Source organism: Bacillus sp. HU-1818 (assembly GCF_022695965.1).
Classification (GTDB): Bacteria; Bacillota; Bacilli; order Bacillales; family Bacillaceae; genus Bacillus; species Bacillus atrophaeus.
The window spans coordinates 1-230,686 of sequence record NZ_JAAPBE010000003.1; the positions used below are offsets into that span (position 1 = coordinate 1).

The 230,686-nt window shown below is 43.6% G+C and carries 214 protein-coding genes, 1 tRNA gene, 2 pseudogenes, 1 riboswitch and 4 other annotated features (1 of these 222 cut by a window edge); of the genes and pseudogenes, 177 read left to right on the forward strand and 40 right to left on the reverse strand.

All coding sequences use genetic code 11. The annotated features are described in order from the left end of the window. From GXP75_RS10515 to GXP75_RS10590, 16 genes are all read left to right on the forward strand, one after another. Positions 1-258: phosphopantetheine-binding protein (locus GXP75_RS10515; protein ID WP_242556769.1), on the forward strand; the 258-nt coding region annotated here is incomplete at its 5' end. 98 nt (positions 259-356) lie between these two features. Beyond that, complete coding sequence (locus tag GXP75_RS10520) at positions 357-722, forward strand: hypothetical protein (protein WP_242556770.1); 366 nt, start codon at positions 357-359, stop codon at positions 720-722. A gap of 51 nt (positions 723-773) precedes the next feature. Then, entirely contained in the window at positions 774-3,521 is a 2,748-nt protein-coding gene (locus tag GXP75_RS10525; protein WP_242556771.1) for a beta-ketoacyl synthase N-terminal-like domain-containing protein, read from the forward strand. A 21-nt stretch (positions 3,522-3,542) separates the two neighbouring features. After that, the gene (locus GXP75_RS10530; RefSeq protein ID WP_242556772.1) at positions 3,543-4,628 is read left to right on the forward strand and encodes an ArsR/SmtB family transcription factor; all 1,086 of its coding nucleotides are present in this window, start codon (positions 3,543-3,545) and stop codon (positions 4,626-4,628) included. Beyond that, entirely contained in the window at positions 4,625-6,274 is a 1,650-nt protein-coding gene (locus GXP75_RS10535; protein WP_242556773.1) for an AMP-binding protein, read from the forward strand. The genes GXP75_RS10530 and GXP75_RS10535 overlap by 4 nt, the downstream gene beginning before the upstream one ends. A 102-nt stretch (positions 6,275-6,376) precedes the next feature. Continuing rightward, positions 6,377-6,649 (forward strand): YtzC family protein, encoded by a 273-nt coding sequence (locus tag GXP75_RS10540; RefSeq protein ID WP_003324965.1) that lies wholly within the window; start codon positions 6,377-6,379, stop codon positions 6,647-6,649. A 165-nt stretch (positions 6,650-6,814) separates the two neighbouring features. Continuing rightward, positions 6,815-6,952 carry a hypothetical protein gene (locus GXP75_RS10545; RefSeq protein ID WP_010789575.1) on the forward strand — a complete coding sequence of 46 codons (138 nt, stop codon included), beginning with the start codon at positions 6,815-6,817 and terminating at the stop codon, positions 6,950-6,952. Positions 6,953-6,986: 34 nt separating this feature from the next. Further along, positions 6,987-7,379, forward strand: coding sequence for a GntR family transcriptional regulator YtrA (ytrA, locus tag GXP75_RS10550; RefSeq protein ID WP_010789574.1), 393 nt, complete (start codon positions 6,987-6,989; stop codon positions 7,377-7,379). Next, on the forward strand, positions 7,372-8,250 hold the full coding sequence (locus GXP75_RS10555; RefSeq protein WP_010789573.1) for an ABC transporter ATP-binding protein: 879 nt from the start codon (positions 7,372-7,374) through the stop codon (positions 8,248-8,250). Before ytrA ends, GXP75_RS10555 begins: the two co-directional genes overlap by 8 nt. Continuing rightward, entirely contained in the window at positions 8,244-9,221 is a 978-nt protein-coding gene (locus tag GXP75_RS10560; protein WP_242556774.1) for an ABC transporter permease, read from the forward strand. The genes GXP75_RS10555 and GXP75_RS10560 overlap by 7 nt, the downstream gene beginning before the upstream one ends. A gap of 13 nt (positions 9,222-9,234) precedes the next feature. Then, positions 9,235-9,930 (forward strand): ABC transporter ATP-binding protein YtrE, encoded by a 696-nt coding sequence (ytrE, locus tag GXP75_RS10565; protein WP_003324971.1) that lies wholly within the window; start codon positions 9,235-9,237, stop codon positions 9,928-9,930. Beyond that, positions 9,920-11,233, forward strand: coding sequence for an ABC transporter permease (locus tag GXP75_RS10570; RefSeq protein WP_242556775.1), 1,314 nt, complete (start codon positions 9,920-9,922; stop codon positions 11,231-11,233). The genes ytrE and GXP75_RS10570 overlap by 11 nt, the downstream gene beginning before the upstream one ends. Before the next feature lie 72 nt (positions 11,234-11,305). Further along, positions 11,306-12,001, forward strand: coding sequence for a response regulator transcription factor (locus tag GXP75_RS10575; RefSeq protein ID WP_003324974.1), 696 nt, complete (start codon positions 11,306-11,308; stop codon positions 11,999-12,001). Beyond that, entirely contained in the window at positions 11,994-12,998 is a 1,005-nt protein-coding gene (locus tag GXP75_RS10580) for a sensor histidine kinase (protein WP_242556776.1), read from the forward strand. Before GXP75_RS10575 ends, GXP75_RS10580 begins: the two co-directional genes overlap by 8 nt. Positions 12,999-13,099: 101 nt before the next feature. Then, the gene (locus GXP75_RS10585; RefSeq protein ID WP_214914018.1) at positions 13,100-13,861 is read left to right on the forward strand and encodes an ABC transporter ATP-binding protein; all 762 of its coding nucleotides are present in this window, start codon (positions 13,100-13,102) and stop codon (positions 13,859-13,861) included. After that, positions 13,851-15,791 (forward strand): FtsX-like permease family protein, encoded by a 1,941-nt coding sequence (locus tag GXP75_RS10590; protein WP_242556777.1) that lies wholly within the window; start codon positions 13,851-13,853, stop codon positions 15,789-15,791. The genes GXP75_RS10585 and GXP75_RS10590 overlap by 11 nt, the downstream gene beginning before the upstream one ends. Before the next feature lie 34 nt (positions 15,792-15,825). Here GXP75_RS10590 and GXP75_RS10595 read toward each other — a convergent pair whose 3' ends face one another. Beyond that, positions 15,826-16,569 (reverse strand): sunset domain-containing protein, encoded by a 744-nt coding sequence (locus tag GXP75_RS10595; protein WP_214914014.1) that lies wholly within the window; start codon positions 16,567-16,569, stop codon positions 15,826-15,828. 200 nt (positions 16,570-16,769) lie between these two features. On the opposite strand from GXP75_RS10595, the gene GXP75_RS10600 reads away from it, so the two are divergent. Then, complete coding sequence (locus GXP75_RS10600) at positions 16,770-17,963, forward strand: MDR family MFS transporter (RefSeq protein WP_214914012.1); 1,194 nt, start codon at positions 16,770-16,772, stop codon at positions 17,961-17,963. A gap of 30 nt (positions 17,964-17,993) precedes the next feature. Here GXP75_RS10600 and ytvA read toward each other — a convergent pair whose 3' ends face one another. Then, entirely contained in the window at positions 17,994-18,785 is a 792-nt protein-coding gene (ytvA, locus tag GXP75_RS10605; RefSeq protein ID WP_242556778.1) for a YtvA family blue-light photoreceptor, read from the reverse strand. A 424-nt stretch (positions 18,786-19,209) separates the two neighbouring features. On the opposite strand from ytvA, the gene GXP75_RS10610 reads away from it, so the two are divergent. The 3 genes from GXP75_RS10610 to GXP75_RS10620 all read left to right on the forward strand — a co-directional run bounded on the left by GXP75_RS10610 (position 19,210) and on the right by GXP75_RS10620 (position 22,823). Next, entirely contained in the window at positions 19,210-19,539 is a 330-nt protein-coding gene (locus GXP75_RS10610; protein ID WP_010789560.1) for a DUF4257 domain-containing protein, read from the forward strand. A gap of 102 nt (positions 19,540-19,641) precedes the next feature. Next, positions 19,642-19,855 (forward strand) — a binding site (T-box leader). A gap of 108 nt (positions 19,856-19,963) precedes the next feature. After that, entirely contained in the window at positions 19,964-22,378 is a 2,415-nt protein-coding gene (leuS, locus tag GXP75_RS10615) for a leucine--tRNA ligase (RefSeq protein WP_061571887.1), read from the forward strand. A gap of 133 nt (positions 22,379-22,511) precedes the next feature. Further along, positions 22,512-22,823 (forward strand): rhodanese-like domain-containing protein, encoded by a 312-nt coding sequence (locus GXP75_RS10620; RefSeq protein ID WP_061571886.1) that lies wholly within the window; start codon positions 22,512-22,514, stop codon positions 22,821-22,823. A gap of 143 nt (positions 22,824-22,966) precedes the next feature. Here the strand turns inward: GXP75_RS10620 and GXP75_RS10625 are convergent. Further along, positions 22,967-23,137, reverse strand: a pseudogene (locus GXP75_RS10625) (ABC transporter substrate-binding protein); the annotation flags it as partial. Between the two features lie 269 nt (positions 23,138-23,406). On the opposite strand from GXP75_RS10625, the gene GXP75_RS10630 reads away from it, so the two are divergent. From GXP75_RS10630 to GXP75_RS10675, 10 genes are all read left to right on the forward strand, one after another. After that, positions 23,407-24,306: a dienelactone hydrolase family protein gene (locus GXP75_RS10630; RefSeq protein ID WP_242556779.1), complete on the forward strand. Its 900-nt coding sequence runs from the start codon at positions 23,407-23,409 to the stop codon at positions 24,304-24,306. 490 nt (positions 24,307-24,796) lie between these two features. Continuing rightward, complete coding sequence (bioW, locus tag GXP75_RS10635) at positions 24,797-25,573, forward strand: 6-carboxyhexanoate--CoA ligase (RefSeq protein WP_242556780.1); 777 nt, start codon at positions 24,797-24,799, stop codon at positions 25,571-25,573. Further along, on the forward strand, positions 25,563-26,909 hold the full coding sequence (gene bioA, locus GXP75_RS10640; protein ID WP_242556781.1) for an adenosylmethionine--8-amino-7-oxononanoate transaminase: 1,347 nt from the start codon (positions 25,563-25,565) through the stop codon (positions 26,907-26,909). The genes bioW and bioA overlap by 11 nt, the downstream gene beginning before the upstream one ends. After that, positions 26,899-28,071 (forward strand): 8-amino-7-oxononanoate synthase, encoded by a 1,173-nt coding sequence (gene bioF, locus GXP75_RS10645; RefSeq protein WP_242556782.1) that lies wholly within the window; start codon positions 26,899-26,901, stop codon positions 28,069-28,071. The genes bioA and bioF overlap by 11 nt, the downstream gene beginning before the upstream one ends. Then, a complete protein-coding gene (bioD, locus tag GXP75_RS10650) occupies positions 28,068-28,769 on the forward strand; it encodes a dethiobiotin synthase (protein ID WP_214913997.1) in 702 nt (233 codons plus the stop codon). The genes bioF and bioD overlap by 4 nt, the downstream gene beginning before the upstream one ends. Next, the gene (bioB, locus tag GXP75_RS10655) at positions 28,766-29,773 is read left to right on the forward strand and encodes a biotin synthase BioB (RefSeq protein WP_242556783.1); all 1,008 of its coding nucleotides are present in this window, start codon (positions 28,766-28,768) and stop codon (positions 29,771-29,773) included. Before bioD ends, bioB begins: the two co-directional genes overlap by 4 nt. A gap of 139 nt (positions 29,774-29,912) precedes the next feature. Further along, on the forward strand, positions 29,913-31,112 hold the full coding sequence (locus GXP75_RS10660; protein ID WP_242556784.1) for a cytochrome P450: 1,200 nt from the start codon (positions 29,913-29,915) through the stop codon (positions 31,110-31,112). A gap of 82 nt (positions 31,113-31,194) precedes the next feature. Beyond that, positions 31,195-31,956, forward strand: coding sequence for an NAD-dependent epimerase/dehydratase family protein (locus tag GXP75_RS10665; protein ID WP_242556785.1), 762 nt, complete (start codon positions 31,195-31,197; stop codon positions 31,954-31,956). Positions 31,957-32,155: 199 nt separating this feature from the next. Beyond that, on the forward strand, positions 32,156-33,016 hold the full coding sequence (locus GXP75_RS10670) for a carbohydrate ABC transporter permease (protein WP_242557142.1): 861 nt from the start codon (positions 32,156-32,158) through the stop codon (positions 33,014-33,016). A 26-nt stretch (positions 33,017-33,042) separates the two neighbouring features. Next, entirely contained in the window at positions 33,043-34,536 is a 1,494-nt protein-coding gene (locus GXP75_RS10675; protein WP_242556786.1) for an extracellular solute-binding protein, read from the forward strand. 79 nt (positions 34,537-34,615) lie between these two features. Here GXP75_RS10675 and GXP75_RS10680 read toward each other — a convergent pair whose 3' ends face one another. After that, complete coding sequence (locus GXP75_RS10680; RefSeq protein ID WP_242556787.1) at positions 34,616-36,931, reverse strand: helix-turn-helix domain-containing protein; 2,316 nt, start codon at positions 36,929-36,931, stop codon at positions 34,616-34,618. A gap of 215 nt (positions 36,932-37,146) precedes the next feature. Here GXP75_RS10680 and rmgP point away from each other — a divergent pair, with 215 nt between their 5' ends. The 6 genes from rmgP to GXP75_RS10710 all read left to right on the forward strand — a co-directional run bounded on the left by rmgP (position 37,147) and on the right by GXP75_RS10710 (position 41,994). Continuing rightward, positions 37,147-38,112 carry a polygalacturonan/rhamnogalacturonan ABC transporter permease gene (gene rmgP, locus GXP75_RS10685; RefSeq protein WP_061571875.1) on the forward strand — a complete coding sequence of 322 codons (966 nt, stop codon included), beginning with the start codon at positions 37,147-37,149 and terminating at the stop codon, positions 38,110-38,112. Between the two features lie 7 nt (positions 38,113-38,119). Continuing rightward, positions 38,120-39,244: a glycoside hydrolase family 88/105 protein gene (locus tag GXP75_RS10690; protein WP_242556788.1), complete on the forward strand. Its 1,125-nt coding sequence runs from the start codon at positions 38,120-38,122 to the stop codon at positions 39,242-39,244. Beyond that, the gene (locus GXP75_RS10695) at positions 39,241-39,744 is read left to right on the forward strand and encodes a lipoprotein YteS (protein WP_396022458.1); all 504 of its coding nucleotides are present in this window, start codon (positions 39,241-39,243) and stop codon (positions 39,742-39,744) included. The genes GXP75_RS10690 and GXP75_RS10695 overlap by 4 nt, the downstream gene beginning before the upstream one ends. 12 nt (positions 39,745-39,756) lie before the next feature. Then, the gene (locus GXP75_RS10700) at positions 39,757-41,046 is read left to right on the forward strand and encodes a Gfo/Idh/MocA family protein (RefSeq protein ID WP_242556789.1); all 1,290 of its coding nucleotides are present in this window, start codon (positions 39,757-39,759) and stop codon (positions 41,044-41,046) included. A 17-nt stretch (positions 41,047-41,063) separates the two neighbouring features. Next, positions 41,064-41,744 (forward strand): YesL family protein, encoded by a 681-nt coding sequence (locus GXP75_RS10705; RefSeq protein ID WP_242556790.1) that lies wholly within the window; start codon positions 41,064-41,066, stop codon positions 41,742-41,744. Positions 41,745-41,811: 67 nt separating this feature from the next. Further along, positions 41,812-41,994 (forward strand): sporulation protein Cse60, encoded by a 183-nt coding sequence (locus GXP75_RS10710; protein ID WP_003325003.1) that lies wholly within the window; start codon positions 41,812-41,814, stop codon positions 41,992-41,994. Between the two features lie 44 nt (positions 41,995-42,038). On the opposite strand, the gene opuD is transcribed toward GXP75_RS10710, so the two are convergent. After that, positions 42,039-43,574, reverse strand: a complete 1,536-nt coding sequence (gene opuD, locus GXP75_RS10715; RefSeq protein WP_242556791.1) for a glycine betaine transporter OpuD — start codon at positions 43,572-43,574, stop codon at positions 42,039-42,041. A gap of 188 nt (positions 43,575-43,762) precedes the next feature. Continuing rightward, a complete protein-coding gene (locus tag GXP75_RS10720) occupies positions 43,763-45,031 on the reverse strand; it encodes a BaiN/RdsA family NAD(P)/FAD-dependent oxidoreductase (RefSeq protein ID WP_242556792.1) in 1,269 nt (422 codons plus the stop codon). Positions 45,032-45,241: 210 nt separating this feature from the next. Between GXP75_RS10720 and GXP75_RS10725 the strand changes: the two genes are divergently transcribed. Both GXP75_RS10725 and GXP75_RS10730 read left to right on the forward strand, forming a co-directional pair. Then, positions 45,242-46,879, forward strand: coding sequence for a putative polysaccharide biosynthesis protein (locus GXP75_RS10725; RefSeq protein WP_003325006.1), 1,638 nt, complete (start codon positions 45,242-45,244; stop codon positions 46,877-46,879). Positions 46,880-46,940: 61 nt separating this feature from the next. After that, positions 46,941-47,660: a pseudouridine synthase gene (locus tag GXP75_RS10730; RefSeq protein ID WP_061571868.1), complete on the forward strand. Its 720-nt coding sequence runs from the start codon at positions 46,941-46,943 to the stop codon at positions 47,658-47,660. A 110-nt stretch (positions 47,661-47,770) separates the two neighbouring features. Here the strand turns inward: GXP75_RS10730 and GXP75_RS10735 are convergent, their stop codons facing one another. Both GXP75_RS10735 and GXP75_RS10740 read right to left on the reverse strand, forming a co-directional pair. Next, positions 47,771-47,992 carry a DeoR family transcriptional regulator gene (locus GXP75_RS10735; RefSeq protein WP_003325009.1) on the reverse strand — a complete coding sequence of 74 codons (222 nt, stop codon included), beginning with the start codon at positions 47,990-47,992 and terminating at the stop codon, positions 47,771-47,773. Between the two features lie 540 nt (positions 47,993-48,532). After that, positions 48,533-49,840 carry an NCS2 family permease gene (locus GXP75_RS10740; protein WP_003325010.1) on the reverse strand — a complete coding sequence of 436 codons (1,308 nt, stop codon included), beginning with the start codon at positions 49,838-49,840 and terminating at the stop codon, positions 48,533-48,535. Positions 49,841-49,936: 96 nt separating this feature from the next. Here GXP75_RS10740 and pepV point away from each other — a divergent pair, with 96 nt between their 5' ends. Beyond that, positions 49,937-51,328, forward strand: coding sequence for a dipeptidase PepV (pepV, locus tag GXP75_RS10745; protein WP_242556793.1), 1,392 nt, complete (start codon positions 49,937-49,939; stop codon positions 51,326-51,328). A gap of 132 nt (positions 51,329-51,460) precedes the next feature. Here pepV and cysK read toward each other — a convergent pair whose 3' ends face one another. After that, entirely contained in the window at positions 51,461-52,399 is a 939-nt protein-coding gene (cysK, locus tag GXP75_RS10750) for a cysteine synthase A (protein WP_242557143.1), read from the reverse strand. A gap of 147 nt (positions 52,400-52,546) precedes the next feature. Between cysK and thpR the strand changes: the two genes are divergently transcribed. The 5 genes from thpR (at position 52,547) to GXP75_RS10775 (ending at position 58,198) form a co-directional block, all read left to right on the forward strand. Then, the gene (thpR, locus tag GXP75_RS10755) at positions 52,547-53,101 is read left to right on the forward strand and encodes an RNA 2',3'-cyclic phosphodiesterase (RefSeq protein ID WP_242556794.1); all 555 of its coding nucleotides are present in this window, start codon (positions 52,547-52,549) and stop codon (positions 53,099-53,101) included. 23 nt (positions 53,102-53,124) lie between these two features. Next, positions 53,125-54,054, forward strand: a complete 930-nt coding sequence (locus GXP75_RS10760; protein WP_242556795.1) for a hypothetical protein — start codon at positions 53,125-53,127, stop codon at positions 54,052-54,054. Positions 54,055-54,106: 52 nt separating this feature from the next. Further along, positions 54,107-55,036 (forward strand): YegS/Rv2252/BmrU family lipid kinase, encoded by a 930-nt coding sequence (locus GXP75_RS10765; RefSeq protein ID WP_150224858.1) that lies wholly within the window; start codon positions 54,107-54,109, stop codon positions 55,034-55,036. 26 nt (positions 55,037-55,062) lie between these two features. After that, a complete protein-coding gene (gene pulA / locus GXP75_RS10770) occupies positions 55,063-57,195 on the forward strand; it encodes a type I pullulanase (RefSeq protein WP_242556796.1) in 2,133 nt (710 codons plus the stop codon). A 205-nt stretch (positions 57,196-57,400) separates the two neighbouring features. Next, positions 57,401-58,198 carry a phosphotransferase family protein gene (locus GXP75_RS10775; RefSeq protein WP_214913965.1) on the forward strand — a complete coding sequence of 266 codons (798 nt, stop codon included), beginning with the start codon at positions 57,401-57,403 and terminating at the stop codon, positions 58,196-58,198. On the opposite strand, the gene GXP75_RS10780 is transcribed toward GXP75_RS10775, so the two are convergent. Beyond that, a complete protein-coding gene (locus GXP75_RS10780; protein WP_003325018.1) occupies positions 58,199-58,477 on the reverse strand; it encodes a YtzH-like family protein in 279 nt (92 codons plus the stop codon). Between the two features lie 206 nt (positions 58,478-58,683). Here GXP75_RS10780 and trmB point away from each other — a divergent pair, with 206 nt between their 5' ends. The 3 genes from trmB (at position 58,684) to GXP75_RS10795 (ending at position 62,024) form a co-directional block, all read left to right on the forward strand. After that, positions 58,684-59,325: a tRNA (guanosine(46)-N7)-methyltransferase TrmB gene (trmB, locus tag GXP75_RS10785; protein WP_003325020.1), complete on the forward strand. Its 642-nt coding sequence runs from the start codon at positions 58,684-58,686 to the stop codon at positions 59,323-59,325. A 71-nt stretch (positions 59,326-59,396) separates the two neighbouring features. Beyond that, on the forward strand, positions 59,397-60,242 hold the full coding sequence (locus GXP75_RS10790) for a YtnP family quorum-quenching lactonase (RefSeq protein ID WP_242556797.1): 846 nt from the start codon (positions 59,397-59,399) through the stop codon (positions 60,240-60,242). A gap of 81 nt (positions 60,243-60,323) precedes the next feature. Beyond that, entirely contained in the window at positions 60,324-62,024 is a 1,701-nt protein-coding gene (locus GXP75_RS10795) for an NAD-dependent malic enzyme (RefSeq protein WP_150224854.1), read from the forward strand. Between the two features lie 52 nt (positions 62,025-62,076). Here the strand turns inward: GXP75_RS10795 and GXP75_RS10800 are convergent, their stop codons facing one another. After that, complete coding sequence (locus tag GXP75_RS10800) at positions 62,077-62,394, reverse strand: PepSY domain-containing protein (protein WP_003325023.1); 318 nt, start codon at positions 62,392-62,394, stop codon at positions 62,077-62,079. A gap of 160 nt (positions 62,395-62,554) precedes the next feature. Between GXP75_RS10800 and GXP75_RS10805 the strand changes: the two genes are divergently transcribed. Continuing rightward, a complete protein-coding gene (locus GXP75_RS10805; protein ID WP_003325024.1) occupies positions 62,555-63,628 on the forward strand; it encodes a M42 family metallopeptidase in 1,074 nt (357 codons plus the stop codon). Between the two features lie 123 nt (positions 63,629-63,751). On the opposite strand, the gene GXP75_RS10810 is transcribed toward GXP75_RS10805, so the two are convergent. After that, positions 63,752-64,198, reverse strand: a complete 447-nt coding sequence (locus GXP75_RS10810; RefSeq protein WP_003325025.1) for a YtoQ family protein — start codon at positions 64,196-64,198, stop codon at positions 63,752-63,754. 238 nt (positions 64,199-64,436) lie between these two features. Between GXP75_RS10810 and GXP75_RS10815 the strand changes: the two genes are divergently transcribed. The 12 genes from GXP75_RS10815 to motS all read left to right on the forward strand — a co-directional run bounded on the left by GXP75_RS10815 (position 64,437) and on the right by motS (position 76,377). Beyond that, the gene (locus tag GXP75_RS10815) at positions 64,437-64,757 is read left to right on the forward strand and encodes a thioredoxin family protein (RefSeq protein ID WP_061572541.1); all 321 of its coding nucleotides are present in this window, start codon (positions 64,437-64,439) and stop codon (positions 64,755-64,757) included. Positions 64,758-64,774: 17 nt separating this feature from the next. After that, positions 64,775-65,584: a DUF1444 domain-containing protein gene (locus GXP75_RS10820; protein WP_106046185.1), complete on the forward strand. Its 810-nt coding sequence runs from the start codon at positions 64,775-64,777 to the stop codon at positions 65,582-65,584. Positions 65,585-65,598: 14 nt separating this feature from the next. Beyond that, the gene (gene ytpR, locus GXP75_RS10825) at positions 65,599-66,204 is read left to right on the forward strand and encodes a YtpR family tRNA-binding protein (protein WP_242556798.1); all 606 of its coding nucleotides are present in this window, start codon (positions 65,599-65,601) and stop codon (positions 66,202-66,204) included. A gap of 168 nt (positions 66,205-66,372) precedes the next feature. Then, a complete protein-coding gene (locus GXP75_RS10830; protein WP_242556799.1) occupies positions 66,373-69,186 on the forward strand; it encodes a DNA translocase FtsK in 2,814 nt (937 codons plus the stop codon). Positions 69,187-69,421: 235 nt separating this feature from the next. Beyond that, complete coding sequence (gene murC, locus GXP75_RS10835; RefSeq protein ID WP_003325031.1) at positions 69,422-70,720, forward strand: UDP-N-acetylmuramate--L-alanine ligase; 1,299 nt, start codon at positions 69,422-69,424, stop codon at positions 70,718-70,720. Positions 70,721-70,876: 156 nt separating this feature from the next. Next, on the forward strand, positions 70,877-71,299 hold the full coding sequence (locus tag GXP75_RS10840) for a DUF948 domain-containing protein (protein ID WP_003325032.1): 423 nt from the start codon (positions 70,877-70,879) through the stop codon (positions 71,297-71,299). 34 nt (positions 71,300-71,333) lie between these two features. Further along, positions 71,334-71,801 (forward strand): YtxH domain-containing protein, encoded by a 468-nt coding sequence (locus tag GXP75_RS10845; RefSeq protein ID WP_242556800.1) that lies wholly within the window; start codon positions 71,334-71,336, stop codon positions 71,799-71,801. Between the two features lie 24 nt (positions 71,802-71,825). Then, positions 71,826-72,152 carry a bacillithiol system redox-active protein YtxJ gene (gene ytxJ / locus GXP75_RS10850; RefSeq protein ID WP_242556801.1) on the forward strand — a complete coding sequence of 109 codons (327 nt, stop codon included), beginning with the start codon at positions 71,826-71,828 and terminating at the stop codon, positions 72,150-72,152. Positions 72,153-72,387: 235 nt separating this feature from the next. Then, positions 72,388-73,464 carry a bifunctional 3-deoxy-7-phosphoheptulonate synthase/chorismate mutase gene (locus GXP75_RS10855; RefSeq protein ID WP_010789523.1) on the forward strand — a complete coding sequence of 359 codons (1,077 nt, stop codon included), beginning with the start codon at positions 72,388-72,390 and terminating at the stop codon, positions 73,462-73,464. 301 nt (positions 73,465-73,765) lie between these two features. Next, positions 73,766-74,770 carry a catabolite control protein A gene (gene ccpA, locus GXP75_RS10860; protein WP_061572544.1) on the forward strand — a complete coding sequence of 335 codons (1,005 nt, stop codon included), beginning with the start codon at positions 73,766-73,768 and terminating at the stop codon, positions 74,768-74,770. A gap of 76 nt (positions 74,771-74,846) precedes the next feature. After that, on the forward strand, positions 74,847-75,668 hold the full coding sequence (gene motP, locus GXP75_RS10865) for a flagellar motor protein MotP (RefSeq protein ID WP_242556802.1): 822 nt from the start codon (positions 74,847-74,849) through the stop codon (positions 75,666-75,668). Further along, positions 75,658-76,377 carry a flagellar motor protein MotS gene (motS, locus tag GXP75_RS10870; protein ID WP_242556803.1) on the forward strand — a complete coding sequence of 240 codons (720 nt, stop codon included), beginning with the start codon at positions 75,658-75,660 and terminating at the stop codon, positions 76,375-76,377. The genes motP and motS overlap by 11 nt, the downstream gene beginning before the upstream one ends. An 11-nt stretch (positions 76,378-76,388) precedes the next feature. Here motS and GXP75_RS10875 read toward each other — a convergent pair whose 3' ends face one another. The 3 genes from GXP75_RS10875 to GXP75_RS10885 are packed head-to-tail and all read right to left on the reverse strand — an operon-like array spanning position 76,389 to position 78,857. After that, the gene (locus GXP75_RS10875; protein ID WP_242556804.1) at positions 76,389-77,558 is read right to left on the reverse strand and encodes an acetoin utilization protein AcuC; all 1,170 of its coding nucleotides are present in this window, start codon (positions 77,556-77,558) and stop codon (positions 76,389-76,391) included. Beyond that, a complete protein-coding gene (locus GXP75_RS10880; protein WP_061572548.1) occupies positions 77,555-78,199 on the reverse strand; it encodes an acetoin utilization AcuB family protein in 645 nt (214 codons plus the stop codon). Before GXP75_RS10880 ends, GXP75_RS10875 begins: the two co-directional genes overlap by 4 nt. 25 nt (positions 78,200-78,224) lie before the next feature. Next, on the reverse strand, positions 78,225-78,857 hold the full coding sequence (locus GXP75_RS10885) for a GNAT family N-acetyltransferase (protein WP_242556805.1): 633 nt from the start codon (positions 78,855-78,857) through the stop codon (positions 78,225-78,227). 161 nt (positions 78,858-79,018) lie between these two features. Here GXP75_RS10885 and acsA point away from each other — a divergent pair, with 161 nt between their 5' ends. The 3 genes from acsA (at position 79,019) to sr7p (ending at position 82,604) form a co-directional block, all read left to right on the forward strand. Further along, positions 79,019-80,737 carry an acetate--CoA ligase gene (acsA, locus tag GXP75_RS10890; RefSeq protein WP_242556806.1) on the forward strand — a complete coding sequence of 573 codons (1,719 nt, stop codon included), beginning with the start codon at positions 79,019-79,021 and terminating at the stop codon, positions 80,735-80,737. Between the two features lie 50 nt (positions 80,738-80,787). Further along, positions 80,788-81,026 (forward strand) — a binding site (T-box leader). A 49-nt stretch (positions 81,027-81,075) separates the two neighbouring features. Beyond that, a complete protein-coding gene (gene tyrS / locus GXP75_RS10895) occupies positions 81,076-82,344 on the forward strand; it encodes a tyrosine--tRNA ligase (RefSeq protein WP_242556807.1) in 1,269 nt (422 codons plus the stop codon). Positions 82,345-82,475: 131 nt separating this feature from the next. Beyond that, a complete protein-coding gene (gene sr7p, locus GXP75_RS21415; RefSeq protein ID WP_262982918.1) occupies positions 82,476-82,604 on the forward strand; it encodes a small protein SR7P in 129 nt (42 codons plus the stop codon). Positions 82,605-82,680: 76 nt separating this feature from the next. On the opposite strand, the gene GXP75_RS10900 is transcribed toward sr7p, so the two are convergent. Then, the gene (locus GXP75_RS10900; protein ID WP_214913944.1) at positions 82,681-83,562 is read right to left on the reverse strand and encodes a LysR family transcriptional regulator; all 882 of its coding nucleotides are present in this window, start codon (positions 83,560-83,562) and stop codon (positions 82,681-82,683) included. A gap of 134 nt (positions 83,563-83,696) precedes the next feature. Here GXP75_RS10900 and GXP75_RS10905 point away from each other — a divergent pair, with 134 nt between their 5' ends. Next, a complete protein-coding gene (locus GXP75_RS10905; RefSeq protein ID WP_242556808.1) occupies positions 83,697-84,665 on the forward strand; it encodes a DMT family transporter in 969 nt (322 codons plus the stop codon). 346 nt (positions 84,666-85,011) lie between these two features. Here GXP75_RS10905 and GXP75_RS10910 read toward each other — a convergent pair whose 3' ends face one another. Both GXP75_RS10910 and rpsD read right to left on the reverse strand, forming a co-directional pair. Next, positions 85,012-85,590, reverse strand: a complete 579-nt coding sequence (locus GXP75_RS10910; protein ID WP_214913940.1) for a DUF421 domain-containing protein — start codon at positions 85,588-85,590, stop codon at positions 85,012-85,014. A 1,358-nt stretch (positions 85,591-86,948) separates the two neighbouring features. Next, positions 86,949-87,551 carry a 30S ribosomal protein S4 gene (gene rpsD / locus GXP75_RS10915; RefSeq protein WP_003325061.1) on the reverse strand — a complete coding sequence of 201 codons (603 nt, stop codon included), beginning with the start codon at positions 87,549-87,551 and terminating at the stop codon, positions 86,949-86,951. 307 nt (positions 87,552-87,858) lie between these two features. Here rpsD and GXP75_RS10920 point away from each other — a divergent pair, with 307 nt between their 5' ends. Further along, on the forward strand, positions 87,859-89,604 hold the full coding sequence (locus tag GXP75_RS10920; RefSeq protein ID WP_242556809.1) for a sensor domain-containing diguanylate cyclase: 1,746 nt from the start codon (positions 87,859-87,861) through the stop codon (positions 89,602-89,604). A gap of 35 nt (positions 89,605-89,639) precedes the next feature. On the opposite strand, the gene GXP75_RS10925 is transcribed toward GXP75_RS10920, so the two are convergent. After that, a complete protein-coding gene (locus GXP75_RS10925; RefSeq protein WP_061572553.1) occupies positions 89,640-90,122 on the reverse strand; it encodes a GAF domain-containing protein in 483 nt (160 codons plus the stop codon). Positions 90,123-90,249: 127 nt separating this feature from the next. Here GXP75_RS10925 and refZ point away from each other — a divergent pair, with 127 nt between their 5' ends. Further along, positions 90,250-90,873, forward strand: coding sequence for a forespore capture DNA-binding protein RefZ (refZ, locus tag GXP75_RS10930; protein ID WP_214913926.1), 624 nt, complete (start codon positions 90,250-90,252; stop codon positions 90,871-90,873). Here the strand turns inward: refZ and hisJ are convergent. After that, positions 90,870-91,679: a histidinol-phosphatase HisJ gene (gene hisJ / locus GXP75_RS10935; RefSeq protein WP_242556810.1), complete on the reverse strand. Its 810-nt coding sequence runs from the start codon at positions 91,677-91,679 to the stop codon at positions 90,870-90,872. The two genes, refZ and hisJ, sit on opposite strands and share 4 nt — an antisense overlap. A gap of 197 nt (positions 91,680-91,876) precedes the next feature. Between hisJ and ezrA the strand changes: the two genes are divergently transcribed. Further along, entirely contained in the window at positions 91,877-93,580 is a 1,704-nt protein-coding gene (gene ezrA, locus GXP75_RS10940) for a septation ring formation regulator EzrA (RefSeq protein ID WP_214913923.1), read from the forward strand. A 108-nt stretch (positions 93,581-93,688) separates the two neighbouring features. Here the strand turns inward: ezrA and brnQ are convergent, their stop codons facing one another. Continuing rightward, entirely contained in the window at positions 93,689-95,020 is a 1,332-nt protein-coding gene (gene brnQ, locus GXP75_RS10945) for a branched-chain amino acid transport system II carrier protein (protein ID WP_242556811.1), read from the reverse strand. Positions 95,021-95,215: 195 nt separating this feature from the next. On the opposite strand from brnQ, the gene GXP75_RS10950 reads away from it, so the two are divergent. The 5 genes from GXP75_RS10950 to GXP75_RS10970 all read left to right on the forward strand — a co-directional run bounded on the left by GXP75_RS10950 (position 95,216) and on the right by GXP75_RS10970 (position 101,265). Beyond that, on the forward strand, positions 95,216-96,361 hold the full coding sequence (locus GXP75_RS10950; RefSeq protein WP_242556812.1) for a cysteine desulfurase family protein: 1,146 nt from the start codon (positions 95,216-95,218) through the stop codon (positions 96,359-96,361). A 3-nt stretch (positions 96,362-96,364) separates the two neighbouring features. Then, positions 96,365-97,570 carry a tRNA uracil 4-sulfurtransferase ThiI gene (gene thiI, locus GXP75_RS10955; RefSeq protein WP_106046057.1) on the forward strand — a complete coding sequence of 402 codons (1,206 nt, stop codon included), beginning with the start codon at positions 96,365-96,367 and terminating at the stop codon, positions 97,568-97,570. Between the two features lie 95 nt (positions 97,571-97,665). Beyond that, positions 97,666-97,881 carry an alpha/beta-type small acid-soluble spore protein gene (locus tag GXP75_RS10960; RefSeq protein ID WP_003325071.1) on the forward strand — a complete coding sequence of 72 codons (216 nt, stop codon included), beginning with the start codon at positions 97,666-97,668 and terminating at the stop codon, positions 97,879-97,881. 170 nt (positions 97,882-98,051) lie between these two features. Next, positions 98,052-99,647, forward strand: a complete 1,596-nt coding sequence (gene mbcS / locus GXP75_RS10965) for an acyl-CoA synthetase MbcS (RefSeq protein WP_150224836.1) — start codon at positions 98,052-98,054, stop codon at positions 99,645-99,647. A 22-nt stretch (positions 99,648-99,669) separates the two neighbouring features. Further along, positions 99,670-101,265 (forward strand): amidohydrolase, encoded by a 1,596-nt coding sequence (locus GXP75_RS10970; RefSeq protein ID WP_214914135.1) that lies wholly within the window; start codon positions 99,670-99,672, stop codon positions 101,263-101,265. A 17-nt stretch (positions 101,266-101,282) separates the two neighbouring features. Here GXP75_RS10970 and GXP75_RS10975 read toward each other — a convergent pair whose 3' ends face one another. Then, complete coding sequence (locus GXP75_RS10975) at positions 101,283-102,086, reverse strand: NAD kinase (protein ID WP_242557144.1); 804 nt, start codon at positions 102,084-102,086, stop codon at positions 101,283-101,285. 189 nt (positions 102,087-102,275) lie between these two features. Between GXP75_RS10975 and sppA the strand changes: the two genes are divergently transcribed. The 14 genes from sppA (at position 102,276) to GXP75_RS11040 (ending at position 114,888) form a co-directional block, all read left to right on the forward strand. Further along, positions 102,276-103,280, forward strand: coding sequence for a signal peptide peptidase SppA (gene sppA, locus GXP75_RS10980; RefSeq protein WP_242556813.1), 1,005 nt, complete (start codon positions 102,276-102,278; stop codon positions 103,278-103,280). A 12-nt stretch (positions 103,281-103,292) separates the two neighbouring features. After that, complete coding sequence (locus GXP75_RS10985) at positions 103,293-103,787, forward strand: RDD family protein (protein ID WP_214913912.1); 495 nt, start codon at positions 103,293-103,295, stop codon at positions 103,785-103,787. Between the two features lie 79 nt (positions 103,788-103,866). Then, on the forward strand, positions 103,867-104,550 hold the full coding sequence (locus tag GXP75_RS10990; protein WP_106360408.1) for a DUF2953 domain-containing protein: 684 nt from the start codon (positions 103,867-103,869) through the stop codon (positions 104,548-104,550). A 12-nt stretch (positions 104,551-104,562) separates the two neighbouring features. Further along, on the forward strand, positions 104,563-105,003 hold the full coding sequence (ytfJ, locus tag GXP75_RS10995) for a GerW family sporulation protein (RefSeq protein ID WP_088117746.1): 441 nt from the start codon (positions 104,563-104,565) through the stop codon (positions 105,001-105,003). A gap of 116 nt (positions 105,004-105,119) precedes the next feature. Then, positions 105,120-105,623: a thiol peroxidase gene (gene tpx / locus GXP75_RS11000; protein WP_010789482.1), complete on the forward strand. Its 504-nt coding sequence runs from the start codon at positions 105,120-105,122 to the stop codon at positions 105,621-105,623. A 62-nt stretch (positions 105,624-105,685) separates the two neighbouring features. Then, complete coding sequence (locus GXP75_RS11005; protein ID WP_063637188.1) at positions 105,686-106,672, forward strand: class I SAM-dependent methyltransferase; 987 nt, start codon at positions 105,686-105,688, stop codon at positions 106,670-106,672. Positions 106,673-106,992: 320 nt separating this feature from the next. Beyond that, on the forward strand, positions 106,993-108,180 hold the full coding sequence (locus tag GXP75_RS11010) for an acetate kinase (protein ID WP_239814241.1): 1,188 nt from the start codon (positions 106,993-106,995) through the stop codon (positions 108,178-108,180). Positions 108,181-108,305: 125 nt separating this feature from the next. After that, positions 108,306-108,821: a MogA/MoaB family molybdenum cofactor biosynthesis protein gene (locus tag GXP75_RS11015; protein ID WP_242556814.1), complete on the forward strand. Its 516-nt coding sequence runs from the start codon at positions 108,306-108,308 to the stop codon at positions 108,819-108,821. A 165-nt stretch (positions 108,822-108,986) separates the two neighbouring features. Next, a complete protein-coding gene (locus tag GXP75_RS11020) occupies positions 108,987-110,198 on the forward strand; it encodes an argininosuccinate synthase (protein ID WP_242556815.1) in 1,212 nt (403 codons plus the stop codon). Next, positions 110,195-111,577, forward strand: a complete 1,383-nt coding sequence (argH, locus tag GXP75_RS11025; protein ID WP_214913907.1) for an argininosuccinate lyase — start codon at positions 110,195-110,197, stop codon at positions 111,575-111,577. The genes GXP75_RS11020 and argH overlap by 4 nt, the downstream gene beginning before the upstream one ends. A gap of 66 nt (positions 111,578-111,643) precedes the next feature. After that, positions 111,644-111,775, forward strand: coding sequence for a hypothetical protein (locus GXP75_RS21420; protein ID WP_262982917.1), 132 nt, complete (start codon positions 111,644-111,646; stop codon positions 111,773-111,775). Positions 111,776-111,904: 129 nt separating this feature from the next. Next, complete coding sequence (locus GXP75_RS11030) at positions 111,905-112,672, forward strand: SDR family oxidoreductase (RefSeq protein WP_214913905.1); 768 nt, start codon at positions 111,905-111,907, stop codon at positions 112,670-112,672. A gap of 57 nt (positions 112,673-112,729) precedes the next feature. Beyond that, complete coding sequence (locus tag GXP75_RS11035) at positions 112,730-113,413, forward strand: metal-dependent hydrolase (protein ID WP_061572572.1); 684 nt, start codon at positions 112,730-112,732, stop codon at positions 113,411-113,413. 155 nt (positions 113,414-113,568) lie between these two features. Then, positions 113,569-114,888, forward strand: a complete 1,320-nt coding sequence (locus GXP75_RS11040) for a CBS domain-containing protein (protein ID WP_242557145.1) — start codon at positions 113,569-113,571, stop codon at positions 114,886-114,888. Between the two features lie 32 nt (positions 114,889-114,920). Here the strand turns inward: GXP75_RS11040 and GXP75_RS11045 are convergent, their stop codons facing one another. Next, a complete protein-coding gene (locus tag GXP75_RS11045; protein ID WP_214913903.1) occupies positions 114,921-115,223 on the reverse strand; it encodes a YtpI family protein in 303 nt (100 codons plus the stop codon). A gap of 135 nt (positions 115,224-115,358) precedes the next feature. Between GXP75_RS11045 and GXP75_RS11050 the strand changes: the two genes are divergently transcribed. After that, the gene (locus GXP75_RS11050; protein WP_242556816.1) at positions 115,359-116,300 is read left to right on the forward strand and encodes a DHH family phosphoesterase; all 942 of its coding nucleotides are present in this window, start codon (positions 115,359-115,361) and stop codon (positions 116,298-116,300) included. 17 nt (positions 116,301-116,317) lie between these two features. On the opposite strand, the gene GXP75_RS11055 is transcribed toward GXP75_RS11050, so the two are convergent. From GXP75_RS11055 to ytrH, 3 genes are all read right to left on the reverse strand, one after another. Then, complete coding sequence (locus tag GXP75_RS11055; RefSeq protein ID WP_242556817.1) at positions 116,318-116,509, reverse strand: YtzJ family protein; 192 nt, start codon at positions 116,507-116,509, stop codon at positions 116,318-116,320. Between the two features lie 105 nt (positions 116,510-116,614). Further along, entirely contained in the window at positions 116,615-117,118 is a 504-nt protein-coding gene (gene ytrI / locus GXP75_RS11060; protein ID WP_003325098.1) for a sporulation membrane protein YtrI, read from the reverse strand. Next, positions 117,115-117,456 (reverse strand): sporulation membrane protein YtrH, encoded by a 342-nt coding sequence (gene ytrH / locus GXP75_RS11065; protein ID WP_003325099.1) that lies wholly within the window; start codon positions 117,454-117,456, stop codon positions 117,115-117,117. The genes ytrI and ytrH overlap by 4 nt, the downstream gene beginning before the upstream one ends. A gap of 140 nt (positions 117,457-117,596) precedes the next feature. Between ytrH and dnaE the strand changes: the two genes are divergently transcribed. The 7 genes from dnaE to GXP75_RS11100 all read left to right on the forward strand — a co-directional run bounded on the left by dnaE (position 117,597) and on the right by GXP75_RS11100 (position 127,914). Next, positions 117,597-120,938, forward strand: a complete 3,342-nt coding sequence (gene dnaE, locus GXP75_RS11070) for a DNA polymerase III subunit alpha (protein ID WP_242556818.1) — start codon at positions 117,597-117,599, stop codon at positions 120,936-120,938. 143 nt (positions 120,939-121,081) lie between these two features. Beyond that, positions 121,082-122,314, forward strand: a complete 1,233-nt coding sequence (gene ystJ / locus GXP75_RS11075; RefSeq protein ID WP_013390620.1) for an NADP-dependent malic enzyme — start codon at positions 121,082-121,084, stop codon at positions 122,312-122,314. A 333-nt stretch (positions 122,315-122,647) separates the two neighbouring features. After that, positions 122,648-123,520, forward strand: a complete 873-nt coding sequence (gene accD, locus GXP75_RS11080) for an acetyl-CoA carboxylase, carboxyltransferase subunit beta (protein ID WP_106046065.1) — start codon at positions 122,648-122,650, stop codon at positions 123,518-123,520. Beyond that, a complete protein-coding gene (gene accA / locus GXP75_RS11085) occupies positions 123,505-124,482 on the forward strand; it encodes an acetyl-CoA carboxylase carboxyl transferase subunit alpha (RefSeq protein WP_214913897.1) in 978 nt (325 codons plus the stop codon). Before accD ends, accA begins: the two co-directional genes overlap by 16 nt. 192 nt (positions 124,483-124,674) lie before the next feature. Beyond that, positions 124,675-125,634 carry a 6-phosphofructokinase gene (gene pfkA, locus GXP75_RS11090; RefSeq protein WP_003325105.1) on the forward strand — a complete coding sequence of 320 codons (960 nt, stop codon included), beginning with the start codon at positions 124,675-124,677 and terminating at the stop codon, positions 125,632-125,634. Positions 125,635-125,673: 39 nt separating this feature from the next. Beyond that, positions 125,674-127,431, forward strand: a complete 1,758-nt coding sequence (pyk, locus tag GXP75_RS11095) for a pyruvate kinase (RefSeq protein WP_150223002.1) — start codon at positions 125,674-125,676, stop codon at positions 127,429-127,431. 99 nt (positions 127,432-127,530) lie between these two features. Continuing rightward, positions 127,531-127,914, forward strand: a complete 384-nt coding sequence (locus GXP75_RS11100; RefSeq protein ID WP_003325107.1) for an FxsA family protein — start codon at positions 127,531-127,533, stop codon at positions 127,912-127,914. A gap of 29 nt (positions 127,915-127,943) precedes the next feature. Here the strand turns inward: GXP75_RS11100 and ytvI are convergent, their stop codons facing one another. Beyond that, positions 127,944-129,059, reverse strand: a complete 1,116-nt coding sequence (ytvI, locus tag GXP75_RS11105; protein ID WP_061572581.1) for a sporulation integral membrane protein YtvI — start codon at positions 129,057-129,059, stop codon at positions 127,944-127,946. 96 nt (positions 129,060-129,155) lie between these two features. Here ytvI and GXP75_RS11110 point away from each other — a divergent pair, with 96 nt between their 5' ends. The 10 genes from GXP75_RS11110 (at position 129,156) to coaE (ending at position 141,344) form a co-directional block, all read left to right on the forward strand. Continuing rightward, the gene (locus GXP75_RS11110; RefSeq protein WP_003325109.1) at positions 129,156-129,620 is read left to right on the forward strand and encodes a DUF441 domain-containing protein; all 465 of its coding nucleotides are present in this window, start codon (positions 129,156-129,158) and stop codon (positions 129,618-129,620) included. 352 nt (positions 129,621-129,972) lie between these two features. Continuing rightward, the gene (gene citZ / locus GXP75_RS11115; protein WP_061572582.1) at positions 129,973-131,091 is read left to right on the forward strand and encodes a citrate synthase; all 1,119 of its coding nucleotides are present in this window, start codon (positions 129,973-129,975) and stop codon (positions 131,089-131,091) included. 165 nt (positions 131,092-131,256) lie between these two features. Beyond that, positions 131,257-132,528, forward strand: a complete 1,272-nt coding sequence (gene icd, locus GXP75_RS11120) for an NADP-dependent isocitrate dehydrogenase (RefSeq protein WP_214913895.1) — start codon at positions 131,257-131,259, stop codon at positions 132,526-132,528. Positions 132,529-132,562: 34 nt separating this feature from the next. Then, entirely contained in the window at positions 132,563-133,501 is a 939-nt protein-coding gene (mdh, locus tag GXP75_RS11125; protein ID WP_003325113.1) for a malate dehydrogenase, read from the forward strand. A gap of 224 nt (positions 133,502-133,725) precedes the next feature. Continuing rightward, on the forward strand, positions 133,726-134,448 hold the full coding sequence (locus GXP75_RS11130) for a response regulator transcription factor (protein ID WP_214913893.1): 723 nt from the start codon (positions 133,726-133,728) through the stop codon (positions 134,446-134,448). Beyond that, entirely contained in the window at positions 134,441-136,177 is a 1,737-nt protein-coding gene (pnpS, locus tag GXP75_RS11135; protein WP_242556819.1) for a two-component system histidine kinase PnpS, read from the forward strand. The genes GXP75_RS11130 and pnpS overlap by 8 nt, the downstream gene beginning before the upstream one ends. 252 nt (positions 136,178-136,429) lie before the next feature. After that, positions 136,430-139,072, forward strand: a complete 2,643-nt coding sequence (gene polA / locus GXP75_RS11140; RefSeq protein ID WP_242556820.1) for a DNA polymerase I — start codon at positions 136,430-136,432, stop codon at positions 139,070-139,072. 26 nt (positions 139,073-139,098) lie between these two features. After that, positions 139,099-139,926: a DNA-formamidopyrimidine glycosylase gene (gene mutM, locus GXP75_RS11145; protein ID WP_242556821.1), complete on the forward strand. Its 828-nt coding sequence runs from the start codon at positions 139,099-139,101 to the stop codon at positions 139,924-139,926. A 175-nt stretch (positions 139,927-140,101) separates the two neighbouring features. Beyond that, complete coding sequence (gene ytaF / locus GXP75_RS11150; RefSeq protein ID WP_003325118.1) at positions 140,102-140,734, forward strand: sporulation membrane protein YtaF; 633 nt, start codon at positions 140,102-140,104, stop codon at positions 140,732-140,734. Between the two features lie 16 nt (positions 140,735-140,750). Further along, complete coding sequence (gene coaE / locus GXP75_RS11155) at positions 140,751-141,344, forward strand: dephospho-CoA kinase (RefSeq protein ID WP_242556822.1); 594 nt, start codon at positions 140,751-140,753, stop codon at positions 141,342-141,344. A gap of 44 nt (positions 141,345-141,388) precedes the next feature. Here the strand turns inward: coaE and GXP75_RS11160 are convergent, their stop codons facing one another. Both GXP75_RS11160 and GXP75_RS11165 read right to left on the reverse strand, forming a co-directional pair. Then, positions 141,389-142,231, reverse strand: a complete 843-nt coding sequence (locus GXP75_RS11160; protein ID WP_242556823.1) for an aldo/keto reductase — start codon at positions 142,229-142,231, stop codon at positions 141,389-141,391. Positions 142,232-142,320: 89 nt separating this feature from the next. Next, positions 142,321-143,517 carry an MFS transporter gene (locus GXP75_RS11165; RefSeq protein WP_242556824.1) on the reverse strand — a complete coding sequence of 399 codons (1,197 nt, stop codon included), beginning with the start codon at positions 143,515-143,517 and terminating at the stop codon, positions 142,321-142,323. Positions 143,518-143,705: 188 nt separating this feature from the next. On the opposite strand from GXP75_RS11165, the gene GXP75_RS11170 reads away from it, so the two are divergent. The 9 genes from GXP75_RS11170 to thrS all read left to right on the forward strand — a co-directional run bounded on the left by GXP75_RS11170 (position 143,706) and on the right by thrS (position 153,140). Then, the gene (locus GXP75_RS11170; protein ID WP_013390619.1) at positions 143,706-144,086 is read left to right on the forward strand and encodes a winged helix-turn-helix transcriptional regulator; all 381 of its coding nucleotides are present in this window, start codon (positions 143,706-143,708) and stop codon (positions 144,084-144,086) included. Between the two features lie 252 nt (positions 144,087-144,338). Next, positions 144,339-145,361, forward strand: coding sequence for a glyceraldehyde-3-phosphate dehydrogenase (locus GXP75_RS11175; protein ID WP_003325124.1), 1,023 nt, complete (start codon positions 144,339-144,341; stop codon positions 145,359-145,361). A 234-nt stretch (positions 145,362-145,595) separates the two neighbouring features. After that, complete coding sequence (speD, locus tag GXP75_RS11180; RefSeq protein WP_003152471.1) at positions 145,596-145,976, forward strand: adenosylmethionine decarboxylase; 381 nt, start codon at positions 145,596-145,598, stop codon at positions 145,974-145,976. Between the two features lie 290 nt (positions 145,977-146,266). After that, on the forward strand, positions 146,267-146,725 hold the full coding sequence (nrdR, locus tag GXP75_RS11185; protein WP_214913877.1) for a transcriptional regulator NrdR: 459 nt from the start codon (positions 146,267-146,269) through the stop codon (positions 146,723-146,725). A 111-nt stretch (positions 146,726-146,836) separates the two neighbouring features. Beyond that, a complete protein-coding gene (gene dnaB, locus GXP75_RS11190) occupies positions 146,837-148,255 on the forward strand; it encodes a replicative helicase loading/DNA remodeling protein DnaB (RefSeq protein WP_214913875.1) in 1,419 nt (472 codons plus the stop codon). A gap of 27 nt (positions 148,256-148,282) precedes the next feature. Further along, positions 148,283-149,215 carry a primosomal protein DnaI gene (gene dnaI / locus GXP75_RS11195; RefSeq protein ID WP_242556825.1) on the forward strand — a complete coding sequence of 311 codons (933 nt, stop codon included), beginning with the start codon at positions 148,283-148,285 and terminating at the stop codon, positions 149,213-149,215. Positions 149,216-149,248: 33 nt separating this feature from the next. After that, entirely contained in the window at positions 149,249-149,881 is a 633-nt protein-coding gene (locus GXP75_RS11200) for a TVP38/TMEM64 family protein (protein ID WP_214913871.1), read from the forward strand. Positions 149,882-149,969: 88 nt separating this feature from the next. After that, positions 149,970-150,800: a putative sporulation protein YtxC gene (ytxC, locus tag GXP75_RS11205; protein ID WP_242556826.1), complete on the forward strand. Its 831-nt coding sequence runs from the start codon at positions 149,970-149,972 to the stop codon at positions 150,798-150,800. A gap of 408 nt (positions 150,801-151,208) precedes the next feature. Next, on the forward strand, positions 151,209-153,140 hold the full coding sequence (gene thrS, locus GXP75_RS11210; RefSeq protein ID WP_003325131.1) for a threonine--tRNA ligase: 1,932 nt from the start codon (positions 151,209-151,211) through the stop codon (positions 153,138-153,140). Between the two features lie 558 nt (positions 153,141-153,698). On the opposite strand, the gene GXP75_RS11215 is transcribed toward thrS, so the two are convergent. Further along, complete coding sequence (locus GXP75_RS11215) at positions 153,699-154,484, reverse strand: HAD family hydrolase (RefSeq protein WP_242556827.1); 786 nt, start codon at positions 154,482-154,484, stop codon at positions 153,699-153,701. A 208-nt stretch (positions 154,485-154,692) separates the two neighbouring features. On the opposite strand from GXP75_RS11215, the gene GXP75_RS11220 reads away from it, so the two are divergent. From GXP75_RS11220 to lrgB, 4 genes are all read left to right on the forward strand, one after another. Beyond that, complete coding sequence (locus GXP75_RS11220) at positions 154,693-156,474, forward strand: sensor histidine kinase (RefSeq protein WP_214913868.1); 1,782 nt, start codon at positions 154,693-154,695, stop codon at positions 156,472-156,474. Continuing rightward, entirely contained in the window at positions 156,452-157,180 is a 729-nt protein-coding gene (locus GXP75_RS11225; RefSeq protein ID WP_214913866.1) for a LytR/AlgR family response regulator transcription factor, read from the forward strand. Before GXP75_RS11220 ends, GXP75_RS11225 begins: the two co-directional genes overlap by 23 nt. Positions 157,181-157,313: 133 nt before the next feature. Continuing rightward, positions 157,314-157,751 (forward strand): antiholin-like murein hydrolase modulator LrgA, encoded by a 438-nt coding sequence (gene lrgA / locus GXP75_RS11230; RefSeq protein ID WP_242556828.1) that lies wholly within the window; start codon positions 157,314-157,316, stop codon positions 157,749-157,751. A 20-nt stretch (positions 157,752-157,771) separates the two neighbouring features. Next, positions 157,772-158,467 carry an antiholin-like protein LrgB gene (lrgB, locus tag GXP75_RS11235; RefSeq protein WP_214913864.1) on the forward strand — a complete coding sequence of 232 codons (696 nt, stop codon included), beginning with the start codon at positions 157,772-157,774 and terminating at the stop codon, positions 158,465-158,467. 28 nt (positions 158,468-158,495) lie between these two features. On the opposite strand, the gene GXP75_RS11240 is transcribed toward lrgB, so the two are convergent. Beyond that, the gene (locus GXP75_RS11240) at positions 158,496-159,047 is read right to left on the reverse strand and encodes a hypothetical protein (protein ID WP_242556829.1); all 552 of its coding nucleotides are present in this window, start codon (positions 159,045-159,047) and stop codon (positions 158,496-158,498) included. Positions 159,048-159,297: 250 nt separating this feature from the next. Here GXP75_RS11240 and GXP75_RS11245 point away from each other — a divergent pair. The 5 genes and pseudogenes from GXP75_RS11245 to GXP75_RS11265 all read left to right on the forward strand — a co-directional run bounded on the left by GXP75_RS11245 (position 159,298) and on the right by GXP75_RS11265 (position 161,618). Beyond that, a pseudogene (locus GXP75_RS11245) lies at positions 159,298-159,842 on the forward strand (alpha/beta fold hydrolase). Positions 159,843-159,978: 136 nt separating this feature from the next. After that, positions 159,979-160,109: a sequence feature (ribosomal protein L20 leader region), on the forward strand. 59 nt (positions 160,110-160,168) lie between these two features. Next, complete coding sequence (infC, locus tag GXP75_RS11250) at positions 160,169-160,690, forward strand: translation initiation factor IF-3 (protein WP_071543361.1); 522 nt, start codon at positions 160,169-160,171, stop codon at positions 160,688-160,690. Between the two features lie 12 nt (positions 160,691-160,702). Continuing rightward, positions 160,703-160,903 (forward strand): 50S ribosomal protein L35, encoded by a 201-nt coding sequence (gene rpmI / locus GXP75_RS11255; protein WP_003325140.1) that lies wholly within the window; start codon positions 160,703-160,705, stop codon positions 160,901-160,903. 31 nt (positions 160,904-160,934) lie between these two features. Further along, complete coding sequence (gene rplT / locus GXP75_RS11260) at positions 160,935-161,294, forward strand: 50S ribosomal protein L20 (protein ID WP_003152495.1); 360 nt, start codon at positions 160,935-160,937, stop codon at positions 161,292-161,294. 54 nt (positions 161,295-161,348) lie between these two features. Then, entirely contained in the window at positions 161,349-161,618 is a 270-nt protein-coding gene (locus GXP75_RS11265) for a DUF1294 domain-containing protein (RefSeq protein ID WP_214913862.1), read from the forward strand. A gap of 16 nt (positions 161,619-161,634) precedes the next feature. Here GXP75_RS11265 and GXP75_RS11270 read toward each other — a convergent pair whose 3' ends face one another. After that, on the reverse strand, positions 161,635-162,033 hold the full coding sequence (locus tag GXP75_RS11270) for a hypothetical protein (RefSeq protein WP_061572598.1): 399 nt from the start codon (positions 162,031-162,033) through the stop codon (positions 161,635-161,637). Between the two features lie 191 nt (positions 162,034-162,224). On the opposite strand from GXP75_RS11270, the gene GXP75_RS11275 reads away from it, so the two are divergent. From GXP75_RS11275 to GXP75_RS11355, 17 genes are all read left to right on the forward strand, one after another. Next, positions 162,225-163,310, forward strand: coding sequence for a M42 family metallopeptidase (locus GXP75_RS11275; protein ID WP_013390618.1), 1,086 nt, complete (start codon positions 162,225-162,227; stop codon positions 163,308-163,310). Positions 163,311-163,511: 201 nt separating this feature from the next. After that, a complete protein-coding gene (abnA, locus tag GXP75_RS11280; protein ID WP_242556830.1) occupies positions 163,512-164,480 on the forward strand; it encodes an arabinan endo-1,5-alpha-L-arabinosidase AbnA in 969 nt (322 codons plus the stop codon). A 190-nt stretch (positions 164,481-164,670) separates the two neighbouring features. Then, on the forward strand, positions 164,671-165,264 hold the full coding sequence (locus GXP75_RS11285) for a TetR/AcrR family transcriptional regulator (RefSeq protein ID WP_214913859.1): 594 nt from the start codon (positions 164,671-164,673) through the stop codon (positions 165,262-165,264). Between the two features lie 240 nt (positions 165,265-165,504). After that, positions 165,505-166,911, forward strand: coding sequence for an amidase (locus tag GXP75_RS11290; protein ID WP_242556831.1), 1,407 nt, complete (start codon positions 165,505-165,507; stop codon positions 166,909-166,911). Between the two features lie 41 nt (positions 166,912-166,952). Further along, positions 166,953-167,150, forward strand: coding sequence for a hypothetical protein (locus GXP75_RS11295; RefSeq protein WP_061572602.1), 198 nt, complete (start codon positions 166,953-166,955; stop codon positions 167,148-167,150). 85 nt (positions 167,151-167,235) lie between these two features. Beyond that, positions 167,236-167,994 carry a quorum-quenching N-acyl homoserine lactonase AiiA gene (aiiA, locus tag GXP75_RS11300; RefSeq protein WP_214913855.1) on the forward strand — a complete coding sequence of 253 codons (759 nt, stop codon included), beginning with the start codon at positions 167,236-167,238 and terminating at the stop codon, positions 167,992-167,994. 328 nt (positions 167,995-168,322) lie between these two features. Further along, positions 168,323-169,813 (forward strand): L-arabinose isomerase, encoded by a 1,491-nt coding sequence (araA, locus tag GXP75_RS11305; RefSeq protein ID WP_150223022.1) that lies wholly within the window; start codon positions 168,323-168,325, stop codon positions 169,811-169,813. An 11-nt stretch (positions 169,814-169,824) separates the two neighbouring features. Next, positions 169,825-171,528: a ribulokinase gene (gene araB / locus GXP75_RS11310; protein WP_242556832.1), complete on the forward strand. Its 1,704-nt coding sequence runs from the start codon at positions 169,825-169,827 to the stop codon at positions 171,526-171,528. Beyond that, a complete protein-coding gene (gene araD / locus GXP75_RS11315; protein WP_061572605.1) occupies positions 171,521-172,210 on the forward strand; it encodes an L-ribulose-5-phosphate 4-epimerase in 690 nt (229 codons plus the stop codon). Before araB ends, araD begins: the two co-directional genes overlap by 8 nt. Continuing rightward, positions 172,188-173,006, forward strand: coding sequence for a sugar-phosphatase AraL (locus GXP75_RS11320; protein ID WP_242556833.1), 819 nt, complete (start codon positions 172,188-172,190; stop codon positions 173,004-173,006). Before araD ends, GXP75_RS11320 begins: the two co-directional genes overlap by 23 nt. Then, entirely contained in the window at positions 173,003-174,181 is a 1,179-nt protein-coding gene (locus GXP75_RS11325; RefSeq protein WP_242556834.1) for a sn-glycerol-1-phosphate dehydrogenase, read from the forward strand. Before GXP75_RS11320 ends, GXP75_RS11325 begins: the two co-directional genes overlap by 4 nt. 36 nt (positions 174,182-174,217) lie before the next feature. After that, positions 174,218-175,519, forward strand: coding sequence for an arabinooligosaccharides ABC transporter substrate-binding protein AraN (araN, locus tag GXP75_RS11330; RefSeq protein WP_242556835.1), 1,302 nt, complete (start codon positions 174,218-174,220; stop codon positions 175,517-175,519). A gap of 36 nt (positions 175,520-175,555) precedes the next feature. Then, entirely contained in the window at positions 175,556-176,497 is a 942-nt protein-coding gene (gene araP, locus GXP75_RS11335; protein WP_214913847.1) for an arabinooligosaccharides ABC transporter permease AraP, read from the forward strand. Between the two features lie 3 nt (positions 176,498-176,500). After that, positions 176,501-177,343 carry an arabinooligosaccharides ABC transporter permease AraQ gene (gene araQ, locus GXP75_RS11340; RefSeq protein WP_010789431.1) on the forward strand — a complete coding sequence of 281 codons (843 nt, stop codon included), beginning with the start codon at positions 176,501-176,503 and terminating at the stop codon, positions 177,341-177,343. A gap of 21 nt (positions 177,344-177,364) precedes the next feature. After that, a complete protein-coding gene (gene arfA / locus GXP75_RS11345) occupies positions 177,365-178,861 on the forward strand; it encodes an arabinosylfuranosidase ArfA (RefSeq protein ID WP_214913845.1) in 1,497 nt (498 codons plus the stop codon). 124 nt (positions 178,862-178,985) lie between these two features. Then, complete coding sequence (gene cstA, locus GXP75_RS11350) at positions 178,986-180,782, forward strand: carbon starvation protein CstA (protein ID WP_003325163.1); 1,797 nt, start codon at positions 178,986-178,988, stop codon at positions 180,780-180,782. A 159-nt stretch (positions 180,783-180,941) separates the two neighbouring features. Next, positions 180,942-181,325: a VOC family protein gene (locus tag GXP75_RS11355; RefSeq protein WP_214913844.1), complete on the forward strand. Its 384-nt coding sequence runs from the start codon at positions 180,942-180,944 to the stop codon at positions 181,323-181,325. Between the two features lie 58 nt (positions 181,326-181,383). Here the strand turns inward: GXP75_RS11355 and GXP75_RS11360 are convergent, their stop codons facing one another. The 4 genes from GXP75_RS11360 to sspI form a co-directional block, all read right to left on the reverse strand. Then, complete coding sequence (locus GXP75_RS11360; protein WP_242556836.1) at positions 181,384-182,739, reverse strand: (Fe-S)-binding protein; 1,356 nt, start codon at positions 182,737-182,739, stop codon at positions 181,384-181,386. Then, positions 182,736-184,148 (reverse strand): glycolate oxidase subunit GlcD, encoded by a 1,413-nt coding sequence (gene glcD / locus GXP75_RS11365; RefSeq protein ID WP_214913840.1) that lies wholly within the window; start codon positions 184,146-184,148, stop codon positions 182,736-182,738. Before glcD ends, GXP75_RS11360 begins: the two co-directional genes overlap by 4 nt. 95 nt (positions 184,149-184,243) lie before the next feature. Then, on the reverse strand, positions 184,244-185,365 hold the full coding sequence (locus tag GXP75_RS11370) for a CdaR family transcriptional regulator (protein ID WP_242556837.1): 1,122 nt from the start codon (positions 185,363-185,365) through the stop codon (positions 184,244-184,246). 84 nt (positions 185,366-185,449) lie between these two features. Beyond that, positions 185,450-185,662: a small acid-soluble spore protein SspI gene (sspI, locus tag GXP75_RS11375; RefSeq protein ID WP_003325168.1), complete on the reverse strand. Its 213-nt coding sequence runs from the start codon at positions 185,660-185,662 to the stop codon at positions 185,450-185,452. Between the two features lie 119 nt (positions 185,663-185,781). On the opposite strand from sspI, the gene GXP75_RS11380 reads away from it, so the two are divergent. From GXP75_RS11380 to pheT, 3 genes are all read left to right on the forward strand, one after another. Then, positions 185,782-186,528, forward strand: coding sequence for a TrmH family RNA methyltransferase (locus tag GXP75_RS11380; protein ID WP_214913836.1), 747 nt, complete (start codon positions 185,782-185,784; stop codon positions 186,526-186,528). Positions 186,529-186,887: 359 nt separating this feature from the next. Continuing rightward, complete coding sequence (gene pheS, locus GXP75_RS11385) at positions 186,888-187,922, forward strand: phenylalanine--tRNA ligase subunit alpha (protein WP_035175221.1); 1,035 nt, start codon at positions 186,888-186,890, stop codon at positions 187,920-187,922. 15 nt (positions 187,923-187,937) lie between these two features. After that, the gene (gene pheT, locus GXP75_RS11390) at positions 187,938-190,352 is read left to right on the forward strand and encodes a phenylalanine--tRNA ligase subunit beta (protein ID WP_242556838.1); all 2,415 of its coding nucleotides are present in this window, start codon (positions 187,938-187,940) and stop codon (positions 190,350-190,352) included. 41 nt (positions 190,353-190,393) lie between these two features. Here pheT and rnhC read toward each other — a convergent pair whose 3' ends face one another. Next, complete coding sequence (gene rnhC, locus GXP75_RS11395; protein WP_242556839.1) at positions 190,394-191,335, reverse strand: ribonuclease HIII; 942 nt, start codon at positions 191,333-191,335, stop codon at positions 190,394-190,396. Positions 191,336-191,468: 133 nt separating this feature from the next. Here rnhC and zapA point away from each other — a divergent pair, with 133 nt between their 5' ends. The 14 genes from zapA (at position 191,469) to GXP75_RS11465 (ending at position 207,979) form a co-directional block, all read left to right on the forward strand. After that, positions 191,469-191,726, forward strand: coding sequence for a cell division protein ZapA (gene zapA / locus GXP75_RS11400; RefSeq protein ID WP_003325173.1), 258 nt, complete (start codon positions 191,469-191,471; stop codon positions 191,724-191,726). 6 nt (positions 191,727-191,732) lie between these two features. After that, entirely contained in the window at positions 191,733-192,266 is a 534-nt protein-coding gene (locus GXP75_RS11405) for a CvpA family protein (protein WP_214913832.1), read from the forward strand. A 121-nt stretch (positions 192,267-192,387) separates the two neighbouring features. Beyond that, entirely contained in the window at positions 192,388-194,100 is a 1,713-nt protein-coding gene (polX, locus tag GXP75_RS11410) for a DNA polymerase/3'-5' exonuclease PolX (RefSeq protein ID WP_214913831.1), read from the forward strand. 20 nt (positions 194,101-194,120) lie between these two features. Continuing rightward, the gene (locus tag GXP75_RS11415; RefSeq protein WP_061572619.1) at positions 194,121-196,478 is read left to right on the forward strand and encodes an endonuclease MutS2; all 2,358 of its coding nucleotides are present in this window, start codon (positions 194,121-194,123) and stop codon (positions 196,476-196,478) included. 14 nt (positions 196,479-196,492) lie between these two features. After that, positions 196,493-196,897, forward strand: a complete 405-nt coding sequence (locus GXP75_RS11420; protein WP_061572620.1) for a DUF350 domain-containing protein — start codon at positions 196,493-196,495, stop codon at positions 196,895-196,897. A gap of 193 nt (positions 196,898-197,090) precedes the next feature. Then, entirely contained in the window at positions 197,091-198,779 is a 1,689-nt protein-coding gene (locus GXP75_RS11425) for an AMP-binding protein (protein ID WP_242556840.1), read from the forward strand. Positions 198,780-198,912: 133 nt separating this feature from the next. Continuing rightward, a complete protein-coding gene (locus GXP75_RS11430; RefSeq protein ID WP_010789417.1) occupies positions 198,913-199,497 on the forward strand; it encodes a fatty acid metabolism transcriptional regulator FadR in 585 nt (194 codons plus the stop codon). Positions 199,498-199,513: 16 nt separating this feature from the next. Beyond that, positions 199,514-200,290, forward strand: coding sequence for an enoyl-CoA hydratase (locus GXP75_RS11435; protein ID WP_242556841.1), 777 nt, complete (start codon positions 199,514-199,516; stop codon positions 200,288-200,290). 27 nt (positions 200,291-200,317) lie between these two features. After that, a complete protein-coding gene (locus GXP75_RS11440) occupies positions 200,318-201,091 on the forward strand; it encodes an electron transfer flavoprotein subunit beta/FixA family protein (protein WP_061572624.1) in 774 nt (257 codons plus the stop codon). A gap of 44 nt (positions 201,092-201,135) precedes the next feature. Continuing rightward, positions 201,136-202,113 carry an electron transfer flavoprotein subunit alpha/FixB family protein gene (locus GXP75_RS11445; protein ID WP_242556842.1) on the forward strand — a complete coding sequence of 326 codons (978 nt, stop codon included), beginning with the start codon at positions 201,136-201,138 and terminating at the stop codon, positions 202,111-202,113. Positions 202,114-202,340: 227 nt separating this feature from the next. Next, positions 202,341-203,822, forward strand: a complete 1,482-nt coding sequence (locus tag GXP75_RS11450; RefSeq protein WP_242556843.1) for an alpha-N-arabinofuranosidase — start codon at positions 202,341-202,343, stop codon at positions 203,820-203,822. A gap of 330 nt (positions 203,823-204,152) precedes the next feature. Next, positions 204,153-204,467, forward strand: a complete 315-nt coding sequence (trxA, locus tag GXP75_RS11455) for a thioredoxin (protein WP_003325184.1) — start codon at positions 204,153-204,155, stop codon at positions 204,465-204,467. Between the two features lie 139 nt (positions 204,468-204,606). Further along, a complete protein-coding gene (gene uvrC / locus GXP75_RS11460; protein WP_242556844.1) occupies positions 204,607-206,379 on the forward strand; it encodes an excinuclease ABC subunit UvrC in 1,773 nt (590 codons plus the stop codon). Positions 206,380-206,444: 65 nt separating this feature from the next. Further along, positions 206,445-206,624, forward strand: a riboswitch (Lysine riboswitch). A gap of 125 nt (positions 206,625-206,749) precedes the next feature. Beyond that, positions 206,750-207,979 carry an aspartate kinase gene (locus GXP75_RS11465; protein WP_242556845.1) on the forward strand — a complete coding sequence of 410 codons (1,230 nt, stop codon included), beginning with the start codon at positions 206,750-206,752 and terminating at the stop codon, positions 207,977-207,979. Between the two features lie 47 nt (positions 207,980-208,026). Here the strand turns inward: GXP75_RS11465 and GXP75_RS11470 are convergent, their stop codons facing one another. Next, positions 208,027-208,473 (reverse strand): YslB family protein, encoded by a 447-nt coding sequence (locus GXP75_RS11470; protein ID WP_242556846.1) that lies wholly within the window; start codon positions 208,471-208,473, stop codon positions 208,027-208,029. 294 nt (positions 208,474-208,767) lie between these two features. On the opposite strand from GXP75_RS11470, the gene sdhC reads away from it, so the two are divergent. The 12 genes from sdhC (at position 208,768) to GXP75_RS11530 (ending at position 217,614) form a co-directional block, all read left to right on the forward strand. Then, complete coding sequence (sdhC, locus tag GXP75_RS11475; RefSeq protein ID WP_003325188.1) at positions 208,768-209,376, forward strand: succinate dehydrogenase cytochrome B558; 609 nt, start codon at positions 208,768-208,770, stop codon at positions 209,374-209,376. Between the two features lie 33 nt (positions 209,377-209,409). Continuing rightward, the gene (gene sdhA / locus GXP75_RS11480; RefSeq protein ID WP_003325189.1) at positions 209,410-211,170 is read left to right on the forward strand and encodes a succinate dehydrogenase flavoprotein subunit; all 1,761 of its coding nucleotides are present in this window, start codon (positions 209,410-209,412) and stop codon (positions 211,168-211,170) included. A gap of 2 nt (positions 211,171-211,172) precedes the next feature. Continuing rightward, positions 211,173-211,934: a succinate dehydrogenase iron-sulfur subunit gene (gene sdhB / locus GXP75_RS11485; protein ID WP_003325190.1), complete on the forward strand. Its 762-nt coding sequence runs from the start codon at positions 211,173-211,175 to the stop codon at positions 211,932-211,934. A 60-nt stretch (positions 211,935-211,994) separates the two neighbouring features. Next, positions 211,995-212,432, forward strand: a complete 438-nt coding sequence (locus tag GXP75_RS11490; protein ID WP_003325191.1) for an acyl-CoA thioesterase — start codon at positions 211,995-211,997, stop codon at positions 212,430-212,432. A 122-nt stretch (positions 212,433-212,554) separates the two neighbouring features. Further along, a complete protein-coding gene (gene gerE / locus GXP75_RS11495; RefSeq protein ID WP_003184172.1) occupies positions 212,555-212,779 on the forward strand; it encodes a spore germination transcription factor GerE in 225 nt (74 codons plus the stop codon). Between the two features lie 163 nt (positions 212,780-212,942). Next, complete coding sequence (locus GXP75_RS11500; RefSeq protein WP_003325192.1) at positions 212,943-213,383, forward strand: MarR family winged helix-turn-helix transcriptional regulator; 441 nt, start codon at positions 212,943-212,945, stop codon at positions 213,381-213,383. Positions 213,384-213,390: 7 nt separating this feature from the next. After that, positions 213,391-214,209, forward strand: coding sequence for a glutamate racemase (racE, locus tag GXP75_RS11505; RefSeq protein ID WP_214913814.1), 819 nt, complete (start codon positions 213,391-213,393; stop codon positions 214,207-214,209). Positions 214,210-214,348: 139 nt separating this feature from the next. After that, entirely contained in the window at positions 214,349-215,434 is a 1,086-nt protein-coding gene (locus tag GXP75_RS11510; RefSeq protein ID WP_061572630.1) for a GerMN domain-containing protein, read from the forward strand. Between the two features lie 110 nt (positions 215,435-215,544). After that, the gene (gene rph, locus GXP75_RS11515) at positions 215,545-216,282 is read left to right on the forward strand and encodes a ribonuclease PH (RefSeq protein ID WP_242556847.1); all 738 of its coding nucleotides are present in this window, start codon (positions 215,545-215,547) and stop codon (positions 216,280-216,282) included. Positions 216,283-216,294: 12 nt separating this feature from the next. Beyond that, complete coding sequence (locus GXP75_RS11520; protein WP_242556848.1) at positions 216,295-216,891, forward strand: XTP/dITP diphosphatase; 597 nt, start codon at positions 216,295-216,297, stop codon at positions 216,889-216,891. A 15-nt stretch (positions 216,892-216,906) separates the two neighbouring features. Next, entirely contained in the window at positions 216,907-217,422 is a 516-nt protein-coding gene (locus GXP75_RS11525) for a YfcE family phosphodiesterase (protein ID WP_106046832.1), read from the forward strand. 118 nt (positions 217,423-217,540) lie between these two features. Then, a tRNA-Arg gene (locus tag GXP75_RS11530) sits at positions 217,541-217,614 on the forward strand. Positions 217,615-217,746: 132 nt separating this feature from the next. Here GXP75_RS11530 and GXP75_RS11535 read toward each other — a convergent pair. Next, entirely contained in the window at positions 217,747-218,580 is an 834-nt protein-coding gene (locus GXP75_RS11535) for a YsnF/AvaK domain-containing protein (RefSeq protein WP_242556849.1), read from the reverse strand. 251 nt (positions 218,581-218,831) lie between these two features. Here GXP75_RS11535 and GXP75_RS11540 point away from each other — a divergent pair, with 251 nt between their 5' ends. Further along, complete coding sequence (locus tag GXP75_RS11540; protein ID WP_214913806.1) at positions 218,832-220,088, forward strand: Kelch repeat-containing protein; 1,257 nt, start codon at positions 218,832-218,834, stop codon at positions 220,086-220,088. Positions 220,089-220,273: 185 nt separating this feature from the next. On the opposite strand, the gene GXP75_RS11545 is transcribed toward GXP75_RS11540, so the two are convergent. Continuing rightward, on the reverse strand, positions 220,274-220,729 hold the full coding sequence (locus GXP75_RS11545) for a GNAT family N-acetyltransferase (RefSeq protein ID WP_242556850.1): 456 nt from the start codon (positions 220,727-220,729) through the stop codon (positions 220,274-220,276). A 1,084-nt stretch (positions 220,730-221,813) separates the two neighbouring features. After that, positions 221,814-222,063 (forward strand) — a binding site (T-box leader). A 117-nt stretch (positions 222,064-222,180) separates the two neighbouring features. Here GXP75_RS11545 and ilvB point away from each other — a divergent pair. The 8 genes from ilvB to ddcA form a co-directional block, all read left to right on the forward strand. Further along, positions 222,181-223,905: an acetolactate synthase large subunit gene (gene ilvB, locus GXP75_RS11550; protein WP_242556851.1), complete on the forward strand. Its 1,725-nt coding sequence runs from the start codon at positions 222,181-222,183 to the stop codon at positions 223,903-223,905. Next, on the forward strand, positions 223,902-224,420 hold the full coding sequence (ilvN, locus tag GXP75_RS11555) for an acetolactate synthase small subunit (RefSeq protein WP_061572635.1): 519 nt from the start codon (positions 223,902-223,904) through the stop codon (positions 224,418-224,420). Before ilvB ends, ilvN begins: the two co-directional genes overlap by 4 nt. A gap of 22 nt (positions 224,421-224,442) precedes the next feature. Beyond that, complete coding sequence (ilvC, locus tag GXP75_RS11560) at positions 224,443-225,471, forward strand: ketol-acid reductoisomerase (RefSeq protein WP_214913801.1); 1,029 nt, start codon at positions 224,443-224,445, stop codon at positions 225,469-225,471. Next, positions 225,458-227,014 carry a 2-isopropylmalate synthase gene (locus tag GXP75_RS11565; RefSeq protein ID WP_242556852.1) on the forward strand — a complete coding sequence of 519 codons (1,557 nt, stop codon included), beginning with the start codon at positions 225,458-225,460 and terminating at the stop codon, positions 227,012-227,014. Before ilvC ends, GXP75_RS11565 begins: the two co-directional genes overlap by 14 nt. Positions 227,015-227,034: 20 nt before the next feature. After that, positions 227,035-228,132 (forward strand): 3-isopropylmalate dehydrogenase, encoded by a 1,098-nt coding sequence (gene leuB, locus GXP75_RS11570; RefSeq protein WP_242556853.1) that lies wholly within the window; start codon positions 227,035-227,037, stop codon positions 228,130-228,132. 51 nt (positions 228,133-228,183) lie between these two features. Continuing rightward, positions 228,184-229,602, forward strand: coding sequence for a 3-isopropylmalate dehydratase large subunit (gene leuC, locus GXP75_RS11575; protein WP_150223063.1), 1,419 nt, complete (start codon positions 228,184-228,186; stop codon positions 229,600-229,602). A gap of 12 nt (positions 229,603-229,614) precedes the next feature. Continuing rightward, entirely contained in the window at positions 229,615-230,214 is a 600-nt protein-coding gene (gene leuD, locus GXP75_RS11580; RefSeq protein ID WP_061572639.1) for a 3-isopropylmalate dehydratase small subunit, read from the forward strand. A 122-nt stretch (positions 230,215-230,336) separates the two neighbouring features. Then, positions 230,337-230,686, forward strand: the beginning of a protein-coding gene (ddcA, locus tag GXP75_RS11585) for a DNA damage checkpoint antagonist DdcA (RefSeq protein ID WP_242556854.1). Its footprint extends 655 nt past the window's final position; 350 of the gene's 1,005 nt are visible here — the first part of the coding sequence; it begins with the start codon at positions 230,337-230,339; the stop codon falls past the right edge of the window.

The following is a 230,686-nucleotide window of genomic DNA, read 5'->3' on the forward strand; positions in this document are numbered from 1 at the left end:
AATGATAACTTCTTTGAATTAGGTGGCAACTCAATCACCTTATCGCTGCTTTATTCAAAAATGCAGAATGATTATAAAGATTTAAACATCGCTGATTTATTTAAATATCAAAGTATAGAACAAATATCTCAGTATTTAAATAGTCAAACAAATTCAGTTTCTAATTTACCTTTAGATTCAATAGAAGTTCCTCAAAAAATCTTAAATAACGAAGATAACTATGAGAGTAAGAAAATTATTGTTTTGGAAAAAAAATAAACTTAATCCTTAATAAGGAAACAGAGTCTAACATTGTTAATACTTTTCTGTATTTATTATCAAGCTTTGTAGAAAAAGAAGAATACTTTATATCTAATTTGCAAAACAACAGCTTTATAATGTTTGAAAAAGTAGTAACAAAAAACTATCAAAGTCTTGAAGAACTAAGAAATTTCATAAAAAGTAACTCTATTGAAAAAAGTTTCCACAGTAAATTCCAATATACAAAAAAAATAAATTTAAAAAACAACTCTTCTTCTATAAATGTAATAATAATAAATGGAGATTACTTAGAAAATATACAACATAATCTGAGTAAGTATTATGATTTTATTTTTGAATATACTCATTCTACGGACAAAAAAATACATCTTTCAATAATATATTCGAATGATAAATTAAAAAATGAATCGATGGAATTATTTTTTAAAACCTTTATAGATGTAATTTCCAAATTAAATTAAAAATAGAGCACCTTTTGATGAGGTGCTCTAAAAGAAAGGAAGAACAAGCTTATGTTCAATATATTTGAACACATTAATACTAATGATCAACAAACATTTAATAGAACAGAAATAAAAGATAAAGTTGCTGTTATTGGTATTTCTTCAAAATTACCTAAGTCTAATGATTATAAAGAATTTTGGGATAATTTGATGAATAAAGTGGATTGTGTAGATTATATTGACAATGACAGAAAGTTAGATTGTGATAACTTTTTCAACCATATAGGTATTAACTCAGAAAATTTAAGATATCAACAAATGGCATTTGTTAGTGATGTCGATAAATTTGATTATAGATATTTTAAAATTCCATATCAAGAAGCATGTTTAATGGATCCTAGACAAAGACTGTTTTTGGAAACGAGTTTTAATTCTTTATTGGATGCAGGATATACAGCAAATCATATTAAAGGGCAAAATGTTGGTGTATATGTTGGAAGTAGTAATAGTGATGCTATATATAATTACGATAAGATTATTTACGATTCATCAATTAGAGATCCAATTAGTATTGTAAACAATTTGCCATCAATGATAGCTAGTCGAGTTTCACATTACTTTGATCTAAAAGGACCAAGTTTGACCATAGATACCTCTTGCTCGTCATCTCTAGTAGCCGTTCATGAAGCATGTAAGGCTATTTTATACAAAGAATGTGAAATGGCTATTGCTGGTGGATGTAACTTAAATCTTATACCTCTTCAACATGATGTAAAGTTGGGGATTGAATCAAAGAATTATAGGACAAAAGCATATGATGATGACTCGGATGGAACTGGTTTTGGAGAGGGGATAATTTCTTTCGTGTTAAAACCCTTATATAGTGCCTTAAGAGACAAGGATAATATCTATGCGGTAATCGAGGCAAGCAGCATTCAAAACCATGGAAATTCACTTGGAATAGCTACACCTAGTTTGGATGGCCAGAGAAATCTAATATCTGAAAATTTAAGTAAATTTGATATAGATGTTAATAAGCTATCGTTTATAGAAGGTCATGGAACTGGAACAGCTATAGGTGATTTAATAGAATTGGAAGCGATGAGTCAAGTTTTAAAGGACAGAACAGCAAAAAAACAATATTGTCCTATAGGATCTGTTAAGAATAATATAGGTCATCTGCTCAGTGCCTCTGGAGCAGCAGGACTACTGAAATCTATATTGGCAATAAATGAGAGAAAATTCCCTCCTAATATAAATTTTAATACACCTAACAAAAAAATCGACCTTAGTGACTCACCAATATACATAAATAAACAAGAAGTTAATTTAGATGAGAATGAAAGGTTATTTGCAAGTATAAGTTCTTTTGGAATGAGTGGAACTAACTGTCACATTATTATTTCTAATTACAAGAAAGAAAGAAATTTAACCAAAGAAAAGCCTTTGATTTTCACATTATCTGCTAATGATCTAGAGATTTTGAAAATTAAATTACAAGAATTTTATCACTTTATTTACAACGAGCAAGAATTGATTTTAACTGATGTATCATACACTTTAAATTGTAGAAGGGATCATAACAAATATAGATTAGCTATTATAGCTTCAAATAAAGAAGAATTAATGAAAAAACTCTATGAATGCCTAACTGAGCTTCTAAAGGAGAATGAGAATTTCCAACTGAAGGATACATTTTTAAACAATGTTTGTGACATAGAATATGGACAAATAGAGAGCGAGATTAATCCACTTAACCATGATTTACAGAATATCTGTAAACAGTATATCCAAGGTAAAAACATCAACTGGCATAGAATTTATCAAAATGATTGTCAGGTTGTCTCGTTGCCTGTTTATCCATTTAAAAAAACAAGATGTTGGTATAATGAAGAAAGAAGAAATTATGTGTTAAAGGATGACATTGTTTTAAATGATAATGAAAAAATTATTGTTGATGCATGGGCAAAGACCTTTGGCGTTAAAGAAATTGATTTAAAGCAAGACATTTATGAGGTTGGAGGAGATTCATTAAGCTTAGTGAGTATGTATCATGAAATAAAGAATAAGTTACCAGATATAGTATTAGAATCTTTTATTCAAAATGAAAGCCTAAGAGAAATACTAGATTATGTGAATCAAAACACTAAAACGTGTGTAGAAATAGATGAACTAATATATGAAACAGCTGAGTACAAAATTTTTAAATTTTCTAACGGAGTGAATACTTCTAACACATATTTAATCAATAGTAATGAACAAACAATTCTAATTGACTCTGGGGTTAGCATCAAATATTTAACACAATTCTGTGAAAAAGAAAAAATTAAAGGAATTAATTATATTATATTTACCCATTCTCATTTTGACCATACATATTCAGCTCAAGAAATAAAGGAAAAATTCAAATGTAATTTTGTAATACATGAAAAAGAATTGAATTTTGCAAAGGATTTAGTGAATAATGGGTTGGCACTCATGGGAAAATCCTTTTTATTCGAAAAAAGTGATATTCTCCTTAAAGAAAATAAAATAATGAAACTCAAAGGGTTAGAATTTCTGCCTATCCTTTGTCCAGGTCACACGTCTGGAAGTATATGTATAAAGATTGATGAATTTTTATTTACAGGGGATACTATGTTTAAGGATGAAAATTCTGGAGTTGACAAAAAAACAGGTAATGGAGAACTGTTGCGAAGATCGATTTCTTATTTACTGAATAAAATGAATGAAAATACCATTGTTTGTCCAGGACATGGTGAAACTTGTTCAATTAAGTATATAAAAAATAGGTATAAAATTAATACTACTATTTAGGTAATATAAGGAGTTATTAAAATGAAAATAAGGTTGAATGAAAATGCTGCTGATTTCTCCGATAAAATATCTTCGATTTTGTTTTTAAAACATACTAATTTTTTTATAGAATACTGTAATGAAATGAATTTGACTTTAGAAAAAGAATATTATCAATTGTTAGAGGAACTGAAAAAAATAAATTTAAAAGAAGAATATTTAAATTTTTATTTTGAAAGTTTTTGTGAATATAAGGATGTTGTTAATGCTAATATTTTTTGTTTGGCAACTTCCTTTTTTAAAGTGTCTGATATTTATAACAAGAACTTTTCCGAAACCATAGATTTTTTATTGAATTATTCTGATGAAGAAGTACAAACAAATATATTACAATCTTTATTGTATTTAAATGGACAATCAGATAGAACTAACTTAGACGGGTACTTAGGTAACATTGATAAGACTTTTTCATTATTAAATGAGTTGAAGATAAAAGATGAATTTAAATGGATTATATTTAAGGTTTTAAAATCGCCAAAAATATATGTAGAACTCTTTTGTAAAGGATTACTATCCATTAATGATAGACTTAATTATGCTTTAACAATATTAACACCATTTAGAGAAATTTGGATTGATCAATTGAAGAATATTAATGATGAATTCCCAAAACATATTATTGAAACAATTAAGGGAAAAGAGTATATAAACTGTAGTTATATTAACATCTATCCTACTCTAATTCCGTATACAGCTACTATAACTAAAAAGATTGATGAAATTTATCTGGGTCTTGGATATAAAGTTGACCAACTATTTAAAAATGAAAAAATAGATATTGATCAAGTAGTGAATTTATTAAAATTAATATCTGATAAAAGTAAGTTTAAAATATTAATTTTATTAAAAAATAAAAAGCTTTATGCAAACGAAATAGCAGAACAATTACATTTGACAAATGCTACAATATCTCATCATATGAGAGTTTTGACAATTCAAGGTTTAGTTCAAAGTACCCGAATTCAAAATAAGACTTATTATTACCTAAATACAAAAAAAATAAAATTTCTTTTAGATAACTTAAATGAAAACTTTAAAAATATTATAGATATAGAGGAGAAAAAATGAATAATACAGTTTTCGATATAATAACTGATGCACAAAATCGGAATAACAAAGGTATTACATTTATTAGCGGAGCTAATGATGAAACTTATGTTTCATATCATGAATTATATGAGAAATCAATAAAAGTTCTTGGTATGTTACAAAAGAAGGGTCTGAAAAAAAACGATGAATTAATTTTGCAAATAACCGATAATACTGCATTTATTCAAGTTTTTTGGGCATGCATTTTGGGTGGGATTATACCTGTTCCCTTAAGTATAGGTTACAATTCTGAAAATAAATTAAAGGTAATCCGTATATGGAAAATCCTCAATAATCCTTTTATAATATCAGATTTAAAAAATCTAACATCTTTACAAGAGATTGCCGAATCGCATATTTCTGATGCTATGTCAAATAAGTCTATACTATTAAATGAAATTCAAGTTGATACTGATTTGATCGGAGAATTAATGCCACCTAAACCTGATGATATTGCTTTTATTCAGTTCTCTTCAGGTACTACAGGGGATCCAAAGGGGGTAGTTTTGACACATGAAAATCTAACTACTAATTTATCAGCATTAAATGATGCTTGGGGGACAACAGATGTTGATTCATCATTAAGTTGGATGCCGTTAACACATGATATGGGGCTCATAGCTGTACATTTAGCATCAACTCTAAAAAAAATTCAGCAATATATTATACCAACTTCAGTTTTTATAAGAAGACCGAGTTTGTGGTTAATGAAAGCAGATGAACATCGAATTACTCAGCTTTATTCACCAAACTTTGGTTTTAAATTTTTTTTAGATCATTATAAGAAAAGTGGTTCTTATAATTGGGATTTATCGTGCGTAAGGCTTATCGCTAATGGGGCTGAACCTATTTCTGCCTTATTATGTAACAACTTTCTACAGGAAATGAGTCAATTTGAATTGAATGCTAAGGCGCTTAATACTGTATATGGTTTGGCAGAAGCGACCGTTGCTGTAAGTGTTCCTAAAGTTGGAGAACTTTTTGTTCCTGTCAATGTTGACAGGGCTTCAGTTGGTATTGGTCAAAAAGTGAGGGAGATAATTAATCAAGAAAAAAGTATTACTTTTGTTGAAGTTGGAACTGCAGTTAATAATTGTGTATTCCGTATTTGTGATGATCTTAATAATGTTTTAAAAGATGGGTATGTAGGTCTTATACAAATAAAAGGTGACAATGTAACATCCGGGTACTATAACAATGAAAGTGCTACAAAAGATATTTTGACACCAGATGGTTGGCTAAATACAGGAGATATAGGTTTTATACGTGAAGGTAGTCTTGTTGTTACAGGCAGATCTAAAGATATTATCATTAAAAATGGGCAAAATTATTATGCCCATGACATAGAAAGAATTGCAGAAAATGTAAAAGAGGTTGAATTAGGAAATGTAGTTGCTTGTGGAGTTTATAATGAAGTAAAAGGTGAGGAGGATATTGTTCTCTTTTTTAGGTGTAAAAAAAGTTTTAACATGACTTTAGTGGATCAGGAGATAAAGAAAGTAATTTCCCAACAGCTAGGCTTAGAAGTACATCAAATCATACCAGTAAGAAAAATTTTAAAAACCACGAGTGGAAAAGTACAAAGGGGAAAAATGAAGGAATATTATAAAGATTATATTAATTGATATTTTTTATGTAAAAAAAGTTAAATGAGTATCTTATTGCTTATTATTTATTTCATCTAATTGTTAAAGCTATACATAAGCCTTTTATGGAGGAGGTTTTTTATGGCAACAAGACAATCTGTAGATGAACATCTCCAACGAAGCGAACAGGCATATGAATTTGCTTCTGAACAATTTAAGATCAGCGCCAGACAAGAGCATTACAATGAGGAAGAATACAGCGAAGCGCAAATGAAGCTGGAAAATGCGGTGAATGAGTTAAATAAGCTGTCTTTGTCATCAAACGACCAGCAAAGAGAGCAGCTTTACCGGATGAGGCTTCAGCTTCAATCACTGCAAAACAATATGATTTTGCAGCGTTCTTACGATGAGTAAAGAATGAATGGACCCTTTTTGAGAGGGTCCATTTTTTTTGGCAAAAAAGTCATTGACTTTTTCTAGCAGTGTGTTTATTGTATTAAGTGTACTACTTGATGTAATACACGGCAAACACTAATGAAACCAAATCACATACATACGCTGATGAAAGGAGACGACCGAATGAAAAACAAAAGGCCGCGTAAGAGAAACATGCCCATGCTGATAGCAGCTTCAGTTATTGCCTGTTCCTTTTTTCTTATTCTTGTCATGCTCGGTTTCGAATGGCAAAAAAGTATCGAAGACCATTTTTATTTTTAAGAGTTTGCAGATCGTACAGAAAGAAGGGAAGTAAATGATTCAAATCGATCCGAGAAGCTCAACTCCGATTTACGAGCAAATTATTCAGCAGATGAAAGAGCTTTGTTTAAAAGGGATCATGGCCCCAGGAGATAAGCTTCCTTCTGTCAGGGAACTGGCGACTATCATTATTGCCAATCCGAACACTGTCAGCAAAGCCTACAAGGAGCTTGAACGTGAAGGGATCATTGAAACGCTGAGAGGCAGAGGAACCTATATATCGGAAGAGGCAAAAACGACATTGGTTGAAGGGAAGATGACGATGATTAAAGAGCAACTCAAGCAGCTCATCATCGATGCACATTATGCGGGAGTCGAGCTGGAGAAACTCCAGGAATGGATAAAGGAAATCAGCGCTGATGTAAAAGGAGGGAAACGGAATGATTGATTTGCGGCAGCTTTCAAAAACGATAGATGGAAAAGAAGTGCTGAAAGATGTCTCACTGACCATTGAGAAGGGTGAAATCTTCGGTCTCCTCGGACGGAACGGATCGGGAAAAACAACCTTGCTCCGTTTAATCCAGCAAATCATCATTCCGGATCAGGGTGAGATTTTATTCAATAATGTGGAGATTAAAAAGCATCCGAAAGTAAAGCAAAACATGATTTATATGCCGGTTCAGAACCCTTTTTATGATAAATATACTTATAAGCAGCTTGTTGACATTTTAAGAAGAATCTACCCAAATTTTGATGTGACGTATGCCAATGAGCTGATGAACAGATATGAAATTCCGGAAACAAAAAAATACCGCGATCTTTCGACAGGGTTGAAAAAACAAATGTCACTTGTTCTTTCTTTTGCAGCCCGGCCTGCACTCATTCTGCTTGATGAGCCGACAGACGGTATTGATGCAGTCACACGGCACGATGTGCTTCAGCTGATGATTGATGAAGTGGCGGAGCGCGATACGAGTATATTGATTACATCCCACCGCCTTGAGGACATTGAAAGAATGTGCAATCGGATCGGTTTTCTTGAAGATAACAGGCTCACAAATGTTATGGATCTTGATGAATTGAAAGAAGAATACATCAAAATTCAAATTGCATACGAATCTGATGTCAATTTGGCCATCAGAGAACAAAACATTCCTTTATTGGACCAGGCGGGCGTGTTTTATACCGTTCTGATTCTGAAAAAAGATGAGAAGAAAAAGCAATTTTTAAAAGATCTGAAACCAAAAGTATGGCATGAACTTCCTGTCAACTTAGAAGAAGTATTCATAGCGAAGTTTGGAGGGAAGCGCAGATGGTAGACCGCGGACTGTGGTTTAAGGAATGGAAGCAGAATCAAGTGGTGCTGCTGGTGATTTTTTCGTTTTTGATGCTGATTAATCCACTTTCGATTATGAGTGATTATTTTAGTTATCAAGGCTGTCTTAATTCTAATATGCTCGAATCTTGTACTTATATTATCAATTATTCGTCCGGCGGACTGATGCAGATAAACTGGGCGGCGGGCATTGTGCTGGCGATCTCTCAGATCGGGATTGAACGAAGTAAAGGGACTTTAGATTTTACATTAAGCCTGCCTTATAAAAAAAGCCAGATTTTTAATGCGAAATTTTTTATGGGCGCCGCGGTATTGACGGTTTCGCAGCTTCTTGGATATCTGTTTTCTGAATTGCTTATCCTTTTGCTAAAACCGGATTCTGTAATGTTTTTCCACCACTATGTGGTCGGAATGATGATTATTACTTTTATGACGTATGCATTGGTTATGGCTGCCGGCGCTTTAACAGGAAACGTCTTTGCCCAGCTATTAACGGGATTTACTGTCGCGATTTTACCATTTTTAATCATAACTTTACCAGCTATTAATATTGAGATTATTTTTGGTCGGTCCATTCTTTACAGATTGGATCAGGTGCTCACGTTTGAAGTTTTTGGTTATTTTATCCCAATTGTGTATGGAGGAACAGATTGGATCATAGACAGCAAATATATCCTACTTATTCCGGCAGCGATGAGTATGATCTTTTATCTGATCGGATATTTCAGTTTCAGTAAACATCCGAGCGAACGAAACGGAAGCTTCTTTTTGTGGAAAGCGTTTGACCGTCCTGTTCAGATTCTCGTGATTGCATTTGGAATTCTTGGGTTCGGCTATTTCGGATATTCTGCCGGCCAATCTATTGTTGGCTACATCATCGGAATGATGATCGGCGCAGTTGTCGGATTTTTAATCAGCTACTTTTCGATTTATAAAAAAACAAAGCATCTGTAAGGGAGAGAAAAACATGATAGATGTTCAGCATATCGACCATTCATTTAAAATCGGCAAAAAAGGCAGAGAGAATGAGGTCCCTGTCTTAAAGGACGTCTCGTTGACGGTGTCTAAAGGAGAAATCGCCTGTATCGTCGGACGGAGCGGATCAGGGAAATCGACGCTCTTGAATCTCATTTCGGGGTACATCTCGCCAACTAAAGGAAGAATCGTTATTGACGGCACAGATGTTACCGGCTTTAACGAAAAGGAATGGGCTAATTTCCGTCTTGAGCATTTTGGTTTTATCTTTCAGAGCTTTCAGCTTATTGGGAGCCTGACGACGTACGAAAATGTGGAAATGCCGCTGGCGCTCAAAGGCGTAAAGCCGTCTGAGCGGAAGCAGAAAGTACAGGACATGCTGAAGCGCGTCGGTCTCGAAAACCATGCCAGCCACTATCCGAATGAACTGTCCGGCGGCCAGCAGCAGCGTGTCAGCATCGCGAGGGCGTTAATTTTGAATCCATCGATCATTTTAGCCGATGAGCCGACGGGAAGCCTTGATTCAGAAACAGAGCATGAAGTGCTTGAATTTATTCAGCAGCTCAACCGCGAGCGCGGGATTACATTTGTGATCATCACCCATGACGATGAGGTTGCATCCATCGCCCATTCAAAATTCCAGCTGCATGACGGTGTGTTAAAAGGGGGAGTTACCGTTGAGGTTTAAGGATCAAGTCGATTTTATCAGAAGAAATATGAAGAAAAACAGGCTGCGTGTCTTCATGACGGTGCTTGCGACAACAATGGCCTGTGCGTTTTTAATTGTATTATCGTCTGTCGGATTTGGGATTCAAAAGACCATTACCGATATGACGATGAGCCAGCAAATTGTCACGAAAATTTCTGTTTACGGCAAAGATGATGGCAAAGCGGTCAAAAAATCGGAGTTAGAAAAATTTAAACACGCAAAAGCCGTGGTTGAAAGAACAGAGGTGCATGAACCGGTCAAAGCCAAATTAAACAATAGAACAAATGAAAATATGTCCCTGACGCTGACTAATATGAGTGATGAATTAAAATCAAATATGGAATTGGATAAAGGCCGTGTCGCAAAATCAGAAAATGAGATTGTGGTTGGATATGATTTTGCGAAATATTTGTGGACTGAAAAAGAATCAAAAGACTTTGAAAAACAAATAAACGAGAACAATGGGAATAATGCAGAATTGAAAGAGCCTAAAGGGTATACCAAGGATATTCTGAACCAAACCATCGAACTGAACGTATCAAAAGTTGATGAAAAAACGGGCAAAACTTCAGAGAAAACATATGATTTTAAAGTTGTCGGCATTACAAAGAAACCGAAAAATGATTGGATGGAGGATTCATCTGTTTTTGTAAGTGATGCGTTTAAAGGGGAGTTCTCCAAGTTTCTTGATTTATCTAAAGATAGCGAAAGTATTCAAAAAAGCGTAAGCGTTTATGCTGATAAATTTGATAATGTAGAGCAGCTGACAAATGATTTAACTGATGCCGGTTATAACGTCATGTCGGTCACAACACAGCTGCAGGGCGTAAACACCTTCTTTATGGTCTTCAAAATCGGACTGATCTTCGTCGGATGCATAGCCGTTATTATCTCTGCCATTGGTATCTTTAATACAATGACAATGGCCGTTACAGAACGGACGCAAGAGATCGGGATCATGAAGGCAATCGGCGCAAACCCGTCTATTATCCGCAGAATGTTTTTGATGGAAAGCGCATATATCGGTATCTTAGGTTCTGTCATCGGAATTATTATTTCTTACGGAGTGAGTTATATTGTGAATCTGGCTGTTCCGGTCATCCTTGAATCAACCGGAGCCGGCGCGGCGGGCGAATTGGACTATACGTTCTCTTATATTCCGCTGAGCCTTGTCATTATTGCGACTGTCATCAGCGCAGGGGTTGCGATTATATCAGGCTTAAACCCGGCCAGAAAAGCCACAAAAACAAACGTCTTGACGGCGTTAAGAAGAGAATTATAATAATGAAACAGCCGGCTGAATCAGCCGGCTTTTCTCTATACACCTATCAAAGTGAAAAGTGCGGTGAATCCATTGTTTAAACTTTTGCTGATTGAAGATGATGAGTCGCTGTTTTATGAAATCAAAGAGCGTTTAACCGGGTGGTCTTATGATGTGTACGGCATTCAGGATTTCAGTCAAGTGATTCAAGAATTTACGGCGATAAAACCTGATTGCGTCATTATTGATATTCAGCTGCCCAAATTTGACGGGTTTCATTGGTGCCGGATGATTCGTTCCCGGTCTAATGTTCCCATTCTCTTTTTATCCTCGCGAGATCATCCTGCAGATATGGTGATGTCTATGCAACTTGGGGCCGATGACTTTATCCAAAAGCCGTTTCATTTTGATGTTCTGATTGCGAAAATACAAGCCATTTTTCGGCGCGTGTATCATTACAATTCAGAACCCATCGTCCTTAAAACATGGTGCGGGGCGACCGTAGATTCTGAACAAAATTTAGTCAGCAATGAAACAGGTTCTATTGAGCTGACGAAGAACGAAATGTTCATTTTAAAGCGGCTGATCGAACAAAAAAATAAGATTGTAAGCCGGGAAGAGCTAATAAGAAGCTTGTGGAATGATGAACGTTTTGTGAGCGATAATACATTAACGGTTAACTTAAATCGGTTGCGGAAAAAATTGGACACTTTGGACTTGGGGCAATTTATTGAGACAAAGGTCGGGCAAGGTTACATGGCGAAAGAAGAGGACAGTCTATATGATTAAATCCTTTCTGATCGAGAGGCGGAGCTGGATCCTTGTTTTTTTATTTCAGCAGTGTCTCATCCTGCTTATTGCTTATATTGATTCGGCCATTCCATTTAAACCGGTCCTTTATATTGTCTACCTATCACTTATCGTGTTTACAATCTTTGTCGTGATCCGCTGCCATAAAGAAACGAAATTTTATAAAAGTCTCGAAGAATGGGAAAACAATCTTGATGTGACAAGTATCAATGACCCTGAGTCTCCTTTTGAAACCATTATTGAGAGAAGCATCGCCGGCCAAACGAAACAATTGAAACAAACAGCGTCACAAAATCGCTTGATGTTAGAGAATGAAAAAGATGAACTCATGGCTTGGATTCATGAAGTCAAAACCCCATTAACGGCGATGCATTTAATTATTGAGAGAATGGAAGATCAATCATTCAAATCCTCGTTATCATATGAATGGCTGCGTATTCATCTGCTTCTCGATCAGCAGCTTCATCAAAAACGCATATCATTTATCGAAAATGATCTGTCCTTAGAAACCATTCAGCTCAAGTCCTTGATTTTCAAAGAGATCCGGGACTTACAATCATGGTGTATTCAAAAAGGGATCGGCTTTGACATTCAGCTGGAGACAGCGGAAGTTCTCAGTGATGCGAAATGGCTGTCCTTTATCATCAGACAGCTTCTGACCAATGCCATTAAATATAGCGAAGCCTCTGATATCGTTATAAAAAGTTATGTGCAGAATGATCGGACGCACTTGGAAGTGAAAGACTTTGGGCGGGGGATTGACCCTAAAGATATATCCCGCATCTTTGACAAAGGGTTTACATCGACAACGAAACATCACGATCATGCTTCCACAGGCATGGGGCTGTATTTGGCGAAGAAAGCGGCAAAGCCCTTATTGATTCATATGAATGTACACTCAACACCAAATCTGGGCACGAGCTTTACATTAACCTTCCCGAAACGGAATGAATTCGTAAACATCATAAGCGTGTGACAAAAATGTCACATGCTTTACTTTTTTGTTCGCTTAATCGAAGGAAAAGCCTGGCATTCCTTTCTATAATAAGATTATCCAACATAAAGGAGATTAGGGACATGATGATTTTAGAAGCCAATAAACTTCAAAAAAGCTACGGAAATAAACTAAATAAACAAGAAGTGCTAAAGGGCATTGATATCCACATTCAAAAGGGAGAATTCGTCAGTATTATGGGAGCGTCGGGGTCAGGTAAAACAACATTGCTCAACGTTCTTTCCTCGATTGATAAAGTGAGTCACGGGACCATTAATATTAACGGAAATGAAATGACCAATATGAAGGAAAAAGAGCTCGCTGAATTTCGGAAACAGCATTTAGGCTTTATCTTTCAAGATTATAATTTGTTAGACACACTGACAGTGAAAGAGAATATCCTTCTGCCTCTATCTATTACGAAAATGTCTAAAAAAGAAGCCAATCAAAAGTTTGAGGAAGTAGCGAAGGAGCTAGGCATTTATGATTTGAGAGATAAGTACCCGAATGAAATTTCAGGCGGACAAAAGCAGCGTACATCCGCAGGAAGAGCATTTATACATGAACCAAGCATTATTTTCGCTGATGAACCGACCGGTGCGCTTGATTCAAAATCCGCATCTGATTTGTTAAACAAGCTGAGCCAATTAAACCAAAAGCGCGACGCCACCATTATTATGGTAACCCATGATCCCGTAGCCGCCAGCTACTGCAGCAGAGTCGTTTTTATAAAGGACGGCCAAATTTATACACAGCTCAATAAAGGCGGCCAAGACAGGCAGGCGTTCTTCCAGGATATTATGAAAACGCAAGGTGTGTTAGGCGGGGTTCAGCATGAACATTAATCAGCTTATCTATCGAAACCTGAAAAAAAATATACGGAATTATTACCTCTATGTTTTTGCGTTAATCTTTAGCGTTGCGCTTTATTTCGCATTTGTTACGCTGCAATATGATCCTGCAATTAACGAAGTGAAAGCGTCTATTAAAGGCGCAGCGGCAATTAAAACCGCATCCATCTTACTCGTTGTTGTTGTTTCTATTTTTATGTTATATGCCAATACCATTTTTATTAAAAGACGGAGTAAAGAAATAGGTCTATTTCAATTAATCGGAATGACTAAGCATAAAATTTTTCGTGTTTTAAGTGCGGAAAATGTGCTGTTATATTTCGGTTCTCTATTCGTCGGCGTTTTTGCCGGATTTTCTATGTCTAAACTAGTGGTAATGATTTTGTTTAAAATTGTTGACGTCAAATCGGAAGCGAAACTGCATTTTTCTCAACAAGCGCTAATCCAAACCATCATCGTGTTTTGCGGCATTTACCTTTTGATTATGATCATGAATTATACGTTTATTAAAAGGCAAAGTATTTTATCACTGTTTAAAGTCACTTCTTCCACTGAAGATAAAGTGAAAAAAATATCAATTCTGCAAATGATTGTCGGGGCGCTCGGCATCGTGTTTATCTTGTCAGGATACTATGTTTCTTCCGAGTTATTTAGCGGGAAATTCAAGACAATGAATGAACTTTTCTTCGCGATGAGCTTTATTCTTGGGACTGTCATAATCGGCACATATCTCTTTTATAAAGGTTCAGTCAGCTTTCTCTCTAATATCATCCGAAAAAGCAAGGGCGGTTACTTAAATATTTATGAAGTATTATCCCTTTCATCAATTATGTTCAGAATGAAATCGAGCGCTTTGTTATTAACGATTATTACGACTGTTTCAGCACTTGCGATCGGTTTATTATCCTTATGTTATATCTCCTATTATTCAGCGGAAAAAACAGCTGAACAAAATGTGGCGGCAGATTTTTCCATGACAAATCAAAATGATGCAAAAGAGTTTGAGCAGATATTGAACGAAAATGACATTCCGTATAGCAAAAAAGAAATCAATGTTGTGCAAGCGAATTTTAACATCGAGAACATTGTGGAAGGAGATCCTGAAAATATACAGGGTAATCTGAAAAAAACCCCGCTTGCTGTGGTTAGTGACAAAGAGATTGACGGAGTTGACGTGTCAACGGATGAAACCATTTTCTCCGGTTATACGGATCTCTTACAAAAATTGATGTCTTTAAAAGATTCCGGCAGCGTCAAAGTAAGCGGTCAGCATGAGACTGAATCATTAACCTATTCAGGGTTAAGAAAAGAGTTTCTCTTATCCTATAAATTTACCGCCGGGGGATTGCCCGTTGCGATTGTGGATGATGCATTATTTAAACGTTTAAAAAACGATAGAGAACCTAAACTCCAGAAAGAGTCTTCTGCATCTATCGGAATTCATGTGAAAAATGAAGACCAGTTGAAAAAGGCAAATGATCTTTTTGCAAAGGTAAATAAAAGCGATCAGCATTTATCGAGGCTTGATGAAAGCATTGCGCAAAAATCTCTTTTTGGTATTGTCATGTTTATCGTTGGTTTTTTAGGATTAACGTTCCTGATCACATCGGGTTGTATCCTTTATTTTAAACAAATGGATGAAAGTGAAGAAGAAAAACCGAATTATACAATCTTAAGAAAACTCGGTTTCACACAGGGAGACTTGTTGAAGGGAATACGCATGAAACAGATCTATAACTTTGGCATCCCATTGGTGATCGGCCTCTTCCACAGTTATTTTGCAGTTCAATCCGGCTGGTTTTTATTCGGATCAGAGGTGTGGACGCCAATGATTATGGTGATGGTGTTATATACCGCCCTGTATTCTATTTTTGGCATCCTGTCTGTTCTATATTATAAGAAAGTGATTAAGTCGGCGTTGTAAAACAAAAAGCTCCAGAAAAACTGGAGCTTTTTGTTTATCTTTTCGGCGCCCGGTACCCGGCTGCCTCAGCGTCTTCAACTGAGCAAAACATTTCAGCAGGATCTGTCGTCCGGTCGTAGTATGTACTGCCTGGAGTGTGGTAGATACCGCTTTTGCTGCCTTTAATGTCACACGTTTTATTTGTCTCGGCGGTTGGTTCCGAACTGTTCTTATTTGTGCTTCCTGAGGAGGGGGCTGTGTTTGAAGAATGTTCTTCTGAACTGGCTGTCGCCGTTTTAGCCTCTTTTAACTCCTGTTCCAGCTTTTCTTTCCCTGTTTGCAATTTTTTATTTTCCGTTCGCAATGTTTCCTTGTCCTCATTCAATGAGGTTTGTTTCTCTTTGAGTTCTTTGTTCTCCGCTTGCAGTGTTTCTTGTTTCTTTTTCAGTTCTTTATTTTCTTTTTTCAGCTTTTCAGTGCTGGCGTTTAGGTCTTTTTCAGCGTTTGCACTGATTGTTTCGTATTCCTTTTCTAAAGTGTCATGCTCTTTTGAAAGTTTTTTGTATGAGGTTTGGAGAGCGGAATACTTTTCATCATCGGCCTTGGCTGTATTTGAATCCGGCTCCATAAAGGATGCCCCGGCTATTAACAGAGCCAGACCTCCGACAAAAAGCGGCCAGAAAAATGTCTTTGAAAATGTTTTTTCCTTTTTAGACAATATTCTGACCAGGTGGAACAAACCGTAACCTAGTGATACGAGCAGTGCGAGAAAACCGAAAACAGCTAACATATTTGCCATAACGAAACCCCTTTTTATATGATTACTATTCATTTTACATTTTTGTTTAAAAATTGGATATCATTATTTTATTTTCATATGTTGAAAAAATTGTGTGAGGCGGATAGAATAAAGGTTGGCTGTAATATCTGGATTCAACACGGGGACGTTATGCGGACTCCGTGTTTTTACGTGTTTTTTATAAAGAAAGGGGGATCAATATGCCGCGCGCTTTGAAAATTTTGGTAATTGGAATGTTTATGAATGTAACGGGAGCGTCTTTTCTTTGGCCGCTTAATACTATATATATTCACAATCATTTGGGGAAATCGTTAACAGTAGCGGGGCTTGTTCTCATGCTGAATTCCGGCGCAAGTGTCGTGGGTAATTTATCCGGAGGCGTCTTGTTTGATAAAATCGGCGGTTATAAAACGATTATGCTTGGAATTGTGATCACGCTAGTTAGTCTATTAGGTCTCATCTTTTTTCATCAGTGGCCGTATTATATTTGGCTTCTTACGATCGTTGGGTTTGGTTCCGGCGTCGTGTTCCCTGCGAGCTATGCAATGGCCGGTTCGATTTGGCCGGAAGGGGGAAGAAAGGCGTTTAATGCCATATATGTGGCGCAAAATGCCGGAGTTGCCGTTGGTTCGGCGCTTGGAGGCGCGGTTGCTGCTTTCTCATTTACGTATGTGTTTATGGCAAATGCCATGCTGTACGCTGTTTTTTTCTTTATCGTATATTTCGGATTTCGAAATATTCAGTCGAAGCAAGCGGCACAAACGTCTATCCTTGATTTTGAGCCTGTGAGCAGCAGAGCCTCATTTACGGCGCTTATGATATTGAGCAGCGGGTATGTGCTGGGCTGGGTCGCTTATTCACAGTGGTCCACCACAATCGCTTCGCACACGCAAAGTATAGGAATGTCTCTTTCATTATACAGTGTGCTTTGGACTGTTAATGGAATATTAATTGTGTTTGGACAGCCGCTGGTCGGTTTCTTGGTGAAAAAATGGGCTGAATCACTCAAAGCCCAAATGGTGATCGGCTTCGTGATATTTATCATGTCGTATGGTATTTTGCTTGCAGCGAAACAATTTCACATGTTTCTTGCGGCAATGATTATCCTGACCATCGGGGAAATGCTGGTCTGGCCTGCGGTGCCGACCATTGCCAATAAGCTTGCGCCTAAAGGCAAAGAAGGATTTTATCAAGGATTTGTCAACAGCGCGGCAACTGGAGGGAGAATGATCGGGCCTTTGTTTGGCGGAGTGCTTGTTGATAAGTATGGCATTCATGTCCTGATTATAGCGTTGATGGTTCTGCTTCTCGCAAGTATCGTCACAACAGTGATTTATGACAGGCGATTGCCATCATCTGATGACGGCAATCAAACAAGGACAATCTCTTCCTAAAAAAGATCCCGCTCTATTGGCGGGATCTTTTTACATAACCGGAAGCACGTTGACGGCGTCTTTTACATTTAAGTATGTCTTCAAAGAAGAAAAGTTTGCATTCAACTGGTTCATCCTCATGGCAAGTACCGGTTTGATGCCTGTAATAATAAGCTCTGTGCCTGTCAATTTGAGCAAATGATGCAGTTTGAAGATTTGGTCAGCGGTTTGTTCATTTACCCCCACTAAACCTGACAAATCGATAATTAAATAATCATCTTTTGATGTTGCTAATATGTTAGTCAGCGTACAAACAATGGATTCAAAGCGCTCTTCTGTCAAATTGCCGATAAGCGGCAGTGCTGAAATGCCGTTTCGTATCGGGACGACGGGAGTTGACAGTGTACTGATTTCTGCGAGTGAATCTTCGAGCAGTTTTTCATACTCTTTTTGCTGAGTGATGTCCTTTTGAAATCCGACAAAATATGTTTTATCTTCTTGTTCAATGTATATTGGATCAATATTCAGTTCGTTCCAAAACATCGTCCCGTCTTTTTTATAATTTTGTAATTGAACGGTGATCGGCTGTTTGTTTGTTAAACCGGTTCTGATCTTGGCCACTTCTTGAGCGTCTGTCTGATTTCCTTGTAAAAAACGACAGTTCTTCCCTAATATCTCGTCCGGCGAGTATCCGGTCAATTGAACAAATCCGTTGTTGACATACACAATGGGATTGTCTTCGAGGGCGGGGTCTGTCATCACCACACCAACGCGCGCATGATCAAGCGCTTTTTTAATTAATTCAAGCTGCTCCTGCATTCCAAAGATATTTGAGCTAGCCATATAAACCCCCTTTTCGGCTGTCGGTATCATTGCCTAAAGCCACATTGTTCCGTAAAATCAAGTCCCCTTCATTTATAAACCCTACAGTAACCGTAGCATAACATATGTTCTTGTTCAAGCAGCCGCATTCAGCGTTTGTCATTCAGGCTTGTCCTCGTATAAACTAAAGATAAGAAACCAATTTGAACACTTGAGCGGGATCAAAATAAGTGCTGAATAAATAACTAGGTCATTGTCACTGGAAAAAAATGAATCTAATGCATCAAGCTTACCGATCATGTGTTCACATATAATGGAAGAAACAAGCTTTTTTACTTTCTTGCAGATTCGCCAGTATGTAGATATCGAAAAATCATCGGAAAAGTTTAAGGGGGCTGGATGGCCTGAAGTCGCTTTACTAAATAAGGGCTTTAGGAAGGTGATGATGAAGATGCTGCATCAGGTTTTAATTGCTTGTGTGATTGGAGGAATAATGGGGATTCTCGGTCATGTAAAAAAAAGAGGCAGGCTGGAGAAACCCAGAATGACAAAGCGGTTCATTTACCTCGGTTTTTTGGAAGATTGGTTTATCGGCATGGCTGCTTCCATCTTACTTGTCTTATCCGCTAACCCCGATTCAGGAATCCAACTCGTCATCCTATCCATAATCTCAGGCTACGGCGGTGAAGCTGTTCTAAGAAGCTTTGACTTTGTCAGAGAACAAAATAGTGCATCGACCGGCTCCAAACGTCAAAATGAACCTCCACCCGAATAATTGTCCTCTACTGCGCCCGTTCAGGGTACATTCCCATTGTATACAAACCTGCTTGCACTTATGAACATAATTCTATAAAATACAGATAAGATTACGGTTGCGATAAGAACAGTGAAGAGGAGCAGTAAGAAACAGATTTTGCTATAGAGAATTGACGGCTGGTGAAAGTCAATCGAATTTGTTTCTGAACTCACCTCAGAGTTGCAGCGGTGAAAGCCGCTGACGCATAACTGCGTTAAAAGTATCAAGTGAGTGCGGCATCAGCCGCGCTAACGAGGGTGGTACCGCGGGAAAACGAAAGTCTCTCGTCCCTTTTTGGGATGAGGGAGTTTTTTTTAGTTTTAGAATAATCTGAATATAATTCTTCTGTTCCCGTCAATACTTGTACATAAACGCCGTATTCAATAAGGAGGAGGTTTTTAAGTTGAGTTTTCAGCATAAAGAAATTGAAAAGAAGTGGCAGAACTATTGGCTAGAGAATAAAACCTTTGCCACTCTTGAAGATAATGAAAAACCAAAGTTCTACGCGCTGGACATGTTTCCTTATCCATCAGGAGCCGGTTTGCATGTCGGCCATCCTGAAGGCTATACTGCGACGGATATTCTGTCCCGTATGAAACGGATGCAGGGGTACGATGTTCTTCACCCGATGGGCTGGGACGCGTTCGGCCTGCCTGCGGAGCAATACGCGCTCGATACGGGGAACGATCCCGCTATCTTCACAAAGCAGAACATAGATAACTTCCGCCGCCAAATTCAGGCGCTCGGCTTTTCTTATGATTGGGACCGTGAAATCAATACGACTGATCCCGGTTATTATAAATGGACGCAGTGGATCTTCTTAAAGCTTTATGAAAAAGGGCTGGCGTACGTTGATGAGGTTCCTGTGAACTGGTGTCCTGCACTCGGAACGGTGCTTGCAAATGAAGAAATTATTGACGGAAAAAGCGAACGCGGGGGCCATCCTGTAGAAAGACGGCCGATGAGGCAATGGATGCTGAAAATTACTGCTTATGCGGACAGGCTTCTCGATGATCTGGAAGAGCTTGACTGGCCGGAAAGCATTAAAGACATGCAGCGCAACTGGATCGGACGTTCTGAAGGCGCACACGTTCATTTTGATATTGAAGGCCATCATGAATCCTTTACTGTGTTTACGACAAGACCTGATACGCTGTTTGGCGCTACATACACTGTTCTTGCTCCGGAACACGCTTTGGTAGAAAAAATCACAACCGCTGAACAGAAAGAAGCTGTAGATGCTTATATCAAAGAAGTTCAATCGAAGAGCGATCTTGAACGTACAGATCTTGCAAAAACAAAAACAGGCGTCTTCACCGGAGCCTGCGCCATTAACCCTGTGAACGGGGAAAAAATGCCGATCTGGATCGCAGATTATGTGCTTGCGTCATACGGAACGGGCGCTGTGATGGCTGTGCCTGGACATGATGAGCGCGATTTTGAATTCGCCAAAGTATTCGGCCTTCCTGTTAAAGAAGTGGTTAAAGGCGGTAATGTAGAAGAAGAGGCATACACCGGAGACGGAGAGCATGTCAATTCTGATTTCCTTAATGGCCTCGGCAAGCAGGAAGCAATTGAAAAAATGATCGCTTGGCTGGAAGAAACGAAACACGGCGAGAAAAAGGTCACATACCGTTTGCGCGACTGGCTCTTCAGCCGCCAGCGCTATTGGGGCGAGCCGATTCCGATCATTCATTGGGAAGACGGAACATCAACAGCAGTGCCGGAAGAGGAGCTGCCGCTGATTCTGCCGAAAACAAGTGAAATCAAGCCGAGCGGAACCGGAGAATCGCCGCTTGCCAATATTAAGGACTGGGTTGAAGTGACGGACCCTGAAACAGGGAAAAAAGGCAGAAGAGAAACCAACACCATGCCGCAATGGGCTGGAAGCTGCTGGTATTTCCTTCGCTATATTGACCCGCACAATCCGGATCAGCTCGCTTCTCCTGAAAAATTGGATAAGTGGCTTCCGGTTGACATGTATATCGGCGGAGCGGAGCATGCGGTGCTGCATCTTCTTTATGCGCGTTTCTGGCATAAATTCCTTTATGATATCGGCGTTGTACCGACGAAAGAACCGTTCCAGCAGCTTTATAACCAAGGAATGATTCTTGGGGAAAACAATGAGAAAATGAGCAAATCAAAAGGCAATGTCGTCAATCCGGATGAAATTGTCTCCTCCCATGGCGCTGATACACTCAGATTGTATGAAATGTTTATGGGACCGCTTGATGCTTCAATTGCCTGGTCAGAGTCGGGGCTGGACGGTGCACGCCGCTTCCTGGACCGTGTATGGCGTTTGTTTATTGAAGACAGCGGAGAGCTCAATAGTAAAATAACAGAAGGTGCCGGCGAGACACTGGAGCGTGTGTATCATGAAACAGTGATGAAGGTGACTGACCATTATGAAGGCTTGCGCTTCAACACGGGAATTTCACAGCTCATGGTCTTTATCAATGAGGCCTATAAAGCGTCAGAGCTTCCTAAAGAATACGTGGAAGGCTTTGTGAAGCTTCTTTCCCCGGTTGCGCCTCACCTTGCTGAAGAATTATGGACAAGACTCGGACACACAGGTTCCATTGCATATGAATCTTGGCCTGTATATGATGAAACGAAATTAATCGACGATGAAATCGAAATCGTGGTACAGCTGAACGGTAAAGTCAAAGCGAAGTTACAGGTTCCGGCTGATGCAACGAAGGATCAATTGGAGCAGCTTGCAAAAGACGACGAAAAGGTCAAAGAGCAGCTTGAAGGAAAAACGATCCGTAAAGTGATTGCAGTACCAGGAAAATTAGTGAATATTGTCGCCAACTAAGAAACAGATGAGATCCCCTTCCACACTTACCGGAAGGGGATTTTTTTATAGGGGAAATCAAGCTGTGGAATAGCTATAGCCGGACTGCGTTTGCTATACTTAGAGGCATCAAGACAATAAGGAGTGTTTTTCATTGACTATAAAAGAAATAAGCACAGTTGAACTTCAAGAAAAATTAAAAGCTGATGAAGAGCTTTATCTCATTGATGTGAGAGAAGATGAAGAAGTAGCGGAAGGCATGATTCCTGAGGCGGTCCATATCCGCATGGGTGATATTCCTGAAAAAATGGATGCTTTTGATAAAGAAAAGGAGTATGTCTTTATCTGCCGTTCCGGAAAGCGGAGCATGAACGTCTGTATGTATTTACAGGAGCAAGGCTATAAAACAGTGAATGTTGAAGGCGGCATGCTCGACTGGGAAGGCGAAACAAAGCCGAAAAACTAGTGGTTGGATATAAAGAAAAAGGTGAAAAAGAGCATTGTTCCTTCATGTTCTTTTTCATCTTTTTTTATATGGAATTTGATGAAGACTTTGAGGGACATACCCTTAAAACAGTGAGAATGATGTTGAAGGTATAATTCTATTTTCAGATCATTGGCGGCTACTCTCACCCCCATCATATTTTCATAGTCATTACCTGGGAAATGAATCATCACGCGGATGTTAGTCAAGTTCTTGTGCAAACTCGGCGGCCAGTTTTCTGAACGTTTCTTTTTCACTGTCTGTAGACATTGTGAATAAATGGTTAATGACTTTTTCCCGTTGGAAACGTTGGCCTTGGAGGCAATATCTTTTATACGAACCATCATGGAACTCCTTTTCTGTTGGAAAATATTCACTAAAAAGTTAGGCGTTTGTTTTATTAAAGTGATCCTAACACAGGGAAGTAAACGCTTTCGAAGGATATATTTAGATATTTTTCAGTCATTTTTAGTGAAGGTTTAATAAATTCTGATTTCTCGGTATATGAAAATAAAGGAAAAACCTAATTTGCATCGTATTGTGAAGATAAAGAAAGGGTGAGACGATGAAAGATATGAAAAGAGAGCAGCTTTTACATTTGCTTGGTGATCTGCCTGAAAAGCGGAAAATGAGTATCAGTACATTAACAACAGAAGAAAGAGAGAATGATATTCTCGAAACGCTGCTTCTTGATTTGAATGGAATTGAAAAAGTACCCGCTTATTTTGTAAAACCAAAAAACAGAACAGACAAAATGCCTGCGGTATTGTTTCAGCATTCACATGGGGGGCGTTACGAGAGGGGGAAGAGAGAGTTAACGGAAGGTGCGGAATATTTGAAAGCGCCTTCATTTTCTGAAGAATTCACATCACGGGGATATGCCGTACTTGCGCTTGACCATTGGGGGTTTGGAGACAGGAGGGGGAAAACAGAGAGCGGAATCTTTAAAGAAATGCTTCTGACCGGCAGGGTGATGTGGGGCATGATGGTATATGACAGCATGAGAGCGATTGATTATTTACAGACCCGTCCTGATATTTTGCCTGACAGAATCGGGACAATCGGAATGTCTATGGGCGGATTAATGGCATGGTGGACGACGGCGCTTGATGACCGGATTAAGGTCTGTGTGGATATATGCAGCCAGGTTGATCATGAAACGCTGATTGAAACACAGGACCTCGACCGCCACGGCATTTACTATTATGTTCCTTCCCTCGCGAAGCATTTTTCCGCGTCAGATATTCAAAGCATGATCGCTCCGCGTCCGCATCTAAGCCTTGTAGGAGAGCATGACCGCTTGACGCCTGTTAAGGGGATGAACAAAATCGAAACGGCCTTAACGGCTTTGTATCAAGAACAGGGGGCATCAGACCGATACCGGATGGTCCGTTCCGCTTCCGGGCATTTTGAAACGGCTGTAATGAGGCATGAGGCTTTACGTTTTTTAGAAAAATGGCTGTAGCGCGCAAAATGACAAGCTGATAGGAAAGGAAAGGAGAATGGAACAGCGCTAAAATGAACGTGACTGCTCAAGACTAATCGCAAGACTGACGCTCTGCCAATTATTTTTTTGTATTGGAACGACCAATATTCAAAACTACAAGCGATGATTATGGTTTATACGGTTGATGTTAATGGCGAAAGTATTGAACCAATGCTTCTGTGTGTACTGCCATGATTTAACGATTAACTATTCAATATACACGTCATCCTTACTTATGATATTGAATGATTGTATGTTCTTCAGCTCCCTATACGACCGGCTTCTTGCTTTTTCCTCCAGCATTCTTATTTTTAATCACATTTCAATTTCATTTACACATTGACAGAATACGTAAGGAATACTAATATCATAAATGTTAACCTTTTTATAAAAGTGGTTTACAATTGTTCGAACAACATGTTTTGAACTTGCTGTCATTCTGTTATCAACTGAAAACAAGGGGGAAGACATGCGGGAAGAAAAATTTTATAGCGTCAGAATGAGAGCTTCCAAGAATGGTTCTCATGAAGTCGGCGGAAAACATTTATCTGGCGGAGAACGGCTTACAACCTATGAAAATATGATACATACAGTGAATGCCTTATTAGAAAAAGGCATATATCATTCAAGAGGAAAACCGGATTTTATGAAAATTCAGTTCGAATGTATTGACGAACCTATACAGTTGGTTAATCCGTTACACATTGAAACACATGAAGTTGAATCAGCAGAAAAGGGACAAGTGCTAGCAAGAAAACTTTTAGAAAAAGCAGGCATTCAAAAAAAGATGATTGATTTAGCGTATGAACAAATTCCTGAATGTTCCGGATTGAGGGGAGCTATACTGTTTGATATTCATTCTGGCAAACGAATTGATCAGAGAAAGGAAAGAGGCGTACGGGTTTCCAGGATGGATTGGCCTGACACTAACTTTGACAAATGGTCCAAGTGTTATCAAATGCCTCGAAATTCAAGAATAAAAGAAGCGCTTGTACTTGCAACGAAGGTAAGTAAACATCCGGCTACTATCGCAGAATTATGCTGGTCAGATGACCCTGATTACATAACCGGCTACGTTGCGAGTAAAAAACTGGGCTATCAGCGTATCACGAAGTTGAAAGAATACGGAAACGAAGGCGGCTGCCGAATCTTTTTTGTCGATGGCTTAAGAGATTTGAAGACTTACATAGACTACCTGGAAAAACAGCCTGTTTTCATTCAATGGGAGGAAGAAAATGATGCATGAGTTGATTGAAAAAAGCAAAAAGAACCTTTGGCTGCCTTTCACTCAAATGAAAGACTATGATGAAAATCCTTTGATCATTGAAAGCGGAAAAGGAATAAAAGTAAAAGACATAAACGGCAAGGAATACTATGACGGCTTTTCCTCTGTTTGGCTAAATGTACACGGGCACCGTAAAAAAGAATTAGATGATGCGATAAAAAAACAGCTTGGAAAAATCGCGCACTCCACATTATTAGGCATGACAAATGTTCCGGCGACAGAGCTTGCCGAAAAATTAATCGAAATAAGCCCTGAAAAGCTGACGCGTGTTTTTTATTCAGATAGCGGCGCTGAAGCGATGGAAATCGCTCTTAAAATGGCGTTTCAATATTGGAAGAACATTGGGAAGCCTGAGAAGCAAAAATTTATCTCGATGAAAAACGGCTATCATGGCGATACGATTGGCGCCGTCAGTGTAGGCTCGATCGAGCTTTTCCATCATGTATACGGCCCGTTAATGTTTGAAAGTTTTAAAGCGCCGATCCCTTATGTATACCGCTCTGAAAGCGGTGATCCTGTACAGTGCCGCGATGAGTGCCTGCATGAACTTGAACGGCTGCTTATTGAAAACCACGGCGAAATAGCAGCGCTTTCTATTGAATCGATGGTTCAAGGAGCGTCCGGTATGATCGTGATGCCGGCAGGTTTTTTGGCAGGTGTACGTAAGCTTTGTACAAATTATGATGTTTTATTGATTGTTGATGAAGTTGCGACAGGCTTTGGACGTACGGGGAAAATGTTTGCCTGTGAACATGAAAATGTGCAGCCTGACTTAATGGCAGCAGGAAAAGGAATTACAGGAGGATATTTACCGATTGCCGTCACTTTTGCCACAGAGGACATCTACAAGGCATTCTATGATAATTATGAAAACTTAAAAACCTTTTTCCACGGCCATTCATATACAGGAAACCAGCTTGGCTGTGCGGTTGCGATTGAAAATTTACGTTTGTTTGAATCTGAAGAAATCGTTGAACAGGTGGCACGAAAAACCGAGCGGCTTCACTTGCTTCTTCAGGATCTGAAATCGCTTCCTCACGTGGGCGATATCCGGCAGCTCGGTTTTATGTGCGGCGCAGAGCTTGTGCAGTCAAAGGAAACAAAATTATCTTATCCTGCTGAACAGCGGATCGGGTACAAAGTTTCTTTAAAAATGAGAGAGCTTGGCATGCTGACGCGGCCGCTGGGAGATGTGATTGCATTTCTGCCTCCTCTCGCGAGCACAACAGAAGAGCTTGAAGAAATGGTATCAATTATGAAAGAAGCCATTGAAGAGGTAACCAGCTTTGAATTTTGATGAATGGTTAAGCGGGCGGTTAGACAGAACGAAGGAAGCCGGGCTGTATCGAACAGTACGAACAATGAATTCTGCTCCCCAGCCTGAGATGAATATTGACGGCAAGAAACAAATCGTCTGTTCATCAAATAATTATTTAGGCTTGGCGAATGATAAACGATTGATCTCTGCAGCAGAAACAGCACTGCATCATTTTGGAACAGGAAGCAGCGGTTCACGTTTAACAACAGGCAATTCGATCTGGCATGAAAAACTCGAAAAAAAAATTGCTGGCTTTAAGCGGACGGAAGCAGCTTTACTGTTTTCTAGCGGCTACTTAGCCAACGTCGGTGTACTTTCATCCTTACCTGAAAAAGGAGACATCATTTTAAGCGATCAATTAAATCATGCAAGTATTATTGACGGCTGCCGCCTGTCAAAAGCGGATACGGCCATTTATCGCCATATTGATATGGTTGATCTTGAAGGAAAGCTGAAAGAAACACAGCGTTATCAGCGCCGTTTTATCGTAACAGACGGAGTGTTTAGTATGGACGGCACGATTGTTCCTCTTGATCAGATCACCTTGCTTGCTAAACGCTACAATGCCTTCGTTATCGTCGACGATGCCCACGCAACAGGTGTTTTAGGGGAAAACGGAAGGGGGACAAGTGAACACTTCGGTGTCTGTCCTGATGTTGTGATTGGCACCCTGAGCAAAGCTGTTGGTACGGAAGGAGGTTTTGCTGCCGGTTCAGCCGTATTCATCGACTTTCTGCTGAACCATGCCAGAACGTTTATCTTTCAAACGGCTATTCCGCCGGCAAGCTGTGCTGCTGCTTATGAGGCATTGGACATAATTGAAAATAGTAACGAAAAACGCCAACTTTTGCTTTCGTATATAAAAAAGATAAAAACCGCTCTAGTAGAAATGGGTTTCGTTGTAAAAGGGGATCTTACACCGATTATTCCTGTGGTCATTGGGGATGCCCAAAAAGCTGTAATATTTGCGAAACGGCTGCAGGAAAAAGGAATTTATGCACCGGCTATTCGTCCCCCAACCGTTGCAATAGGAGAAAGCCGTATCAGATTAACGGTCACCGCTGATCACAGTGTAAGAGAAATAGATAAATTGTTAGAGTCATTTTATTTAATTGGGAAGGAGTTGAACATGTTGATATGAAGGGTTTTTTTGTAACAGGCACAGATACAGGAGTTGGGAAAACTATTATATCTTGCGGCCTTGCAGCTTTATTTAAAGAGAGAAAGATGGATGTCGGGGTATTTAAGCCTTTCTTAAGCGGTATTTCACGTTACCATCCAGAAAGCGATACCGCTTTATTAAAGCAAATGTCACAAACGTTTCTCTCCCATGAAGAGATTACTCCTTTCGAATTCAAAGAGCCGCTTGCTCCATACGTTGCAGGGAAGCTGGAAGGAAAGGCTATCAAAATGGAAGAGGTCTTGTTCCATTGGGAGAGAATGAGAGAAAAACATGATTGTTTTATCGTAGAAGGTGCCGGCGGTATTTCGGTGCCATTGGGAGAGGATTTTTTAGTCAGTCATGTAATAAAAGCTTTAGAACTCCCGGTTATTATTGTAGCACGGCCTAATCTTGGGACGATTAATCACACATTTTTAACCGTTCAATATGCAAAAAGCATGGGCCTATCAATTGCCGGTATCGTAATAAATGGAATCAGCCACTCTCCTGATCTTGATGAAAAGACCAATCCGGACATAATTGAGGACTTGTGCGGTGTACCGGTTTTAGGGGTAACGCCAAAGCTTGAAGACATAACAAAAGAAAGCGTTAAAAAAATGGTGACGGACCATATAGATGTGTCCTTACTTATTAATCGAATGGGGGCAGGAAGATGAATCAATGGGTGGACCTTGCAGACCGAGTGTTAGATGGAGCGGAAGTCACAAACGAAGAGGCTCTTTCAATCTTAGAATGTCCAGATGAGGAAATTCTGCTGCTGATGCATGCTGCTTTTCAGATCAGAAAACGCTTTTATGGAAAAAAAGTAAAGCTTAATATGATTATGAATGCGAAGTCCGGACTGTGCCCGGAAAATTGCGGATATTGTTCTCAGTCTGCCATTTCGAAAGCGCCGATTGATGCTTATCGGATGGTAAATAAAGATACCCTTCTAGAGGGCGCAAAGCGTGCACATGATTTAAATATAGGAACATATTGTATCGTTGCCAGCGGCAGGGGGCCGTCTAATAGAGAAGTTGATCAGGTTGTTGAAGCGGTGCAGGAAATTAAAGATACGTATGGATTGAAAGTTTGTGCATGTCTCGGGCTGTTAAAACCGGAGCAGGCGCAACGTCTCAAAGAAGCGGGAGTAGACCGCTATAATCATAATTTGAATACATCACAGAGCAACCATGCCAACATTACCACTTCACATACGTACGATGACAGGGTTAATACAGTGGAAATAGCAAAAGAATCTGGTATGTCTCCTTGCTCAGGTGTCATTATCGGGATGAAGGAGACGAAACAGGATGTTATCGATATTGCACAAAGCTTGAAAGCTCTTGACGCGGATTCAATACCGGTCAATTTCTTGCATGCGATTGACGGCACACCCTTAGAAGGCGTAAATGAATTAAACCCGCTGTATTGTTTAAAAGTACTCGCTCTATTCCGTTTTATCAATCGGTCAAAGGAAATCCGCATTTCAGGAGGACGGGAAGTCAACCTGCGTTCATTACAGCCACTAGGGTTATATGCAGCCAATTCCATTTTTGTCGGAGATTATCTAACAACGGCTGGGCAAGAAGAAACGGAAGATCATAAAATGCTGCTTGATTTAGGATTTGAAGTAGAGTCGGTACAAGAAATGAAAGCCAGCCTAGAAGCGAAGAGTTAAAAAATAAAATCAACCGGTGAGACAGCGATTGCTTTTCATTTCAAAGTATTCACTGTCTCCCCATTGAAAAAAATTCATAATGTGTTCATCATATAGCGTAATCGCCTCTTTGTAAAAATAACCCGAGCGGGGGCATGACATGACAATTAAAAATCTAACAATCCCTGTTTCACTTTCTTCTTCTGAGTTTTTTGAAAATCCATATCCTTTTTACGATAAGCTGCGTTCTATTCATCCAATATATAAGGGGAATTTCTTAAAATACCCGGGATGGTATGTAACCGGATATGCAGAGGCGGCAGCGATTCTTAAAGATACCAGATTTAAAAATCGCATCCCGCTCCCAGAGAACTCACAAAAATACAGTGAACTTAAAAATATGCAGCACCATATGATGCTGTTTAAAAATCCACCTGATCATAAACGTATACGCATGCTGGTTAGCAGAGCATTTACTCCAAGATTTGCAGAAAGCTTTCGTCCTTATATAAACGAAACTGTTAATGTCTTGCTTAATGAAGTGCAGTATAAGAGAACAATGGATGTTGTTTCAGATTTTGCTTTTCCTTTAGCAAGCCTCATTATAGCTAAAATGTTAGGAGTACCGGCAGGAGAGAGTTATCAATTTAGAGAATGGACTGCAAGCTTAATTCAAACAATAGATTTTACCAGATCCAGAAAGGAGTTAACAAAGGGTAACGATAAGGCTATAAAGTTAATAGCGTATTTCAAAGATCTGATTCAACAGAAAAAACATAACCCTCAAAATGACCTCATCAGCATGTTAATGAAGGAGCAGCAAGATGACAGGTTATCAGATGAGGAATTACTGGCAACATGTATATTGCTCGTCATTGCCGGACATGAGACAACGGTAAATCTCATCAGCAATTCGATCCTTTCCTTATTAAATCATCCAGAGAAACTAATGGAACTAAAGGAAAAGCCATCGCTTATTGAATCGGCAGTCGAGGAATTTTTACGCTATGAGAGCCCTACACAAATGACGGCTCGTGTTGCATCTGAAGATATTGAAATAAACGGAATAACGATTAAAAAAGATGAACATGTATATATCCTTTTAGGAGCTGCTAATCGAGATCCGAAAAAATTCACTCATCCTCATGTGCTTGATATCACTAGAAATCCAAATCCTCATCTCGCATTTGGACAGGGCATTCATTTTTGTTTAGGTTCTTCATTGGCACGTTTAGAAGCACAAATCGCGATTTGTACACTGCTGCAACGAATCCCTAACCTTCAACTGACTGCTCCTAACGTGCAATATCGGAAGCTTATTGGTTTTAGATCATTGGCAGAACTTCCGGTTACTTTTTAATAAAGAGCGTCTCTCCATAATGTTTGAAAAAGCTGCTGTCGCGCGAAAAATGGGTAAGCTAATAGGAAAGGAGGGTGAAACAATGAAAAAAATAGTAATTGCCGGCGGCAGCGGTGTCATCGGAAGAATTTTGGCAAAAGGCCTCTCACCTGAGTTTCAAGTGGCAGTGCTTGATAAGGAACGCTGTGAAGGCGGATTTGAATCCTATCAGGCCGATGCGTCAAGCTACCCGGATTTAGTCAAGCATATTCCGAATGACACGGATGTGCTCGTGAATTTACTTGCTGTAAAAATCAAGCATGATGTTTTGAATATTGATGAATTTGAAAAAATGACGGATGTGTTTTACAGGGCGAGTTATTATTTATACCGTGCGGCTGTTGAGCTTGGAATCAAAAAGGTGATCTTTGCCAGCAGCAATCATGTTACAGATGTTTACGAAGAAAACGGCCGCTCACTGCTGGGCCGGGAAATTACAACACAGGATTATCCGAAATCAAAAAATTTGTACGGTGTATTAAAATTAACATCTGAAAATATCGGGCATCTGTTTTACCTTGAAAACAAGCTCTCTGTGATTAACCTTCGAATCGGGACGGTAGCGGAAAACGAGACCGGCATCCTTTATGAAAAAGAACGGACGAATAAAACACTGCTTTCCCATACTGATTTACTTAAGATATTCAAAGCGGCGATTGAAACAGATATCGGCTATGGCACTTATTACGCGGTGTCCGATAATCCGGGAAAACCTTGGTCCATAGAATCCGCCATAAATGAACTCGGGTATACACCTGAAATGAATACTAGAGATTTATTAAAAGAAAAAGAGGACGGTCAATAAGAAAAGCATAATCATTTTCTAAGATTATGCTCTTTTTCTTTTATTCCCCGCTGTACAATAGACTCTGTTCAAATGATTATAGACGCTGTTATTTCCATTTGTTACATTGAAATCACGATATCGGCGACAGCTGCAGCTTGTTAAGTTTTTAAAATGATAACGCTTACAACAAGGGGGGGTGATGAGCATCGTTCATTCTATGAAAGGCCGCATGTTCACTATTTTCAATTATACGTTTTTGCTTACATTTGCTTTGATCTGTGTTCTTCCGTTCATCCATGTCATAGCTGCCTCTTTTGCTACGGTGGAGGAGGTCGTATCGAAAAAATTCATTTTGATACCAAGCACCTTTTCGCTTGATGCCTATCGGTATATATTCTCAACGGATCTTCTCTATAAAAGCTTGGTGATATCTGTATTTGTTACTTTCATAGGGACCGCTGTCAGCATGTTTTTATCTTCTCTGATGGCGTACGGATTGTCCCGCCGCGATTTAAAAGGGCGCCAAACGCTCATGTTTCTGGTTGTGTTCACGATGCTGTTCAGCGGGGGAATGATCCCGACGTTTATCGTCGTGAAAACACTTGGGCTGCTCGATTCTTATTGGGCCCTCATTCTTCCGACAGCTATCAATGCATTTAATTTAATCATCTTAAAAAACTTCTTTCAAAACATTCCCGCCAGTTTGGAAGAGTCTGCGAAAATGGACGGCTGTAATGATCTGGGCATTTTCTTTAAGATTGTGCTGCCGTTGTCGCTTCCCGCGATTGCAACGATTTCATTATTTTATGCAGTGACATATTGGAACACCTATATGACGGCGATTCTTTATTTAAATGATTCGGCAAAATGGCCGATTCAAGTGCTCCTGCGCCAAATTGTGATTGTATCAAGCGGCATCCAGGGAGACATGTCTGAAATGGGGGCCGCTAGCCCGCCGCCGGAGCAGACGATCAAGATGGCGGTTATTGTGGTCGCGACGATTCCCGTGCTGCTTGTCTATCCGTTTATACAGAAACATTTTGCAAAAGGCGCGCTGTTAGGGTCTGTAAAGGGATGAGGAAGTCTAAAAAACGGAGGGGTACTATGGGGAAAACATTTCGGATGCTGATGATTGTCCTGATTTTAGGGATCAGCGGAGCACTGGCAGGCTGCAAAGGAACCGAAAAAACGTCAGCTGAAAGCAAAACGGATTTGGACTCGAAGGTCAAGCTGTCTTGGATGGCGATTTTATATCACCAGCAGCCGCCGAAAGACAGAGCGATAAAGGAAATTGAAAAGCTGACAAATACAGAGCTTGATATTACATGGGTTCCTGACGCCGTGAAAGAGGACAGATTAAATGCAGCTTTGGCGGCGGGAAATCTGCCGCAGATCGTTTCCATTCAGGACATCAAAAATTCATCTGTGATGAACGCATTCAGGTCAGGCATGTTTTGGGAGATCGGTGATTATATAAAAGACTACCCGAATCTGCGTAAAATGAATAAATTGATTAACAAAAATGTATCTGTAGACGGCAAGCTGTATGGCATTTACAGAGAGCGGCCGCTATCCAGACAGGGAGTCGTCATACGTAAGGATTGGCTGGAGAATTTGAATATGAAGACACCTGAAAGCCTTGAGGATCTATTTGAAACGGCAAAATCATTTACTGAAAAAGATCCTGACGGAAACGGGAAGAATGATACGATCGGCATCACAGACCGAAACGATTTGATTTACGGCGCCTTTAAAACACTTGGTTCATATCAAGGCATGCCGACCGATTGGAAGAAATCAAATGGAACTCTAACACCAGATTTTATGACGAAAGAGTACAAAGAGACGATGGATTATATGAAAAAGCTTCGTGATAACGGCTATATGAATAAGGATTTTCCGGTGACAAGCAAGACACAGCAGCAGGAATTGTTTTCTCAGGGGAAAGCCGGCATTTATATTGGCAATATGGTGGATGCGGTTAATTTGCGGGACAATTCTTCAGATAAATCAATGGAGCTTGAAATCCTCAACCGCATAAAAGGCTCCGATGGAAAGGAACGTATTTGGGCATCGGGCGGACATAACGGTTTGTTTGCTTTTCCGAAAACGAGTGTGAAAACAGAAGCGGAATTAAAACGGATATTGGCATTTTTTGACCGCATCGCGGAAGAAGACGTGTATAGCTTAATGACATACGGCATCGACGGCGTACACTATAACAAAGGCAAAGGGAAGACCTTCACGCGGGAGGAAAGCCAAGTGAAAGACTGGCAGACCGATATACAGCCTCTCTCCGGTTTGATTGCCATTGACAAAGCATACTTAAAAAACACCGGTGATCCGCTCCGCACGGCGTACGAAGAACTGACAGAGGACAATAACAAGATCATTGTCGCCAACCCTGCTGAAAGCTTGTACTCAGCCGCTGCATCAGAACGGGGCGAAGAGCTGCAAAAAATCATTGATGATGCCACATACAAATATATACTCGGAGAGATAAATGAAAGCCAATTTGATAAAGAAATAGAAAAATGGAAAACAAACGGCGGAAAACAAATCATCGAGGAATATGAAGCTTCTCTTAAAAAAGAATGATAGGAAAAAGAAAGCCGGAGCATTTTTCATGCTCTGGCTTTTGCCAACCATCTGAAACCCGCCCTGAAAATCGGGTTTTTTATGTGTTTCTTTTTTGCTCGCGGTATTTGCCGGGTGTAATGCCCTCAAGCTTTTTAAACGATCTGATAAAGTTTTGTGAATTTTTATATTTTAACTTTTCTGAAATTTCTTTAACCGGCATCTCTGTTTCTGCAAGCCAGTTTTTTGCCATGTGATGGCGATAGGAAGAGACATATTCGCTAAATGAGATATTCATTTCTTTTCTGAATATACTGCTCAAATAATTCGGGTTGTAATGCAGTCTCCGTGCAATTTCGTCCAGCGTAAGCTCTGAATCGAATTCCTGATGGATAATGTGAATGATTTTCTCGGAAATGTTTTTATATTGTGATGCCGACCGCGCGTCCAATTTTTCGATGATCGGATTAATGAGCTCCGTTTTAAGCCAGCTTTCTGTATCTTCAAATGTTTTCAGCTCGAAGATATGATCATAAAGCATTTTATTTTCTTCAAGCTCAAACAGTTCAATTCCGAGCACATGCATCAGTTCAATTAAATGATTCAAAAAGCGGGCGATGGCGATTTGGAACTGGTAAGGGTTGGTATTATGCGTGAATATGGATTGTAAAATGGCGTGTAAGGCTTGATCGGTTTTCGCTTTGTCGCCGGATTTGACAGCGTCGAACAATTCATGCTGAAGCTGCTTAGGAAAGTGGGTTTTGAATGATTTTTTCTGTTCGATACGCTGAAAGAAGATGATCGATTTCTTTTCAGCTTGCAACCGGTATTTCAACGCTTCCGACCCTTCCGCATATGCTGTCTTGGCCATGGCTAATTGTTCAAACGGCTGGCTGATTCCGACGCTGACCGGCAAACGCAGCTCAGTTTCCGCACTTTCTTGAATGAGCTGTGCCATTTCATGTAAATCTTGAATAAATTCTTCTTTGGATTCACCTCGGTTGATCAGAATGGTGGCCTGCTGCTTATCCACGATGGCGGGAGGAAGCCGCTTATCGGCCGGGATGGTATGTTCAATGAGACTGTTGACGGCGAACAACAGCAAGTCAATGTCTTTTTTTTCATATGGTGTATGCTGCAGTGTGTCGATTTGCAGTACAAGAACGCCGAGATGGCGCCAATCTTGCTTGAGACCCAAGCTTTCGAAACGGTTATTGACTTCTTCATCGGTCAGTTTGCCGAGCAGGAGCCTGACCATAAAGTATTGCTGAAGATGAGTCGCCTGCTGCTCGATTGTTGCTTCCAAATCATCGTTTTTATCTTTGATTTGTTTGATGCTGCGTTCGATCAGTTCGAATTCATTTTGGTGCGGCTGTTTGCTTAAAAAGGTATCATGGCGCGCAAATGATTCATAAAGCAGGCGGATCGGTTTGTAAAAATGACGGGAACCGAACCAGGAGAACAGTAATGAAAGCGCTAACAATATAAAGCAGATCATAAAGGTGATCCAGCCGATCGACTTCGCCTCCTTTTTAAGTTCCGGCAAGGAGACAAGGGAGAAATAAGTCCAAGTATTATAATCGGATTTTTGATAGGTGATCTTGTAATGGATCTGATCAATTTTCATTTCGAATTGCCCGTTTTGGGAGCCGGCAGACAAAATCTTTTTCACAAAGGCTTTGTTTTGGAGAGAACCGCCTATGTCAGCTATATTGTTGTGAAGGATGATGTTTCCTTTTTCATCTATGACGGACACACTCTCTGCCGCTGAATAGTCAGGCATGTTTTTCACGAGTGAGCAGCTTGGTATACTGGCGGCAGCGAGCCCTTTTGTGTTGGTGCTGTTGAGCGGAAGCTGTTTTATCAAATTAATATTGTGCGGGCAGTTTCCTGAATTTCCTTCCTTTGTAGAGATCAATTTATTGTTTTTCTCTAACTGCCAATAGGAACGGCTCGGTTTGTTTTTGGTATAGGCTCTGGCTGCTGCCAGCTGGGCGTCCGTTTTGATCCGGTATAAACCCGAATTATTCATATACCAATTACTGATATAGCTGACGAGCGTCATGTTGGACAGGTCGGTATCAAAACTTTGCAGGTAATTCAGCTCTTGATTCACTTGATTATAAAGCTGAAATTGATCAGAATATAAAGGCTCTGACAATATTTGAAGGAGAGGCGGCGAACTGACATAGTGAGTCAGGGAATGATCAACCGTTTTTAATATATGTTCAATGTTTTGCCGGGTTTGCTGAAGTGTTTCCAGCTTTTCTTCTGATACGTTGGAGATCGCCGTTTTCTGTGAATGCTCGTACGAAAAGATTCCGACTATGATGACAGGAATCGTACTGAGCAAACAGAAAAACGTGATTAGTTTGTAATAAAACTTGTATTGGCTTCTTTTCATAAAACCCCCCATTTCCTTACAATTCTCTTGTTCTAATACAATTAATCCAAAGATTTATAGATATTGTCAATAATCATTTTCTGATATGGGTGTCTTTGTCACAGATAGAGAGGCTGAAAAGCGCTAGAGAGGGGGCTGGGCAATGATGTGATGACATGATTGTAGACGGACTTTCACAAGCTGGGCTACAGTGATACCAACACCCCTTGAAAGGAGGCAGTGAAATAGTGAGAACAGCAGAAGCCACATCCCAGTCTGTAAACACGATGACTTTAAAAAAAGAAAAAAGAAAGCGCTTACTAAATAAGCTGATGCAGCAAAAGTATTTGTATCTGATGATTCTGCCGGGCTGTATTTATTTTTTGCTTTTTAAATATGTGCCGATGTGGGGAATCGTTATCGCGTTTCAGGATTATCAGCCGTTTCTCGGCATATTAGGCAGTGAGTGGGTCGGCTTAAAGCACTTTGTCAGACTGTTTACAGAGCCTACATTTTTTATCCTCTTAAAAAACACATTGCTGTTATTCGCATTAAATCTCATCATTTTTTTCCCGGTACCGATTTTGTTGGCCCTTCTGCTGAATGAAGTGAGAATCGCTTTATTTAAAAAATTCATCCAAACGCTGATCTACATTCCCCATTTTATGTCCTGGGTGATTGTCGTATCGCTTTCATTTGTGCTTCTGACGGTGGATGGAGGGCTGATTAACGAGCTGATCGCGTTTTTCGGCGGGGAAAAGATTAATTTCCTTCTGAATGAGGAATGGTTCAGGCCCCTGTATATTCTGCAGGTGATCTGGAGAGAGGCCGGCTGGTCAACGATCATTTATCTCGCTGCGATCACAGCCGTTGATCCGCAGTTATATGAAGCGGCAAAAATGGACGGCGCAGGCCGTCTCCGCCAAATGTGGCATATTACGCTCCCTGCTATCAAGAGTGTCATCGTAGTCCTGTTAATTTTAAAAATTGGCGATACGCTTGAGCTTGGTTTTGAGCATGTGTATTTGCTATTAAACGCGACGAATAGAGAAGTGGCGGAAATTTTTGATACGTATGTGTATACCGCAGGCTTAAAACAGGGGCAATTCAGCTACAGTACAGCGGTCGGCGTATTTAAAGCGGCAGTCGGACTGATCTTGGTGATGCTTGCGAATCGCTTGGCGAAGAAGTTCGGAGAAGAAGGAATCTATTAAGAGAGGAATGGTTTCTATGAATTTATCAACCGTAACGAAATCACCGCTTACGTATGCGGAAGCATTGACGAAAACAATCATGAACACATATACAGTCGAAGAGCTCCCGCCCGCAAACCGCTGGCACTATCATCAGGGTGTGTTCTTATGCGGCACTGTAAGCCTGTGGAAAGCAACAGGTCAGGATTGTTATATCGAGTACGTCAAAGCATATGCAGATCTATTGATTGATGATTACGGCAATCTCTTATTTAAAAGAGACGAGCTTGACGCCATCCAGGCGGGGCTTCTTCTGTTTCCTCTATATGAAATTACCCGTGATGAGCGTTATATGAAGGCGGCAAAAAGGCTGCGGGGCTTATACGGCACACTGAATCAGACATCTGAACAGGGCTTCTGGCACAAGGACGGCTATCCTTATCAAATGTGGCTGGACGGTTTGTATATGGGAGGGCCGTTCGCTTTGAAATATGCGAACCTTACACAAGAGCAGAAGCTGTTTGACATGGTTATCTTGCAAGAGCGGCTGATGAGAAAACACATGAAAGACAAGAAAACCGGCCTCTATTACCATGCGTGGGATGAAATGAAAAAAATGCCGTGGTCCAATCAGGATACAGGCTGTTCCCCAGAATTTTGGGCAAGGTCGATCGGCTGGTATGTGACGGCACTGGCGGACATGATTGAAGAGCTGCCGAGGCACCATACAACGAGTCAAGTATGGATAAAAACGCTTCGGGAAATGCTTGAGAGCATTTGCGAATATCAGGATGAAAAGACCGGTCTGTGGTATCAGATTGTTGATAAAGGAGATCGACCTGACAACTGGCTTGAAAGCTCCGGATCGTGCCTGTATATGTATGCCATGGCGAAAGCGATTAATATGGGTTACATCAGCCCGTCTTATAAGGATCAAGTTTTAAAAGCGTTTCAAGGACTGATCCAATATAAAACGGAAACGAGAGAATCTGACGGCTTCTTTTTTGTAAAGGACATATGTGTCGGCACATCGGCAGGATTCTATGATTACTACGTCAACAGGGAAAAAAGCACGAATGACCTGCATGGAGCGGGTGCCTTTATTTTAGCAATGACTGAAACAGACAAACTTCTTACCTCAACAAAAAAATGAATAACATGTTAAAGCTGGCCGCGTATGGAGTGCTTTCTGTGCTGCTTCTGACATCATGCTCCAGCAAGCCGGAGGGCATTCACGTGATCATGTTTTCCGATATGAAGGCAGACTTACAGGAAAAAATAAAAGATGCCGCCTCAGGCAAAGGAGCAGAAGCTGACATTTTTCCGGTGCTGCCGGAGAAACTCCTTGTTGAAATCACCGCTCAGGAAGGGGATTTGTTTATCGTGCCTGAGGACATGTTTCACACTTACGACGATCCGGAGAACTTTCAGCTATTAGATGAACTGTCTGGAGAAAAAAGAGGCCCTTATACAATTCTTAATCAAGAAACAAGGGAAAGAGCCGATTATGCCATTCTTATCGAAAAAGGGGAAAAGCGGCTGAATGGCTGTTCGTTTCGTCTGAATCGGAATATGGTAGCGTTTATCCCCGCCTATTCTGAAAAAACAAAGGAAGCACTCGAACTGATTACTCAATTAAAAGAAGTCCGATAGAGGTGGATACCATTGAAGAAAATTGCCATTTGCGGGTTGAGCAGCAGGGCATTCAGCATGTTTATTAAGCCTTTACTCACAAATTTTTCATCCGGCTATCAGATTACCGGCTTGCTTGATGCCGATCCGAAAAGGTTTGCCGTTTGCAAGGAGAGGTTCCCGGAGCTTGAACAGGTTTCTGTATTTAAAGAAGAGGAGTTTGACGACATGATGAGGCGGTCAAATCCGGACGCGGTCATTGTGACGGGAAGAGATGACACCCACGTCAGGTATATTATCAGAACGCTTCAATGGGATAAGGATGTCATTACGGAAAAACCGATGGTCACCACTGTGCATGATGCGAAGCGGGTGCTTGCGGCTGAAGCCAAAAGCAAAGGAAAGGTCACCGTCGCTTTTAATTACCGGTACAGCCCGTACCACCGCAAGATCAAAGAGCTGATTTTGGAAGGGAAATTAGGGAGAATTACATCAGTTGATTTGAATTGGTATATTGACACGTATCACGGCGCCAGCTATTTTAAGCGCTGGAACCGATCAAGGCAGTATTCAGGCGGCCTTTCGGTTCACAAATCAACGCATCATTTTGATCTGGTGAACTGGTGGCTGGACCAGCAGCCGGAGGAAGTGTTTGCCTACGGGAATTTATATTATTTCGGTTCAAAAAGCGAATGGAATCCGCTGCGGGGAGAGGACGGCCGATTTTGCGGAACGTGCAGCGTCAGGGAGAAATGCCAATATTACTCAAGGTGGCATCCCCGCTCACAAAACGCGGCGGTGAAGGATGATCATATCGATTCATCCGCAGATCAATCTCTGCTGTATACCAAATATAGGCCGGACGCGTGTATTTTTGATGAAGAAATTGATATCGAGGATACGTATGTGGCCGCTGTAAAATATGACGGCGGTGCGCTTTTGAGCTACTCTGTCACTTTTTCCGCTCCGTATGAGGGGTACCGCCTTACGATAAACGGCACGAAAGGAAGGATTGAAACGAACGAATTCCACGAGCCTTCCAGAATTCCGTTCAGCTTTCCCGAGCAGACGATCGAATATTACCCGCTTTTTGAGTCTAAGCAAACGATTCAAGTGGTCAAAAACGACGGAGGGCACGGCGGAGGAGATCCGCTTTTGCTGGAGGACATCTTTTTAGGAAAAGATCCGCTGCGTCCGTATGACATTTTGGCGGGGGCTGAGGCAGGAGCTTATTCAATCGCAGTCGGTGAAGGAATATGGCGGTCTGTCGCGGAAAAGAAACCGATCACCATCAAGGGGCTTTTCCATATGCAAAACGCTTAATGAAAGGAGGGAAGGGAATGGAGTATGATGGTTCCATGGGCAGAGTGCTGCAAATATGCGAGTGGGTCATGAGATTTGCCTATACAAACTTCCTTTGGCTGGTCTTCACCGTACTTGGGCTTGGCATCTTCGGTTTTATGCCGGCGACTGCCGCATTATTCGCTGTGATGAGAAAATGGATTCAAGGCCGAGAGCACGTAGCTGTCTGGCAGACGTTTCACCGAGAATATAAAGCCGAGTTTATCCGGTCGAATCTCATCGGTGCCGTGCTGGCTAGTGTCGGACTGGTTATTTATATTGATCTGGCTTTTATCTATCCTGATCATTTCTTTTTGCATGTCTTGCGCTTCGCTATTTATATCTTCGGCTTTTTGTTTATTTCGATGCTTTTATATATCTTCCCGCTGCTTGCTCATTTCAACTGGAAAAAACGCCTGTATTTCAAATTTTCTCTTTTGCTTAGTGTCGCGTATTTACAATATACGCTGGTCATGCTTGCTTTAACGATCGCCGCGTTTGTGCTTCTGGCTTATCTGCCGGGTATTATTCCTTTTTTCAGCGTCAGCCTTCTCAGCTTCTTCCACATGCGGATTGCTTATATTGTTTTGCAGAACACAGAGCGGCAAGATGAAAAAAAGGAGAAGAGAAAACCGGCCGTTCCCGCTTTCTATCCTTCTGACAGAGCTGAACACGGATAAAGAGTTTTTTTCTCTATCATAACCCTGTTCCGTCCGGAATAGATTGATAGGGAAAGGAGAGCGAGTGATGTTAAAGGTAGCTGTGTTTGATGAGGAGCATGAAAAAGATTTGCAAACGGAGATCAATTCGTTTTTAAAGGGCATTTCGGAAGAACAGCTGGTTGATATTAAATACACCGTGTCTGCGGCGTGCGATCCTGAAGGCGAGCAGCTGTATTGTTTTTCGGCTTTAATTTTATATCGAAAATAAAATGATCTTTCCGCTGAAGTCGCGGAAAGATCATTTTGTTCAACCTATGCTTTTTTTACACGAGGGCTTCTCGGTTTTTGATATTTCTCAGCTTTTTTTATATCTTTGCGTTCCGTTGACAATGCTTTGTACAAGGCCGCAATCATGAGAAGGATAACAATTGAGAAGGGCAGGGCAGCAAGTATCGCTGTATTTTGCAGAGCGCTGAGCCCTCCGGAATACAAAAGAACGGCCGCCATTGCAGATTGAATGATGCCCCAGCTTAGCTTCACAGAGTTTGACGGATTTAAAGAACCATACGTCGTCTGCATGCCTAACACAAATGTTGCCGAGTCGGCTGATGTAATAAAGAAAACGGCAATTAACACAAGCGCCAGAATGGACGTAACCATTGTGAGCGGATAATTGTCAAGCGTGCCGAACAGCATATTTTCTGTCGTAAGGCCGGCGATGTGAAACGCACCGGTCTGTTCGAGATCTATAGCAGATACGCCAAAGATAGAGAACCAAAGAAAAGCAAGAATACAAGGCGCTACCAAAACACCTATTAAAAACTCACGGATCGTCCGGCCTCTTGAAACTCGGGCGATGAATATGCCGACAAATGGAGACCAGGAAATCCACCAAGCCCAATAGAAAATCGTCCAGTTATTGATCCATTCGCGTTTTCCCGGATCATTCGGCGATAATCTGAAGCTCATCTGAACAATATTTGAGATGTACTGTCCGATAGAATCGGTAAGTGAGTTCATAATCAAAATGGTAGGACCGACAATCAGCATAAACACCATTAGCAGCCCTGCCAAAATCATATTCATATTGCTCAAATATTTAATGCCTTTTCCTAAACCGCTCCATGATGAAGCTAAAAAGAGTACAGTTACAACACAGATCAAAATCAATTGAACGGTGAAATTAATCGGAATGTCGAATAAATAATTCAATCCGCCGTTAATTTGGGTCGCCCCGATGCCCAAGCTTGTAGCTACCCCCGCTACTGTGGCAAAAACGGCGATACAGTCAATGGTTTTTCCAATCGGCCCGTTTACCTTTTCGCCTAAAATAGGGTACAGCGTGCTGCTGATCAGACCGGGCGCATCTTTGCGAAATTGAAAGTAAGCAATACACAGCGCAACAACCGCGTAGATAGCCCATGCGTGCAGCCCCCAGTGGAAAAACGTATACCGGAGTGAATCCCGGAAAGCTTGAGGGCTTCCTGTTTCACCTGATGGAGAGCTGATTGCAAAATGGCTGATCGGTTCAGCCGCACCGTAAAAAACTAGTCCAATTCCCATACCGGCGCTAAACAGCATTGCAAACCAAGACAGCAGATTGAATTCCGGCTTTTCGTCCTGTTTGCCCAGTTTGATTTTGCCGATCGGGCTGAATATTAAAAAGAGACAAAATCCGACGAAAATAGAAACAACTAATAAATAATACCAGCCAAATGAATTTGTAATAAAGGTTTGTGCCGTTTCTGACACATTTTGCAGGTTTTCTGGAGCGATCACTCCCCACAGCACTGCTGCTGCTGTGATAGCAATCACAATCCAAAAAACACTCGAAATATTTTTATTCAAATTATCCTCACCCTCTGACATTTATTTTACTTTTACTTGTAAGTCTAGTATAAGTCATGCAGCCAAAAACCATTCTTTCCTCACAATACCCCATGATCAGGTGAAACAAAACGATTCCACCCTACCATTACTTCAGCAATTCTTCAAGACATCTATGCTGCAAAATTCATTCTCAAAGGGTAAGTGTCCTAAGCGTTTTCTTTGGCGAAACGTCCGGCGTTAACCCCTGCGAGCCGTCCAGTGACAAGAGCTGACGTGATATTGTATCCTCCCGTATATCCGTGAATATCCAATATTTCTCCGCAAAAATACAGCCCGTCCATTTTTTTTGAAGCCAGTTTCTTTGGATCAATTTCCTTTACAGATACACCTCCGCCCGTTACAAAGGCTTTGTCGATGGAGAGGGTTCCGTTGGCGGTCACAGTAAACTGCTTACAGTCTTTTATAAAGGCTCTGAAGTTCTCTTTCGACAGTTCAGAAAATGAAATCTGAGGATCTATGCTGTTCTTTTCAAGCAAAAAGAGCAAATACCGCTCCTGCATCCACGGCTTCAAGACATTTTTGATTGCTTTTTTCGGAGCCTCCTTCAGTTCCCTGTGCATCTTTTGAAACAGCTCTTCTTCGTTTATATGAGGGTAAAGGTCAATGCGCAGTGGAACCTCGGGCTGTTTTCTCAGCTCTTTAACAACAAATTGGCTGCATCTGAGAATGGCCGGGCCTGACAAGCCGAAATGGGTAAACAGCATGTCCATCACGTGGGTGACGACCGGCTTGCCTCTTTTGTTCAGCACGCTGACGCCGACATCTCTGAGAGATAAGCCCTGCAATATTTTTTGTTTAATAAACGGTTCGGCGGAAGTGACCGGCACTTCTGTCGGAAACAGCTCGGTAATGGTATGCCCCGCAGCTTCTGCCCAGGCGTAGCCGTCTCCCGTACTCCCGGTATGGGGAACGCTTTTTCCTCCGACAGCGATAATAACTGCCCGGGCGTGAATCACCTCATCATTGTTTGTGATAATGCCCGCCGCCCGGCCGTTTTCATAGCTGACAGTTTTGATTTTTTCATTTGTGCGGATGGTGACACCGAGCTGTTTCAGCCGGTCTAAAAGTGCGTCCACCACGCTTTGTGCTTTGTCTGTAACAGGGAACATCCGCCCGTGGTCTTCTTCTTTTAACTGAATTCCGAGTTTTTCAAAAAACGCAATAATATCCTCATTGTTAAATTCCGAAAAGGCGCTGTATAAAAAACGCCCATTGCCGGGAATATGCTTGATCAGCTCTTCTACGGGAAGGCGGTTCGTCACATTGCAGCGGCCGCCTCCGGAAATGGCGAGCTTGCGTCCTAATTTATTTCCTTTATCTATTAATAAAACACTGGCGCCCTGTTCACCCGCTGCAATCGCAGCCATCAGGCCTGATGGTCCGCCGCCAATCACGATTACGTCATATTGCTTCATAGTTCATCAACAACTTTCTTTTCACATATAGGTCGGCAGGAGAAAAAACTCCATACGCTTCTATTATAGCGAAAGAAGCGTTTGCCTTAAACGTCTTTTATCCAAACTGTGGCTATGAAGAGATTCTGTTTTGTATTTATTACCGTAAAAATGACCACTTGTGTTAAAATAGAAAAGTTGAATCTTCGTAGAAAATGGTGATGAAGAAACATGTCAAGCAAACTGTTAAGAGGCACGTTTGTGTTAACACTCGGAACTTACATATCGCGGATATTAGGTATGATTTATTTAATTCCTTTCGGCGCGATGGTCGGAGCAACAGGCGGTGCCTTATTTCAATACGGATATAATCAATATACAATTTTTTTAAACATCGCTACCATGGGATTTCCGGCGGCGGTGTCCAGATTTGTCTCGAAATACAATTCAAAGGGTGATTATGAAACAAGCAGGAAGATGCTGAAGGCCGGCATGTCAGTCATGCTTGTCACCGGAATGATTGCCTTTTTTATCCTGTATCTGTCTGCTCCATTTTTCGCAAAAATCTCCCTTGGAGGCGCGGATAATAATGGGTTGACGGTTGATCACGTGGTATATGTCATCCGCATGGTCAGCTTGGCGCTGTTAGTTGTGCCGATTATGAGTCTTGTGAGGGGATTTTTTCAAGGGCACCAGATGATGGGTCCGACGGCTGTCTCACAAGTGGTTGAGCAGCTTGCGCGCATTATTTTTCTATTGAGCGCAACCTATATCGTTTTAAAAGTCATTGACGGCGGCCTTGTCATTGCAGTCGGCTATGCAACGTTCGCCGCACTGATCGGTGCGTTTGGCGGATTGATTGTGCTTTATTATTATTGGAATAAACGAAAAGGCGATTTGCTGGCCATGCAGCCGAATACAGGCCCGACCGCCGATTTAAGCTATAAGAAAATGTTTCTCGAGCTTTTCAGCTATGCCGCTCCTTATGTTTTTGTAGGCTTGGCGATTCCGCTTTATTCTTATATTGATACGAATACGTTTAATAAAGCGATGATTGAAGCGGGCTATAAGGATATAAGCCAGGACATGCTTGCGATTGTCACACTGTATGTGCCAAAGCTTGTCATGATTCCTGTTTCCTTGGCTACTGCATTTGGGCTGACCTTGATTCCGACCATTACGGAATCATTTACGAACAGGAATTTTAAGCTGTTGAACCAGCAGATTAACCAGACAATGCAGATTATCCTGTTTTTAGTGGTTCCCGCGGTCATCGGGATGTCGTTTTTATCAGGTCCGGCATATACGTTCTTTTACGGTTCTGAAAGCCTTCATCCTGAAATCGGACAAGGCATCTTGTTCTGGTATGCGCCGGTTGCCATATTGTTTTCTTTGTTTACCGTCAATGCTGCTATTCTGCAAGGCATTAATAAGCAAAAATTCGCCGTTGTCAGCCTCGTGCTGGGTGTCATTGTCAAAGTGCTGCTGAACGTGCCGCTTATCAAATTGTTTCAGGGCAACGGAGCCATCTTGGCGACTGCGCTTGGCTACTCCGTCTCGCTTTTGTACGGATTTATCATGATCCGACGCCATGCGGGGTACTCATATAAGATTTTACTCAAGCGCGCCATTTTGATTTTCATTCTGTCCGCCGTCATGGGGATCGCTGTGAAAATCACCGAGTGGATTTTGAGCCTGTTTATCTCATATGAAAATGGCCAGATGCAATCAGCCTTTGTTGTCTTTGTCGCTGCCGTCATCGGCGGAGCTGTCTATATGTACGGAGCTTACCGTTTAGGATTTTTGGAGAAAATGTTCGGACGCCGGCTGCCGGGGTTTTTAAAGAAAGGAAGACATTCTTCTGAATAACAAGTTTGCATCAAATGCCCGCAAAATGCGGGCTTTACTTTTATATAAAGGAGAGAATGATATGAGGCTTGACAAGCTGCTTGCCAATAGCGGCATCGGATCAAGAAAAGAAGTGAAAAAAATCGTTAAAGCGGGTGCCGTCAGCATTGACGGAAAGCAGGCTAAAGATGTAAAAACACATGTCGATCCCTCAGAGCATGAAGTCACCGTTTATGGGGAACCAATTGAATATCGGGAATTTATTTATTTAATGATGAATAAGCCTCAGGGCGTGCTTTCTGCCACAGAGGACAGCCGGCAAAAGACGGTTATTGATTTGCTGGCGCCGGATGATATGCGTTTCGAGCCGTTTCCGGCGGGACGACTTGATAAAGATACAGTCGGATTGCTGCTGCTGACAAATGACGGCCAGCTGGCCCATCGGCTTTTATCGCCGAAAAAGCATGTACCTAAAACGTATGAAGTGCATTTGAGGTCCGGGCTGTCAGAAGAGGATATTGCTAATCTCGAATCGGGCGTCTTCATAGAGGGCGGATATAAGACAAAGCCCGCTAAGGTAGAAACTATCGCAAATAGTGAGGAACATACAGAAATCCGCCTGACGATCACAGAAGGAAAATATCATCAAGTGAAGCAAATGGCGAAGGCCGTCGGAAATGAGGTCATATTTTTAAAACGGCTATCAATGGGTGGCCTCTTACTGGACCCTTCATTGGAGCCTGGAGAGTATCGGGAGCTGACAGAAGAAGAGCTTAACGGGCTGAATGACACGCAGACATAAAACGCCCGCATATGTGCAATTTGACCGCACAACAACATGGCAAAGGGAATATCCCTTTGCCTTATTTCTATTGGACTGCCCAACACAGACAGCCCTATGTAATTTTGCGCTTATGAAGTAATCTTTACTTTCTTTCTCGTTGTCTCCCACTTGCCTCGGCTAGGACTTTGAACAAGATCATTATATGCTAACACATTTAAGTCACGCTGGATTGTTCTGGGTGTAATGCCGAATTCGTCAACCAGTTCTTGTGTCGTCACAAGGCCTTTTTCTTGGATGAACATATAAACTGATTTGATTCGAGTTAGCATACGGTTTGTTGAAGGCTTCAAAAAACCACTCCCTATCATAAGATCGGATGGACTTGACTAACCACAACTCACGACTAAAACTGCGAACGAATAAGCAACAAAGGCAGACAATTTGTCTCTCTAATTTATTTCGCCTTTATTATACACGATATTGCTATTGTGAATCTAGGGATAAGTATCAATCAATTTTTTCCATTTATCAAGAGCCATATTCATCTTTTTAGCATTATTATGTGTGTTGGCGCACGTTTATTATGATTATAGAAACTTTTTTTATCTATCATATTCTAAGTCGTTCAGGAGGTGAGCGGATCGAGAGAAATGTTCATTACGGTGATTGATGGTCGGGTTATGCCGATCGCAAAAAGGTACTTTCCAGTGTTTCTTTGCGAGCCATGTCCGGGGATCGGGGCAAACGGAGCGAGGAAAGAGGCAATTAGAACAGAAATTAATGCCAGAGCAAGCTCCATCAGCTCGCTCCAAATTCCCTGTGTCTTTTAGAATCGGTTTTATCTTTTTGTATATGCAAAATCCCTCTCGCGAAACGAGAGGGATTGTTTTTTAATGGCTTTCCAAAATGAACAGCTGGATAAAGAAGAGGACAGCAAAGATTATCACCAGGGGATGAATGTCTTTCCACTTTCTTTTCGCAGCCTTGACTAACGGATAAGAAATAAATCCGAGTGCGATTCCTGTCGAGATGCTTGACGTAAGCGGCATAGCCAAGATAACAAGAAATGCCGGAAAGGCTTCATCAAGCTCGCCCCAGCGGATGTTGGACACAGCGCCCATCATCAGGCTTCCGACGATAATTAATGCCGGAGAAGTGATCGCTGAAATTCCGGATAAGACGCTGACGAGCGGACTGAAAAACATTGAAGCGGCAAACAATACAGCAACGGTCAGTGATGTCAGACCGGTTCTTCCTCCGACAGCAACCCCTGCGGATGATTCGATAAATGCGGTGGTCGGGCTGGTACCGAAGGCCGCTCCTACTGTAGTAGCGGTGGAGTCAGCCAATAAAGCTCTTCTCGCATTCGGAAGCTGTCCGTTTTTCATGAGTCCTGCTTGCTCAGCCACACCGATCATCGTGCCTGTTGTATCAAAAATCGTCACTAACAGAAAAGAGAACACGACTGCGTACAGACCGTGATGAATGACGTCACCGAAGGCGGCAAACGGATTCGAAATGACGAGGCCTTCCGGCAAGTGCGGAAATGAGATAAATCCTTCCGTAAAGTGCAGCTGTCCGGTAAAGAACGCGATCAGAGCGGTGGCGATCATCCCGATAAATAAGGCGCCGTTTACATTAAGCACCATCAGGATAATACTGATAAAAAGGCCGATCAGCGTTAAAATAACCCCAGGCGAATGAAGGTTGCCGAGCGTAACTAAATTGGATTTATCCGCCGCGATGATTCCGGCCTGGCGCAAGCCGATAAAGGCGATAAACAAACCGATGCCTGTCGTGATGCCGTATTTTAAATTATCCGGAATCGCTTCTATGAGTTGTTTTCTTAAAGGAGTTAACGATAAAATAATGAAGAGAACTCCGGCTATAAATACAGCGCTGAAGGCTGTCGCGTATGTGATGCTGCCGCCGCTGGAGCCTACGACATGGTACGCCAGATAAGCGTTCATGCCCATTCCGGGAGCGATGGCAATCGGGAAATTCGCTGCAAGGGCCATCCACAGAGTTCCGACAATGGAGGCAATAATCGTCGCGGTAAAGACCTGGTCAAACGGAATGCCTGCATCAGATAAAATGATCGGGTTTACCACAACGATATATACCATGGTGAAAAAAGTGGTCATCCCGGCCATGATTTCTTTTTTTACTGAAGTTTGATGCTCTTTTAGATGAAACATAATATCCTCCAATTACGAACGTTTTAACAAAACACCATTAATATTATTCGTTTTATTAGGTTTTTGCAAGTCATATTTTGACGAGAGGGGATTGTTATGAACTGGGAAGTCGAAGTTATTAGGAAAAAAGAGGATTTAATAAGGGATACGCAGAAATTTTTACAAATCAACAGTGTGATGGATGAACAAACAGCCGCCGCAGGCATGCCATTTGGAAAAGGGGTAAATGAATGCCTCACTTCATTGCTATCGCTTGGTGAGAAAGAGGGGTTCACGACTAAAAATGTGGACGGGTATGCCGGACATATTGAATGGGGGCAAGGCGAGGAGATCGTCGGCGTTCTCTGCCATGTTGACGTCGTGCCGCCCGGAGACGGCTGGACAAGCGATCCTTTTTCCGCCGATATCCGGGACGGTCGCATCTATGCGAGAGGCGCGATTGATGATAAGGGGCCGACAATGGCCGCGTTCTACGCTTTAAAGATTGTCAAGGATATGCAGCTTCCGCTGTCCAAGCGTGTCAGAATCATCATCGGAACGGATGAAGAAAGCGATTGGCGCTGTGTGGAGCATTATTTTAAGCACGAGGATATGCCGACTGCCGGCTTTGCGCCTGATGCCGATTTTCCTATTATTAATGCCGAAAAAGGAATTATTGATGCATCTTTACGTATTTTGCCGCCTACTCTTGATTCATCTGCGGAATCGGTGCTTGCTTCTTTTCAATCAGGCCTTCGTCTAAATATGGTGCCTGACGCAGCAGAAGCTGTGATCGAAGGGTCCGGAAAAGAGGACATTCTCAAATCTTTTGAGCAAATGCTGAAGGATACGGATGGCAAAGGTGAAGTGTCTGTTGAGGAAAACCGGGTGGTCTTGCGCATGTTTGGCCAATCCTGCCACGCAATGGAGCCGAATAACGGTGTGAATGCCGGAATTAAGCTGGCTGAATTTTTACAGCATATTGAGCTTGATGATGCAGGGCGCCATTTTATCCATGCTATTACGGAGTCATTCTCCGACGACACACGGGGCAAAAAGCTGAACATAGCCTGTGAGGATGAAATTAGCGGCGAACTGACGTTAAATGTCGGAACGTTCCGTTATGAAAAAGCAGAGGGCGGGGAACTTGGCATCAATATTCGCTACCCTGTAACGGCAGAAAGCAAGACAATAAGAGAAGCTTTTGAAAACAACGGTACATTCCAGCTTGGAGAATTCAAAGACAGCAAGCCGCATCATGTATCAGCGGATCATCCATTAGTAAAAACCCTTCAGGCCGTGTATGAAGGCCAAGTGGGGCAAAAAGCGGATTTAATTTCAATCGGCGGAGGGACGTACGCCAGATCCTTGCAAGCGGGTGTTGCTTTCGGGCCTTTGTTCCCAGGGCGTCCCGACAGCGCTCATCAAAAGGATGAATACATTGAAATTGATGATTTGCTGAGAGCAACGGCTTTATATGCGCAGGCGATTTACGAATTGGCAAAATAAGTTTTTAAGATCAGTTTTTTATGGCAGGATCTTTATACAAGGACCGAACTCTATTTGAGGGCGGTCTTTTTTAGCGGTTACGTCTTCCGCTTCTTCATAAAGAAAGGGATGCTTTGCAGGCATCCCTTTTCATCATGATTCAAAAGACCATAAATCAGTCGATAAATACCGCTCGCCCGTATCTGCGGTCATGCACACGACAGCCAGATCAGGGGAGAGGCGTTTTGCTGTTTCGATGGCTGCGAAGCAGGCAGCGCCTGATGAGGGGCCGACAAGTATTCCTTCCTCAGCTGCTAAACGTCTTGTGGTGGTATAGGCGTCCTCATCGGTGATTTTTAAAATTTCATCATAAACCTGCTGATTTAAAATGTCTGGTATGAATCCAGGGCTTGTGCCGACAAGTTTGTGAGCGCCGGGCTTACCGCCGGACAAAACGGGGGAGCCCGCCGGCTCTACGACATGCACGGTCATATTCGGATACAATTCTTTTAATGCCTCGCCGGTTCCTGTGATGGTTCCGCCCGTTCCCGATGTCGCAACGAAGGCACCTAAAGGTTTGCCGAGTTCAGTTATTGCCCGGGCAATTTCAAGAGCGGTCGTTTTACGGTGTGCATCAGGATTTGCGCTGTTATCAAATTGCATGGGAACATAGCTGTTAGGAATGCTTTCGGCAAGCTCCTTTGCTTTTTTTATGCTGCCGGGCATCCGTTCTGCTCCCGGTGTCAACACGACTTCGGCTCCATACGCTTTAAGGAGATTAATGCGTTCCTTCGTCATCGTATCCGGCATCACCAAAATCGCTTTGTAGCCTCGGGCCGCCGCATTCATGGCAAGGCCGATTCCAGTATTTCCGCTTGTTGGCTCAATAATAACCGATCCGGGTTTCAGCTCGCCGTTTTTTTCGGCTTCAATAATCATATTGTAAGCGGCTCTGTCTTTTACACTTCCGCTCGGATTAAAAGATTCAAGCTTTAAATAGATTTGCGCAGCATTTTCAGGCTGAAGCCGGTTCAGTTTTACAAGGGGTGTATCGCCAATGAGATCAGACGTGTTTTCAACGATTTTCAATATTGTCATTCCTTTCTGAATAAAACAATCTGTACATAATATCCTAACATATATAAGTGCGGCGGCGAGAGCGTTTTACGGGCATGATTCTCTCATCGGCGCCTGTTCTTTATGATAAAATAATAGCCATAGAAGAAGGGAGCGACAGACATGTCAGACACACGGCCGCATTATTTCATCGGCATTCCGATTTCACCTGAAATTGCGAATCCGATCTTCGAGGCTGCTAAACATGAACCGGCTTTTACGTTTAAGAAATGGGTGCACCCCCTTGATTACCATATCACTTTAATCTTTCTCGGTGCGGCAGAAGACAGCCAGCTTCATCAGCTTAAGGGATCGCTTCAGGCTATTGCTGAAGAAACAGAAACGTTTTCTGTACAATTTGGGAACATTGACGTGTTTGGCGACCGCAGACAGCCGCGGGTTTTACATTTGGAACCGAAGGAAAATGACCGCCTTGCAGCGCTCCGTGAGCGAACAAAAGAAGCTGTGCTTCAGGCCGGCTTTCAGGTGGAAAAGAGAGCCTTCCGCCCGCACCTTACACTGGCAAGAAAATGGGACGGAACCGGGGGCTTCCCATCTCATGTTCCGTTTAAAAGAGGCGAAGTGACAAGCTTTACAGAACGGTTTTCCTTATTTCAGACCCATCTGAACCGATCGCCGAAATACGAGGAAATCGCTCAATTTCATCTATCAACTTAATCAAAGCGGAGTGGAGAAACAGAATGGCACAGATTATAAAAATTCATGATTATATATCAAGATATGAATTGGACCCTTATCATTACATGAATCAGTTTATCCGATTAAAAAAAGAACGCTGGAAATCGCTTTTGGAAGCAGCTGACGAGCAGCAAAACGAAAAAGAAAGCCAAATGTCAAAAGCGGAAGAAGAACCTGCGTCAAAGCGAAAACATTTTTTCTTAAAAAGAAAAAAAGAAGAAGTAACATCCGATATACATTATGAGAGGCATCACTGGTTTGATGAATTGGAGGAGGATGGCGGCGTGTTTGGAAATCTCCCGTCTGACAGATCAGAGCTCGCTTCTTTTTTTAAAAACCATTTGTACGACTTTCAATTGAAATGGGCGAGTTCCACGCTTTCAGAGATGTCAAACCTTTCAAACAAAGTGAAACATAACGGCATTTTGCGTGAGCTGGCTCAGCAGCTGCCCGATTCATACTTTATCATGTATGAGCCGGTCCTCCAGATTCATCAGGCGGCAGTTGAATTAAGCATCATCATCATTTCTCCTCTTGAAGTATTCTGCTTGGTTTACTTGCAAGCGGAGGAAGACAGCGTGTATATAGGATCAAAAAATCGTTTTTGGGAAAAGAAAACCGCCGCCGATACAGCATCTGTATTGAATCCGGGGATCAGTTTGTTTCGTACGGGCTCAGTCGTTTCCCAGCTGTTAAAGGAAAAACAGGCCGACATTCCGGTGCAGAAACTGCTGCTTACTAAAACGTCTTACATTGACTATCCCGAACCGCCGTACGGATTAAAAATAATAGATAAACGGAGCGCGGAAGAGTGGATGCAAAAGCAGCAAAAAAACACGGCGCCGATTAAACATCATCAGATGAAGGCTGCGAAGGCTCTCTTGTCATTTTGCCTGTCTGATTCTTATCGGAGAAAAGAGTGGCTCGACTAAAGCGGCACGTCCCGGACGGTTTTCTCATAAAATAAGCAGGTGAGATATAGCAATGAGCCAATGGTTTTTTATTATTAACCCGGCAGCGGGACATCGGAGCGGGCTGCGTGTATGGAAGGCTGTCCAAAAGGAATTAATCAAACGAAAGATAGAACACCGCTCCTTTATGACGGAATATCCGGGCCACGCCGAGGTGCTGGCCAGACAGATTTCAACGATGCAGGAACATAAGCTGAAACGGCTGATTGTCATCGGCGGGGACGGGACGATGCATGAAGCGGTAAACGGGCTTACACATGTTAAAAATGTGGAGCTGAGTTTTGTTCCGGCCGGCGCGTATAATGATTTTTCAAAAGGGTTTTCTATCAAAAAGTCGGATCTGCTTCATGAAATCAAAAAACAGAAGCGCCCGCTGACCCGAACCTTTCAATTAGGCAGTATGAGATTTCCCCATGAAAAGGCGCAGACTCTTTACTTTCTGAATCACATCGGCATCGGATTTGATGCGCATGTGACCAAAAAAGCAATGGAATTTCCTTTTAGGCGGGCATTGACATTGCTCCGCCTCGGGTTTCTTGTGTATCCGCTTTCTTATTTGCACGCTTCTGTCACCTATAAGCCGTTTTCACTATCCTGTACGGCAGAGGGAGAAGAGCGTGAATTTCACAACGTATGGTTTGCCATCGTTTCGAACCACCCGTTTTACGGAGGAGGCATGAAGGCGGCGCCACTGGCAAATCCCCGTGAACAGGCATTTGATATTGTCATCGTTGAAAATCTTTCGTTCGTAAAAAAATATTGGCTATTATTTGCGATGAACTTTGGCAAGCATGTGAATATGAAAGGCGTGACGATATTCAAAGCGCAAGAGATTGCCTTGAACACAAGAGACAAAATTCCGTTTCATGCCGACGGAGAGCTGATCGGGACAACTCCGGTTGAGCTGAAACCGTGTCCTGCTCCTCTGCGGTTAAAATCATAAATGTTTTCTGAAGGAGAGAGCTTCCGATGGTATGCCTCAACCGAAAGTTCGAAGCGTATTTGGATGAAATGGATGTTATTACAGTGCTCATTCCATCCGGCAAAAAGGAGAAGTACACACTCCCTTTTGTCCTTGAGACAGAAGCCGGTGATGTTTCACTTTCTGTCCGGACGGAGTGTCATATAGACGGAAAATACAAGTATATACTGGTGTCTGAGCATCAGGTTTCTCTTGGGAAAACCCACTATATCAGAGCATCAGGCGGGGACAAAACAGACCTGCAAATTGGCGCGGTAATACGAACCGAAGCGTTTGACAGCCAGTTTTATTTTGACGGGGCGCTGGGAACGGATTACACCCCCAGCCGTACAGTGTTTAAGGTATGGGCTCCGACAGCGACGGCAGCGGCCGTCAAGCTGGCTCATCCGGAACAAAAAGGACTCGTGCTTCAAATGACCAGGCAAGATCATGGAGTATTCGCCGCCCTTGTAGACGGTGATCTGCACGGATACGAATATATGTACCGTATTTGCAACAATTTAGAGTGGACGGAAACCGTCGATCCTTATGCAAAAGCAGTAACGATCAATGGAGAAAAAGGCGTAGTATTGCGTCCTGAAAAACCGCACATCACTTCTCAGGGCATTCCGTTTTTGAATCCGGCTGATGCAGTGATCTATGAATTGCATATTCGTGATTTTTCGATTCATGAAAACAGCGGTATGAAAAAAAAGGGGCAGTACCTGGCGATGACGGAAACAGATGCCAAAACACGGGAAGGTGTTTCTGCCGGGCTGTCTTACTTGAAAGAACTTGGCGTGACCCACATTGAACTCCTCCCTGTGAACGATTTTGCCGGAGTGGATGAAAAGAATCCGCTTGCCGCTTATAACTGGGGATATAATCCCCTGCATTTTTTCGCCCCTGAGGGGAGCTACTCTTCTGACCCTTATAACCCGCAGGTAAGAATATCTGAATTGAAGAAATTGATTCGAACTCTTCATCAAAACGGTCTGCAAGTGATTTTAGACGTAGTGTACAACCATGTCTATAAACGGGAGCATTCGCCCTTTGAAAAAACAGTGCCGGGCTATTTTTTCCGCCATGATGCTGATGGCATGCCGTCCAACGGAACCGGCGTCGGCAATGACATTGCTTCCGAAAGGCTGATGGCGAGAAAGTATATCATTGATTGTGTTATTCATTGGCTGAAGGAATATGACGCGGACGGTTTTCGATTTGATTTGATGGGGATTCTTGATATTGAGACAGTCCGCCAGATTAGAGAACGGGCCTTAGCGGTAAAACCGGGAATTCTGCTGTTTGGGGAGGGCTGGAATCTTGACACACCTATAAGCGATGACAAAAAAGCAACATTAGCGAACGCTTTTCAATTACCGGGTATCGGTTTTTTCAATGACTCGTTTCGCGATGCCGTAAAAGGAAGCACCTTTCAGCACGATGCGGCGGGTTTTGCGCTCGGCAATGGTGATCAGATTGATGCGGTCATCCACGGAATCACAGGTTCTGCCGGCTGGAAGGAAACAGACCCGATTGTGCAGGAACCAAGCCAGTCCGTTAACTATGTCGAGTCACATGACAATCATACCTTTTGGGACAAAATGCAGTACGCGCTCCCCCATGAAACAGACAGCGTCAAAAGAAGCAGGCAGAAGCTTGCGACTGCTGTTGTGCTGCTGGCACAAGGAATTCCGTTTATCCATAGCGGACAGGAATTTTTCAGGACAAAGCAAGGAGATGAAAACAGCTATCAATCCGGAGACTCGGTCAACCGGCTTGATTGGACGCGACGTTCAGAATTCCGGGAGGATGTCGAGTATGTCCGCAGGCTGATTGAAATAAGAAAAGCTCATCCCGCATTCAGGTTGAAGAGGGCAGCAGAGGTTGTCCGCCACCTTGATTTTTTGGAAGTAAGAGGGCATCTTATAGCATACAGACTCTTTGATTTGGAAGCGATGGATGAATGGAAAGAGATCATTATCGTCCACCATTCCAGCCCGGATAAAGCCGAGATGATGCTGCCTGCCGGGAAAACCTATCGCCTTCTGTGTGATCCGTCAGGTTTTCGCGAACAGCCGAAAGAGATAAAGGAAGAGCTGATCATTGAGGGAATCGGAACATGTATCTTATATATTTAACCGCAGTTCTTAAGAGTTTTGCTTGACGAAGTTTGTGCTATAGCGATAAAATTTAAAAGACGGCTATTGATTAGCATATGAGACTCTCAATAGCTGTCTTTTTTATTTTCATGATATTTGTATGCTAGAAGGCATTTGCCAATGATAGAAAGGCAGATCAGCCTTATTCTAAAATATTTTAAGAAATGATGGGTTGAAAATTGATATGAACTGGTTGGGACAATTACTAGGTAGCGATTGGGAGATCTTCCCCGCCGGAGGAGCTACAGGAGATGCATATTATGCAAAACATAACGGCCAACAGCTTTTTCTAAAACGTAATAGCTCACCCTTTTTAGCTGTTTTATCCGCCGAAGGCATTGTTCCGAAGCTGGTTTGGACAAGACGGATGGAGAATGGTGACGTCATTACGGCCCAGCACTGGATGGCTGGAAGAGAGCTGAAGCCTAAGGATATGAGCGGACAGCCCGTTGCTGAATTGCTTCGGAAAATCCATACCTCCAAAGCCTTGTTGGACATGCTGAAGAGACTCGGAAAAGAACCGCTGAATCCGGAGGTCTTATTATCTCAGCTTAAACAGGCTGTATTTGCTGTACAACAATCTTCGCCGCTGATTCAAGAGGGAATCGGTTATTTAGAAGAGCATTTGCATCAAGTGCATGTCGGTGAAAAGGTCGTCTGCCATTGTGATGTAAATCATAATAACTGGCTATTGTCTGAAGACAACCAGCTGTATTTAATAGATTGGGACGGCGCTATGATTGCTGATCCGGCGATGGACCTCGGGCCTTTGCTGTATCATTACGTCGAAGAGCCAGCGTGGGGCAGCTGGCTTAGCATGTACGGCATAAAATTAACAGATCATCTGCGGTTAAGAATGTCATGGTACATGTTATCAGAGACCATCACATTTATCGTCTGGCATAAATCAAAAGGCAACGACAAAGGATATCATGACGCCATGGAGGAACTTCATATCCTGATGAATCGGATCGTAAAATAATCAGGAGTACGAATCCATTTCCTCCACCCATTGAGATAAATGGCTCTGATGCTCCCGGATGTGCGAGTCGATGGAATTGGCCGTTCTGCCTGATTGGCTGTATTGGTACACATCTTCCAGCACGTGTTTGATATTTGAATTAAGATCGGTGTTGGCCATTAATGATTTGATGACGCGTTCAAGCTGTTCATATTCTGCAACAGTGCCGCAGCAATCTAATTGATGGTCAGTCAGTATGTCTTTCAATAGATGAACCTGATGCTCGTGATTTAAGCCCATATCCATACACATCCCTTCAGTATCATAAGGGTTAACGTGTTCAAAACAGCACGTTTTTATGCAAGAAAGAGGAGTGTTCCGTCTCATGGGGAACCTCCTTTTTTATGCGGGCGTCAATGAAGCCGGAAATGATAAAAACGCGCTTGCGGGTCTTTTTAATTCATGGTATGTTGTTAGTCGAAATTATAGATAGAGGTGTCAATCATATGAGAATGCGCCATAAGCCGTGGGCCAATGATTTTTTGGCTGAACACTCCGATATTGCAATAAGCGACCCTGCTGCTTATAAGGGGAAATGGAGCACCGTGTTTGGCAATGAAAACCCGATCCATATCGAAGTAGGAACGGGAAAAGGACAATTCATTTCCGGGATGGGCAAGCAGCATCCCGATATTAACTATATTGGAATTGAATTGTTTAAAAGCGTCATCGTTACCGCCGTTGAGAAAGTGAAGCAAAGCGGAGCGCCGAATGTGCGCCTGCTGAATATCGACGCTGATACACTCACCGACGTGTTTGATCCCGGTGAAGTCCAACGGGTATATTTAAACTTTTCCGATCCTTGGCCGAAAAACCGGCACGAAAAACGCCGTTTAACCTACTCGCATTTCTTGAAAAAGTATGAAGAAGTGATGGGCGGAGCCGGAGCGATTCATTTTAAAACAGACAATCGCGGCCTGTTCGAGTATTCGCTGAAAAGTTTTTCAGAATATGGATTGCTTTTAACGTATGTCAGCCTCGATTTGCATAACAGTGATCCGGAAGGCAATATCATGACAGAATATGAAGAAAAATTCTCTGCGCTGGGCCAGCCGATTTACCGGGCGGAAGCGGAATGGAGAACGTAAAACAGACTCTGATACGCGAGTCTGTTTTTTTGTTGCTCCATTTGCTACCATAAAATGCAGGAGGGATCGCAATGGAAACAATGAAAATGGGCAGTTTTGTGTTTACCTGGCTTGACGGAGGCGTTACCCATATGGACGGGGGCGCGATGTTCGGCGTCGTTCCGAAACCGTTATGGTCAAAGAAATATCCTGTAAATGAAAAAAATCAAATTGAATTGAGAACAGACCCTATCTTGATCCAAAAAAACGGGCTGAATATTCTGGTTGACTCAGGTATTGGGTCCGGAAAGATGACGGAGAAGCAAATAAGGAATTACGGCGTTACACAGCAGTCTAATATAAAAAAATCGTTAGCTGAACTAGGACTGACGGTTCATGATATTGACATCATTGCGATGACACATCTTCATTTTGATCACGCCTCAGGATTGACAGAATACCAAGATGAAAAACTTGTCTCTGTGTTCCCCGATGCAGACATCTATACCTCGTTTGTCGAGTGGAATGAAATGCGCCACCCGAATATCAGATCCAAAAATACGTATTGGAAAGAAAACTGGGAGGCTGTAGAGGGCCAGGTGAAAACCTTTAACGGTTCCTGCATGATTACAGAAGGGATCACGATGCATCACACCGGGGGCCACAGTGACGGCCACAGCATCCTTGTGTGTGAGGACGGGGGTGAAACCGCCATTCACATGGCTGATCTCATGCCGACCGCCGCCCACCGCAACCCATTATGGGTGTTAGCTTATGATGATTATCCGATGACTTCTATATCGGAAAAACAAAAATGGCAAGCCTATGCCGAGGAAAAAGACGCCTGGATGATCTTTTATCATGATGAATGTTACAGAGCAGTGAAATGGGAAGAGGACGGCAGCATCATAGATTCACTCAAACGCACGGGGAAGTAGCATATTTTTATGTTTACCCTGCATGATTTCCGGCAAATAAAGCAACCTAGTAAAAATTATGTTGTGAAAGGAAGAGGCAGGGTGAATCAATTTCAAGTGACGAAAGAAGGAGAAATAAAAACAACGTTAAGAGGATTAGAAGTCCTTTCCGTTCCTTTTTTAAATAAAGGGGTTGCGTTTACTGAAGAAGAGAGAAAAGAACTTGGATTAAAAGGCTTTTTACCTCCAAAAGTATTGACCATTGAGGAACAGGCTAAAAGGGCTTATGAACAATTCGTATCACAGCCTGATGAATTGAGCAAAAATGTTTATTTGACTTCTCTGCATGACCGCAACGAAACGCTGTTTTACAGGTTGTTAAATGACCATTTAGGTGAAATGCTCCCAATCGTTTATACACCGACTGTCGGAACGGCCATCCAAAGGTACAGCCATGAATATCGAAAACCGCGCGGACTTTACTTATCCATTGATGACCCGGAGGGAATGCGTGACGCGTTTAAACGGTTTGACGGCAAGAATGATCAAATTGATTTAATTGTTGCAACCGATGCGGAAGGGATTTTAGGAATTGGAGACTGGGGAGTCGGCGGAATCGCGATTTCTGTCGGAAAACTTGCCGTCTACACAGCGGCTGCCGGGATAGATCCGAGCAGAGTGCTGGCGGTTGTTCTGGATGCCGGAACGAATCAGGAAAGCCTTCTTAATGATCCGCTCTATGTCGGGAATCAGCATTCCAGAGTCCGTGGCGAGCGATATGATCAATTTATTGATGAATATGTCGCATTGGCAAAAGAAACGTTTCCAAATGCATTGCTTCACTGGGAAGATTTCGGCACAAAAAACGCACGGGAGATATTAAAACGGTATAAAGATAAAATCTGTACGTTTAACGATGATATTCAAGGAACGGGTGCAGTTTCACTAGCGGCGGTGCTTTCTTGTGCGAAAGCTTCAAAAATGCCTTTGAAGGAACACAGAGTTGTTATATTCGGTGCGGGCACGGCGGGCATCGGCATCGCTGAGCAGCTTCGTGAAGCTCTAGTGCGTGAAGGCGTTGATGAGAAAGAATCATACCGGCGTTTCTGGTGTGTAGACAGAAACGGGCTGTTAACCGACGATATGGACGATCTGCGGGATTTCCAAGTGCCTTACGCACGCCCGGCTGAAGAAGTGAAGGATTATCAGCGCGGCGGAGAAGGCGGTTCAATTGATTTGGCAGAAACAGTCCGGCAGGCAAAACCGACGATCCTGATCGGAACATCGACTGTGTCAGGCGCATTTACTGAAGAAATTGTGAAGGAAATGGCTTCTCATGTAAAGCGGCCTGCCATTTTGCCAATGTCAAACCCGACCAACTTATCGGAGGCAAAACCGCAGGATCTGATCGAATGGACGGAGGGTCGTGCGCTTGTAACGACCGGAAGTCCGTTTCCGCCAGTCGAATACAACGGCGTCACGTATCATATCGGACAGGCGAATAATGCGCTCGTTTTCCCGGGCCTTGGCCTCGGAACGATTGTAACAAAAGCAAAGCTCATTACGGATAATATGTTTGCAGCCTGCGCCAAATCCATAGCAGGCATGGTGAATGTAGGACAGCCCGGAGCTCCGATGCTTCCGAAAGTTGAAGATCTACGGACTGTATCTGCCACAGTAGCGGTCGCTGTAGCCGAAGCGGCCATCAAGGACGGAGTGGCTGAAGAAGAGCCGGAAGATTTAATTCAGGCGGTGCAAGATGCGATGTGGTATCCAGTGTATAAACCAATACAGGCAATATAATATGATAAGAGCCGCTGCATACCGCAGCGGCTCTTATCATATACTTGTCCTGTCAGGAAGCGACGGAATCAACGACATCTACAATCGTTCCCGTTTTCGCATCCACCATAACTTCATATTGCTCTAATTCACCGAATGCAGAGCGTGTCACACCGGTTTTGTAGACATGTACGGTTTCTCCATTAACGTGATAAGGTTCAGGCTCGGTATAAATCCATGATCCATCAATCGGTCCGCGCTGTTTAAAAGCTGATTTTACAATTTGAAGCGCTTTTTCAGATGAAATATAAGGCTTCATGGCATACTGCTTCACAATGACAGCTGCCGCAATTCCAAGTCCTGCTCCTAAAAGAAGATGACGCAATTTCACAATAAAGCACCTCCTGAGTTATCGTACTTTTCATTATACAGAAGATGCCAGGTGCTGTTAAGTAATGTGTGGGTTTATGAGCCGATTCGGTCGAGGTGCTTGGAAAACAGCTATTTTTCTAATAAAATAAAAAGACTTACATAAGAAATGAGGGGAAAACATGAATCAAGAAACGAAAGCGCTTTTCCAAACACTGACGCAGCTGCCCGGAGCCCCCGGCAATGAGCATCAGGTTCGCGCATTTATGAAGCAGGAGCTCTCAAAATATGCCGATGACATCGTGCAGGATAGACTTGGAAGTGTTTTCGGAGTAAGAAAAGGCGCGGAGGACGCGCCGAGAATTATGGTCGCCGGACATATGGACGAAGTCGGATTTATGGTGACCTCCATTACAGATAACGGTTTGTTGAGATTTCAGACCCTCGGCGGCTGGTGGAGTCAGGTGCTCCTCGCTCAAAGGGTTGAAGTTCAGACGGATAAAGGCCCGATACCGGGTGTCGTGGCCAGCATCCCGCCTCATTTATTAACAGATGCCCAGCGCAGCAAGCCGATGGATATCAAAAATATGATGATTGACATTGGAGCGGATGATAAAGAAGATGCCATTAATCTGGGGATTAAACCCGGACAGCAGATTGTCCCGGTATGCCCGTTTACGACAATGGCGAACGAAAAGAAAATTTTATCTAAAGCTTGGGATAACAGATACGGATGCGGTTTGAGCATTGAGCTTTTGAAAGAATTGCATGGCAAGGACGTGCCGAATAATCTTTATGCGGGTGCGACGGTTCAGGAGGAAGTCGGCTTAAGAGGCGCGCAGACTGCCGCCAATATGATCAAACCCGACTTGTTTTTTGCTCTTGATGCAAGCCCCGCGAATGATATGAGCGGCGACAAGCAGCAATTTGGCCAGCTCGGCAAAGGCTTCCTGCTTCGTATACTTGACAGAACCACAGTGATGCACCGCGGAATGAGAGAGTTTGTCCTCGATACTGCGGAAACTCACGATATTCCTTATCAATATTTTGTATCCGGCGGCGGGACTGATGCCGGCAGAGTGCATATTTCAAACAATGGTGTTCCGTCAGCGGTCATCGGCATTTGTTCCCGCTATATTCATACAAACGCCTCAATCATCCACATTGATGACTACGCAGCGGCTAAAGAGATGCTGATCAAGCTCGTGACTGCCTGCGATAAACAGACGGTTGAATCGATCAAAGAGAATATGTAACTCTTGTATGAAAGCTTGTCGGCAAAGGCTTTGTCCTTCGCCGGCAAGCTTTTTAGGTTCTTGGGCACTGCGGGCTAAGGGTGTCTTGAAATAAAAAAGCAGGTCCGCCAAAAGCGGTCCTGCTTACTCAGCTTCAAATACATAGGAGAGGGCCTTAATGGCTTGGTTGACGGTTTCTACAGTGATATTTGCCTTATTTGTCAGCTCTTTTAACGGATGGTGGAGCGATTCCGGCCGGATGATAATGAGCGGTTTACCTTTTGCGATGGCATAAGAGGCATCCATCGCCGTATTCCATTGCTTGTATTTTTCGCCAAACAAGGCGATGACAAAGTCTGCTTTATTCATGAGGACAGCTGTTCTGAAGTTATTCACATCAGAAGCCTTATCATCTTTTAAAACGGCATCGTGCTGCTCTCCCATAATTTCTTCTCCGATGTTGTCTGAACGGTCATGATGTTCCATCGGACCGACAAACGTAATCGGAAGTTTTAAGGATTTTGTTTTCTCCTTCAGCTCGTCCCGCCAATTGCTGTGGATTTCTCCTGCTAAGTAAACAGTAAATTGCATACCAATTCCTCCTTATGTATGGCTGATCTCTGTAAATTTTGCCCTTGATACCAAGATGTTAAACGAAACGTGCTTGATAATGCAAATAAAATATGATAATGATAATGGGAACGTTAATCTTACATAGTCATTTATTGCATTTAGTTGGTCTTGTTGTTATCAGTTTGGTATGATCCAAGTGGACTTAGTATCTGCATACAAATTTGTAAAAACTAAAAACAACTGGAGGAATAGAAAAATGAAGAAATTAGAATCAATTGAAGAATTGCAAAAAGCTGTAAAAGATGATTGGGCCGTTTTCATGTTTTCAGCAGACTGGTGTCCTGACTGCCGCTTTGTAGAACCGTTTCTTCCGGAGCTTGAAGCAAACTATCCTGAATTCACGTACTATTATGTCGACCGTGACAAATTTATTGATACATGTGCTGAATGGGAAATCTACGGCATCCCGAGCTTTGTTGTATTTAATGAAGGCAAAGAAGTCAGCCGTTTTGTAAGCAAGGACCGAAAAACAAAAGAGGAAATCGAACAATTTTTAACTGAATCTCTTGCTCAATAATAAAGGAGGGCATTAGCTTGAAAATGACGTCAAGGAAGCTGTCAGATCTATTAAAACAGCGCCTTCAGCACGAGAATCGTTCCTTTTTATTTGACAGAGAAAAAGACACCCTCCGTGTTGAGGATCAAACGACTAAAAAAGGCATCACCCTTGAACTGCCGCCGATTATCGCAAAATGGGAAGTGAAAAAAGAGGAAGCGATTGATGAGATCGTTTATTACGTTGCAGAAGCGCTTACTGCCATGGAAGGCAAAGCGCAAGAAATGACGGGCAAGGAAAGCCGGATCTATCCGGTCATCCGTTCGACCTCTTTTCCCGATACATCCAGCGAAGGGATTCCGCTTGTCTATGATGACCACACAGCTGAAACCAGAATCTACTATGCGCTTGATCTCGGGAACACATACCGCTTGATAGACCAGCGCATGCTTGAAAAAGAAAACTGGTCAAAGGAGCGGATCAGAGAAACGGCCTCTTTTAATCTCCGTTCTTTAAAAACGGTTGTCAAAGAAGATACAGTCGCCGGAAATTACTTTTATTTCTTCCGAGCGAATGACGGGTATGATGCCAGCCGGATGTTAAATGAAGCCATCCTGAATGAATATAAACACAATTCAGAGGGCGAGTTAGCCATCTCCGTTCCGCATCAGGACGTTCTGATACTTGCTGACATTCGAAATGAAACAGGGTATGATATTCTTGGGCAAATGTCAATGAGCTTCTTTGCAAGCGGCACCGTTCCGATTACCGCTCTCTCATTCCTGTACAATGAAGGAAAGCTGGAACCGGTGTTTATCTTGGCAAAAAACCGGCCGAAAAAGGATTAGAAAGGATTTTACTTATGAACGCTTTTTATAATAAAGAAGGTGTGGGAGATACGCTTTTAATCTCTCTTCAAGATGTTTCACGCGAGCAAGCCGGATTTGAAAAGCACAGCGACGCTGTGAAAATTTATAACAAAGAGACAAAGGAAACGACAGGCTTTAATATTTTTAATGCGTCTTCCTATTTAACAATTGCAGAAAAAGGTCCTGTCGCCCTTTCAGAAACTTTTGTGCAAGATGTAAACGAGATCTTAAACAGAAACGGCATTGAAGAAAAACTGACTGTCGATTTATCACCTAAATTTGTTGTCGGTTATATTGAATCAAAAGAAAAACATCCGAATGCTGATAAGCTGAGCATCTGCCAGGTTAATACAGGAGATGATACAGTGCAGATCGTATGCGGAGCGCCAAACGTTGACCAAGGCCAAAAAGTAGTCGTGGCCAAAGTAGGCGCCGTAATGCCAAGCGGACTTGTGATTAAGGATGCCGAGCTGAGAGGCGTCGCTTCCAGCGGTATGATCTGCTCCGCTAAGGAACTCGATTTACCGGATGCTCCGAAGGAAAAAGGGATTCTTGTGCTAGAAGGAGAATATGAGGCAGGAGAACCATTTCAATTTTAGACTCCCATAAATCAGGGGAAAACATCGAATCATGTGAACAAAGCCGCTGAGCCTAATGCTCAGCGGCTTTGTTCTGCTGTAAAGCTAAATCTTTTCTGAGTCACGCAGCAATGGTATACTAAAAACCGTCCCAGAAAAACATCAAAGGGAGTAAGAGAGTGATGAACCATGAGTTGGCTGAATAAATTTTTTGATTTATTTTTAGGAGAAAATGAAGAAGAGAACGATGAACGGGAAACAAAACCCGCTCAAGTTCAGAATCAACAAGAACGGCATCATCCGGAAGGTCAATTAAAGCGACTGGAAGATCCCAAAATATATTATGAATACCCAAAAGGCAAGTTTCGTTTCCCTGTTGTGCCGGACGGCCAATGGAGAACCGAACAGAGAAGGCGCGAGACGTATGAACGGAGCAATGCTTCTTCAACTGCTCAAAGCCGTCCCGTGCAGGAAAAAGAGCAGATTGATAGAACGAAGCATACATATGAAAAGTCAGAAACGGCAAAGAAGCCTTTTAAACCGACATCGATTCCGTCACCGGTCTATGGTTTTAATGGAAAACACAGAATCAAGACGGATGTTCCGAAACCGCCTGCGAAAAAAACAGACAAACAGGCACCGCCGAAAGCTGTGAAAGAGAAAGTCACGCTGCTGTCAGAAGAAGCCGAAAAACAGCGCGGAAATCCATTTTTAGAAAAACAGCCGGTTCAGAAAAAGGAAGAATCTCAAACACCGGAGAAGCAAGCTCCGAAAGCATCGGAAGAGACGGTAAGCACACACGCCGAGCCAATGGAAAACCTGTTTCAGCAAAACGGCGGGACGGAAACAAAAGCCCAAGTGAAAACAAGTATTCAGAACGAGGAATCCATTCCGCATGCTCAAAACGAACCGCCATTAGCTTCTCAAGCTGACCAAGAAGATGGGCGCAAGCAAGAGGAGTTTGGACCAAACATAGAAAACGATAAGCTCAATCTGCATGTTCAGGAAGAGCCGGACGAAATGATTGCTTCTCAAGCGGGTGAGCGCCGCCAGAAGAAGGCTGGACCAAGCCTAGATGAGGAGTTCATTCCCAAAGCACGAGAAGAATCACCGCTGTCTGTTCCTCAAGCAGAACAAGCTGAAGCTCACCTGAACGAGGAGTATGGTCTCACAGAAAAAGAAGAACTGACGCCGAAGGTTCAAGAAGAAGCGAGCGTACCATCTTCTCAAGAGGACAAAATTGAATGTCAGCCGGACTTCACAGGTCAGCATACTGAAGAAGAATTAGTTTCTCGCCAAACAGAAGATCTGAGCCGCACACAAGATGAACAAGAAAATGCAGAGCCTATCACAGAACAAGAGCGGAAAGAAGAAAGCGCAGAGAATGTATCTGAGCCTGCCATGCAAACCGCTCAGAAGCAAGTAAAGGATAATCATACAACCGAGGTACATGGCCGAAATGAGGCTGCTGATTCACGGAAAGAAAATGGACAGGCTAAGCAAACCGAACATTCTCAAAAAGGATCATCGGTTCCGTTTAATGTGCTGATGCTGAAAAGTGATACGCATAAACAGCAAAAAACAGTGGGAAGCCGTGCAGGCTATGTTTTTCCTAACGTCTCATTACTTGACGTGCCGCCCGCGCAGCGTCAGGATGACCACACGTGGATCGAGGATCAGCGCAAACTGCTGGACCTGACACTGAAAAACTTCAACGTGCGGGCGAATGTAGTTCATGTGACCCAAGGGCCGGCCGTCACTAGATTCGAAGTTCATCCTGAACCGGGCGTGAAGGTGAATAAAATCACCAACTTGTCTGATGACATTAAACTCAGCCTGTCAGCGAAGGACATTCGGATCGAGGCGCCGATTCCGGGAAAAAACACCATCGGAATAGAGGTCCCGAACCGTACGAGCAAGGTCGTGGACTTGAGGCAAATGATTCGAAGCGCCGCCTTCCGGACAAACGCGTCGCCGCTGACCGCAGCGCTCGGCCTTGATATTTCCGGAAACCCGGTTGTCATTGACTTGAAAAAGATGCCCCACGGCTTGATTGCAGGCGCTACGGGATCAGGAAAAAGCGTGTGCATCAATACGATATTAGTCAGCCTGCTTTATAAGGCGGATCCGAGCGATGTCAAGGTGCTGCTAATTGATCCGAAAATGGTCGAACTGGCGCCATACAATAAAATTCCGCACCTGGTCAGCCCTGTGATTACTGATGCGAAAGCTGCGACGGCTGCCTTGAAATGGGTTGTTGAAGAAATGGAGCGCCGTTATGAGCTGTTTGCTCATTCGGGCGTGCGCGACATTGACCGCTTTAATCAATTAACCTCCGAGCATCAAACAGGGGAGAAGTTGCCTTATTTGGTTGTGGTAATTGATGAGCTGGCCGATTTAATGATGGTTGCACCGAATGACGTCGAAGAAAGCATTGCCCGAATCGCCCAAAAAGCGAGAGCGTGCGGCATTCATCTGCTTGTCGCGACACAGCGCCCGTCTGTCGATGTAATCACCGGCTTAATTAAAGCGAATATCCCGACGAGAATTGCATTTTCCGTCTCAAGCCAAGTTGATTCTAGAACAATTATCGATATGGCGGGTGCGGAAAAACTTCTTGGCAAAGGGGATATGCTCTTTTTGGAAAACGGTTCAGGAAAACCGGTCCGGCTTCAGGGCAACTTTGTATCTGACAGAGAAATTGACCGCGTAGTTGCCCACGTCAGAGACCAGCTGCCGCCATCTTATTTATTTGAACAAGAAGAGCTCATCAGACAAGGAACTGCCTTGAAGGAAGAGGATGAGCTGTTCTTCGAAGCTTGCGAATTTGTGGTAGAACAAAACAGCGCAAGCACCTCAAGCCTGCAGAGAAGATTTAGAATCGGCTACAATCGCGCAGCAAGGCTGATCGACATGATGGAAGCGGAAGGCATGATCTCGGAAGCCAAAGGGAGCAAGCCGAGAGAGGTGCTCATCACAGCTGCTGATTTAACAAATGAATAATATGGTTCATTTTCATCCCAAACATGGTATGATAATGGATAGATATTTTCTATGCATGCCGGCCGTTAACAAATTATAATATGAAATGTTTAACCGGGAAGAAAAAGCCGGATAATAAAAATAAGCGAAAAAAATAATCGGAAAAGCCGCCGTCGGCTTTTTTGCCGCTGCGGTTGCAAATTGAAATGAACGTCATATACTGGGGAACAGATAGACGTTTGTTGGAGGTACAATTATGACTGTTTATCATTTTGTTGGAATAAAAGGGACAGGTATGAGTCCGCTTGCCCAAATACTTCATGATACCGGATATACTGTCCAAGGATCGGATATCGAAAAACAAATTTTCACGCAAGCCGCTCTTGAAAAAAGGAATATTCCTATTCTTCCTTTTAGCGCTGACAACATTAAAGCCGGCATGACTGTAATTGCCGGAAACGCGTTTCCTGATACACATCCTGAAATAGAAAAGGCGCTGTCTGAAGGAATTCCGGTCATCAGATATCATAAATTTCTTGGTGACTACATGAAAAAATACATCAGCGTAGCCGTAACGGGCGCACACGGCAAAACATCGACGACGGGCCTTTTAGCCCATGTGATGCAGCAGGCAAAACCGACTTCTTTCTTAATAGGGGACGGAACCGGAATGGGGAATGAAAACAGCGAGTATTTCGTGTTTGAAGCATGTGAATACCGCCGCCATTTCTTAAGCTATCAGCCGGACTACGCGATCATGACGAATATTGATTTTGACCATCCAGATTACTTCTCCAATATTGACGACGTGTTTGATGCGTTTCAAAACATGGCTCTTCAAGTCAATAAAGGCATTATTGCCTGCGGGGACGATGAGTATTTGCCGAAAATCCATGCGAATGTGCCGGTCGTTTATTACGGCACGGGAGAAGAGAATGATTTTCAAGCGAGAAACATCGTAAAGAATACGGAAGGGACAACATTCGATGTCTTTGTCCGTAATACATTTTATGATACATTCTATATTCCGGCGTACGGCCACCATAATGTGCTGAACTCATTAGCGGTTATTGCATTATGCCATTACGAAGAAATTGATGTGAACATTATCAAGCTTGCCCTTCAATCATTCGGCGGAGTGAAACGCAGATTCAACGAGAAAATACTCGGAGATCAGGTCTTAATTGACGACTATGCGCATCACCCGACTGAAATTAAAGTAACCATTGAAGCAGCCAGACAGAAATTTCCGGAGCGCGAAATCGTCGCAGTATTTCAGCCTCACACGTTTACGCGTACGCAGTCATTCCTTGACGAATTCGCAGAAAGCCTGAGCGCGGCTGACTGTGTTTACTTATGTGATATTTTCGGCTCGGCGCGTGAAAATATCGGCAAGCTGACGATTGCCGATCTTCAGGAAAAAATCGACAATGCGAAGCTGATTGACGAAAACGACACCTCTGTTTTAAAGGCTCATGATCAAGCGGTTCTCATTTTTATGGGAGCGGGGGATATTCAAAAATACCTTAGAGCCTACGAGAACGTCATAGCATAGTAAAAAAGCAGTGGGGCTCTCACTGCTTTTTACTTTGCACTTAATAAAGGAATTTAACGAAACATGAAGAATTATATGTTTACAGCCCATTTATACATGTTTATGATTTCAATTATCGGGTAAACACCATTATATCCTGCAATAAGGAGGTATTAGATGATTATTATTCTCTATTTAAGCGTTGCACTCATCGCTGTAGCATTTCTCATCTTAGTGATCTATTTGTCCAAAACGTTAAAGTCTTTGCAGGTGACATTAAAAAATGTTGCATCAACACTCGACGGGCTTGAAGGACAAATGAAAGGAATCACCGCTGAAACTGCCGAGCTTTTACATAAGACCAACCGCTTGGCGGAAGACATCCAAGAAAAATCAGAAAAACTAAACACGGTCGTTCATGCTGTTCAAGGTGTGGGAACTTCTGTCCAGCAGTTCAATACATCCATTAAGCAGGCAGCAGGATCTGTATCGACATCAGTGAGAGAGAACCAAGATAAGATTAATCAAGTCGTCACCTGGAGCCAAGCAGCGATGGAGATTTGGGAAAAGTGGAAGCAAAAGAAAAAAGCATCTCTTTAATCATAAGAAAACCATACAATTAGGAGGAATAATTATGAGCAAAGATGGAATTAATAGTAAAGATTTTCTTATCGGGACACTAATCGGGGGAATCATCGGTGCAACCACCGCCCTTTTCCTAGCACCTAAATCAGGTAAAGAACTGCGAGACGATCTCGGAAATCAAGCGGTTGCCTTAAAAGACAGAACTGACAGAATGACAGCAGATGCCAAGGAAAAAGGTTCTGAATATGTAAGCATCGCAAAAGACAAAACATCAAATATTACACAGCTTGTAGCAGATCAGTCAGGCCAGATTATGAATAAGGTGAAGGACATAAAAGACCGCTCCAAAAATACAACTGACACTGCAAATTCTGATTCAAACGCTGCTCTCAACGAATTGGGAGAAGAAGCGAAAAAGGCGGCACAGCAAGCAAAAGATCAAGTCGCCCAAACGAAAGACGAAATCAAAAGCGAAGTAAAAGATGCACAAGCGCAGGCTGAACAAGTGAAGCGCTGAGTAAGAAAGGAGAATTATGTCATCATGGCGAAACAGCTGATTCAATCTGAGGAAGAATTTAAAAGCATTGCAGAAAAGGAAGACAAGTTTGTGTTCTTTAAGCATAGCTTGACATGTCCGATCAGCCAGGCCGCTTTTCATGAATTTGATGCCTTTGCGGATAAACATGAAGAGGTGCCTGCATACTACCTGCAAATTCAAGAGAGCCGGCCTCTCTCGAATTTCATTGCTGAAACATACGGAGTCAAACACGAAAGTCCTCAGGTTTTTGTCATCCAAAACGGAGAAGTCAAATGGCATACCTCCCATTCACAAATTACAGAAAACTCAATAGGACAGCATATTTCATGAAAAAAGCCGCCAGATTGTATCTGGCGCTTTTTTTTTTTGAAAAAACTATTGATCATTTCAGTCATATCATGTAGGATTACATCATACAATACTTTATCACTTAAAAGCGTTTGGGTAATAAAGTGGAATTTCGCGATAATTTTGTCATTTGATGTTTCTATTTAGGCACAATTATAGTAATATGCATGTTAACCATGAAAATAAAAAATGAATGTGCAGGGAAAGGATGAAGAAGATGAGCAACACAGAGTTAGAGCTTCTCAGACAGCAAGCAGACGAATTGAATTTACAAATACTAAAATTAATCAACGAGCGCGGAGCTGTTGTAAAAGAGATCGGTAAAGCGAAAGAAGCGCAGGGTGTAAATAGATTTGATCCGGTCAGAGAACGTACAATGCTAAACAATATCATTGAAAATAATGACGGTCCATTTGAAAATTCTACCATTCAGCACATTTTCAAAGAAATTTTCAAAGCCGGTTTAGAGCTTCAAGAGGAAGACCACAGCAAAGCGCTGCTAGTCTCCCGTAAGAAAAAAGCTGAAGATACGATTGTCGATATTAAAGGCGAAAAAGTCGGAGACGGAGAGCAGCGCTTTATCGTTGGCCCTTGTGCCGTTGAAAGCTACGAGCAAGTAGCGGAAGTCGCAGCCGCAGCCAAAAAACAAGGCATTAAAATCTTGCGCGGAGGAGCATTCAAACCGCGTACAAGTCCTTATGATTTCCAAGGATTAGGTGTCGAAGGCCTTCAAATATTAAAACGGGTGGCAGACGAATTTGATCTTGCCGTAATCAGCGAAATCGTCACTCCGGCTCATATTGAAGAGGCGATCGATTACATTGACGTCATTCAGATCGGCGCGCGAAACATGCAGAACTTTGAATTGCTGAAAGCCGCGGGTTCTGTGAAAAAACCTGTTCTGTTAAAACGCGGACTTGCCGCAACAATTCAAGAATTCATCAATGCCGCAGAATACATCATGTCACAAGGAAACGACCAGATCATCCTTTGTGAGCGCGGAATCAGAACATACGAAACAGCAACGAGAAATACGCTTGATATTTCTGCTGTGCCTATTCTTAAACAAGAAACTCATTTACCGGTCTTTGTTGATGTCACACATTCAACCGGCCGACGTGATCTCTTGCTTCCGACAGCTAAAGCAGCGCTTGCGATCGGCGCTGACGGCGTGATGGCAGAGGTTCACCCTGATCCGTCTGTCGCGCTGTCTGACTCTGCGCAGCAAATGGCGATTCCGGAGTTTGAAAACTGGCTGAACGAGCTAAAGCCAATGGTCAAAGTAAAAGCGTAACCCAACGCGATAAATGCCGAAAAGGCCCGCTGTGAAGCGGGTCTTTTTTTATTCCAGACGGTTTGGCGTTTCTTTGTTTATTTTAATTATAAAACCCAAGTGAACGTTTTCATCCTTTGTAAAAACGTGTATAATTTCATGAGGAATAGTAATTTGATGAATAATGAAAAATAATGTACACTAATGACTTACGCTTACAATCATAAACGACAATAATTGAAGACAATACGACAATTCTTTACATAAAGTGTTTATGCTATAGATAAGGATAAGTGTATCCAGTAAAAGGAGTGGTTTTAGGATGAGCAACATTACGATATATGATGTAGCGAGAGAAGCAAATGTAAGTATGGCGACCGTTTCCAGAGTTGTGAACGGCAACCCGAATGTAAAACCTACGACTAGAAAAAAAGTCCTTGAAGCCATTGACCGCCTCGGCTACCGCCCGAACGCAGTGGCAAGAGGTCTGGCAAGCAAAAAGACAACAACAGTCGGTGTCATTATCCCTGATATCTCAAGCATTTTTTACGCGGAGCTTGCGCGGGGAATTGAAGATATCGCAACCATGTATAAATATAACATCATATTAAGCAACTCTGACCAGAACTTGGAGAAAGAGCTTCATTTATTAAATACGATGCTCGGCAAACAAGTGGACGGGATTGTATTTATGGGCGGAAATATTACGGACGAGCATGTGGAAGAGTTCAAACGCTCACCTGTGCCGATCGTTCTTGCCGCATCGGTTGAAGAGCAAGGGCAGACGCCTTCGGTCGCTATTGATTATGAACAGGCGGTATATGACGCGATAAAGCTTCTGATCGATAAAGGGCATAAGGATATTGCCTATGTTTCCGGACCGCTTGCAGAACCAATCAACCGCTCCAAAAAGCTGCAAGGCTATAAACGGGCTCTTCAAGAAGCAGATCTTCCGTTTCAAGAGCAGTTTGTCGCAGAAGGCGATTATACGTATGATTCCGGGCTTGAAGCATTAGACGGTTTAATGAGCCTTGAGAAAAAACCGACAGCCGTCCTTTCTGCAACGGACGAAATGGCGCTTGGGGTTATCCATGCCGCTCAAGACCGCGGTTTGTCAATTCCCGAAGACCTTGAGATTATCGGTTTTGACAATACAAGATTAAGCCTGATGGTCCGCCCGCAGCTTTCAACGGTCGTCCAGCCTACGTATGATATTGGCGCAGTTGCCATGAGGCTGTTAACAAAGCTGATGAATAAAGAGCAGGTGGAAGAGCATATTGTCGAATTGCCGCACCGCATTGAATTAAGACAATCAACCAAGTCATAAGAAAAAAATCAAGAAAGCAAGCTTCACTCTTTTCGGTGAAATCCTTGCTTTCTTTTCATCTGAGTGGGGAGAAGCTATGAAACGTTTTGATTATCTTACACCCGTTGGATTTGTATTAGGGAGCGTCATTATTGTCATTGGTATTATATCCGGCTCAGGCTTGAACGGTTTTCGTTCATTCCTTGACCTGACTTCTTTCTTTATCGTAACAGGCGGACTTTGCGCCGCTATTTTTGTCAGTTTTCCGCCGAAAGACTTAAAGAAAACGCCTTCTGTTTTAAAGCAGGCTTTCATTCGCAAGGAAGACAATGTCAAAGATCTGGTGAAAACGTTTGTCAGCCTATCAGATCAGGCGCGAAAACAGGGGCTTTTATCGCTTGACGAGCAAGCGCGTGTCATCAAAGACCCGTTTTTGAAAAAAGGGCTGCTATTAACCATTGACGGCTGGGACGAAGAAACGATCCGTCTTGTCATGGATTCTGAGATCGCCGCAATGGAAGAAAGGCACCGGAAGGGACGGCGGGTGCTTGAAAAGGCGGGAGAGTTTGCCCCGGCGTGGGGAATGATCGGAACACTTGTCGGGCTTGTGCTGATGCTTAAAAATTTAAATGATCCGGGAATGCTTGGTCCGAATATGGCCGTTGCGCTGCTAACAACCTTATATGGATCGCTGTTAGCAAATATGGTATTTAATCCGATTGCCGCAAAGCTTGAAGAAAAGACAGAAAGTGAAATTTTTACAAAGCAAGTGATGATTGAGGGCATCATCGGTATACAGTCCGGCAAAAATCCGCGCAATCTGGAAAGCCAGCTCGTTGTGTTCAGTTCTCGGGAAGAGTGGCGCAAGCTGCAAAACAGCCAAGTGAACTCGAAAAAGGATTCCGTGCATGAAGCTTAGAAGAGACCGTTTTAACAGAAGGAATGGGACAAGGGATAACCGAAATCAGTCATCAAGCTGGATGGTGACCTTTACGGATTTGGTTACGTTAATACTTGTGTTCTTTATTTTGCTCTTTTCGATGTCACAGATAGATGTGCAAAAATTTAAAACAGCGGTCGAATCGATTCAAAAGGAAGGAAGCGGAATTCAGCCTGACAATACGGCTATCAAAAAGTCTGATGCTGCACAAAAGCAGCAGGATAACCGGGAGGATGAACTCTTGCAGAAAGTAAATACATATATTCAAAAGCATAATCTCAGCGCCAAAATGACAGCGAAACGCGATGAACGCGGAGTTGTTCTCGTTTTGCAGGAAGCCGTGCTTTTTGATACCGGCGAAGCCGCCGTTCTGAAAGATGCAGAGACGCTTCTTCACCAAATTGCGGTGCTGCTGCAAACCATGCCAAACGAAATACAGGTGGAAGGCCATACCGACAGCCGCAATATATCCACATACCGATATCCGTCTAACTGGGAGCTATCAGCGGCAAGGGCCAGCGGTGTCATTCAGTATTTTACATCAAAAGAAAACCTTCCTTCCAAGCGCTTTATCGCTGTAGGTTATGCGGATACTATGCCCGTGAAAGATAATAAAACGGCAGATCACATGAAAGAAAACCGCCGTGTGGAAATCGTAATTAAAAAGTCAAAAACGACCTCTTCGTAAAGGTCGTTTTTTTATTGATTTGTTTTCTGCCGCTGTTCATTTCTGATGGCATGCAGCGCTTTAGACACTGTTTGGGCGTTTTTTTCTGTGATTTCAGCCCTGCGGGGGATAGGAGGATATAAATCATCCGGATCACTCCAGAAAGCGGGCAGGGGAACGGGAGACTGCTTTTGCCATTTTGCAATCCATTCTGCCGGAATGTCAGAGCCGGGGTTTATGCCCTTCATTTCAAGCCAAATTTTGCTCCATGCTCTCGGCACGACACGCCAAATATCATAACCGCCTCCTCCGACCGCGATCCATTTTCCGCCGCAATATTGGTGGGCCAAGAAATGGGCAAGCCGGGGAATCTCATCATAAATGGCGATCGTATTAGATAAGTGTGTCAGCGGGTCGTAATAATGGGCATCAGCTCCATTTTGGCTTACAATCACATCTGGTTTAAAATAGGCCGCAATTTCAGTGACTGCGGTTTGATAGGCGGCAAGAAACGAGTCATCTTCCGTAAAAGCGTCAAGCGGAATATTGAACGAGTACCCGTAGCCTTTTCCGCTGCCTTTCTCCTGTATTTGGCCCGTGCCCGGAAATAAATACCGCCCCGTTTCATGAATGGACACTGTGCAGACATCAGGGTTGTCATAAAACGTAAATTGCACACCGTCTCCGTGATGGGCATCGGTATCAATATAAAGCACCCGGGCCTGATATGTTTTTTGGATATATTGAATAGCAACAGAACTGTCATTGTAAACGCAAAAGCCGGAGGCTCTTCCGCGAAACCCATGATGAAGTCCTCCGCCTAAATTGGCGGCGTGTCTGGCTTGTCCCGTCATTACATAATCTGCGGCAGTCAACGTTCCTCCGACCAAAAGAGACGCGGCCTCATGCATCCCGGCAAAGACGGGCGTATCTTCGGTGCCGAGCCCGTAACCTTCTCCCTCTGTCACGGGAAGTTTTCCGGCGCCGGCTGATTTCACTGCCTGAATATAATCTTCAGTGTGAACTAGAGCGAGTTCCTCCTCTGTTGCAAAGCGCGGACTGACAATGTCTCCTTCTTCGAACGCATTCAATGACTGAAGTAAATCATATGTTAACAAAACACGCTGCTGGTTAAAAGGGTGTTCCTGATGAAACATGTAGGTCTGATAGGAAGGCGAATAAATAAACACACTGTCTTTCATGGCTTATTCCTTTGTTCTGCCGGCCATACGATATGATGTCCCCGTTGATGTAATTCATTCAGAAACGGCAGCGGATTCATTGTCTGAATGCGGAACACCAATACTTTTGAGCCGAGATCTTCATCAGGATAAACAAGCATGCTTAGAATTTTAATCTGAAGGTTTTGGCAGATCAGACTGACATCAGCAAGGCTTTTTGTCACATTGTTTACCTTCAATTCAATTTGCGAACCAGGCTGGTCAGCGCCCGTCAGCTTGACAAATGTCCGCAGCAGATCGGTTTTTGTGAGAATGCCGACCAGCTTCTGATTTAGCACAATCGGCAGGCAGCCAATGCCGCGCTCATAAAAAACTGCTGATATTTCTTCTACAAAGTCAAGCGGGTGAGCACAAATGACATCTCTTTTCATGAGAGATTCAAGACTTTTTTTTAGATAACGGCTTCGTTCACCTTCTTCAAAAATGCTCGGGCTGGCTTGTTTGATATCCCTGTCAGTAACCAAGCCGATCACATGCCGATCATCATTAATGACAGGAATATGCCGAATGCGGTGCTGTTTCAGTTTATGAATCGCTGTTTCAATTGTATCCGTCTTGGTCATTGTTATAACTTCCCGTTTCATGATTTGCTCTGCGATCATCTTTTTTCCCCTTTGTCTGTGTCAGTTAATACATAAAACGATGATAAAAGCGTAGTCTGTCAAATTGCTCAATCGAATCCTGGCTCACATTTTTTCCAATTCGGGCCATCAGGCAATTTGCCGGATGTGAGCTGATTTCCGGTTCGTCAGTCGCAAACCAGACCAGCCCGCCTGCATTCATCATTTTTTCCATGAGCTTGCGGTACTCCCACACATCCTTTTTCATTCCTTTTAAATCCCAGTGCCAGTAATACTCGGTAGTCATCACGATATAGTTTTCCATCTGCTCATCCATCATGCTGACTGTCAGGAGCGTCTTCCCGACAGAAGCCCCTCTGAAGGCCGGGGCAACCTCAATTGCTCCCAGCTCAAGCAAATCCTCCATTTTCCCTTCAAACCATCTTTCCAGCGGGTCAGGATACAAATACGTGACATAACCTACGACGGTCTGCCCGTCTCTGGCAATGATAATCCGCCCTTCAGGAAGCCCTGCAATGTCAATTAATGCTTCGTGCTGCTCATGATGAGGACGAAACGCGGTCAGACCTTCATGAAACTCATAACTTGCTAAAATCTCTGGCGAAATAGGCCCTTCGATGACTAAGGCGCCTGTTGCTGTTTTTATTTCTGCAGAATGGTATGTTTTATGATGTTCCACTTATTCACCGTCCCATCGGTTGTGGTTAAAAAGCACTTCTCTTTTAAGAATATCAAAAATTAAAGCGTTTTCAATATATATGATAATATATTTTAAAAATTGAGAAAAATGTGAATGTATACTATAATGGGGTTGACAACTACGCAAAGGGGGAATTTTGCATGGAATTGAAAGCGTTACCAGTTGTGAAAGGGAATTATAACCTAGAAAATTATGAAGAAGCATATCAGCATTTTGACTGGGCAGAAGCAGAGAAAAATTTCTCCTGGCATCAAACAGGGAAGCTGAACGCAGCCTATGAAACGATCGACCGTCACGCTGAATCGTTTCGAAAAAATAAAGTAGCGCTTTATTACAAAGATGCAAAACGTGAAGAAAAATACACTTTTAAAGAAATGAAGGACGAAACCAATAGAGCCGGGAATGTGCTGAAGCGGTATGGAAATGTGGAAAAAGGGGACCGCGTTTTTATTTTTATGCCGAGAACGCCTGAGCTCTATTTTATTATGCTAGGCGCTATTAAAATCGGAGCAATCGCCGGGCCTTTATTTGAAGCCTTTATGGAGGGAGCGGTAAAGGACCGTCTCGAAAACAGTGAGGCAAAGGTTGTAGTTACGACACCGGAATTGCTTGACAGAATTCCGGCTGACCGGCTCCCGCATTTACAGCATATTTTTGTGGTTGGCGCCGAAAAAGAGTACGGCGGCAAAGTGATTGATTACAATGAAGCAGTGAAAGGCGAGAGCACGAGGCTTGAAATCGAATGGATGGACAAAAAAGACGGCTATCTGCTTCACTACACCTCGGGCTCAACAGGTACGCCAAAGGGAGTGCTGCATGTTCATGGAGCCATGATTCAGCAATATCAGACAGGCAAGTGGGTGCTGGACTTACAGGAAGAAGACATTTATTGGTGCACCGCGGACCCCGGCTGGGTGACCGGCACGGTGTACGGCATTTTTGCTCCGTGGCTGAATGGGGCAACCAATGTAATTGTAGGCGGAAGATTCAGTCCTGAAAACTGGTATGAAACGATTGAAAAACTTGGTGTAAACGTATGGTACAGCGCGCCGACCGCTTTCCGTATGCTGATGGGCGCGGGGGATGAAATGGCGGGCAAATATGATCTTACCTCCCTTCGCCACGTCCTGAGCGTTGGAGAGCCGCTGAATCCTGAGGTCATCAGATGGGGGCATAAAGTCTTTGACAAACGGATTCACGACACATGGTGGATGACTGAGACAGGCGGACAATTGATATGCAATTATCCTTGTATGGACATTAAACCAGGCTCAATGGGGAAACCGTTCCCCGGAATAGAGGCAGCGATCGTGGATCATCAAGGAAATGAACTTCCGCCGTACAGAATGGGGAATCTGGCTATTAAAAAGGGCTGGCCGTCTATGATGCATACGATATGGAACAACCCGGAAAAGTACGAATCTTATTTCATGCCGGGCGGCTGGTATGTCTCTGGAGATTCTGCTTACATGGATGAAGATGGGTATTTCTGGTTCCAAGGCAGGGTGGATGACGTGATTATGACGTCAGGTGAACGTGTCGGCCCGTTTGAAGTGGAAAGTAAGCTCGTCGAACACCCGTCGATTGCAGAAGCGGGCGTCATCGGAAAGCCTGACCCGGTGCGCGGCGAAATTATCAAAGCGTTTATCTCGCTCAGAGAAGGGCATGAACCGTCTGACAAGCTGAAAGAAGACATCCGCCAATTCGTTAAGCAAGGGTTGGCGGCGCATGCGGCACCGCGTGAAATTGAGTTTAAAGATAAGCTCCCTAAAACACGGAGCGGAAAAATTATGAGACGTGTATTAAAAGCATGGGAGCTGGATCTGCCGGCTGGAGACCTGTCAACAATGGAAGACTAAGCACGTTGACATCAGATTTTATTTATGATAAAAATGATATAGCTAAATATGAAAAGGTAAAGATTGAGACAAGTAGAATATCCGATTTTGTCCCAGAGAGCTGATGGCCGGTGAAAATCAGCACAGACGGATGCTTCGAATACACTCATGAACCGCTTTTGCAAACAAAGCCTGACGGGGCTTTCAGTAGTGAAAGAACGGATCTGATCCGTTATCAGACAAAGTGATAAGAGAGAGTATGCCCTCTTCTTATTAGTAGGGTGGTACCGCGATAACAATCGTCCCTTCGTGTAAACGAAGGGGCGTTTTTATTTTGATAAAAAAGGAGCAGCATACTTATGGCAAATTTACTTGAAGACTTATCCTTCAGAGGATTGATTCAGCAAATAACTGATGAGGAAGGGCTGAATAAACAGTTAAATGAAGACAAAATCCGCTTATACTCAGGCTTTGACCCGACTGCGGACAGTCTGCATATTGGGCACCTGCTGCCGATTCTGACACTTCGCCGCTTTCAATTGGCGGGCCATCATCCGATCGCCCTTGTAGGCGGTGCGACAGGACTGATTGGAGACCCGAGCGGCAAAAAAGCCGAGCGTACATTAAACACGGCGGACATTGTTGTGGAATGGTCACAAAAAATCAAAAATCAGCTATCAAGATTTCTTGATTTTGATGCAACCGAAAACCCCGCTGTTATGGCAAACAACTTCGACTGGATCGGGAAAATGAACGTCATTGATTTCCTTCGGGATGTCGGCAAAAACTTCGGCATTAACTATATGCTGGCGAAAGATACGGTCAGCTCAAGGATAGAATCAGGCATTTCATATACAGAATTCAGCTACATGATTCTACAATCGTTTGACTTTCTGAATCTGTACAGAGACCAAGGCTGTAAACTTCAAATCGGCGGAAGCGATCAGTGGGGCAACATTACGGCAGGCCTTGAATTGATCAGAAAATCAGAAGAAGAAGGGGCAAAAGCTTTCGGTCTCACCATCCCGCTTGTGACAAAAGCGGACGGCACCAAGTTCGGAAAAACTGAAGGCGGCGCTATCTGGCTTGATAAAGAAAAAACGTCGCCGTATGAATTTTACCAATTCTGGATTAACACAGATGACCGTGATGTTGTAAAATACTTAAAATACTTCACGTTCTTATCAAAAGAAGAAATAGAAGCATACTCTGAAAAAACGGAAACAGCGCCTGAGAAGCGGGAAGCGCAAAAGCGCCTTGCAGAAGAAGTAACGGAGCTGGTGCACGGACGTGAAGCCTTAGAGCAAGCGATTAACATTTCGGAGGCATTGTTCAGCGGCAACATTAAAGAGCTTTCTGCTCAAGACGTAAAGGTAGGCTTTAAAGATGTGCCTTCGCTTGAATCGGAACGCAGCCAAGAGCTGACTTTAGTGGATGTACTGGTGGAATCTAAATTGTCTCCATCTAAACGCCAGGCGCGTGAAGACATTAAAAACGGCGCAGTCTATATTAATGGCGAACGCCAAACAGAAATCGGACACATTCTGTCTGCGGAAGACCGTATTGAAGACCAATTTACCGTCTTGCGCCGAGGGAAGAAAAAATACTTCCTGATCACATATAAATAAGAAAAAAAATCCTTTGCCTTAAACGGCAAAGGATATTTTTTGTTTAGCGCATAGATATTAAGGAAAAGAGTATATTAGATAGGGCAAACACGACAGATCATCACCTTTTAAAGCAGGAAGGAGAGCTCACTGTGAATCTCATGTGTACGATCGCGAAAGAAAGATTGCAGCGGGATTATTGGGAGCAGCAGGAACAAAACCGTGTTGTCCAGTGTGACTCAGAGGATGAATCAGACGATAAAAAAACCCCGACCGCATAGCGGTTGGGGTTTTTCCTTTTTATGCTGCCGGCGAATAAGGACCGAAATTGAAAATAAAAAAACCTTATTATGCCATTTATTTGTCTTGTCCAAAGTTACAGCGATTCACTTCATAAGCTGCAATTGTTTGTAAGAAGCTTTGCAGTGAATTTGTTATATAAGTATCTTTACGATGAATAAAGACAGTTGAAATGATACTGTGTTTTTCTGGAATTTTGTGCAAATATACTTTTTCATCCACTGCAAGGTGGTTTACCACTGATCGCGGTACAAGTGTAATACCCAGGCCAAGTGCTACACTGCTTAAGATCGTTTCTAATACACTGAATTCCATAATCCTTTTAGGCATAATTTCTTCTTCTTTTAACCACTGTTCTAGTTTAGAGCGATACCCGCAGCCCTGGCTAAATACTAAAAAGGGTTCAATCGAAAATTCCTCCAAATTGAATGTTTTATTTCTTGTAACTAAAACAAGTTCTTCGAAACACACATCATATTGCTGAATCTGCGGATGCTTAATCGGCCCTGTAACAAAAGCGCCGTCTAACCGAAATTCAATGACATCTTTAACTAAATCTTCCGTTAAACCGGCCTGTATAGATAAATCAACATTTGAAAACTGTTTATGATAGGAGGCTAAAATCTTTGGAAGGCTGCTGACAGTTTCAACTGTGCCAATGTTTAATATACCTGTAGGTGTTTCACTATCTAGAAATACTCGCTTAAGCTCTTGCAAATCAAGCAAAATTTTACTTGCGTATTCTAGCATTTTGCGGCCTTCCGAGGTTAATGACATCCCGCGTTTATGTCTATTGAATAATGGCGTCCGTAATTCTTGCTCTAACTGCTTAATCCTTGCTGTTACATTAGATTGGACGTAATTTAATTCAACAGCAGCTTTACTAATGCTTCCCTTTTTAGCAACGCACTGAAAAATTTGTAAATCACGGAGTTCCATAAAATAGGCTCCTTTCTTAGATATCATTATAAATGATCGTAATGTTCATTATAGGTTATTTTACATGATATTAACTTCATTATAAGATATGGATTGGAATTTAATCCACTTATTTTTTGAAGGGAAAGAATGTAATGAAAAAAAATCGGGTTTTAATCGGAGCACTTTTATGTTTAACAGCTAGTATGTCTTGGGGAGCAATGTTTCCGGTTGCAGAAAGGGCTCTAAAGTATATTAATCCTTTTTATTTCTCTTTACTGCGATATGTAGCAGTTAGTATCATTTTAGGTGCATTGCTTTTATTTAAAGAGGGGAAGAAATCGTTTTGTTTTGAAGGAAAAGGGAAGGGCCTGTTGTTTTTTGGAACAATGGCGTTTACAGTATATAATATTCTAATTTTTTTAGGTCAAGATTTAATGGGGCATAGTGGGGTAATTGCTGCTTCTATTATGGAATCTATAATGCCGATGATTTCCATTGTTATTATGTGGGTTTTGAAAAATGTTAAACCAATGAAACACACCCTCATAAGTATTTTTATTGCTTTATCAGGGGCAATTCTTGTCATAACGAATGGTAATTTATCATTCATTTTTACGTTGAAAGAAAGTTTTATGCCTATCCTTTTCATGTTTATAGGAGTTGTAGGCTGGGTTGTTTATTCTATGGGCGGTAGCCATTTTAATGAATGGTCAATACTTCGCTATTCGACTTTAACATGTATTCTAGGAACATTCATATCAGGTATCGTAACATTCTTTGCCACTGTATCAGGTTTCCTGTCTGTGCCCACGGCAGAAGTCATTGGACACATTTATCCTGAAATGGCTTTCATGATTATTTTCCCTGGCGCCATTGCCCTTTTATGCTGGAATTTAGGTATTAAACTGTTAACGCCGATTAATGGCATTTTATTTATTAACTTCGTTCCAATCACTACATTAGCGATTGTTGTCTTACAAGGAGGAACTATTACACCATTCGAATTGCTGGGAACATTTTTAGTAATATACGGTTTAATTCAAAATAATTATTATCAAAGAAAAAATCTTTCTCCCAAAATGGGAAATTTGAATTCGAGAAAGCTTAATAGGGGGTATTAGAATGGACCTCTCATCTCTTATAATCATTCTTGGAATAGCAGTAATATGGGAATTGGCAACGATTAATAAGAATGTGCATAAAATTCATAGACAGAATGAAAAACTACTGAAGCTGTTTTATGAAGAAAGTAAAAGGAACCAGTAAGAATATGGCCTTTTTGTGAATTTGAAGAGAGGAATTTGACGGTTAGAGAAGGCATAAAAAGGGGGAAGCATTCATGAATAAAAAATGGATCTTTCTTTTTCACATATAAAACGTCTGCGTGATTCAATTGTAAATGAAAAAGAATTAAAATACGTTATTTAACCTGATTTTAGACGCTCTTATCCAGAGCGTCTAAAAAAATTAATGCAGCTTTTTAGGGTTCTGTTGAGTCTGTTCCCTGTTTATTTCCTCAAATATATTGTTTTGATTATTCTGTTGGTTGATCGGATTAAAGTTCGAAGGATTAAATAATTTCTTAAAATCGCCAACAGTTAAAGGCTTTGCATCATCTTTTAGTTCATATCCTAATTGTCCGTTGGCTTCTAAAGTAGCATTCTTTACATTGTTAATATTTGAAATGCCATGAAGTCTTAAACGCATTTCAAGTTGATCAACTGTTAGTCTCATTTTTCTTAAATTATCTATGTTGAGTTGTCCATCTTCTATAACCAATTTTGCTTTTCCGGTTAAAAATTTTTCTACCCAGTTTGCTTTTACTTGAAACCACTCCATCAAAACTAAAGCTACAGTAAAAATAATAGCGGCGATCAGAGTTTTCCATAAACTTGTTTCTACTATCGGCTGAACGATAAGGGTACCGATTGAGATCATTACTACTGTTTGAGCCAATGTCATTTGTGCAATTGATTTTCTTCCTGAAATCCTGAGAAGAATGATGCCAGACACAATTAAAATTAATGCTTCCCAAGCAAAATTCATTTCATCACCTAGTTTTCATTTTTTTTGTAGTTTTCTTAAGTACAAAAGATATTATTCATAAAAGAATAAATGGCACAAATGACACGAACTGAACGTTTTTTTGGATTTAATAATTATAGTATAAACTTGAAGAAACGACGGGGAGGCAAAATATTCCGTGTCGCCATAAAAAAATATAGTGTGATCCAGAGCTCTATGCCCTTTTTGGTAGGGGGCTTTCGTTCGACAAATTCTTCAAATTATTCCTTTGTTTCTTCCTTTCACCGGTAATAAAATGGGGGGTGATGACAAGGGTTATAGGTATGATATGAGAACTATAGTTCACAGCAGCAAGCAATTGTACGTCAAAGAGATAAGGCAGAAAAACATCGTCGTGAAGAAGCTGAGCGACAAAAAGTGAAATGCGAGAGAAATCCATGAAATGGTGATTATGAAGGTGTCTATTTCACCAAAAACGGAGAATATTTATTAGTATGAAGAGTCTCTTGGACTGCTCTTGTAAATGTTCCTTGTAATTTGAAGAATATTGACATCAAGGAATGGTTGTGTAAAACAGGGAGACTATCTTGATAAGGCTAAGAAATTTGAGATAGTTACAATTCTTTCTCATGACGTAGAAGATCAAAAGATTATTACAGAATGGGAGTCGCTTCGCAGAGAGGATTTGCCCGAACAATTTGATTCATAAGAACCAATGAGTAGCGCTTTCCAATGGAGGGCGCTTTTTATATTCTCTGCAAACTGCTTCCGGTAAATCTCTTGATAGACTATTGAAGGTTAACGGGTTTGAGTGCGGGGGCAGTTTAGAAAGAATATGAAGGGAGGGAATACAGTGGCGAGGCGTATTATAGGATTTGACCTAGTTGATCCAATGACTGCATTTAATGTTATGTAAAGGTACTGGCCCATTAACTTAAGGCGTTGGCGGGGCTCTTTCTATCCAGATAAAGGTGCAATGACTTCAGCATTGACGGCTATTAAGGAGTGAAGACAGCAAATACGGTCAAATGATTCCAGTCTATGCACGGGCTGACATCTGACGGCGTTTATGAAAACAAAACAATACTTAAAGCTTTTTAAATATCTAACTGTTACCAATTCAATCCGCCAGAACCTCAGTAAGTAGCAGTTCCTTTAGCTGTGAATTGAGTTGTACGCTTTTATAAGTAAGGATTTCAGTTTGTTTTGCTTATTCAATCCCATAATCAGTTAATTTTTTGACTTCTTTAGATATGTCTCTTTCATCAATTACAAGGCTCATAAAAACTGCATTATTCTACACCGAAATACAATAGAAAAAACCCCTAGAAACAAAGTTTCTAGGGGTTAAGTCAATGCTCTTTAAAGAAACATTACGATTAACGAGAGTAGAACTCAACGATAAGCGCTTCGTTAATTTCTGGAGCAAGTTCAGAACGCTCAGGAAGGCGAGTTAATGAACCTTCAAGTTTTTCAGCGTCGAATGTAAGGTATTCAGGAACGAAGTTGTTCACTTCTACAGATTCTTTCACGATAGAAAGATTTCTTGATTTTTCGCGAACACCGATTGTTTGACCAGGTTTTACTTGATAAGACGGGATATCTACGCGGCTTCCGTCAACAAGAATGTGACCGTGGTTAACCAATTGGCGAGCTTGACGGCGAGTACGTGCTAAACCTAGCTTGTACACAAGGTTGTCAAGACGAGCGTCCAAAAGAATCATGAAGTTTTCACCGTGTTTACCTGTAAGTTTAGCAGCTTTGTCAAACAATGTGCGGAATTGGCGTTCGTTTACACCGTACATGTGACGAAGTTTTTGCTTTTCTTGCAGTTGCAAACCGTATTCTGATAATTTTTTACGTTGTCCTGGACCGTGTGGACCTGGAGCGTAAGGGCGTTTTTCTAATTCTTTTCCTGTTCCGCTTAGAGAGATTCCTAAACGACGGGACAGTTTCCAAGATGGACCTGTATAGCGAGCCATAATGTGACTCCTCCTTTGGTTTTATTTTGTGGAAAATAAAAACCGTCTGCTCTATTCGACTATGTCATTATGTTTTCATGTATCCTCGCTCCAGCAGCAGAGAGTTACACGATACACCTTAAAGCTTAAGGAACAAAATGAAACACAGAAGCTGAACAAAAAGGCTGCAATATTTCACACAAAGAGCATTATATAAGTTTTTCGCTTTGAAGTCAACCATTACCCCATCATCGTCTGCAAAGCTATTCAGCAAACGGTTATGCTATAATAAACAAAAATTAGAAGTTTACTTTTTAGGTGATAAAAATTGATAAACCAAACAAAACATATATTGCCGATTTTTCATCAGCGCATGCTGCATTTTTTATTAACTACGCCAAAATCCGTGAATTTCGCCGACTCGCTGCTTTGGCTGACCTCAGCTCTTGAATCCTGCTTTTCATCTCTATTATTAACCCTTTCACCGGCAGAATCTGCTCAAAAGAAATACAAGACCGAGGAAGAAGCTTGTTTTGCTGCAACGAAAATCAGCGGCTCTTTTTATGTAATCTCAGACCATTCAACAGGCAGCCGACTGAACTTAACCTGTAAACAGGGAGAAGAGATTCCAGCCGAACTGCCTGACTTGATCTCCTTGTTTTTGAATCAGTCCATTAAGCAGGAAAAGCTGTATGAAGCGGCGGTGCATCAGAAACAAATATACAAGCTGACAGAGCTGTTTCACTCGCTCTTAGATCAAAAGAAAGTGCTGAAGAAGCTGCTGGAAAGCTTAAACGGCGCTTATCCGTCCTTTCATTTTTCGTTGTTTATTTCTCAAGATCGGGATACATGCCGGGATTTGCCCGCAAAAGAGTTGCTGATGGAAGGAGAAGATGCCGATTCCTTTGCGCTTCATGTGTATTTATCCGGGGAGATACTGAGAAAAAACGAATCAGCCGTTTATGTACCGATAAAGGGTCAGCAGGGAACATACGGGGTGCTGATGGCTGAGGAAAAACCAGGGGTGCCGCTTTCCGCAGGCGATTTGGATGAAATGTCACTGATCGCAAATGCGGCGGGAAGAGCATTTGAAAACGCCCAGCTCTATGAACAGTCCAAAACAAGCATTGCCAATCTGGAATTGATTAATGAAACATCCCGTCAGCTCAATCAGCGGCTGAGGCTGACAGACACAATGAAAGACCTGACGGCAAGAATCATAGAGTCGTTTCATGCTGAAGAAGTCGGTTTTTTTCATATTGATCACTTTGAACAACAAACACTGCTGCCGGGAGGCACCCCTTTTTTTGAAACAGGCTCTTCTGACGTGTATATCCGTTCGGTGAAAGAAAAGCTTTTCGATGGAGAAAAAGGGGTGTTCATCGGAAACGGGCGTACTTTTTTCGGAGAGAAGGGTTATGGCTCCCTTATGGCCGTGCCGATGATGGAGAATGATCGGATATTAGGCTTTGCCATCGTACTGAAAAAAGACCTGTATGCCTTCACCTTTGAAGTATACAAGCTGTTTGAGGCATTGATCCATCACTCTACACTGGCTGTTACCAATTCCATGCTTCGTGATCGTCTGGAACATCTCGTCAAGACTGATCAGCTGACAGAATTATATTCAAGAACCTATTTAGATGAAAAAGTTCAATACAGCATGAAAACCCATCAAAAAGGCGTGTTCATTCTGATTGATATTGATAATTTTAAAAATGTGAATGACACATACGGACATCAGACGGGGGACGAGATCTTAATTCAGGTGGCGGCCGTCATCAAAAGCAACATACGCAAACATGATATCGGGGCCCGCTGGGGAGGCGAGGAGCTGGCGATTTACCTGCCGATGCTGAATGTGGCAGCGGGAAAACGAATCGCCCAGAGGCTCGTTCGTGCAGTCAGAGAAAGCACAAAGCCCGAAGTGACGATTTCGTGTGGAATTTCCTGCTGGACGGCGGAAGCGAGAAAATCGTTAAAAGAATTGGTGCAGCAAGCCGATGAAGCGCTCTACACCGCCAAAAGAAGCGGAAAAAACCGTTTAATCATCCACGAAACAAGTTCTCAATAGAAAAGGAGCCGGCACACAGACCGGCTCCTTGTTTTCTATGCTAATGCTTTTTCAAGCTTTTCAACAAATAAGGCAAGGAACGTTTCATCAACTTCGTCAAATCTGTTTTTGACGGGACTGTCAATGTCCAAAACGCCGATCACCTTCCCGTTTACATGAATCGGCAGCACGATTTCAGACTGGGACGCCGCATCGCAGGCGATATGCCCGGGAAAAGCGTGAACGTCGCTCACCCGCTTGACAGCTCCGTTTGAATAGGCTGTGCCGCACACCCCTTTTCCGAAAGGAATCCGGACACAGGCAGGAAGCCCTTGGAACGGCCCGAGCACGAGCTCTCCTTCTTTGGCGAAATAAAATCCCGCCCAGTTGACCTCGTCTAATGAATGGTAAAGAAGCGCGGATGCATTTGCGTAATTCGCAATGGCATCGGTTTCGTCTTCTGTTATCGCTTCAAGCTGTTTTAGCAGAAGCTGGTAGTCTTTTTCTTTATCTCCAGATTGTTTTTCGACATGAAACATGGAAAACCCTCACTTTTTCTATAATATAAAACAAAGTTCTTGCCGTGATGCCGGCATTTGTCGATAAGTTCTTACAGGAACGGCGGCCTTCTGCTTGAATTGTTATAACTAAGAAGGGGTGAGCCGTATGAAATTAAGCACCAAAGACAAAATTATTGAAGCTGCCGTCATGCTGTTTAACCAGAAAGGATTTACCGGTACGTCTGTCCGTGAAATCGCAAAGTCAGCTGATGTTAATGTTGCGCACATCTCCTACTATTTTAAAGGCAAAGGCGGTCTGATGGAACATTTAGTTTCCGAGTTTTACGAAGGCTACAGCAAGACGCTTGAAAATGCCTGCAGCCGCACCGAATTCCAAAGCACACAGGAAAGCCTCCTGCAATTGGTTTTCGATATTTTATCCTATCAGCACGATAACCGTCAATTAACCCGGTTTGTTTATCGGGAGGTGACGATTGATTCCACGCTGATTCGTGAAATCATGTCCACTTATTTGATGAAAGAAAAGTATATCTTACAGCTGATCATTGAAGAAGGGGCGAAAAACAAGGAATATTTGAATCTGCCTGTGCCGCATTTTATCCTTCAATTAAAATCTCTCTTGATGATGCCTTATCTCCAGCCCCAATATATTACTGAAGTGCTTTACATGCAGCCGCACGAGCCGTATTTTTATAAAATGTATTTTGAAGAAGTAAAAGTATGGATCAAGAGCGTCTTCAGCACCGGAGATGTGGCGCTTACGAATTAGCGGACGGCGTTCCGGTAAGACTCATATGAATATCCGATATCCTGCGCTTGATGGGCATCAGACCCGTAAACGAGCGGGATTTTTTTTTGTTTCGCAGCCCCGATCATCCACTCCTCCAGATAAATCTCACCGGCGTACGCCTTTCTGAGACCTGCCGTATTAAAATCGAGTTCCATCCCGTTTGCCTTAATGGCGTCCAGGCAGCGTGAAACAAGTTCCCGCACGGTTGCCGATATCTCATACGGAAACAGCTTGGCGAATTTTTTGACAAGGGTGAGATGACCGATTCGTCTTGGCTTAAAGGGGCCGATTGATGCTACAATGGAAGAATAGATTTCGTTATAGTACTGCTCATATACATTCTCAACGCTCCCATATACCGCGATCAGCTCTTTAAATGTATGCTCATCGTAATCAAGGCAGAGAAAGGACGAGCCGGCGGGCAAAAAATGGACAGATAATATGCTGTCATCAAGAGAGGGCCCGTATGTATCCAGAAATGATTTGATTTCATGCTCATAGCCGGATATATAATCGACTTCAAGCCCTGTCAGTATGTCAATGTGGCCGCTGTATTCCTTTTTGAGTCCTGACAATTCGTTTAAGTAGCGTTCTAATGAAGCGTGCGTCATCGCGCTGTCTTGGAGCGGCGTAGGGTCAGTGAATGAGGGGGGCAAAGGGGCGTGCTCGGTAAAAGTGATGGATTGAAACCCCTTTTTTATCGCTTCTTCGATGTAGAGTGTAAACGCGTCTTTTGATCCGTGAGGGCAAAATGGCGTATGAATATGTCCGTCTCTTTTTAACATTGCTGCTCACCCCGTTAAAAAATAGTCAAATCCTGCCGATTTTATGCAAAAAGTTTTTGATTTCTGGTCAAAAAATGTTGGTTACATGGTATCATAATAACAATGAAAACGACAGTTTTTCTCAATACATATACTGAAATCTTTCTGAATAATAAAACACCCTGACAGATTAAGGATATACAACAAGGGGGCTCATTATGGAGTTAGTCATTGGATTATTAATCATATTGCTCGTGCTGTTTGCAGCGGGCTACTTTTTCAGGAAAAAAATATACACTGAAATTGACCGTTTGGAATCATGGAAAATTGAAATTTTAAACCGTTCGATTGTGGAAGAAATGTCCAAAATCAAACATTTGAAAATGACGGGGCAGACAGAAGAGTTCTTTGAAAAATGGCGCGAAGAATGGGATGAAATCGTCACAGCCCATATGCCCAAAGTCGAAGAGCTCCTTTATGATGCCGAGGAATTAGCTGATAAATACCGCTTCAAAAGAGCGAATCAGGTTCTCGTTCATATTGATGACTTGCTGACAGCGGCAGAGTCAAATATCGAGGCGATTTTGCGGGAAATCAGCGATCTTGTCACAAGCGAAGAAAAAAGCCGCCAGGAGATCGAAGAGGTCAGGGAGCGCTATTCCAAATCCCGCAAAAACCTGCTTGCATACAGCCATCTATACGGGGAGCTTTATGACAGTCTTGAAAAGGATCTTGATGAGATCTGGAGCGGCATCAAACAGTTTGAAGAAGAGACTGAAGGCGGGAACTATATCGCTGCCAGAAAAGTGCTTCTTGAACAGGATCGCAGCCTGGATCAGCTTCAATCATACATAGATGATGTTCCTAAGCTGTTAGCTGACTGTAAGCAGACCATTCCGAACCAAATCACAAAGCTGAGAGACGGCTATCACGAAATGACGGAAAAGGGCTATAAGCTTGAGCACATTCAAATCGAAAAAGAATTAGAAAATCTGTCGAACCAGTTAAAACGGGCGGAGAGCTCTTTATTGAAGGAACTGGATATCGACGATGCATCTGCGGTGCTTCAGCTGATTGATGACGCGATTCAATCCCTGTATGAGCAGCTTGAGGGCGAAGTGGAAGCCGGCCAGTCCGTATTAAGCAAAATGCCGGAACTGGTCATTGCATACGATAAGCTCGAAGAAGAAAAAGAGCGGACAAAGGCAGAAACGGAGCTTGTCAAGGAAAGCTACAGGCTGACAGCAGGTGAGATTGGGAAACAGCAAGCCTTTGAGAAACGAATTGAAGACATCGGCAAGCTGCTTGATCAGGTGAAAGACAAGCTTGACGGAGAGCAAGTCGCGTATTCCCTTTTGATAGAAGAGGTTGCTCACATTGAGAAGCAAATCGATGAGGTCAAAAAAGAGCATGATGAATACCGCGAGAAACTGCAGGCATTAAGAAAAGAAGAATTGCAGGCGAGAGAGACGCTTGACGGTTTGAAAAAAAACATTTCTGAAACATCGAGATTGCTTAAAACAAGCAACATACCCGGAATACCGGAACATATAAAAGAGATGCTGGAAAAAGCGCACCACCATATTCAAGAAACCGGGAACCAATTAAATGAGATTCCGCTGAATATGGAAGAAGCAACCAGGCATCTGGAGCAGGCGGAAGAAATCGTCAGCCAAGTCAGCCTTGAATCAGAAGGGCTGGTAGAACAGGTGAATCTGATTGAAAAAATCATCCAGTTCGGCAATCGCTTCAGAAGCCAGAACCATATATTATCTGAGCAGTTAAAAGAGGCAGAGAGACGATTCTATGCTTACGATTATAAAGAAGCATATGAAATTGCGGCGGCCGCTGTTGAAAAAACCGTTCCGGGCGCAGTGAAGAAGATAGAATCGGAGCAATCTGCGTTACATGTTCATCAATAAAAAAAACCCGCTTGTTGGTAAAGCGGGTTCTTTTTATGCATCATTCCATATAAAAACGCATGCAGCCTGGATTCTCTTCTGAACTGCATGCGTTTTTTACTATTTTCTTCATTTAACTAGTTTTTTAGCGGGACTGATAAAGAAAGTAAGAATATATCCAATCAGCGCTCCTGCGACAGCTGGAAGAACCCAGCCTATGCCCAGACTGTAAAGCGGGAGATGAGCATTTAAAAATTTGTCTAATGATCCAAGGGGAATGCTGGCTGCCTTCAAACCGTCTATAAGGCTGAACATCCCAGTGGCAATCAAACACGCAATGTAAACCTCTCTTCTTTCTTTGAAAAGCTTATCAATAAAAGAAAGCAAGATAATAACGATTGCAAGCGGGTAAATAGCTGATAAAATGGGAACAGAAAATGCTATAATCTGAGCGAGCCCGAAATTTGAGATGAACAAGCTGAATAAAGTGACAATGGTCACAACCATTTTGTAAGACAATTTAGGAATCAGTTTTGAAAAGTAGTCACCGCAGGAGGTGACAAGGCCGATGCTTGTTGTCAAACAAGCAACTGTAATGGCTGCACCCAATACTATATTTCCTAAAGAACCGAACAAATAGCTGGATGAAGCTGATAAGATTTTGGCACCTTCTCCAATCGGACCGACGGCATCCGTACTCGTAGCTCCTAAGTAAGCCAGCGCGACGTAAATAAACGTCAGTCCCAGAGCCGCAATAATGCCGGCTTTGATACAAGCGGCAGCAAGAGCTCTCGAATTTGTAACCCCTTTGCTTTTGACCGCATTGACGACTACGACGCCAAACACAATTGAAGCGAGCGCATCCATCGTTTTGTAGCCTTCTAAAAATCCTTTGAAAAGCGGTGTTGCCGTATAAGCTTGTTGTGCTGCGCCAAAATGGCCCATTGGTGTAATAATCGCTTTAATAACAATGATAGAAATAATGGTAAATTTGATTGGAGTGAGAATTTTTCCAACTCTATCCACAACTTTTGATGGGTTTATAGCCAAATAATAAGTAATGCCAAAAAATAAGAGCGTGAAAACAAATAAAGATAATCTCTCAGGTATTCCGGTTAAAAAAGGAACCGCGCCGATTTCATATGAGACCGTTCCTGTACGCGGTATAGCGAATAAAGGCCCGATTGACAGGTAAAGAACCACAGTGAATACTGTGCCGAAAACCGGATGCGCTTTATCGGCAAGTCCTTTTGCGTCTTTTCCCGTTAATGCGATCGCGATGATTCCGAGAAGCGGGAGGCCCACACCTGTTAGCAAAAATCCGCCGATCGCTTTCCATATATTGTGTCCGGCAGCCTGGCCTAATTCAGGCGGATAAATCATATTTCCTGCGCCAAAGAATAATGCAAAAAGCATAAAACCGATAATAACGGTCTCTTTGACAGGTAATGTTTGTTTCATGAAAAAAATCCTCCTAGTTACTATGTTAAAATATTCTGTCAATTAATTGTCAGATAATATGACGAAATGAACAAATCTTATTATATGGCAATGAGAACAGAAGTCAATACTAGCTTTTTGTAATTTTCTATTAAGTTTTATTGTGATAACATAAATACCGTCCAATGTACCGCTTTCATAAAGGAGTAAAAAAAGATGATATATTTAGATAATAGTTCTACGACAAAACCTTATGATGAAGTTTTGGACGTATATGAAAAGACAAGCCGGCGCTACTTTGGCAATCCGTCATCTTTGCACCGGTATGGAGCAGAAACAGAACAACTGCTGTACGCGGCAAAAAATCAAATAAAAAAAGCTTTAGGTCTAAAGAATTATGATATTGTATTTACATCAGGCGCAACGGAAGCGAATAATTTGGCTTTAAAAGGCGCCGCTTTGTCCAAAATAAAAACAGGTAAGCACATCATTACGACATCAATTGAGCATCCGTCAGTTGCTGAAACTCTGGACCAGCTGGAGGAGTTATTTGGTTTTGAAGTGACATATCTTTCAGTAAACGCAGACGGGGCTGTGTCAGTCGATGAGCTCAAAAGCGCCATCCGGCCGGATACCGTTCTTGTCAGCATGATGCATGTGAACAATGAAATCGGGTCCATCCAGCCGGTTGAGCAGGCCGGATTAGTATTGCAAGCCTATCCGAAAATATTGTTTCATGTTGATTATGTGCAGGGCGTTCATAAAGTGCCTTTAACGATAGAAAAAGCAGGAATTGATCTTTGCACCATCTCTGGCCATAAATTTCACGGTCTTAAAGGAACGGGCGCGCTTCTCGTAAAAGAAGGCACACGCCTTGTTCCGCTGTTGACAGGCGGTTCGCAGCAAAGCGGCTTGCGTGCTGGCACCGAGCATACAGCGGGAGCTGTGTCACTTGCTAAAGCCGTGAATTTGGCGGCTCAAGACTTTTCACATCGCCTCGACGCCATGTCGGCCGCAAAAGAGTTGTTTTTCAAGAGGCTGAGTGAGACAGAGGGAGTTGTGATGAATACCCCTACTTTAAACAGCGCGCCGCACATTGTCAATTTTTCAGTGCCCGGCATCAAGGCCGAGGTGCTGTTGCACATGCTTGAAGAACAGGATATTTTTGTGTCAACGACAGCAGCCTGCTCCGCACGGGAACATAAGCCGAGCAAGGTGCTTTTGAAGATGGGAAAAGGAGAAGAGATCGCTGGCAGCAGTATCAGAATAAGCCTGAATTACAGCCAGACAAGCGATGTTGTAGAACCATTTATGAAGGCGCTTGTTCCGGGAATCAAAAAACTAAAGAAAATGACGAGGTAAAACATGAATTACGATCACATATTAATACGTTTTGGCGAAATATCAACAAAAGGAAAAAACAGACGCAGCTTTATTGAACGATTGAAGCAAAACATTAAACTTGTTTTGAATGACTATAATAAATTGAAATACTTCTCGAATCGCGACCGGATGACGATTACATTAAACGGTGAACAGCCGGATGCCATTCGATCACAATTAAAGCAGGTATTCGGCATTCAAAGCTTCAGTCTTGCCATTAAGTGCGAAAGCCGCCTGGAAGATATTAAAACCACGGCGCTGGCGGCCATTCGAGCTGAATATCAAGAGGGCGACACCTTTAAAGTGGCGACCAAGAGAGCGTACAAGCAATTTGAGTTAGATACGAATGAAATGAATGCCGAAATCGGCGCTCACATTTTACGGAACACCGAGGGCTTAACAGTCGATGTGCGCAATCCGGATATCCCTCTCAGAGTGGAAATCAGGGAAGAGGCAACCTATTTGACGATCCGTGATGAAAAAGGGGCGGGCGGCCTTCCTGTCGGTTCGGCGGGCAAAGCGATGCTTATGCTTTCCGGCGGATTTGACAGCCCGGTCGCCGGATTTTACGCCATGAAAAGAGGTCTGTCGGTAGAAGCCGTTCACTTCTTCAGCCCTCCATACACGAGCGAGCGCGCAAAGCAAAAAGTCATTGATCTTGCGGGGTGCTTGTCAAAGTTTGGCGGAAAGATGACGCTTCATATTGTGCCGTTTACGAAGACACAAGAGCTGATTCAAAAACAAATTCCGGAAAACTATACGATGACCGCAACCCGGCGTCTGATGCTTCAAATCGCAGACAGAATCAGAGAACAAAGAAAAGGCTTGGCGCTGATTACAGGGGAAAGCCTCGGACAGGTTGCGAGTCAGACGCTTGAAAGCATGTATGCCATTAATGCGGTGACATCTACACCGATTTTACGGCCATTAATCGGAATGGATAAAACCGAAATTATTGAAAAATCGCGTGAGATCGGCACATACGACACCAGCATTCAGCCGTTTGAGGACTGCTGTACGATCTTTACCCCGCCAAGTCCGAAAACCCGGCCAAAAAAAGAAAAGATTGAACACTTTGAGAGCTTTGTTGATTTTGAGCCGCTCATTCAAGAAGCGGTGGAACAAATTGAAACAATTGAATTATACGGCGAGCAAGAAGCAAACGATAAATTTGCTGAGCTTTTTTAAGCAGAAGCAGAGGGGAACTGTATACAATTACCAAACTTTTTCTGAATGAAGCCATGTGTTTTAACACATTCTATACTCACAAGGAGGTGAGACACATGGCACAAAACAGTCAAAACGGTAACAGCAGTAACCAACTACTAGTACCAGGCGCTGCTCAAGCTATCGACCAAATGAAATTTGAAATCGCTTCTGAATTTGGCGTAAACCTTGGTGCAGAAACAACTTCTCGCGCTAACGGTTCTGTTGGAGGAGAGATCACAAAACGTCTTGTTTCTTTCGCTCAACAAAACATGAGTGGTCAACAGTTTTAATCACAATTACACATAATGGCTTAAGGAGCGGGGGCGACCCCGCTCTTTTTCAATGTTAAAAATGAATCTCCAAAGAACGATGAGCCTCTTGGCACTTGTTTTTTCGTGCATATCCTTTCTGAAAGGCGCTTCATTTATGTATAATGGGGAGAGAAAGCGAGGAGTTGTCCGTGTTAAAACGAGAAGATTTAATTGCCCCAATGAACTATAACTTAGTAAATGAAATTGAAAAGTTCAGCCGTTCTGGACAGAAAACCGCCCTGTTATGGGAGGACGAATCAGGAAAACAAGCTTCATGGTCATATGAAAAGCTAATGGAAGAAACCGATAAAATCGGTGCCGCGCTGACAGGTTTAGGATTCGAAAAAGGCGATAAGCTGATTGTCATGGTTCCGAGAGTGCTAGAAGCTTATGCCGTTTATTTGGCCATCCTGAAAGCGGGAATGGTCGTTATTCCTTGCTCGGAAATGCTTCGGGCGAAAGACCTTGAATATCGGATTGCGCACGCAGAAGTAAAGGGCGCCATTGTTTATCCGCAATTTATCAGCGCATTTAAAGATGTCAAGTCGACTGACAAATTAATCACGCTGTCAATAGGAGAAAATGAGGCTGGATGGAAAGACCTGTTAAGCATTCAGGCTGATGGAAGCAGTTTTAAAACAGCAGATACAACTAGAGAGGATATGGCGTTCTTATCCTATACATCCGGGACGACCGGTCAGCCGAAGGGCGTTGTACATACACATGGCTGGGCATTTGCCCATTTAAAAACATCCGCCGGCGAGTGGCTCGACATTTCCGAAAACGACAACGTATGGGCGACAGCCGCGCCAGGCTGGCAAAAATGGGTATGGAGCCCTCTGCTTGCGGTGCTGGGAAGCGGAGCGACCGGATTTGTGTACCACGGAAGATTTGGCGCCGAGAAATATTTGGAGCTATTAAGCCGTTATCAAATCAATGTATTCTGCTGCACGCCGACAGAGTACAGGCTGATGGCAAAAGTGGAAGGCTTGGAAACCTATGACCTTTCTGCCCTGCACAGCGCAGTATCGGCGGGAGAGCCGTTAAACCGGGAAGTCATTGATGTTTTCCAAAAATACTTCGGAGTGAAAGTCAGAGACGGATATGGCCAAACGGAAAGCACGCTTTTAGTCGGTGTGCTGAAAGATATGGATATAAAGCCGGGAAGCATGGGAAAACCGACACCCGGAAATCAGGTTGAAATCATTAATGAAGACGGCGACATCTGCAAAACGGGTGAAACGGGGGATATTGCCGTACATCTAAGCACACCGGCGCTTTTCAAAGAATATTATAAAGACCCTGAACGAACGAAAAAGCAAGTGCGCGGCGACTATTTCCTCACGGGAGACAGAGCGAAAAAAGACGAGGACGGCTACTTCTGGTTTGAAAGCCGAAACGATGACATCATTGTAAGCTCCGGCTATACGATCGGGCCTTTTGAAGTCGAAGACGCGCTTGTCAAACACCCGGAAGTTAGAGAGTGCGCAGTAGTGGCGAGCCCCGATGAAATCAGAGGCTCAATCGTAAAAGCGTATGTCGTGCTGCAAAATCACGAAAAGCGCAGCGATGATCTTGTCAAAACGCTTCAAAATCACGTTAAAACGATCACAGCTCCATACAAATATCCTAGAGAAATTGAATTTGTCGAAAGCCTGCCAAAAACAGCTTCCGCCAAAATCAGACGTGTCGAGCTAAGAAAACGTGAAGAACAGCTTAAAGCCAATAAAAAGGCGCAGTCGTAAAAAGAAAGAGAGTGAAGCTGAAGTGAAGGCGATTTGGTACGGCGGCTTAATTTATACAATGGTAACCGAAGGGCAAAAAGCCGAAGCTGTATATGTTGAAGGCGGAGTCATTAAGGAAACGGGCAGTTTTGCCGAACTCAAAAAAGCGTACGGTTCACCGGACACTAAAGAGATCAATCTTCACGGAGCCGTGATGTTTCCGGGATTTGTCGACAGCCACCTCCATCTGATCGGGCACGGGGAAAAACAGCTGAGGCTGGATTTATCCTCTTTTACATCAAAAGAAGCCATTGTGCGTGCGGCACAAGAGTCAGAACGCTATCTGTCAGAAGGTGAGTGGCTGATCGGCGAGGGCTGGAATGAAAATCAGTTTGACAAACCGGAATATGTCACAAAACATGATCTTGATCATTTGTTTCCTGACAGGCCCGTTATGCTCAAACGTATTTGCAGACATGCGGTAGCAGTCAATTCGGCCGCCTTGAAAGCAGCCGGTATCACAAGTCAAACGCCTGACCCTGACGGCGGCGTCATTGTGAAAACGGATGGGGAACCGACAGGCCTGCTGCTGGATAAGGCGCAAGATCTGATCACGCAAGCTATTCCTCCCGTTTCTCAACCTTATGTGGACAGGGCGCTGAAGACGGCGATTACGGATTGCTGGAAAAAAGGACTGACGGGAGGACACTCTGAGGATTTGTCTTACTACGGGGACGTTTCTGTTCCGGTCATGGCTTATAAAACGGCTGTGGAATCAGGCCAGTATCCGTTTCGCTGTCATTTGCTCGTCCATCATCAAGTGGTTGACAAATGGGACGCAATGGAGAAACCGGAAGGACCTTACCTTGAATTCGGAGCGATGAAAATCTTTGCTGACGGTGCGCTTGGCGGCAGAACCGCTTTATTAAAAGAACCGTACCATGATGATCCATCCACAAACGGTGTGCAGGTTCATGACGACAAAACGCTTTACCGATTAATCAAAAAAGCGAGAGAAAAAGGCATGGAAGCCGCAGTTCATGCCATTGGAGATCTTGCTTTTGAAAAAGTGCTTGATGTCATAGAGCAGCTTCCGCCGAAACCGGGGCAGCATGACAGATTGATACACGCCCAAGTATTGAATCGTGAATTGATCAAAAAAACAGCGGCAATGCCGGTCGCCCTTGATATTCAGCCTCATTTCGTCGCGAGTGATTTTCCTTGGGTCATTGACCGCCTTGGAGAACAGCGGATGAAAACGGCCTTTGCCTGGAAAACGCTGATCGAGGAAGGGATTTTGTGCGCGGGCGGTTCAGACGCTCCGATTGAGCCTGTTGAGCCGCTTCTCGGCATTCAGTCCGCTGTGCTTCGGACAAGCGGCCGACAAAAGAATGGTCCAAGCTATAATGAAAACGAACGCCTTACTGTGTATCAAGCGATTCAGCTCTATACAACAGGGAGCGCTTCGATCATTCACAAGGAATGTACGCGGGGAAAAATAGAAAAAGGATTTGATGCCGATTTTACGATTCTCAGCGGCGATCCGTTTGCAGCGGAACCCGAGCATCTCCACCGCTTAGAGATTGAAAAGACAGTGGTCGGCGGACAGATAGTATATGAAAAAGAGGACAGGCTCTAAGCCTGTCCTCTCTGTGTTTATAAAAAGGAACGTTTTACTTTTTCCCAGAATGAATTATCTTTCAGCTTAACGGTTTTGATTTTCTTTTCTGAAAGAGTGATCTCGATTTTTTTGACATTCATTGTGCTCAGCGCTTCATTGTCCAGCCCGATAATCGGATGCTCATTCCCATCTTGAACAATATTCAAGGTCAGCTTGCGGTCGGAGCTTAGTATGAACGGAGAACCGAGTGTCCGGTACGTGTTATTGTTGAGTGACGCAAGCTCCGTGACCTGCATGCAGGAAAGCAGAGGATCAACGACTGCTCCGGCTACCGATTTATTATAGGCGGTGCTGCCTGTGGGCGTGGAAATGATCATTCCGTCTCCTCTGAACGTTTCAAAATGCAAATCATCAATCAGCACGTCCATAACAAACGTTTTGATAATGCTTGAACGGATTGATACCTCATTCAGACAATGGAATTGGTTCGTGTCATCCACTTTGACATGAATGAGCGGATATTTTCTGACTTCAATTTGTTCAAATTTCGTCGCATCCGTCATTTTTTCAGTCTCATCACTGTTAAAGTCACAATAGAGATGAGCCTTCCCCTTTTTGGCGATGCCGACATATAAACAATCTTCGCGGAAGTTAGTCTTTCTGACAGCCTGCAGGAATGAGCCGTCACCCCCGACGCTTGCGATAATATTGGCATCGGCTGATTGGCTGACGACCGTAAATCCGTTCGATTCGGCCAGTTGCTTCAAGGAGCTGACTTGTTCCTTTGTTTCATTGTCTTGTTTGTGAAAAAAATAAACATTACGGCGATGGTCTGTCATAATCATTTCCCCTTTGCTGTCATATTTAAGTTTTTCTGCCATCCAGTATTTGTGTTAAAATACCTTTGGCCATAAGTGTACCATGTTTGATGCTTATTGGGTAAGCCAAAGCTTTGGAATGAAAATGAAACATTCTCTTACGCCAGTCGTATAATGAAGGGGACATGTTTTATAAAAGGAGGAGAAACAATGAATGCAAAACGATGGATTGCATTGGTGATTGCGCTTGGGGTTTTCGGCGTTTCATTAATTGCGAGTCTTACAATCGCTTTCTTTGAAAATTTCAGCGGCAACACGGATATTACGTCGCTGAACGATGAATCACAAGAAGTCACGCTGGAAGACGGAAACCTCTCCAGTAAAATTGCTGTACTCGAAGTCAGCGGAACGATTCAAGACAATGGGGATTCAAGCAGTCTGCTCGGTTCAGACGGCTATAATCACAGAACGTTCTTGAAAAACCTTGAACAGGCTAAAGAAGACAAGACCGTTAAAGGAATTGTTCTGAAAGTGAACTCTCCCGGCGGCGGCGTCTACGAAAGTGCTGAAATACATAAAAAGCTTGAAGAGATTAAAAAAGAAACAAAGAAACCGATCTATGTATCAATGGGTTCAATGGCAGCTTCCGGGGGGTATTATATCTCAGCGGACGCAGATAAGATTTACGCATCACCGGAAACGATTACCGGTTCTCTCGGAGTTATTATGGAAAGTGTTAACTATTCGAAGCTGGCCGATGAGCTCGGCATCAAATTTGAAACGATTAAAAGCGGTGCTCACAAGGACATCATGTCTGCCACTCGTGACATGACAGATGAAGAAAAGAAAATCATGCAATCTATGGTTGATAATTCTTACGAAGGTTTTGTAGATGTCATTTCGAAGGGGCGAAACATGTCTGAAGCGGAAGTGAAAAAAATCGCCGACGGACGTGTTTATGATGGCAAACAAGCGAAGAAATTGAATCTTGTTGATGAGCTTGGCTTTTATGATGATACGATTGCTGCAATGAAAAAAGATCATAAAAATCTGAAAGACGCATCTGTTGTCACCTATGAGGAAAGCTTCGGCTTAGGTTCTCTCTTTTCGATGGGGGCGAACAAAATGTTTAAGAGCGAAATTGATTTTCTGAATATGAAGGAATTAATTTCACAATCCAGCTCGCCGAGAATGATGTATCTCTATGCGAAGTAGGAGGAATAAATAATGGACGCGACATATGAAGACTTGAACCGCAATGAAGCGCCCTCTGCGGAAAAGGCAGAACTGTTTGAGCGTGCGTACGCGGGATTTTGGATCCGTTTTTGGGCGTTCTTGCTTGATTGGCTTGTGGTATGGGGGCTGAACCACTTAATCGTTTCACCGCTCTTTAGTGTCATGGGACTGCCGAAAACATCGGGTGTTTTTACGATTTCAGCCTATTCAGTGACAACCCTCATTGTCTTTCTTGCTTATTTTGCGCTTATGACAAAATGTTTCAGTCAAACGCTCGGGAAAATGGTATTTGGGCTCAAGGTTGTTTCAATTAAGCCGGATACTTCTCTCACCTGGAGCGCGGTGATCTTCAGGGAGGTCGTCGGCCGGTATATTCTTAAAATCTGGATTCTGTATATCGTTGTCGGAGTAACTCCTAAGAAGCAGGGGATACATGATTATTTTGCCGATACGACTGTCGTGCATGAAAAGCTATATCGCAAATGACTAAAATAAACCCGGTCTCGGTCCGGGTTTATTTTTTTTTGAATTGGGCGATAATGCTTTCTAAGAGGAAGTGAAGGATATGGTATATCTCTTGTCTGCCGTACTTATTCTCATTCTTTTCGTGCTGGTTATCAGAATGAAAATCCAAATCGCCATTGAGTATCTTCATTCAGATGATGATGACAAACTTACGGTGAAATTCACGTCCTTATACGGGCTGATACGGGTCAAAAAAGAATTTCCGGTCATTAAACTGAATCCAGAGGATGCCTCAATCGATGTAAAACAGGATACAGAATCGAAGACCAAAAAAAGCAGCGGAAAGAAAAAATTAACCTATCGTGAACTTAGAGCAAGCATAGACAGAGTTGAAATGCTTATGAAGCAAGTGGTAAGAATGCGAAAGATCGGCGCCGCCTTTCTCGCCAGTTTTCGCGTCACAAAATTAGAGTGGACGACAATCGTCGGAATCAAAGACGCAGCGGCGACAGGGATTTTGACCGGCGGCGTTTGGGCAGTGAAGGGCGGAATAATGGGGATGCTGTATGAACACTTCAGCTTTGCCAATAAACCGGTGTATCAAGTCATCCCTTCATTCCAAATGCCTGTGTCCAAAACCCATTTGCAGTGTATATTCTTTTTTCGCTTTGGGCATGCTATGCTTGCAGCTTTCAAATTTGTAAGATACTGGCGGGGCGGCTTATCTGTATTCAGAAAGAAACCATCAGCCCGATTAACTTCAAAGAATGATTCATCAGTTTAAGGAGGAAGCGCAATGGCAGACCATCCCATTCAAGGTTTAATGAAAACCGCTATGGAAAATTTAAAGGAAATGATTGATGTCAATACAATCATCGGAGATCCGGTTGAAACACCGGATGGCAGTGTCATCTTAACCGTTTCTAAAGTCGGTTTCGGCTTTGCGGCGGGCGGAAGTGAATTTGGCAGCAAGCCAGCCGACAAGAAGTCTGAAGATGATGACCGCAAAGAACAAAAACTTCCGTTCGGCGGCGGGAGCGGAGGCGGTGTGTCCATCACGCCAATCGCGTTTTTGATTGTCGGTACAACCGGTGTCAGAATGCTTCATTTAGACGAAAATACACATTTGATTGATAAACTTTTGGATTCCGCTCCGCAAACAATTGAACGTATCCAGCAAATGTTTAAAAAAAATGACAAAGGCCAAAACAAAAAAATGAATGATATCGGTCTTTAACTTTTAAAGTTAACTGCAGATTGCAGTTAGCTTTTTTTATGATCTTGGCATAAACTTTGCAGTTTGCATAAAACTCTACTATGATAGAGCTATACATATCAAAGGGAGGAAATATAATGGCTTCAATTACATTTAAAGGCGGTCCGGTTACATTAGTCGGACAAGAAGTGAAAGTTGGGGAGCAAGCTCCGGACTTTACAGTGTTAACGAACGGTTTAGAAGAAAAATCGTTGGCGGATTTCAAAGGAAAAGCAACAATTATTTCAGTTATCCCTTCTATCGATACAGGCGTTTGTGATGCGCAAACCCGCCGTTTTAACGAAGAATCCGCAAAGCTTGGAGATGTGAACGTTTTAACCATCAGTGCAGACCTCCCGTTTGCTCAGGCGCGATGGTGCGGGGCGAACGGAATTGACAAAGTGGAAACTTTATCAGATCACAGAGATATGTCATTTGGAGAAGCTTTCGGCGTTTACATTAAAGAACTTCGGCTGCTGGCCCGTTCCGTATTTGTTCTTGATGAAAACGGAAAAGTTGTCTACGCTGAATATGTGAGCGAAGCAACCAATCACCCGAACTACGAAAAGCCGATTGAGGCTGCAAAGGCATTACTTAAGTAAGCAGGTGAAAAAGAGCTCCAGGTGCTGACGCCGGAGCTCTTTTCATGGCAAGGAGGAACACAATGCAAAATGATCATGTCGGCGCGGTTTATGAGCTTCTGGATGAAGCCGCGCAAATGATAGCGAAAGAACTGCAAATTTCATATATCGAGGCGCTTGCCGAAGCCGGGGAAATGTATTTCCTTGAAACAACGGACCAATTTTCAATTCCGGCTGAAAAAGCCGAACCCCTGAAGGATCTGCTTGCAAAAGCCGAATTTAATAAATATGAGCACGAATGGGTGCGGAAGGCGTTTCAGCTCGCCATTTTAAAAGGCTTAAAAGACAAGTCACACCCGAATAGACAAATGACACCTGATACAATCGGGCTTTTCATCAGCTACTTGGTCAATAAATTTACTGAGGGGAAAAAGGACATGACGATCCTTGATCCCGCAGCCGGGACGGGAAATCTTCTTCTCACGGTTTTAAACCAGCAGTCTGAACAAATAGCAAAAAGCTATGGAATCGAGATTGATGACGTCCTGCTCAAAATCGCGTATGCTCAGGCGAACCTGCAGGAAAAGGAAATTGAACTGTTCCATCAGGACAGCCTTGAACCGGTATTTGTCGACCCGGTTGACACGGTAATCTGCGACCTTCCCGTAGGATTTTATCCAAATGATGAAGGGGCGAAGGCGTACGAATTAAAAGCCGATGAAGGCCATTCTTTCGCCCATCACCTATTTATTGAACAAAGCGTGAAGCACACCAAACCGGGCGGCTACTTATTTTTTATGATTCCGAATCATTTATTTGACAGTGCCCAAAGTGATAAGCTCAAGCGTTTTTTCAGCGAAAAGGTCCACCTAAATGCGCTGCTCCAGCTTCCTCAATCACTATTTAAAGATGAGGCTCATGCCAAAAGCATTCTCGTGCTTCAAAAACAAGGCGATCAAACGAAGCCGCCGAAACAAATGCTGCTTGCCAATCTTCCGTCATTTGCGAACCAGCCGGCTATGCTCGAAATGATGGCTAAATTGGATACGTGGTTTCAAGAAGAAAAATAGATGAATCAAAACAGTTTAAGGAAACATCTTGCGATGGGTGCTTAAACTGTTTTTTTGCGGCAAACATTGAATGAAACAGGCTTTCTTTACAAAGGCTAACTCAATAATCGTCATTAAAATGACCGAAACGAGTGTTTTACTAATCTGAAAATAACGACTTCTTTGTGAAAACGTTACCAATAACGATGTTGACTTGAAATGCTGACATGACAATGTTTAAATGGAAAAGTCAGATATTTTCCGGCGCGATCTGGCGCTTGGGAAATAAGAACGAACAAAAGAAGTTGAATGTTGATACAGAGTAAAAAGGAGCGACAATCATGTCCAAAATTATTGCAATTAACGCAGGAAGCTCGTCTTTAAAATTTCAGCTTTTCGAAATGCCTTCAGAAAAAGTATTAACGAAAGGCTTAGTTGAACGAATCGGTATCGCTGACAGTGTGTTTACCATTTCTGTAAACGGCGAAAAAAATACAGAAGTTACAGATATACCAGATCATGCGGTTGCAGTTAAAATGCTACTTAACAAATTAACTGAGTTCGGCATTATCAAAGACTTGAATGAAATTGACGGGATCGGCCACCGTGTCGTTCACGGCGGAGAAAAATTCAGTGATTCCGTATTATTAACGGATGAAATGATAAATGAAATCGAAAAAATTTCTGAACTGGCGCCGCTTCATAATCCGGCTAACATTGTCGGAATCAAAGCATTTAAAGAAGTGCTTCCGAATGTCCCTGCGGTTGCGGTGTTTGATACAGCGTTCCACCAAACAATGCCTGAGCAGTCTTATCTGTACAGCCTTCCATACGAATACTATGAGAAGTTCGGTATTCGTAAGTACGGCTTCCACGGCACATCACATAAATATGTAACTGAACGCGCAGCTGAGCTTCTTGGCCGCCCGCTGGAAGATCTGCGTCTTATTTCCTGCCACCTTGGAAACGGGGCGAGTATCGCAGCCGTTGAAGGCGGAAAATCTATTGATACATCAATGGGCTTCACACCGCTTGCGGGTGTAGCGATGGGTACGCGTTCCGGAAACATCGACCCGGCCCTGATTCCTTATATTATGGAGAAGACAGATCAATCAGCAGACGAAGTATTAAATACATTAAACAAAAAAAGCGGACTGCTTGGCATCTCCGGTTTTTCAAGCGACCTTCGTGATATCGTGGAAGCTTCAAAAGAAGGAAATGAGCGTGCGGAAACAGCGCTTGAAGTATTTGCAAGCAGAATCCACAAATACATCGGTTCTTACGCGGCAAGAATGAGCGGCGTTGACGCTATCATCTTTACTGCCGGAATCGGTGAAAACAGTGTCGAAGTGAGAGAGCGCGTCCTTCGCGGCCTTGAATTCATGGGAGTATACTGGGATCCAGCACTTAATAACGTACGCGGCGAGGAAGCTTTCATCAGCTACCCGCATTCTCCGGTTAAAGTCATCATCATCCCGACTGATGAAGAAGTGATGATTGCCCGTGATGTAGTCCGTTTAGCTCAATAGTATGGAGGAAAAGCACATTCAGCCGAATGTGCTTTTTTTATGTCTATTGAATTTTTTATGTAAAGACGATACGATATGGGCGTACATAATACGAATAATATCAGCCATATCAATGAGGTGGAAACATGAGTGTGGAAGAACATAAAAAAGAAGCCCCCGGCACTGTTCGATGCATGGTCATTACCGTCAGTGACACAAGAACCGAAGAGAACGACAAAAGCGGCCGGCTGATGATGAAATATTTAGAAGACGCCGGCCACCAAATCGTATCCTATCACATCGTAAAGGATGATAAGGATGCGCTTCAAAAAGCCGTATTATCCGGCTGTATGGATGAATATACAGATGCGGTGCTCCTAAACGGCGGGACTGGCATTGCGCAAAGAGACGTGACAATTGAAGCGGTCACTCCATTATTTTCGAAAGAGCTGCCCGGTTTCGGAGAGATTTTCAGAATGCTCAGCTATACAGAGGATATCGGTTCAGCCGCAATCCTTTCCAGAGCGGCGGCAGGGGTCATTCTGAATACAGCCGTCTTCTCCACACCCGGTTCAAGCGGCGCGGTAAAGCTTGCGATGGAGAAGCTGATTATCCCGGAGCTTGCCCATGTAATCAGAGAAATCAAAAAAGATATGAAATGAATAAATCCTGCGAAACTTCACTCAAAAAAATGGGTGAAGTTTTTTTATAAAAAGCTTGAAAAAACAGAATTTACTTGTTAAAGTGTATACATACAAAATGTATTTTTATTAAATGTAATTTATTTTTATACAAAAAAGAGAACACGGTTGAGAGGGGATTTTAACATGGCAGAACAGAAAAAAGTTGTATTGGCATATTCAGGAGGTCTTGATACTTCTGTAGCGATAAAATGGCTTCAAGAACAAGGGTATGATGTCATTGCTTGCTGTTTAGATGTAGGGGAAGGCAAAGATTTGGCATTTGTACAGCAAAAAGCACTGGAAGTGGGCGCGACAAACTCTTACGTCATTGACGCAAAAGAAGAATTTGCACAGGAGTTTGCGCTTGTTTCTCTTCAGGCGCATACACTATACGAAGGAAAATACCCGCTTGTATCCGCATTATCACGTCCATTAATCGCTAAGAAATTAGTCGAGGTGGCGGAAAAGGAAAATGCGGTAGCGGTCGCGCACGGATGCACTGGTAAAGGAAATGACCAGGTTCGTTTTGAGGTTTCTATCAAATCATTAAATCCGGATTTGGAAGTGATCGCCCCTGTCCGTGAATGGCAATGGTCTCGTGAGGAAGAAATTGAATATGCGGCTGACCGCGGGATTCCGATTCCGGTCAATCTTGACAGCCCGTACTCTATTGACCAAAACCTTTGGGGACGCGCGAACGAATGCGGCATTTTAGAAGACCCTTGGGCAGCACCGCCGGAAGGCGCATATGATCTGACAGCACCTTTGGAAAAAACGCCAGACACTCCTGAGATCATCGAGATCGCGTTTGAAGGAGGCGTTCCGGTATCAATCGACGGCGTATCGTATTCACTTTCTGAATTGATTCTGAAACTGAATGAGGTTGCCGGCGCACACGGAATCGGAAGAATTGACCATGTGGAAAACCGCCTTGTCGGCATCAAATCACGGGAAGTATATGAGTGCCCGGGTGCTATGACGCTGATTAAAGCGCATAAAGAGCTTGAGGATTTAACACTGGTCAAAGAAGTCGCGCACTTTAAACCGGCAATTGAGCAAAAGCTGTCAGAAGTCATTTATAACGGTCTATGGTTTTCACCGTTAAAGGATGCGCTTCTCGGGTTCTTAAAAGAAACACAAAAGCATGTTACCGGCGTTGTCCGTGTTAAGCTCTTTAAAGGACACGCGATTGTGGAAGGACGTAAATCAGAGTTTTCACTTTATGACGAAAAACTTGCAACATATACAAAAGACGATGCGTTTGACCACCACGCAGCTATCGGTTTTATTGAACTGTGGGGGCTGCCGACGAAAGTCAACAGCATCGTGAAAAAGAAGGAGCAGATTAACGCATGAAGAAGCTTTGGGGAGGCCGATTTCAAAAAACACCGGAAAAATGGGTCGATGAGTTTGGGGCGTCCATCACATTTGACCAAAACTTAGTAGCTGAAGATATTACAGGGTCTCTCGCACATGCTGCAATGCTGAAAAAATGCGGTATCCTGACGGAAGAAGAAGAGCTGAAAATTCGTGAGGGGCTGAATACACTTCTGCAAAAAGCTGAAGATAACGCCTTGGAATTCTCAGTCGATTATGAAGATATTCATTTGAACATTGAAAAAATGCTCATTGATGAAATCGGTCCTCTGGGCGGCAAGCTTCATACCGGTCGAAGCCGGAATGACCAGGTAGCGACTGATATGCATTTATATTTAAAAAATCACGTCGGGCATATTATCGAGCTGATCGAACAGTTTCAACACGCGCTGATTAAAAAAGCGGAAGCGAATGTGGAAACGATTCTACCCGGGTATACACATCTTCAGCGCGCCCAGCCGATTTCATTTGCCCATCATTTGCTCGCGTATTTCTGGATGCTCGAGCGGGATAAAGAGCGTTTTCAAGATTCGATGAAACGCATTAACAAGTCTCCGCTCGGCTGCGGGGCGTTGGCGGGCACGACCTTCCCGATTGACCGGGATTATTCGGCACAGCTTCTTGGCTTTGATTCCATATACGAAAACAGCCTGGACGGAGTAAGCGACAGAGACTTCATTCTTGAATTTTTAAGCAACAGCAGCATGATGATGATGCATCTTTCCCGTTTTTCGGAAGAAATCATTCTCTGGTGCTCTCAGGAATTCAAATTCATTGAACTTGATGACACTTACGCGACGGGAAGCAGCATGATGCCGCAAAAGAAAAATCCGGACATGGCGGAACTCATTCGGGGAAAAACCGGCCGTGTGTATGGTGATATGATGGGGCTGTTCACGATTATGAAAGGGCTCCCTCTCGCTTATAACAAAGACTTGCAGGAAGATAAAGAAGGCATGTTTGACACGGTGAAGACTGTGGAAGGCAGCCTGCAGATCTTCACAGGAATGATTGAGACCATGACGGTCAATAAAGATGTAATGAAGCAGGCGACGAAGCAAGACTTCTCTAACGCGACAGAGCTTGCTGACTATTTGGCGAAAAAAGGCATGCCGTTCAGAGAAGCTCATGAAATTGTCGGGAAACTGGTCTACACATGCATCGAAAAAGGTATTTATTTAAGCGATATGCCATTTAGCGATTTTCTTGAAGCAAGCGATCTTTTTGAAGAAGACATTTACACGGTTCTCGACCCGTATTATGCTGTTGAAAAACGAATGAGCGCAGGAGGAACCGGTTTCAAACAGGTGGAGCAGGCACTCGTAAAAGCTAAGGAAAGCGTAAAGGCTTGTAGTTAAATTTTCCTTCATAAATTCCATTCATTATAGCCACCCTACTTATATAATGAATGGGAGGCCTGAGGGATGAAAAGGGAACAAGAACAGTATATATATGATGAAAAAGAGGGGCAGGAGACTATCCGGCAAATTACTGACGTGTATCAAAGCGGTTTTGTTGAGCTGTCAGAAAAGGAATCTCCTGCTTCTGCGGAATAAGCTGTCTATACAGACGGCTTTTTTCGTTTGTCAAAGTGTAAAAAAGTGATATTGCCGTTCTTTTATAGTAAAGTAGAGGAAGAAATGACTTTATTTGAAGCGGCTACGTTGCTTTGGGAGGGTATACATGTGCGACATGCTTTAATTACAGCCGGTTCGAAGGGATTAGGGCGTAAAGTGACGGAGACCTTACTAGAAAAAGGGTGCTCTGTGACGGTCAACTACAGACAGGATGAGGAAGCTGTCAGCCGTCTGAAAGCCGCCTGTCCTCAATTTCTTGACCGCCTGCAGTTTGTAAAGGGAGATGTCACCAAAAAGGAAGACTTGCTGTACATTGCCAATGCCGCGAAAGAGCGGTTTGGGAGAATCGACTTCCTGATTAATAACGCCGGGCCTTACATATTTGAACGGAAAAAGCTTGCCGATTATTCCGATGATGAATGGTACTCTATGCTTGAAGGGAATTTAAGCGCTGTCTTTCATTTATTTAAAGCAGTAATTCCGATCATGAGAACACAGCAATTCGGCCGGATTATAACATATGGTTTCCAAGGTGCGGCGCACGCCCCGGGCTGGCTTCACCGTTCCGCTTTCGGGGCTGCAAAGGTCGGTTTGGCCTCACTGACAAAAACGATAGCGATAGAAGAGGCTGAATCCGGCATAACAGCCAACATGGTGTGCCCGGGTGACATCGTCGGCGATATGAAAGAAGCGTCAATAGAAGAGGCCAGACTGAGAATCGGCAAGGAAAAGACGCCGATAGGAAGGTCCGGAACGGGAGAGGATATCGCCAGAATCATTGCTTTTTTGTGCGAGGAAAACTCCGATCTAGTGACGGGAACCGTTATTGAAGCAACCGGCGGGCTTAATGTCATTAACAGGCACCATTCAACCTAGGTTTTTTGGAAGGCTCATAAGGGAAATAAATAAAAAAATTGTGATGAGGTGAAAGATATGAAAGTGACATATCACGGACATTCTGTTATCGCAGTAGAAACAAACGACCACAATATTCTGTTTGACCCGTTTTTGACCGGAAACGATTTAACCGATCTGAAGCCGGAAGATGTAAAAGCGGACGTCATTTTATTGACTCATGGCCATAATGACCATGTAGGCGATACCGAACAAATTGCCAAGCAAAATGACGCACTCGTTGTTGCGCCGAATGAGCTGGCTGTCTATCTCGGCTGGAAGGGCTTGAATGTCCATCCTATGCATATCGGCGGCTCCAGGCAATTTGACTTCGGGAAGGTGAAGCTGACGCAGGCGTTTCACGGTTCGGCCATTACTGATGAAGAAAACAAAACGATCACATATACCGGAATGCCGTCTGGAATTCTCTTAACAGTGGAGGGGAAAACGATTTTCCATGCAGGCGACACGGCTTTATTTTCCGATATGAAATTAATCGGGGAACTGAACCATATTGATCTTGCGTTTTTGCCGATCGGCGACAATTTCACAATGGGTCCGGAAGACGCCAAGCTTGCCGCTGAATGGCTGAGAGCGAAACAGGTTGTACCGGTCCATTACAATACATTCCCGGTCATCGAGCAAGACCCTGAGGCTTTTGCGGACAGCCTGCCGGGCGGAGTCGGAAAAGTCATGGCTGTCGGAGAAACGATCGAGCTTTAAAACACAGGCCGCGCCTGTGTTTTTTTCTTTTCCATGCTGAATCGCCCTTTCATATTTATGCATCCCTTTTCAAAAAACATCACTGCTTCATTGCTATTAATTCCTCACAACCTTTATAATATGACATAGAAGACTGTCGGTTAGAGGTGAAACGCTTGGCAACAAAGCATGAACAAATTTTAATGTATATTGATTCTCTGCCTGTGGGAGAAAAAATTTCCGTCAGAAGAATTGCAAAAGAAATGGGAGTAAGTGAAGGAACGGCTTACCGAGCCATAAAAGAGGCGGAGAATAAAGGCTTTGTCAGCACGATCGAACGAGTCGGCACGATTCGGATCGAGCAAAAGAAAAAAGAAAATATTGAAAAACTTACATATGCAGAAGTCGTTAACGTAATCGAGGGACAAGTGCTCGGCGGACGGGCCGGACTCCATAAAACACTCAATAAATTTGTCATCGGAGCCATGGAGCTTGATGCGATGATGCGTTATACTGCCGCGGGGAATCTCTTGATTGTCGGGAACCGCATAAACGCCCACCGGCAGGCGCTTGAAGCGGGTGCCGCTGTCTTGGTGACGGGCGGATTTAATACGGATGACAGTATCGTACAGCTGGCGGACGAGCTTGAACTGCCTATCCTTTCCACAAGCTATGATACGTTTACGGTTGCCGCCATGATTAACCGGGCGATCTATGACCAGTTGATTAAGAAGGAAATCGTGCTTGTAGAAGACATTTTAACCCCGGCCGACCGCACCGTGTACCTCTCTCCAAAGGATAAGCTGGAGAAATGGTATGAGAAAAATTTTGAAACGGGACACGGACGCTTCCCGGTTGTCGATCACCAAATGAAGATTCACGGCATTCTCACATCGAAAGATATCGCGGGCCATGACCGATCGGCGCCGATTGAAAAGGTGATGACAAAAAATCCGGTCACGGTGATAGGAAAAACATCTGTCGCTTCCGCAGCCCAAATGATGGTGTGGGAAGGAATTGAAGTGCTTCCCGTTACAGACAAACATCAAAAATTAATCGGAATGATCAGCCGCCAGGACGTATTAAAGGCCCTTCAAATGATCCAAAAGCAGCCGCAGGTCGGTGAAAAGCTGGACGATATCGTCTCAAGGGGATTTAAAGAAGAGGACGATGATAAACAAAATCCTGCGGTTTATCAGTATGAAGTAACACCGCAAATGACGAATCAGCTCGGAACGATTTCTTACGGTGTGTTTACCACGATCCTCACTCAGGCGGCCAATCGGTTTTTGCGCTCGCGGAAACGGGGAGAATTGGTCATCGAGAGCATTACCATCTTCTTTCTGAAGCCTGTGCAGATGGAGTCGGTCATTGAAGTCAAGCCGCGTATTCTCGAAGCCGGAAGAAAATTCGGAAAAATGGAAGTTGAAGTCCACAGCCAAGGAAACATTGTCTGCAAAGCGATGCTTATGGTTCAGCTGATGGAAAGAAGCTAAAGGGACGTGCATCTCCCGTCCCTTCCGTGATATTACGCGTGGTCTCTTTCTGCCTCTTTGGCATGAAGGGGGACGTAGTGCTTATAGGCTTTATACCCGGCCCACAAGCTGCCTGCTCCTACGAGGATAAAAATACCGCCGATCACTAACGTTAAAACTGAATAAAATAAGATCATTTGATTAATTCCGTAAAACAGCACCAGCGATCCTAAGGACATGCTTGATTTAGCGGAGAAAAATTCTTTCTCCAATGGCCGCTTCGCTCGGACGCCTTTTACTTTGAAATACACGTAAAAGCAGGCTGAAAGCACAATCAGAAAAACGAAAACCAGCATAAATGAAATCCTCCATTGTAAGAGTTTACAAACCCATTCTATACATAAATGGGTTTGATTTCTAGGATAAATGTTTTTCTTTTCCGGCGGTAAAGTTTGTGATTTAATGAAAAAAAGACAAAAAAGGAGTACAAGATGAAAACAGAACTCATTACAACCATATCATTATATGACACTATTATCATACATAGACATGTGCGGCCTGATCCAGATGCTTACGGATCCCAGTGCGGCCTTACAGAAATACTGAGAGAAACCTATCCTGAAAAAAATATTTATGCAGTCGGCACCCCCGAACAATCACTTTCGTTTTTGTATTCCCTTGATGAAGTGGATGACAAAACATATGAAGGCGCACTTGTCATCGTGTGTGACACTGCAAATCAGGAAAGAATCTGCGACAAACGGTATGGTTTGGGCGATAAGCTCATGAAAATCGACCACCATCCGAATGAAGACCCGTACGGTGATCTTTTATGGGTTGATACGAATGCAAGTTCTGTGAGCGAAATGATTTATGAGCTGTACCTCGAAGGGAAGCAGCACGGCTGGAAATTGAATAAGAAAGCGGCTGAATTGATTTATGCCGGTATCGTCGGAGACACAGGCCGGTTCTTATTTCCGAACACGACGAAAAAAACCTTAAAATATGCAGGCGAACTTATTGAATATCCGTTTTCATCTACAGATTTGTTTAATCAATTGTATGAAACCAAATTGAATGTGGTGAAACTGAACGGTTTTATTTATCAAAATGTGTCAGTGTCGGAAAATGGGGCGGCCTCTGTTTTTATCAAAAAAGATATTCTTGAAACATTCGGCACAACGGCTTCTGAGGCATCACAGCTCGTTGGCACGCTTGGAAATATTTCAGGTATTCGCGCATGGGTGTTTTTCGTAGAAGAAGAAGATCAAATCAGAGTCAGATTCCGCTCGAAAGGGCCTGTTATTAATGTTCTTGCCCGCAAATATAATGGAGGGGGCCATCCGCTTGCCGCAGGAGCTTCCATTTACAGCTGGGAAGAAGCGGACACTATTTTGGCTGATTTAGAAACAGTATGTAAAGAACACAAGTAGAGGGGTGACCCTCTTTCTTAGTGTTCATCTGTGACGGGGATGAACCAGCAGCCGAGTTCAGTAAGGTCTTCATAGACTTGGAGATTGTAAGATTGAAGTTCTTTTTTGATGAGGGAAGCGAGTGCGTTTGTTTCTGCATATGCGGAAAAACCTTGTCTGATTCGGGCGGCTTGATCTTTTGCCTGCTGACGGTCGCTATAAACATACATTTCCCTTTCCTCCCTTCATATTCAACATTTGCCTCATTTATAGTTTATAAAAAAGCGGAAGAAAAAGCGACTGAAGTTTGGAAGATTTTAAAAAAATTCCACATTTTAAGACGCGAATGATATTTCAATCTCGACAGTCAGTCTCGTATAAATAATTAATTCCTTCACCTCAGCTTCGTATTTTTTTTCATTAATGGTATATATTTTGTTTTCAATCGTTCGTTTTAACAGTTCCTTCGTTTTATAGACACTTTCTATATCCTTTGTGATGACCTCTGAAATGTCATCCTTAATATGTTCTTCGAATTTTGTCTTATCCGGCTGCGAAATTTTGTATTTTTCGCTGTTCAGCAATTTTACATCGACGCTTTGAATGAGCAGCATCTTTTTGTTGTCCTCATTCAGCTTATGAAGGTCCTCCTGATAGATGGAGATTTGATTGTTCAAATCTTTTACATGCTCCTGCTGCTCTGCAATCAAAGTCACTTGTTCCTCTTGAAAGGTGCCATACGTAAACAGGAAAATCACCCAGCTGATAACGGCGCCGCACATCATACCCGCGAAAAAACGCTGCCATCCCGGTTTTCTATAGAGCTGAGGCACTCTCATGAAGAAATGTGCTCCTGCGTCAGCCAGGAAATAATCAGCCATCCGCTTTGTGCGCCCCCCATGGCCGATATGATGAGAAGAAGCTGCTTGAATATATCTCTTGTATTCCCTTCGAATATACCTCTCTCAAAGCTGTATACCGCATCAAAAGTTCCGCCGATGGCTGCAACAAGCGCCCATATTTTCAGTTTGTTGGCAAGTTTCGTAATGGCGGTGAGCGGGGCTTCACCTGACAAGTAAGCGCCGACTCCGCCGATCAGCGCCCCGCCGATCAGCACACCTAGCGCAATAAAATAACTATTAATGAAATTTGCCATAAAGCTGGCTTCTTGGTCCAATATGATCACCTCACTCTTATATCATATTGAGCTCTCAGGACAAGTATGATGACAAGTCAAAAAAGAACATTTGTTTCTTATGTAAACCCGTCTTATAATGAAGGAAGAAAAATGATCGTAAACGAGAAAGGGGTGAGGATATGTCTTTTGTTCACCTGCAAGTGCACAGCGGTTACAGCCTTTTGAACAGCGCCGCTGCTGTGGAAGAGCTCGTCAAGGAAGCGGATACGCTCGGATATACGTCTTTGGCGCTCACAGATGACCACGTCATGTACGGTGCCATCCAGTTTTATAAAGCATGCAAGGCGCGGGGAATAAAACCGATTATCGGACTGACTGCTTCTGTATTCACAGACGAAAACGAAGTGGAGGCCTGCCCGCTTGTTCTCTTAGCAAAATCGAATACGGGGTATCAAAACCTCTTAAAAATAAGCAGTGTCCTGCAATCCAAATCAAAAGAAGGCTTGAAACAAAAATGGCTGAAAAGCTACCGCGAGGGGATTATTGCGATTACTCCGGGTGAGAAGGGGTATATTGAAACGCTTCTTGAGGCGGGGCTGTATGATAAAGCGGAACAAAGCGCTTTGGAGCTGCAGTCTGTCTTTGGGACAGGCGCCTTTTATTTAGGCTATCAGCCGTTTAAAGGGAACCAGGCATTATCCGATCACATTCTCCGCCTGTCTGCCGAAACGGGCATTCCGGTAGCGGCGACAGGAGATGTGCATTACATACGGAAAGAAGACAAGACCGCTTACCGCTGCCTGAAAGCGATCAAGGCCGGAGAAAAACTAGCGGACTTGAACCGCGAAGAGACTCCGGACTTGGACTTAAAATCAATAGAAGAAATGAGAATGTTTTACAAAGAACATCCCGAAGCGTTAAGCGCCTCAGTCCAGATTGCGGAACAATGCCATGTTGATGTCAATCTCGGGCAGACGCGCCTGCCGTCTTTCCCTGCACCTGACGGTAAACCTGCTGATGAGTACTTGGCTGAACTATGTTTCTCAGGGATGAAGGAGCGCTTCAAGTCGCCTGATGAAAGAGTAATCCGCCGCTTGCAATATGAGCTGGACGTGATTAAACGGATGAAGTTCAGTGATTATTTCCTTATTGTGTGGGATTTTATGAAGTATGCTCACGAAAATGGAATCGTAACAGGTCCTGGGCGGGGATCAGCAGCGGGATCTCTTGTCGCTTATGTGCTCTATATCACAAACGTCGATCCGATCAAGCACAATCTGCTGTTTGAACGATTTTTGAACCCTGAACGGGTCAGCATGCCGGATATTGATATCGACTTTCCAGACACAAGAAGAGACGAGATGATTCAATACGTCAAAAATAAATACGGAGCCATGCACGCAGCCCAGATCATTACCTTCGGGACGCTTGCGGCAAAAGCTGCACTCAGGGATGTCGGAAGAGTGTTTGGCGTCAATCCGAAAGAAGCTGATCAGCTTGCTAAACTGATACCTTCAAAGCCGGGAGTGACGCTTGAAGACGCTAGAAAGATGTCCCCTCAGCTGAATCAGCGGCTCAATGAGTCCAGCCTGCTGAGCCAGGTGTTTTCAATAGCGAAGAAAATCGAAGGGCTGCCGAGACATACATCAACCCACGCGGCCGGAGTTGTTCTGAGTGAAGAGCCTCTCACTGGTATTGTCCCTCTTCAAGAAGGGCATGAAGGAGTGTACCTAACCCAGTACGCGATGGATCACCTGGAAGATTTGGGCCTTTTAAAAATGGATTTCTTAGGCTTGCGCAATCTTACATTAATCGAATCAATCAAAACCATGATTGAAAAAGAAGAGAAGATCAAAATAGATTTTTCCAGCATTTCTTATGATGATGAAAAAACCTTCTCCCTTTTGTCCAAAGGAGATACGACAGGCGTTTTTCAGCTTGAATCCTCAGGAATGAGAAGTGTGCTGAGGCGACTGAAGCCGACGGGTCTGGAAGATATCGTTGCGGTCAATGCTCTGTACCGTCCTGGTCCGATGGAAAATATACCACTATTTATAGACCGGAAACACGGCCGCGTGCCTGTCCATTTTCCGCATAACGATTTAAAGGATATTTTAAAAGATACTTACGGCGTCATTGTTTATCAAGAACAAATCATGGTAATTGCCTCCAAAATGGCAGGATTTACTTTAGGAGAAGCAGACCTCCTCAGACGGGCGGTCAGCAAGAAAAAGAAAGATATTCTTGATCGTGAGCGAAGCCATTTTGTTGAAGGGTGCTTAAAAAAGGAGTATTCTGTAGACACTGCAAATGAGGTCTACGATTTGATCGTTAAATTCGCTAATTACGGTTTTAACAGAAGTCACGCTGTGGCATACAGTATGATCGGCTGCCAGCTTGCTTATCTGAAGGCTCATTATCCTTTATATTTCATGTGCGGACTGCTGACGAGCGTCATAGGCAATGAGGATAAAACAGCGCAATATCTTTACGAAGCTAAGGGGAACGGGATCCGTATTCTTCCTCCGTCAGTGAATAAGAGCAGCTTTCCGTTTACAGTTGAAAACGGAGCCATCAGATACAGTCTTCGTGCCGTAAAAAATGTAGGCGTCTCAGCAGTAAAAGATATCTATAAGGCAAGAAAAGATAAAAAATTTGAAGATCTATTTGATTTCTGCTTCCGCGTGCCGTCAAAAAGTGTGAACCGAAAAACGATAGAAGCTTTAATATTGTCCGGTGCGATGGACGAGTTCGGTCAAAACCGCGCCACTTTGCTGGCATCCATTGACGTAGCCGCGGAGCATGCTGAATTATTTTCCGCAGACGATGACCAGATGGGATTGTTTTTAGAGGAGTCATTTTCCATCAAGCCGAAATATGTAGAGACGGAAGAGTTTCCGCTTGTAGATTTGCTCCAATTTGAAAAAGAAACGCTTGGGATTTATTTTTCAAGCCATCCGCTTTCCGCCCACCGGGACAGATTGTCAGCCCGCGGGGCGGTGCCGATCCTGAAAGCTCAGCAATCCGAAAAAAAACAACTTCTGCTCGGAGCGCTTGTGACAAAAACGAAAACGATTCGGACAAAAACGGGTCAAAATATGTCATTTTTAACATTAAGTGATGAAACCGGCGAGATCGAAGCCGTCGTATTTCCTGAACAATTCAGACAGCTTTCTCCGGTTTTACAAGAAGGCGCTCTGCTCTTCACAGCCGGAAAATGCGAGGTAAGGCAAGACAAAAACCAGTTCATCATGTCCAAGGCGTCTTTGTTGGATAATATGAGCAATGAAACGTCCTCCGTTTATATAAAAATAGAGGGCGGGCAGCACAGTCAGGAGCTGCTGGAAAAAATAAAGCGAATTTTGCTGGAGCATATTAAAGGGGAAAACGACGTTTATCTCTATTATGAAAAGCAAAAACAGACGATCAAGCTGCCTGATTCCTTTAGAATAAATGCTGACCATCAGGTGTTATATCGCTTAAAAGAGCTGTTGGGGCATAAAAACGTCGTTTTAAAATAGTGGTAACAAGGAAACTTTTGTTATACAATTGGAACAATTATGTTACTCTATTTAAATATTCTGTGATTTTAACTCCAGAACATTCAACCAGCCAATGCAGCAGAATACGGATCAAAAAATCCCTTTAAGGAGTGTTTAGTAACATGTCGTTAAGAGAAGAAGCATTACATATGCATAAAGTGAACCAGGGAAAATTGGAATCTAAATCTAAAGTGGAAGTCAAAAACGCGAAAGATTTAAGCCTCGCTTATTCCCCGGGAGTAGCTGAACCGTGTAAGGATATATATGATGACAAAAATAAAGTATACGATTATACAATGAAGGGGAACATGGTAGCTGTCGTGACAGACGGAACTGCGGTCCTCGGTCTTGGAAATATCGGGCCAGAAGCAGCGCTTCCTGTCATGGAAGGAAAAGCGGTTTTATTCAAAAGCTTTGCCGGAGTGGACGCGTTCCCAATCGCTCTCGCCACTAATGATGTGGAAAAAATTATTGAAACTGTAAAATTGCTTGAGCCGACTTTTGGCGGTGTCAATCTGGAAGATATCGCAGCGCCGAACTGCTTTATCATCGAAGAACGTTTGAAAAAAGAAACGAACATTCCTGTTTTCCATGATGACCAGCACGGAACAGCGATTGTAACGGTAGCAGGCCTTGTGAACGCGCTGAAATTGTCCGGAAAATCCTTGTCTTCTATTAAAGTTGTGGCAAACGGTGCAGGAGCTGCGGGCATTGCGATCATTAAGCTTCTTTACCATTTTGGCGTACGCGATATCGTTATGTGCGATTCAAAAGGGGCGATCTACGAAGGACGTCCTAACGGCATGAACGCAGTGAAAAACGAAGTGGCGAAATTCACAAACCAAGACCGAAAAGACGGCTCTTTGAAAGATGTCATCGCGGATGCAGACGTATTTATCGGGGTGTCGGTCGAAGGAGCATTAACGAAAGAAATGGTACAAAGCATGGCAAAAGATCCTGTTATTTTCGCCATGGCAAATCCTAATCCGGAAATTATGCCGGACGACGCGCGCGAAGCTGGTGCGAGCGTAATCGGCACAGGACGTTCCGATTTTCCTAACCAAGTCAACAACGTTTTGGCATTCCCGGGGATTTTCCGCGGTGCGCTTGACGTTCGGGCAACTCACATTAACGAAGAGATGAAAATTGCAGCGGTAGAAGCGATTGCCTCTCTTGTATCGGATGAGGAACTCAGCGCTGACTACGTAATTCCTGCTCCGTTTGATAAACGTGTCGCGCCTGCCGTGGCAAAAGCGGTAGCAAAAGCAGCGATGGAAACAGGTGTAGCGAGAATCAGCGTTGATCCCGAGGAAGTAGCTGAAAAGACAAGAAAGCTGACGATTATCGGTGAATAAAGTGATTGATTGAGAAATGGCAGCGCGTTGACAGGATAGCAACGCGCTGTTTCTCAAGTTAACCCGCTGCTGAAATTTTTTTGAGGGGAGGTCTTAAAAAAATTTCAGCAGGGTGTAACTAATTTTTCTGAATGCGCTATCAATCTAGTCTGAGCAACGATTTATATTACATATGCCAAGCCCGTAAACATCCTTCTGCTGATAAAAAGTTGTCGAATTGAGGATGACAGCGTTTGACAAAAAAAGTACAATAGTTTCGGTAAAGTATTAGCAAGTCTATCTAATTGGGTGACATGCGGTGAAGAGAACCCTTCACAAAAGGGAGGTAATCATTTGTTAAAGGATATATTCACTAAAAAGAAAAAATATGCTTCTGTACCATCAGAACAAGCAAAACATGATGTTCCGGAAGGCATTATGACAAAATGCCCTAAGTGTAAAAAAATCATGCTCACAAAAGAGCTGGATAAAAATATGCGTGTTTGTATGAACTGCGGCTATCATTTTCCGCTGAATGCAAAACAGCGTATTGAAAGCCTGATGGATGACGATTCATTTGAAGAGTTCAATCAGGGGATGGCCTCAGAGAATCCTCTCAATTTTCCGGGCTATCTGGAGAAGCTGGAAAAGGACCGCGAAAAAACATCCTTGAACGAGGCTGTCGTGACAGGGAAAGGCACAATCAACGGCTCTCCGGTCATCGCGGCTATTATGGATTCTACATTCAGAATGGGCAGCATGGGTTCTGTTGTCGGGGAGAAAATTACACTTGCGGTTGAAAAAGCTAAAGAGGAGAAGGTTCCGTTTATTATTTTCACTGCTTCCGGCGGTGCAAGAATGCAGGAAGGAATCTTGAGTCTTATGCAAATGGCTAAGACAAGCTCTGCTTTAAAACTGTTCAGTGAGGAAAAAGGTCTCTTCATTTCTGTTATGACGCATCCGACTACAGGCGGAGTGTCTGCAAGTTTCGCCTCTCTCGGCGATTATAATTTTGCCGAGCCGGGCGCGCTGATCGGTTTTGCGGGAAGACGGATCATTGAACAGACAATCGGTGAGAAGCTGCCCGAAGATTTCCAAACGGCTGAGTTTCTGTTGAAACACGGACAGCTGGACGCGGTCATTCATCGCGCCGAGATGAAAGAGACGTTAGGAAGTCTGCTGAATATGCATGAAACAGGAGGTGACATTGAGTGGCTGCAAGATTAGAATTCGAAAAACCGGTGGTAGAACTACAAACAAAAATCGCTGAACTGAAGAAGTTCACCCAAGAATCAGATATGGATCTAAGTGCCGAAATCGAACGGCTCGAGGAGCGTCTCACAAAGCTTCAAGACGATATTTATAAAAACCTGAAGCCTTGGGACAGAGTTCAGATCGCCCGTTTGCCGAATCGCCCGACGACCTTGGATTATATAAAGTATCTGTTTACTGATTTCTTTGAATGCCATGGAGACAGAGCGTACGGAGATGATGAAGCGCTTGTCGGCGGAATTGCCAAGTTTCACGGTCTGCCGGTTACAATCATCGGCCACCAGCGCGGAAGAGACACGAAAGAAAACCTTGTCCGCAATTTCGGAATGCCTCACCCGGAAGGCTATCGCAAAGCGCTTCGTTTGATGAAGCAGGCTGATAAGTTTAACAGACCAATCATCTGTTTTATTGATACAAAGGGGGCATATCCGGGAAAAGCCGCTGAAGAAAGAGGACAAAGCGAAGCCATTGCGAGGAATTTGTTTGAAATGGCCGGTCTCAAAGTGCCTGTTATTTGTATCGTCATCGGTGAAGGGGGAAGCGGCGGAGCGCTCGGGCTTGGTGTGGGAAATCATCTGCATATGCTGGAGAACTCCACCTATTCGGTTATTTCACCGGAAGGAGCCGCCGCGCTTTTATGGAAAGATGCAAGCCTTGCCAAAAAAGCCGCTGAAACCATGAAAATCACTGCGCCTGACTTAAAAGAATTAGGTATTATTGATCATATGATAAAAGAAGTTAAAGGCGGAGCGCACCATGATGTAAAGCTGCAGGCAGGCTATATTGATGAGACTTTAAAACAATCGTTAAAATCATTGCTTAGGCTGAATGAAGAAGAATTGATTCAGCAGCGTTATGAAAAATATAAGGCGATTGGAAAAGTTTCGGTTGAAGATCAATATATAGGGGTAAACTAAATAAACGTGGAGCCTTTGGCTCACGTTTATTTTTTGTGACATTCCTTAAATTTTATTTAAAAACAGTTTATTTAATTGTATAATAGGTAGGGTTTAATGGGGAGCTTTAAAGCAGTGCGTGTCCCTTTTCATTGTTTTAGGACAATGAACATGTTATGTTTAATCATATATGGTGCTTGAGGTGAGTAAAGGATGAAGCGTATAGGAGTTTTAACGAGTGGCGGGGATTCCCCGGGAATGAACGCAGCAGTGCGCGCGGTTGTCAGAAAAGCAATTTATCATGACGTGGAAGTATACGGCATTTATAACGGCTACTCAGGATTAATCAGCGGAAAAATTGAAAAGCTTGAATTGGGCTCAGTCGGTGATATTATTCATCGAGGCGGAACGAAGCTTTATACGGCAAGATGTCCTGAATTCAAAACAGTTGAGGGCCGTGAAAAAGGAATTGAAAACTTAAAGAAGCTTGGAATTGAAGGGCTTGTTGTCATTGGCGGCGATGGTTCCTACATGGGTGCAAAAAAATTAACGGAACACGGGTTTCCTTGTGTAGGTGTACCGGGTACTATTGATAATGATATCCCGGGAACTGATTTTACAATCGGTTTTGACACAGCCTTAAATACAGTCATTGATGCAATTGATAAGATCCGCGATACCGCTACATCACATGAACGTACATATGTTATAGAAGTGATGGGACGGCATGCAGGCGATATCGCTTTGTGGGCAGGTCTTGCCGGCGGTGCAGAATCCATTTTGATTCCTGAAGCGGATTATGACATGTCTGAGATCCTTGCCAGACTGAAAAGAGGACATGACCGCGGTAAGAAACACAGCATCATTATTGTTGCTGAGGGAGTCGGCAGCGGAGTCGAATTTGGGAAACGCATTGAAGAAGAAACAAATCTTGAAACCAGGGTATCAGTTTTGGGGCATATCCAACGCGGGGGATCGCCGAGCGCATCTGACCGTGTGCTAGCAAGCCGCCTGGGCGCATACGCTGTCGAGCTTCTTCTTGAAGGCAAAGGCGGACGTTGTGTAGGTATACAAAACAATAAGCTTGTAGACCATGATATTATAGAAATATTGGATAAAAAACATACTGTTGAACAAAACATGTATCAACTTTCAAAAGAACTGTCTATTTAATTCGGCAGGGGCTCAAGATTTTAGAAGGAAGTGAACGAATTGAGAAAAACAAAAATAGTTTGTACGATCGGTCCGGCAAGTGAAAGTATTGAAATGCTGACTAACCTAATGGAAGCAGGCATGAACGTAGCACGCCTGAACTTTTCTCACGGAGATTTTGAAGAGCATGGCGCAAGAATCAAAAACATTCGTGAAGCAAGCAAAAAGCTAGGGAAAAATGTCGGGATTCTTCTTGACACAAAAGGTCCGGAAATCCGCACGCGCGAAATGGAAAACGGAGCAATTGAACTAGTTGCGGGAACTGAGCTTATCGTCACAATGGACGAGGTATTGGGTACTCCCGAAAAAATTTCAGTGACTTACGAAGGCCTTGCTGATGATGTTCAAAAAGGATCTACTATTCTTTTGGACGACGGGCTTATCGGTCTTGAAGTTCTTGAAGTGCATGCTGACAAGCGTGAAATTAAAACAAAAGTCCTAAACAGCGGAACGCTGAAAAATAAAAAAGGCGTAAACGTACCGGGTGTCAGTGTCAATCTTCCTGGAATTACGGAAAAAGATGCAAGAGACATCACTTTCGGTATCGAGCAAGGCGTTGATTTTATCGCTGCGTCCTTTGTGCGCCGTTCAACTGACGTGCTCGAAATCCGTGAACTTCTTGAAGAGCACAATGCCGGTGATATTCAAATCATCCCTAAAATCGAAAACCAAGAAGGTGTCGATAACATTGACTCCATTTTGGAAGTCTCTGACGGTTTGATGGTAGCACGCGGAGATCTCGGCGTCGAAATTCCTGCTGAAGAAGTGCCGCTCGTTCAAAAAGAACTAATCAAAAAATGCAATGCGCTTGGCAAGCCGGTGATCACAGCGACTCAAATGCTTGACAGCATGCAGCGCAATCCTCGTCCGACACGCGCGGAAGCAAGTGACGTGGCAAACGCGATCTTTGACGGAACAGATGCAATTATGCTTTCTGGTGAAACGGCTGCGGGAAGCTATCCTGTCGAAGCGGTTCAAACTATGCACCGCATTGCATCCCGTTCTGAAGAGGCGCTGAATTATAAAGAAATTCTTTCAAAACGCAGAGGGCAAGTGGGTATGACGATTACTGATGCAATCGGGCAATCAGTGGCACATACAGCTATCAACCTTAATGCGGCTGCAATCGTTACGCCGACAGAAAGCGGCCATACTGCGCGGATGATTTCAAAATACCGTCCGCAGGCACCGATTGTCGCGGTGACGGTAAATGAATCAATTTCCAGAAAGCTTGCGCTTGTATTTGGCGTTTTCCCTGAAAGCGGACAAAATGCAACTTCAACTGACCAAATGCTTGATGATGCTGTCCAAAAATCATTGAACAGCGGAATTGTGAAACACGGAGATTTGATTGTCATCACTGCAGGATCTGTCGGTGAATCAGGCACAACCAACTTGATGAAGGTATACACAGTAGGCGATATCATTGCAAAAGGGCAAGGCATCGGACGTAAATCTGCGTATGGTCCTGTTGTTGTTGCGCAAAACGCAAAAGAAGCAGAACAAAAAATGACTGAAGGCGCAGTGCTCGTTACAACAAGCACAGACCGTGATATGATTACAGCGCTTGAAAAAGCTTCAGCGCTTATTACAGAAGAAGGCGGCTTGACAAGCCATGCGGCTGTTGTCGGTTTAAGCCTTGGCATTCCGGTTATCGTGGGGCTGGAAAACGCAACTTCTATCTTGGCAGATGGACAGGACATTACGGTTGATGCTGCCCGCGGTGCTGTTTATCAGGGCCGTGCGAGCGTACTCTAAACATTTTAAAAGCAGAAGGGGGGGTAACTCCCTTCTCTTTTCCTTGTCTGCTGTTTTTAAGCGGAATAAATGCGTTTTAAGAGATGTGGGGTGCAGGCGATGAGATTTCTCTTTTTGTTTTTTATTGTGTGTCCGGCAATCGAAATCGGGATTTTTCTGCTTTCCGGTAAGCTGATCGGTATTTTTCCAACTGTTCTGTTGATGATTTTGACGGGGGCCATTGGCGCTATCGTTGCAAAAAAACAGGGAGTTGAGGTGTATTACCGGGTGCAGCGCGAGCTCCAATATGGCAAAATGCCTGGTGAGGCCATTTTAGACGGTCTATGTATTTTCATCGGAGGTTTATTGCTGATGCTTCCGGGTTTTTTGTCAGATCTGGCCGGTGCCTGTCTGCTTATTCCGTTCACCCGCAGCTGGTGCAAACCGCTTCTGTTCAAATGGCTGAGAGGAATGTCCAAAAACAAACGGATTATTATTAAATAAACGGCAGCCTGAGTATCCGGGCTGCTGTTTTATTTTTGCCCGGCAGTAATATAGGACCATACCTCTTTTAATGCTCCTGTGGTAAGTAAAGCTTGAATAAAGACAAGGATAGCGGGCCCGGCAATAAGTCCTAAAAATCCAAATAGCTTAAAGCCGGCAAATAAAGCGATTAAGGTTGCCAGAGGATCAATTCCTATGGATTTGCTCAATAACTTCGGTTCAGTCAGCTGCCGCTGTATAAGCACAACAAGATATAAAATCCCAATCCCGATGGCAAGCGGAAGCTGTCCTGTAATAGATAAGTATAAGATCCACGGCACAAACACTGAACCTGTGCCTAAGTACGGCAGAAGATCAACGAGTCCGATTAAAAAAGCGATCGTTGCGGGATGCTCGACTTTTAATATGAAAAGACCGATACATACGATAATCATCGTAAGAAATACAAGGGCGGCCTGTGCCTTAACAAAGCCGGCCATTGCTTTCTTCAACTCACTTCCGACCGCTTTTCCGTTTGCTGAAATCCGTTCGGGGAGAATCGATAACAGTAATGCTTTCAGCTTGTGCCAATCTTTCGTGATGAAAAAAGTAGCCAAAAGAGAGAAAATAAAAACGGCTGCGGTATTTGGAAGCAATGCGAAGATTTTCGGAATCATTTCAAGGATATGAGACAGAATCAGTCCGGCGTTTTTAGCGGCGGAATCTCCCAGCGCCTGTATCTGAGTCACGATGGAAGCCTGCTGATTTGTTTCCAACCCGTTAAATAAAACAGTCAGTTCATGATAAAATGGCTGAATATGAGTGGTGAACAGTTTCTCGCAAAACATGATAAAAGTATTGAGATGAGGAGGGAGCGTCTTTGCGAGATACGCGGTTCCCGACACGATTTCTGCAACAAGCAAAGTCAGCGCCCCGACTGTGATAAGCAGAAAAAAAGCCAGAACAAAAATGACGTTTAATGTTCTAGGCAGACTGGTCAGCCTGTCCAAATATTCTACAAAAGGATGTATGGCTGATGAGAGAATAAGGGCAATCAGGAATGGATAAATTAACGGAAATGAATAATAGACTGCGGCAATAGACCCAGTTGAAATTGTAAAAACAAAAAGAGTCCTGAAGAAAATGGATACATAGGATTGATTCAAAAAAGCTCCTCCTCTCGTCAGCACGTCCTATTTTTTATTTTATTCACGATGCATGTGATTATGAATACATTTATCTGCAAAGGAGGAAGCTTAGGCGTGTTTACTCAAGCTAATTTATTCTTAGTATTATTGCTTGCCATTGCACTTATAGCTAAAAATCAATCGTTGCTTATTGCTGTATCCGTCCTGATTTTGATCAAAATAGTGGGACTTGACCAAAAATTATTTCCCGCTATTCAATCAAAAGGTATCAATTGGGGGGTAACAGTCATTACCATTGCCGTTCTTGTGCCGATTGCTACAGGAGAGATCGGCTTCAAACAACTGGGAGAGGCTGTGCGATCTTATTATGCATGGATTGCCCTCGGAGCGGGAATTGCAGTGGCGCTGATCGCCAAAAACGGTCTTACACTGCTGGAGAATGACCCTCATATTACAACGGCGCTTGTCATCGGAACCATTTTGGCAGTTGCCCTTTTTGGCGGAGTAGCGGTCGGTCCGCTCATCGGAGCCGGCATTGCGTACCTCGCTATGCAAATTGTAAAAATGTTCAGTTCTTAAAAAAACGGCGCCCTGCCGTTTTTTTTTGTAGTAAAAGAGAAAAAACAATCAAAAACCCGCAAATAAAGGCACTTTTTGTATGTAAAATCCGCGAAAAAGAGAGAAAGAAAAAAAAATTATAGTTAAACATTTAACAAATGTCTGATTATTGTTTATAATAAGAATAGGCTTAAAGTTAATCAAGCTTATAAGATTTAGTTATGGTCTTCCATAAGCAGGGGGTTAATGAATTGTAAACAGTAAAATGTAAGCATTTTCTTTTAGGGAAAAGTGATTACTTTTTACACTTTAAGCAAGCCTCATGTTTCACATTACTCTAAAAGGGGAATTTTTTTGAAAAGGAGAGGTTAATATGACAGCAACACGCGGTCTCGAAGGGGTTGTAGCAACAACATCATCTGTAAGTTCTATTATCGACGATACCCTTACATATGTAGGGTACGATATTGATGACTTAACAGAGAATGCTAGTTTTGAAGAAATTATTTACTTGCTTTGGCATTTAAAGCTGCCGAACAAAGAAGAACTCAATGAATTTAAAAAGCAGCTTGCACAGGAAGCTTCCGTTCCTAAAGAAGTTATTGAGCACTTCAAATCTTATTCCCTCGAAAAAGTTCATCCTATGGCTGCTCTCCGGACAGCTGTATCTTTACTCGGTCTGCTCGACGATGAAGCGGATGTTATGAATCCGGATGCCAATTACAGAAAAGCGATACGCCTTCAAGCGAAGGTGCCTGGTTTGGTTGCCGCTTTCTCTAGAATTCGCAAAGGTCTTGAACCGGTTGAACCAAAAGAAGATCTGGGGATCGCCGAGAATTTCCTTTACACGTTAAACGGAGAAGATCCTTCGCCGATTGAAGTGGAAGCGTTTAATAAAGCGCTCATTCTCCATGCTGACCATGAACTGAACGCGTCAACGTTCACAGCGAGGGTATGTGTCGCTACGCTATCTGATATTTATTCCGGTATTACGGCAGCAATCGGAGCCTTAAAAGGACCGCTTCACGGCGGTGCGAATGAAGGCGTTATGAAGATGCTTTCGGAGATCGGAGAAGTGGAAAACGTTGAGCCTTACATCCGCGCCAAAATGGAAAAGAAAGAAAAAGTAATGGGATTCGGACACCGTGTTTACAAGCATGGAGATCCGCGCGCCAAGCATTTGAAGGAAATGAGCAAGCGATTAACAAACTTAACGGGTGAAAGCAAATGGTATGAGATGTCGATCGCAATTGAAGACATCGTCACATCAGAAAAAAAACTTCCGCCAAATGTTGATTTTTATTCGGCATCGGTTTACCACAGCCTGGGTATTGATCACGATCTCTTCACGCCAATCTTTGCGGTCAGCAGAATGTCCGGATGGCTTGCGCATATTCTTGAGCAATATGACAACAACCGCTTGATCCGTCCGCGCGCAGATTATACGGGCCCTGACAAGCAAAAATTTATTCCGATTAACGAAAGAGCCTAAAGAACCAATGGAGGCTGGCTGGATTTAATGAAGTTAGCCTCTTGTTTGGAACAGTGATCTTGGTTTACAATTTTAATTGAATGTTAAGAAAAATCATTTTGTTTTTTTATATCAGAAAAATAAAATGTTTTCTAAATATGAATTACATACTGGGAGGTAATATTTGTGGCACAAGCTGAAAAAATTACAGTTACTGACGGTGTATTGAATGTACCGAATAATCCGATTATCCCGTTTATCGAAGGTGACGGCATCGGCCCTGATATTTGGAAAGCGGCTTCAAGAGTTTTGGAAGCAGCTGTAGAAAAAGCATATAAAGGCGAAAAGAAAATCACTTGGAAAGAAGTTTATGCAGGTGAAAAAGCATTTAACAAAACGGGCGAATGGCTGCCTAACCAAACGCTTGAAGACATCCGCGAATATTTAATCGCCATTAAAGGCCCGCTTACAACTCCGATCGGCGGCGGAATCCGTTCATTAAACGTAGCGCTCAGACAGGAATTAGACTTGTTTACATGTCTTCGTCCAGTCAGATACTTTAACGGCGTACCTTCGCCTGTTAAGCGCCCTCAAGATACGGATATGGTTATTTTCCGTGAAAATACGGAAGATATCTACGCTGGAATCGAGTATGCAAAAGGCTCTGAAGAAGTGGAAAAATTAATCAACTTCTTAAAAACTGAGCTTGGTGTCAACAAAATCCGTTTCCCTGAAACATCAGGCATCGGTATTAAGCCTGTTTCAGAAGAAGGCACACAGCGTCTTGTAAGAGCGGCCATTCAATATGCAATTGACCAAAAACGCAAATCAGTCACATTGGTTCATAAAGGCAACATCATGAAGTTCACTGAAGGAGCCTTTAAAAACTGGGGCTATGAAGTGGCTGAAAAAGAATTTGGAGATAAAGTCTTTACATGGGCTGAATATGATCGTATTGTAGAACAGGATGGGAAAGATGCAGCAAACAAAGCGCAAAGCGAAGCTGAGGCTGCCGGCAAAATCATTATCAAAGACAGCATTGCTGATATCTTCCTTCAACAAATTTTAACGCGTCCAAGCGAATTTGATGTGGTAGCTACAATGAACTTAAACGGCGACTACATTTCCGATGCGCTTGCAGCGCAAGTCGGCGGAATCGGTATCGCGCCTGGGGCTAACATCAATTACGAAACAGGACACGCTATTTTCGAAGCAACTCACGGAACGGCGCCTAAATACGCGGGACTTGATAAAGTGAACCCGTCATCTGTTCTTCTTTCAGGCGTGCTTTTACTTGAGCACCTTGGATGGCAGGAAGCTGCTGATCTTGTGGTTCAATCCGTTGAAAAAACAATCGAATCTAAAGTCGTAACTTACGATTTTGCCAGATTAATGGACGGTGCCACAGAAGTGAAGTGCTCGGAATTTGCTGACGAATTAATCAAAAACTTGTCTTAATTCTTAAACTTATAAGTTAAAGGGGAAAAAGCAAATGGCGAACAAGCGTAAAAAAGTATCTGTAATCGGAGCCGGTTTTACCGGTGCAACAACTGCATTTTTGACGGCTCAAAAAGAATTGGCTGATGTTGTATTAGTCGATATTCCGCAATTAGAAAATCCGACTAAAGGAAAAGCGCTTGACATGTTAGAAGCAAGCCCTGTGCAAGGGTTTGATGCAAAAGTTACCGGAACGTCAAACTATGAAGACACTGCCGGATCTGACATTGTAGTCATTACGGCGGGAATTGCTAGAAAACCTGGGATGAGCCGGGATGATCTCGTGTCTACGAATGAGAAAATCATGAGAAGTGTGACGCGTGATATCGTAAAACATTCTCCTGACTGTGTGATTGTCGTTTTGACAAACCCAGTTGATGCAATGACTTACGCCGTGTATAAAGAATCAGGATTCCCTAAAGAACGCGTCATCGGACAATCAGGCGTGCTGGATACTGCGAGATTCAGAACGTTTGTGGCTGAGGAATTGAATCTGTCTGTTAAAGATGTAACGGGATTTGTTCTTGGAGGCCACGGAGATGATATGGTGCCGCTTGTGCGTTATTCTTACGCCGGAGGTATTCCGTTAGAAACACTTATTCCGAAAGATCGGATTGACGCAATCGTAGAACGGACAAGAAAAGGCGGCGGTGAAATCGTCAACCTGCTTGGAAACGGAAGCGCATATTATGCTCCTGCCGCATCACTTGTAGAAATGATTGAAGCGATCTTAAAAGACCAGCGCCGTGTATTGCCGACTATTGCCTATCTCGAAGGAGAATACGGCTATGAAGGCATTTACTTAGGTGTTCCGACAATTGTCGGAGGCAACGGCCTTGAACAGATTATTGAATTGGAATTAACAGATTACGAAAAAACGCAGCTGAACAAATCTGCTGAATCTGTTAAAAATGTCATGAAAGTTTTATCTTAAGATAATAACAGGGAGGGCTTTGTTACGAAGCCTTCCTGTTTTTATACAAAAATGTAAGCGCTGTCTTTTTTGTGCCATCCTAATGATGTGTTCTTTTTCAAAATGATTAAAAAGGCGAATTGTCGAACCGGCTTCCATTCGTTAAAATGAAATCATGAAACGTGTTATGATGACATAAAATAGAGAAATAGGATGTCGGGGAATTTTGATAATGGAGGCACAGCATGAGCAAAAAAATTTTAGTTGTGGATGATGAAGAATCTATCGTTACTCTTTTGCAGTATAATTTGGAGCGGTCGGGCTACGAGGTTGTCACCGCATCAGATGGTGAAGAAGCTTTAAAACAGGCGGAGACAGAAAAACCTGACTTAATTGTGCTTGATGTCATGCTTCCTAAATTGGATGGGATCGAAGTGTGTAAGCAGTTGAGACAGCAAAAGCTAATGTTTCCTATTTTAATGCTGACAGCTAAAGATGAAGAGTTTGATAAAGTGCTCGGTCTTGAACTTGGCGCTGACGATTATATGACCAAGCCATTCAGCCCGAGAGAAGTAAATGCCAGGGTAAAGGCGATTTTAAGGCGTTCTGAAATAGCTTCTCCCTCATTTGACGGGCGGAATGACGTCAAGGACGGCCAGTTGATCATCGGTGATCTTAAAATTCTCCCGGACCATTACGAAGCTTATTTTAAGTCAAACCAGCTTGAGCTGACACCGAAAGAATTTGAACTGCTTCTCTATCTCGGAAAACATAAGGGCAGAGTTTTAACTAGAGATTTGCTGCTCAGCGCTGTGTGGAATTACGATTTTGCCGGAGATACCCGGATTGTTGATGTGCATATCAGCCACCTTCGCGACAAAATCGAAACAAATACAAAAAAACCCATCTATATCAAAACGATCAGAGGATTGGGGTATAAACTGGAGGAGCCTAAAATGAATGAATAATTACCGCGTGCGTCTTTTTGCTGTACTCGCCGTATTCATTATCTTGGTGTTTAGTGTACTTGGTCTTTTTTTACAACAGCTTTTCGAATCGGCTAATGAAGAAAAAGCAGCTGGCCAAATGGAAAAGGAAGCCAAATACATAGCTTCTCTCCTTAATGCCGGAGATTTGACAGCTAAAGAGAACGAGAAAGTAATTAAAGAAGCAGGCAGCGCGCTTGATGTAAGCGCGGCGGTTCTGAATGACGAAGGGCGAGTGTTATACAGTTCAGGCAAAAATACGAATGTTTCTTCTGTGATTACCCATCTCCATGCAGACAAAGGAACTTTGGTTAAATCTGACGACGCTTCCAGACTTTATTTCGGGCTTCCGCTGACAAACGCCGATAACAAAACAGGTTATGTTTTGCTGTCGTCCCGGGCGGAAAGCAGCTCAGGCATCAGCGGGGAAATGTGGGGCATGCTGGCAGCCAGTCTGTGTACCGCTTTTATTGTTATTGTATTCTTTTATACCAACATGACCTCCCGTTATAAAAAATCCATTGAAGCAGCGACAGGAATGGCAACAGAGCTGTCTAAGGGAAATTACGACGCCCGCACATACGGCGGATACATAAGCCGCTCTGATAAGCTCGGACGCGCGATGAACAGCCTCGCGTTCAATCTGATGGAGATGACAAGAACACAAGAAATGCAGCGCGACCGCCTTTTGACTGTCATTGAAAATATCGGATCAGGTTTGATACTGATTGACGGCAGAGGATTTATAAATCTTGTAAACAGGGCGTATGCGAAGCAGTTCCATACCCAGCCAAACCACTTGCTCCGCCGCCTTTACCACGATGCATTTGAACATGAGGAAATCATACAGCTTGTCGAAGAAATCTTCATGACCGAAACAAAAAAATGCAAACTGTTCAGGCTTCCGATCAATATTGAAAGACGTTATTTTGAAGTGGACGGCGTTCCGATCATGGGACCTGATGATGAATGGAAGGGAATCGTTCTTGTTTTTCATGACATGACGGAGACGAAAAAACTTGAGCAAATGAGAAAAGATTTCGTTGCCAATGTCTCACATGAATTGAAAACGCCGATTACGTCAATCAAAGGCTTTACAGAAACATTATTGGACGGAGCATTGGACGACAGGGAAGCTCTTTTAGAATTCCTCTCTATTATTTTAAAGGAGAGTGAGAGGCTTCAATCATTGGTGCAAGATTTGCTGGAGCTGTCTAAAATTGAACAGCAAAACTTCACGCTCAGCGTTGAGACGTTTGATGCGGCGAAAATGCTTGGTGAGATTGAAACGCTCCTTCAGCATAAGGCATCAGAAAAAGATATTCGATTTGAACTGAACATTCCGAAAGATCCTCTCTATGTTCAAGGAGATGTATACAGACTGAAGCAGGTTTTTCTTAATCTGGCAAACAATGCGCTGACCTACACGCCTGAGCATGGAACGGTCACCATTTCTGCAAATTTGGCAGAAGAGGATATTCAGATAGAAGTCGCTGATACGGGAATCGGGATTGAAACAAAAGAAATTCCCCGAATCTTCGAGCGCTTTTATCGCGTTGATAAAGACAGAAGCAGGAATTCAGGAGGCACCGGCCTTGGTCTGGCGATCGTTAAGCATTTAATAGAAGCCCATGAAGGTAAAATAGAAGTGAAAAGTGAACAGGGGCAGGGAACGATTTTTACTGTAGCACTGAAACGGGCGCCCAATTAGCTTGGGCAACCTTTACAAAGTGTTAACAATATCTTCATGCACTGTTAAACCTATGCTGTTAGGATGTAGTAGAACCCCTTCATCCAAGGAGCCAATTTGACGGCGGGAACCTATATGGTTCCCGTCCTTTTTTATGTCTACTCCCCAGGTTCGCTTATTTTCCTTTCAAATTGAACTTTGTTAAAATAAAAGAAGCAAAAGACTATCAAATTGAGATGAAAGGGAGCTTGCGCTTCTTAGGAGGATATATGAATGACGGAACAAAAAAAGTTAGTGCTTGTAGACGGAAACAGCCTTGCATACAGAGCATTTTTTGCCTTGCCGCTGTTAAGTAATGATAAAGGAATCCACACAAATGCGGTATACGGCTTCACGATGATTTTAATGAAAATGCTGGAGGACGAAAAGCCGACACATATGCTTGTGGCCTTTGACGCGGGTAAAACCACGTTCCGTCACAGCACATTTAAGGAATATAAAGGCGGCAGACAAAAGACACCGCCGGAGCTGTCGGAGCAAATGCCGTTTATTCGCGAGCTGCTTGACGCTTATCAAATCAGCCGCTATGAACTTGAGCAGTATGAAGCGGATGACATTATCGGCACGCTTGCTAAATCTGCTGAAAAAGACGGATTTGAAGTGAAGATATTTTCAGGAGATAAAGATTTGACACAGCTTGCGACAGACCATACAACCGTCGCTATTACGAGAAAAGGAATTACGGATGTCGAATTTTATACACCTCAGCATGTCGAAGAAAAATACGGGCTTACTCCTGAACAAATCATTGATATGAAAGGCTTGATGGGTGATTCCTCAGATAACATTCCGGGTGTGCCGGGAGTTGGCGAAAAAACAGCCATTAAACTTTTGAAGCAATTCCATTCCGTTGAGAAACTGCTCGAATCCATCGGCGAAGTGAGCGGCAAAAAACTGAAGGAGAAGCTTGAGGAATTTAAAGATCAGGCCGTTATGAGCAAGGAACTGGCGACGATCATGACCGATGCGCCAATTGACATTTCACTTGCTGAACTGGATTATGACGGCTTTAATCGGGAACAGGTCATTTCTATTTTTAAAGACCTTGGTTTTAATACGCTGCTTGAAAGGCTCGGAGAAGAGAGCGGAGAAGCTGAACAGCAGCAGGAGTTTGAAGATGTTGATATTCACAAGGTCGAAGAAGTGACAAGCGGCATGCTCGTTTCACCGTCTGCATTTGTTGTTGAACAAATTGGCGACAATTACCACGAAGCACCGATTCTTGGTTTTTCTCTCGTCAATGAAACAGGACATTATTATATCTCTAAAGAAATTGCCGTGCAGTCAGAGATATTTAAAAAGTGGGCGGAAGACGAATCTCAGAAGAAATGGGTATTTGACAGCAAACGTTCGGTAGTCGCATTGCGCTGGCAAGGCATTGAACTGAAAGGAGCGGAATTTGACGCGCTTCTTGCGGCGTATATCATCAACCCGGCAAATACGTATGATGACGTCGCCAGCGTTGCCAAGGATTATGGCTTACACATTGTATCAAGCGATGAAGCCGTTTACGGAAAAGGGGCAAAACGCGCGGTTCCCGACGAAAATGAGCTTGCCATGCATCTTGTCAGAAAGGCTGCGGCAGTAGACAGCCTTCGTGAAAAGCTTCTCCAGGAGCTTGAAAACAACGATCAGCTTGAGCTGTATGAAGAACTTGAATTGCCGCTTGCGTTAATTCTTGGAGAAATGGAGTCAATCGGTGTAAAGGTGGACGTGGGCCGGCTCGAGCGAATGGGAGAAGAACTTGGCGCAAGGCTGAAGGAGTATGAAGAAAAAATCCATGAGATTGCAGGAGAGCCGTTTAATATTAATTCTCCGAAACAGCTTGGCGTCATTTTATTTGAAAAACTCGGGCTTCCGGTTGTGAAAAAAACAAAAACCGGCTATTCAACCTCTGCTGACGTGCTTGAAAAGCTTGCGGACCAGCATGATATCGTGTCCTATATTTTACAGTACAGACAAATCGGAAAGCTCCAATCCACGTACATTGAAGGGCTTTTAAAGGTCATCAGAAAAGATTCACATAAGGTGCATACACGCTTTAATCAAGCTTTAACGCAAACAGGGCGGCTCAGTTCCACTGATCCGAATCTGCAAAACATTCCGATTCGGCTGGAAGAAGGCCGCAAAATCCGTCAGGCTTTTGTCCCGTCTGAGAAAGACTGGCTGATATTTGCCGCTGATTATTCGCAGATTGAGCTAAGAGTGCTGGCCCACATCTCAAAGGATGAAAATTTAATCGAAGCCTTTACAAATGATATGGATGTCCATACAAAAACGGCGATGGATGTGTTCCATGTGGCACAAGACGAAGTGACACCCGCAATGAGACGCCAGGCAAAAGCAGTGAATTTCGGCATTGTCTACGGCATCAGTGATTACGGGCTGTCCCAAAATCTCGGCATCACACGCAAAGAGGCCGCGGCATTTATTGAGCGCTATCTGGAAAGTTTTAAAGGCGTAAAAGTATACATGGAGGAATCAGTACAGGAAGCGAAGCAAAAGGGCTATGTGACGACGCTTATGCAGCGCCGCCGCTACATTCCTGAGCTGACAAGCCGAAATTACAACCTCAGAAGCTTTGCTGAGCGGACGGCGATGAACACGCCGATTCAAGGAAGCGCCGCGGATATTATTAAAAAAGCAATGATTGATATGGCAGCCAAGCTGAAAGAAAAACAGCTGAAGGCAAAGCTCTTGCTTCAAGTGCACGATGAATTGATCTTTGAAGCGCCGAAAGAAGAAATCAAATTGCTTGAAAAGCTTGTTCCGGAAGTGATGGAACATGCTCTTAGCTTAGATGTTCCGCTAAAAGTAGACTTTGCATCAGGCCCATCTTGGTACGATGCAAAATAAACAAATAGATAAAGGAAGTGATGGATGTGCCGGAATTACCAGAGGTTGAAACAGTCCGGCGCACTCTGACCGGGCTTGTGAGAGGAAAAACGATCAAATCGGTAGAAATCAGATGGCCGAATATTATTAAAAGGCCTGCCGAACCGGAGGAATTTGCGCGAAACTTAATAGGGGAAACCATCCAATCTATCGGGAGACGAGGAAAGTTTTTACTTTTTCATCTGGATCACTTTGTGATGGTTTCGCATTTGCGAATGGAAGGAAAATATGGGCTGCATCAGACGGAGGACCCGGACGATAAGCATGTTCATGTCGTATTTACGATGACTGACGGTACACAGCTGCGCTACCGCGACGTCCGGAAATTCGGAACGATGCATTTATTTCATCCGGGTGAGGAAATGAGAGAGCTGCCGCTTTCTCAGCTTGGCCCTGAACCGGATGACAAAGAATTTACAGACGCGTATTTGAAAGAACGGCTGATGAAAACAAACCGCGCCGTGAAAACCGCGCTGCTTGACCAGAAGGCGGTTGTCGGTCTCGGGAACATTTATGTAGATGAAGCGCTTTTTAGAGCGGGCATTCACCCGGAGACCAAAGCGAACCAATTATCAGCAAAAAAAATCAAAAAGCTCCATGAGGAAATTAAGAACACGCTTCAAGAAGCCATTGATGCGGGTGGAAGCACCGTTCGTTCTTATATAAATTCCCAAGGTGAAATCGGAATGTTTCAGCTCCGCCATTTTGTTTATGGAAAAAAAGACAAACCATGCAAAACGTGCGGTACCATGATATCTAAAATCGTCGTCGGGGGAAGAGGCACACACTTTTGTGCCAAATGCCAGAAACAATAAAGGTTAACTGTTCAAGCTGGCGGTGTGAATGATCAAAGTCTTTTAGGAAAGAAAACATTTGTTTGTATAACACGAATGTTTCATCTTTCCCATATATATAAAGAGCCCATGTAATAAATGCTGGGGTTTAAAAAGACTCTGATTATCGCGCACCAACAGAAAGGGAGAAACGGATATGCAAATGGTTTCTTTGCTGCTAGTGGCATTGGCAGTCAGCTTGGACAGTTTTTCGGTCGGATTTACGTACGGTTTGCGAAAAATGAAGATCCCGTTGAAAGCCATTATCGTGATTGCCTGCTGTTCAGGCGCTGTCATGTTTTTGTCTATGTTGATCGGGGGCTTTCTCACAAAGTTTTTCCCCGTCTATGTGACAGAAAAGCTCGGCGGACTGATTTTAGTCGGAATCGGCGCATGGGTCTTATACCAATTTTTCAGGCCGACAAAAGAACAGGATTACTTATTGCACGAAAAAACTTTACTTAATCTAGAGGTTAAGTCATTGGGGATTGTGATCCATATTTTAAGGAAACCGACAAGCGCTGATATCGACAGGTCCGGTACCATTAACGGAATAGAAGCGCTCCTGCTCGGTTTTGCCTTGTCGATTGACGCTTTCGGAGCGGGGATCGGCGCTGCAATTCTCGGATTTTCCCCTATCACCTTGAGCTTTGCTGTTGCAATCATGAGCTCGCTGTTTGTATCAATAGGTATATATGCAGGCCATGTGCTATCAAAATGGAGCTGGATTGATAAAATGGCGTTTTTGCCGGGGCTCTTGCTTATCACGATCGGGCTGTGGAAACTGTAAAAAAGGAGTGGCGTTCTTGACCTTAGTCATTGGTTTAACGGGAGGCATCGCAAGCGGCAAAAGTACGGTTGCCAATATGCTGAAGAATAAAGGAATCACTGTCATAGACGCGGATATCATTGCAAAACAAGCGGTTGAAAAAGGGATGCCGGCCTACCGGCAAATCATTGACGCTTTTGGTGAAGACATCCTGCTGGATAATGGTGACATAGACCGAAAAAAGCTTGGGGCCATTATATTTAATAATGAAGAAAAACGCCTTACATTAAACGGTATTGTGCATCCCGCTGTAAGAGCGGAAATGATTAGCAAACGGGATTTGGCAGTATCAAATAACGAGCAGTTCGTCGTATTAGACATTCCCCTGCTGTTTGAAAGCAAGCTGGAGCATTTGGTAGACAAGGTGCTGGTCGTAAGTGTAACAGAAGCGCTTCAGCTCAAAAGGCTGAAAGAGCGAAATCAGCTAACAGAGGAAGAAGCCTTGAGCCGAATTAATTCACAAATGCCGTTAGCAGATAAAATCAAACGAGCCGACAAGATCATTGATAACAGCGGCAGTTTAGAGCAAACAAAACGCCGGCTCGATGACATCATCTCTGGCTGGTCATAAAGAAACACCGTTCATCTTTTCTGAACGGTGTTTCTTTTTTTATATTAGAAATCAAAATTGTCTGGGTCCGGACCGACTCGTTCATTTTGATTCAGCTCATCAATTCGTTTCATATCCTCATTTGTTAATTCAAAATCAAACACGTTTGCATTTTCTGAAATACGGTGTGCTTTTGTTGACTTGGGAATGGTGATGACACCGTTTTGCAGATCCCAGCGCAAAATGATTTGTGCAACAGATTTGTTATATTGATGTGCAATTTCTTTCAGCATCGGGTGATCCAGCAATTGGCCCTGCATTAAAGGAGACCATGCTTCAAGCTGAATTCTGTGAGTCAGGCAAAATGCCTGCAGTTCTTTTTGAGTTAAGTGCGGATGGTACTCCACCTGGTTGACCATCGGTTTGATTTCAGCATCTTTCATCAAGTCTTCCAGATGATGAATTTGGAAATTGCTTACTCCGATCGCTTTAATCCGTCCTTCTTTATAAAGGGTTTCAAGCGCTCTCCATGCATCTTTATATTTCCCTTCCACGGGCCAGTGAATCAAGTATAAATCTAGATAGTCTAATCCGAGTTTTGTTAAGCTTTCTTCAAATGCTGCGATGGCTGATTCATATCCTAAATCCGCGTTCCAGATCTTTGATGTGACGAATAAGTCCTCTCTTGAGATCCCGGCTTCTTTGAGCCCTTCACGTATTCCTTTTCCAACGCCTTCTTCATTTCCGTAAATCGCGGCTGTATCAATGCTGCGGTAGCCATGGGAAATGGCTGTTTTGACGGCATTCACTAACACTGAACCTTCTTCAACTTTAAAAACTCCGATGCCAAACCAAGGCATTTTCACTCCGTTATGAAGTGTTGCTGTATCCTGTAAATGTGTTGCCATTATTGATTTCCTCCTTAATTTGCTACATGTATTTGATAGTTAAAATAATCCGGTCTAAAAAGAAGCGTATCACCTACTTTCAAAGATAGTTATTGTACTGTTTTTCTTTGGTCGTGTTTTTCGAGAAGACGGCTGTATCCTGTCAGCCCCACTGCTCCTAAAACCATCAATGATCCGATCCATGCCGTATGAATAAGTCCAATCGAATCTGTGATCACTCCGCCTAAATATGAACCAATCGCAATGCCTGCGTTAAAAGCAGCAATATTAATGGCAGACGCCACATCGACGGCGCTTGGAACGAAACGCTCGGCCAGCATGACTACATATACTTGGAGCCCAGGCACATTCATAAAAGCCAAAAATCCCATAAAGATAATGGTCAGGAGGCCCGCTATTTTAAAAGGAGCCGTAAATGTTAAGACCAAAAGCACAATAGCTTGCACAATAAACATATAAAATAAAGCAGTAATCGCGTTCCGGTTAGACAGTTTTCCGCCAATCATGTTGCCTATTGCAATGGCAATTCCATAAATGAGCAAAATAAAAGCTACAGTACCTTCTTTAAAGCCTGTTACCTCTTGAAGCAATGGAGATAAATAAGTAAAGACAACAAAGGTTCCTCCATATCCTAATGCTGTAATGATAAATAAAAGCAGCAAGCGTCCATTGGTCACCAGCTTGATTTGGTCGCGAAACGTTGTACGGGTTCCTTTACGCAAATCCGATGGAATAAGGATGCCGTTTGTGACAAGAGCAATAACGCCTACTGCAATAATGACAATAAAGGCAAGTCTCCAGCCGAATTGCTGTCCGATAAATGTACCGAAAGGAACCCCGGTAACGGTTGCAACGGTAAGTCCTGTGAACATAATCGAAATCGCACTCGCTCTTTTATGTTCAGGTACAAGATCCGCTGCGATCGTAGAGCCGATTGACATAAATACACCGTGTGAAAATGCCGAAATCACCCGAGCGGCCAGTAAAACCCCAACACTCGTTGCGCTGGCTGCCATTGTATTGCCGGCGATAAAAATCACCATGATCCAAATTAATAAAGTTTTCCGCGGCATTCTGGATGTCAAGGATGTCAGAATCGGCGCGCCGAATGTGACCCCTAAAGCATACAAGGAAACGGTCAAACCGGCTGTCGTGACAGGGATGTGTAAATCATCCGCGATCAGTGGCAAAAGGCCAACGCTGATAAATTCTGTTGTTCCGATGGCAAATGCACTCACGGCTAACGCCAGAAGCGCGAGTGTGCTGCGTTTTTTATTTAAAGTCATTTTCCTCTCCTCCTAGTTAGGTGCTGTATGATTGAAATTCTGCCGAGCAAGCTATATAAATAATGAGAGTATGTTCAATATCGACCGGCAAATGTTATTATGAGAGATATATACATTAAAGAAAAGTACGTACTTAAAAGTGCTATAGGTACTTTTTTGTTCCTATAGAAGAGGAGGATGAACTGAATATGCAGAAAAAAAAATACAATATTTCAGTAGAAGCGACACTGGAAGTGATAGGAGGGAAATGGAAATGTGTGATCCTTTGCCATCTCACACATGGCAAAAAACGAACAAGTGAATTAAAACGTCTTATGCCGGATATTACTCAGAAAATGCTGACTCAGCAGCTGCGCGAGTTAGAATCGGACGGAGTGATCAACCGGATCGTGTACAATCAAGTTCCTCCTAAAGTCGAATATGAACTGAGTGATTATGGGAGAAGTCTGGAAAGTATTTTAGATTCTCTTTGTGCGTGGGGAGCAAAACATATCACAAAAGTATATGGCGACACCTTTTCTGTTTTAGAAGAGAGCGTATTGAATGATAAATTAAAACAGGAACTTTAAAAAAACCCGGAACATCTAAAAAAGAGCAGAATCTTTATGTCTGCTCTTTTTTTTGATGCCATGTCCGGCCTGATTTTTATGCGGATTCACAATAAAAATCAATTTAGGATGCAAAAAAGCCCAATGTACATCATAAATTATCATGACAATCGTTGATTTTTATCAAGATGTACTGGCAAAAAAGCTTTAATGTGTTATACTAATTTCAGATAACAACAAATTAGAATGACATAATTGATGAGGGGTGACCTTATGAAGGTGAAAGTAGCAATTAACGGGTTTGGACGCATCGGAAGAATGGTATTCAGAAAAGCAATGTTAGATGATCAAATTCAAGTGGTGGCAATTAATGCGAGTTACTCCGCAGAAACGCTGGCCCATTTAATAAAGTATGACACGACTCACGGACGGTACGAAAAAGAAGTAATAGCTGCGGAAAACAGTCTTATTGTGAATGGCAAAAAAGTGCTTTTATTAAACAGCAGAGACCCGCACAAGCTTCCTTGGAAAGAATATGATATCGATATCGTGGTGGAGGCAACAGGGAAGTTTAATGCAAAAGAAAAGGCAATGAGCCACATAGAAGCCGGCGCAAAAAAAGTCATTTTAACTGCTCCGGGAAAAAATGAAGACGTTACCATTGTGATGGGCGTTAATGAGGATCAATTCGATGCAGAGGAGCATGTCATCATCTCCAACGCCTCATGTACAACGAATTGCCTGGCTCCGGTTGTCAAAGTGCTTGATGACGAGTTCGGCATCGAGAGCGGTTTAATGACAACCGTCCATGCATATACGAATGACCAAAAAAATATTGATAACCCGCATAAGGATTTGCGACGCGCCAGAGCTTGCGGAGAATCCATCATTCCGACGACTACGGGCGCTGCCAAGGCGCTGTCATTAGTGATGCCGCACCTGAAAGGGAAGCTGCACGGGCTCGCTTTGCGTGTGCCGGTTCCGAATGTGTCATTAGTTGATCTCGTTGTCGATCTAAAAACAGATGTAACGGCTGAAGAAGTGAATGAAGCTTTCAGGCAGGCAGCAAGAAGTTCAATGTACGGTGTGCTTGATTATTCCGATGAACCGCTTGTTTCCTCTGATTATAATACAAATTCACATTCTGCGGTCATTGACGGACTGACGACGATGGTGATGGAGGACCGTAAAGTAAAGGTTCTCGCGTGGTATGATAATGAATGGGGCTATTCCTGCAGGGTTGTCGATCTCATCCGCCATGTTGCCGCGAGAATGAAACACCCTTCAGCTGTATAAAATAAAGTCATGGGCACTCATTAACAAAAACCCTTACCTGCAAATTTGAAAAAACTCGCCTTGCAAAATAGACTTAAACGAAGTATACTATTTTTCGTGAACTTCTTGCTCGAGACTGTTTCGGGATTACTTAAAGGGTTAGGACCTCTCCGGACTAACTTTCCCCCGTGGTAAATAGCCGACCCAGTTGTTGGAATTTCACTTTTTAATTCTTGTTAAGGGGGGTCCATGACTATGGAAACAATGGGGCGTCACGTTATCTCCGAGCTATGGGGATGCGATTTTGATAAGCTGAATGACATGGATTTTATTGAAAAAACGTTTGTAAATGCTGCTTTAAAATCAGGAGCTGAGGTGCGCGAGGTTGCATTTCACAAATTTGCACCGCAGGGCGTAAGCGGAGTCGTGATTATTTCTGAATCACATTTAACGATTCACAGTTTTCCTGAGCACGGATATGCGAGCATTGATGTTTATACTTGTGGAGACTTAGATCCTAATGTCGCTGCTGACTACATTGCGGATGCATTACATGCTGATACAAGAGAAAACATTGAAATACCAAGAGGAATGGGACCTGTTCAAATTAAACAGGCTCAAGCCAAAGTATTATAATTTTAAACACGTACACAAAGGGAGCTGGAGTTAAAAAGCCATTACGCGCTTTTTAACTTACGCTCCTTTTATATTTGTAAAGCAAATAATGGCAGTCAGCTTTTTCTTTTTCCGTTTTTTTTGTAAAATAAGAAAGGGAATAATCATTGATAGCAAGGCGGGTGTCCGAACGAGCCCGCACAAACGGCTCTCCCGACAGATTGGGCAATCGTCATCATCTATTTACGATATTTTAGCCGGAAGCTGCCGAACATACATCATAGCAACGAAATAGATGGGAGCTGATTATATTGAAATGTCCTTCATGCCAGCATAACGGCACGCGCGTTCTCGACTCGCGGCCTGTGGACGACGGAAAATCAATTCGCAGAAGGCGGGAGTGTGAATCTTGCCATTACCGTTTTACAACTTTTGAAAAGGTAGAAGAGATTCCGCTTATCGTCGTGAAAAAAGAGGGCCTACGCGAAGAATTCAGCCGGGAAAAAATGCTGCGCGGTTTAATTAAAGCTTGTGAAAAAAGACCGGTTCCTTTGAAAACCCTTGAAGATATGTGCTTTGACATTGAAAAAGAACTGAGAAACCAAGGCGTCTCTGAAGTGAAAAGCGAACTTGTCGGGGAAATGGTAATGGACAGGCTGGCTGAGGTTGATGAAGTCGCCTATGTCCGATTCGCGTCCGTATACCGCCAGTTTAAAGACATTAATGTATTTATTGATGAATTAAAAGATTTAATAAAGAAAGAGCGCTAAGAGCTAAAAGGAATCTTCTAGCTCTTTTCTCATGAGCAAATTTGGCATTTGATAGATATGAGAAACGGTGTAAAATGAGAAGTAGAAACAATTCGGAAGGTTTGAGAATGTATGGCTGACTATTGGAAAGATGTATTGCCTGTAGACCCTTATATGGTGAAAAGCCGTTCCATGCTGCAGGACATTGACAGACAAATCATTACACAACTGTATCAGCCCTTAATCGGCCCTTTTGCATACTCTCTATATATGACATTGTGGGGAGAGCTTGAACAAAACCGTCTGTGGGGAACCGAATCCACTCACAGGCAGCTGATGGGGATTACGCAGTCGAATTTAAAGAAAATCCATCATGAGCAAGGGAAACTTGAAGGGATCGGATTATTAAAGGTATATGTAAAAGAGGCTGATCAAGAGCGGATGTTTATATATGAGCTGCTTCCTCCCCTCAGGCCGGATGAGTTTTTTGAAGATGGAATGCTGAACGTTTTTTTATATAACAGAGTCGGCAAAACGACGTATCAGCAATTGAAACAATTTTTCGCCCATCCGTCTGTCCCAGAGGAGGCGAAGGAGATTACACGCCCGTTCAATCATGCGTTTGAAGCTTTGCAGCCGAGTGAATGGAAGCTTTCGGCCGACATGGCGGAAACGATGGAGCTTCCTCAAGGCGAGGAATATACATCTGTCGGTCAAGCGCCTTCTTATACCGTAACAGAGGACGTGTTTGATTTTGACCTGTTTTTAGCAGGGCTTTCAGAAACGATGATTCCTCGGAAATCCATCACAAAGATGGTGCGTGAATCTATTAAGAAGCTGTCGTATCTTTATGGAATTGATCCTTTGCAGATGCAAAATGTTGTCATGAGCGCCATTAATGAACAGGATGTCATTACAACCGAAGCCTTGAGAAAAGCGGCGAGCGATTGGTATCAGATTGAGCGGAACGGACAGCTGCCGGACTTGATTGACAAGACACAGCCGGTGCGCCTGCGTGAAGGCGAAAAACAGGCAGAACAGGACTCATTGGACGGCACGCTCATTGCACAGCTTGAAATGATTTCTCCGAGAAAGCTTCTTCAAGATATCGCGGACGGGACAGAGCCGTCTAAAGCTGATTTAAAAATTATTGAAGATATTATGTTCGAACAGAAGCTTGAGCCAGGTGTAACAAATGTTTTAATTTATTATGTTATGCTCAAGACTGATATGAAGCTGTCAAAAAATTATATCCAGAAAATCGCTTCACACTGGGCCCGAAAAAAAGTGAAAACAGTGAGAGAAGCGATGAAACTTGCAATAGAAGAGCATCGCCAGTATTTAGAATGGGCTGACGGAAAAGCAAATCAGCCATCTAACAGAAATAAGAAAGTTATACGCGAAGAAAAGCTCCCTGACTGGCTGAAAGACAAAACAAAGAAGCCGAAATCTGCCGATGGACAACAGAAGTTAAGCCAGAATGATCTGGAAGAACAAAAGAAGAAAATGATGGAAGAAATGAAGAAACTCAAAAAATACTCTGCCTATTAAAGACAGAGAAGCGGGGTGAATTGATACATGGAACCAATCAGCCGTTCCTTGCAAGGCGTAACAGGCAGACCGGATTTCCAGAAACGCCTGGAACAAATGAAAGAAAAAGTAATGAAGGATCAAGACGTACAAGCTTTTTTAAAAGAGCATGGCGATATCAGTCAAAGTATGATTGAACGCAGCTTAAATAAGCTTTATGAATATGCCCAGCAAAGCAAAAATTGCGCTTATTGTTCAGAGGATGAAAACTGCAACAATCTTTTAGAAGGCTTTCATCCGAAGCTTGTTGTAAACGGGCGGTCCATCGATATTGAATATTATGAATGCCCGGTGAAGCGCAGGCTTGATCAGCAAAAAAGACAGCGGACCTTAATGAAGAGTATGTACATTCAGCAGGACCTTCTCGGAGCCACATTCCAGCAAATTGATATAAACGATCCGAGCAGGCTCGGCATTTTTCAGCACGTCACAGATTTTTTGAAACAATACAATGAAACGGGCAAAGGAAAGGGACTTTATCTTCATGGGAAATTCGGTGTAGGAAAGACATTTATTCTCGCCGCAATCGCCAATGAACTTGCAGAGAAAGAATATTCTTCAATGATTGTATATGTCCCTGAATTTGTCAGAGAACTGAAAAACTCGATGCAAGATCAATCGTTGGAAGCAAAGCTCAATATGGTGAAATCAACCCCCGTCCTGATGCTGGATGATCTCGGGGCGGAATCCATGACGAGCTGGGTGCGGGACGAAGTGATCGGAACGGTGCTTCAGCACAGAATGTCTCAGCAGCTGCCGACGTTTTTCTCCTCCAATTTTTCGCCGGACGAATTGAAGCATCATTTCACGTATTCTCAAAGAGGTGAAAAGGAAGAAGTAAAAGCGGCCAGACTGATGGAGCGCATTTTATATTTGGCTGCGCCGATCCGTTTGGACGGAGAGAATCGCCGCCATCAGTAGGTTTACGGCCCAAAGGGGAAGGGATCTGAAGGAATGAACACAAAAAGAGTTGTCAAATGGCTTGCCGTTATAGCCGGAGCGGGGCTGTTGTTTTATGCTAATCGGAGATATTTCAATGTGTCGCCAAAAGAGATCCGCTTATGGGTTTTATCTTTTGGTGTATTTGCTCCGCTTGTTTTTATCGGGATATCTATTATTCGGCCCTTCGTGCTGTTCCCTGTTTCGGTAATTTCAGTAGCCGGCGGACTCGCGTTCGGCCCGATGCTCGGAACGATGTACACGTTAATGGGATCGATGTGCGCCGCGGCTGTTTCATTTCTTGCAGCGGGCCTGTTTGCCGCAAGAAAAAAAAGCCATCATGTAAGACTTGAAAACATTCAGAAACAAATGGAGAAGAACGGATTTTTTTATATCTTTATGCTCCGAATCCTGCCGATTAACTTTGATCTGATCAGCTACGCTGCAGGTATCTCCAATATTAAACCATGGACATACCTTGCTGCCACCGCCGCGGGGATCATTCCCGGCACCATCGCGCTCAATGTGCTTGGCGCAAGCTTTTTTACGGGCAATGTCCTTGTGTTCTCCATCGTGATTGTCATCTATATCATTTTTTTAACACTGCCATTTGTTTTCAAAAAGAAGATGCCGAGCCTGTTTCACTGACGAAGTTTGAGATTTGGCATTGAGCTTTACGTCTATTTTAAAAGTCTCCCCCATATACTTGTAACAGATGCCGTAAGGGGGGACAAACATGCTTGAAATGATCTTTGAAGATGACCAAGACACAGCTGCTTTTTTACATCTCATTCAGCAATCGGACGATAAGAAAAAAGTGATTGTCCGTAAAGACATAAAAAAAATCGCAATTGCACAAGCTAAAGCTGATTTTTCAATTCAGCGTTTCATCGAGCCGGTCTTGGTCAGGTTTTTTTTAGAATGTAAAGAAGACGAGCATATGCTGTCGCTGATTGAAGGGTCGTATTGCTTCTCTGATCCGGATGAACAGCAGCAAATCCTTCAGCTCGCCCACAGTATCATTGAAGGGGACCTTGATGATTTGCCGTTCAAACAAAAAAAACTTCCTCGGTCACAGTATATTTTAGAGGAACTGCAGACGATTTCTTTAGAGACCGGGGTTTTTTCAGTGCGTTCTTTTCAAACATTTCGTCTTGGGAATTATTACGAACAGCTCAGAGAGTATGTGGAAGCTGCGATAGACGAATACAAAATGGAGCAGGAATATCAAAACTTTATTCAAACGCTGAGAGACTACGTCACCTCTAACACACCGCGTATGGAAAAGGTTCATATCGTCCATGACGGAACATTTACACTGTGGGAGCTGCGCTATGTTTCTGAACGGGAGCAAAAAAAATACATAGACAGGCGCTTTGTAAGGGAACACCCGATGTATATAGATTCGCATTTGCTCGCACCGCTCATATCCATCGCGCCGGAGAAGCTCGTGCTTTATACTGACAAGCCTGAGCATATGATGGTCAGGACCATACAGAATGTCTTTCAAGAACGGATGCAGATGTTTCCGCTGAGCGCGTTTGTCACCGAGAAGTCGAAAGGGTAGCCGTTAACAGCCTTACAGGTAAGTAAGGCTGTTTGGATAGAAAAAAGAAAAATGCTTGTGTTGATTTTTTTTGGCAAACCTTTTATAATACATAGAAGATTATTGATCAGTTAAACGTACTGATAAGGACAAGAAGGAATGATACCGGCTTTGAAGAGAGGGAAGCCCCCGGCTGCAAGCTTCCCAGCTAAGGACCATTCACTTTACCGCCTTTGAACCTCAGCTGTGAACGGCTTTTCTGCCAAGTAATGACTGACGGGAACTCCCGTTACAGAGTCTAGAGCCGCCATGCGCATGAGTTGTTTTTGCGTGTGCGGAAAAAAGGGTGGAACCACGATTCCGTTTGTTAACCTCGTCCCTTTCACAGGGGGCGGGGTTTTTTATATGCAAAAAAAAGGAGTGACGAAGATGTCAGATATGGTAAAAATCACATTTCCTGATGGGGCAGTCAAGGAGTTTGCGAAAGGCACGACAACAGAAGATATCGCGGCATCCATCAGTCCGGGATTGAAGAAAAAATCATTAGCCGGAAAACTGAACGGGCAAGAAATAGATCTTAGAACACCGATTAACGAAGATGGCACAGTGGAGATTATTACAGAAGGCTCAGAAGAAGGCCTTCAGATTATGCGACACAGCACGGCTCACTTATTGGCTCAAGCGATTAAACGCATATATAAAGATGTGAAATTCGGCGTCGGACCTGTTATTGAAAATGGCTTTTATTATGACGTTGAAATGGAAGAAGCGATTACACCGGAGGATCTGCCGAAGATCGAAAAAGAAATGAAAAAAATCGTCAATGCAAACCTTCCGATCGTCCGCAAAGAAGTCAGCCGTGAAGAAGCGAAAGCCCGCTTTGCGGAAATCGGCGATGACCTGAAACTTGAATTGCTCGATGCGATTCCGGAAGGAGAAACCGTTTCGATTTACGAGCAGGGCGAATTCTTTGACTTGTGCCGCGGTGTTCATGTTCCGTCAACAGGGAAAATTAAAGAATTTAAGTTGTTAAGCCTTGCAGGCGCATACTGGCGCGGAGACAGCAACAACCAAATGCTTCAGCGCGTATACGGAACAGCTTTCTTCAAAAAAGCTGATCTTGAAGAGCATTTGCGATTGCTTGAAGAGGCAAAAGAGCGTGATCACAGAAAGCTCGGCAAAGAATTAAAGCTTTTTGCCAATTCGCAAAAAGTCGGCCAAGGGCTTCCGCTGTGGCTGCCAAAAGGGGCGACAATCCGCCGCGTAATCGAGCGTTATATCGTAGATAAGGAATTAAGCCTTGGCTATGAGCACGTATATACACCTGTGCTTGGCAGTAAAGAGCTTTATGAAACATCAGGACACTGGAACCATTATCAAGATGGCATGTTTCCGCCGATAGAATTGGACAATGAAACGCTGGCGTTGCGTCCGATGAACTGTCCGCATCATATGATGATCTACAAAAATGACATCCACAGCTATCGTGAACTTCCGATTCGGATCGCTGAACTCGGAACGATGCACCGCTATGAAATGTCAGGAGCGCTTTCAGGCCTTCAGCGCGTCCGCGGTATGACATTAAATGATGCTCACATCTTTGTGCGCCCGGATCAGATTAAAGATGAATTTATCCGTACTGTGCGTTTGATTCAAGACGTATATGAGGACTTCGGCTTGAACGACTATACATTCCGTTTATCATATCGTGATCCGGAAGATACAGAAAAATATTTTGATGACGATGAGATGTGGAACAAGGCGCAATCCATGCTGAAAGACGCAATGGACGAGATCGGCAGCGATTATTACGAAGCTGAAGGCGAAGCGGCATTCTACGGCCCTAAGCTTGATGTCCAAGTCAAAACAGCAATCGGAAAAGAAGAAACACTGTCTACTGTACAGCTTGATTTCTTACTGCCTGAGCGCTTTGATCTGACTTATGTCGGTGAAGACGGCAAACAGCACCGTCCTGTCGTAATTCACAGAGGTGTCGTATCTACAATGGAACGCTTTGTGGCTTTCTTAATTGAAGAGCATAAGGGTGCGCTTCCGACGTGGCTTGCACCTGTTCAATTCCAGGTCATCCCTGTATCACCGTCCGTGCATCTCGATTATGCAAAAAAAGTGCAGGAGCGTCTTCAGCGTGAAGGCTTGCGCGTGGAAGTTGATATCCGCGACGAGAAAATCGGCTACAAAATACGCGAAGCTCAAATGCAAAAAATCCCGTATATGCTTGTGGTCGGTGACCAAGAAGCTGAAAACGGCGCAGTAAACGTCCGTAAATACGGAGAGCAGAAGTCTGAGACGATTTCACTTGATGATTTTGTGAAGAAGGCTGTGGCTGAAGCGAAGAAATAACATAAAAAAAAGCTGTTGGCATGTTAGTTCTCACTAATAGGTTCAACAGCTTTTTTATATATTTTGGCAGGTTCACCGTTTCCATTTTTTATATAAACCCATCCATACTTCTCATAATATCCTTCTAAGTCTGTACAGAGATAGAGATTTTCAAAACCCTTTATGCGCCTCCTTAAGGGCATGCCGAAGCAGCGCGCAGCCAATCTCATTTCCCCTTAACTTTGAGACAACGAATAAACAGGCAAGCCATGGAAATAAATCCTGACGGCTGATCAAATCATTTCTTAATAAAGCATATGAACCAATAATGGAGTCGTTTTGGACTGCTATATAAAATCACGGCAGAACGCTTCTTGAATCAAAAGAATGTGTTATGCAATCGCAATAGAAAGCATAATTATCCGGATTGCCCCACTGCCCCCAAAGGAAATCAATTGCTTCCTCTAACAGGTCCGCACGTTCCGTACATTCAAATATCTCCAAATTCTCTCCGCCTAACTATTAAAAAGAGGAGATTAGCTATTGCACTAATCTTCCTCTAAAAGATACAATCTTCTTTTATTTATTCTCCAAAATCGCAAACAGCTCATGAAGATCGCTGATCACGTAATCAGGTTTCACATCTGTTTCGTTTTTCTTCCCAGTCCGGTTCACCCAAACTGTTTTCATCCCGGCCCGTCCGGCACCGAGAATATCTGTATTCACATTATCGCCGACCATGATCGCATCGTCTTTTGAGATATGAAGCAAACCGAGGCAATGTTCAAAAATAGAAGCATCGGGCTTTCCTTTTCCAAAAGCCCCTGAAATCACAATTTCATTGAAGTAAGGAGCAAGCTCAGGCACCCCGGCTAATTTTTCTTTTTGCAGGCTCGGATCACCGTTTGTTAAAAGCAGCAATTCGTATTTCCCTTTTAATTGGTCCAGCACGTCAAATGTTTCATCATACACAAACGGGCGTTTCCGGCGCTCTGCCGCGAAAAACTCCGCCAAATACTCACCATACGCCGCATCCTCGATACCGAATGCTTTCAATCCGTTCGTCCACGCGTTCCGCCTGTACTCCGGCGCAATTTTGTTCAACTGCTTAAAGCCATCACTAATCGGCTCTGTGAAATTGGCCCACAGTCCTTCGAACGGGTTAATGCCGATCATTACTGTATATGGATATGTCTCATAAGACATGTACAGTTCTCTTGCCGCTTCCCGGACTGCTGCTTCAAATTCTTTCGGATCAAGCCCGTATTTCTTCTTCGCCTGCAAGCATGTTTCAGCGAATGTTGTGCTTACGCTTTTTTCATCCCAAAGTAGTGTATCGTCTAAATCAAAAAATACGGCTTTCATGATCTTCTCCTCTGCTTCTTATTCTATTTTGCCTTATGTAAATCATTTTCTTTCTCTGCCAAAAGGCTCACGTTTATTCTACAATAGATAAAAGCCTTGATAAAGAAATGTTTTCAGATGATTTGAAAAAAACAGGCAGATGAATGAGAGAAATGAAAACCAACTATAAAAAATGATAAAATAAAATTTGAAAGATCAGGTGAATAAAATGATTCATTTAATGATCATGATGCTGGAAAGAGTCGGTATCATCGTAATATTGGGGTTTATATTGGCACATACCAAATTATTCAGACAAGCCTTGCAGCAGCCGGCAAGCTATAAAGGAAAGGCTGTGCTGATTACGATTTTTTCCCTTTTCAGCATCATCAGCAACTACACGGGGATTGAAATTCAAAGGAACATTATTTTAAACAATGACTGGGTATTTGAAATTGATCCGTCAAGCTCGATTGCAAATACCAGGATCATGGGGGTGGAAATCGGCGGGCTGTTGGGAGGCCCGATTGTGGGCGCGGGAGTTGGTTTGCTGGCTGGACTTCATCGGTTGTCACTGGGCGGCAGCACCGCGTTCAGCTGTGCCGTATCCTCCATATTAGCGGGAATCTTGGCAGGCTGGATAGGCAGCTATTTCAGAAAGCGCTACCGGATTCCGACACCGCGTTCAGCTGCGCTTGTGGGAATCGGCATGGAGGCTTTGCAGATGCTCATTATCCTTCTGATGGCGAAGCCGTTTGCTGATGCATGGGCGCTTGTGAGTATGATCGGGATTCCGATGATTCTGATAAACGGTTCAGGCAGCTTTATTTTTCTCTCGATCATCCAGTCGATTATTCGGAAGGAAGAGCAGGCCAGAGCGCTTGAAACACACAGAGTGCTGATGATTGCCGATCAAACACTGCCCTATTTCCGCCAAGGTTTAAACGAAAATTCATGCAAGAGCGTGGCGGCCATCATACATAAACTGACGGGAACGGACGCTGTTTCCCTCACCGATAATAAAAAAATTCTTGCTCATGTCGGTGCGGGAACCGATCATCACATCCCATCAAAAAGTCTCATTACAGGGCTGTCCAAAAAAGTAATCAAAACAGGGTATATCATGAAAGCCACTTCACAGGAAGAGATCGAATGTACGCATGCCCAATGTCCTTTACATGCGGCAATCGTCCTGCCGCTTACATCAAACGGAAAAACGATCGGAACGCTGAAAATGTATTTCAAAAGCCCGGCCGGACTCAGCCAGGTGGAGGAAGAGCTTGCTGAGGGACTGGCCATGCTGTTTTCCACACAGCTTGAGCTTGGAGAAGCCGAGCTGCAAAGCAAGCTGCTGAAGGATGCAGAAATTAAGGCGCTTCAAGCACAGGTCAATCCGCATTTTTTGTTTAACGCCATCAACACGATTTCCGCGTTATGCAGGACAGATGTCGAAAAAACCCGTAAGCTTTTGCTTCAGCTCAGTGTTTATTTTCGTTCCAATTTGCAAGGGGCAAGACAGTTGCTCATACCGCTGTCAAAGGAGCTGAACCATCTTCACGCTTACTTATCATTAGAGCAGGCACGTTTTCCCGGGAAATATGAGATTGAGATAGACATAGAAGACAGTCTGGACCAAATCGAAATCCCGCCATTTGTCTTGCAAGTTCTTGTTGAAAATGCGCTTCGACACGCTTTTCCGAAAAAACAAGACAGATATAAAGTGGAAGTGCAAGTTTTATCTGCTGAATCGTCTGTCTATATGAAGGTAAAAGATAATGGTCGGGGCATTGCAGAGGAGATCTTAACTCAATTAGGAAACAAGCCTCTGCCGTCAAAAGAAGGGACGGGAACGGCTCTTTATAACTTGAACCAACGGCTGGTTGGTTTGTTTGGCCAGCAAGCCGCCCTGCAAATAACGAGCGGAATCGATAACGGAACAGAGGTTTCATTTCAGGTGCCTTTGAAACAAATGAAAGAGGGAGAAGAACATGGTGAGGGTGTTAATTGTTGATGATGAAATACTGGCAAGAGATGAATTAGCCTATTTGCTCAAACGTACGAATGAGGTAGACGAAATAGATGAAGCTGAAAACATTGAATCGGCATTTGACCGGATGATGGATCAAAAGCCTGATCTTCTGTTCTTAGATGTTGATTTGTCCGGGGAAAACGGCTTTGATATCGCAAAGCGGTTAAATAAAATGAAGCATCCGCCTGCTGTTGTGTTTGCGACCGCCTATGACCAATATGCGCTCAAAGCCTTTGAAGTGGACGCGCTTGATTATTTGACCAAACCTTTTGATGAGGAGCGCGTTCAGCAGACAATTAAGAAATATAAAAAGGTAAAACCGGATACCGGAGAACCGGTGGAGCAGACAGGCTCAGTGAATCATCATAAGCTTGCCGTATCTGCCGGTGAATCAATTGTGATTTTAGATACGTCAGAAATTATATTTGCCGGAATTGCCGATGGGCACACCGAGGTTAAAACGCATGAGACATCTTACAGTGTAAGCGATGCGCTGGCGGTTATTGAGAAGAAGCTGTCCGACGCAGACTTCATCCGCGTTCACCGCAGTTATATCGTCAATACTGAGTATATTAAAGAGATTCAGCCATGGTTTAATTCGACATATAATCTCATTATGAAAGACGGATCAAAAATACCGGTCAGCCGTACATATGCTAAGGAATTAAAGAAACTGCTTCATATTTGATGAAGCGGTTTTTGTATTTCATCCCTCATTTTTTGCATCTCAGCCCGATTAATCAGCAAGTTTAGATGTAAGCGCTTAATAAAGGGTTTTCATTTATTATAATGAGGACAACAAAGAGAAAGAGGTGAAGAAAATGAGTGCTAAAAAAGTGTATGGTTTTTTAACACAAGCATTTATTTTTGCCGCAATTATGCTGGTATCAAATATGATTGCCGCGATTGTTCCAATTCCTATCCCTGCGTCAGTCGTAGGATTAGTTCTATTATTTCTCTTATTATGCTTAAACATTATTAAACTTGAACATGTAGAAACCCTGGGAACGTCTTTAACATCTCTGATCGGCTTTTTATTTGTCCCGTCAGGCATTTCAGTTATGAATTCACTTGGTGTGATGCAGCATTATGGCCTGCAAATCGTGCTTGTCATTCTGCTTGCAACCATCATTTTATTAGCGGCGACAGGTTTGTTCTCCCAATTCATCATAAGAGGAAAACAGACAGCCGCTGACAAGCAGCAGAAAGAAAAAACGGTGCAGCATCCGCATAAGGAAAACAAGCTCGCTCATCATTAAGAGGCATAGGGGGTAATCAAATGGAAAGTACAATGAGTCCTTATTTCGGCATCGTGGTATCACTTGCCGCATTCGGCATCGGCACATTTCTATTCAAAAAGTCAAAAGGCTTCTTCCTTTTCACGCCTTTATTTGTCGCAATGGTGCTGGGCATCGCATTCTTGAAAATCGGCGGTTTTTCTTACGCGGATTATAACAATGGGGGAGAAATCATTAAATTTTTCCTTGAACCGGCGACCATCGCCTTTGCCATTCCGTTGTACAAGCAAAGAGACAAGCTGAAAAAATACTGGTGGCAAATCATGTCTTCCATCATTGTGGGGTCAGTTTGCTCCGTTACGATTGTTTATCTCCTTGCAAAAGGAATACATCTTGATGAAGCAGTCATGAAAAGCATGCTTCCGCAAGCGGCGACAACAGCAATCGCTCTTCCTTTATCAAAAGGTATCGGCGGCATCAGCGACATCACCGCCTTTGCCGTTATTTTTAACGCCGTTATCGTCTACGCGCTCGGCGCTCTGTTCTTAAAGGTGTTTAAAGTGAAAAATCCGATCTCTAAAGGATTGGCTCTCGGCACTTCCGGTCACGCGCTGGGCGTGGCGGTCGGAATAGAAATGGGGGAAGTTGAAGCAGCGATGGCGAGTATCGCGGTCGTTGTGGTAGGGGTTGTGACGGTGCTGGTCATACCAATGTTTATGCAGTTGATAGGGGGTTAAGCCAAGGACAGGTTCCTTGGCTTTTTTCTTAAGGAGCATCTTCCGGATCAATATACCCTTGTTTAATGCCCCATTCAACTTGATCGTCATGCCATTTTTTTCGTTCTGCATATCCATATCCATCGTTTTCCGGCAGATCTGCCGCCGGCTCTTGGGCTTGTGCCGCATCTGATCGATTTGCTGAGGAAGCAGAGTCATTAGCAGGTTCCGCTGCTTTTGCTTGTTCTTGCTGTCTGGCTGCTTTTGCCTGCTCCTGCTGCCTTGCTTCTTCCGCTTGCCGTTCAGCTTCTCGTTGTGCAGCTAATTCTTCCTGTCTCTGCATTTCTGCTTCTTCTGCAGCCTGTTTTTTGGCTGCTTCAATCTCCTCAAGCTTTTCAGTATGTCTTTTTGTCTCTAGCAATTTTAAGTTTTTGTGCTCTTCCTCAAGCTTGTCTTTATCCGATTTTGGAGAGGGCTTCTCGACGTCTAAAGCTACAGGTTTTTCTTCCTTTGGTCTGGCAGTTGTTTTGTCATGAGCGCAGCCGGCTGATAAAGCCCCCAGCAATAACAAAGAAATCGTTAATTTTGTTTGTTTTTTCATGCGTGTTTCTCCTTTTGTTTTGATCCCGGCGCAATATAAAGGGAACTGGAATCTATTTACTTTATCGGTCTTTGCGGTTTAAAGTTAATACTTTTATTTTCTTTTATTACTTTTTCATCCATTTTTAAATCGTGATTTCCATTTTGATGTTACGATATTGAGAGAATCTGAAAAACAGTCACCCTAAAAGACGAGGGATGGCAATCATGAGTATTCCTGTAAAGAATACGGTGACAAAAGTGCTTCGCTTATGGTTTTTATCCATGGCGGAGGTGTAAGCGGATGGACGTGGGAAAAGCAAATCAGTCATTTTCAATCCTTTCATTGTGTCGTTCCGGACTTACCCGGCCACGGCGAAAACAGTGATTCAATTGAATTTTCAATCAGCGCGCAAATTTTAATTCAGATCTTAAGCGTAAGACCCCATTTGATTGATTTTGCCATGATCAACAGTGCTCTGGTGAAACCGATACCTTTTGCCGGTTTATTTATTAAAACGTGTTCTGCCTTTTGTTCTTTTTTATAAAAAATAGAACAAAGTAGAATATGTCTTTTAAACTTCCTGCGCGGTTTAGTGAAGCAAGCGCTGATATATTGGTAACTTTCGGCGGAAAAGAGAGAGGGATCTTAAAAACGTCTGCACGGGAAATAGGCAATAACAATGCGTATTGCCGATGCGTGATGATTCCGGGTACGGGGCATGGCACACCGTTAGCACAGCCGGAATTATTTAATGAAATGGTTGAAAAGTGGTTTTTTCGGGGAGACATACCGAAAGAATGGAGGATCAAGTAAAAAACTAAAGCTGAAATTCTCTGATTTTAACCTTGCGCAACTCATAACCACATGTTACAATGAAAAAGTTGTTCCGGAGAAGTCATTCTTGACTAAATATCCGGCATTGTGTAGAATAGTTATTGAATTGAATATAAATCACAAGAAGAAGCACCCGCTTCTCACCTGATTGACACATTCATGTAGTTGGCAGGTTGACCGTACATTTTTATTTATGCAGATGTTCGTAGTGTGGGTGTGTAATCATACCCACACTTTTTGTTTGCCTGTAGAATGCAAGTCAAAATGAATTGTGAATCAATTCGAAGAAACTATGGAGGTGGCTCATTATTAGCAAAGATCAATTGGTTAATGAGGGTATCCGTGCACGTGAGGTCCGCTTAATCGGACAAAATGGCGACCAGCTTGGAATCAAGTCCCGTCAGGAGGCACTTGAAATCGCCGGCCGCGCAAATCTTGACCTTGTGTTAGTTGCAGCAAATGCAAAACCGCCTGTCTGCCGTATCATGGACTACGGAAAGTTCAGATTCGAGCAGCAGAAAAAGGACAAAGAAGCACGCAAAAATCAAAAAATCATTAACTTAAAAGAAGTTAGATTAAGTCCGACAATCGATGAGCACGACTTTAACACGAAGTTGCGCAATGCGATTAAATTCCTTGAAAAAGGCGATAAAGTGAAAGCTTCTATCCGCTTTAAAGGACGCGCGATCACGCATAAAGAAATCGGACAGCGCGTATTGGACCGTTTCTCTGAAGCGTGTGCTGAAGTTGCGACAGTTGAAACAAAACCAAAAATGGACGGCCGCAGCATGTTCTTGATGCTTGCGCCGAAAAACGAAAAGCAATAAGGAGGAAATCCCATGCCAAAAATGAAAACTCACCGCGGATCTGCTAAACGTTTTAAAAAGACAGGTTCTGGGAAGTTAAAACGTTCTCATGCATATACAAGTCACTTATTTGCCAACAAATCAACAAAGCAAAAGCGTAAGCTGCGCAAAAGTGCTGTAGTAAGCGCAGGAGACTTCAAACGTATCAAACAAATGCTTGCTAACATCAAGTAATCGGACAAGGAACAATTAGGAGGGAAATCTAATGCCAAGAGTAAAAGGCGGAACTGTTACACGTAAGCGTCGTAAAAAGGTTCTTAAATTAGCAAAAGGTTATTTCGGTTCAAAACATACATTATACAAAGTAGCTAACCAGCAGGTCATGAAATCTGGAAACTATGCTTTCCGTGACCGTCGTCAGAAAAAACGTGATTTCCGTAAGCTTTGGATCACTCGTATCAATGCTGCTGCTCGTATGAACGGTCTTTCTTACAGCCGTTTGATGCACGGTCTTAAGCTTTCTGGTATCGAAGTAAACCGTAAAATGCTTGCTGATCTTGCTGTAAACGATCTTACTGCATTCAACCAGCTTGCTGATGCTGCTAAAGCTCAGTTAGACAAGTAATATGCCGGGCCGCTCTCTCAGAGCGGCCTTTTTATATAAAGGATGAGATAAAGAATGCCTGTTTTAATATATATCATGGTGATCAATGTTTGCGGATTTTGGATCATGGGCGCCGATAAAAAAAGGGCGCAGCAGCACAGGTGGCGGATTTCTGAGGAACGAATCTGGCTTGTGGCGATTGCGCTTGGAGCTTTAGGTGTTTGGCTGGGGATGCAAACCTTCAGACATAAAACAAAGCACCGGTCTTTTATGTACGGCGTGCCGCTGCTTTTAGTAATTGAAGCTGTTTTTGTCGCTATTTATTATAGTCCGTTTAATTTGTAAAAAAGCAGAAAAGCGATTATCGCTCTTCTGCTTTTTTTGATTTAGCCAGCTTTATCGGCTGGTCCCAATCAATCTTACAATCCGGATAACGCTCATTCACCTTTTGTTCTATATCCTTAAAATCTTTCGCTGAAAAGGCAGCCAATTTTTCTGGAGACTCCGTCCACACAAAGATGGTATGGATAAAGAGCGGATGGTCCTTGGAAGGAATATGCTTTTCTCCTTCAAAGAGTACGCCTTTATAAGTCAGCTGAAAATTCTTTCTTGCATTTTTCTGTTCATCGACAATATAAAAATGTTCTTTTGACTGGGCCAGCTTCAGCCTTCTTTTTGGATTTGTGTAAAATCTGACCGCAACGTATAAACAATAGGCAAGAAGGGCGAGCAAAGCAAGCCGGAGAATGATGATAATCATTGGTTGAAGGCACCTCCCTCATTATCATTATCTGATGTAATACGAAGAGTGAAGCAAAAGGTTTCACTTTTTTTAAAAAGAAATGTTTCGGCTGTCTAAAATAATTACCCCATTTCATGTGAAATATTCGTATGGTTACCGATAGGTTTTGTATAATAAGAATGTAGGAAAGATGAAGGAGGGTTTGCAACATGGCAAAGCTAGACGAAACGTTAACCATGCTTAAAGAATTAACAGACGCAAAAGGCATTCCGGGGAACGAAAGAGAAGTCAGACAGGTGATGAAATCATACATAGAGCCATTTGCTGATGACGTCACAACAGATCGATTAGGCAGTTTAATCGCAAAGAAAACGGGCTTGGAAAACGGTCCGAAGATCATGGTGGCCGGCCATTTGGACGAAGTCGGTTTTATGGTGACGCAAATCAGCGATAAAGGTTTTCTGCGCTTTCAGACTGTGGGAGGCTGGTGGTCACAGGTTATGCTTGCCCAGCGTGTCACTGTCGTAACGAAAAAAGGGGATATTACAGGGGTTATCGGTTCAAAACCGCCGCACATATTGCCTCCTGAGGCGAGAAAGAAACCTGTGGAAATCAAAGATATGTTTATCGACATCGGAGCTTCCAGCCGTGAAGAAGCCATGGAATGGGGAGTTCTGCCTGGAGATCAAGTTGTTCCTTATTTTGAATTTACGGTGATGAACAACGAAAAGCACTTGCTTGCAAAGGCGTGGGACAACCGGATTGGGTGCGCGATTGCGATTGATGTTCTGAAAGGCCTGCAAAATAGCGACCATCCTAATGTCGTCTATGGTGTAGGAACGGTTCAGGAGGAAGTGGGACTCCGCGGCGCAAAAACCGCGGCGCATGCGATTCAGCCGGACATCGCGTTTGGCGTTGATGTCGGTATCGCCGGTGATACACCGGGCATTTCGGAAAAAGAGGCGCAAAGCAAAATGGGCAAAGGTCCGCAAATTATGCTGTATGATGCTTCAATGATCTCTCATAAAGGTTTGCGTGATTTTGTTGTCAATACAGCCGAAGAAGCAGGAATCCCATATCAGTTTGAATCACTTTCCGGCGGAGGAACTGACTCAGGTTCCATCCATTTAACGGCTAACGGTGTGCCTGCCTTATCTATCACCATTGCAAGCCGCTATATTCATACCCATGCGGCAATGTTGCATCGTGATGACTATGAAAATGCCGTGAAATTGATAACAGAGGTCATTAAAAAATTAGACCGCAAAACCGTCGATCAAATCACTTATCAATAAAGATGCGTAAGAATCCGTCTTGAATGGCGGATTCTATTTTTTTGTCTGTACAAATTTACGGCGAGTGGCTACAATAAGGGGAGACGCAGAATTGTCCGTACATTTTACCTAACAGTATTTATAGAAATCATCTATGAAGAAAGGGGGATCAGCATAATTTTGTAAGCGTTTTCTGAAATGAATACAGGAGGTTTTGCTAAAATGAAAAAGAGAAGATTTAAACGGTTATTTCACTTTTCATGCGCTGCTCTGACAGCAGGTTTGTTATTGACTTCCGCTTCTTCGGCATCTGCTGCATTTTGGGGAGCGTCAAATGAGCTGCTTCATGATCCTACCATGGTGAAAGAAGGAAGCTCATGGTACGCTTTTGGAACTGGTTTGACCGAAGAAAGAGGTCTGCGTGTTTTAAAATCCTCGGACGGGAAAAAATGGAGCGTACAAAAATCAGTTTTCAGCACGCCTTTATCATGGTGGGGCAATTACGTGCCGAATTATGAGAAAAACCAGTGGGCTCCTGATATTCAGTATTACAATGGAAAGTACTGGCTTTATTATTCCGTTTCCACTTTCGGCAGTAACACATCTGCTATCGGCCTCGCTTCCGCAACAAGCATCAACTCGGGAAGCTGGAAAGATGAGGGGCTTGTCATTCGTTCGACCAGCGCCAATAATTACAATGCCATTGATCCGGAGCTGACAATTGACAAGGATGGGAATCCATGGCTTGCTTTCGGATCATTTTGGAGCGGCATTAAACTAACGAAGCTGAACAAAGATACAATGAAACCGACCGGCTCACTTTATTCCATTGCTGCCAGACCGAATAACAGCGGGGCACTCGAAGCTCCGACCATTACGTATCAGAACGGCTACTATCATTTAATGGTATCATTTGATAAATGCTGTGCGGGTGTTAATAGCACCTATAAAATCGCTTATGGAAGATCTGCAAACATCACGGGCCCTTATCTTGATAAAAGCGGTAAAAGTATGCTTGACGGCGGAGGCACGATACTTGATTCAGGAAACGAGCAATGGAAAGGCCCGGGCGGACAAGATATCGTAAACGGCAACATTTTAGTCCGCCATGCGTATGACGCGAATGACAGCGGCATTCCAAAGCTTTTAATCAATGATCTCAATTGGAGTTCGGGCTGGCCATCCTATTAAAAATACCCGCCGAGAAGGTTTCACTATAGGTTTTTTCCGTAGGAAGCTCTTTTTTATAAAAGGGCTTTTTCTTATTTTAAGTGTAGAATGTGGATGAGATCTTCTGTGGTATTTGCCTTAGCCGGCAAAATCATTCATAATGTTAAAATGGACAATTTGTCCGAGTTGTGTTGTGAGGAGAGAATGTTTAATGGGAAAAGAACCTACATCTTTAAAACTTCCAAGAGAGGAGATAAACCGCAGAAGAATTTTGGAATCGGCAAAAGGGCTTTTCATCGAACATGGTGTTGAGGCAGTTAACATGCATCAGATTGCAAAAATGGCAGGGGTCGGACAGGCGACCTTATACCGGCGCTACACAGAAAAGGGTGACATTTGTATAGAAGTTGTGCGTGAAGAGTGTCAGCCCCTCTTTGAAGAAATAGATTCCTATCTTGATCAGTCTTCAGAAGAAACAGCTTTAGAGCGTTTATATCAAGTGATAATGATATTTATCGCTTTTCTTGAGAAGCGGGTTCCTTGGCTTTGCTCCGTAAGCCGGGCATCATCGGGATATCGTCCATTTCAATCACCGCTCTACCAATGGATGCGTATTACATGCAGAAGGCTATTGCAGGAGGCCGTTGATACGGGAGAAGCTTCTGCCGTAGATGTTCCCTATACGGTTGAAACACTGCTGGCTACCCTTTTTAATATTGATTTTCATCTGAAAGATCAGGGATTCTCCACTGAACAAATTTTGCAAGGAGTGCAGCGGATTTTTATAGATGGATTGAAAAATTGATCGGCAGCCCTGATGGTGCCTTTTGATGAAAGCAAATGCTGTTTAGAGGGGATCATGCCGATTTATCACTTTTATAGTTCCGAACCATTCTTTTGTGAAAATTAATTGATTGACGAACGGACATTGTTTCCATTATAATGAAATTGAAACCGGACAAAATGTCCGTTTTTTATTCGCTTGAAACGGACATTTTGTCCGATTGAGAATGTACATAGTAAACAAACATGGGGGCCGATCTAAATGAGAACATTGAATTCTCAACTTTCCTTTGCTGCGATTCATGAAATGGCAGAGAAAATTCAGGAACGTGAAGTGTCACCAGTGGAAATTGCAGATCTGATGCTGAAGCGGATTGAACGCTTCAACCCTAAGCTAAACGCATTTGTCTCTCAAACCGCTGAGCTGGCAGCGGAACAGGCAAAACAGGCTGAAAAAGATATTATGCAGGGTAGGTATAAAGGGCCTTTGCATGGTATTCCGATCGTTCATAAGGACCTTTATTACACAAAGGGGATACGAACAACGGCAAGTTCAAAAATTTTAAAGGATTTTGTTCCCGATTATGATTCAACCGCCGCAGCCAAACTGGCGGATGCAGGGACCGTCTTACTCGGGAAAGTGCAGACGCATGAATTCGCCGCAGGAATGACGACTAACAGCGAATATTTTGGTCCTTGCCTTAACCCTTGGAATCCTGATGTGGTTCCGGGCGGTTCAAGCGGAGGATCAGGTTCTGCTGTAGCGGCAGGAATGGCTTATTTAGGAACAGGATCAGATACGGGCGGTTCAATCCGTATTCCTGCTGCATGCTGCGGAGTTGTCGGCATGAAGCCGACATATGGTCGCGTCAGCCGATACGGAATCATTCCTATGGCCTGGTCGCTGGATCATGCCGGTCCGCTGACCCGCAGTGTGTTAGACGCTTCTTTGTGTCTGGATGTGATGTCTGGTTTCGATCCGAAAGATGAATCAACGGTTGATTTGCCTCCGCCCGGTATTCGGATGTATTCCGATGGTCTTAAGGGAGTGAAGATTGGTCTGCCGGCGAACTATTATTACGACAATCTGGACCCGGAGGTGGAAACCGCTATGCAGGCGGCAATCACTAAATTCCGGGAAATGGGAGCAGAAATTGTTGAAGTCAGTCTGCAGCTTATGAAGCATGCTCAAGGCGCGACGATGGCCATCATGTTAGCAGAAATGTTTTCAGCTCATGAGCAATGGCTCGATAAACACCCGGAAGATTATGGAACGGACGTAAAAATGATGCTTGAAAATGGCAGGTACGTTCCGGCTTCCGCTTACTTACAAGCACAGCGGGCACGCCATCTGCTTACAGATGATTTTCTGAAGGCTTTGACCGGAATCGATGTTTTATTGACTCCGGCAATGCCGCTGACTGCTCCGCGGGCAGACGATGACGAACTTTACGAAAAGTCACTCCGTCTAACTCATTTTGCCGCGCCGACTAATCTAACCGGCCTCCCCAGCTTATCAATGCCGTGCGGTTTTTCACCTTCAGGTCTGCCAATTAATCTCCAGCTAATCGGCCGCCCTTTTGACGAGGCAACTGTGCTCGGCATCGGTTACGCCTATGAGTTAAACACTGATTGGCATAAGAAGCATCCGGAGTTATCAATAAAATGAGAAGAATGATGAACTGCTTATCATTAGAGGGGGATAAATCAATGGGACAAAAGCAAGGGAATTCATCTTTAACAAACGCCGACTTGAACAATGGCAGAGACAATAAAGATACGGACACAGCTGAAGAGGCGTTCAAGCACTTTATATCTTCTCTTCAAAGTTTGAAGGAACTGGACTTAGAAGGTATTGAACCGATTCTGCCTCCGACGTTTAAAGAAGCACGCTATAAAAATAAATGAATAACGAATATGCTGTGAGGATAAGAAGAATACTTTACTCGTTTTGATACAGTTTTAAATTTTATTGAATAAAAGGATGATATGAATGACTGTCAAAAAGCTTTATTTTTTGCCTGCTGGCTCCTGTTATCTTGATCAGTCAGCTGTCAACAAAAACCTTGCGCCAGGCCGATTACTCGAAATGCCGGTTTGGTCTTTTTTGTTGGAAACAACTGACGGGCCCATTTTAATTGATACAGGGATGCCCGATGCTTTTGTTAACAATCCTGAGTATTTCAAAGGAACAAAAAGAGAAGGCCGGGTTATTCCGAAAATGACGGCAAACGATAAAATAGTGAATATTTTAAAGTCTGCCGGTTATCGTGCAGGTGATATTCAAGCGGTGATCAGCTCACACTTACACCTCGACCATGCAGGAGGAAACGGGCATTTTCCCAAAACGCCTATTTTCATTCAGCAAGCCGAATTTGATGCCGCTATGGGAAATGATGATTATTCACCCGAAGAATGCAGATTGCCAGACTTGCAGTACCAAATAATTGAAGGTGACATCGAAGTGGCGCCCGGCGTTCAAATTTTCTCTACGCCAGGACATTCGCCGGGCCACCAATCGGTTCTCGTCACAACAGAACATTCAGGCCCCATATTGCTGACTATTGATGTAGCTTATACAAGAGAAAATTTTGACAATGGCGTTCCATTCTTATCCTATGATTCTGAATCGACTGTCAGATCTATAAAACGAATGAAAGGGCTTATTGAAAAAGTCCAGCCGTCAAAGGTTTTCTTTGGGCATGACCGTGTTCAGGCGCGCGAAGCAAAGGTTTTTCCTGACTTTCTATAAAAGAGAATCATCGTGTTTGGCTACAAGCACTAGAAAACTGAATGCTTCCAATCTAAACGCTTAGGTGCCGATTCAATATGTGAAATTGGCAGCTGGGCGTTTTTTTGTGGTGTTTATGGCTGATGTGTGTTACTTCTAACCTGCAACACTCTGAAACTCTGATGCTTTTATTAAAAAAGAATACAAAAATGATTGACAGTAAATGCACCTTATTAATATAATGAATTTGTTCGTACGAATTATTTTATATATTAATTTATCGATTATTGATCCGTACTTTTTGATAAAAATGAAACCGCTTTATTTTGAAAAGAGAGGGGAAATGAATGTGCTGCCGACGAAGGAGTATGAATTTTGGTTTGTAACGGGAAGTCAGCATTTATATGGGGAGGAAACATTACAAATTGTTGATGAACATGCAAAAGCGATTTGTGAAGGGCTTAGTGCCCTGTCTTCAAGATATACGATTAAGCATAAGCCTGTGGTGACCTCGTCTCAGACTGTCAGACAGTTGTTAAGGGAAGCGGAGTTCAATGAGAATTGCGCCGGAATCATCACTTGGATGCACACATTTTCTCCGGCTAAAATGTGGATAGAAGGCCTTACGTCTTACCGAAAACCGCTTATGCATCTGCACACTCAATATCACCGGGATATTCCATGGGAATCGATTGACATGGATTTTATGAATATCAATCAATCCGCCCATGGCGACCGGGAATATGGCTATATGAATTCAAGAATGGGGCAAATCCGAAAAGTCGTCGTCGGCTATTGGGATGACGAAGAAGTGAAACACGATATGTCTCAGTGGATGAATACGGCGGCTGCATTAAACGAAAGCCGGAATATAAAGGTTGCCCGTTTCGGGGATAACATGCGTCATGTAGCTGTAACCGACGGAGATAAGGTCGGCGCACATATTCAATTCGGCTGGCAGGTTGACGGCTACGGCATAGGCGACCTCGTCGATGTCATGAATGGTATTACGGAGGACGAGATCGAGACACTTTTCAATGAATATGACAGGCTTTATGACATCAGTGAGGAAACGAAACAAGACGAATCGAAGGTCGCATCCATTAAGGAACAGGCCAAAATTGAACTGGGCTTAAGCTCTTTCCTTGAAAAAGGCGGGTATACCGCATTTACAACTTCATTTGAGGTGCTCCACGGAATGAAACAGCTTCCAGGCTTGGCCGTTCAGCGTTTGATGGGCAAAGGATACGGATTTGCTGGTGAAGGAGACTGGAAAACGGCGGCGCTCGTGCGGATGATGAAAATCATGGCAGATGGGAAAAAGACATCCTTCATGGAAGATTATACGTATCACTTTGAACCGGGGAAGGAAATGATTCTGGGATCGCATATGCTTGAGGTTTGTCCAACTGTCGCGCTTGATAAGCCGAAAATAGAGGTTCATCCCTTGTCTATAGGAGATAAAGAAGATCCGGCTCGGATGGTGTTTAACGGAATAGGCGGCACAGCAATACAAGCGAGCCTGATTGATATCGGCGGGCGCTTTCGTCTGGTGCTGAATGAAGTAAACGGGCAGGAAGTTGAAAAAGAAATGCCGCATCTTCCAGTCGCACGTGTTTTGTGGAAGCCTGAACCTTCACTAAAAACGGCTGCTGAGGCTTGGATTTTGGCGGGAGGCGCGCACCACACGTGTTTATCATATCAACTGACAGCCGATCAAATGATGGACTGGGCTGAAATGGCCGGTATTGAAAGTATTCTGATTTCTCATGATACTTCAATTCATCAGCTGAAAAATGAACTGAAATGGAATGAGGCGCTTTACCGGCTTCAAAGATAGGGGGGACATGTATGACATATACGATAGGTGTGGACTTTGGTACATTATCGGGAAGAGCGGTGCTGGTAAATGTCAAAACAGGTGAAGAGCTGGCAGCCGCTGTTAAGGAATACAAGCACGGCGTGATTGGTACGGCTTTGCCGAAAACCGGCGAAAAGCTCCCGCGTGATTGGGCGCTTCAGCATCCTGGCGATTACCTTGAAGTATTGGAGACAACAATTCCGTCACTTCTTGAACAGACGGGGATTCAGCCTGAGGACGTCATCGGCATCGGCATCGATTTTACGGCTTGCACCATTTTGCCAATAGACCGTTATGGAGAGCCGCTATGTATGCAGCCGGAGTTCGAAGCGGAGCCGCACAGCTATGTAAAGCTGTGGAAGCACCATGCGGCTCAAAAATATGCGGACCGTCTCAATGCCATAGCAGCGGAAAATGGCGAGCCTTTCTTACAAAGATATGGCGGAAAGATTTCTTCTGAGTGGATGATTCCTAAGATCATGCAGATTGCCGAAGAAGCTCCGCATATTTATCATGCGGCAGACCGGATTATCGAAGCGGCCGATTGGATTGTGTATCAGTTGTGCGGTTCATTGAAACGAAGCAATTGTACAGCAGGCTATAAAGCGATATGGAGTGAGAAAACAGGATATCCATCCGCTGAATTCTTTAATGCTTTACACCCTTTAATGAAAACGATTACAGAAGATAAATTAAGCGGTTCTGTTTATTCAGTAGGAGAAAAAGCGGGCGGGCTCACGGAAAAAATGGCGCAACTGACCGGGCTTCTTCCGGGCACGGCTGTTGCGGTCGCCAATGTGGACGCCCATGTATCTGTTCCCGCGGTCGGCATCACAGAGCCTAAAAAGATGCTGATGATTATGGGAACATCGACATGCCATGTGCTGCTCGGTGAAAAAGTGAATATTGTTCCGGGCATGTGCGGAGTGGTAGATAACGGAATTCTCCCTGGATACGCAGGATACGAAGCCGGTCAATCTTGTGTAGGCGACCATTTTGAATGGTTTGTGAACCATCATGTACCGGAAGATTATAAGAAAGAAGCAAAGGAGAAACATACAGGCATTCACGAGCTGCTGAGTCAAAAAGCCGATCTTCAAAAGCCGGGAGAAAGCGGTCTGCTTGCGCTTGACTGGTGGAACGGAAATCGCTCAACCTTAGTTGATGCTGATTTAACGGGGATGCTGCTTGGCATGACACTCTTGACGAAGCCGGAAGACATCTACAGGGCTTTGGTTGAAGCGACGGCGTACGGCACGCGAATGATTATCGAAACCTTCAGAGAAAACGGTGTACCGATTGAAGAACTTTACGCCGCAGGAGGAATTGCCGAGAAAAATCCATTTATCATGCAAATTTATGCGGATGTCACCAATATGGAAATTAAATTGTCTGGCTCCCCGCAAGCGCCGGCGTTAGGATCTGCGATATTCGGCGCGCTTGCTGCCGGGAAGGAAAACGGAGGCTACGAAAGCATCACAGAGGCAGCTGCGCATATGGGCAAATTGAAAGACCATTCCTATAAACCTAACGCTGAGCATGCCGAAATATATGATACCTTGTACGCGGAATATAAAGAATTGGTTCAATATTTCGGAAAAGAAAATCATGTGATGAAGCGTCTTAAAACGTTAAAAAACGGCCATTTTGCCTCTCTCGTTAAAAGAAATCAAAAGGGGGATGACCATGCTTGAAACGTTAAAAAAAGAAGTGCTTACCGCTAATCTAAAGCTCCAAGAGCATCGGCTTGTGACCTTTACGTGGGGGAATGTAAGCGGAATAGACCGAGAAAATGAAAGAATTGTGATTAAACCGAGCGGGGTTGAATACAGCGAGTTAACGGCTGATGATTTAGTGGTTCTCAATTTGGACGGGGAAATCATAGAAGGCTCGTTAAAGCCGTCCTCTGACACCCCGACCCACCTTTACTTGTATAAAGCGTTTCCGAATATTGGCGGCATCGTTCACACCCATTCACATTGGGCGACCAGCTGGGCTCAATCTGGAAGAGATATCCCTGCTCTTGGAACGACACATGCAGATTACTTCGACAGCGCGATTCCCTGTACGAGGGAAATGTATGACGAAGAAATTGTGAAAGATTATGAGCATAATACAGGCAAAGTCATCGCCGAAACGTTCAAAAACCAAAAGTATGAGCAGGTACCCGGTGTTCTGGTCAATAATCATGGCCCGTTCTGCTGGGGGACAGACGCACTTAATGCCCTTCACAATGCCGTCGTGCTAGAAACGGTTGCCGAAATGGCTTTTCATTCAATCATGCTGAATCAGAATATCAGCCCTATTAATACAGTGCTGCATGAGAAGCACTTTTATCGGAAACACGGAGCGAATGCGTATTATGGCCAGTCATGAGGCCTTCGTAGCACCGTCCGGATTTCTTATTGATATAGACGGAACTATTTTCAGGGGAAATGAGCTAATCGAAGGAGCCAAAGAAGCGATTTGTATGCTCCGGAGAATGAATAAGAAGGTCGTGTTCTTAAGCAATCGCGGAAACATTTCCAGAAACATGTGCAGAAAAAAATTGTTCGAAGCCGGGATTGACGCAGCGGAACATGAAATTGTGCTGTCCTCAAGCGTCACAGCAGCGTTTTTAAAAAAACATTACAGCTATTCAGCCGTGTGGGTGCTTGGAGAAGAGGGCTTGATTGACGAGCTGAATGCGGCCGGCATTCAAATGGCGAATGAACCGAAGGCAGCGGATTGGCTCATCATTTCTCTTCATGAATCGCTTACCTATCAAGATTTGAATCAAGCTTTTCAAGCCGCCGCCTATGGTGCGCGGATCATCGCTACCAACAAAGATCGTTATTTTCCCAGAGAAGACGGCAATGCAATTGATGTTGCAGGCATGATTGGCGCAATTGAAGCTTCCGCTCAGGCAAAAACAGAGCTTGTTGTCGGGAAGCCGTCATGGCTGATGGCGGAAGCCGCTTGTGATGCGATACAGCTTACTGCCGGTGAATGTATGATCATTGGAGACAGCATCGAATCAGATATTGCGATGGGGAAATTGTACGGAATGAAAAGCGCTTTAGTTCTTACAGGCTCAAGCAAACCTGGAGAAGCGCGACTGTATGAGCCTGATTTTGTGCTGGAATCTATAAAGGATCTGAACAAATTGGCTGAGGAGGGGATTCTCTTATGAAGCAGCTCGCGTCAGACATTCAGCAGACTTTCGAAAAAGCGGGCGAGACTGTATCGCCTTTGGCAGTAGAGGAAATTGTACTGGGAAAACAAGCGGCTCAGGACCTGGTTCATTTTCTGAAAAGGAAAGGCTATCAAAACATTGCGATCATATGCGATCAAACCACCTACAGCATTACAGGCCGCAATTTGGAGCTCGCCATTGATCATGGGGGCATTCAAGTGAAAAGCATTGCCATTCCTGCCAATGAAGCGGGTGATGTGACGGCAGACGAACGATCGCTTATTCATACTCTCATTCAAGCCCCGAAAACAATTGATTCCTTTATTGCTGTCGGATCGGGAACCATTCATGATATTGTCCGTTTTGCCGCCTTTCACCGGGATTTGCCTTTTATCTCATTTCCGACTGCTCCCTCTGTTGACGGATTTACATCAGCCGGGGCGCCTGTCATTTTATACGGAACAAAAACGACGGTTCAGACGAAGGCGCCGATTGCGTTATTCGCCGATATCGATTTGTTGAAATCAGCACCTCAGCCGATGGTGGCAGCCGGATTCGGTGACATGCTCGGAAAAATCACCTCATTAGCGGATTGGAAAATATCGCATCGGCTGGCTGAAGAGCCTTACTCTCATACGGGCGCGCGTCTTGTAGAGGAATCGCTTAACAACTGTATTGCAAACACCGAGGAAATTGCCTCTAAAACTGAAACCGGCATCCGTATCTTGATGGAAGCCTTGATTGTATCGGGCCTTGTCATGCTCGCTTTAGACCATTCCCGCCCGGCTTCAGGGGGAGAACATCATGTATCACATTGGATTGAAATGGAGTTAATGAAGAAGAACAAGCCCCAAATCCTTCACGGGGCAAAGGTGGGCTGCGCAGCTGTATTGCTGACTGATACGTACAGAAAACTTGCCAAACATGAGAATCTGAGCGAATTCTCTCCAGACCGCCGAGACATCATTCAATCAATTTATGAAGGACTACCGGAAGGAAAGACACTGGCTGGCTGGCTGAAATCAGCCGGAGGCCCCGCGTATTTTGACGAAATCGGTGTAGACGGAGAGTCTGTAAAAAACGCCTTAAAACACGCACATACACTAAGAGAGCGTTTTACCGGCCTGAGAATCATAAACGAAAACGAAACGCTTTTAAAAAATGGCCTGTAACAATAAGCCCGCACCTCCAGCGGAAGGGGTAACAAGATGAAAAAAATGACTGCCTGTTTTCTTTTGCTTACTATGCTCCTCACATCATTATTAGCCGGGTGCGCAGCAGAACGGTCATCCGGGAAATCGGGTGAAACGGAGCTGACCTTTTGGACATTTAACGGACTTCATGAACAGTTTTATCTGGAAATGGTGAAAGAGTGGAATTCGAAGTATCCAGACCGAAAAATTAAATTAAACACGGTTGTTTATCCGTACGGCCAAATGCACGACAATCTCTCCATTTCATTAATAGCGGGAGAGGGCCTGCCGGATATCGCGGATGTTGAATTAGCACGGTTTTCGAACTTTTTGAAAGGCTCGGACATTCCGCTTGCCGATTTAACGCCTCTTATCCAAAAGGACCGGGACAAGTTCGTTGAAGCGCGGCTTACTTTATACAGTAAGGACGGAAAGCTTTACGGGCTTGATACACATGTAGGGACGACAGTGATGTTTTATAACATGGACATTATGAAAAAGGCGGGAGTCAATCCCGATGATATCAAAACATGGGATGATTACCGGAAAGCCGGCCAGAAAGTACGCAAGGCGACCGGCAAGCCGATGGGAACGGTGGAAACGAATGATTCCGGCACGTTCCTCTCCATGATCTCACAGCAAAACTCAGGTTACTTTGATAAAGATGGAAAGCTGATCATCAATAACGAAACAAATGCAAAAACCCTTCAATATTTAAAAGACATGATCAATGATAAAACAACGATCGCTGCACCCGGCGGCGGACATCATAGTGAAGAATACTACGGATTTATGAATCAGGAAGGAGCGGCTTCCGTTCTTATGCCTATCTGGTATATGGGAAGGTTTATAGATTATATGCCGGATTTAAAAGGGAAGATGGCGATACGGCCGCTTCCGGCGTGGGAAGAAGGCGGCGACCGCTCAGCAGGTCTTGGCGGAACGGCCACAGTCGTGCCGAAACAAGCGAAACACGAAGAATTGGCAAAAGAGTTCCTGGTCTTTGCGAAAGGCTCCGAGGAAGGGAATAAAAAGCTTTGGAGTGTGCTGGGGTTTGATCCGCTCCGGTGGGATGTGTGGGATTCGAAAGAATTAAAAGAGAAAAATCAATACACAGATTACTTTCAAAACGGAACTGACATTTTCTCTGTGCTTCTCGATATTAAGGATGAAATTAATCCGATCTATTTAGATGAGGATTTCGCCAAGGCATCTGATCTCGTGATCAGGAATGTGCTGTTCGACGCGCTCAAGACACAGCAAAAAACGCCTGAAGAAGCCTTAGACAGGGCGGCAGGTGAATTAAAAGATAAATAGACTCGTATTCAAAATATGAAAGCGGGGAGGTTCTCTATGAAACCTGTGAAGACGGGGACGGTTCAACCCGTTCCCTCAACGGCGAAGGAATCCGTCTGGCGGAGTGTCTTGTACTCGAAAAAAGCGGCGCCTTATCTGTTTACAGCTCCATTTGTCATCTCATTTCTTATTTTCTTTCTGTACCCCATCATCAGTGTTTTCATCATGAGCTTTCAAAGAATACTGCCGGGGGAGGTTTCGTTTGTCGGGCTTTCCAACTACACTGCACTTCTTAATCCGACATTCTATACAGCTCTTTTTAATACGTTGGAATATACGATTTGGACACTGATTGTGTTGATCCCGGTTCCATTGCTGCTGGCCATCCTTTTGAATTCAAAATTAGTAAAGTTCAGAAACGTATTTAAATCGGCGCTGTTTATCCCGGCTTTGACATCCACCATTGTTGCAGGGATTATTTTTCGCCTGATTTACGGAGAAATGGATACGTCACTGGCCAATTCATTCCTTATTAAAATTGGCGTTTCTCCGCGGAATTGGCTGAACGATGAGCACACCGGCATGTTTCTGATGGTCATGCTTGCTTCATGGAGATGGATGGGTATTAATATACTGTACTTTTTAGCGGGGTTGCAAAATGTGCCGAAAGAGCTGTATGAGGCGGCTGATATCGACGGAGCAAATACAATGAAGAAATTCCGCCATATCACTTTGCCGTTCTTAAAGCCTGTATCGGTATATGTCCTGACGATCAGCATTATCGGCGGATTTAGGATGTTCGAAGAGAGCTATGTTCTTTGGCAAAATAATTCCCCGGGTAATATCGGCCTCACGCTTGTCGGGTATTTGTATCAGCAAGGGCTTGCTTACAATGAAATGGGGTACGGAGCGGCGATCGGGATTGTGCTTTTGCTCGTTATTCTTATTGTCAGCCTGATTTCTTTAAAACTGTCAGGTTCGTTTAAGGGGGAGGGGTAATCTATGCAGAACAGCAACCGGTTTGCCGTTTACAGAATCGCTCTGACTCTGTTTTTTATCATGCTGAGCCTGCTGTATATTTTTCCGATGCTCTGTTTGCTGTTAGGTTCATTAAAGCCGTCGTCAGAGCTTTTGCGGATCGGGCTGAATTTGAAAATAGATCCGGATGTGCTGAGTTTTGATAATTACACGTTTTTATTTCATGGCGGCAGCATTTATTTCAAATGGTTTTTTAACAGCATTGTTTTGGGATTATTAACAACGGTGTTAACACTGTTTTTTTCTTCAATGATTGGTTACGGGCTAGCGGTATATGAATTTAAAGGCAGGAACCTGATCTTTGTTCTGGTGCTCATCATTATGATGGTGCCGCTTGAAGTTATGATGCTTCCGTTATTTAAGCTGACAGTGGGGCTGCATCTGATCGATTCCTATACGGGTGTGATTTTGCCTTTCATTGTCTCGCCTGTCGCGGTTTTCTTTTTCAGGCAATATGCGCTCGGACTGCCGAAAGACCTGCTGGACTCGGCGCGGATGGATGGGTGTACGGAATTTGGCATCTTTTTCAGAATTATGGCGCCGCTCATGAAGCCGGCCTTTGGGGCGATGATTATCCTTCAGTCCCTGAACAGCTGGAATAACTTCCTCTGGCCGCTTATTGTGCTTCGGTCAAAAGAAATGTTTACGCTTCCAATCGGGCTGTCAAGCTTGCTCAGTCCATACGGCAACAACTATGACATGCTGATTTCCGGCTCAGTCTTTGCGATTTTACCGGTCATCATCATCTTCTTGTTTTTCCAAAAGTATTTTATCTCCGGACTGACAGTGGGCGGGGTAAAAGGATAATATAAATTAGGAGGAAACAATATGAAAAAAGCGGGAATGATCATAGATAAAGAGTATAAAATCGGTCAAGTAGATAAGCGTATCTACGGCTCATTTATCGAGCATATGGGCCGGGCGGTATATGAAGGCATCTACGAACCGGATCATCCTCAAGCAGATGAATCAGGTTTTCGAAAGGACGTCCAGTCGCTCATTAAAGAATTGCAGGTGCCTTTGATCCGGTACCCGGGCGGCAACTTTTTATCCGGCTACAACTGGGAGGACGGCGTAGGCCCTGTTAAAGACCGTCCAAGGCGGCTTGATCTGGCATGGAAAACGACGGAGACAAATGAAGTGGGTACGAATGAATTTTTATCATGGGCCAAAAAGGTGAACACCGAGGTCAACATGGCTGTCAATCTTGGAACGAGAGGCATGGACGCAGCCCGCAACCTCGTGGAATACTGCAATCATCCGTCAGGTTCTTATTGGAGTGATTTGAGAAGGTCCCACGGTTATGAAGCACCTTACGGAATTAAGACATGGTGCTTAGGAAATGAGATGGACGGTCCGTGGCAGATCGGACATAAAACAGCCGAGGAATACGGAAGGCTTGCTGCTGAGACGGCAAAAGTCATGAAATGGGTGGATCCTTCGATTGAATTGGTTGCCTGCGGCAGTTCAAACAGCAGTATGCCGACATTTATTGATTGGGAAGCGAAGGTGCTTGAGCATACGTATGATCATGTGGATTACATCTCCCTTCATACGTACTACGGAAACCGGGATAACAACCTGCCAAACTATTTAGCCCGTTCCATGGATTTGGACCACTTTATTAAGTCTGTTGCCGCGACATGCGACTATATGAAGGCGAAAAAACGCAGTAAAAAAACCATTCACCTTTCATTAGATGAGTGGAATGTATGGTACCACTCTAACGAAGCTGATAAAAAAGTAGAGCCATGGATGGAAGCGCCGCCGATTTTGGAAGATATTTATAATTTCGAAGATGCTTTATTGATCGGCTCGCTTCTCATTACGATTTTGCAGCACGCTGACCGTGTGAAAATTGCATGTCTCGCACAGCTTGTGAATGTGATTGCGCCTATTATGACTGAAAAAGGCGGAGAAGCATGGAGACAGCCGATTTTCTATCCGTACATGCATGCCTCTGTTTATGGAAGAGGGGAATCGCTTAAGCCGATTATCTCTTCTCCAAAGTATGACTGTGCAGACTTTACGGATGTGCCGTATGTGGATGCGGCTGCCGTTTATCATGATGAGGATCAGACACTGACGGTTTTTGCTGTGAATAAGAGTGAGGAACCGATGGAGACAGACATGTCGTTAAGGGGGTTTGAATCCTATCGCATCATCGAGCATATTGTGCTTGAACATGAAGATATCAAAGCAACAAATCAAAAAAACAGAAAAAATGTCGTACCGCATGCCAATGGAACATCTTCTAAGTCAGAAGGCGAACTGAAAGCTCATTTCACACCGCTTTCATGGAATGTGATCCGTCTTCAAAAGTAATCATGCACATTCAAGTAAGCCGGCATCATCAGCCGGCTTTTTCTCATGAGAAATGGAAAAACCACCGCCTTTAGTCCCTGAATTGTGATATATTTGTAAAAAACAGCAAAGGGGATGGGGAAAAATGAATGCGGTTACAATTGTGATAGCGTCAATGTGTATATTGGCGATCGCTTATCGTTTATATGGAACCTTTATGATGGTAAAGGTACTGAAAGTGAATGATGACAAACCGACGCCGGCTCACACACACGAAGATGGAAAAGACTATGTGCCTACGAATAAATGGGTCACGTTCGGCCATCATTTTGCCGCCATAGCCGCTGCCGGTCCTCTTGTCGGGCCGATACTTGCAGCGCAATTCGGTTATTTGCCCGGGCTGTTATGGCTGTTAATCGGAGCGGTTATCGGGGGAGCCGTTCACGATATAGTCGTTTTGTTCGCGTCCATGCGGAAAAACGGAAAATCGCTGTCAGAAGTGGCGAAAGACGAGCTTGGGCCTGTCGCGGGTTTTTGTACGGGGCTTTCAATGCTGTTTATTATCACAATCACGATGGCAGGATTGTCAATGGTTGTGCTGCATGCTTTGGAACGCAATCCCTGGGGGACATTTGCCGTTGGTATTACCATTCCAATAGCGATGGGCGTCGGTATTTATTATAAAAAAACCGGAAATCTAAAGCTCGCTTCCACTGTGGGATTCCTCTTTTTATTGGCAGGGGTATTTATTGGTCCATGGGTGCAGACAACCGCGCTGGGAGATATCCTGACCCTTGAAACGAAAACGCTTGCAATCGCGCTGCCGGTCTATGCTTTCTTTGCGGCGGCGCTTCCTGTATGGCTTCTGCTCGCTCCCAGGGATTATTTAAGCAGCTTTATGAAAATAGGGGTATTTATCGCACTGATTGCGGGAGTGTTTATTGTAAATCCAGCTATTCCGTTTCCGGCGTTTACGGAGTTTGTAAAAGGCGGAGGGCCGGTGCTTGCGGGACCTGTCTGGCCGTTTATTTCGATTACGATCGCTTGTGGGGCGATCTCAGGATTTCACGCGTTTGTCGGTTCAGGAACAACGCCGAAGATGCTTAATAAATGGAGTGACATGAAGCCGGTCGCCTTTGGCGCGATGCTTGTGGAGTGTCTTGTCGGCATCATGGCGCTGATCGCGGCCACCGCCTTGCAGCCTGCTGATTATTTTGCGATCAACAGCACGCCGGAAGTATTTCGTACGCTTGGAATGAATGTTGTACACTTGCCTGAATTAAGCCGTGAAATCGGCCTGGATTTAGAAGGAAGAACAGGAGGTGCCGTTACACTTGCGGTCGGCATGACTTATATTTTTACCGGAATGCCGTTTTTCAGCCATCTGGCCTCATATTTTTTCCAATTCGTCATTATGTTTGAAGCGGTCTTTATTTTAACGGCTATTGATGCAGGGACCCGTGTGGCCCGCTATTTAATTCAAGACTTTTTCGGAGAGGTCTATAAACCTTTGAAAAAAACAGACTGGCTTCCCGGATCTGTATTTGCCAGCGCACTGGCCTGCTTGATGTGGGGATACCTTCTTTATTCAGGCGATATCGGCTCCATTTGGGCGCTGTTTGGCGTTTCCAATCAGCTCATGGCATCTGTCGGGTTAATTATCGGCGCGACGATTGTGCTGAAAATTGCTGATAAGCGGCGTTATATCCTGACATGCCTGATTCCGCTCGCCTATTTATATGTCACCGTCAACTATGCAGGGTATTGGATGGTGCGTTACGTATACTTAAATCCGGAAGCGGCGGGATACAGCGTTCTGAATGGGGCTTTATCCATCATTATGCTCCTGTTAGGTTTGGTAATCATCATTGCGGCTGTGAAAAAATGGGCCCAAATGTGGCGTGATCCGAGTTTAAGAATGGAAGCATCCATTCCGGGATAATGAGCATGAATACCAAGTTGACAAGAGCCTGTTTTCTACACAGGCTCTAACTCATGCGGGTGAGTATCTTTCTGCATCTGATTTTTCAACTGAAAAATAATAAAGGAGAAGATGGGGAAGAAGCAGAATGATAGAACAATAAAAGGAGGCAAGAAGAATATGAATCTATCTATGAGGTACGTTATTCTCTACGTGTCGGACGGGGAACGCTCGCTGCATTTTTACAAAGATATTTTAGGGCTGAAGGTTCGAGCCCAGCATGATACGTATGTAGAGTTTGATACAGGCTCTCAGGTATTGGCTTTTAATACGAGAAAGAATGTGAGGGAAATTACCCCGCTGGATATACCGGAGGAAACGGGATATTCACAAACATTTGAATTGGGGTTTGTGACTGAAGATGTGGGTGCAGTGATTGAGAAATTAAGAGGAGAAGGCGTTTCCATTCTGTCTGAGCCAAAAGTAAAGCCGTGGGGCCAGACGGTCGCCTATGTTGCGGACCCCGACGGCCATTATATTGAAATTTGCAGCCCTGTAGAATAAATCATCTCTAAAATACGTGGGACAGCCCCATTCAAAGGATGACAAAAGCCGACTCGTGTTACATGTGTTGGCTTTTGTCAGTTATCGGTTCTGATTCAGCGGCTTCCAGCAATAAATCCGCAAGGTGGACCGCCCGAACCTGTCCGCCCAAGCCTTCCCGTTCAATGCCGAGCTTCATTTGTAAAAGACAGCCTGGATTGGCCGTGACAATCACTGCGGCATGCGTTGCTTTTGCGGTGTGCATTTTGCTGTCTAAGATTTTCATAGACATGTCTGATTCAACAATATTGTAAATTCCCGCTGAGCCGCAGCAGCTATCCGCTTTTTCCATTTCTCTGAATTCCGCTCCTTCAATGCTTTTTAGGAGCTTGCGCGGTTCTTTGGATGTATGCATGACATTTCGCAGGTGGCAGGAGTCTTGATAGGTGATCACTTGAGGCGTCTCAAGCTTCAAACCTTTTTTATCAAAATCAAGCTCGACCAGCACGGATGAAAAGTCTTTTAGTTTTTGGACAAACACCGCAGCGCGTTCTGACCACTCAGGATCGTCTTTCAGCAAATGGTCATATTCAATGAGAAAGGCGCCGCATCCACCGGCGTTGGTAATGATATAATCCGCCTCAAGCGCTTCAAATGCCATGATATTTCGTTTGGCCAGCTCTTTCCCCAATTCTTTTTCGCCGCTGTGCCCATGCAGTGCTCCGCAGCACGCCTGGTCTTCTGGTATGACGATATCGCACCCGGCAAGCTGCAGCAGCTTGGCGGTAGCATTGTTGGTTGGCAAAAACATCGTATCCATTAAGCAGCCGGAGAAAAAGGCGACGCGTTTTTTAGCCGGGCCGATCGCCGGCAGTATACGGGGGCGATTTTTCATTTCTTTGCTTTTAGGCACAGGCGGCAGAACCTTTTCCATCGTGCGCAGATGTTCCGGCAATATGCGGAGCATCCCTGTTTTTCGTACCGCTGCCTGCAATCCCGAACGCTGATATAAACCGATAAGGCCGGCGGCGGTGCGCATTCGGTTTTGATGCGGAAACAGCTCTTTAAAAGCCGTTTTTCTAATAAGCCGCACACCGAGCGAGTGTTTTTTATTTTGATTAATGATATCTCTCGCTTCTTCAAGAAGTTGGCCGTAATTGACGCCTGACGGACAGACAGGTTCACAGGCGCGGCATCCGAGGCAAAGCGCAAGCGATCGTTCGACATCCTCGTCAGGCTCAATCTTGCCGTCAACTACAGCCTTCATTAAAGCAATGCGGCCCCTCGGCGAGTGGGATTCCTGATATCCTGATTCAATATATGTTGGGCAGGACGGGAGACAGAAACCGCAGCGCATGCAATTCAGCAGCTCTCCTTCATCCATGCGTTCCTTGAATTCTGTTTGTATTTGCTCCATTTCTTTTGCCGTTGTCATCTCTCCACCACCACTCGTTTTCTGGAATCACTTGCAAACATTTTGCCCGGATTTAAGATATTGTGCGGATCAAACGCGGTTTTTACCGCCTTCATCGCCGAAATGCCTTCTTTTTTCAGCTTCATCTCTAAGTAAGGGGCTTTCACAACCCCGACCCCATGTTCTCCGGTAATGGTTCCGCCGAGTTCAATGGCCTTTTCAAAAATCTCTTCAAATGCCCGTTCGACACGTTCCATTTCATCCGTATTTCTTAAATCAGTCGTGCAGGTCGGATGAAGGTTGCCGTCTCCCGCATGCCCGAATGTGCAAATGGATAGGTCGTATTTAGCGGCGATATCGTTAATCGCTTTGACCATATTTGCGATTTCTGACCGCGGAACCGTGGCATCCTCCAAGATGGTTGTCGGTTTCAATCGGGCAAGTGCGGAAAGGGCGGAGCGCCGCGCTTCGGTCAGGGCGAACGCTTCTTCCTCCGTTTGAGCGGCCTGAACGGATACGGCTGCGCCTTTTTTGCAAATCGCCTCAATTTTTTCCATGTCACGTGCGACTGTATCATAAGACCCATCCTGCTCAATCAAAAGGACGGCCTTGGCATTTGTGGGAAGCCCGATTTTGGCATAATCCTCGATGACCTGTAATGTCGGCTGATCGAGAAATTCAAGTGTGGCCGGTATCAATTTTTCCGCAATAATGGCGGATACCGTCTGAGCGGCGGCATCGATATTTTCATAGAGTGCGAGCAATGTTTTCTTCGTTTCCGGCTTTGGCACTAATTTCAATATGGCTTCCGTTACGATGCCGAGTGTTCCTTCTGATCCGACAAAAAGGCGCGTCAGATCATATCCCGCTACGTCTTTTGCAAGCTTTCCGCCTGTGCGGATGATATCCCCGTTTGCCAGCACGACTTCAAGACCCATTACATAGTCACGGGTGACGCCGTATTTTAACCCGCGAAGGCCGCCGGAATTTTCGTTAATATTCCCGCCTATCGTAGATATTTTCATAGAACTCGGATCAGGCGGATAAAACAATTGCTTGCTTTCCGCCTGTAGAATCATATCAAGTGTAATCACGCCCGGCTGGACAGTGATGGTCAAATTTTCCTCATCAATGTCAAGAATTCGGTTCATGTGTTTAAATAAAAGAACAAGGCCTCCTTCAGTCGGACAAGTGCCGCCGCACAGATTTGTCCCTGAGCCTCTCGGTACAATCGGTATGCGATGCTTATTGCAAATGGTTAAAATACGCGAGACTTCATATTTGTCACGCGGCGCGATGACAGCATCAGGCATTGACTGGAATTGCGGAGCCGCATCATAGGAATACACGAGGCGGCCCGCTTTTGAATCATCGTAGTTTTCCTCTCCTGCCACCTCTATCAACTGTTTCTTTACCTCATTAGATATCACTATGTCCTTCCCCCTCTATCAGAAAAACGCTTTCAATCTATTGTAAAGAAAAAAAGAAGTGCTTAATATGGAGAAACATCTGAAAAATAGGATTATTAATCTTTTTGTTTTGTATGATCATCTAAAAAATATAGCGCCAAATATAAAGTAATGATATCTTCTGTCCGGTTAAAGCTGCATCCAGTTATGTTTTCCAACTTTTCGAGACGGTAGCGCAATGTATTAATGTGGATATGAAGCGTTTCTGCCGTCTGTTTTAAAGACAAGTGCCTGCTAAACAGTGTGTGCATGGTCTTCATAAGCTCTTCGTTGTCCACTGTCTTCTGAAGCACCCTTCTGGAAAATTCAGCCCGGGTTGCCGGCCTGATATCAGCAAGGCACATGTCCAGCTTAAGATCCTCCTCACATACGGCAGTACGGCGTTTGATACTGACAGAGAGCGCTTTTTCGGCTTGTTCGTATGACCGTACCACACGTGAGCTTATAACCGCCTGCCCGACGCCGGCTGAGACATGCTGCCCATTTCCCGCACTCTCAGCAAACGAACAGAGGGAGTTAATGTGCCGTAACAGCTGTTCCTTTTTATCGCTTTCCGAAACTTCGTGATTGATCAGAATCCTTTCATTTCCCCAACGCACAAAAAGATCGGAAGGCCAGTCGTTTTTCCATAAATGCGTCATTTGTTCTATGTCATGCCGGGTAAATTCTTCTTCCCCTTGAATTAAGATAATGCGCCGCTGCGATGTCAGATCGACGCCCAACAGCTGTGCTTTTTCTAAAAAACCAGGTGACCATTCCCGCAATTGCAGCCAATCAATCATAAAGGATTCCAGTGTTCTGGCCTGCCATTGGATTTGCTCAAGATGTCGTGATTCCTTAATGAACAGTTCGGTCATTTTCCGCAGCAGCTCCCCGTATGGCTGTATCTCTTCCGGTTCACCGGTCAAGCCGAAAACAGCAATCACATGATGGCCTGAAAAGACAGGGAGATTCAGCCCGGATTTTACGCCTCTTAATCTCTTTTCATCTTCTTTTGTAATGATGACATTGCGTTTCTCTTTTGCGCATATCAGCGCCCCTTCATGGAAACCGCCGATGCGTTTATCATTTGTGCTTGCGATGATGCTGCCGTCCGTATTCACGATAATGACTTCCCGGTCGTACATCTTTTTTACTTCCGAGATGATTTTTTTCGCCAGAGCAGGTTGTAATAACATATAACGATCCCCCTTAGCCACTATTATACAATGAGCGGCAGGACGAAAATAAAAAAAACCGGGCATCTGGACCCGGTTTACACCTTAAGCGGGTTTTAATCCGCCTTCCAGTGTTTTCAACATATCATTTTTATCCGTTTCAGATGCATGCTGCCAAAGGACTTCAAATAATACGCCAAGCCCCGGAAGCATTTTTTCCTCACCGCTTTGAATCGCGTCGACGATTGTATGCTCAAGCTGTTCTTGATTATTGCCGGTCACGTTGGCGATAACGGCATTTCGTAAATTAAGATCCATATCAAAAACTCCTTTTTCCTAAAATTTGATACGTATATTCTAACCCCGCACCCGGTTTATTATGTGCGTTTCTTGCGATATAATAACATCATGTTAAAAAAAGGAGAGCGCAGCAGACAGTGAAACGAATTGATTCGGCCAAAAACCAAAAAGTGAAGGACTGGAAAAAGCTTCACACAAAAAAAGAACGAACAAAAACAAATACATTTCTTATAGAAGGGGAACACCTTGTAGAAGAAGCACTGAAAACTGAGGGCGCTGTAAAGGAAATCCTCGTCAAAGACGAAGGGGAAATTCCCCCCGATCTGGACATGTCCATTCATTGCTACATCTTAAGTGAAGACGCGTTTTCCGCTGTGACAGAGACTGAAACGCCGCAGCAGATTGCCGCTGTGTGCCGCATGCCTGAGGATAGCCTTACTTCTTATAAGCGGCTTTTGCTGATAGATGCCGTGCAAGATCCGGGCAATCTTGGAACGATGATTCGCACGGCCGATGCCGCTGGGATGGATGCGGTGGTGATCGGAGACGGCACAGTAGACGCCTATAATGGAAAAACACTGCGGTCCGCACAAGGGTCCCATTTTCATATTCCGGTTGTCAAACGGAATTTGCACGTTTTCATTGAGGAATTGAAGGCAAGCGGCGTTAAGGTGTACGGGACGTCGCTTCAAAACGGGTCAGCCTTTCAGGAGACCGCGCCGATAGGCTCATTCGCTTTAATTGTCGGCAATGAGGGGGCAGGCGTCAACTCAGCCATTTTAGAAAAAACCGACTTGAACTTGTACGTGCCTCTATACGGACAGGCCGAATCGCTGAACGTGGCGATTGCCGCTGCCGTCCTGCTGTACCACTTACGAGGATAGTGTTGCGTCGATGCGTGAATTTCACTATAATAGGTAGTAATATTTTTAAAAACCGTGACAGAGGACATCCATTTCTTACAAAGCTGCCTTACAGGGAAAAAATGCCGCTGACTGAAAGCATTTTTATTGCAGCCGGGAATGATTTCACCTCTTGAGTTGTCGCCGGGACCGCGCCATACGCGCGTAAAGGTGAACCGGAACTTGAGTTTCCGTTATGTCAATGAAGCTAAGAACAGATCAGTCTGTCCAAAAAAGGGTGGTACCGCGGCCACAACTCGTCCCTTATATAAGGGGCGGGTTTTTTTGTTTTCTATAGACATATGACACGAGTGCGGTTTTACATAAAAGGAGGATACATGATGGAAGAAAAGCTAAAACAGCTTGAACTTGAAGCTGTAGAAAAAGTAGAAGCAGCAAGCTCATTAAAAGATGTCAACGACATTCGGGTGCAATACCTCGGGAAAAAAGGGCCGATCACAGAAGTGCTTCGCGGAATGGGAAAGCTTTCTGCTGAGGAACGGCCGAAAATGGGTGCCCTCGCCAATGAAGTAAGAGAACGCATCGCGTCGGCGATTTCTGAAAAGAACGCCGCCCTTGAAGAAGAAGAAATGAAAAAGAAACTGGCAGGCCAGACGATTGATGTCACACTGCCGGGAAATCCGGCCAAAAGCGGCGGACGGCATCCTCTCACGGTGGTCATTGAAGAGCTTGAAGATTTGTTTATCGGCATGGGGTATACCGTTGAAGAAGGTCCTGAAGTGGAAACGGATTATTACAACTTTGAAGCGCTCAATCTTCCGAAAGAACACCCTGCACGCGATATGCAGGACAGCTTTTACATCACAGAAGAGACGCTGATGAGAACGCAGACCTCACCCGTTCAGACACGCACGATGGAAAAGCATAAGGGAAAAGGCCCTGTGAAAATCATTTGTCCGGGTAAAGTGTACCGCCGAGATAATGATGACGCGACACACTCCCACCAATTTATGCAGATTGAAGGGCTTGTCGTTGATCGCAATATCAGAATGAGCGATTTAAAAGGAACCCTTGAATTGGTTGCTAAAAAAATGTTTGGAGAAGATCGTGAAATCAGACTTCGCCCAAGTTTCTTCCCTTTCACTGAGCCTTCGGTAGAAGTGGATGTGACGTGCTTTAAATGCGGAGGAACAGGCTGCTCGGTATGTAAAGGTACGGGCTGGATTGAAATTTTGGGAGCCGGAATGGTTCATCCGAACGTGCTTCAAATGGCCGGCTTTGACCCTAAAGAATACCAAGGCTTTGCTTTTGGAATGGGCGTTGAACGGATCGCCATGCTGAAATACGGCATTGATGATATCCGCCATTTCTATACAAACGATGTCAGATTCATTTCGCAGTTTAAACAGGCGTAAGAGGAGGATGTAAGGATGTTTGTTTCTTATAGATGGTTAGAAGATTATGTTGATCTAAAGGGCATGGACCCGGCTGTTCTTGCTGAAAAAATTACGAGAACAGGTATTGAAGTTGAAGGCATCGAGTACAAGGGTGAAGGCATCAAAGGCGTTGTCATCGGACATGTGCTTGAACGCGAACAGCACCCGAATGCTGACAAGCTGAATAAGTGTCTTGTGGATATCGGCGCAGACGAACCTGTACAAATCATTTGCGGAGCGCCAAATGTCGAGAAAGGGCAGAAAGTTGCCGTCGCGACAGTCGGAGCGGTGCTTCCGGGCAATTTTAAAATTAAAAAAGCGAAGCTGCGCGGTGAAGAGTCAAACGGAATGATTTGTTCTCTTCAGGAGCTTGGCGTTGAGGGCAAGCTTGTGCCGAAGGAATATGCGGAAGGCATCTTCGTTTTTCCGAATGAGGCGGAAGCGGGAAGCGACGCATTAGCAGCCCTTCAGCTTGACGATGCGATTTTAGAGCTCGGACTTACACCAAACCGCGCAGACGCAATGAATATGCTCGGTGTCGCATATGAAGTTGCGGCGATTTTAGAAGCTGAGGTCAAACTTCCGCAAACAGATTATACAGAAGGTGCTGACAAAGCAGCTGACTATATTTCAGTGAAAATTGAAGACCAGGAAGCGAATCCGTTATATACGGCAAAAATCATTAAAAATGTAAAAATTGCTCCGTCACCGCTTTGGATGCAGACAAAGCTTATGAATGCAGGCATCCGCCCGCACAATAACGTAGTTGACATTACCAACTTTGTTCTATTGGAATACGGTCAGCCGCTCCACGCTTTTGATTATGACCGCTTCGGCTCAAAGGAAGTTGTCATTCGAAAGGCGGCTGAAAATGAAACACTTCTCACGCTGGATGATCAAGAAAGAAAGCTTTCCGCAGATCATCTTGTCATCACAAACGGATCAAAAGCCCAGGCTGTGGCCGGCGTTATGGGCGGAGCGGAATCAGAGGTTCGGGATGATACAACCACGATTTTGCTAGAAGCCGCATACTTCAATGGGCAGACGGTCCGCAAAGCGTCTAAAGATCTTGCGCTGAGAAGCGAATCAAGCGTAAGATTTGAAAAAGGAATTGACCCGGCGCGTGTCCGGCTTGCCGCTGAACGTGCTGCGCAGCTTATCCATCTGTATGCAGGCGGAGAAGTTCTGTCAGGTACAGTGGAAGAAAACCATTTGACAATTGAAGCCAATAACATTCATGTTTCTGTTGAAAAAGTCAACAATGTGCTCGGCATGACGATCAGTAAAGAAGAAATGATCAGCATTTACCAAAGGCTCGGCTTTGCAGTCGGAGAAGCAGAAGACCTGCTGATTGTAACGGTTCCTTCACGCCGGGGCGATATTAAAATCGAAGAGGATCTTATTGAAGAAGCGGCAAGACTATACGGTTATGATAATATTCCGTCGACACTTCCTGAAACGGAGGGAACGACAGGCGGATTGACGCCATATCAGGCGAAACGCCGAAAAGTCAGACGTTTTCTTGAAGGAGCAGGCTTATCACAAGCGACGACATACTCACTAACCAATGAAAAAAAAGCAGCCGCATTTGCGATTGAAAAATCACTTCACACCAAGCTGTCTCTTCCGATGAGTGAAGAAAGAAGCATTCTCAGACACAGCTTGATTCCGAATCTGCTTGAATCCGTTTCTTACAACTTGGCGAGACAGACTGATTCAGTAGCGCTTTACGAAGTCGGTTCCGTGTTCTTAACGAAGGAGGAGCACACGAAGCCGGTGGAGAAAGAACGCGTCGCGGGAGCGGTAACCGGATTGTGGCATAAAAATCTATGGCAAGGCGAGAAAAAGCCGGTTGATTTCTATGTGGTGAAAGGGATCGTAGAAGGGCTGTTAGATAAATTAAATATGCTTACGAGTATTGAATTTGTCCAGTCAGAGCGTAAAAACATGCATCCCGGCCGGACGGCGAATATTTTGTTGAACGGCTCGCTGGTCGGTTTTATTGGCCAAGTGCATCCGACAATGGAAAAAGAACTTGATTTGAAAGAAACGTATGTATTCGAGCTTGACCTTTACGCGCTGTTAACAGCGGAAACAGAGCCTGTTGTTTACACGGCCATTCCGAGATATCCATCTGTTACACGTGACATCGCGCTCGTCACAGACACAGCCATCTCAAGCGGCCAGCTTGAAAGTGTCATTAAAGAAGCGGGAGGAAAGCTTCTGAAAGAAGTATCCGTCTTTGATGTATACGAAGGCGAGCATATGGAAAAAGGCAAAAAATCCGTCGCCTTCTCCCTTCAATACTTAAACCCTGAACAAACATTGACTGAAGAAGAAGTGACAAAAGCGCATGAAAAAGTGCTGAAAGCTTTGGAAGACACGTATCAGGCTGTTTTAAGAGGCTAAATAAAAAGCTTGCAGAGAAATCTGCAAGCTTTTTTATGCGGTCAGCGTTTACGCTCAACAAGGCGCTTCGCCTTCTGTGTATTTGCAAAATGAAGCTTTGTAAACGTTCTGAGCGCGCTTTCTCCTTTTTTTAAAATCAGTTTTGCGCAAGCTTCATCAACGTGCGGGCCGGCTCCTTTGGGAATCACCATTCCTGCTTCGCGCGAGAGTTTATCCATCGCCATTAAGAAGGAGTACCTCGCGATAATTGAGGCAGCGGCGACGGACAGGTGAATGCCCTCCGCTTTTGTGCTGAAATAAGTGCGTTCTTTCACGATGTCTTTTCCGGCCAGATGCTTAAAGTAAATGCTAGGCTCTGCGAATTGGTCAATGAGAATCGCTTCAGGCTTTATGCCGTCCATTTTTTTTAATAGATGTCCGATTGCCTGATTGTGAAGGAGTGCTTTCATTTTTCCCTGGCTCATGCCTTTTTCCTGCAGCTTGTTGTACTTTTCATTGTTCAGAATCAGCAGGCTGTAGGGAATGGTTTTGATCAGGCTTTTGGCGATCTCGATAATTTGCGGGTCCTTTAAGTGTTTTGAATCCTTTACACCGAGTTCCTTCATTAAAGCGAGCTTGGATTTATCAACATACGCGCAAGCGACAGTCATAGGGCCGAAATAATCGCCTGTCCCGACTTCATCAGAGCCAATGACTGACATCATTCCGATCGTTTGAGGCGGTACGTAGCGCGGATCTGCCGCTTTTTTTACGGCTGTCTTTTTTTCCTTCGGTGCTTCTGCAGTTCCCCAGCGTCCGGATTCTGCGGCGGCGTTTTTTCCCTGAAACAAAACCTTGCCGGATTGATAAGCTGTAATGGTACAGCCGGGGGGCTTTGCCTGAAAAACGGCTCCCTGAGGGACAGATGGGCTAAGAGAGCTGCCATAAGACGCTCTCATTTGTTCAATAACAGATTTTGATACTTTTATCACTGAATGGGACACGTAGCAATCTCCTTTTTTTACACTTTTCACTGTATATACCAGTGTATCATAACAGTGCGAGGCTCGTCTTTCCATTCAATTGATAAACATGGTATGATAAGAACTAGGATTCTCACGGAATGGAGGAGAAACGTTGTCTGACGGCAGAAAAGCGAAAACGACAGTTGACATTTACGGTCAGCACTTCACCATTATCGGTGAAGAAAGCAAGGCCCACATGCGGCATGTGGCTGGAATTGTCGATGATAAAATGAGAGAAATGAATGAAAAAAATCCATATTTGGATATAAATAAACTCGCTGTGCTGACGGCGGTAAATGTTGTGCATGATTACATTAAATTAAAAGAGGAATACGAAAAACTGGAGCGTCAGCTTAAAGAAAAGGATTGAACAACTATGATAGATATCATCATCTTGATTTTGCTCCTGATGGGCACATTTATGGGACTGAGGAGAGGATTTATTCTTCAATTTATTTATTTAACGAGCTTTATCCTCTCGATTGCGTTCGCGGCGCTTTTTTACAAAAATGTAGCGCCGAATCTGAAATGGATACCCGCGCCTGATTTTACCGGGGGCCAAGAGGCGCTCTCCTTTTTCTCTGGGAATTTGGAAACGGCGTATTATAATGCGATCGCGTTTGTGATTCTATTCATTATCGCCAAGATTTTGCTCAGAATCATCGGGTCGTTCTTAAATATCGTCGCAAGTATACCCGTTATTAAACAAATCAATAAAGCGCTTGGCGCGGTTCTCGGCTTTTTGGAAATCTATCTATTTACGTTTGTGTTGCTTTATGTGGCATCGGTTCTTCCTGTGGATGCCGTTCAGCAAATGATGGGGCAATCGTCTCTGGCAAACGTCATTATACACCAAACACCGTATTTGTCAGGGCTTGTACAAGAGCTGTGGGCGCAATACGGCGGATAAAAACTTCTCTTGCCCGGAGAAGTTTTTTTAAAGCGGTTTTGTATTGTAAGTTTGTTGTGCCATATGAAAAAAATTTGTATGATGAGAAGCAGGAAACGTGTGAATGTCTGGGGGTTGTAAAATGCATAAAAAAGATATTATTAAGCTGCTTGAAACGATTGCAGTATACATGGAACTAAAAGGGGACAACCCGTTTAAAATAGCCGCCTTCCGAAAAGCGGCGGCCGCTTTAGAACAGGATGACCGCAGTTTGTCGGAAATGGACAATATGATGTCGCTTTCAGGCATAGGAAAAGGAACATACAGCGTCATCAAAGAGTATATGGATGAAGGGACGTCGGGCACTCTTGAGAAGCTGAAAGAAGAAGTTCCGGAAGGATTGGTGCCTTTATTGAAACTTCCGGGGCTGGGCGGCAAAAAGATCGCCAAGCTTTATAAAGAGCTGGGCGTTCATGATGCTGACTCGCTGAAAGAAGCATGCGAGCAGCAGAAGGTCCAAGGCCTTGCCGGATTCGGTAAAAAAACCGAAGAAAAAATATTGCAGGCACTCGGAGAAGCTGGCACACAGCCCGAACGCTTTCCGATCGGCTACGCCCTCAGTGTGGCTGGTGAAATTGAAGAGCACTTGTCCGGTTTTACGGACATTATCAAATTTTCCCGCGCCGGAAGCCTCCGCAGAGCGAGAGAAACAGTAAAAGACCTTGATTATATTATTGCGACTGACAAGCCCGCCGAAGTAAGAGAGCAGCTGCTGAAGCTTCCAACTATTAAGAGTGTCATCGCAAGCGGAGACACCAAGGTTTCTGTCATTCTTTCTTTTGAATATGAAACGAGTGTGGATTTCCGTCTTGTCACGGAGGAACAGTTCCCGACAACGCTTCACCATTTTACCGGTTCAAAGGACCATAACATTAAAATGCGCCAGATTGCCAAGGAACGCGGCGAAAGAATCAGTGAATACGGCGTGGAAACAGTCGAAACCGGAGAGGTTAAAACTTTTCCGAGTGAACAGGCTTTTTACGCGCATTTCGGTTTGCCGCTGATTCCGCCGGAAATTCGTGAGACCGGACAAGAGGTGGACACCTATCATGATGGGATTGAACTGATAGAGACGCATGATATAAAGGGAGACCTTCACATGCACTCGGCATGGAGCGACGGGGCATTTTCCATCAGAGAAATGGCGAAAGCCTGTATGGAAAAAGGCTATGAGTATATGGCGATTACCGATCACTCACAATATCTGAAAGTCGCAAACGGGCTGACGGCGGAAAGGCTGCGGCTGCAGGCAAAGGAAATTGACGCACTGAACGCTGAATTTGAAAACTTCCATATTTTCAAAGGTGTCGAGATGGATATCCTTCCTGATGGGACGCTTGATTATGACGATGACATGCTATCAGAAATGGACCTCGTCATCGCATCTATTCATTCAAGCTTTAACCAGCCGGAGCACGTCATTATGAAAAGGCTCGAACAGGCCCTGACGAGTAAACATGTAGATATTATCGCTCATCCGACCGGGCGTCTGATCGGCAGACGGGCAGGCTACCAGATTGATATCGACCAGCTGATTGAACTTGCGAAAAAAACAAATACGGCTTTGGAATTAAATGCGAATCCCGCTCGGCTCGATTTGCGGACAGAGCATTTAATCAAGGCGAATGACAATGGGGTTACATTGGTTATCAACACCGATGCCCATAATATAGATATGCTGAATGATATGAAAACCGGCGTAACCGCCGCGCGCAAAGGCTGGACTGAAAAGAAACATGTCTTAAATGCCCGGTCACTTAAAGAGGTAAAGGCATTCCTGAAGCGCAACGATTAAGTAAGGAGGCTCACACAACCGTGCAGCAGAAAGTTTTATCATCGCTTGAATTTCATAAAGTTAAAGAACAGGTTATCCAGCATGCGGCTTCATCGCTTGGAAAAGAGAAGCTCCTTGAATTAAAACCTTCAACGGCGATAGAAGAGATTGCAAAACAGCTGGAGGAAGTTGATGAGGCTTCTAGTGTCATCCGTCTGAGAGGACAGGCTCCGTTTGGCGGAGTCACAGATATCAGAGCCGCCTTAAAACGTGCAGAAATCGGCAGCGTGCTGAGTCCTGCGGAATTCCGGGACATTTCGGGGCTGCTGTATGCCGTGAAACAGATGAAGAATTTCCTCGGGTCAATGTATGAGGACGGTGTAGAGATTCCTCTCCTGAATCAATATACGGAACAATTAATCGGATTGTCCGAATTAGAGCGGGAAATAAATTCGTGTATCGACGATTATGGTGAAGTGCTCGACCATGCTTCAGAAACATTAAGAGGCATCCGCACCCAGCTCAGAACGCTGGAGTCAAGAATCAGAGACCGCCTCGAGTCTATGCTGCGTTCCTCGTCCGCGTCTAAAATGCTGTCGGATACGATTGTCACCATTCGAAACGACCGATTTGTTATACCGGTGAAACAGGAGTACAGATCCAGCTACGGAGGAATCGTCCATGACACCTCATCCTCAGGCGCGACACTATTCATTGAACCGCAGGCGATTGTCGATATGAATAACTCTCTTCAACAGGCAAAAGTAAAAGAAAAACAGGAGATCGAACGAATTTTGCGGGAGCTGACAGAGCATACGGCAGAACACACGCATGAGCTCTTTCAAAATCTGCAAGTGCTGCAAACGCTTGATTTCATTTTTGCAAAGGCGAAATACGCCAAAGCATCCAAAGCAACAAAACCGCTTATCAATGACAGGGGCTTTATTCGTTTGAAAAAAGCGCGCCACCCGCTGCTCCCGCCAGAACAAGTTGTTGCCAATGACATTGAACTGGGCGGCGACTTCACGACAATCGTGATTACGGGGCCGAATACCGGAGGGAAGACCGTTACTTTAAAAACACTCGGGTTGTTAACGGTCATGGCGCAGTCCGGCCTTCATATTCCCGCGGAAGAAGGGTCGGAAGCGGCGGTCTTTGAACATGTATTTGCGGATATCGGCGATGAGCAGTCGATTGAACAAAGCTTAAGTACCTTTTCATCCCACATGGTGAATATTGTCGGCATTTTAGAGCGTGTCAATGAAAACAGCCTCGTGCTGTTTGACGAGCTTGGAGCGGGGACGGACCCGCAAGAAGGCGCGGCGCTTGCGATGAGCATTCTCGATGAGGTGCACCATACAAACGCCAGAGTTATTGCGACAACCCATTATCCCGAATTAAAAGCATACGGGTATAATCGAAACGGCGTCATGAACGCAAGCGTTGAATTTAACATTGAAACGCTGTCGCCGACCTATAAGCTCTTAATCGGCGTTCCCGGGCGAAGCAATGCTTTTGAAATCTCAAGGCGTCTTGGCCTTCCGGAGCATATTATCGGACAAGCGAAATCAGAAATGACGGCCGAGCATAACGAAGTCGATACGATGATTGCCTCTCTTGAGCATAGCAAAAAGCGCGCGGAAGCAGAGCTTTCAGAAACAGAATCAATCAGAAAAGAAGCGGAAACGCTTCACAAAGAACTCCAGCAGCAAATCATTGAGCTGAACAGCAAAAAAGATAAATTGCTCGAAGAAGCGGAACAAAAAGCGATCGAAAAAGTAAATGCGGCGACAAAAGAAGCGGAAGACATCATTCAAGAGCTGCGGTTGATCAAATCAGAACATAAATCCTTCAAGGACCATGAACTGATCAACGCCAAAAAACGCTTGGAAGATGCCGTGCCCGCCTTTGAGAAATCAAAGCAGCCGCCAAAACAGAAAAAAGAAAAACGCGAGCTGAAGCCGGGAGACGAAGTGAAGGTGCTGACTTTCGGACAAAAAGGTACATTGCTCGAAAAAACAGGCAGCAGTGAATGGAATGTCCAAATCGGCATTCTCAAAATGAAAGTGAAAGAAAAAGATTTAGAGTTTATGAAATCTTCTCCTGAACCTAAAAAGGAAAAAACAATTGCTGCGGTCAAAGGGAAAGATTACCATGTGGCCTTGGAGCTGGATCTGCGCGGAGAACGCTACGAAAATGCCCTCAGCCGGGTCGAAAAATATTTAGACGACGCGGTTCTGGCCGGCTATCCGAGAGTGTCCATTATTCATGGCAAAGGAACCGGCGCCTTAAGAAAAGGAGTGCAGGACCTTTTGAAAAACCACCGCAGTGTGAAGAACTCCCGATTCGGTGAAGCGGGAGAAGGCGGATCCGGAATTACCATTGTTGAATTAAAATAAAAGGGAGTATCGTCATGAGTGATTTTTGGGAAAACGAGCTTGTTGAAATCGCCGCTTATTACAGTGTGGCCGTACTGTGCCTCGTTCTCTTTTTGAGTATCTTTGAGCTGGTGACAACCTATAAAAACTGGGAAGAAATCCAAAAAGGGAATCTCGCCGTGGCAATGGCAACCGGAGGAAAAATTTTGGGGATCGCGAATGTGTTTCAGCATTCCATTGCGCAGCACAATTCTCTTTTGCAGATGATCGGTTGGGGTGTGTACGGTTTTATGATGCTGCTTGTCAGCTATTTTATCTTTGAATTTCTGACGCCGCGTTTTAAAATTGATAAAGAAATCGAGAATGATAACCGGGCTGTCGGCTTTATCTCATTTGTCATATCCGTCGGGCTCTCATTTGTTGTGGCAGCCGGTATATAAGGGGCGAGGAATGAATGGAAAAGCTTGCAAAAATGCTGCTCGCGGCAGCGGGACTTTTTTTGTTAATCGGTCTTATTTATCTGTTCATTATAGCGTAAGAAAAGAAAGGTGAGGTTTTGCCTTTCTTTTTCCTTTTTTAAGCAGTCATCTGATATAATAATAGGGCGCACCCAAAACAGAAAGGAGAGGTTTTATGCAGTCTGAAAAGCCATGGCTTTCTGAATACCCTGATGACATCCCGCATGAACTTCATATTCCCAATCAAACGCTGCAATCCATCCTGACAAACTCCGCCGCACAATTCTCTGAACAAACCGCCATTTATTTTCTCGGAAAAAAACTCACCTATCAAGACGTGTTCAAAGACGCTTTGAAGCTGGCGTCCTTCTTGCAAAAAAACGGCCTGAAAAAAGGCGACAGAGTGGCTGTTATGCTGCCGAACTGCCCGCAATCGGTCATTTCTTATTACGGCGTTTTATACGCAGGGGGCATCGTCGTACAAACGAATCCGCTATACACGGAACATGAGCTGGAATATCAGCTCAAAGACAGCGGGGCAAAAATGATCATCACACTTGATTTGCTCTTTCCGAAGGCGATAAAAATGAAAACGTTATCAATCGTGGAACATATCATTGTGAGCGGCATAAAGGACTATTTGCCGTTTCCGAAAAATATCCTCTATCCGCTCACCCAAAAGCAAAAAGTGTATATTGATTATCAAGAAAATGAGAACATTCACACGTTTGCGTCCGTGTTAAAGCCGGAGGAATCAGAGCTTGTGTTTGAACCGGAGATTGATCCGGAGCATGATATCGCCGTTCTTCAATATACCGGGGGAACGACCGGCGCGCCCAAGGGCGTCATGCTCACTCACCGGAACATTCAGGCAAATACCGAGATGTCTGCGGCCTGGATGTATAAAATGGGAAAAGGGACCGAAAAAGTGCTTGGTGTCGTCCCGTTTTTTCACGTATACGGTTTAACCGCCGTTCTCAATTTATCAATGAAAATGGGCTATGAAATGATTCTTCTGCCTAAGTTCGATCCGCAGGCCACACTCAGAACGATCGACAAACAAAAGCCGACACTGTTTCCGGGGGCGCCGACAATCTATATCGGGCTCTTGCATCATCCCGATCTGCAGCGTTATGATCTGTCTTCCATTAAAAGCTGTCTCAGCGGGTCGGCGGCACTTCCTGTCGAGGTGAAGCAGCAATTCGAAAAAGTAACGGGCGGCAAGCTTGTCGAAGGATACGGTCTGTCCGAGGCTTCCCCTGTCACACATTCCAATTTTTTATGGGGAAAAAATAAATCCGGCAGCATCGGCTGTCCTTGGCCGAATACAGATGCTGGTATATACTCAGAAGAAACCGGCACATTCGCCGGGCCGTATGAACATGGGGAAATCATTGTAAAAGGCCCGCAAGTTATGAAGGGCTACTGGAATAATCCCGAAGAAACGGCTGCGGTCCTCAGAGACGGATGGCTGTTCACCGGGGATATGGGCTATATGGATGAAGAGGGATTTTTCTATATCGCTGATCGGAAGAAGGATGTCATTATTGCAGGCGGCTACAATATTTATCCGCGCGAAGTCGAAGAGGCGCTGTACGAACACGAAGCGATCCAAGAGATTGTCGTAGCGGGCGTGCCCGATTCGTACAGGGGAGAGACAGTCAAAGCATTTGTTGTATTAAAGAAGGGGGCAAAAGCCGATGTTTCTGAGCTGGACGCTTTCGCCAGAGCCCGCCTCGCTCCCTACAAAGTGCCGAAATTGTATGAATTCAGAGAGGAGCTTCCGAAAACCGCAGTCGGTAAAATTTTAAGAAGAAACCTGGTTGCAGACGAAGACACTGCGAATTATAACCGCATCACGTAACAGACAGCGCCGTCCGTTTTCAGTCAGGCGGCGGTACATAAAGAAAGGAATCACTTGACAAAGCAAGAAATCCTTTTTATCATAAGGGTATGAATGAATAGTCATTCATTTATATAGGAAGGAACGATGACCATTGAAACAAAAACGCCCCAAGTATATGCAGATTATTGACGCAGCAGTAGAAGTAATAGCGGAAAACGGCTACCACCAATCACAAGTTTCCAAGATCGCAAAACAAGCGGGAGTCGCAGACGGCACCATCTACCTTTATTTTAAAAACAAAGAAGATATATTGATTTCACTCTTTAAAGAAAAAATGGGACAATTCATTGAGCGTATGGAAGAGGAAATCAAAGAAAAACAGACTGCGAAAGAAAAGCTCGCACTGGTGATCACGAAGCACTTTTCACTGCTCGCCGATGACCGCCATCTCGCCATTGTGACTCAGCTTGAGCTCCGCCAGTCCAATTTAGAGCTCCGGCAGAAAATTAATGATATTTTAAAAGGCTATCTAAATATTTTAGAATCGATTCTGACAGAAGGAATCGAGTCAGGTGAATTTAAGGAAAATCTTGATATTCGCCTCGCCCGGCAGATGGTCTTTGGAACAATTGATGAAACAGTGACGACATGGGTGATGAACGATCAAAAATACGATCTTACCTCCCTGGCGGACAGAGTATTAGACTTATTAGTATTCGGATTTCATAAAGAATAAAAAGGAGGTCTGTCATATGAATACCATATCATTAGCAGTCGATCAATTTGTTGCTGTAGTGACAATTAACAACCCGCCGGCAAACGCGCTTTCCAGCCGCATTTTAGATGAACTGTCAACCTGCCTCGATCAATTTGAGACCGACGCGAATGTGCGAAGTATCATTATACACGGAGAGGGCAAGTTTTTCTCGGCAGGCGCTGATATTAAAGAATTTACTTCACTCAGATCGAGTGAAGACTCCTCGCTTCTGGCGGATCGCGGCCAACAGCTGATGGAGCGGATTGAAAGTTTCACCAAACCGATTATTGCTGCCATTCACGGGGCCGCTTTAGGAGGAGGACTGGAACTGGCGATGGCCTGCCATATCAGGATTGCGGCCGAAGACGCCAAACTCGGGCTTCCGGAACTGAATCTCGGCATCATTCCGGGGTTTGCGGGTACACAGCGGCTGCCGCGGTATGTAGGACCGGCAAAAGCGCTTGAAATGATGGGTACGGCAGAACCGATTACCGGACGGGAGGCACTTGATCTCGGCCTCGTGTCAATCGGTGCCAAAGATGAAGCAGAAGTGCTTGAAAAAGCAAAAGCTCTTGCCGGAAAGTTTGCAGAAAAAAGCCCGCAAACGATGGCAGCAATCATCGAGCTGCTATATTCAAACAAGGTGTACTCGTATGACGGCAGCCTGAAGCTTGAAGCAAAAAGGTTTGGAGAAGCGTTTGAATCAGAGGACGCTAAAGAAGGAATCCAAGCGTTTCTTGAGAAAAGAAAGCCTCAATTCAGAGGCGAATAAAAAAGCAGCGGCAAAGGGGATATGATCATGAATCTATTTGTACTGATGAAACGGACGTTTGACACTGAGGAAAAAATCGCCATTGAAGCAGGGAAGATTCAGGATGAGGGAGCGGAATTTATCATTAATCCGTACGATGAATACGCGATCGAAGAAGCGATGCAGCTAAAAGAACAGCACGGGGGAAGTATCACCGCTGTCACCGTGGGCGGGGAAGAGGCTGAAAAAGAGCTTCGCACAGCGCTTGCGATGGGATGTGATCAAGCGGTTTTGATCAATATTGAGGATGATCTGGAAGAACCGGACCAGTATGCAGTGTCCACGATTTTGTATCACTATATGAAAGATCAGGAATTCGATGTGATTCTTGGCGGAAACGTAGCAATTGACGGAGGCTCTGGGCAAGTGGCGCCCCGGCTGGCTGAATTGCTGAATATTCCTTATGTAACAACGATTACGAAGCTTGAGATTAACGGTAAAGATGCAAACGCGGAAAGGGACGTAGAAGGGGATGTCGAAAAAATAAAAACATCGCTTCCATTGCTTGTCACCGCGCAGCAAGGCTTAAACGAACCACGCTACCCGTCGCTTCCGGGAATTATGAAAGCGAAGAAAAAACCGCTTGAAGAGCTTGAACTTGACGATCTGGATTTAGACGAGGACGATGTCTCTGCAAAAATTAAAACGATCGAGCGTTTTCTTCCGCCGAAAAAAGAAGCCGGCAAGCTTTTAGAAGGAGAACCGGCTGAGCAGGCAAAAGAGCTTGTATCATTGCTTCGCAGTGAGGCCAAAGTCATTTAGAATGCCAGCAAACCGTATATTCAATGAAACAGGGGGATGTTAGGATGGGAAAAAAAGTGATCGTATTGGGAGAAATTCGAGACGGTGAATTGCGGAATGTGACCTTTGAAGCCATTTCAGCAGGCAGAACCGTTTCTGATAATGGCGAAGTCATCGGCGTACTCATCGGAGATAACGTCTCCAATCATGCGCCTCAGCTCATTCATTACGGAGCGGATAAGGTTCTGACCGCAGAGGACCCGCAGCTTGCAAACTATACTTCAGACGGCTACAGTCAAGCGTTGCGTACAATCATCGAACAAGAAAAACCAGATGCCGTCATATTGGGGCACACGGCAATGGGGAAGGACTTATCACCGAAACTCGCCGCTCGCTTCGAAACCGGTCTGATTTCTGATGCCACCGATGTAAGCGTTACCGGAGGGAATGTGGTGTTTACGAGGCCGATTTATTCAGGAAAAGCGTTTGAACGCGTCATTTCTACAGACGCTTTTGTGTTCGCGACCATCAGGCCGAATAATATTGAAGCTTTGGAAAAAGACGAAAGCAGGTCAGGTGACATAGAGAGCGTTCAGGTATCCATTGCCGATCTGCGTACGATCATTGAAGATGTGGTCAAAAAAACCGCAGAAGGCGTCGATTTATCAGAAGCTAAAATCATTGTTGCCGGCGGCCGGGGAGTCAAAAGCGAAGAAGGCTTTCAGCCCCTTCAAGAGCTTGCCGATGTTTTAGGAGCCGCTGTAGGCGCATCGCGGGGCGCATGTGATGCTGATTACTGTGACTATTCGCTGCAAATCGGGCAGACTGGCAAAGTCGTTACACCAGACCTCTATATTGCATGCGGTATTTCTGGCGCCATCCAGCATTTGGCGGGAATGTCGAACAGCAAGGTTATTGTTGCGATTAATAAAGACCCGGAAGCTGAAATTTTTAAAATTGCGGATTACGGGATTGTCGGTGATTTGTTTGAAGTCGTTCCGTTATTAACGGAAGAATTTAAAAATATCAATATTCATTCATAAGAAGAAAACCCCCGGGCTGTAGAGTCTGGGGGTTTTTGTGTTTGAAAATACATACGTACAAATAATATAAATTTCTCTCTTTTAATTGACATGTACGAATATATATAATAGGATAGATTTGTGAAATCGCTTACAAAAACTTCGAGTAAAACTGTGGTAAACATAAAGCAGATTGACAGATCACTAGGGTGCTTCTTCATTTTATACATGAGAGGAATGGTCAGGCGATGAAAAAAAATGCGGCGGTTATTCAAACGGATATTGAAAAAGGAACCATTAACAAAAACATATATGGCCAGTTTGCTGAACATTTAGGAAGAGGGATATACGAGGGAATTTGGGTTGGAAAAGATTCAGAGATTCCTAATGTCAACGGCGTAAGAAAAGATGTGCTGGAAGCTTTAAAACGGCTGCAAATCCCCGTTCTCAGATGGCCGGGCGGATGCTTTGCGGATGAGTATCATTGGGCTAACGGAGTCGGCGATCGTAAATCCATGCTGAACACTCATTGGGGCGGAACGATTGAGTCAAATGAATTCGGCACCCATGAATTTATGATGCTGTGCGACATGCTTGAGTGTGAACCGTATATTTGCGGAAATGTCGGCAGCGGAACCGTTCAAGAAATGTCAGAATGGGTGGAATATATGACGTTTGAAGGCGGCACACCGATGTCAGACTGGAGAAAGCAAAACGGAAGAGAGGACCCGTGGAAGCTGACATATTTCGGCGTGGGAAATGAAAGCTGGGGCTGCGGCGGCAATATGCATCCTGAATACTACGCTGACTTATATCGCCGCTTTCAAACCTATGTCCGCAATTACAGCGGAAATGAAATCTATAAAATTGCCGGTGGCGCGAATGTGGATGATTTTAAATGGACAGAAGTACTCATGAGCAAGGCGGCCAATCTCATGGACGGATTAAGCCTTCATTATTACACCATTCCGGGAGACTTTTGGAAGGGAAAGGGCTCTGCGACAGAATTCACTGAAGATGAATGGTTCATTACGATGAAAAAGGCAGATTATATGGACGAGTTGATCCGAAAGCATAGCACAATCATGGACCGGTATGATCCCGATGAGCGTGTCGGACTGATCATCGACGAATGGGGCACTTGGTTTGATCCTGAGCCTGGCACCAACCCCGGTTTCTTGTACCAGCAAAATACCATTCGTGACGCTCTGGTTGCCGCTTCGCATTTTCATATTTTTCACAAGCATTGCAGCCGTGTTCAAATGGCGAATATCGCACAAGCCGTAAACGTGCTTCAGGCCATGATTCTTACTGATGGAGAAAATATGCTTCTGACTCCGACGTACCATGTATTCGAGATGTTTAAAGTGCATCAGGACGCGTCTCTATTGGCGACGGACGTCACGGCTGCTGAGTATGAATGGAAGGGGGAAAGAATGCCCCAAATCAATATATCAGCCTCGAAAAACAAAAAGGGCGCCATCAATATCACCATTTGCAATATTGATCATCAAAACAAAGCTGATGCGGAGATAAAGCTCAGAGGGATTGAGAAGATAAACGAAAGCTCGGGGGTCATTCTCCATGCGAAGCACATGAACGCCCATAACACATTTGACAAGCCGGACAGCATCAAGCCGGAAGCATTTGACCGCTTTACGATCGAAGACTGCCGGCTGAAAGTGAAGCTTCCTCCGATGTCAGTCGTTTTAATCACCCTCGGCGCATAACGATACACTCTAAAGCCCCTGTCACAGCGCTCAGGGGTTTTTTAGGTTTTGAAAATCATGGAACGGGGCATAATAAAGTATCATGCTTATATAGAAGGGATGTTGTCCTATGCTTCGCACCATTTTAATGATTATCGGAGCCATCGTAGTAATTGGAGCTATTATTAGATTCGTTTTTTAAACAAGTTAAATACATCTGATCTTGCAGCTTAAAAAGCTGAGTAAATCAATATTGAACAGGGAAACATAATTTTCAAGCATTTAATTAGCAAGAACGAATGGGAGATGCTATACTAAAAATCATCATTTCACAAATGGAGGAATTAAATAATGGCTATCGTAAAAGCAACTGATCAATCGTTCTCAGCTGAAACAAACGAAGGTGTCGTACTGGCAGATTTCTGGGCGCCTTGGTGCGGACCTTGTAAAATGATTGCACCTGTTCTTGAAGAACTTGATCAAGAAATGGGCGACAAACTGAAAATCGTCAAAATCGACGTAGATGAAAACCAAGAAACAGCCGGCAAATACGGAGTTATGAGTATCCCGACGCTTCTAGTATTAAAAGACGGCGAGGTTGTTGAAACATCTGTCGGTTTCAAACCGAAAGAAGCGCTTCAAGAGCTTGTAAACAAACATATGTAATTCGGCTGCGGCGATGCAGGGCGATTCCAACTCGGGATCGCTTTTTTTATATCCAAATGATGAAAATGGTGAAAAACAAATGTTCGTGTTACACTTAATATAAATGAAAAATCAGGACTAATATAAGGAAGGGTACCGCATGAACAAACATATAAAAGAGAAACTCGCCCTCCTTCCAGATCAGCCCGGGTGTTATTTAATGAAGGACCGCCAGCAAACGATTATCTATGTGGGGAAAGCGAAAGTGCTCAAAAACAGAGTGCGCTCTTACTTTACCGGTTCTCATGATGCGAAAACCCAACGGCTTGTGACGGAAATAGAGGATTTTGAATATATCGTAACCTCCTCCAATCTGGAAGCGCTGATTTTAGAAATGAATTTAATCAAAAAGCATGATCCGAAATACAATATCATGCTCAAAGATGATAAAACCTATCCGTTTATTAAAATCACTCATGAACGCCATCCGAGACTGATTGTCACCCGCAATGTAAAGAAAGACAAAGGGCGTTATTTCGGCCCTTACCCGAACGTGCAGGCGGCAAGGGAAACGAAAAAGCTTCTCGACCGCCTGTACCCGCTCAGAAAGTGTTCGAAGCTTCCGGACCGTGTTTGTCTGTATTATCACCTCGGCCAATGCCTCGCTCCGTGTGTAAAAGATATTTCCGAGGAGACGAACAGACAGCTGGTTGACGAGATCACCCGTTTTTTAAAGGGAGGCTACAATCAAGTCAAAAAAGAACTGGAAGAAAAAATGCACGAAGCGGCTGAAAATCTTGAGTTTGAACGGGCGAAGGAGCTCCGCGACCAAATGGCCCATATTGAATCAACGATGGAAAAACAAAAAATGACGATGAACGACCTTGTTGACCGTGATGTGTTCGCCTATGCGTATGACAAAGGCTGGATGTGTGTGCAGGTCTTTTTCATCCGGCAAGGCAAGCTCATTGAACGTGATGTCAGCATGTTTCCGATGTATCAGGAAGCGGATGAAGAATTCCTCACCTTTATCGGCCAATTTTATTCCAAAAACAATCACTTCCTGCCGAAGGAAATTTTAGTGCCTGACAGTGTCGACCAATCCATGATTGAGCAGCTGCTGGAAACAAGCGTACACCAGCCGAAAAAAGGTGCGAAAAAAGAGCTGCTGATGCTCGCGCATAAAAATGCGAAAATCGCGCTGAAGGAAAAATTCTCTCTGATAGAACGTGATGAGGAGCGGTCAATCGGGGCTGTTCAGAGATTGGGAGAAGCGTTAAATATTTATACGCCTCACCGGATCGAAGCATTCGATAACTCAAACATTCAAGGGACAAATCCTGTATCGGCCATGATAGTGTTTATTGACGGAAAACCGAACAAAAAGGAATACCGCAAATACAAAATCAAAACGGTTACAGGTCCGGATGATTACGGCTCAATGAGAGAAGTCGTCAGAAGGCGGTATTCGAGAGTGCTTCGCGAAAATCTGCCGCTGCCTGATTTGATTATCATTGATGGAGGAAAAGGCCAAATTAACGCCGCGAAAGACGTGCTCGAAAATGAACTTGGCTTGGATGTGCCGATTGCCGGCTTGGCCAAGGATGACAAACACAGAACATCGAATTTATTAATAGGCGATCCGCTGGAGGCCATTTACCTTGAACGGAACAGCCAGGAATTTTACCTGCTTCAGCGGATTCAGGACGAAGTTCACCGGTTTGCGATCAGTTTCCACAGGCAAATCAGGGGGAAAAGCGCTTTTCAATCTGTATTGGACGACATCCCGGGCATAGGCGAAAAAAGAAAAAAATCGCTATTAAAGCATTTTGGCTCAGTCAAAAAAATGAAGGAAGCAAGCCTTGAAGACATCCAAAAGGCGGGCGTTCCTTCCGCGGCGGCGCAGCTGCTTTATGATAAATTGAAAAAATAACGTTGTCATTTTTAAAGAAGTCTGATAAAATGTGAACTAATTTCATAAGTTAGATCGTGTAATATGGTGAAGATAGAGGTGCGAACTTCAAGAGTAAGCCTTTGGAGAAAGATGGTTTCTGTGAAAAAGGCTGAAAGGGGAGCGTCGCCGAAGCAAATAAAACCCCATCTGTTTTATTTGCTGGCCGTGCATTGAACAAATGTAAGGCTGTCAAGAAATTATTTTCTTGGAGGGCTATCTCGTTGTTCATAATCATCGTGATGATTAATTGATAAGCAATGAGAGCGAATTCCTCTCATTGCTTTTTTTATTGTGAACAAAGCGCTCTTTCTCCTCATCCGCACGAACCAAAATGTAAAGGGTGGTATGTATGGGTCTCATCGTACAAAAATTCGGAGGTACTTCTGTCGGCTCAGCCGAAAAAATTCAAAATGCGGCCAATCGAGCCATTGCTGAAAAAAAACAAGGTCATCAAGTCGTTGTCGTGGTGTCAGCTATGGGTAAATCAACAGATTCATTAGTCAGCCTTGCAAAGCAGATTACCGCTCAGCCGAGCAAAAGAGAAATGGATATGCTGCTTGCGACAGGAGAGCAGGTTACAATCTCACTCCTTTCCATGGCGCTTCAGGAACAAGGCTATGACGCGGTTTCTTATACAGGCTGGCAGGCTGGCATCCGCACAGAACATGTCCATGGCAACGCCAGAATTACAGATATCAACACATCAGCCGTTGAAGATCAGCTCAGTGAAGGCAAGATCGTCGTTGTCGCCGGATTTCAGGGCATGACAGAAGAGGGCCAAATCACAACGCTGGGACGGGGCGGTTCAGACACAACCGCTGTCGCTTTGGCAGCCGCATTAAAAGCGGATAAGTGTGATATTTATACGGACGTGCCCGGCGTATTTACAACCGATCCGCGTTACGTGAAATCGGCGAGAAAGCTGTCGGGAATCTCATACGATGAAATGCTGGAGCTTGCCAACTTAGGAGCAGGCGTGCTTCATCCGAGAGCCGTTGAATTTGCGAAGAATTATCAAGTGCCTTTAGAAGTGCGTTCAAGTACAGAAACCGAAGCGGGAACATTAATTGAGGAGGAACCATCCATGGAACAGAATTTAATTGTCAGAGGCATCGCATTTGAGGATCAGATTACAAGGGTTACAGTCTCCGGTCTGGCAAACGGCCTGACGACACTTTCAACTATTTTCACCGCACTTGCGAAACGGAACATTAACGTGGATATCATTATTCAAACAGCGGCAGGCGACAATAAAACCGGCATTTCCTTCTCCGTCAAATCCGAAGATACTGATAATACTGTGGCCGTGCTTGATGAGTATAAAGGTGCGTTGAAATTCGACCAAATCGAAACCGAAAGCAAATTGGCCAAAGTGTCAATCGTCGGATCCGGTATGGTATCTAACCCGGGAGTAGCGGCTGAGATGTTCGCGGTCCTTGCGAAAAAGAATATTCAAGTAAAAATGGTCAGCACTTCTGAAATTAAAGTCTCAACGGTGATAAGCGAAAATGACATGGTGAAAGCGGTAGAAGCGTTACACGATGCGTTTGAACTATCAAAGCAGGCGTCGGTCGTATAAAGGACAAGCAAAGAGGCGAAGACTGTAAAGTCTTCGCCCTTTTTTGATCAAACAGGATCTTTCATATCCCATTTCACAGTCAGAACCACTTTGTCTGCCCGCTTTTTGATTTGTTCATATGATTCAGCGATCTGGTCATTCATCAATTGAATTTGTTCAGCGATAAAACCTGCTTCAAGCTGAAAGCACGGCTCTTTTTGATATGTAAGGCGATTTGAAACGAGCGGGCCCTCCAGCTCAAACTCAAGCTCCTGTCTCTTGCTGCTGACATTTGTGAGGGTTCCCCAGCCGGCTTCTTCAAAGAAAGCCGGAAACTCTTCCCATGATTCAAGAGGGAACTTGCGGGCTAGACGCTTTCCTGCCCAATACATCATGGATGAATAATCTTGGCCAAGCATGTCTGGGAGGACAATCTCTCGGATCAGTTCGTAGGCGTAGGCATTGAGTTCAATTTCTTTTAGGTTTTGTAATGATTCTTCATATTTATTCTTCATAACATGTCTCCCCTCTCTCCTTCGTTTATTATAGCTTAAACAGGGGTAAGGTTGACAGAATGATCCTTTATTTCTCGTGAAAAATAAAGAAGAAACATATATTAATAAAATAAAATTTTCAAACCAACTATTTAATTCGGAAAATTGTAATTTATGTACGCGTTTTCTTGACGACCTTTTGAGGGAGGAGTAAAATGAAATTGTCAATAAATCTTAATAAAGTGCTTACAATTGAAAGAAGCGGGGGACAGAGATTTATCACATTTCGCACTTATCAAACTAGGGGGTAAAGTAATGTCTGGGAACAGAGAGTTTTATTTTCGAAGATTGCATTCCTTGCTCGGCGTCATACCGGTCGGCATATTTTTAATTCAGCATTTAGTTGTCAACCAGTTTGCCGCAAGGGGAGCGGAAGCATTCAACAATGCGGCTCATTTTATGGATAGCCTGCCGTTCAGGTATGCTTTGGAAATTTTTATTATCTTCTTACCTTTAATTTATCATGCGGTTTACGGCGTGTACATAGCATTTACTGCAAAAAACAATGCAGGCCAGTACAGCTATATGAGAAACTGGCTTTTCGTCATGCAGCGTGTAACCGGTATCATCACTCTTATTTTCGTCAGCTGGCACTTATGGGAAACGCGCATCGCGGCGCAGCTTGGCGCTGAAGTCAACTTCGATATGATGGCGAATATCTTAAGCTCTCCTTTTATGCTGGGCTTCTACATTGTAGGTGTGATATCTACCATTTTCCACTTTTCGAACGGGTTGTGGTCGTTCGCGGTTACTTGGGGTATTACTGTGACACCGCGTTCTCAAAAAATTTCGACGTACGTAACGCTGATCATTTTTGTTGCATTGTCTTACGTAGGATTAAAAGCGATTTTGGCATTTGTATAAGAGTATTAGATTACTAGAGGGAGAGGGGCTATCATGAGTCAATCAAGCATTATCGTAGTCGGCGGGGGTCTGGCCGGCCTTATGGCGACAATTAAAGCAGCGGAATCCGGAACGGCAGTTAAGCTTTTTTCTATAGTTCCCGTCAAACGCTCACACTCAGTTTGTGCGCAGGGCGGAATAAACGGAGCGGTTAATACAAAAGGGGAAGGCGACTCTCCATGGGAGCATTTCGATGACACAGTGTACGGCGGAGACTTTCTCGCGAATCAGCCGCCGGTAAAAGCGATGTGTGACGCGGCGCCGTCAATCATCCATTTAATGGACCGGATGGGCGTTATGTTTAACCGTACGCCTGAAGGACTTCTTGATTTCCGCCGTTTTGGAGGCACTCAGCATCACAGAACTGCATACGCGGGCGCGACGACTGGACAGCAGCTGCTATATGCGCTGGACGAGCAGGTCCGCAGATATGAAGTCGCAGGCCTTGTTACGAAATACGAAGGCTGGGAATTCCTTGGCGCTGTCTTAGATGATGACAGAACATGCCGCGGGATTGTCGCGCAAAATCTGACAAATATGCAAATTGAGTCGTTCCGTTCAGACGCTGTCATCATGGCAACGGGCGGACCGGGCATTGTATTCGGAAAGTCAACGAACTCTATGATCAACACAGGTTCTGCCGCTTCAATCGTGTATCAGCAGGGCGCATATTACGCGAACGGCGAATTTATCCAGATTCATCCGACAGCGATACCGGGTGATGATAAGCTGAGACTGATGAGTGAATCAGCGCGCGGTGAAGGCGGACGTGTGTGGACGTATAAAGACGGGAAACCGTGGTATTTCCTTGAAGAAAAATATCCGGCGTACGGAAATCTTGTGCCCCGGGATATTGCGACACGCGAAATATTTGATGTATGCGTCAATCAAAAACTCGGCATTAACGGCGAAAACATGGTGTATCTCGACCTGTCTCATAAAGATCCGAAAGAGCTTGATATCAAGCTTGGCGGTATCATTGAAATCTATGAAAAATTTATGGGCGATGACCCGCGCAAGCTCCCGATGAAAATCTTCCCTGCAGTCCATTACTCAATGGGCGGATTATGGGTGGATTACGATCAAATGACAAATATCCCGGGCCTTTTTGCAGCAGGTGAGTGTGATTACTCTATGCACGGAGGAAACCGCTTAGGGGCGAACTCTCTTCTTTCCGCCATTTACGGAGGCATGGTAGCAGGTCCGAATGCGGTTAAATACGTAAACGGCTTGGAATCTTCAGTCGAAGATATGTCTTCAGCATTATTTGATGCCCATACGAAAAAAGAAGAAGAAAAATGGGCCAATATTATGAGCATGGACGGCGACGAGAATGCTTATGTGCTTCATAGGGAGCTCGGTGAATGGATGACCGCTAACGTAACGGTTGTCCGTCATAATGACAAGCTCTTGAAAACCGATGATAAGATTCAGGAATTAATGGAACGATACCAAAAAATCAATATCAATGACACCACAAAATGGAGCAACCAGGGTGCGATGTTTACCCGCCAACTCTCGAATATGCTGCAGCTGGCCAGGGTCATTACACTCGGCGCTTATAACCGTAACGAAAGCCGGGGTGCGCATTATAAACCGGATTATCCTGAGCGTAACGACGATGAGTGGCTCAAAACAACAATGGCTAAGCACGTTGGGCAGTTTGAGGCGCCGGAATTTGATTATCAGGATGTCGATGTTTCACTGATCACACCTCGTAAACGGGATTACTCGAAGAAAAAGGTGGCGAAATAATCATGAGTGAAAAAAAGACAATACGGTTTATTATCACCCGTCAAGATACAGCCGACAGCACGCCTTATGATGAAGAATTTGAAATCGGTTATCGTCCGAATCTGAATGTGATTTCAGCTTTAATGGAAATCCGCAGAAATCCGGTCAACGTGAAAGGGGAAAAAACAACTCCTGTCACATGGGACATGAACTGTCTTGAGGAAGTATGCGGCGCGTGCTCAATGGTCATTAACGGGAAGCCGCGCCAGTCCTGTACGGCGCTTGTTGACCAGCTTGAACAGCCGATCCGCTTAAAGCCGATGAAAACATTCCCGGTTGTGCGCGATTTGCAAGTTGACCGCAGCAGAATGTTCGATTCATTGAAAAAAGTAAAAGCGTGGGTTCCGATTGACGGAACATACGATTTAGGACCCGGTCCGAGAATGCCGGAAAAACGCCGCCAATGGGCATATGAATTATCTAAATGCATGACATGCGGCGTCTGTCTTGAAGCTTGCCCGAATGTAAACAGCAAATCAGATTTCATGGGGCCGGCTCCTATGTCTCAGGTTCGCCTATTTAACGCTCATCCGACAGGGGCGATGAATAAATCCGACCGTTTGGAAGCGCTCATGGAAGACGGGGGTCTTGCAGACTGCGGGAACTCACAAAACTGTGTTCAATCCTGTCCGAAAGGCATCCCGCTGACAACTTCTATTGCAGCCTTAAACAGAGATACGAATTTACAAGCATTCCGCAATTTCTTCGGAAGCGACAGAGTATAAGAATTATAAGCCTCTTCCGCATGGAAGAGGCTTATTTTTGATAAAAAGGAGATGAATGCAGTGAAACTGCCGGCTTATATAGATAGACCGTTTGAACAATGGAGAGCGTCCTTTTCCTTCTATGATGAGGTATCGGTTCGGTTTTCAGAAACAGACATGTTTGGCCATATGAATAATGTAACCCCTTTCATTTATTTTGAAGAAGCCAGGATTTCCTATTTCAAGAAGCTGCACATGATGAATGAAAATCGAGAAACAATGACTGTTGTAGCCAGCCAGCAATGCGATTATTTGAGGCAGGTTATGCCCTATGAAGCGCTCCGCATTTTTGTGAAAACAAGCGCTGTCGGCAATGCGTCTCTTACTTTGCATTACCTCGGGGAAAATCAAGAAGGCGAGCCTTGCTTTACGGGTTCAGTTGTTATGGTGCAAATTTCCAAGAAAAGCGGCAAGGCTGTCAGCTGGACAGAAGACGAAAAAGCAAATCTCCTTGCATAAACAGTGAACTATTTCTCGTGTAAACGTCACCTCCCGCGCGCTCTTTACATAAGATATCTTGACTATATCAAAACCCATTCGTTTCAGATTCGCTCTCACCTTAGCAAGGAGGGTTACAATACTTGAAGGAGAAAGAATTTCAATCAAAGCCGCTGCTAACAAAAAGAGAAAGAGAAGTGTTCGAATTGCTCGTTCAAGATAAGACAACAAAGGAGATTGCAAGCGAGCTATTTATCAGTGAGAAAACCGTTCGTAACCATATTTCAAATGCCATGCAGAAATTGGGTGTGAAAGGGCGTTCGCAAGCCGTTGTTGAGCTTCTTAGAATGGGTGAGCTAGAGCTCTAATTCTTGCCGGTATTCCTTCTTTACAAGAGGGAACCGGTTATTTGTCATTTGTCTGAAAGCCCCGTCTTTTTCTTCATCAGTCTTGCATTTTATTTAAAAAAGAAGGAAAATAGACACGGAACGCTTATTTGCGTCAAGAAATCCTTGAGTGAGGGATGGACATATGACATCAAAACAGTTGGAGCATGTTGCGGACATTGAAAAGTCACTCCGCCACATTGCCGCGATCATTAAACAAAAAGGAAGAGAAATCCTTAATCAATATGCGATCACACCGCCTCAATTTGTCGGTCTGCAATGGCTTTATGAGCTTGGAGACATGACAATAGGCGAGCTGTCGGGGAAAATGTATCTGGCATGCAGCACGACAACAGACCTTATTGACCGTATGCAAAAAAATGCGCTTGTCGAGCGGGTAAAGGACCCGTCGGACAGACGCGTCGTGAGAATTCACCTGCTGCCTGAAGGAGAACGCATTATTCAAGAAGTGATCAAAAAAAGGCAGGAATACCTGTGCGATATGTTTGAGACGTTTTCAGAAGACGAAGTGGTCGTTTTCGAAACATCATTGTTGAAATTGCAGCAAGAAATGAAAAGAAAATGAGGCGATTTTGTTGGATCAACCAATTGGAGTCATTGATTCCGGGGTTGGCGGGTTAACCGTTGCTAAGGAAATCATAAGACAGCTACCAAAAGAAAATATCATATATGTAGGGGATACGAAACGCTGCCCGTACGGCCCGCGTCCTGAAGAAGAAGTATTACAATATACGCGGGAATTAACGCAGTACTTATTAAACAGCCATCACATTAAGATGCTTGTAATTGCCTGCAACACCGCAACAGCGATCGCTTTAGACACGATTAAACGTGAAGTGGATATTCCTGTTGTCGGTGTCATTCAGCCAGGAGCGAGAACGGCGATCAAAGTAACGAAGAATCAAACAATCGGTGTGATCGGCACGGAGAATACGATTAAAAGCGGCGCCTATGAAGAAGCGCTTTTGGCTTTAAATACAGAGTTAACGGTAGAAAATCTCGCCTGCCCGCAGCTCGTGCCGTTTGTAGAAAGCGGGAAATTTCTTGACAAAACAGCTGATGAAATTGTCGAGACATCACTGCACCCGCTGAAAAACACAACCATTGATACGCTTATTTTAGGATGCACTCATTACCCAATTTTAAAAGATGCGATCCAGAGATACATGGGAGAGCATGTGAAAATCATTTCTTCCGGCGATGAAACCGCACGGGAAGTGAGCACGATCCTTTCGTATAAAGGCTTATTAAATCAGTCTCCGTTTGCGGCGGAACATCAATTCCTCACAACCGGAGAGCGCAGCCGTTTTGCAAAAATTGCTGATGATTGGTTCGGCCATGAAGTGGGTCATGTAGAATGCATTTCTCTTCAAGAACCGGTAAATAGATAGTTTGTATACCCCGCGGCATAATTGCTGCGGGGTTTTGCCGCTTCTTTTTATTTCTTATGCCATAAATTCAAAGATTACGGTCTATTTCCCGAAAGGGCTCGTATACATAGTAGTACAAACAGCCTTAGGAGGGAAAAGTATGCTGAAAAAAGGATCTACTGTCATCGCCGCAACATGTCTTACCTCTGCCTTGCTTTTATCTGGATGCGGTTTGTTTCAATCCGATAAAGCAGCCGAGGAAATTGATCCGCCGCAAGATGTTTCATATGTAAAGGATGAAGCAGGGGCGGATTTAAATAAAACCGACAGCAAAAAAAGCGATACCTCTAAAGCGGATCAAGAATCATCCACAGTCATGAGGGAGCTTTATCTGATTGATAAAAATGGATATGTCGTAGCACAGACGCTGCCTCTTCCAAAAAGTGAGGGAACCGCTAAACAGGCCCTTGAATACCTCGTTCAAGGCGGACCTGTGACAGAAATGCTGCCAAATGGATTCAGAGCTGTTCTGCCGGCTGATACGACGGTAAATGTTGATATCAAAAAAGACGGCACCGCGGTAGCTGATTTCTCCAATGAATTTAAAAATTATAAAAAAGAAGATGAACAAAAAATTGTCCAATCGGTGACATGGACGCTCACTCAGTTTAGTTCAGTAGATAAAGTGAAGATGAGAATTAACGGGCATGAGCTGAAAGAAATGCCTGTGGGCGGAACTCCGATTTCAGACGATTTAAGCAGAAAAGACGGCATTAATATCGAGACAGCCGGGGTCAATGACATGACGGCTACACACCCGGTGACAGTCTATTATTTAGCAGAAACAGATGACAGCGAGTACTATGTGCCTGTGACAAAACGAATCGACAATTCAGAGACAAATGACATTACAGCCGCAATCAATGAGCTGGCGGATGGACCGAGCAAGGCAAGCGGCCTTTTAACGGATTTCCAAGAAAACGTGAAGCTCGTGAGCAAACCAAAGCTCAAAGACGGTCATGTTACCCTTGATTTTAATAGCTCGATTTACGGAAGTGCCGACGAAAAGACAAAGATGATCTCATCAGAGGTCTTAAACAGTATCGTGTTGACATTAACGGAGCAACCTGATGTGAAAAGCGTGTCTGTAAAAGTGAATGGTAAGGCGGAGCTGGTCAATGAAAAAGGTGAAAAGCTCTCAAAACCGGTATCAAGACCGTCGCAAGTGAATACGGGTAGTTTTTAATTTAGGATTTTTGATATACTAGTAAGAAAGAGGTTAGCGTTCCGGCTGCCTCTTTCTTTATTCAGTTCCGGGACAAAAAAGGTTTATGTACATACAATCGGAGGTAAAACATGAGACACGACGGAAGACAACACGATGAGCTGCGGCCGATCACATTTGATCTGGATTTTATCAGCCATCCGGAAGGTTCTGTTTTAATTACAGCGGGAAACACGAAAGTGATCTGCAATGCATCTGTGGAAGACCGCGTTCCGCCATTTTTGCGCGGAGAAGGCAAAGGGTGGATTACGGCGGAATACAGCATGCTGCCGCGGGCAACCAATCAAAGAACGATCAGAGAATCTTCAAAAGGGAAAGTTACCGGAAGAACGATGGAAATTCAGCGTCTGATCGGACGTGCGCTGCGTGCGGTCGTCGATTTGGAAAAGCTCGGTGAAAGGACGATCTGGATTGACTGTGATGTCATTCAGGCGGACGGCGGGACAAGAACAGCCTCCATCACAGGCGCGTTTCTTGCAATGGGTATCGCAATCGGAAAATTAGTAAAATCAGGTGTGCTCAAAAAGACTCCAATCACTGACTTTTTAGCAGCGATTTCTGTCGGAATTGATAAGGAACAGGGACTTCTGTTAGATTTAAATTATGCGGAAGATTCCGCCGCGGAAGTAGACATGAACGTCATCATGACGGGAAGCGGCCGCTTTGTTGAGCTTCAGGGAACCGGAGAGGAAGCGACGTTTTCACGCGAGGATTTGGACGGGCTTCTCAGCCTCGCAGAAATAGGAATCCAAGAGCTGATTGACAAGCAAAAAGCGGTGCTGGGAGATTACCTGCCAGAACTGAAATAAAGACAGAAAGGCTTGATCATCATGAAAGAAGCGATTATTGCAACGCACAATCCGGGAAAAGTGAAAGAGTTCAAAGACATTCTTGCGCCAAAAGGGTACGACGTCAAATCGTTAGCGGATATCGGATTTTTGGAAGAAATCGAAGAAACCGGCCACACGTTTGAAGAAAATGCGGTTCTTAAAGCTGAAGCCGTCGCCAAGGCAGTGAACAAAATGGTCATTGCTGATGATTCCGGTTTATCTGTGGATAATTTAGGCGGAAGCCCGGGCGTTTATTCGGCCCGATATGCAGGCGAACAAAAAGATGACACGGCGAATATCAATAAAGTGCTTCAGAAACTGAAAGGCATTGAAAAAGAACAGCGTACGGCCCGATTCCGCTGCGCGCTTGCCGTCAGTATTCCGGGTGAAGAGACAAAAACAGTCGAAGGGCATGTCGAGGGCTACATTGCAGAGGAACCTAAAGGCGAAAACGGCTTTGGCTATGATCCGATCTTTATCGTAAAGGATAAAGATAAAACAATGGCGGAGCTGACCAGTGATGAAAAAAATAAAATCAGCCACAGAGCCAACGCACTGAAAAAGTTATCACAGCTGCTTGAGGGATAAGGGGGAGCTTGCAGAATGAAAGTTCTGATCATCAGCGACAGCCACGGGCTGGAAGAAGAGCTTAACATGATTGCAAAACGCCATGAAAAAGAAGTTGATCTCATGATTCATTGCGGCGACTCTGAGCTTGAATCGGAGAATCCGGCATTAGGGCCTTTTTCCGTTGTGAAAGGCAATTGCGACTTTACCGGTAATTTTGAGGACGAGCTGATCCTGACAGCCGGGTCAAAGCGCATTCTGGTGGTGCACGGCCATCTGCACGGCATTAAACAGTCTCTCTTAACCGTTTACTATCGTGCCGAGGAGCTGGGAGCAGACGTTATCTGCTTCGGACACTCACATATCGCAGGAAGCGAAATGCTGCGCGGAAAACTCATGATCAACCCGGGCAGCATACGTTTGCCGCGGGTGCGGAACGTAAAAAGCTATGCTATACTGACTCTAGCAGAAAATGAAGCGACAGTAACATTTTACGACCAAACAGGGCAAGAAATCACCGGCTTACAAAGCCATTTCACATTTGAAACATAGCATGAGGGAGAAATATTTCTTCCTCATGAAAAAAATTCTAAAAACCTGTTGACTTATTGTTGTAATCCTAATATAATAAATCTTGTCGCTGATACTTAAAGCGAAAAAACAAAAACATGTCCCAGTAGCTCAGCAGGATAGAGCAACGGCCTTCTAAGCCGTCGGTCGGGAGTTCGAATCTCTCCTGGGACGTACCGAAAGAAAAACCTCAAACTTCTTGGTTAAACAAGGGTTTGAGGTTTTTTGTATAGATATGAATGTTTATCCTGAAAAAAGACTGACCTAAAATATCTTTTAGATCAGTCTTTTTACGGTGATACAGAGTTATTTATGATTTAAAGCATCGTCATCATCATCTAGGTTGCGGACATGTCCTTCTTTATTGAGACGAGGCTCTTCTTTCTTCACTGTTTCTGATACATGCTCATTCTCTTCCACAGTTCGTTTTCCGATAACGACTTCATCGGTTACAACCGGTTTTTTTGTTACTTCTACCTGTTCTTCAACGATCGGGACTCTGATTGTTTCTGAGTCATTTACAGGAGAAGCTTCACCAGTATTATCATTCACTGGACGGCGTTCTACATAAATTTCATCATGCTTCACAGGTATATCCATATCCCTTTGTTCTGTTTTGACGTCTTTACCTATTTCCACTTCTCCGGTTTGGATATCTTCTTTATCCACTTTCAGCTGTTCTTCTCGAAGCGGCATGGTTTTTTCTTCTTTCGTTGTATAATCCGCCATCTCATTTGTATTTGAAAACCCGCCTGAAAGGGCATTGCCGTTATCAATAGGCGTATCTAAGTGTGTGTCTGTATCAACGGCTACTAGAAGCTTTCCGTCATCCAGATCTTCTTGATACTTGTCTATTTCGTCATTTGAGATATCCAAGTCTGATAATGCTTTGCTGTGTGCGCCAGTATCATCCATTGTGAAATAATCTTTCAGTTTATCGAAAAAGGATTCAGAATCTCTATCATTTGCTTCAAGAGCTTGATTTACTTCTGTCCCTGTACGGGATTCGAGATAATCTGTATCCCGGCGATTTGTGACAACAGAAATATCGTCTGAATCATAACCCTTTGTTAGTAAGCCTTCAATCACTGCAATGGTCTCTTGTGGAGTTTCGTATACACCAACTACACTTTTTGTCATATTAATCTCCTCCTCTGTAAAATAACATTTTATCGTTCTTGTCGTCTTTAATTCCCGTTACGCTTTAAAATAAACAAAATAGAAAACACTCACAGTTTTCGTCAATCGCATCAAGATTAATTTATTTTAAAAGAATAAGCCTTTCATTATATGAATTTCCTGAAAAATAAATATTTGGATAGGGGGATGGAAAAATTTATCGTCATGCCGATATTTGTTATGTGGAAAAATAAATAAAGGAGTGTTATCTCTTGAAAAAATGGTTCATTGTTTTTTTCTTATTCGTTATTACGATGTTTCAATCGCTCCAAACAGTTAGCGCGGAAACAGTTGAATGGAAAGAAAGAGCAGATTTGCCCGAGCCCCGTGTCGGCGCAAGTAGCGGTGTAGTAGATGGAAAGATATATGTGATAGGTGGCGGAACGGAAAAACCAGGTACTTATGGGAATCAAACATTTGTCTACGATCCTAAAACAAATGAATGGGCAAGAAAAGCCGACATGCCCACAGAGAGGGCAGGAGCTGCGACTGTTACAGTTGACGGTAAAATTTATGTGCTGGGCGGAAAGTCAAACGATGGAGTTGTCAAGGCAGTAGAAGTATATGATCCAAAAAAAGATACGTGGGAAAAATTAGATGATCTCCCCTTTGAAAACAAAGTTCAAGCTTATAGGATTTATGCTGAAGCTATCGGAAAGAAAATATATGTGGTAGCCTATGAAAATTCTAGATATGCAACGACTTACAGTTACGATCTAGAAACGAAAAAATGGGAGAAAAAACAGAAGTTAAATGATGAAATCTATGCGGGTTCTACGGCAGTAATTGATAATAAACTATATATCGTTGGCGGAACGCAAATAATTGGTCTAACTGTTTATGTCTATGATCCAGTAAATGATAGCTGGACAAAAAAGAAAGGATTTACAGGAGGATATCATTCTGCACTTGTTTATAAAGGAAAAATACTTATGACAGGAGGTGTAAGCAGAATTAAGGTGTACGATCCTAAAAGTGAATCAGTTACAGCTGTGACAAATCCTAAAGCACCAAATAGAATGGCACATTCTTCTGCCATTATTGATGATACTCTCTACGTAATCGGTGGAATGGAGGAGACATCAAGTTTTGATGGAGTGTATGCAAAGTCTAAATTTAAATCAGTTATGTCAATTTCATTAAAGGATTTGAATATACCGTCCGATGCGGAGGAGCCTTCGGGAGATAGTGATAAAGGATCAACAACACCTTCTGAGGATAATTCAGCAGTAGAAGACGGAGACGCTCTCCTTGTTGTCACCATGGTAAACGGTTTGCAAAAAGAGTATCAACTGTCCATGAAAGAAGTGAACGGATTTCTGAAATGGTACAAGCAGCGTGATGCTGGAGAGGGGCCGGGCTTTTATGAAATTGATGAGCATGACAACAACAAAGGGCCTTTTGAAAGTAAAAAGGATTATGTTGTGTTTAAAAATATTTTAATGTATGAAGTGAATAAATATAAATAATAATTCAACCATCCAGTACAATGCTGGATGGTTTTTGTGTATTAGGAATAGAGATAGTTGTCTGCAGATGAATTGTAACCACGATTGTCCTTGTCTGCTTCATTGTCAGATGGTATTTTACAGGGACAATATAAAAAAGATAGATAAGGCAGAACATAGTCCTGCGCTTATATTTCTAAAATATTTCACAATTCCTTTGTCATAAAGACACTATTCGGGTCATCAGTATAGTCCGAAAACGGCTCGCAATACTGGAACCCAAAACTGGCATAAAGTCTTCTTGCCGGCTCGAAAGAAGCCATTGAGCCCGTTTCCAAACTTAACCGCCGATAGCCGCGTTGCTTGGCCTCATCAATGATGTGCTGAAGAAGTCGTTTTGCAACACCCTTTCTTAAATGTGACGAAGATGTTCGCATTGATTTTATTTCTCCATGGAGACCATCAAGTTCCTTAAGCGCCCCGCACCCAACTAATTCATCTTCTTCCCATGCGCTCCAGAAGGTCATCTCCGGCTTTTTTAATTCATCAAGATTTAATGCATGTATACTTTCCGGCGGAGAAATTAGCGACATGCTATGTAAATGCTCTCTCACTAATTCTGCCACTTCAGAACTGGTTACATCATCTATTTTAATATTCATACCAAAATCCCTCCGTAATACTCCATTTGGTAAGCAGTGAAGTGGATTACACTGTTTACATGTTAAATTAAATCTATATATATACCATCTTACTTCCAAGCATGATGACAGGAAAACTCACAAAACTATCGATTTACATATGGTATCTATATAAAGAGCGGCATTCTAAGCCCATCGGTCGGGAGTTCAGAAACTCTCCTAGGAGGTCATTTATTATCTCTTCATCATGCTTGAGAATTATTTTTTAGTTGAAATATATGTAAAAATTCCAAACTGTTGAGGACGATTTGGCGTTTTCAGTTTTTTATGTCCCCGATAAGAAAAGTTTTCTGTGATTCTCCCGAAGCTTTGATTAACCGAAAACCTGCCTAAACCCGCCATGCCTTCCGCGAAGCTGTGTCCGTCCCCGCCGTGGGGCCGAAAATCCATAGCTTCCTCTCACGTCTCCGAAATGCTGGCCATAGCATCCTGAGCTATAAGGGAATTGAGATTAAAGCTGGCCACCGCTGTATGGACTGTGCGGGAACCGCAAGGATGATATCCCTGTTGATATCCGCCTGGAAAAGAAGGTTGATCCTGTTGCGGAAAAGAAGGGAAGCCGGCCGGCAATCCATGGATATCTGCATACGCTTTATTCATAAAATTACTTCAAGATAACAACAGTTTATGCCTATTTTCTGACGAAGAGCTGAGCTTTTCCTTTTGAAAATCTTTTTGCTTGTATCTGTCAGAAAAGTTTCTAATGCTATATATATTGCGTTATAAAATGTGACATATTGATAGGAATTTGAAAAATGATGAAGTAATGTTAATAGATTAATAAAAAAATTATAAAAACTTTTACTTTTTATAGGTCCTTATACATCAATAATGTAAGCGTATACAAATAAGATTGATTAATCTAAATTGTCTAATAATTTTAAAAATGCTGTTGACACTGCGTTCAAAGCGGCGTAAGATGAGTTCAAACAAAAGATAAATGCATGTTTCACACTTAGAAAGACCTTAATTTGATGCTGTAAAACAAACCATACACATTAACTTTTTGAACCTTTGAGAACATGTTGTTCAATTAGTCTGAATAATCAAAACGAAGATGAGGATAAGTAGCTTTGAAAAAGTTTTCCACAGAGAGCCGGAAATTGCTGAGAACCGGCGGAACTTCACAGAGTGAACTCGCCTCAGAGTGCCGGTCTGAAATGAGAGTAGGACTCGGCCGAGTGAACATTGATGTTTACTCGTTACCAAAACGGATAGAAATATCCATGAGACGGCTATTTTACGGCCGTAAACAAGGGTGGTACCGCGGAAAGAAAAGCCTTTTCGCCCCTTTTGGCTAACGCAAGCATTGCGTGACCAATTGTGGGCGGAAAGGCTTTTTTATTTGAATAATCAGCTATATCAATAGATGTTGATCTATGGAGGATTCGCAACTAAAAGGAGGAAATCATATGGGGACAAATGTACAGGTGGATTCTGCCTCTGCCAAATGTACACAGACGATGAACGGGGCACTGATGCTGATTGAATCATTAAAGAAAGAAAAAGTTGAAATGATTTTTGGGTATCCGGGCGGAGCCGTTCTTCCGATTTATGACAAGCTTTATAACTCGGGAATGGTTCATATCCTTCCCCGTCACGAACAGGGGGCCATTCATGCGGCAGAAGGCTATGCGAGAGTATCAGGCAAACCTGGTGTTGTCATCGCGACTTCAGGGCCGGGAGCGACAAATTTAGTTACAGGGCTTGCGGACGCTATGATTGATTCCTTACCTTTGGTGGTCTTTACCGGCCAGGTCGCGACTTCTGTTATCGGAAGCGATGCTTTCCAAGAAGCTGATATTTTGGGAATTACAATGCCGGTCACAAAACATAGCTACCAAGTGCGTGAGCCGGAAGATCTGCCGAGAATCATCAAAGAGGCTTTTCATATCGCAACAACGGGAAGACCGGGACCGGTATTGATCGACATACCGAAAGATGTCGCTTCAATTGAAGGCGAATTCAGTTACGATCATGAACTTGACCTCCCGGGATACCAGCCGACGAAAGAGCCTAACTATTTACAGATCCGCAAGCTGGTAGAAGCAGTAAGCAGCGCGAAAAAGCCAGTCATTCTAGCGGGCGCGGGCGTTTTACATGGAAAAGCGTCAGAAGAATTAAAAAATTATGTTGAACAGCAGCAAATCCCGGTTGCTCATACACTTCTGGGACTTGGCGGATTCCCTGCCGATCATCCGCTTTTCTTAGGAATGGCAGGCATGCATGGCACTTATACAGCCAACATGGCTCTCTATCATTGTGATCTGCTGATCAGCATCGGTGCTCGATTTGACGACCGTGTCACTGGAAATCTGAAACACTTTGCAAAATACGCGAAAGTGGCCCATATCGATATTGATCCGGCTGAAATCGGAAAAAATATTGAAACGCAAATCCCGGTGGTCGGCGACAGCAAAATTGTCTTGAGCGAGCTGATGAAACAAAACGGCAAGCAGAGCAATTCAGACGAATGGAAAAAGCAGCTGGCTGATTGGAAGGAAGAGTATCCACTATGGTACGTAGACAATGAGAAGGAGGGCTTTAAACCGCAGAAGCTGATTGAGTACATTCACCAATTTACAAAAGGCGAAGCGATTGTAGCCACTGATGTCGGCCAGCATCAAATGTGGTCAGCTCAATTCTATCCTTTGCAAAAGGCTGACAGATGGGTGACATCCGGCGGTTTGGGAACAATGGGATTTGGCCTTCCGGCAGCGATCGGGGCACAGCTTGCCGACAAAGATGCCACAGTGGTGGCAGTGCTTGGAGACGGCGGATTCCAAATGACCCTTCAAGAATTAGATGTTATCCGCCAATTACATCTTCCGGTTAAAGTCATCATTTTAAATAATGAGTGTCTCGGAATGGTAAGACAATGGCAGGAAATTTTCTATGAAGAACGTTATTCAGAGTCTAAATTCTCTTCTCAGCCGGACTTCGTTAAGCTGTCAGAGGCATACGGAATCAAAGGAATCAGAATTACATCTGAAGCGGAAGCGAAAGAAAAACTGGAAGAGGCCTTAACCTCGGATGAACCGGTCGTCATTGATGTCCGGGTTGCAAGAGATGAAAAAGTATTTCCAATGATAGCGCCGGGTAAAGGGCTGCATGAAATGGTGGGGGTGAAACCTTGAAAAGAATTATTACACTGACTGTTGTTAACCGCTCCGGCGTGTTAAATCGGATTACCGGCCTTTTCACAAAAAGACACTATAACATTGAAAGCATCACAGTCGGGCACACAGAAACAGCCGGGGTCTCAAGAATTACATTCGTTGTCCACGTAGAAGGGGAAAACGACGTTGAACAGCTGACAAAGCAGCTGAACAAACAGATTGATGTATTAAAAGTTACTGATATTACAAATCAATCTATCGTACAGCGCGAGCTGGCCTTAATCAAGGTCGTATCAGCGCCGTCAACAAGGACGGAGATTAACGGGATAATAGAACCGTTCCGCGCCTCTGTTGTCGATGTCAGCAGAGACAGTTTGGTCGTCCAGGTGACTGGCGAATCAAATAAAATTGAAGCGCTGATTGAATTGTTAAAACCTTATGGCATCAAAGAAGTAGCGAGAACAGGCACAACGGCTTTTGCCAGGGGAACCCAGCAAAAACCGTCATCCAATAAAACAATATCTATTGTATAAAACAAACAAGGGAGAGATTGAAATGGTAAAAGTATATTATAACGGTGATATCAAAGAAAACGTATTGAATGGCAAAAAAGTAGCGATTATCGGTTACGGTTCACAAGGACACGCGCATGCTTTGAACTTAAAAGAAAGCGGAATTGACGTTGTAGTCGGCGTAAGACAAGGTAAGTCCTTTACTCAGGCTCAAGAAGACGGCCATAAGGTATTCTCGGTAAAAGAAGCAGCGGCACAAGCAGATATCATCATGGTTCTTCTTCCGGATGAGCAGCAGCAAAAAGTATATGAAGCTGAGATCAAAGCCGAATTAACAGCAGGGAAATCATTGGTGTTCGCCCACGGGTTCAATGTTCATTTCCATCAGATCGTTCCTCCGGCAGATGTAGACGTATTCCTTGTAGCTCCAAAAGGACCGGGGCATCTTGTAAGAAGAACATACGAGCAAGGCGCCGGTGTACCTGCATTGTTCGCTATCTATCAAGACGTTACAGGCGAAGCGAAAGATACTGCGCTAGCTTATGCAAAAGGAATCGGCGGAGCAAGAGCGGGTGTGTTGGAAACAACGTTTAAAGAAGAAACAGAAACAGATCTTTTCGGTGAGCAGGCAGTCCTTTGCGGAGGATTATCAGCACTTGTGAAAGCAGGTTTTGAAACCTTGACAGAAGCTGGTTATCAGCCTGAACTTGCATACTTCGAGTGTCTTCATGAGTTGAAATTAATCGTAGACCTTATGTATGAGGAAGGTTTGGCTGGAATGAGATATTCTATCTCTGACACTGCGCAGTGGGGAGACTTCGTATCAGGACCTCGCGTTGTAGACGAAAGTGTAAAAGAATCTATGAAAGAAGTCTTAAAAGATATCCAAAACGGAACATTCGCAAAAGAATGGATCGTAGAAAATCAAGTGAACCGCCCTCGCTTCAACGCAATTAATACGAGTGAAAACGAGCATCAAATTGAAATCGTCGGCAGAAAGCTTCGTGAAATGATGCCGTTTGTCAAACAAGGCAAGAAGAAGGAAGCGGTGGTCTCCGTTGCGCAAAATTAATTTCTTTGACACGACGCTTCGTGACGGTGAACAGTCTCCCGGCGTGAACTTAAACGCTCAAGAGAAGCTAACCATTGCAAAGCAGCTTGAAAGACTCGGGGTAGATGTAATCGAAGCGGGGTTTCCCGCTTCATCCCGAGGGGATTTCTTAGCTGTTCAGGAAATTGCAAGAACTGTTAAGCAATGTTCAGTCACCGGGCTTGCCCGCTCTGTTAAAGGGGACATCGACGCGGCTTGGGACGCATTAAAAGACGGAGCTTTTCCAAGGATACACGTGTTTATCGCCACATCTGACATCCATTTGAAGCACAAACTGAAAATGACCCGTGATGAGGTCGTTGAAAAAGCGGTTGCGATGGTGAAATATGCGAAGGAACGCTTCCCGGTTGTCCAATGGTCCGCAGAGGATGCGTGCCGGACTGAGCTTCCATTTTTAGCGGAGATTGTAGAAAAAGTGATAGATGCCGGGGCGAGTGTCATTAACCTTCCTGATACTGTCGGTTATTTAGCTCCTTCAGAGTACGGAAAAATCTTTAAATATATGAAAGAAAACGTTCCGAACATTGATAAAGTGAAGCTTTCTGCTCACTGCCACGATGATTTGGGAATGGCGGTTGCGAATTCGCTCGCCGCAATTGAAAACGGTGCGGATCAAATTGAATGTGCCGTAAACGGAATCGGTGAAAGAGCCGGAAATGCAGCGCTTGAAGAGGTTGCAGTTGCCCTCCATATCAGAAAAGATTACTACAACGCTGAGCCATCTATTACTTTAAATGAAGTAAAGCGTACAAGTGATTTGGTGAGCAAGTTGACCGGAATGGCGATTCCGCGCAACAAAGCAGTTGTTGGAGACAATGCATTCGCCCACGAATCAGGCATTCACCAGGACGGCTTCTTGAAAGAAAAATCCACTTATGAAATTATCTCACCTGAACTGGTCGGTGTCACGGTTGACGCTTTAGTGTTAGGAAAGCATTCCGGACGCCATGCGTTTAAAGACAGACTTGTCACTTTAGGTTTCCAGTTTGATCATGAGGAAATTAATAAATTCTTTACGATGTTTAAAGAGCTGACAGAGAAGAAAAAAGAAATCACAGATGAGGATCTTGTCTCTCTTATTTTAGAAGAAAAAGTAACAGACCGCAAGATTGGCTACGACTTTCTTTCTCTTCAAGTGCATTATGGAACATCACAAGTGCCGACTGCGACTGTGTCATTAAAAAATCAAGAAACAGACGAACTGATACAGGAAGCCGCTACGGGAGCCGGAAGTGTAGAAGCGATCTATAACACACTTGAGCGCTGTATGGATAAAGATATAGAACTGCTTGATTATCGGATTCAGTCTAATAGAAAAGGCGAAGACGCATTTGCGCAAGTTTATGTGAGAGTGCTTGTTAATGGTAAAGAATCAGCTGGGCGGGGCATTGCACAGGATGTGCTGGAAGCTTCCGCAAAAGCCTATTTAAACGCAGTCAATCGCCAATTGGTCTTTCAATCTAATATGAGCGGATTAAAGAACTATACAGCTGTCGGATCGTAGCAGAAAGGAGAACGGTTAACTTGAAGAAAAGAATTGCACTTTTACCCGGAGACGGGATCGGCCCAGAAGTACTTGAATCAGCGGTAGACGTATTGAAAAGTGTTGCCGAAAGTTTCAGCCATGAGTTTGTATTCGAATACGGCCTGATTGGAGGAACCGCGATCGATGAACATAACAATCCTCTGCCAGAAGAAACGGTCACCGTTTGTAAAAATGCGGACGCGATTTTGCTGGGCGCTGTCGGCGGCCCAAAATGGGATCAAAACCCTTCAGAGCTTAGGCCTGAGAAAGGCTTGCTCGGCATTAGAAAACAGCTTGATCTTTTTGCGAATCTGCGTCCTGTGAAAGTGTTTGATAGCCTTGCTGACGCGTCTCCTTTAAAACAGGAATACATTGATAACGTTGATTTCGTTATTGTGAGAGAGCTGACAGGCGGTTTATATTTCGGTCAGCCGAGCAAACGATACGTAAACAGCGAAGGAGAACAAGAGGCTGTAGACACTCTCTTTTATAAGCGGGAAGAGATTGAACGTGTGATCAGAGAAGGCTTTAAAATGGCTCAAGGGAGAAAAGGCAAAGTAACGTCAGTCGATAAAGCGAATGTTCTTGAATCCAGCCGTTTGTGGCGTGAAGTGGCTGAAGATGTCGCTAAAGAATTTCCAGATGTAAAGCTTGAGCATATGCTCGTCGATAATGCGGCGATGCAGCTGATCTACGCGCCGAGCCAATTTGATGTGGTCGTGACGGAAAATATGTTCGGAGACATTTTAAGTGATGAAGCTTCCATGCTGACGGGTTCTCTCGGAATGCTCCCATCAGCCAGCTTATCAAGCTCCGGTCTTCATTTATTTGAACCTGTCCATGGCTCTGCTCCTGATATCGCAGGTAAGGGAATGGCAAATCCTTTTGCGGCCATTTTGTCAGCGGCAATGCTTTTGAGAACATCTTTCGGTCTGGAAGATGAAGCAAAAGCGGTAGAAAATGCGGTTAACAAAGTACTCGCCGCTGGTAAAAGAACAAGAGATTTAACGAAAAATCAAGAGTATAGCAACACTCAGGCGATTACTGAGGAAGTTAAGGCTGCGTTAGCCGGGGAAAATATAATTTCTATAGTGTGACAGCTTGAAAAATAAGCGGTCTTAGTTCATAGGTAGAGGGAGGAAATAAAGATGATGCCTCGAACGATCATCGAAAAGATTTGGGATCGGCATGTAGTAAAAAATGGTGAGGGAAAACCGGATCTTCTCTATATTGATTTGCACCTTATTCATGAGGTGACATCTCCTCAGGCCTTCGAAGGCTTGAGACAAAAAGGAAGAAAGGTCAGAAGGCCTCAAAATACGTTTGCGACAATGGATCATAATATTCCTACCGTGAATCGCTTTGAGATTAAGGATGAAGTTGCGAAGCGTCAGGTGACTGCGCTGGAACGGAATTGTGAAGAATTTGGCGTCCGCCTTGCCGATCTTCACAGCGTGGATCAAGGAATTGTCCATGTGGTCGGACCTGAGCTCGGATTGACGCTGCCGGGTAAAACCATTGTGTGCGGCGACAGTCATACATCAACTCACGGAGCATTCGGTGCACTCGCTTTTGGTATCGGCACGAGTGAGGTTGAACATGTCCTTTCCACACAGACACTTTGGCAGCAGCGACCGAAAACGCTTGAAGTCCGCGTAGACGGAACGCTTCAAAAAGGGGTAACGGCGAAGGATGTCATTCTTGCCGTCATCGGTAAATACGGCGTGAAATTCGGCACGGGATATGTCATTGAATACACTGGGGAAGTATTCAGAAACATGTCGATGGATGAGCGGATGACTGTTTGCAACATGTCGATCGAAGCAGGTGCAAGAGCAGGCATGATTGCGCCCGATGAGATTACATTTGAGTATTGCAAAAACCGCAAGTACACGCCTAAAGGCGAAGAGTTTGATAAAGCTGTAGATGAATGGAAAGCGTTAAGAACAGACCCTGGTGCTGTGTACGATAAATCAATCGTCCTGAATGGAAACGAAATTTCTCCGATGGTGACATGGGGAATCAATCCTGGAATGGTTCTTCCTGTGGATTCAGAAATCCCGGCGCCTGAAAGCTTTACGGCGGAAGACGATAAGAAGGAAGCAATCCGCGCATATGAATACATGGGTGTTACGCCTCATCAAAAAATAGAAGATATTATGGTGGAGCATGTGTTTATCGGATCATGCACGAATTCTCGCATGACGGATCTTCGTCAGGCCGCCGAAATGATCAAGGGCCAAAAGGTATCTGATAAAGTCAGAGCAATCGTTGTTCCCGGCTCCCAAAGCGTAAAACTGGAGGCTGAGAAAGAAGGGCTTCATCATATTTTCCTGGAAGCCGGGTTTGAGTGGAGAGAGTCAGGATGCAGCATGTGTTTAAGCATGAATAATGATGTTGTCCCTGAGGGAGAACGCTGTGCGTCGACATCCAACCGCAACTTCGAAGGAAGACAGGGGAAAGGCGCCAAAACTCATCTCGTCAGCCCGGCAATGGCTGCTATGGCCGCCATTCACGGCCGCTTCGTTGATGTAAGGAAGTATTATCAGGAAAAAACAGTTGTGTAAGGAGTGCGTGAGATGGAACCTTTAAAAACCCATACAGGAAAAACGGCCGTATTAAACCGAATTAACGTGGACACGGACCAGATTATTCCGAAACAGTTTTTGAAAAGAATTGAAAGAACGGGTTACGGCCGATTTGCATTTTTCGACTGGAGATACTTAGCTGACGGAGAGCCGAATCCGGATTTTGAATTAAACCAGCCGGCTTACCAGGGAGCATCCATTTTAATCGCCGGAGAAAACTTCGGCTGCGGATCATCACGTGAACATGCTCCGTGGGCGCTTGATGATTATGGTTTTAAGATTATCATCGCACCGTCATTTGCCGACATTTTTCATCAAAATTGCTTTAAAAACGGTATGTTGCCGATTCGTATGCCATATGAAAACTGGAAGGAACTCGCCGGTCAGTATGAAAATCAGTCTTTGACAATGACTGTTGATCTTGAAAATCAGCTGATTCATGACAGCGAGGGGAACCAGATTTCCTTTGATGTTGATCCGCATTGGAAAGAGATGCTTGTAAACGGACATGATGAAATTTCTTTAACGCTTTTGCTTGAAGATGAAATCAATCAATTTGAAACAAAAAGAAGTTCTTGGCTTCAAGCCTGATAAAAAGCTGCCCGACATTTGGTCGGCAGCTTTTTTTATCAATGACAAGCCTTTCCTTTCTTGTGTTTATGAACGTGTGTTGTTACACTTGAAAAAAATAAGTGCCTGAAAGGAATATAGGTATGACGCATGACAAGAAAAACGCAAAGATTATTCCTTTTCCTAATCTGAAAGACCGGCTTGTGGATAAGGGAATGGCTGCTTTGAAGGAAAAAAAGTATCAGGAAGCCCTTCAGCTGTTTTCAGAAGCCATGCACTATGAAGATACAGAATCCGATCTTCATTTAGGGATGGCTATCTGTTTTTTAGAGCTTGGCGAACTGGAAGATGCAAAAAACGTGTGTGAGAAAATGCTGAAAGAAGGATACGGCCATTATTTTACCGTTTTACAGGTCTACATGACCATTTTGATTCAGCTAAAGCAATATGAAGAAGTGAAAAGCACGATTGAAGCCGTTCTGGAAGAAAATCA

Coding starts and splice junctions, on each gene's coding strand:
- GXP75_RS10680 (WP_242556787.1), bottom strand. CDS start 36,931: ATGGGGGGTTTTATGAAAAGAAGCCAATACAAGTTTTATTACAAACTA.
- uvrC (WP_242556844.1), top strand. CDS start 204,607: ATGAACAAACATATAAAAGAGAAACTCGCCCTCCTTCCAGATCAGCCC.
- GXP75_RS11055 (WP_242556817.1), bottom strand. CDS start 116,509: ATGTATGTTTATAGCGACCGTCAGCAGGCAAAAGATCAAGCCGCCCGA.
- brnQ (WP_242556811.1), bottom strand. CDS start 95,020: ATGAAACAAACATTACCTGTCAAAGAGACCGTTATTATCGGTTTTATG.
- mdh (WP_003325113.1), top strand. CDS start 132,563: ATGGCGAACAAGCGTAAAAAAGTATCTGTAATCGGAGCCGGTTTTACC.
- argH (WP_214913907.1), top strand. CDS start 110,195: ATGAAGAAGCTTTGGGGAGGCCGATTTCAAAAAACACCGGAAAAATGG.
- ezrA (WP_214913923.1), top strand. CDS start 91,877: ATGGAGTTAGTCATTGGATTATTAATCATATTGCTCGTGCTGTTTGCA.
- GXP75_RS11535 (WP_242556849.1), bottom strand. CDS start 218,580: ATGACAAAAAGTGTAGTTGGTGTATACGAAACTCCACAAGAGACCATT.
- bioA (WP_242556781.1), top strand. CDS start 25,563: ATGATGCATGAGTTGATTGAAAAAAGCAAAAAGAACCTTTGGCTGCCT.
- GXP75_RS11015 (WP_242556814.1), top strand. CDS start 108,306: ATGAGTGTGGAAGAACATAAAAAAGAAGCCCCCGGCACTGTTCGATGC.
- GXP75_RS10720 (WP_242556792.1), bottom strand. CDS start 45,031: ATGAAGCAATATGACGTAATCGTGATTGGCGGCGGACCATCAGGCCTG.
- GXP75_RS11270 (WP_061572598.1), bottom strand. CDS start 162,033: ATGATTATCATCATTCTCCGGCTTGCTTTGCTCGCCCTTCTTGCCTAT.
- GXP75_RS10610 (WP_010789560.1), top strand. CDS start 19,210: ATGAAGATGCTGCATCAGGTTTTAATTGCTTGTGTGATTGGAGGAATA.
- GXP75_RS11130 (WP_214913893.1), top strand. CDS start 133,726: ATGAGCAAAAAAATTTTAGTTGTGGATGATGAAGAATCTATCGTTACT.
- GXP75_RS11170 (WP_013390619.1), top strand. CDS start 143,706: ATGCAGAAAAAAAAATACAATATTTCAGTAGAAGCGACACTGGAAGTG.
- ytaF (WP_003325118.1), top strand. CDS start 140,102: ATGCAAATGGTTTCTTTGCTGCTAGTGGCATTGGCAGTCAGCTTGGAC.
- GXP75_RS10905 (WP_242556808.1), top strand. CDS start 83,697: ATGAAAAAAAATCGGGTTTTAATCGGAGCACTTTTATGTTTAACAGCT.
- GXP75_RS10725 (WP_003325006.1), top strand. CDS start 45,242: ATGTCAAGCAAACTGTTAAGAGGCACGTTTGTGTTAACACTCGGAACT.
- pulA (WP_242556796.1), top strand. CDS start 55,063: ATGGTATGCCTCAACCGAAAGTTCGAAGCGTATTTGGATGAAATGGAT.
- GXP75_RS11525 (WP_106046832.1), top strand. CDS start 216,907: ATGAAAGTTCTGATCATCAGCGACAGCCACGGGCTGGAAGAAGAGCTT.
- GXP75_RS11175 (WP_003325124.1), top strand. CDS start 144,339: ATGAAGGTGAAAGTAGCAATTAACGGGTTTGGACGCATCGGAAGAATG.
- GXP75_RS10580 (WP_242556776.1), top strand. CDS start 11,994: ATGATTAAATCCTTTCTGATCGAGAGGCGGAGCTGGATCCTTGTTTTT.
- GXP75_RS11035 (WP_061572572.1), top strand. CDS start 112,730: ATGAAAGTGACATATCACGGACATTCTGTTATCGCAGTAGAAACAAAC.
- GXP75_RS11165 (WP_242556824.1), bottom strand. CDS start 143,517: ATGACTTTAAATAAAAAACGCAGCACACTCGCGCTTCTGGCGTTAGCC.
- GXP75_RS10690 (WP_242556788.1), top strand. CDS start 38,120: ATGGTTTCTATGAATTTATCAACCGTAACGAAATCACCGCTTACGTAT.
- GXP75_RS11360 (WP_242556836.1), bottom strand. CDS start 182,739: ATGACAACGGCAAAAGAAATGGAGCAAATACAAACAGAATTCAAGGAA.
- GXP75_RS10875 (WP_242556804.1), bottom strand. CDS start 77,558: ATGAAAGACAGTGTGTTTATTTATTCGCCTTCCTATCAGACCTACATG.
- refZ (WP_214913926.1), top strand. CDS start 90,250: ATGAAATTAAGCACCAAAGACAAAATTATTGAAGCTGCCGTCATGCTG.
- araD (WP_061572605.1), top strand. CDS start 171,521: ATGCTTGAAACGTTAAAAAAAGAAGTGCTTACCGCTAATCTAAAGCTC.
- GXP75_RS11240 (WP_242556829.1), bottom strand. CDS start 159,047: ATGAAAAAACAAACAAAATTAACGATTTCTTTGTTATTGCTGGGGGCT.
- GXP75_RS10540 (WP_003324965.1), top strand. CDS start 6,377: ATGGCAACAAGACAATCTGTAGATGAACATCTCCAACGAAGCGAACAG.
- araQ (WP_010789431.1), top strand. CDS start 176,501: ATGCAGAACAGCAACCGGTTTGCCGTTTACAGAATCGCTCTGACTCTG.
- ilvC (WP_214913801.1), top strand. CDS start 224,443: ATGGTAAAAGTATATTATAACGGTGATATCAAAGAAAACGTATTGAAT.
- GXP75_RS11420 (WP_061572620.1), top strand. CDS start 196,493: ATGAGTGATTTTTGGGAAAACGAGCTTGTTGAAATCGCCGCTTATTAC.
- GXP75_RS11470 (WP_242556846.1), bottom strand. CDS start 208,473: ATGAAGAATAAATATGAAGAATCATTACAAAACCTAAAAGAAATTGAA.
- GXP75_RS10545 (WP_010789575.1), top strand. CDS start 6,815: ATGAAAAACAAAAGGCCGCGTAAGAGAAACATGCCCATGCTGATAGCA.
- GXP75_RS10950 (WP_242556812.1), top strand. CDS start 95,216: ATGATATATTTAGATAATAGTTCTACGACAAAACCTTATGATGAAGTT.
- GXP75_RS21420 (WP_262982917.1), top strand. CDS start 111,644: ATGAAAAGGGAACAAGAACAGTATATATATGATGAAAAAGAGGGGCAG.
- bioB (WP_242556783.1), top strand. CDS start 28,766: ATGAATCAATGGGTGGACCTTGCAGACCGAGTGTTAGATGGAGCGGAA.
- lrgA (WP_242556828.1), top strand. CDS start 157,314: ATGAGTGCTAAAAAAGTGTATGGTTTTTTAACACAAGCATTTATTTTT.
- GXP75_RS10525 (WP_242556771.1), top strand. CDS start 774: ATGTTCAATATATTTGAACACATTAATACTAATGATCAACAAACATTT.
- GXP75_RS10530 (WP_242556772.1), top strand. CDS start 3,543: ATGAAAATAAGGTTGAATGAAAATGCTGCTGATTTCTCCGATAAAATA.
- GXP75_RS11100 (WP_003325107.1), top strand. CDS start 127,531: ATGAGATTTCTCTTTTTGTTTTTTATTGTGTGTCCGGCAATCGAAATC.
- thrS (WP_003325131.1), top strand. CDS start 151,209: ATGTCAGATATGGTAAAAATCACATTTCCTGATGGGGCAGTCAAGGAG.
- GXP75_RS10585 (WP_214914018.1), top strand. CDS start 13,100: ATGATGATTTTAGAAGCCAATAAACTTCAAAAAAGCTACGGAAATAAA.
- bioD (WP_214913997.1), top strand. CDS start 28,068: ATGAAGGGTTTTTTTGTAACAGGCACAGATACAGGAGTTGGGAAAACT.
- GXP75_RS10780 (WP_003325018.1), bottom strand. CDS start 58,477: ATGGGCTTAAATCACGAGCATCAGGTTCATCTATTGAAAGACATACTG.
- ccpA (WP_061572544.1), top strand. CDS start 73,766: ATGAGCAACATTACGATATATGATGTAGCGAGAGAAGCAAATGTAAGT.
- GXP75_RS10695 (WP_396022458.1), top strand. CDS start 39,241: ATGAATAACATGTTAAAGCTGGCCGCGTATGGAGTGCTTTCTGTGCTG.
- tpx (WP_010789482.1), top strand. CDS start 105,120: ATGGCTTCAATTACATTTAAAGGCGGTCCGGTTACATTAGTCGGACAA.
- speD (WP_003152471.1), top strand. CDS start 145,596: ATGGAAACAATGGGGCGTCACGTTATCTCCGAGCTATGGGGATGCGAT.
- GXP75_RS10630 (WP_242556779.1), top strand. CDS start 23,407: ATGAAAGATATGAAAAGAGAGCAGCTTTTACATTTGCTTGGTGATCTG.
- GXP75_RS10975 (WP_242557144.1), bottom strand. CDS start 102,086: ATGACAGACCATCGCCGTAATGTTTATTTTTTTCACAAACAAGACAAT.
- GXP75_RS11220 (WP_214913868.1), top strand. CDS start 154,693: ATGATTCATTTAATGATCATGATGCTGGAAAGAGTCGGTATCATCGTA.
- sdhC (WP_003325188.1), top strand. CDS start 208,768: ATGTCTGGGAACAGAGAGTTTTATTTTCGAAGATTGCATTCCTTGCTC.
- GXP75_RS11005 (WP_063637188.1), top strand. CDS start 105,686: ATGCAAAATGATCATGTCGGCGCGGTTTATGAGCTTCTGGATGAAGCC.
- GXP75_RS11500 (WP_003325192.1), top strand. CDS start 212,943: ATGACATCAAAACAGTTGGAGCATGTTGCGGACATTGAAAAGTCACTC.
- pnpS (WP_242556819.1), top strand. CDS start 134,441: ATGAATAATTACCGCGTGCGTCTTTTTGCTGTACTCGCCGTATTCATT.
- leuD (WP_061572639.1), top strand. CDS start 229,615: ATGGAACCTTTAAAAACCCATACAGGAAAAACGGCCGTATTAAACCGA.
- acsA (WP_242556806.1), top strand. CDS start 79,019: ATGGAATTGAAAGCGTTACCAGTTGTGAAAGGGAATTATAACCTAGAA.
- GXP75_RS10590 (WP_242556777.1), top strand. CDS start 13,851: ATGAACATTAATCAGCTTATCTATCGAAACCTGAAAAAAAATATACGG.
- GXP75_RS10790 (WP_242556797.1), top strand. CDS start 59,397: ATGGAAACAATGAAAATGGGCAGTTTTGTGTTTACCTGGCTTGACGGA.
- GXP75_RS10665 (WP_242556785.1), top strand. CDS start 31,195: ATGAAAAAAATAGTAATTGCCGGCGGCAGCGGTGTCATCGGAAGAATT.
- GXP75_RS11265 (WP_214913862.1), top strand. CDS start 161,349: ATGCCTGTTTTAATATATATCATGGTGATCAATGTTTGCGGATTTTGG.
- ytrE (WP_003324971.1), top strand. CDS start 9,235: ATGATAGATGTTCAGCATATCGACCATTCATTTAAAATCGGCAAAAAA.
- ytxC (WP_242556826.1), top strand. CDS start 149,970: ATGCTTGAAATGATCTTTGAAGATGACCAAGACACAGCTGCTTTTTTA.
- GXP75_RS10600 (WP_214914012.1), top strand. CDS start 16,770: ATGCCGCGCGCTTTGAAAATTTTGGTAATTGGAATGTTTATGAATGTA.
- GXP75_RS11215 (WP_242556827.1), bottom strand. CDS start 154,484: ATGAAAGCCGTATTTTTTGATTTAGACGATACACTACTTTGGGATGAA.
- ytrA (WP_010789574.1), top strand. CDS start 6,987: ATGATTCAAATCGATCCGAGAAGCTCAACTCCGATTTACGAGCAAATT.
- GXP75_RS10730 (WP_061571868.1), top strand. CDS start 46,941: ATGAGGCTTGACAAGCTGCTTGCCAATAGCGGCATCGGATCAAGAAAA.
- GXP75_RS10765 (WP_150224858.1), top strand. CDS start 54,107: ATGAGCCAATGGTTTTTTATTATTAACCCGGCAGCGGGACATCGGAGC.
- GXP75_RS11405 (WP_214913832.1), top strand. CDS start 191,733: ATGATAGATATCATCATCTTGATTTTGCTCCTGATGGGCACATTTATG.
- citZ (WP_061572582.1), top strand. CDS start 129,973: ATGACAGCAACACGCGGTCTCGAAGGGGTTGTAGCAACAACATCATCT.
- GXP75_RS11045 (WP_214913903.1), bottom strand. CDS start 115,223: ATGCTGGTTTTCGTTTTTCTGATTGTGCTTTCAGCCTGCTTTTACGTG.
- GXP75_RS11425 (WP_242556840.1), top strand. CDS start 197,091: ATGCAGTCTGAAAAGCCATGGCTTTCTGAATACCCTGATGACATCCCG.
- polX (WP_214913831.1), top strand. CDS start 192,388: ATGCATAAAAAAGATATTATTAAGCTGCTTGAAACGATTGCAGTATAC.
- GXP75_RS11325 (WP_242556834.1), top strand. CDS start 173,003: ATGAAGCAGCTCGCGTCAGACATTCAGCAGACTTTCGAAAAAGCGGGC.
- GXP75_RS10775 (WP_214913965.1), top strand. CDS start 57,401: ATGAACTGGTTGGGACAATTACTAGGTAGCGATTGGGAGATCTTCCCC.
- GXP75_RS11445 (WP_242556842.1), top strand. CDS start 201,136: ATGGGAAAAAAAGTGATCGTATTGGGAGAAATTCGAGACGGTGAATTG.
- ilvB (WP_242556851.1), top strand. CDS start 222,181: ATGGGGACAAATGTACAGGTGGATTCTGCCTCTGCCAAATGTACACAG.
- GXP75_RS10535 (WP_242556773.1), top strand. CDS start 4,625: ATGAATAATACAGTTTTCGATATAATAACTGATGCACAAAATCGGAAT.
- GXP75_RS10705 (WP_242556790.1), top strand. CDS start 41,064: ATGGAGTATGATGGTTCCATGGGCAGAGTGCTGCAAATATGCGAGTGG.
- ytpR (WP_242556798.1), top strand. CDS start 65,599: ATGAACGCTTTTTATAATAAAGAAGGTGTGGGAGATACGCTTTTAATC.
- thiI (WP_106046057.1), top strand. CDS start 96,365: ATGAATTACGATCACATATTAATACGTTTTGGCGAAATATCAACAAAA.
- GXP75_RS11435 (WP_242556841.1), top strand. CDS start 199,514: ATGAATACCATATCATTAGCAGTCGATCAATTTGTTGCTGTAGTGACA.
- GXP75_RS10900 (WP_214913944.1), bottom strand. CDS start 83,562: ATGGAACTCCGTGATTTACAAATTTTTCAGTGCGTTGCTAAAAAGGGA.
- araB (WP_242556832.1), top strand. CDS start 169,825: ATGACATATACGATAGGTGTGGACTTTGGTACATTATCGGGAAGAGCG.
- ytrI (WP_003325098.1), bottom strand. CDS start 117,118: ATGAGAGTGCCTCAGCTCTATAGAAAACCGGGATGGCAGCGTTTTTTC.
- pfkA (WP_003325105.1), top strand. CDS start 124,675: ATGAAGCGTATAGGAGTTTTAACGAGTGGCGGGGATTCCCCGGGAATG.
- GXP75_RS11285 (WP_214913859.1), top strand. CDS start 164,671: ATGGGAAAAGAACCTACATCTTTAAAACTTCCAAGAGAGGAGATAAAC.
- bioW (WP_242556780.1), top strand. CDS start 24,797: ATGCGGGAAGAAAAATTTTATAGCGTCAGAATGAGAGCTTCCAAGAAT.
- GXP75_RS11440 (WP_061572624.1), top strand. CDS start 200,318: ATGAATCTATTTGTACTGATGAAACGGACGTTTGACACTGAGGAAAAA.
- GXP75_RS10740 (WP_003325010.1), bottom strand. CDS start 49,840: ATGTTTCATCTAAAAGAGCATCAAACTTCAGTAAAAAAAGAAATCATG.
- GXP75_RS11370 (WP_242556837.1), bottom strand. CDS start 185,365: ATGTTATTACAACCTGCTCTGGCGAAAAAAATCATCTCGGAAGTAAAA.
- GXP75_RS10855 (WP_010789523.1), top strand. CDS start 72,388: ATGAGCAACACAGAGTTAGAGCTTCTCAGACAGCAAGCAGACGAATTG.
- pepV (WP_242556793.1), top strand. CDS start 49,937: ATGAACTGGGAAGTCGAAGTTATTAGGAAAAAAGAGGATTTAATAAGG.
- ystJ (WP_013390620.1), top strand. CDS start 121,082: ATGTCGTTAAGAGAAGAAGCATTACATATGCATAAAGTGAACCAGGGA.
- leuC (WP_150223063.1), top strand. CDS start 228,184: ATGATGCCTCGAACGATCATCGAAAAGATTTGGGATCGGCATGTAGTA.
- polA (WP_242556820.1), top strand. CDS start 136,430: ATGACGGAACAAAAAAAGTTAGTGCTTGTAGACGGAAACAGCCTTGCA.
- araN (WP_242556835.1), top strand. CDS start 174,218: ATGAAAAAAATGACTGCCTGTTTTCTTTTGCTTACTATGCTCCTCACA.
- dnaB (WP_214913875.1), top strand. CDS start 146,837: ATGGCTGACTATTGGAAAGATGTATTGCCTGTAGACCCTTATATGGTG.
- araP (WP_214913847.1), top strand. CDS start 175,556: ATGAAACCTGTGAAGACGGGGACGGTTCAACCCGTTCCCTCAACGGCG.
- murC (WP_003325031.1), top strand. CDS start 69,422: ATGACTGTTTATCATTTTGTTGGAATAAAAGGGACAGGTATGAGTCCG.
- rpmI (WP_003325140.1), top strand. CDS start 160,703: ATGCCAAAAATGAAAACTCACCGCGGATCTGCTAAACGTTTTAAAAAG.
- aiiA (WP_214913855.1), top strand. CDS start 167,236: ATGACTGTCAAAAAGCTTTATTTTTTGCCTGCTGGCTCCTGTTATCTT.
- dnaI (WP_242556825.1), top strand. CDS start 148,283: ATGGAACCAATCAGCCGTTCCTTGCAAGGCGTAACAGGCAGACCGGAT.
- GXP75_RS11545 (WP_242556850.1), bottom strand. CDS start 220,729: ATGAATATTAAAATAGATGATGTAACCAGTTCTGAAGTGGCAGAATTA.
- GXP75_RS10810 (WP_003325025.1), bottom strand. CDS start 64,198: ATGCAATTTACTGTTTACTTAGCAGGAGAAATCCACAGCAATTGGCGG.
- ytfJ (WP_088117746.1), top strand. CDS start 104,563: ATGGCAGACCATCCCATTCAAGGTTTAATGAAAACCGCTATGGAAAAT.
- abnA (WP_242556830.1), top strand. CDS start 163,512: ATGAAAAAGAGAAGATTTAAACGGTTATTTCACTTTTCATGCGCTGCT.
- GXP75_RS10670 (WP_242557142.1), top strand. CDS start 32,156: ATGAAAGGCCGCATGTTCACTATTTTCAATTATACGTTTTTGCTTACA.
- GXP75_RS10660 (WP_242556784.1), top strand. CDS start 29,913: ATGACAATTAAAAATCTAACAATCCCTGTTTCACTTTCTTCTTCTGAG.
- trxA (WP_003325184.1), top strand. CDS start 204,153: ATGGCTATCGTAAAAGCAACTGATCAATCGTTCTCAGCTGAAACAAAC.
- GXP75_RS11050 (WP_242556816.1), top strand. CDS start 115,359: ATGAAAACAGAACTCATTACAACCATATCATTATATGACACTATTATC.
- GXP75_RS11225 (WP_214913866.1), top strand. CDS start 156,452: ATGGTGAGGGTGTTAATTGTTGATGATGAAATACTGGCAAGAGATGAA.
- rpsD (WP_003325061.1), bottom strand. CDS start 87,551: ATGGCTCGCTATACAGGTCCATCTTGGAAACTGTCCCGTCGTTTAGGA.
- GXP75_RS11020 (WP_242556815.1), top strand. CDS start 108,987: ATGGCAGAACAGAAAAAAGTTGTATTGGCATATTCAGGAGGTCTTGAT.
- sspI (WP_003325168.1), bottom strand. CDS start 185,662: ATGGATCTTAATTTACGAAATGCCGTTATCGCCAACGTGACCGGCAAT.
- cstA (WP_003325163.1), top strand. CDS start 178,986: ATGAATGCGGTTACAATTGTGATAGCGTCAATGTGTATATTGGCGATC.
- GXP75_RS10985 (WP_214913912.1), top strand. CDS start 103,293: ATGGACGCGACATATGAAGACTTGAACCGCAATGAAGCGCCCTCTGCG.
- GXP75_RS11160 (WP_242556823.1), bottom strand. CDS start 142,231: ATGGCAACACATTTACAGGATACAGCAACACTTCATAACGGAGTGAAA.
- pheT (WP_242556838.1), top strand. CDS start 187,938: ATGTTTGTTTCTTATAGATGGTTAGAAGATTATGTTGATCTAAAGGGC.
- rph (WP_242556847.1), top strand. CDS start 215,545: ATGAGACACGACGGAAGACAACACGATGAGCTGCGGCCGATCACATTT.
- GXP75_RS11200 (WP_214913871.1), top strand. CDS start 149,249: ATGAACACAAAAAGAGTTGTCAAATGGCTTGCCGTTATAGCCGGAGCG.
- GXP75_RS10840 (WP_003325032.1), top strand. CDS start 70,877: ATGATTATTATTCTCTATTTAAGCGTTGCACTCATCGCTGTAGCATTT.
- GXP75_RS10990 (WP_106360408.1), top strand. CDS start 103,867: ATGGTATATCTCTTGTCTGCCGTACTTATTCTCATTCTTTTCGTGCTG.
- GXP75_RS11510 (WP_061572630.1), top strand. CDS start 214,349: ATGCTGAAAAAAGGATCTACTGTCATCGCCGCAACATGTCTTACCTCT.
- GXP75_RS10815 (WP_061572541.1), top strand. CDS start 64,437: ATGAAGAAATTAGAATCAATTGAAGAATTGCAAAAAGCTGTAAAAGAT.
- sdhA (WP_003325189.1), top strand. CDS start 209,410: ATGAGTCAATCAAGCATTATCGTAGTCGGCGGGGGTCTGGCCGGCCTT.
- GXP75_RS11010 (WP_239814241.1), top strand. CDS start 106,993: ATGTCCAAAATTATTGCAATTAACGCAGGAAGCTCGTCTTTAAAATTT.
- sppA (WP_242556813.1), top strand. CDS start 102,276: ATGAATGCAAAACGATGGATTGCATTGGTGATTGCGCTTGGGGTTTTC.
- motS (WP_242556803.1), top strand. CDS start 75,658: ATGAAGCTTAGAAGAGACCGTTTTAACAGAAGGAATGGGACAAGGGAT.
- GXP75_RS11290 (WP_242556831.1), top strand. CDS start 165,505: ATGAGAACATTGAATTCTCAACTTTCCTTTGCTGCGATTCATGAAATG.
- GXP75_RS10845 (WP_242556800.1), top strand. CDS start 71,334: ATGAGCAAAGATGGAATTAATAGTAAAGATTTTCTTATCGGGACACTA.
- thpR (WP_242556794.1), top strand. CDS start 52,547: ATGTCAGACACACGGCCGCATTATTTCATCGGCATTCCGATTTCACCT.
- GXP75_RS10830 (WP_242556799.1), top strand. CDS start 66,373: ATGAGTTGGCTGAATAAATTTTTTGATTTATTTTTAGGAGAAAATGAA.
- ytvA (WP_242556778.1), bottom strand. CDS start 18,785: ATGGCTAGCTCAAATATCTTTGGAATGCAGGAGCAGCTTGAATTAATT.
- GXP75_RS10760 (WP_242556795.1), top strand. CDS start 53,125: ATGGCACAGATTATAAAAATTCATGATTATATATCAAGATATGAATTG.
- ytxJ (WP_242556801.1), top strand. CDS start 71,826: ATGGCGAAACAGCTGATTCAATCTGAGGAAGAATTTAAAAGCATTGCA.
- GXP75_RS11275 (WP_013390618.1), top strand. CDS start 162,225: ATGGCAAAGCTAGACGAAACGTTAACCATGCTTAAAGAATTAACAGAC.
- pheS (WP_035175221.1), top strand. CDS start 186,888: ATGGAAGAAAAGCTAAAACAGCTTGAACTTGAAGCTGTAGAAAAAGTA.
- GXP75_RS10960 (WP_003325071.1), top strand. CDS start 97,666: ATGGCACAAAACAGTCAAAACGGTAACAGCAGTAACCAACTACTAGTA.
- GXP75_RS10880 (WP_061572548.1), bottom strand. CDS start 78,199: ATGATCGCAGAGCAAATCATGAAACGGGAAGTTATAACAATGACCAAG.
- motP (WP_242556802.1), top strand. CDS start 74,847: ATGAAACGTTTTGATTATCTTACACCCGTTGGATTTGTATTAGGGAGC.
- hisJ (WP_242556810.1), bottom strand. CDS start 91,679: ATGTTAAAAAGAGACGGACATATTCATACGCCATTTTGCCCTCACGGA.
- GXP75_RS10710 (WP_003325003.1), top strand. CDS start 41,812: ATGTTAAAGGTAGCTGTGTTTGATGAGGAGCATGAAAAAGATTTGCAA.
- GXP75_RS10805 (WP_003325024.1), top strand. CDS start 62,555: ATGAATCAAGAAACGAAAGCGCTTTTCCAAACACTGACGCAGCTGCCC.
- rplT (WP_003152495.1), top strand. CDS start 160,935: ATGCCAAGAGTAAAAGGCGGAACTGTTACACGTAAGCGTCGTAAAAAG.
- GXP75_RS10925 (WP_061572553.1), bottom strand. CDS start 90,122: ATGTTTCATGTCGAAAAACAATCTGGAGATAAAGAAAAAGACTACCAG.
- GXP75_RS10910 (WP_214913940.1), bottom strand. CDS start 85,590: ATGAATTTTGCTTGGGAAGCATTAATTTTAATTGTGTCTGGCATCATT.
- GXP75_RS10595 (WP_214914014.1), bottom strand. CDS start 16,569: ATGGCAAATATGTTAGCTGTTTTCGGTTTTCTCGCACTGCTCGTATCA.
- lrgB (WP_214913864.1), top strand. CDS start 157,772: ATGGAAAGTACAATGAGTCCTTATTTCGGCATCGTGGTATCACTTGCC.
- GXP75_RS10560 (WP_242556774.1), top strand. CDS start 8,244: ATGGTAGACCGCGGACTGTGGTTTAAGGAATGGAAGCAGAATCAAGTG.
- GXP75_RS11295 (WP_061572602.1), top strand. CDS start 166,953: ATGGGACAAAAGCAAGGGAATTCATCTTTAACAAACGCCGACTTGAAC.
- GXP75_RS11320 (WP_242556833.1), top strand. CDS start 172,188: ATGCGTATTATGGCCAGTCATGAGGCCTTCGTAGCACCGTCCGGATTT.
- trmB (WP_003325020.1), top strand. CDS start 58,684: ATGAGAATGCGCCATAAGCCGTGGGCCAATGATTTTTTGGCTGAACAC.
- GXP75_RS11355 (WP_214913844.1), top strand. CDS start 180,942: ATGAATCTATCTATGAGGTACGTTATTCTCTACGTGTCGGACGGGGAA.
- GXP75_RS10555 (WP_010789573.1), top strand. CDS start 7,372: ATGATTGATTTGCGGCAGCTTTCAAAAACGATAGATGGAAAAGAAGTG.
- GXP75_RS11465 (WP_242556845.1), top strand. CDS start 206,750: ATGGGTCTCATCGTACAAAAATTCGGAGGTACTTCTGTCGGCTCAGCC.
- sdhB (WP_003325190.1), top strand. CDS start 211,173: ATGAGTGAAAAAAAGACAATACGGTTTATTATCACCCGTCAAGATACA.
- arfA (WP_214913845.1), top strand. CDS start 177,365: ATGAAAAAAGCGGGAATGATCATAGATAAAGAGTATAAAATCGGTCAA.
- dnaE (WP_242556818.1), top strand. CDS start 117,597: ATGTCTTTTGTTCACCTGCAAGTGCACAGCGGTTACAGCCTTTTGAAC.
- GXP75_RS10675 (WP_242556786.1), top strand. CDS start 33,043: ATGGGGAAAACATTTCGGATGCTGATGATTGTCCTGATTTTAGGGATC.
- tyrS (WP_242556807.1), top strand. CDS start 81,076: ATGGCAAATTTACTTGAAGACTTATCCTTCAGAGGATTGATTCAGCAA.
- GXP75_RS11450 (WP_242556843.1), top strand. CDS start 202,341: ATGAAAAAAAATGCGGCGGTTATTCAAACGGATATTGAAAAAGGAACC.